This is a genomic window from Streptomyces sp. NPDC008086 (assembly GCF_042957325.1).
Lineage (GTDB): Bacteria > Actinomycetota > Actinomycetes > Streptomycetales > Streptomycetaceae > Streptomyces.
Genome location: NZ_JBIBIA010000009.1, coordinates 228846 through 454992, shown reverse-complemented (window position 1 = coordinate 454992; position 226147 = coordinate 228846). Strand labels below are relative to the sequence as shown.

Genomic DNA, 226147 nt, shown 5'->3' with positions numbered 1-226147 from the left:
GTTCCAGCGGGAGATCAGCAGGGTCCAGCCGTCGCCCTCCGCCAGCGTCGCGCTGCGGTCGTCGTCGCGGGCGGCGCGCAGCACACGGGCGCCCGGCGGCAGCAGCGTCGCACCGGACCGTACGCGGTCGATGTTCGCCGCGTGCGAGTACGGCTGCTCGCCCGTCGCGAAGCGGCCGAGGAACAGCGCGTCGACGACGTCGGACGGCGAGTCGCTGTCGTCGACGTTGAGCCGGATCGGCAGAGCGTCGTGTGGGTTCGCAGACATGCGGCCATGATCCGGCACACGGCGGCCCGGTGCACCCGGTTTCCCCGGCATGTACCGCGGGCGGTCCAGAGTGACGAAACCCGCCCGAGGGGCCGTCACCCCCGTTACCGTTGTCCTTGATGGGACGTCATGGGTGGAATTCGGGGGCACGGCGGTGGCGGCTCACCGCGCTGCTCGGTGTGGGCGTTGCCGCGCTGGCCCTGGTGGTGACCCTGCTCAACACGCTTCCCGGGAACGGCGCGAGCACCGAGGGCACCACCCGCGACGGCGACAAGGTGCACGGCAGCCCGACGGCCACGCCGGACGCCACGAACCCCGAGGTCGGCTGGGGGTTCACCCACACCCAGTACAGCGCCGACGAGGGCGCCGCCGCGGCCGTGAAGCGCGTCGAGGGACGGCTCGCGGACGCCGGAGGGCTGCCGCAGATCCAGCACATCATGGGCTGGGGCGCCGACAACCCCGAACCGGTCGAGGGGCGCTACGACTTCGAGGCGATGGACCGCCGGATCGACTTCGTCCGCGCCTCCGGCAGCACCCCGGTCGTCACCCTGTGCTGCGCCCCCGACTGGATGAAGGGCGGCGAGGCCGGCGTCGACGACACCGACTGGAGCCAGGACGCCCTGGAGACGGCACCCGAGCCCGAGCACTTCGACGACTTCGCCGCCCTCGCCGTGACCGTCGCCAAGCGCTATCCGGACGTACGCCACTTCATCGTGTGGAACGAGTTCAAGGGCTTCTGGAACGACGCCGAGGCCCGCTGGGACTTCGAGGGCTACACCCGGCTCTACAACCTGGTCTACAAGGCGCTGAAGAAGGTCAACCCCGAGATCATGGTCGGCGGGCCGTACCTCGTGATGGACAGCGTCGACCCGCGCGCGCAGGAGGCCTCGACGGAGCTGAAGGGCTCCTGGGGCGCCATGGACCAGCGCACGATCGACGCCTTCGCGTACTGGAACCGGCACCGGACCGGCGCCGACTTCGTCGTCGTGGACGGCTCCAGCTACACCCGGGACGACGAGCTGCTGCCCGACGAGTTCACGGCCACCGACAAGTTCACGGACGTCAGCCGGTGGGTGCGGAAGCAGACCGGCGATCTGCCGCTGTGGTGGGCCGAGTACTACGTGGAGCCCGCCGACGGCAACGACGACCGCAAGGGCTGGTCCGAGGCCCGCCGGGTCGCCGTCCAGGCCGCCGGAATGATCGCGTTGGCCAGGGGCGGCGCCTCCTCCGCCTTCTACTGGAACCCGGAGGAGGAGAAGGGCACCGAGTGCGCCGGCTGCCTGTGGACGCCGACCGACACCGCGAGCGGCGGCCAGAAGCTGCCGATGTACGACCTGCTCGCCCGGTTCGGCGAGGAGTTCCGGCCGGGAACGGAGCACAAGTCGGTGTCCGTCGCCGACGGCGACAAGGCCGACGTCCGCGTCCTGGCCACGGACAGGGCGATCCTGGTGGTGAACACCCTGGACCGGCAGACCAGCGCGACGATCGACGGCGACAAGGTCGAGCTCCAGGCGTACGAGGTGCGGTGGCTCAAGCGCTGAGCCACCGCACCTCTGCCGTACCGCTACTTGATCGTCAGGAACCGCTGCACCAGCGAAGCCAGCAGCACCGCCAGCAGCGGCAGCGAGAACCAGAAGCTGCTCTGCAACCAGCGCAGCTGCCGCACGCTGGGCGCCATCGCCACCCGGGCGATCTCGCGGGCCATCAGCAGCACGATCAGCGCGAGCGCCGCGAGCCCCCCGACCACCGACCACGGCGTCCAGGTCACCTGCGGCCCGATCGGCCCGGGATCGGCCTTCGCCACCTCGCCCGCCGGCTGCTCGCGCAGGGCGTACATCGTCACGTCGGCGTTGGCGAAGACCTTCCTCAGCTCCTGCCGCTCGTCCAGGTGCCGAAGCAGCCGCGACTCCCAGGTCGCCGAATAGCCCACGTCCATCCGGAGATAGGTGACCTGCCCCCGGTTGATCATCAGATACGAGTTCGGGCCCGCGTCCTTCAACGACTTGACCAGGCCCGACACCAGCACCGGGTCGGCGGGCGCCAGCGTCGGCAGGTACTCCACCTTCTCCATGTCCTTCGCGCCCCACGGCATCGACGGCGTCACCACGTTGACCGGGTCGTCGCTCAGCCACAGCAGCCGCACGGTCGGATCGTCATGGGCGTACACGAAGTCCATGGCGGCGACCTCGCCGGGCCGGATCCGCTCGAACGGCTCGTTGCCCCACCGGGCCACCAGGAAGCCGCCCATCAGCACCAGGCCCGCCATCAGCGCGGCCAGCGGGGCGAGGCTCACCCGGTCCTTGTCGCGCTCCTTCGCGGTGACGCCGGTGCGCGGGAAGAAGGCCAGACCGGTGAGCAGCGCCGCGCCGGGCAGGGCGAACATGAAGACGCGCAGCGCCATCTCACCGCCGTACGACTGCATGCCGAAGCCCAGGAACGGCACGAAGGTGAGGACGAGCAGCGAGCGCTCCCGGTAGTGGTGGAAGCGCCGGCGCCACCAGCCCCAGCAGGCGAAGGCCATCACACCGCCGGCCAGGAGCACGCGCACGTACAGCACGAGCTTGTGGGTGGAGCTGCCGCCCTCGATCCGGCCCGAGACGGACGAGGACACGTTGCTGCCGACGCCGCCGACCCCGCCGAAGAGTTCGTCGAAGTGCCCGGACCAGTACGGCTCGGCCATGAAGCCGATCCAGACGGTCACCATGACGCCGAACAGGATCGGCAGGCCGCGCAGTTCGGACTTGCCGATCAGCACGAGCCCGGTCAGCACGCCCAGCATCACGAACGGCGTGAGCTGGTGGGCCGGGACACTCGCCGCGAACAGCCCGATGACGACCGCCAGCAGCACGGCCTGCTGCGGCCGGTTCGCCGGCTCCACCTCGACCTCGCCCGGTCGCCGCTTCGCCCAGATCACGTGCGGCGCCCGGAACCAGACCAACAGGATCGCGGCGAAGACGAGGTACAGCAGGTAGGTGAAGCCCTGCGGCGAGAAGTAGTCCTGGCCCACCCAGCCGCTGAGCACGAACACCCAGATACCGGTCCACTTGGCCCGCCAGCTCGCCCGCATCGAGCGCACCAGCAGGAACATCGGCACCAGGTACAGCAGTTGCATGGCCAGCGGCCACCAGCGGATGACCTCGGTGAGATCGCCGACCCCGCACGCCTGCGCGACGAACGCGGCCACCGCGAAGAACCCCGGCCAGCTCCAGCGCGCGTCCAGGTCGGGCACGGCCGACCCGGTGCGGTCGATGTAGTCGAGGAAGCCGAGGTGCTGCCAGGCCGTGGCGAACCGCGGCTCGACCTCGATCAGCGCGGGCAGGGCGTGCAGCGACACCACCGTCGCCAGCAGGGTGACCAGCAGCAGCGCCCGGTGTTCCCGGCCCAGCCAGAGCAGCGAGGCGAACACCACCGCCAGCAGCGCCGCCCCGACCAGCGTCGGCAGCGGCAGCACGGAGATCAGCCCGAGCCCGCCCATCCCGTCCAGATCGGCCTCGCCGAGCCGCAGCGCGGGCACCCAGTACAGCAGCAGCGCGGCGATCAGCAGACAGCCGAGGACGACCCCGAGACGGGTCGGCAGCAGCCGCTCCCGCCAGGTCGGCGGCGGCGCGTCGGGCTGCCGTACGGGCTCTTCGGGCATGGGCGGCTCTTCCCGTACGGCACTCTCCTGCCGTACGACGGCCTCCTCCCGTACGACAGCCTCCTCGCGTTCCTCCGGCACGGGCGCCTCGCCGACCTTGCCCGCGTCGAAGTCCGTCTCGAACGGCGCGTCCACCTCGGCCGGCCCCATCGAGGCCTCCGAACCGGGCTCGCGCTCCTCGACCGGCAGTCCGACCTCCGGCTTGCGGGCCCAGGTCGGCCGGTGGTCCGGGCGGACCGGCGGGGTGCCCGTGGGCGGCGTGCCCGGCCCCGGGCGGACGTCGGGCCGGCGTTCGAGATGGTCGAAGTCGACGTGGATGCCGAGCGCGAGGGTGTCGGTGTCGAGCGCCCACCCGGGCCCCCGCCCGCGCGCCCCCTCGGGCACCTCGCGCGCCCCCAGGTCGGCGAGGTCACCGTCGGGCGCCGCGTCCTCGGGGACCTCGGCCGAGGACGCCCGCACGATCCGGTACAGCTTGGGAGCCGCGACGGCGACGATCACGGACAGCGAGACGATCTCGGCGACGCCGGCGCCGGTCAGGCCCATACGGGGGAGCAGCACCAGCGTCAGACCCAGCACCGACGCGCACAGCAGGCCCTGCAGCCAGGCCAGTCCGGCGGTGCGGCTCTGCGCGCGCAGCACCGCGAAGTACGTCTCCATGACGACCCGCAGCAGCGCGCCGACCGCGAACCAGCGCAGCAGCGGGGTCGCCGCGTCCGCGTAGCCCTGGCCGAAGACGCCCAGGATCCAGGGCGCCCCGAAGAACAGGACCGCGGCGACCGGCACCATGATCCGCGCCATGCGGCGCAGCGCCGCCCGGGTGTTGGCGGCCAGCCGCCTGGGGTCGTGCGAGCTCTCGACCGTGAGGGAGGCGCCCATGTTGATGGCGAGCAGATTGACCGTGCCGCCGATCGTGGCCGTGATGTAGAAATACGCGTTGTCCTCGGCGGAGACCCGCGCGGCCACGATCACCGGGATCAGATAGACCACGGCCAGGGAGAACAGCGAGCCGGTGTAGTCGCCCGCCAGGAACCGGCCGATCTCCCGCAGCGACGGTGGCCGGGCGTGCTCCTCGGTGGCCGCCACATGACGTGGCACCAGCCGCCGGAACACCAGCCAGCCCAGCGGCAGCACCGACACCGCGATGGCCGCGACCCACGACACGAAGACCCCGGCGGTGGGGATCGCCACCGCGAAGGCCACCAGCAGACCCAGCTTCACCGCCGAGAACACGGTGTTGCCGACCGGCACCCACACCGCGCTGCGCAGTCCCGTCAGCACGCCGTCCTGAAGGGTGAGCAGATTCCAGGCGATGACGGCGACGACGAAGAAGAGCCCGTTGACCGGCCCGTTCAGGAACCGGTACGACGGCCCCCACAGGTCCAGCGTCAGCAGGAAGACGCCGGCCGCCAGCGCCACCACGACGCAACTGCCCGCGTACGTCCGGAAGATCAGACGGCCGCTCCTACGGCCCGCGACCGGGATGAACCGGGCCAGCGCTCCGGTCAGCGTCACCGCCGTCAGACCCGCGAGGAACTTCATCGCGGCGATGGCGGCGGACCCCTGACCGACCGCTGACTCGGAGTAGTAGCGGGCGGCGGCCAGCCAGAAACCGAGCCCCAGCACGGCGGAGATTCCCGTGTTGATCATCAGGGCGTAGGCGTTGCGGAACAGCTGACTGCCCCCGGAGGACCCGCCCAGTCCGGGCAGGCGAAGGCGGCGCCCCGACTGCTCGGGCGCCGTGGCGTCGGTCGATGCGGGCTCGGTCGTGGTCGTCGTGTCAGACACGGGAACGAATGGCCTTCCGGCGGACCTGTCGTGCTCTGCGGACCACGGCGTACCCCTTGGTGAGGGCACGGTCCCTGGCGAAGGCGCGGGCGATGGCACGGCCCTCGACCATCCGCCCGAACTCCTCGATGCCGGTGGTGCGGCGCACGGTCAGCCGGGTGAGGGCGTACGGCCCCTGCCGGCGCCGCGCGAGGCCGTTGTTGACGGCGAGCGCCTGGGCGTACCCCGTCTCGTGCACCGCCTCGCGCACCCGGCGGCTGGAGTAGCCGTACGGGTAGGCGAACGACGCCGGGACGGTGCCGAGTTCATCGCTGATGATCTCCTTGCACAGGATCAGCTCGGAGCGCAGCCTGTCGTCCGGGAGCTGGTCGAGCTGGGGATGCGTGTGGCTGTGGCCGCCGATCTCGACGTCCGCCCCGGCGAGTTCGCGCACCTGGTCCCAGTCGAGCATGGCGTCCAGGCCGCCCCCGGTGTCGTGCGGGCCACGCAGCCAGCCCGTGGAGACGAACAGTGTCGCCGGGAAGCCGTGCTTGGCCAGCACGGGCAGGGCGTGCCGGTGCACGCCCTCGTAGCCGTCGTCGAAGGTGATCAGCACCGGCCGCTCCGGCAGCGGCTTGCCCGAGCGCCAGCGCGCCGCGAGATCGGCGGTCCTGACGGGTGTGAGGCCCAGGTCGCCGATCAGCGCCATCTGTTCCGCGAACGCCTCCGGCGCCACCGACAGCTCGCGGGTGGCGTCGTTCGGCGAGGTGGAGACGGCGTGGTACATGAGGATCGGTACGCGCCCGTCGGTCATCTGCTGCCCCCCTCGATACCGGCCTCCCCCTCGACGCCGGCTTCCCCTTCGACGCCCACCACCGAGTACGTGACCCCGCCCCGGCGCGCTCGGACACTCCCCACGACGTACCCACCGGCGGCCGTCAGCACCCCCGCGACGATCGCGCCCGCGCGCCCCGCGCCGCCCGGCCGGGCCAGCACGGCGTCCCGCAGCCCGCGCGCCACCCCGGCCGGCAGCACCCGGGTGGTGTACCGGCGCTCGGACTCAAGTCCCTTGTCCGTGCCCACACTTCGGGCCACCAGCGCCTTCGACAGACCCTCGGCGTAGGTCCGCGTGCGGAAGTACCGGAAGCGCTCGCGCGGTCCGGGCACCCGGTGGTGGATCACCGAACGGTCGTCGATCAGCAGCACGGCGTCGGGCCGGGCCCGGGTGAGCCGGATGCACAGCTCCGTCTCCTCGCCGCCCAGCGGCAGCCGGTCGCCGTCGCGCCCGATGCCGGTGGCGAAGCCGCCCGCGAAGTCGAACGCCGTACGCCGGAAGGAGGCGTTGCCGCCAAGGACGTTGCGCACCTTCACCCGGCCGCGCGGCAGGCCCCGGTAGGTGCAGCCCACCACCCAGTCGAACTCCTCCGGGAACCAGGCCGGCCGCCTCCCCGACGCCCAGACCGGCTCGGTACGCCCGCCGACGGCCATGACGTTCGGGTCGGCGTATCCGGCGGCGAAGTGCCGCAGCCAGTCCCGCTCGGCCACGGCGTCGTCGTCGAGGAAGGCGATCACCTCGCCGTAGGAGGCGGCGATACCGGTGTTGCGGCCGGCGGACAGCCCACGGGGCCCCGCGTTGGCCAGCACCCGCACCTCGCCCCCGCCGTCCCCGGACTCCTTGTACTCCTTGGTCAGCCGGTCCAGGAGCGCCTCGTTGTGGTCGACGACCAGCAGCGTCTCCAGGGCCGGATAGGCCTGCGCCCGCACCGAGGAGACCGCCGCGAGGATGTCCTCCCAGCGGTCCTCGGTGTACACGCAGATCACGACGGAGATGTCGGGACCGCTCAAGACACCTCTCCCCGCACCGAGTCGAGCATCGGGGAGTGGTGGCTCCGGCTGCGCAGGGCACGCCGGTTGGAGCGCTCCCGCAGGATCACCTTGAGCACCCGCAGCCCGTCCCGCACGGCCCGCAGATTGCTCGTGCCGTGGATGCGGAGGTACTCGTGGCTCGGGATCTCCTGCACCTTCAGCCCCGCCTTGACGACCCGGATGTTCATCAGGGTCTCCACCTCGAAGCCGGTGCAGTCGAGCTCGATCTTGTCCAGGCAGTGCCGCCAGAACGCGTTGTACCCGTAGCAGAGATCGGTGTAGCGGGCGCCGAACTTGCGGTTGACGGCCGTGCACAGCGCCCAGTTGCCGAGCTTGCGGATGAAGGTCATGTCGTCGGTGCCGCCGCCGTTGGCGAAGCGGGACCCCTTGGCGAAGTCCGCGCCCGAGACCAGGGCGGAGACGTACGAAAGGATCTCGTTGCCGTCGGCCGAGCCGTCCGCGTCGACCATCACGATGATGTCGCCGGTGGCCGCCGCGAACCCGGTGGTCAGGGCATCCCCCTTGCCCTTCCCGCGCTGTCGCACGACCTTGACGTCCGGCCACAGCTCACGGGCGACCTCGACGGTGTCGTCGGTGGAGTTGCCGTCCACCAGGACCACTTCGTGTATCCAGTCCGGAAGTGTCTTGAAGACGTACGGAAGGTTCTCCGCCTCGTTCATGGCCGGGATCACCACGCTCACCGGTGGCGCGATGGCCAGGTGCGAGGAGACGGGCCGATACTTGCCGACTGTGGACGGACCTTGGTCCGCGACCGCCGGGCGCAGCACAGAGCTCATGAGTCTGGTCCCTCTCGTCCGGTGGACCGCCCGCCCCTGGGCGGCCCGGTGTTGTGTCCGGTTCGAAAGGGGGGTTTCTCACGTACGGCACGGCCGGATGGATCTCCGTGCACGCGTGGTGAGCTGGCATGTCTGGCCGGCCACCGGTAATCGGCGGCCGGTCGCGCGGCACGACTCGGTCACAAGTGCGGACACCGTCACCGAGCACCCCCCTACCGCGCCCCGCGCCGGGCCTGTCGCGGTCTTGAGCCCTCCCCTAGAGCCGCGTTTGACAGTCCGATGCGAGTGAGATGTACGACGGTATTGATGATTGAGCCTGTATGGCAAGAGCTGGAACGAGCTCTCACGTTTTTGTTGGTTTGGCCGTAACCGGCCGTCTTGCACCGGCCGTCACCGACGTCCCGAACGGATCTTCCCCATGCTCTTGAGGAGGCGGTCCGCCGGTTCGAACAGCTCCGGCCGTGCCTGCACGGTGTTGCGCAGCGCCCGGACCGGGGCACGCCGTGCCCGGTGTCCGAACGCGACCGGGTGACGCCGGGTCACCCACCCCTCCGACACCGTCAGCTCACGTGTCTTCAGGGAGTCCTTGTACTCCTTCTGGCCCCGGCCGAGATCCAGGTAGGCGATGCCGTCGGCGGCGGCCGCCTCGGCCATCCGCAGGTGCAGCACCAGACCCGGCGAGTACTTCGAGAACGCCGGGTCGTAGGCCGGGAACCAGCAGGCCAGTACCCGCTCGCCGCGCAGCCCGAAGTGCCCGGCGACCGGTCGGTCGCCCGCGTAAAGTACCGACAGGATCCCCGCGAACGGCTCCGAGCGGGTGTGGAACAGCTGCTCCACCAGCCGCGTGATCCACTCCTGTGCGAACCGGTCGCTGCGGCCAGTCCTGCGGTACTGCGCGGACTTCCACGCCATCAGCGTGTGCAGGGCCGCCGGATCACGCTCGTCGTGCACATACCGCACGCCCTCGTGGTCCCGGCCCAGCTTGCGCTCCTTCGCCAGCGTCGTCCGCGTGAACTTCGGTGACCGCTCCCGCAGTTGGCCGAGATACGCCTCGTATCCCTGGTCGACGTCCATGACCGGGGACGCGAACCGGCCGGAGACCTCCGTCCGGAACGCCGCCTGGCCCTCGACCAGGTGGTCGAACTCCCAGACGGCGAGCCCGCACGCCTTCAGCAGCTCTCGCGCGTCCCAGGTGAACCCGGGCCGGTGCACGACGCCCTGGGCGTCCGAGACGCCGAGACCGATGGCCCGGCCGACACCGGCCGCCGTGCGCTGGAACGGGAAGAACGCGGCCGGCTCGCCGCGCTCCCGGACGACCGCGATCCGCACCCCGCGCCGGCATCGGCCGATGGCGAGCGTGAACTCGGGCGAGAGGAACGGGTTGCCCAGCTCGGGCGAACCCTGGAGATGGGCCTTGGACTGCAAAGAGGTCCAGGCCGCCCGGTCGGCGGAGCTCAGCTCGCCGGGGCGGTACACGCTGATGTCCACGTCAGTCAGTTCGCCTTCTCGACGTACGGCCGCGCAGCCGCCGCACCACAACCAGCAGGAGAATGAGGGCGCTGATCGCGGTCACGGCCGCGATCCCGCCGAGCTCCGACCACCGGTGCACGGCCAGCATGCCCTGGGCCACCAGCATGTCGACGACGACCGCGCCCGCCACGGCGGCCACGGTCCGGCCGAAGGGATCCAGCCCGCGCAGCGCGGCGGCGATCGCCCCGGCCGGCATCGCGAGCAGGAAGAACAGCGTGCACGGGCCGCGCATCGGCGAGCCCGAGTCGACCAGCGCGAGCACCGCGCCGAGTCCCCCCACAGCCGTCGCGGCGCCCGCGAGCAACGGCTTCAGGTCCCTCCCCGGACCCGGCCGCGCACGCTCGGCGTCCTCGGACGCAGCTGTCTTGTTACCTATGGTCTGCATTGGCGACTTTGCCCCCCGAAGCGCCGGATGCCGGGCTTCAATGTGGCTCAGCTCCGTGGGGGCCGTCAAGACGTCCCCCCGGAACAGGGTGTTCCCCGGAGACGGCGGGCGTCTCCGGGGAACAGTGGGGTTCACCTCGTGCGGTGCCGGACTACGGAACGAGCTTCAGGAGCCGGTTGGGCGAACCGCTGCCGGGGCTGGTGACCACGTTCGCGGTGGCGCCGCTCGTCAGGGCCGAGGCGACGGCGGCCGGGGTGGCCGAGGTGTGGCTCGCCAGGTAGACGGCGGCCGCGCCCGCGACGTGCGGGGTCGCCATCGACGTACCGGAGATGGTGTTGGTCGCGGTGTCGCTGGTGTACCAGCCCGCCGTGATCGAGGAGCCGGGGGCGAAGATGTCCAGGACCGAGCCGTAGTTGGAGTAGCTCGCCCGGGCGTCGGAGCTGGTGGTGGCGCCGACGGTGATGGCCTGGGTCACCCGGGCGGGGGAGTACGAGGAGGCGTTGGCGCTGCTGTTGCCGGCCGCGATCGCGTAGGTCACGCCGCTGGCGATGGAGTTGCGCACGGCCGTGTCGAGCGAGGTGGAGGCGCCGCCGCCGAGTGACATGTTGGCGACCGAGGGACCGGAGTGGTTCGCGGTCACCCAGTCGATGCCCGCGATCACGCCCGCCGTGGTGCCGGAGCCGGCGTTGTCGAGCACCCGGACCGCGACGATCTTCGCCTTCTTGGCCACGCCGTACGTGGTGCCGGCGATGGTGGTGGCCACGTGGGTGCCGTGGCCGTTGCCGTCGGAGGCGGTGGTGTCGCCGTCGACGGCGTCGTAGCCGTAGGAGGCACGGCCGCTGATCTGCTGGTGCGTGATGCGCACACCGGTGTCGATGACATACGCCGTCACCCCGCTGCCCGCGCTGTCCGGGTAGGTGTAGGTGCCGGAAAGCGGAAGCGCGGCCTGGTCGATGCGGTCCAGGCCCCAGGGGGCGCTGGACTGGGTGGTGTCGGCCAGGTGGACCCTCTGGTTCTGCTCGACGGACGCCACCGACGGGTCGGCGGCGAGTCTCTTGGCCTCGGTCGCCGAGAGGGTGGCGGAGTAGCCGTTCAGCGCGGCGCCGAACGTCTTGTCCACCGCCCCGCCGTACTCCTTGATCAGGCCTTTGCCCGCGCTGGAGGCGGCCTTGAGGCCCGTGGTCTTCTTGAGCGTGACGATGTAGCTGTCCTTGATCGCCGTGGGGGATCCGGCGGCCAGGACCTTGCCCTCGGCCGGGGCGGCCTGGGCGGGCAGGGACGTGAGTCCGCCGACGAGGGCGGCGGTCGCCAGGCTGGTTATCGCGGCGAACCGGAATGTGTTGCTACGCAGTTGTGCCATGACGAGGGAGTCCTCCTCCAGGCGGCGCGCAGGGGTGGTGCGCGCACATGTGGGGGTGTGTGCGTGGGGTCGCACACACGACCTGGAACGTCGCGTTCCCGTTCTCGGGCCGAGGTAAAGGATCTGTGCTCCCGGGGTGACGGACAAGGGAGTTGACGATCTGTCAACAATCCTGTCATGGACACGAAATCGAATTCATGGCGAACCCACAGGATGGGCGGCGGGATGAGGGGAAAAGTCTTGGCATGGACACTTCCCGTCAACACGCGTAGTTGGTACGACGGTTATGGCAGAGATCCTGCTATAGGGAGGTTCCATGAGACGTTCCCGACTTTCCGTATACGTCGCCTCACTCCTCCTCGCCGTCGGTACCGCCCTCACCGGGGCGGCCACCGCGCAGGCCGCCGACACCGCCGCGATCGGCGGCTATGTGGCCCTCGGCGACTCCTACTCCTCCGGCCTCGGCGCGGGCAGCTACATCAGCGCCAGTGGCGACTGCAAGCGCAGCACGAAGGCGTACCCGTACCTCTGGGCCGCCGCGAACTCACCCTCGTCCTTCGACTTCACGGCTTGCTCGGGCGCTCAAACGGGTGATGTCACCGCCAGTCAGCTCGGCCCGCTCAGCCCCGCCACCGCACTGGTGTCCCTCTCGATCGGCGGCAACGACGCGGGATTCGCCGACATCATGACGACCTGTGTGCTCCAGGGCGACAGCGCCTGCGTGGGCCGCATCAACACCGCGAAGGCGTTCGTCGACTCGACGCTCCCCGGCAGGCTCGACAGCGTCTACACGGCCATCCGCGCCAAGGCCCCGTCCGCCCATGTGGTCGTCCTCGGCTACCCCCGCTTCTACAAGCTGGGCGCGTCGGGCTGCATCGGCCTCTCCGAGACCAAGCGCAGGGCCCTCAACGATGCCGCCGACCACATCGACGCCGCGATCGAGAAGCGCGCCCTGGACCACGGCTTCACCTTCGCCGACGTACGACCCGCCTTCACCGGGCACGAACTGTGCTCCGGCAGCGCGTGGATGCACTCCGTGAACTGGCTCAACATCCCGGAGTCGTACCACCCGACGGCCGCGGGCCAGTCGGGTGGATATCTGCCGGTGCTCGACAGCGCGGCCTGAGGAACCCCGGCTCCGCTACGAACTCGGGGACCCGGTAGGCGTAGGCGAGACCCCGCCCGTCGGGGTCTCCGTCTCACAGGTCACCGAGAACGGCACCGAGTTCGACTTCGTCTCCACCGGGTCGCGGACCTCGACACTGATCTCGTTCTCGAAGGTCCCGCTGTCGTCGTACGTCGTCACGAATGCCCGGTCCTGCTTGGTCCGTCCGCCGCCTTCCGGGAACGACAGCGTCTTCCAGCCCTGGTCCATGACGTCACCGTCCGCCGACACCCAGCGATAGCTCACCCGGGCCGGCAGCCGCCCCACCGTGAACGTCGCCGTGAAGGACGGCGCCTCCCCGCTGGGCGGCGGACAGGCCCCGGAGTACGCGGTGTTCGCCCCCGCCAGCGTCACCCGCACGGACTGCGGCGGGGGAGTGGTCGTACGGCTGCTGCTCGCGCTCGGCGTCGGGTCCTGACCCCCGCCGGCCGCGTTCTCGTCCCCGGTGTCGCTCCCGGTCGGCGAGACCCCGCCGCCCGTCTGCGCGTTGGTCCCCTCGCCGCCCTCCTTGCCGCCGTCGCCGCCCCCGCGGTCGAGCAGGGCGTACGTCAGCCCTCCCACGGCCAGCGCGAGGGCGGTGACACCCGCGATCAGGACGTAGCGGGCGCGGCGGTCGCGGTCGGGACGGACGGGAGCCGTGTCCCGGCCGGGAACGGCCGCCGAGGTGGGCCTGGTCGGTCCCGGCGGCGGGACGGGAGCCGTCGCCGCCGTGTCCGGGGGCGACGAAAACGCCGCCACGGTCGGGCTGTACGGACTCGCCCCCACGGCGTCCGCGCGCGGGGTCCCTCCCGCCCCGACGATCCGCAGGTCCTGCTCGGCCCGGTCGGCCGGCAGCCGCTCGGCCGGGTCCTTGCGCAACAGCCCCTCGATCACGGGGGCCAGCGGACCGGCCCGCCGGGGCGGCGGCAGCTCCTCGTCGACGATCGCCCGCAGCGTGCTCAGCGGGGTGTTCTGGCGGAACGGCGAGTTGCCCTCCACGGCCGCGTACAGGAGCACACCCAGCGACCACAGGTCGGACTCCGGACCGGGCGTGCGCCCCAGCGCCCGCTCCGGGGCCAGGAACTCCGGGGAACCGATGACCTCGCCGGTCATCGTCAGCGCGGAGCTGCCCTCGACCATCGCGATACCGAAGTCGGTCAGCACGACCCGGCCGTCGTTCGACAGCAGCACGTTGGCCGGCTTCACGTCCCGGTGCAGCACCCCGGCCTCGTGCGCCGCCCGCAGCGCGGCCAGCACCTCGGCACCGATGTGCGCGACCCGCTGCGGACTCAGCGGGCCCTCGGCGTCCAGCTGCTCCGCCAACGAGATCCCGCGGACCAGCTCCATCACGATCCAGGGCCGGCCGTCCTGCGTGGCCACGTCGTACACCGTGACGACATTGCGGTTGGCGACCCGCGCCGCCGCCCACGCCTCGCGCTCCAGCCGGGCGTACATCCGCTCGACCTCCGCGCCCGGCAGCCCGTGCGGCGCGCGCACCTCCTTGACCGCGACCTCGCGGTGCAGCAGCTCGTCGCGGGCCCGCCACACGGTGCCCATGCCGCCCTCGCCGAGCGGGGACAGCAGGCGGTAGCGGCCGGCGATCAGACGTTCACTGCCAGATTCTTCGGACACGGGCGTCCCCCATTCGCATCCGTGCGCATTCTCCACAAAAGTAGCTCAGCCGAGTGCGGATGCCGCCCCCTGGAGAACCAATCCGGCCCCGATCAGTACGACGAGCACCGCGGATCCCAGTGGTGCGGTCCTGCGGACGAAGACCGTGAGGGGGTGGGCCATCCAGCGGGGCTGCCGGTCCAGCACCCTCGTCACTCCGCTACCCAGCCGCACGACGGCGAACCCGGCCGCGGTGAGGGTGAGCGCCAGTCCGACGCCGTACGCCACGACGAGCAGCAGTCCGAACCACGCCTTCCCGAGCGCCGCCGCGCCGACGAGCACGACGACCGCGGAGGGACTGGGCACGAGGCCACCGGCGAAGCCGAGCAGGATCGTGCCGCGGAGGGTGGGGGCGGTGGAGTGGGTGTGGGTGAAGCCGTTGTGGGTGTGGGTGAGGGGGCCGTGGGTGTGGGTGTGGGCGGGAGCGGGGGTGTGGCTGTGGTCGTGCTCGTGTGCGTGGTGGTGGGCGTGGGTCGGTGCGGAGGCGGGGGACTCCGCCGCGGAGTGGGCGTGGGCGGCGACCAGGACCGGTTGGCGCTCGTGGGTGTGTTCGGTCTCGTCGTCGTGGGGGTGGCCGTGCTCGTGCGGGTGGTCATGGCCGTGCGGGTGGTCATGCGCGTGCGGGTGCCCATGTCCGTGGCCATGTCCATGCCCGTGTCCGTGCTTCCTGGTGTGCCATGCCCGTCGCACGAGCGTCGCGCCCGCCGCGATCACCAGGGCGCCGCTCGCGACGCCCAGCCAGGTGATCACCGAGGGCGCGGCGGCCGAGCCGGCCGTCACCAGGAGGCCGAGGGCGACCACGCCCAGGGTGTGGGTGACGGTCACCGAGGCCGCCAGGGGCAGGACGTCCTTCATACGGGCCCGGCCGCCGCGGGCCGCCGCCACCGCGGCCATCAGCGTCTTGCCGTGGCCGGGGGCGAGCGCGTGCATCGCGCCGAGGAAGATCGCGAGGACCAGGGCGAGGGCGGCGAAGCCGACGGTGAGGTCCTGGCGGGACACCAGGCCGTCCAGGGCCCGTGTCCAGCGGTCGGCGCCGCGCGGCAGGACGGAGGAGGCGGGGGTCTCCTGTTCCGCCTCGGCGAGGGCGGGGCCGCCCGGGCGCACGCGCAGCGACGCGCTCTTGGTGTCGGCCGGGGAGGACAGCAACTCCTCCGGATACTCGGTCAGTTCGCGGGAGATCGACTCCTTGGGTACGTCCGAGGCGGCGAGGGTCATACGGTCCCCGCGCGCCGTGACCTCCCGCCAGCCGGGGCCGGACTCCGCGCCCGTGCCACGGAAGCCGAGGGCGATCGTGGTGTCCTCCGGGAGCGGCGCCGTCAGCCGGCACTCCACGCGGAGGGTGTCGAGCCCCGCCTGACCGGGCCGCACGCGCGCGTGGCTGCTGGTCGGCGTCAGCTCGACCGTACGGCCGTCCACGGTGACCTCGCTGCCCCGCGCGGCGTCCGCGCACCGCTGCCGGGCCCACTCCGTCATGCCCGCCTTCTCGATGGCGGGCCTGGCCTGGGTCGCCGGGATCTCGGCGAGGTCCTCCACATGGTGGACGCGTAGTTCGCCGGGGGCGGCGACGAGGCCGTCGTAGCGGTTGACGGTGAAGTTGCCGAGGGGGTGCGCGCTCGCGGAGCCGGCGGGGAACAGGGCGAGCGCGCCGGCCGCCGTGAGGACGGCCGCGGCGGAGGCGAACAGCCGACGCGGGGTCACTTGGCCGCCTCCAGGTCCTTGAGTGCCGTACGGGCTTGGCGGGCGCCCAGCGGGGAGAAGCCGGGGTTCAGCTTCAGCGCGGCCCGCAGGTGCTCGCGGGCGTCCTCGGCGTGGCCGGTGGCGCGCTCGATGATCCCGCGGTGGTAGAGGAACGCGGCGTTGCGGTAGCCGGTGGCCGTGGCCTCGCGGGCGTAGGGGAGGGCTTCCTCGTCCTTGCCGTTGACGTGCAGCGCCCAGGCGAGGGCGTCCGCGGTGTGCACGGTCCGCCGGCGGTCCCACTCGGCGCGGGCGGCGCGCAGCGCGGAGGCCTTGTCGCCGTGGTCGGCGGCCGCGAGGGCGGTGTCGAGGTCGGCGTTGACGCCGTTGGCGCGGGCGAGGGCCGTCCAGGCGTCGACCAGGGCGTACTGGTCGTCGGCCTGCGCCTTGTCGCCGGCCGCCTCGTACAGCTCGCCGAGTTCGACGAGGGGGCCGGGGAGGGGGTAGCGGGAGACGACGTCCCGCAGGCCCTGCGTCGCGGCGGCCCGGTCGCCGTTCGCCGCCTGGGCCCGGGCGCGGCCCTCCAGGGCGGGGACATAGTTCTCGTCGGCGGCCAGGGCGCGGGAGTAGTGGGTGAGGGCCGTGTCGTAGTCGCCCTGGTTCCAGGCGAGTTGGCCGAGCTGGGTGGCCACGTAGGTGATGTCGCCGGGGGTGGTGGCGGAGGAAAGGGCCTGCTTCAGTACCCGCTCGGCCGTCCGTACATCGCCGCGCAGCTCCTGTACGTACGCGTACCGGGTGAACACCGGGATGCCCGGGCGGCGGTCGTCGGCCGTCCTCGCGGCCTTCGCCGCGTCGGCGTAGCGGCCCAGTTCGACGAGGGCGTCGGTGCGGGTACACAGGGCGCGTTCGCTGTAGGGGTTCACCTTCAGGGCCTGGTCGGCGTACTCGAGGGCGTCCTCGAAGTCGTGCCGGGCGGCGGCCAGGGCGGCGCGGCCTGCGAGGGCCTGGTCGTTGGCGGGGTTCAGTGCCAGGGACCGGTCGAAGGCCCGGGCGGCCTGGGGGTAGCGGGAGGGGTCGCCCTTGGTGCGGGCCTGCTCCACGTAGGCGAGGCCGAGGGTGGCCCAGCCGGTGAAGTCCCTTGGCTGGTCGCGGAGGTGGGCCTGGAGGGAGGTGATGCCGGTTTCCAGGTCGCCGGTCGCGAGGAGGGCGGGGGAGACGGCGGCGGAGGCCGGGGCGACGCTCGCGTTGTTGTCGTCGCGTGCCGCGCCGAGGGCTATGGAGCCGGTGGTGAGGGCTACGGCGAGGAGGGTGGCGCAGCCGGTGAGGTGGAGGGCTCGGCTGCGGCGCGCTGCGGCGGCGACTCGGCGGACGGCGGCGATGCGCTGCTCGCGGCCCTTCTCGCCCCCGCCGCCCCTACCCGTCCCATCCTGAAGGGGCTGAGCCCCTTCGACCCCGCCAAGGGCCTTCGCCCCCTGCACCCCCATCGGCCCTTCGGGCCTCGTCCTCAAACGCCGGACGGGCTGGGAATTCTCCGGTTCGCTGTCGTTCGTCCGCGGGGCCATGCCCTCTCCTCGATCGGCATTCCAGCGGCGCGGCCCGCGCCGTGGGGGATGAGTACTTCGCGGGCCGCGCCAGTCTTCTCAGGGGCGCGGGGCGGTGTCGATATGCGGCTTCGCCGGGTGGGCGCGACCAGCCACGACGGTCCTGCGGACGCTCGACGGCATATCGCGCCACCCCCGCGGAGCGCCTAGTACGCCCGCTCCCGCATCCGGCGCCACCACATCAGGGCCCCGCCGATCAGCAGGATGCCGAGGGCGCCGGCGCCCGCCGAGCCGGCGATCAGGGTCGTGTCGTCCATGCCGGAGGCACTCGCGCCGGCCGGCTGAAGGGCGTCGCTGAGCTGGCTGCGGACGTCCGTCTCGCCGTCCGTGCCCTTGGCGAGCGGGCCGCGGGAGCCCTCGGTGGGCAGGGCGACGTACGGGAAGGCCTTCTCGAAGTCCTTGTCGTTCTTGTCGACGGCGTCGCCCAGGTCGTTCTTGGCGCCGAGCAGTTCGCCCTCGACGACCTGGAGGGAGGCGTCGATCACGTCGTCGGTGAGGCGGCGGCCGTTGGGGAAGCCCGCGTTGTCGCCGTCGAGGACACCGAGCCGCTTGGGTTCGGCGGTCGGCTCGATCGAGGTGTTCAGGCGCAGCATCTCCGACGGGGTCACGTGCGGCGGCTGGTTGAGGCCCTTGACGCCCTTGAGGAAGACGTCGACCAGGTCGTTGCGCGGCTCGTCGGGCGCCGGGATCTTGTAGATCGCCTCGATGAGCTTCGGCAGCTCGGGGTTGGTGACGTTCTTCAGGAACTGGGCGTCCTCCCAGGGCGCGGACGCGTTGAACTTGTCCTTGTCCTTGAGGGGGTTGACGACCTCGTTGACCAGGGGGCTGCCGAGCCGCGACACCTGCTCGAAGTGGCCCTGGGCGTTCTTGCGCTGGGTCGTCGACCAGATACCGACGACCGGCTGGTCCGCCGACTCGGTGATCATGTGCGTCGGGACCTGGAGGGCGATGGAGTTGACGTTGTAGCCCTTGAGCGTGTCGTTGCCGACCTCGGAGAGGTTCCCGCCGTAGAGGAGGTCGAAGACCCGCAGGTCCAGGAAGAACGGGTCGTCGGCCTGTCCGGCGAACGACGTCGCGTCGCCCGCGAGCTTGTGCACGGCCTGCTCGCGCAGCTTGGCGTAGTCCGGCATCGACGCCTTGCCGACGTTCGACGGGGCCACCGGCACGTCGTTGGCGACCTTCGTCTTCGACACCAGGTGCTGGTCCTTCAGCTTCAGCAGCTCGATGTCGTACGTCTGCGTGATGTTGAGGTCCTTGTCGTCGAGGCTCTCGACGGGACCGGTGTTGTACAGGAACGTCTTCTTGTTCCTGACGTGTGTGTCGAAGGTGAAGCGGTAGAGCAGCTCGCCCTGCGCGTCACCGTTGTTGTCGATGTGGATGTCGTACTGCGCGTCCTCGGCGAACGTGAAGAAGTTCGGTCCACCGGCCGGCTCCTCGAACGGGATCCAGTTGCCGATGATCGTCGTCGTGTCCGGCTTGTCCGGACTGACGAACGCGTACACGTCCGTGTTGTCGTACTGCGGCGTCCCCGAGATCAGCGGGGCCTCCCGGTGACTGGAGGCGGAGGCCGCCCCCGGTTCCAGCGCGGTCACGCCGGCGGCTGCGAGCCCCCCGGCGGCCAGCGCACCACATACGAGGGTCGCTAGGCCCCTGCGTCCCGCACCGCTCCTGGAATTAGGTGTCATGCCGTCCGTCCTCAGTCCCAACTTGCCTGACGCACCCGATTCGGAGCCGTCGCCAGGGTGGATTGGTCGAATCCCAAGCGTTCTTACGGCGGAACTGAAAAGTTGTCTCATCGAGGGGGGACCCGCGTTTTCGGCCCGCTCATCCGTAACCCCATCCGGAGGTGGGTCCGTTGCGAATGCCTCGCGGGACGAGACGGCCGCGCTGCGGTCTGGCTGGAGGGGGAGACGAGTTGGAGGCCGACGAGCTGCTGGTCCTCGTGGCGGGCGGTGATCAGAAGGCGTTCGAGGAGCTGTACGGGCTGGTGTCCGGGCCGGTGTACGGGCTCGTCCGGCGTGTGCTGCGCGACCCCGCCCAGTCCGAGGAGGTGGCCCAGGAAGTGCTGCTCGAACTGTGGCGGTCCGCGGCGAAGTTCGACCCGCGCCGGGGCAGCGCCCTGTCCTGGGTCCTCACCCTCGCCCACCGCCGCGCCGTCGACCGTGTCCGCAGCGCCCGCGCGGCCGGCGAACGCGAGCAGCGCGAGGCCCTGCGCGCGAACCACCCGGCCTTCGACCACGTCGCCGAGGAGGTCGAGGCCGGACTGGAGCGTGAGTGGGTGCGCCGTTGCCTGGACCGGCTCACCGCGCTGCAACGCCAGTCCGTGACCCTCGCCTACTACGACGGCTACACCTACCGTGAGGTCGCCGAGCGGCTCTCGCTGCCGCTGGGCACGGTCAAGACCCGGATGCGCGACGGACTCACCCAGCTGCGCAAGTGCCTGGGAGGTGTCGCATGAGTCTCGTCGGTCGCCTGCTGCGCCGCGAGGACCTGCACTCCCTCGCCGCGCCCTACGCCCTCGACGCCCTGGAGCCCGCCGAGCGGCTCCGCTTCGAGAAGCATCTGAAGTCCTGCGACAGCTGCGCCGCCGAGGTGCGGACCCTGTCCGAGGATGCCGTCCGGCTCGCCTGGTCCACGGCCGCCCGGCCGCCGGCCGCGATGCGCGACCGGGTCCTGGCCGCCGTACGCACGACTCCGCAGGAGTCCGTCGGACGCGAGCCGGCCCACGCGCGTGCCACTCAGCTGCCGCCGCACGTGTGGGGCACCCAGCCGCCGCCGCGCACCCGTGCGCCCAGGACGCGCCCCTTGCTCGTGCCGTTCGCCACGGTGACGGCCGCAGCGGCCCTCGTCGTCGCCTCCCTCTTCGCCGTCCAGGCGAACAGGACGCAGGAGCAGCTGGACGCGCAGCAGGCCCGGGCAAGTGAGATCGCTAACGTTCTGGCGGCGCCCGACGCCCGGGCCACCGCCGGCGAGGACGCGCGGGGGCGGACGATCGGAGTGGTCGCCTCCGCATCGGAGGGGCGGGCGATCGTCACTCTCAGCGGATACGGCGAGTTGCCGAGCGGCCGAGTGCACCAGCTCTGGCAGATGCGCCCCGATGTGCAACCGCGCTCCCTGGGCCTCTTCGACGGCGACACGCCCCTGATCGCATCCGGTCTCGACAAGAAAACGACGTCACTCGCTGTGACCGTCGAGCCGGACGGGGGTTCACCGCAACCCACCAGCCAGCCAGTTGTCCAACTCGCCCTGAAATCGGTTGGATTCGGAGAGTAATCAACGGCGAGTCGTCAACACCCTTATGGGGAAGGTGAATCCTGTGACCGCGATACACGCGTGCCCCACCGGGGCGATAGGGTTAACCTGCCCGGTCCGGGTGGACTCGTACGGGTGGGGAGTGACATGGATCAGATAACAGTGCGCAGCAGGGCGAGGGTCCCTGCGATCACCTGCGGGAGCAGCGCGACCAGTTCGCGTCTCGACCGCCATCTCTCGGTGCTGGCGGGCCCCGCCGTGCCGCAGGGAGAAGCGGCCGAGGCGACCTCGCTGATGCGTGAGCTGACCAGTCGTGACACCAAGCAGCGCAGCGACCAGGGCGCGCGGGTTCGCCGCGTCTCGCTCTTCGCGCCGCTGCGACGACTCCGCCGTTCGCTCTTCGGCGGCCGCTGACCCGTATCCCGGCGACCCTCGACGACCTCGAAGGCCCGCGCCCGGCAGAACACCCCGTACCGGCGCCGTACCAAGCTGTCCCCGTCCGTCATCCCCACGGCAGACAGCGGCGCCACGAAGGGCTCTCCGGGCGCGGACCCATCCCCCACCCCGCCCCCCGCTCATCGGCCCGCGTCCCTTGCGTAACAGATGTGTCACGAGATCGGTCACGCAAGGGAGTTGACGGGCCTTCGTCACGCGGTGACCGTCACTCGCCGCGCGCGTACCGTCGTACGGCGAGCGGTACGAACACCGCGAGCAGCACCGCGCACCACGCCAGCGACCCGGCGACGGGATGCGCGACCGGCCAGGCCGCGCCGTCCGGTACGGACGCGGTGCCGAAGAGGTCCCGCAGGGCCATGGTGACCGCGCTGATCGGATTCCACTCGGCGAGCGTGCGCAGCCAGCCCGGCAGACCCTCCGTCGGGATGTAGGCGTTGGACAGCAGCGGCAGGATGAACGTCGCCCCGCCCAGCTGACCGGCGACCTCCTCGTTGCGGGTCAGCAGCCCCAGGAATATCCCGGCCCACGACGTCGCGAACCGGAAAAGCAGCAACAGCCCCACCGCGCCCACGGCTTCGAGCGCCGACCCCTCCATCCGCCACCCCACCGCGAGCCCGACCAGCAGGAACGGCACGGTCCCGGCCGCAGTCACGATAAGATCCGCGGCCGCCTGCCCCAGCGGCACCGCGGCCCGGCTGACCGGCAGCGTGCGGAAGCGGTCCGTCACGCCCCGGTGGACGTCCCCGGCGGCCTGGAACATGCCGGTCATCAGCCCGTTGGCCGCGGTCGCCACCAGCAGACCGGGCACCAGGAAGGACCGGTACTCGGCGCCGGGCATCGCCAGCGCGCTGCCGAAGACGTAGCCGAAGAACAGCAGCATGGTGATCGGCATGGTCTGCGTCAGGATCAGCAGCCCCGGGTTGTTCCGGATCCGCCGCAGCTGACGGCCCAGCATCGCGCCGCCGTCGTACGCCAGGGTGCTCATGCCGCACGCTCCTCTTCCTGGGAGTCCAGGGAGCCCTGGAAGTCCTGGGTTTCCTGGGCGTCCTGCGTGAGCCGCAGGAACACGTCATCGAGAGTCGGGGGTTTGAGGCTCGCGTCGAGCAACGGCACGCCCGCCGCGTCGAGTTCGCGCACCAGACGGGGGAGCGTGAGGGTGGCGTCCCGGGTGACCGCGACGACGGCGCGCCGCTCGTGGTCGAACGAAGGCTCCGCACCGGTGAGTTGGTCCAGTACGGCCGCCGCCTTCACCATCTCGTCCGGGTCGGTCACGACGACCTCGACATGCGCGCCGATCAACGACTTGAACTGGGCGGGCGAACCCGTGTGCGCGACCCGGCCCCGGTCCATCAGGGCGATGTCGTCGGCGAGTTGGTCGGCCTCCTCCAGGTACTGCGTGGTCAGCAGCACGGTGGTGCCGTCGGCGGTGAGCTCCCGCACGGCGTCCCAGATCCGGTTGCGGCTGGCCGGGTCCAGGCCGGTCGTCGGCTCGTCCAGGAACAGCACCTCGGGGCGCCGGACGAGGCTCGCCGCGAGGTCCAGGCGGCGCCGCATCCCGCCTGAGTACGTGGACGCCGGACGGTCGGCCGCCTCGGTCAGCCCGAAGCGGTCCAGGAGCTCACCGGCCCGCTCGGCCGGCCCGCGCACCCGGTGCAGCCGGGCGAACAGCCGGAGGTTCTCGCGTCCGGTGAGGTCGCCGTCGACCGAGGCGTACTGGCCGGTGACGCCGATGCCGCGGCGCACGGCCGCCGGGTCCCGCAGCAGGTCGTGCCCGGCGACCCGGGCCGAGCCGGCGTCCGGGCGCAGCAGCGTGGTCAGCAGCCGAACGGCCGTGGTCTTGCCCGCGCCGTTCGGGCCGAGGAGGCCGCAGACGGTGCCCTGCGCGACGGCCAGATCGAGTCCGCGCAGGGCGTGGACCTCGCCGAATCGCTTCTCCAGGCCTTCACTAAGTACAGCGTACGTAGAAGTCATGGGTCGACCATAGCGCACTACGTACGGTGTACGTAACTAGGATGGTGTGCGAGGTGATGATCGATGGCTGGCAAGGCGGCCGAGCCCGGAGTGATCTGGGCGCGACCCGAGCGGACGGGGCGCGGGCCGAAACCGGCGTTCACCCGTGCCGACATCGCGGCGGCCGCGGTGCGCATCGCCGACGCCGAGGGGATCGACGCGGTGTCGATGCGACGGGTGGCCGGTGAGCTGGGCTGCGGCACGATGTCGCTGTACAACTACGTGCCCCGCAAGGAGGACCTGTACGAGCTGATGGTGGACGCCGTCAGCGGGGAGCACGAGCTGTGGGAGCCGGGCGGCGACTGGCGGGCGGAGATGCGCCGGGTCGCCCAGCAGACGCGCGAGCTGATGCACCGGCATCCGTGGATGACCCGGCTGATGTCACCCGTCTACGGCTTCAGCCCCAACGCCCTGCGGTACCTGGAGCACTGTCTGGCCTGCCTGGATTCGCTCGAGGCGCCCTACGGCATGAAGATGCAGCTGGTCGGGATGCTGAACGGCTGTGTGACCTCGTACGTCTCGACCGAACTGGCCGCCGCCGAGCGCACCCGGTCGCTGCCCTGGTCGGCGGACGAGGAGAACGCGGTACGGATCGCCTATCTCGGGAGCCGGGTGGCCACGGGGGCGTATCCGAGGATGGCGGCGGCGTTCGCGGAGGATCAGGGGCCGATCGATCTGGAGGGGGCGTTCGGGTTGATGGTGGAGCGGATGCTGGATGCCTTCTCACCGCGGGAGTGACAGCTCCATGGCGGGTGCGGGCTTCGCTGTGGCTGGTCGCACCCCGGCGGCGGAGCCGCCTAGGTCACAGCCCCGCGCCCCTGGGGTGACTAGATCAGCGCGAATTGACCCTCTGGGCCTTCCTCATGGTGGTCCAGGACCGACGCCGGTCTGCGTGTCGACTCGGGGAGCGGCAGGACGCCGGCCTCGTGGAGGTCGGTCGCAGTGACGGGGGACGTCAACTCCTCCTGGAGAGGCCGCAGTTCGGACAGCAGCGTCAGCACCGTGATCAGCTCCAGCAGTTCCGACGTCCACGCCTGCGGCCAGGTGGTCGGGCGGATCGCCGCCAGGGTGCCCGGCTCGGGCTCCGTGACACGGGCCGTGAACCACTGCTCCAGGACCTTCACCCCGGCCACCTCGTAGTCCCAGGCCTGCGGCGGGACCGGTGAGATGCGGCCCTCGTCCAGCAGCAGGGCCTCCTCGTCGCGGTCGTACTCCACCGCCAGCGGACGGGAGGGCAGCGGCGCGCGGACGTACGGGCGGCGGCCACCGGGCAGCTTCGGGCGGTCGCCGTTGCGCCGCATCAGCCACAGGGCGCGGTGACCCGACTCCACCCCGCGTGCCCACAGTTCCGGGTCGGTGGTGAGCGGGACGGTGAGGTCGGGGCGTACGGCCGCCAGCGTCCAGGCGAGCAGGTCCAGCGGCTCGACCGGTACGCCGAGCCGGTCACCGAGGTGCTCGACGAGGCCCGGCGCCAGGTTCGGTTCCGTGCCGCCCGGGCGACGGAACAGCGGGCGGACACGGCCCGGGCGCAGCAGCGGGAGCAGGGAGGTGGCGAGCAGGCCGGACTCCGGGGTCTCCAGCACGAAGACCTGGTGCTCGTCCGCCACGCGCCACAGCTCGGGGCGGGCCGCGTCGATCAGACGGTGGTCGGGGATCAGCCACTGCTCGTCGAAGGGGGCGCGCAGGACCCGTACCGGCTCCGGGCAGGGGCCGGAGGCGCGGATCAGCTTCTCCGTGCCGGCGGACCGGCCGGGCAGCCGGCCGACGGCCGAGTACAGGGTGCGGGAGCGCGTCGGCTCCAGCAGGGTCTCCCGGTCCGGGCCCTCGGCCTTCACGAAGGCGTCCCAGCGGGCTTTCAGGGATGCCGCGTCGGGGCCCGTCGGCCACCCCCGGCCGAGCCGCGGCGGTGCGACGGACCACGGCATGAGGTCCGCCAGCGGCGGAGCGTCGTCGTGCGTCACGCTGGGCATCGTACGACCTGGCCCGGGCACGCGGGTCAGTTGGCTTCCAAGGTCACCGTGAAGGAGAAGCGGTCGCCCCGGTAGTGGATGACCGCCGCGTCCAGCACGCGTCCCTCCGCGTCGTACGTCACGCCCGTGTAGTGCAGGATCGGGCTCAGCAGCGGGACTTGGAGCAGCCGCGCCGTCTCCGGGTCGGCCAGGCGCGCCTCGACCGTGTCCGTGATGCGGCTGATGTCCGCCCCGACGACGTCCCGCAGCACCTTGGTCATCGGCCAGCGGACGAGGTCCTCCAGGTCGATACGGGCGGCGAGTTCGGGGCGGACGTGGTTGCGGGCGTGGTTGGTCGGCTCGCCCGTCTTGTCGTCGCTGCGCAGCCGGTGGTACGTCGCCACCTCGTCGACGTCCGGGAAGAACTCGGCGACTTCGGCGGGCACGGGCACCGTGCCGTGCTCCAGCAGCTCCGTCACCATGCCGGACTGCTGCGCCACGATCGCGTCCACCGAGCCGAGCAGCCGCACGGGGGCGCCCCGGCGGACGTCCGGCTCGATGAACGTGCCCCGTCTGCGGTGGCGCGTGATCAGGCCCTCGTCCTCCAACTCCTTCAGCGCCTGCCGCATGGTCAGCACGCTCACGCCGTAGTGCTCCGCCAACTGTTCCTCGGTGGGCAGCCGCAGCGGGTCCTGCGGACGGCGGCCGAGTATCGAGGCGCGCAGCGACTGCGACACCTGGTACCAGAGCGGCAGCTTGCGGTTCAGGACGATCGAGTCAGGGGCGAAGGAGGTCACGGGGCCATCCGTACCGGTAGGGGATCTCTACTGCAAGGGGCGGAAGTGTCGCTCCATGCCGCGCCAGACGTCGTCGTAGCGCTGTTGCAGGTGGTCGGCGCCGGCCGCCTGCGGGGTCAGTGTCACCGGCCAGCGGGTCTCGAACATGAACGCCAGCCCGTCGTCGATCTTCTGCGGCTTCAGCTCCGCCGCGCTCGCCCTGTCGAACGTCTCCCGGTCCGGGCCGTGCGCCGACATCATGTTGTGCAGCGAGCCGCCGCCCGGCACGAAACCCTCCGCCTTCGCGTCGTAGGCGCCCTCGACGAGGCCCATGTACTCGCTCATCACGTTCCGGTGGAAGTACGGCGGCCGGAAGGTGTCCTCTCCCACCAGCCAGCGTGGCGCGAACACCACGAAGTCGACGCCGGCGAGGCCCGGGGTGTCCGAGGGGGATGTCAGCACGGTGAAGATCGACGGGTCGGGGTGGTCGTAGGAGATGGTGCCGATCACATTGAAACGGCGCAGGTCATAGACGTACGGCACATGGTTGCCGTGCCAGGCGACCACGTCGAGCGGGGTGTGGTCGTAGGTGGCCGTCCACAGGTTGCCGCAGAACTTGTTGACCACCTCCACCGGGCCTTCGACCTCCTCGTACGCGGCCACCGGCGCCATGAAGTCCCGGGCGTTGGCGAGTCCGTTGGCGCCGATCGGGCCGAGGTCGGGGAGGTGGAAGGGCGCACCATAGTTCTCGCACACATAGCCACGGGCGGTCGGGCTCTGCCCGCCGTCAGATGCGGTATCCAGCAGCTCCACACGGAAGCGCACCCCACGTGGAATCAGCGCCACATGTGCCGGTTCCACATGCAGCCGTCCGAACTCCGTGTGCAGCAGCAGCCCGCCGCGCTCCGGGACGATCAGCAGCTCGCCGTCGGCGTCGCTGAAGACACGGTCCATGGACGCGTTGGCGTGATAGAGGTGCACGGCCATGCCGGTGCGCTGGGTCGCGTCGCCGTTGCCGCCCAGGGTCCACAGGCCGGCCAGGAAGTCGGTGCCGGGCGCGGGCTCGGGCAGGGGGTTCCAGCGCAGACGGTTCGGATCCGGCACGGACTCGGTGAAGGGCGCCGTACGGATCGCGCCGTTGTCGGTGCGCGTGAAGGCCGGGTGCGCGGCCGACGGGTGGATGCGGTACAGCCAGGAACGGCGGTTGTGGGCCCTCGGCTCGGTGAACGCCGTACCGCTCAGCTGCTCCGCGTAGAGACCCAGCGGGGCGCGCTGGGGTGAGTTGCGGCCCTCCGGGAGGGCGCCGGGCACCGCCTCCGAGCTGTGCTCGTTGCCGAAACCGGAGAGGTAGGTCAGCCCTTCCGCGGTCTTCCGCGCGTCCCCGCTCATGATCGCTCCTTAGAGTCTGATTCCTATGCTTCACCGTAGGATTGCGGTTTCGCAAGCGCAAGAGATCAGCGGTACCTCCCCTTCGAGTGCGACGAGAACCGGACGCGAACCAGACCTGAGGGGGATCCGGCTGTCGGACCGGTGTTCTAATCTCCCGGGCATGTCATGGAACCGGACCCCGCTCGCCGCGCTCGCGGTCTGCGTTCTGCTGCTGACGGGGGTCATGGGCTGCGACTCGGACACCCCGGACCAGGGGCAGAACGCGGCGTCACCCTCCCCGGTGGGCAAGGTTGTCGACGCCACCGACGACGAGGGGCGGCACTACCGCGAGGTGGGCGACGGCGAGGCGCCCGAGGTCGGCATAGAGGTGTAGCCGGACGCGGACGGCGACGGGAGCTGGGACGTACGGCTGACCGTCCGCAGGTTCCGCTTCTCGCCCGCCGACGCGGGGGAGCGGGCGGTCGCCGGGCGCGGCCTCGCGTACCTCTACGTGGACGACCGTCTCGTCACCAGGCTGCGCACCCCCGAGTACCGCCTCCCCGCCGCCCTCGTCCCGCGCGGCACCCACCAGGTCACCGTGCGGCTGTACGCCGACGACGGCACGGTGTGGGCGGTGGAGGACGGCCCCGTCCAGAGCACGGCGGACATCACGGCATCGGAGTCGCAGTCGGGGTCGAAGCCGGGGTCGAAGCCGGAGTCGGCCTCGACGCCGTCGTCGGCGCCCGAGCCGACCCTGACGCCGCCCCCGTCCACCGCGGCACTGAGTGCGCCCGGTACCCGTCTTCGTACTGGGGGTCGATGTTCCCCGGACCGAGCCGGAAAGGCATGATGAAGACCGTGCCCCACCCAGAAACGCTTCGCCGGGCGCCCGTGCAGCGGCGCAGCGCCGAACGGCTCACCCGGATCCTCGACGCCTGCGCCGACCTCCTCGACGAGGTCGGCTACGACGACCTGAGCACCCGGGCCGTCGCCCAGCGTGCCGGCGTCCCCATCGGCTCCGTCTACCGGTTCTTCGGCAACAAGCGCCAGATGGCCGACGCCCTCGCCCAGCGCAACCTGGAGCGCTACACCGCCCGCGTCACCGAACGCCTGAAGGGCGCCACGGACGGCGACTGGCGGGTGGCGATGGACGCCGTGCTCGACGAGTACCTCGCCATGAAGCGCACCGCGCCCGGCTTCTCCCTCGTCGACTTCGGCAACCAGATCCCGGTCGGCACCCGCGGCGAACCCAACACCCGCGTCGCCGACCGGCTCACCGACCTGCTCTCCGGCTACCTCGGCCGCGAACCGGACGACGACCTGCGGCGCAGCTTCCTCATCGCCGTCGAGACCGCCGACACCCTGGTCCACCTCGCGTTCCGGGTGTCCCCGGGCGGCGACGACCGGATCATCGAGGAGGCGCGGGAGATGCTGCGGGCCTATCTGGCGCGGGTCCTGGACTGACGGTGCCGCGCTGACGGGGCCGGGCTGACGGTGCCGCGCCGACAGGGCGCCACTCCCGGGCTCCGGCCGACTGCTCGCGAATTTCCGACCTCACCCCCTGCCGGGGCTCCCCTCCCTGCATACCGGTCGGTATGCTCGCCCGTGAACCGTGCGCCATCGCCGCCGCCCCCCCGGGAGGACCCGTGTCCCGCACCGCACTGCGCATCTGCCCCCTGTGCGAGGCCACCTGCGGCCTGACACTCACCATCGAGGGGACCGAGGTCACCGGAGCCCGCGGAGACCGGGACGACGTGTTCAGCAAGGGGTTCATCTGCCCCAAGGGCGCCTCCTTCGGGGCCGTCGACGGCGACCCCGACCGGCTGCGCACGCCGCTCGTGCGCAAGGACGGCGAGCTGCGCGAGGCGACCTGGGCGGAGGCCTTCGACGCGGTCGCCGCCGGGATCCGCACGGCCGTCGAGCGGTACGGGCCGAACTCGGTGGGCGTCGTGCTGGGCAATCCCAACGTGCACACCATGGCCGGCGCGCTCTACCCGCCCGTGCTCCTCGCCGGCCTCGGCACCCGCAGCGTCTTCACCGCTTCCACGGTCGACCAGATGCCCAAGCACGTCTCCAGCGGACTGCTCTACGGCGACGCCCTCGCGATCCCCGTACCGGACCTGGACCACACCGACCATCTGCTGCTGATCGGGGCGAACCCCCTGGAGTCCAACGGCAGCCTGTGCACCGCCCCCGACTTCCCGGGCAAGCTCAAGGCCCTCAAGGCCCGCGGCGGCACCCTCACCGTCATCGACCCGCGCCGCACCCGTACCGCCAAGCTCGCCGACCGGCACATCGCGATCCGGCCCGGCACGGACGCCCTGCTCCTCGCGGCGATGGCGTACACCCTCTTCGAGGAGGGCTTGGTGGATCCGGGCGAGCTGACCCCGCACCTCCAGGGGCTCGACGAACTCCCCGACGCCTTGAGGGACTTCACACCCGAAGCCGCCGCCGACGCCTGCGACGTGGACGCCGGCACCATCCGCGTCCTCGCCCGCGAGCTCGCCGCCGCCCCCACCGCCGCCGTCTACGGCCGCATCGGCAGCTGCACCGTCCCGCACGGCACCCTGGCCAGCTGGCTGGTCGACGTCCTCAACGTCCTCACCGGCAACCTCGACCGCCCCGGTGGCGCGCTCTTCCCGCAGGCGGCCACCGACAAGACGCCCCGCCCCGCAGGCCCCGGCCGCGGCTTCGTGCTCGGGCGCTGGCACTCCCGGGTGAGCCGACACCCCGAGGCCAAGGGCGAGTTGCCGCTCTCCGCGCTCGCCGAGGAGATCGACACGGCCACCGAGGAGGGTGGGCCCGTCCGGGCGCTCATCTCGGTCGCCGCCAACCCCGTGCTGTCCGCCCCCGACGGCGACCGGCTCGACAAGGCCCTCGGCTCGCTCGACTTCATGGTCAGCGTCGACCCGTACCTCAACGAGACCTCGCGCCACGCCCACGTCGTGCTGCCGCCGCCCCCGCCCTCGCAGAGCCCGCACCACGACTTCGCCTTCAACACCCTGGCCGTGCGCAACCAGGTCCGCTACACCCGCGCGGCCGTCCCGCTGGAGCCCGGCCGGATGGCGGAGACGGAGATCCTGGCCCGGCTGATCCTCGCCGCGACCGGCATGCACGGCGCCGACCCGTCCGCCGTCGACGACCTGGTCATCGGCCAGACCCTCGGCAAGGCGGTCCGGGAGCCCCATTCGCCGGTCCACGGCAGCGACCCCCACGAACTCGCCGCACGGCTCACCGGGCTCACCGGCCCCGAGCGGCGGCTCGACATGATGCTGCGCCTCGGCCCCTACGGCGACGGCTTCGGCGTACGGCCGGACGGGCTGAGCCTGGAGAAGCTGCTCGCGCATCCGCACGGCATCGACCTCGGGCCCCTCACGTCCCGGCTGCCGCAGCCGCTGAAGACCGCCAGCGGCAAGGTGGAGCTGCTGCCGCGCCCCGTCGCCGACGACCTGCCCCGGCTCAGGGCGGCCCTGCGCGAGCGCGCCGACGGGCTCGTCCTGATCGGCCGCCGCCATCTGCGGTCCAACAACAGCTGGATGCACAACGTGCCCGCCCTCACCGGCGGCTCCAACCGCTGCACCCTGCACATCCACCCGGAGGACGCCGAACGGCTCGGGGTGCGGGACGGGGCGGCGGTACGCCTCAAGGGTGCCGGGGGAGAGGTGACCGCCCCCGCCGAGGTCACCGACGTCGTGCGCCCCGGCGTGGTGAGCCTGCCGCACGGCTGGGGCCACGACCGCCCCGGCACCCGCCTCAGCCACGCCGCCGCCGACCCCGGCGTCAACGTCAACCAGCTCCTCGACGGCAGCCTCCTGGACCCCCTGTCGGGCAACGCGGTGCTCAACGGGGTGCCGGTCGAAGTGGCCCCGGTGGCCGAAAAGATCACGGCTCTGACCTGAGCAAAGCTCTGACCTGGAGTTTTGCGCTTATTGCTCGCATGTCAACGTCTTGTTAACGCTGTTTGAACGGACCTAACGTCGTCCCACCGCCGGCCCTGGTGGGTCGTTCAAGGGCGAACGTTAGGTATCCACTCATGCTGACCATCCTTGGCTTCGCCATGATCGCGACCTTCCTGGTCCTGATCATGATGAAGAAGATGTCGCCGATCGCGGCGCTCGTGCTGATCCCAGCACTTTTCTGCGTCTTCGTCGGGAAGGGCGCCAAGCTCGGTGACTACGTCATCGAGGGCGTCACCAGCCTCGCCCCCACCGCGGCGATGCTGATGTTCGCGATCGTCTACTTCGGTGTGATGATCGATGTCGGCCTCTTCGACCCGATCGTCCGGGGCATCCTGAAGTTCGCCAAGGCCGACCCGATGCGGATCGTCGTCGGCACGGCGATCCTCGCCGCGATCGTCTCCCTCGACGGCGACGGCTCGACCACCTTCATGATCACCGTCTCGGCGATGTACCCGCTGTACAAGCGCCTGAAGATGAGCCTGGTCGTGATGACCGGTGTCGCCGCGATGGCCAACGGCGTGATGAACACCCTGCCGTGGGGCGGCCCGACCGCCCGCGCCGCCACCGCGCTCAAGGTGGACGCCAGTGAGATCTTCGTCCCGATGATCCCGGCCCTCGCCGTCGGCCTCCTCGCCGTCATCGTCCTCTCGTACTTCCTCGGTCTGCGCGAGCGCAAGCGGCTGGGCGTGCTCACCCTGGACCAGGTCCTGGTGGAGGAGAAGGCCGAGGAGAAGACGACCGAGACGGTCCTGGTCGGCGCCGGCGGCGGCACGGGCAAGGACGCGATCGCCACCGGTGGCTCCGGTTCCGGCACCGACGCCGAGGACGACGACGAGGACGAGAAGAAGCGCTTCCAGGTCCTCGACCCCAACCGTCCCACCCTGCGCCCCAAGCTCTACTGGTTCAACGCGCTGCTCACGGTCGCCCTGCTCACCTGCATGATCATGGAGTGGCTGCCGATCCCGGTGCTGTTCCTGCTCGGCGCCGCGCTCGCGCTCACCGTGAACTTCCCGCACATCCCGGACCAGAAGGCCCGCCTGGCCGCCCACGCCGACAACGTCCTCAACGTCTCCGGCATGGTCTTCGCCGCCGCCGTCTTCACCGGCGTCCTCCAGGGCACCGGCATGGTGGACCACATGGCCAAGTGGATGGTGGAGGTCATCCCCGAGGGCATGGGCCCGCACATGGCCCTGGTCACCGGCGTCCTGAGCCTCCCGCTCACCTACTTCATGTCGAACGACGGCTTCTACTTCGGCGTCCTGCCGGTCCTCGCCGAGGCCGGCGCCGCCCACGGCGTCACCCCGCTGGAAATGGCCCGCGCCTCCCTGGTCGGCCAGCCGCTGCACATGTCGAGCCCGCTCGTCCCGGCCGTGTACGTCCTGGTCGGGATGGCCAAGGTGGAGTTCGGCGACCACACCAAGTTCGTGGTCAAGTGGGCGGCCCTGACCTGCCTCATCATCCTCGCGGCCGGGATGCTCTTCGGCATCATCTGACCCGCACGCACCGTTCCGCGGCGTTCCGGACCCGGTCCGGACGCTCCGTGAATCCTGGGAGGACACGATCATGACGCCCGGTGGGAACCGCGGCTGGCTGCTCCGCCTCGTCATCGCCTTCAGCTTCGCGCAGGGGGCGGTGTCGATGGCCCGGCCCGCCGTCTCCTACCGGGCGCTGGCGTTGGGCGCGGACGAGCGAGCGGTCGGCGTGATCGCGGGCGTCTACGCCCTGCTCCCGCTGTTCGCCGCCGTCCCGCTGGGCCGCCGTACCGACCACGGGCGCTGTGCGCCGCTGCTGCCCGTCGGCGTCGTGCTGATATCCGGCGGCTGCGCGCTGAGCGGTCTCGCGGACTCCCTGTGGGCGATGGCGGTCTGGAGCGGCGTCATGGGCCTCGGCCACCTCTGCTTCGTCATCGGCGCCCAGTCCCTCGTCGCCCGCCAGTCCGCCCCGCACGAACAGGACCGCAACTTCAGCCACTTCACCATCGGCGCCTCGCTCGGCCAACTGGTCGGCCCGATCGCCGCGGGCGCGCTGATCGGCGGCCGGGACATGGCGGGGACCAGCGCGTTCGCGCTGTTGGTGGCGGGTGCGGGCGGCGCGGTCGCGCTGACCTCGCTGTGGCGCATAGAGCGCCGTACGCCCGCCGGGTCCCGCAAGGAGCCGGGCGAGCGCGTCCCCGTCCGGCGCATCCTGCGTGCCCGGGGCGTGCCCGGCGGCATCTTCGTCAGCCTCGCCGTGCTCTCCGCGACCGACATCCTCACCGCCTACCTCCCCGTGGTCGGCGAGCACCGCGGGATCGCCCCCTCCGTGATCGGCCTGCTGCTCAGCCTGCGCGCGGCGGCCACCATCGCCTGCCGGCTGGTGCTGACGCCCCTGCTGCGGCTGCTCGGCCGGACCCTGCTGCTGACCGTGACCTGTCTGCTGGCGGCGCTGCTCTGCGCGGGGATCGCGCTGCCGGTGCCGGTGTGGGCGCTGGCCCTGATGCTGGCGGTGCTCGGATTCTGCCTCGGCGTCGGCCAGCCGCTGTCCATGACGACGGTCGTCCAGGCGGCCCCCGACGGCGCCCGCTCCACCGCCCTCGCCCTGCGGCTGACCGGCAACCGGCTCGGGCAGGTCGCGGCCCCGGCGTCGGCGGGCCTGATCGCGGGGCTCGCGGGGGTGGCGGCGCCGTTCGTGATGCTGGGGGCGCTGTTGCTGCTGTCGGCGGGAACGGCGCTGCGGGCGCCGGCGGGTCCGGCGGGGGAGGCGGACGCCGGGAGGCGGGGCGGATCGAGAGCGATCTTGCGTCGAAAGAGTGGTATCTGATGAGCCGTTAGGCGCTGCTTCCAGGATTCGGCGGGCACATGTGAAAGAGAGTCAGACGAAGAGCGATTTGTACGAAAATCGTCTGACTCGGAGGACTCGCATGCCCACCACGCCTCTTCCACGCCGCGCCGGAGCGCGCATCGCCGCCGTCACGGTGCTGACCGCCGCGCTCACCCCGCTCTCCGGCCTGCCGACGGCGGGCGCCGCACCGATGGCCCCCGGGGACAACGGCACCCTCAAGATCCACACGGCGCCGTGGGACGGGGTCCCGCGCACGAACTACGGTGACGCGATCGACGAGCCGAGGGTCTGCCGGTTCTACCTCGACGCGGCCAACTTCGAGACCGTGGACGCCGTCAACTGGCGGATCGAGACCCAGCCGCCGGTGGCGGGTGGCGCCACGCTCCGCGGGACCCTCAACCTGCCGAACGACACCGGCATCGGGCACACCGAGGACCTGAACCTGCCCGACGGGCAGTACCGGCTGATCTGGTCGTTCACCGGCATGACCGGTGCCGAGCGGGAGAAGACGTTCACCGTCGACTGCCGGGCCTCGATGGCGACTCCCGCCCCGCAGGGCGGCCCGCCCGCCGGAGGCGGCGGCATCGCCCGCGACGAGGCCTTCACCACGGTCGCCGGCGCGGGCGCCGTGGGCCTGGCCGCGGTGGGCGGGGTGATCTGGTTCCGGCTCCGCCGTCGTACGCATGGCGCGTAGGAGGCGGCGAAGGCCCTGGTACCGCAGGCGCGGCTACCGCCTCGCGAGAACGGCCGTACTGACCGTGCTGCTGGTGGTGGTCGGCATCCGGGTGAGCGAGCGGAGGGAGCCGCCCGCCGGGACGGTCGCGTCGGCTCCCGGCTCCCCCGAGGCCTCCGATGTCCGTGCCGGCGTCACCGCATCCGACGACGCCGGCACCGACACCCGCGGGGAGGGCGCCGGCACGGACACCCGCGAGGAGAACGCCGGTCCCGCCGCCGACGCCCGCCCCGGAGCCGAGGCCCGGCCCGACCCCGTGGCGGGGCCGGGACCTGAGGCGGTCACCCCGCCCCCCTCGCCCTCCCGCCCGGCCCCCTCGGCGAAGGCCCGCAACGGCCCGGCGCCGCCCCGCACCCTGCCCCGCTCCCGCGCGACCCGCCTGGTCATCCCGTACGTGGGCATCGACGCCCCGCTCATCGACCTCCGCCTCGACAGCGAGCGGCGCCTGCCCGCGCCCCCGGAGGACGAGCCCGACGTGGCCGGCTGGTACGCGGACGGGCCGTCGCCCGGCGAGCAGGGCACCGCCATCGCCGTGGGCCACCTCGACACCAACACCGGCCCCGCCGTCTTCGGCGGCCTCGGCGAACTGAAGCGCGGCAAGCGCGTCGAGGTCCGCCGCGCCGACGGACGCGCCGCCGTCTACTCCGTCGACGCCATCAAGTCCTACGAGAAGGACAAGTTCCCCAACAGGGAGGTGTACGGCGCCCGCAAGCGCCCGGAGCTGCGGCTGATCACCTGTGGCGGCAACTACGACCGCAGGACCGGCTACTCCGGCAACGTCGTCGTCTTCGCCCATCTCGTCGCGACCCGCGAGCCGTCCAAGGCGGCCGAAAAGCGCTGAAGGTGATCGTCCGCTTTCTCACTTGCCGGACCGGCGTGCCCGATCCCGCCCTTTCCCTTCCCTCGGCCGCACACATTCCGTTAACTTCCGTGACTCACACGCCCCGTACGACCCGCGCGAGGCGTTCGACCGCGGAGCAAATGAGCCCTCGGGGGCAGCCGTCATGACACGCGCCATATCCCTGCACGACGTGAGCAAGGCCTACACGCGAGGCGTCCGCGTCGTGGACCGCTTCTCGCTGGACATCGAACCCGGTGAGTTCCTCGTCCTCCTCGGGCCCTCCGGCTGCGGCAAGTCCACCGTGCTCAGAATGATCGCCGGCCTCGAGGAAATCGACGAGGGCGAGCTGCTGCTGGACGGCGAGTACGCCAACGACCTGCTGCCCGCCGCACGGCGGATGGCGATGGTCTTCCAGAACTTCGCCCTCTACCCGAACATGACGACCCGGGACAACATCGGCTTCCCGCTGCGTATCGAGGCCCCCGGCGCGGACCCGCGCCCGCGCGTGGACACCACCGCCCGCATGCTGGGCATCGAGGACCTCCTCGACCGCTTCCCCGCCCAGCTCTCCGGCGGCGAACGCCAGCGCGTCGCCATGGGCCGGGCCATCGCCCGCCACCCCACCGCGTTCCTGATGGACGAGCCGCTGTCCAACCTCGACGCCAAGCTCCGCAACCACCTGCGCGCCGAGATCTCCGCCCTCACCCGAGAGCTGGGCGTCACCACGGTCTACGTCACCCACGACCAGGCCGAGGCGATGTCCCTCGGCGACCGGGTCGCCGTCATGCGCGGCGGCGTCCTCCAGCAGGTCGGCACCCCGCGCTCGGTGTACGCGCTGCCCCGCAACGTCTTCGCCGCCGCCTTCATCGGCACCCCGCGCATCAACCTGCTGCGCGGTATCGTACGGGCCCCGCTGGACGGCGCGATGACCATCAGCCTCGGCAAGCAGTACCTCCGGCTGCCCGAACCGCTCACCCTGGACCACCAGTTGCTCCGCGTCCAGCAGGGCCGCGAGGTCATCGTGGGCCTGCGCTCGGAGGCGGTCCGCATCGCCGAGCCCACCTCCGCCCGCGCGGGCGAGGTGCACATCACCGGCCTGGTCGAGCACGTGGAGTTCCAGGGCCACGAGGTCCTCGTCCACTTCAACACCGGCTCACGCCCCGCCGTCGTACCCGACCTGGAGGCTCCGCGCCCGGTTCCCCCGGCCCGGCGTCGCCGCCGTGACACCGGAACCGTCCTGGACCGGCTCCGCAGCCGGGCGGGCGCCCTGCGCGCCGGGCCCGTGGTGACGCTGGAGCATCCGGCCGACGCCGCCCCCGACCCCGCGCCCCCCGAGGGCCGCCTCCCCGGTGACCTGATCGTCCGCACGACCCCCGACTTCGACCTCCGGCACGGCATGCAGGTGCCGCTCCTCGTCGACATCGCCCACCTCTTCGTCTTCGACCACCACGGCGAGCGGATCTGCCCTGATCCGGCGCGGCTGCCCGATCTGGAGGAGTGAACTCCGCCCGATTCGGCCAGTCATGGGCCATGAACGTGCACTTCACCCGAACTCGGGCCGCCCTGGCCACCGTTGGCCTCCTGCTGGCCGTCGGCGCGCCGACCGCGTACGCGACCCTCGACGACGCGGACACATCGACCGCCGCCGAGCCGCGGCGCGGAGAGCCGTACGTCGAGACCCAGCTCTTCTTCGGCACCGCCCGCCCCGACGGCGGTCCGGCCGTCACCGACCGCCAGTTCATGGCCTTCGTCGACAAGGAGGTCACGCCGGACTTCCCGGACGGGCTCACGATCCAGTCCGGGCGCGGCCAGTGGCGGGGCGCGAGCGGGACGATCGAGAAGGAGCGGTCGTACGAACTGATCCTGCTCTACCCGCGGGCGGAGGCGGACAGCGGCGACCGCAGGATCGAGGAGATCCGCCGGGCCTACGAGAAAGCCTTCGGTCAGGAGGCCGTGGCGAGGGTGGACGACGAGGCGCGCGTCGACTTCTGATGTCATAGGACGTCTGGTGCATGAAAACTATCGCCGCTAGTTTATGTGCCGGACGTCAAGAGGGCCCGCCCGGGAGGAAACGCGATGAAGGCACACGACGGCATGTACATCGACGGCGCCTGGCGCCCGGCCGCGGGCCAGGACGTGATCGACGTGGTGAACCCGGCCGACGAGCAGGTCGTCGGCCGGGTCCCGGCCGGCACCGCCGCCGACGTCGACACCGCCGTACGGGCCGCCCGCGCCGCCCTCCCGGCCTGGGCCGCCACCCCGCCCGCCGAGCGCGCCGCGCGGCTCACCGCCCTGCGCGACCTCCTGGAGGCCCGCAAGGACGAGATCGCCGAGACGGTCACCACCGAGCTCGGCGCGCCGCTGAAGTTCTCCCAGGCGGTCCACGCGGCCGTGCCGGTCGCGGTGGCGGGCTCGTACGCCGAGCTGGCGGCGACGTACGCCTTCGAGGAGAAGGTCGGCAACTCGACCGTCTTCCACGAGCCCATCGGCGTGGTCGGCGCCATCACGCCCTGGAACTACCCGCTCCACCAGATCGTCGCCAAGGTCGCCCCGGCGCTCGCGGCCGGCTGCACGGTGGTGCTCAAGCCTGCCGAGGACACCCCGCTGGTCGCCCAGCTCTTCGCCGAGGCGGTGCACGAGGCGGGCGTCCCCGCCGGCGTCTTCAACCTGGTCACCGGCCGCGGCCCGGTCGCCGGTCAGGCGCTCGCCGAGCACCCCGGCGTCGACCTGGTCTCCTTCACCGGCTCCACGGCCGTCGGCCGGCAGATCGGCGCGGTGGCCGGAGCGGCGATCAAGAAGGTCGCCCTGGAGCTGGGCGGCAAGTCCGCCAACGTCATTCTGCCCAGCGCCGACCTGGCCACGGCGGTCAACGTCGGCGTCGCCAACGTCATGTCGAACTCCGGGCAGACGTGCAGCGCCTGGACGCGGATGCTGGTCCACCGCGACCAGTACGACGAGGCCGTCCGGTTGGCCACGGCCGCCGCCGCGAAGTACGGCGAGCGCATCGGCCCGGTGGTGAACGCCAAGCAGCAGGAGCGGGTGCTCGGCTACATCGAGCAGGGCGTGGCCGAGGGGGCGCGCGTGGTCGCGGGCGGCCCCGAGGCCCCGCGGGAGCTGGGGTACTACGTCAGCCCGACCGTCCTCGCCGACGTGACACCCGACATGACCGTCGCCCAGGAGGAGATCTTCGGCCCGGTCCTGTCGATCCTGCGCTACGAGGACGAGGAGGACGCCCTGCGCATCGCCAACGGCACCGTCTACGGCCTCGCGGGCGCCGTCTGGGCGGGCGAGGAGGCGGAGGCGGTGGCCTTCGCACGCCGGATGGACACCGGGCAGGTCGACATCAACGGCGGCCGCTTCAACCCGCTGGCCCCCTTCGGCGGCTACAAGCAGTCGGGCGTGGGCCGCGAACTCGGCGCACACGGCCTGGCCGAGTACCTCCAGACCAAGTCCCTCCAGTTCTGAGCCAGTCCAAGGGAGCTTCCCCCATGGCCGTCCGTGCCGCCGTCCTGCCCGCCATCGGTGCCCCGCTGGAGGTCACCGAGATCGACCTGCCCGACCCCGGACCCGGCCAGGTCCGCGTCCGCCTCGCCGCCGCCGGCGTCTGCCACTCCGACCTGTCCCTGTCCAACGGCACCATGCGCGTCCCCGTCCCCGCGGTCCTGGGCCACGAGGGCGCGGGCACCGTCGTCGCCGTCGGCGAGGGCGTCACCCACTTCGCGCCCGGCGACGGAGTCGTCCTCAACTGGGCCCCGTCCTGCGGCAGTTGCCACGCCTGCGGGCTCGGCGAGGTCTGGCTGTGCGCCAACGCGCTGAACGGCGCCGCCGACGTCCACGCCCGTACCGCCGACGGCACCGACCTCCACCCCGGCCTGAACGTCGCCGCGTTCGCCGAGGAGACGGTCGTCGCGGCCGGCTGCCTCCTGCCCCTCCCGGACGGCATCCCGCTCACCGACGCCGCCCTGCTGGGCTGCGCCGTCCTCACCGGCTACGGCGCCGTGCACCACTCGGCGCGGGTACAGCCGGGGGAGACGGTCGCGGTGTTCGGCGTCGGCGGCGTCGGCCTCGCCGCCCTCCAGTCGGCCCGGATCGCGGGTGCGGCGAAGATCGTCGCGGTGGACGTCTCTCCGGAGAAGGAGGAGCTGGCCCGCGCGGCCGGCGCCACCGACTACGTGATCGCCTCCGAGAACACGGCCCGCGAGATCCGCGGCCTCACCGGCAAGCAGGGCGTGGACGTCGCCGTCGAGTGCGTGGGCCGTGCGACCACGATCCGCACGGCCTGGGACTCCACCCGGCGCGGCGGCCGCACCACGGTCGTCGGCATCGGTGGCAAGGACCAGCAGGTCGGCTTCAACGCCCTGGAGATCTTCCACTGGGGCCGTACCCTCTCCGGCTGCGTCTACGGCAACTCCGACCCGGCCCGCGACCTGCCCGTCCTCGCCGAGCACATCCGCGCGGGACGCCTGGACCTCGGCATGCTGGTGACCGAGAGGATCGCCCTGGAGGGCATCCCGGCGGCGTTCGAGAACATGCTCGCGGGGAAGGGCGGCAGGGCCCTGGTGGTGTTCTAGCCCGGCCGCCGCGCGCCCCGGTCTCCGTGGGAGGCCGGGGCCCCAGGCGTGCCCGGACCCCGCTCTTCGTGCCATGTACAGGTAAAAAACTGCTGTTGTGCGACCCGTTGACGTCCATACCGTCCGGTCAGTACGTTCCCCGGAACCCGAGCCACCCCCCGTTCCGTCCCCCGCACCCCCGGAGTGTGCACGCATGGACACGGCACCTTCCGCTCAACCGCTCACCACCACCGCTCCCGCCGACGGCAACCGCCGCCGCGTCGCCACCGCGGCCGCTCTCGCGTCCGCCGTGGAGTGGTACGACTACTTCGTCTTCGGCATCGCCGCCGCCCTGGTGCTCGGCGACCTGTACTTCCCGGCCGGCAGCCCCACGGCCGGAGTGCTCGCCTCCTTCGCCACCTTCGCCGTCGGCTTCCTCGCCCGCCCCCTCGGCGGCATCGTCGCCGGCCACCTCGGCGACAAGCGCGGCCGCAAGCCGATGCTGGTCCTCGCGCTCACCCTGATGGGCCTCGCCACCACCGGCATCGGCCTGCTCCCGACCTACGACACGATCGGCGTCGCCGCCCCGATCCTGCTGGTCCTCTTCCGCGTGCTCCAGGGCATCGCCGTGGGCGCCCAGTGGGGCGGCGCGATGCTGATGGCCACCGAGTACGCCCCCGAGGGCAAGCGCGGCATCTACGGCAGCTTCGTCCAGCTCGGCGTCCCCATCGGCGTGGTGACCGCCAACACGGTGTTCCTGCTCGCCGGGGCGTTCACGACCGACGCGGAGTTCGCGGCCTGGGCCTGGCGCGTGCCGTTCCTCGTCGGCCTGTTCGTCCTCGCGCTCGCCTGGTACATCCACACCCGCGTCGAGGAGACCCCGGAGTTCCGGGAGGCGGAGAAGAAGCTGGCGGAGAAGGAGAAGGTCGAGCAGTCCTCACCGCTGCGCACCATCCTGCGCGGCCACCTCGGCACGGTCCTCCTCGCCGGCGGCTCCTTCGCCGTGAACACCGCGACCTTCTACATCATCATCACCGGCGTCCTCGACTACACGACCCGCGAACTCGGCATGAAGAAGAGCGCCGTCCTCACGGTCTCGCTCTGCATCAGCCTCACCCAGCTGGTGCTGATCCCGGCCGCCGCCGCGCTCTCGGACAAGATCGGCCGCATCCGCATCTACGCGATCGGCGCGGCCGGCATCGGTCTGTGGGCGGTGCCGCTGTTCCTGCTGATCGACACCGGCTCGCTGCTGTGGCTGGCCGTCGGCACGTTCGTCGCCAGCTGCTTCCTCAGCATCATGTACGGCCCCCAGGCGGCCCTGTTCGCCGAACTGTTCACCCCCGAGATGCGCTACACCGGCGCCTCCCTCGGCTACCAGATCGCGGCCGTGCTCGGCGGCGGCCTCGCGCCGTTCATGATGGTGCTGCTGCTGGAGGCCACCGGCACCTCGATGGCGGTCTCCGGCTACATCATCGGGCTCTCGGTGATCGCCCTGCTCTCCATCAAGGTCCTCGCGGACCGGGCGCGGGCCCGCTGACTCACGCCGACTCGCGGGTCTGCTCGGGTCGCGGCGCCGCCGCCACGACTCGAGCGGACCGCGTCCGGGACCGCGACACGGCGACCCCGGCCAGACACAGCGCCCCGCCCGCCAGCGTCAGCAGCCCCGGCACCTCGCCCAGCGCCAGCCAGGACATCAGCACCACCAGCGCGGGCACCGCGTACGTGGTCGCGCCCATGCTGCTGGCCGTCGTACGGGCGAGGGCGTACGCCCAGGTGGTGAAGGCCAGCGCCAGCGAGAAGACGCCCAGATAGACCAGGTTCAGGGTCGCGGACAGCGAGGCGTCGGCCGCGTCGCCGATCAGCTGCCCGGCGAACGGCAGACAGAGGACCGCCCCGACCAGACACCCGTACGTCGTCACCTGGAGCGCGCTCGCGTGACCGAGCGCCGGCTTCTGCGCCACCACGCCGCCCGCGTAGCCGACCGCGGCGAGCAGACACAGCACCACCCCGAGCACCGACGACCCGTCGCCGCCCGACATCGACAGTCCCACGGTCACCGCACCGGCGAACGACACCGCCATCCCCGCCAGCAGCCGCGGCGGCATCGGATCACCCAGCACCCGGGCGGCCAGCAGCGCGATCAGGATGGGCCCGATGTTCACGACCAGCGCCGCGGTGCCGGCGTCCACCTGCTGCTCGCCCCAGTTCAGTACGACGCTGTAGAACCCGAACCACAGCAGACCCGATATCGCGATCCCCGGCCAGGCCGCCCGGGGCGGCAGCCCCTCCCGCCGGACGAGACAGATACCGCCCAGCACCAGGGCCCCGACGAGCAGCCGCCCCAGCGCGAGGGCGCCGGGCGAGTACTCGGAGCCGGCGCTGCGGATGGAGACGAAGGCGGAGGCCCACAGGACGACGGTGACGGTGGCTGCGCCTGCTGCGAGGAGTTCGGTGCGGCGGGCAGGGGGGACGTTCATCATGCTCCAGAGGTTAGGAGGGGTGAGGGAGAGAGGGCTCGCGGATTTCCGACGGGGCGCTGCAACGTCCGCGAGGGGCGCGGGGAACTGCGCGACCAGCCCTCGACGGCCCGCACCCGGCACTCCTGCGGGAGCCCCCACCCCCTCGGCCGTCGGCTCACCGAAACGCACCCGCCTCGATACCCAAGAGCTCCTCCAGCGCCTGCTCCCCCGACGGAGTCACCTTCACGGCCCGCTCCGACCCGATCCGCACGCACCACCCCGTGTCCAGGGCATGTCGGCACAGTGCCGCGCCCGCGACACCGGCGAGATGGGGGCGCCGCTCGGTCCAGTCCAGGCAGGCACGGGCCAGTGGACGCCGACCGGTGCGGTCGAGGCGGATCCCGGCCGACTCGAACCACCCCAGCCCCGCGTCCGTCAGCGCGAACCCCGTGTCCTGCCGCAGCAGCCCGCGCAGCGTGAACGCGTCCGTGACCGCGATACCGAGCCGCCCGGCGAGATGGTCGTAGCAGGTGCGCCCGCGCGCCATGGCGGACCCGGCACTGGACTCCCGTAGGTTCCGGGGCCGTTGGTCCGCCCGCGGGGCGACCTGCGCGGCGAGGTCCTCCACCAGCTGGGCGACCCGCGCGTCGGCCAGCCGGACGTACCGGTGCCGTCCCTGCCGCTCCTCGGTGAGCAGTCCGCCCGCGACGAGCTTGCCCAGGTGCTCGCTCAGCGTGGACGCGGCGACCCCGGCGTGCCGCGCCAGCTCACCGGCGGTCCAGGCCCGCCCGTCCAGCAGCGCCAGCAGACAGGCCGCCCGGGTGTCGTCGGCGATGAGCGCGGCGAGGCGGGCGAGGTGCGGTGCCTGGGGGTCCTTGGTGGCCATGCGCTCCAGGATGCGGCACGGACACTTCGGTGCCCGCCGAAGGACGCTAGGCGGTACGCCTGACCTGCTCGTACTGTTGCGCGAGGCCGTCCAGCAGCGCTGTCAGCCCCGTCTCGAAGGCCCGCTCGTCGATCTTCTCCTGCTGCTCGGCGAGGAGGTGGGCCTGCCCGAGGTGGGGGTAGTCGGCGGGGTCGTAGGCGCTCGCGTCGTCCACGAAGCCCCCGGCGAACGAGCCCAGCGCCGAGCCCATGATGAAGTACCGCATCAGCGCGCCGATGGACGTGGCCTGCGCGGGCGGCCAGCCCGCCGCGACCATCGCGCCGTAGACGGCGTCGGCGAGCCGCAGTCCGGCCGGGCGGCGGCCGGGGCCGCGGGCCAGGACCGGGACGATGTTCGGGTGGTCGCGCAGGGCGGCCCGGTAGGAGACGGCCCAGTCGTGCAGCGCGGTCCGCCAGTCCCGGCCGTCCTCGAACATCGACAGGTCGACCTGTGCGCTGACCGAGTCGGCGACCGCCTCCAGGATCTCGTCCTTGGTGCGGAAGTGGTTGTACAGGGACGGTCCGCTCACGCCCAGTTCCGCCGCGAGCAGACGCGTGGAGAGGGCCGCGAGCCCCTCGGCGTCCACCAGCGCGCGTGCCGTGTCGACGATCCGGTCGGTGCTGAGCAAGGGCTTGCGCGGTCGGGCCATGGCGCACATAGTAGGGCTGCAACCAGAAACTAGCAGTGCTAATTTAAATGTGCAGCTTTCAAGGTCCGTTATCTGTGGGGTGACTCGGCATGAACCTGGAGCTCAGCGAGGAGCAGACCGCGGCCCGGCAGCTCGCCCGGGACTTCGTGGACCGCGAGATCGCCCCGAACGTCGTCGCCTGGGACCGCGCCGAGGACGTGGACCGCTCGATCGTCAAGAAGCTCGGCGAGGTCGGCTTCCTGGGCCTGACGATCGACGAGGAGTACGGCGGCTCCGGCGGCGACCATCTCGCGTACTGCCTGGTCACGGAGGAACTGGGGCGCGGGGACTCGTCCGTGCGCGGCATCGTGTCCGTCTCCCTCGGACTGGTCGCCAAGACCGTCGCCGCCTGGGGGAGTGAGGAGCAGAAACGGCGCTGGCTGCCCGGTCTCACCGCGGGCGAACTGGTCGGCTGCTTCGGCCTCACCGAGCCGGGCACCGGCTCCGACGCGGGCAACCTCGCCACCCGGGCCGTGCGCGACGGCGACGACTACGTCATCAACGGCACCAAGATGTTCATCACCAACGGCACCTGGGCCGATGTCGTCCTGCTCTTCGCCCGCTCCACCGACGCGCCCGGCCACAAGGGCGTGACCGCCTTCCTCGTCCCCACCGACACCCCCGGCCTGACGCGCCGCACCATCCACGGCAAGCTCGGCCTGCGCGGCCAGGCCACCGCCGAACTGGTGCTCCAGGACGTACGCGTGCCCGCCTCGGCCCTGCTGGGGGAGGAGGGCAAGGGCTTCTCGGTCGCGATGTCGGCCCTGGCCAAGGGGCGGATGTCGGTGGCCGCCGGGTGCGTCGGCATAGCGCAGGCCGCCCTGGACGCGGCCGTCCGGTACGCCGGTGAGCGCGAGCAGTTCGGCAAGCCGATCGCCCGACACCAGCTGGTCCAGGAGCTGATCAGCGACATCGCCGTCGACGTGGACGCCGCCCGGCTGCTGACCTGGCGGGTCGCCGACCTGATCGACCGAGGGCTGCCCTTCGCCGTCGAGTCCTCCAAGGCCAAGCTGTTCGCCTCGGAGGCCGCCGTCCGCGCCGCCAACAACGCCCTCCAGGTCTTCGGCGGCTACGGCTACATCGACGAGTACCCGGCGGGCAAACTGCTGCGCGACGCCCGCGTGATGACCCTCTACGAGGGCACCAGCCAGATCCAGAAACTGCTCATCGGGCGGGCGCTGACAGGGGTTTCGGCATTCTGAGCGGGGACATCTGAGTACCGGCTGAGTACTTCAGCGGATGTGTCCGGCGCCACGGCCGCCGACCCTGTTCCCCATGAGTGACACACCGGTCAAGCAGCAGAGCACGGCCGCCTTCTACGGCCAGTCCGTCGCGTCCTTCGCGGTCGCCATGGCCGCCACCGGCATCGGCATCTATCAGTTGAACGCCAACGCCTGGGTGCGCGGCTTCCTGGCCATCGCGGTCCTCTACCTGGTGACCTCGGCGTTCACGCTCGCCAAGGTCATCCGCGACCGCCAGGAGGCCGGGCAGATCGTTAGCCGGGTCGACCAGGCACGGCTGGAGAAGCTGCTGGCGGAGCACGACCCCTACGAGAAGATCTGAGCCGCGAGAGGATCTGACCCGCGAGGGTCTCGCTAAGCGCTCGCTCAGTATCGGCGGTATGGTGGGGGTTCTGTCAGCGAGAGGGGCGAGTGAGCGATGAGTACGGCGGAGGAGACGGCCGGCGGCGAGACGTCGGCCTGGGGTGAGGTCACGCCCGACGCGGCCCGGCGGCTGCTGATCGCCGCCGTGGAGGCCTTCGCCGAACGCGGCTACCACGCCACCACGACCCGTGACATCGCCGGGCGCGCGGGCATGAGCCCCGCCGCGCTCTACATCCACTACAAGACGAAGGAAGAGCTGCTCCACCGCATCAGCAGGATCGGCCACGAGAAGGCGCTCGACATCCTGCGGACCGCGGCCCGGCGCGAGGGCAGCCCCGCCGAGCGGCTCTCCGACGCCGTGAGCTCCTTCGTCCGCTGGCACGCCGGGGGCCGTACCACCGCGCGGGTCGTGCAGTACGAGCTGGACTCCCTCGGCCCCGACGCCCGCGCCGAGATCCTCGCGCTGCGCCGGCAGTGCGACGCCGAGGTGCGCGCGATCATCGAGGACGGGGTGGCGGCCGGTGACTTCGACGTCCTGGACGTGAAGGGCACGACCCTCGCCGTGCTGTCGCTGTGCATCGACGTGGCCCGCTGGTTCAACGTCGACGGCCCCTGGACCCCCGACGAGGTCGGCGCGCTGTACGCCGACCTCGTGCTGCGGATGGTGGGGGCCAAGTAGGTCCGGCCGGGGCTGCCGGGTCCGCCTACAGGTAGTACCGCGACACGGACTCCGCGACGCACACGGGCTTGTCCCCGCCCTCGCGCTCCACGGTGAACGCGACGGCGACCTGGACGCCGCCCGTCACGTCCTCGACGCCGGTGATGGTGGCGGTGGCGCGCAGGCGGGATCCGACGGGTACGGGGGCGGGGAAACGTACCTTGTTCGTCCCGTAGTTGACGCCCATCTTCACGTTCTCGACCTTGATGAGCTGAGGTCCGAAGAGCGGGAGCAGCGACAGGGTGAGGTAGCCGTGGGCGATGGTGGTCCCGAAGGGGCCCGCCGCGGCCTTCTCGGGGTCCACGTGGATCCACTGGTGGTCGCCGGTGGCCTCCGCGAACAGGTCGATCCGCTTCTGGTCGACCTCCAGCCAGTCCGTGTACCCCAGCTGCTCGCCCACCGCCGCCTTCAGGTCGTCGGCGGAGGTGAAGATCCTCGGCTCTGCCATGTCCAGGCCTCTCGCGTCGCGTGTTCCAGAATGCCATGTCTAAGCAACTGCTTAGCATGCTAGGGGGTGGGGCCCCTGTCAATGGACCGGTGGTGTGACGCGGTAGGTAGGTTTGGGGGCGTGCCCCAGATCCCCGAGAAGATCCATGAGCTCACGGTCGGCCAGCTCTCCGCGCGGAGCGGTGCCGCGGTGTCCGCCCTGCATTTCTACGAGTCCAAGGGTTTGATCAGCAGTCGGCGTACGTCCGGCAACCAGCGTCGCTACTCGCGTGACACCCTGCGCCGGGTCGCCTTCGTCCGCGCCGCGCAACGGGTCGGCATCCCCTTGGCGACGATCCGCGACGCGCTCGCGGAGCTCCCCGAGGAGCGTACGCCGACGTATGAGGACTGGGCGCGGTTGTCCGAGGCGTGGCGTTCGGAGCTGGACGAGCGCATCAAGCAACTGAACCGTCTGCGTGATCACTTGACGGACTGCATCGGCTGCGGGTGTCTGTCTCTGGACACGTGTGTCCTGTCCAACCCGGACGATGTGTTCGGCGAACGGCTGACGGGGTCGCGGTTGATGGTGGAGCAAGGGGGAGGGCGGGAGCGCGGGCGCGGGCGGGGGCGCGGGGCGGGCTGCAGTTGAGGCGCCTATGAGTTCGGGGCCTCCGGTTTGATGGCGGCTGCGGGTCGGGTGTGACTGGTCGCGCAGTTCCCCGCGCCCCTGGGTGGGCTGGGGTGCCGTCGGGGGTCCGGCTAGGCCATGTCGCCTGCAGGGACAGCCGGCCAGGGCAACCTCTGCCGCGGACCGCGGACCGCGGACCGCGGACCGCGGACGGCGGACGGCAGACCGCGGACCGCAGACCGCCCGCGGACGGCAGGCGGCAATGCGCAGTCCGCAGTCCGCAGTCCGCAGTCCGCAGGCGGCTGACGGCAGACCGCCCGCGGACGGCAGGCGGCAGTGCGCTTGGCTATGGGCGGTTGTGTCGCAGGGGGCGGTGTGGGTGGGCGCGGGTGGTGCCCGGTCGGTGCGGGGGAGCGGGCGGGCCCCCGCGCCCATGAGCGGCGCCGGGCGCTGTCACTCGTACTCGGTGCCGCCCTTGCGTGTCAGGTACGCCGGGCTGACCGCCTTGGCGATCGCGCGGCCGCCTGTTACGGGGCTGTGGCGCTCCGTGGCGGGGCGTATCACCACGCCTTCGCGGAGATGGAGTTCCCGTCCGGAGACCGTCTCGCGGCCGGTGGCGATGGCCAGGACGCGTTCGATGTCGTACAGACCCTCGAACAGCCGTGGGACCAGGGGGAGTTCGCCGTCCAGTACCTCCGCGGGGTCCAGCCAGCGCACCCGGCCGTCGATCTCCGCGGAGACGTCGAACGCGGCGTACCCAAGGGTCTCCCGTCGACCGTCGGCACCGTACGTCAGGTCCTGCACCCCCGCGCCGTAGACCTCGCCGAAGACGCCCACCCGGCGGGCACCCAGTCGTCGGGCCAGTCGGGCCGCCGCCTCGGCGACGCCGTGCCCGCGCACGGCCCGCCAGTACAGGTTCCGCGCATCCTCCCGCAGCGCCAGCGACTTCGCGCCGAAGCCCTTGGAGGAGACGTACACCCGGTCGTCGTCGGCGACATACGTCAGCAGGCATGCCGAGCCGTGCAGCTTCTCGGTCAGCACCACGGGTTCGCCCGGGGTGAAGATGTCCGGGTACCGCTGGATGTTCTCGATGTCGACCCAGGGCAGCAGATCCGGCGCCGACTCCACGTCACCGGACATCGTGGGCGGGATCGGCGGCACCCACTTGGTGACGCCGAGCAGTTCGGCGAAGTCGGCACCCTCCGCGGCGGCCCGCGCCAGGTCGACGTCGGCCAGCGCCTTCGGCCGGCACACGATGCCCTGGGACAGCTCACCGCGCAGCCGGACCGCCTTGACCCGGTCGGCATTGCCGCCCGCCAGCCGTCCGGTCAGCCCCAGCTCCTCGATCAGCTCGGCCGGCAGCACGGCCTGCTCGGGGATGTACACGGCGGCCTCACCGGTGCGGTACGCGCCCTTGGCGACGACGGCCCGGTACAGACCCACCTGGGCCAGTTCCAGCGCGTCGGCGTTGGGATGTTCGTGGACGGTCAGCACTTCTGCGGTGACGCGCAGCGTCGACATGAGGGCTCCTCGGGTGTACTTCAGGGATGTTTCATCGCCCCCCAACTGTCCGTGCGGGAAAGGGATGGAGCGACGGGATTTGTGGCTGGTATCGTCGCGATCTTCGGCCGGCGGCCCGCCGCGCACGGAGTCCTGACGGGACCGACCTTCATGTCCTCAGCCGCCCTCGACGCAGCCCTTGCCGACATCGACGCAGTCTTCAGCGGGTGCGCGAGCCCCGCCGAGACCGGCTGCGGCTACTGCCACGCACCCGAGGAGACCGCGTATCTCCGCACGCCGGACGTGCCGATACCGCTGGAGACGGTGCGGTACTACCTCTTCGAGGTGCCCAACCACTTCGACGACCACCCGGCCGTGATGCGGCGCCTGCTGCCGCAGGGGGCGCGGGCGATGGCTGACGGCACCCTGGGGGTGATCGGCTACGGAGCGCACGGGCTGACGCGGGTGGACTGGCGCTTGTGGCCGACCGAGCAGGCCGCCGCGATCGAGGCGTTCCTTCGCGCCTGGTGGCAGCACGCCCTCGCCACACCCGAGCCGCCGTACGGCATCGACGCCGTCTTCGACACCTGCGCCACGATCGCCAGGACGGTGACCCCGTTCCTGGAGGGCTGGGTGCCCGGCCGGGTCGCCGACGCGCATCTCGCCCGGTGCGCCGACGTCTGGCTCTACGACCTGCTGTCCGACGACTCCCCGTTCTCCTGGTGGTACGACGACAGCGTGGACGCCGGAGTCTCGGACCTGCGCGCCTGGCTCACCGGACCCGGCGCCGCGCGCCTGCACGCTGCGGGTGAGTACGACCTGGCGACTCGTGCCGAACTCCTCGCCCTGCCTCAGAGCGAGCGCTGGGACCGTCTGTACTGAACCAGCCCCGCCGCCACCAACTGACCGTTGGACAAAGCCCGTTCCCCGTTCGGCAGGACCAGCGTGTCCTCCAGGCCGATCCGCGTCGCCAGCCCCAGCCGTCCCGCCAGCCGCAGCACCGGCCACGCACCGCCGTCCTCCCCGTGCAGCAGCACGGGACGGCCGAACGCCGGGCCCAGGTCGGCGAGGAGAGCGTGGGCGGCGGCCTCGGCGGTCTCCGGTGACGGGTCAGTGACCTCGACCAGCACGCGCAGCACCCTCGGCCCCAGCGGCGAGGCGGCGAACCGGGCCGCGCCGTCCGTGCCGGACCAGATGCCCGCCTCGACGCCCACGCCCCGCTCGATCAGCGCCGCGGCCACGTCCTCGGCGCCCTCCTCGTGCCAGTTGACCGAGGCGTGGTCCGGCAGCGCCGTCCAGCTGCGTACGCGTGCCACCCGGGCCGCCGGATCCGGTTCCGCCCAGGCGCCCGTGGTCACCCCCACCGGCACCGACACCCGGGCCCGTATCGCCGCTAGCGTCGGCGCGAGCACGCGCGGGGACAGGCTGTCCTGTCCGCAGGGAGTCTTGGCGTGGACATGGATGTCGGTGGCTCCGGCCGCGACCGCCTCGGCCGCGGAGTCGGCCAGCGCCTCCGGCGAGAGCGGCACCACGGCACCGTCGCCGGCGCCCCGACTCCCGTTCAGACACACCTGGATCATGTCTCGATCGTGCCACCCGGCACTGACAACAGGGCCCCCGACAGAAGGGGGTGCGGCATCCCCTGCGCACCCCCGTCGTACTAGGCGGACATGAGCAGTCGCCGTTCGCGCCGGGACGCCGACAGCGCCTCGGGCGTGAGAACCGGACGCGGTACGACGATCCCGCACTCCGTGCAGACCGGGCCCGACGACGGTTCATGGGCCAGGTCGTACTTGTAGATCAGCCGGTCCCCGCCGCACACCGGGCACTCGCAGCCCGGGTCCCGCTCCAGCGCGGAGATCAGCCGGCGCAGCACCTCGGCCAGCGGTTCGTCCGGGTGGACCCGGGGGTTGTCGCACCAGGCGACCCCGAAACCGCCCCAGGTCAGCCGGTGCCAGTCGTCCACACTGCCCGGCCTGCGCAGTCCGTCGTGCTTCTCCTTCTTGCGCCGCTCGGCGAACTCGACCTCATAGGCCAGCCAGACCGAACGCGCCTCCTCCAGCTCGTCCAACGCGGCCACGAGCCGCGCAGGATCGGGGGAGCGGTCCTCGGGGCCGAACCCCGCCCGGGAGCACAAGTGGTCCCAGGTCGCCCTGTGCCCGTAAGGAGCGAACCGCTCAAGGCACTTACGCAGCGAGTAGCGCCGTAGCGCCAGATCGCACCGCGGATCTCGCACCTGTCTCGCCAGACTCCGGAAACCGGCCATCGCCCTGCACCTCCGTCACACCTGCACCTGTACTTCGGTCACTTCGGCGTCGCCGCACGGACTTCGCGCGACGTTGACGAATAGACGTATCGACATGCGATTCGGCTCCATCCGATTTCCGTTGACCTCCACAGCGAGCCCTGGCGACTCCCAAACGTGACGCATGTTCATCTTCAATCCCGGGGATACCGCCGGTAACATCCCGGCTCACCCTCGTCGGTAGGAGCGGCCATGCCACGGCGTACCCCACGCAACGCCCTCGTCGGACTGAGAACTCCCGGCAGATTCCCCGGGTTCCTGAAGACGGCATCCATATGCGTTCTGATTGCCGGTCTTTTGTCGCCGCTTTCCCCGGTGGTCGGCGCGCCCCCGGCCGCGGCGGCCGAGGCGACCGCCGTCACCGACCACTGCGGGAAACAGTGTTCCGACATCCTTCCGCCTGGTCAGAACGGCAATGCCACCCTTGCCCAGATCCTCCTCAACCAGGCCTTCGGCAGCATGCCCGAACACGCCTCGGACCAGCTCGGGCCCTACGCCAACCTGGCCAAGGGCTACTCCGGACTGACCAACGCGACGATCAACAACTTCTTCAACGACGCCTCGTTCGGCGTGCCCTCCGATCAAGTCGCCTCCACCGTCAGTCCCGCCGGGCGCGGCGACGTGACGATCGTCCGTGACAAGAAGACGGGTGTGCCGCACATCACCGGTACCACCAGATACGGCACGGAGTTCGGCGCCGGCTATGCGGCCGCCCAGGACCGGCTGTGGCTGATGGACGTCTTCCGCCACGTCGGACGCGGACAGCTCACCTCCTTCGCCGGCGGCGCGCCCTCCAACCAGGGCCTGGAGCAGCAGTTCTGGCGCCACGCGCCGTACACCGAGGCCGATCTCCAGGCCCAGATCGACAACGCCGTCGTCTCCAACGGCGAACGCGGCCAGTTGGCCCTCGCCGACGCCAAGGCCTACCTCGACGGCATCAACGCCTACATCGACGCCTCCGACAGCGGCCGCTACTTCCCCGGCGAGTACGTCCTGACCGGCCACAAGGACTCCGTCACCAACGCCGGCACCATCGAGCACTTCAAGATCACCGACCTGGTCGCGCTGGGCTCGGTGATCGGCGCCCTGTTCGGCTCCGGAGGCGGCGGCGAGGTCAACAACGCGATCTCCCTGCTGGCCGCCCAGGAGAAGTACGGCGTAGCCGAGGGCACCAAGCTGTGGGAGTCGTTCCGCGAGCGCAACGACCCCGAGGCGGTCGTCACCGTCCATGACAAGAGCTTCCCGTACGCCACCAAGCCCGACGATCCCCAGGGCGAGGCCCTGCCCGACGCCGGGTCCGTGGCCGAGGAACAGCTCGTGTACGACCGTACGGGCAGCGCGGCCGGATCGGCCGCGAGCACCGCGTCGACCACGGCCGCCAAGACGGCCATGACCTCCGCCAGGCGCGGCATGTCCAACGCCCTCGTGGTCGGCGGCGAGCACACGGCCAGCGGCCACCCCGTCGCCGTCTTCGGCCCGCAGACCGGCTACTTCGCCCCCCAGCTCCTCCTGCTCCAGGAGATCCAGGGCCCCGGCATCAGCGCCCGCGGCGCCTCCTTCGCCGGCCTGAGCATGTACGTCGAGCTCGGCCGCGGCCAGGACTACTCGTGGAGCGCCACCACGTCCGGCCAGGACATCATCGACACCTATGCCGTCGAGCTGTGCCAGGACGACCACCACTACCTGTACCGCGGCACCTGCACCGCCATGGACAAGGTCGAGCAGAAGAACGCCTGGAAGCCGACGACCGCCGACAGCACCCCCGAGGGCTCGTACACGATGCGGGTCTGGCGGACGAAGTACGGTCCCGTCACCCACCGCGCCACGGTCGGCGGCAAGAAGGTCGCCTACACCACCCTGCGCTCCTCCTACCTGCACGAGGCCGACTCGATCATCGGCTTCCAGATGCTGAACGACCCGGACTACGTCAAGGGCCCGGAGGACTTCCAGAAGGCGGTGCAGCACATCAACTACACCTTCAACTGGTTCTACGTGGACTCCGAGCACACCGCCTACTACAACAGCGGCGACAACCCGGTCCGGGCGACCGGCGTCGACGCGGAGTTCCCGGTGTGGGCCCAGCAGGCGTACGAATGGCGGGGCTGGAACCCGACGACGAACACGGCCCAGTACACCCCGCCCTCGGCCCACCCCAACTCCATCGACCAGGACTACTACATCTCCTGGAACAACAAGCAGGCCAAGGACTACACGACCGCCCCCTGGGGCGACGGCTCCGTCCACCGCGGCAACCTGCTGGAGAACCGGGTCAGGAAACTGGTCGACGCGGGCGGCGTCACCCGTGCCTCGCTGGTGAAGGCGATGGCCGACGCGGGCCTGGCCGACCTGCGGGCCGAGGACGTCCTGCCGGACCTGCTCAAGGTCGTCACCAGCTCGACTGTGACCGACTCCACCGCCGCGGCCGCCGTCAGCAAGCTCCAGGCGTGGATCTCGGCCGGCGGCAAGCGCACCGAGACCTCGGCCGGTTCGAAGACGTACGCCGACGCCGACGCGATCCGCATGCTGGACGCGTGGTGGCCGCTGCTGGTGAAGGCCGAGTTCGAACCGGGCCTCGGCAGCGAGCTGTACGGCGCGATCACCGCCAACCTGCCGATCGACGAGTCCCCGTCGGCCGCCCACGGCCCGACCGGCTCGCACGCCGGAAGCTCCTTCCAGTACGGCTGGTGGAGCTACGTCGACAAGGACATCAGGGCCGTCCTCGGCGAGTCCGTCCAGGGCCCGCTGGACCGGAAGTACTGCGGCGGCGGCAGCCTCAGCGCCTGCCGGGACCTCCTGATCAGCACCCTGAAGGAGGCGGCCGGAAAGACCGCGGCCCAGGTCTACCCGGGCGACGACCAGTGCTCGGCGGGCGACCAGTGGTGCGCCGACTCGATCGTCCAGCGCACGCTGGGCGGCATCAAGCACGGCAAGATCAGCTGGCAGAACCGGCCGACGTACCAGCAGGTCGTGGAGTTCACGTCCCACAGGTGACCGGTCGGGCGGACCAGCGGCGGCGGGTCAGTGGACACGGGTCAGTGGATACGGCCCGCCGCCAGCACCACCCGGGCCAGCTCCCGGTGCACGATGTCGCTGTGCGCCCCCGCTGGCGGCCCGCCCCGCCTGACGACCGCCGCCGCGTCGATGTTGACGCAGCCCGAGGTGGGCAGCTTCGCCGTCAGCGCGTCGGCCAGCTCGAACGACCGGGTCCCCGGCACCGCCTGCACCCCGTCGTGCCCCATCGCACCCCACTTGTCGCCCAGCATCCGGCCGACGTCCGGGGCCGCGATCCCGCGCGCGTCACCCGCCATCCGGGAGGCCAGCGGATACATGGCCGACAGGGCCGAGTCGTGCCGCGAGTAACAGCACACCAGCGGTCCGTCGACCCGGTTCTGCTGCCCCTCCAGCACCCCGCCCGCCCGCGCGTCGTGCGGCAGCCGGGACGCGAACGCGTAGTGCGAGAAGGCGCCTTGGAGCAGGGTCACGGACTTCACCGTGCGCACGCCCTTCGGCAGCCCGCGCAGTGCGAACGACACCAGCCGGGCGCCGAAACTGTGCCCGACGAGATGCACCCGCACCTCGCCCGACCGCTCGGCGAGCTGCCCGATCACCCGGCCGAGCCCACGCTCGCCGACCGTCCCCGCGCGCCGCTTCATGGCGTAGTACGTCGCCTGCCGCAGCAGTTCGTGCGCACCCTCCCAGGGGTTCGGCAACGAGAACGAGGCCGCGCCCTTTGGCGCCCCGCCCGACGGTGTCCCGTCCGGCGCCTCGAGTCGTGCCAGCGCCCGCGCGAACTCCTCGCACAGGGCGGCGGTCGAGCCGGAGAACATGTCCGGCGAGTCCTGCGGCACCCCCTCGCACAGCGTGTCCGCCGCGAACAGCGCCTGCGGCCCCGGCGGCACGACGTCCACCAGCATCCGCACCAGCCGCCCGAACTCCTCCAACTCGGCCTCCTCACGCGGCTGCTGGTCCAGCATCCGCGCGATCTGGTCGATCACGGTCGCCCGCCCGGGGAACGTCTCCAGCAGCGCGTGCCGCGTGTCCTTGTCGAGCACCGGCCGACGGGGCAGCTCGGCCGCCACGGCCCGCGGGAAGTCCGGGATGGGCTCGTCCGAGAACCGCATCGACGGCCAGACCACCCCGACGTACCCGATTTTCGCCGCCGGAGCGAGCTGCGGGATCGGCGCGAAGAAGCGGTCGTAGAGCCGCGTCGCCCCCGACCGGTCGCTGTTCCAGCCGTGCGCGAACACGATCAGATCACGGACGCGGTGCCGGGCGACCCCGGCCAGCAGCCGGTCCCGCCTCGTCGCGTCCGGATCGCCGTCCGCGTCGAATGTCAGCTCCCAGTAGGGAGTCACGCTCACCGCCGGTTCCGCCATGACAGGCCCCCTCGTCCCCCGAATCAGTGCGATACGGGCGCATCGTCCTGCTGGCGGGCGGGATTGGCCATACGTCGTCACCCATCAGAGGCACACAGCGGGGGCGCTCATTTGTACAGCAGGTACTCCTTGCGGATCCGCCGGAACGCCGCCAGCTCCCGCTGCCAGTCCGCCACCACGTCGTCGGGGCCCGCGCCCGCGTCGATCATCGTGCGCACCCGGGTGGAGCCGGTGAGCTTGTCGATCCAGTTGTCGGGCCGCCAACCGAACCCGCTCCAGACCTTCTTGGCGGTCACGAGAAGGCCGATCCCGGTGCGGACGGGGTCGTAGGCGGCACGGTCGTGCACATGGATCTGCACGCCGCCGATGGTCTTGCCCTGGAACTTCGAGAAGGTCGGCGCGAAGTACGCCTCCCTGAACCGCACGCCCGGCAGGCCGAGTTCGTTCGCCGCCGCGGCCCAGCGGCCGTCAATGCCCTCCGCGCCCAGCAGTTCGAAGGGGCGGGTGGTGCCACGGCCCTCCGAGAGGTTCGTGCCCTCGAAGAGACACGTCCCCGGGTACACGAGCGCGGTCTCCGGCGTCGGCATGTTCGGGCTCGGCGGCACCCACGGCAGGCCCGAGGCGTCGTAGAAGTGGGAGCGCCGCCAGCCCGTCATCCGTACGGTCTCCAGGGGGACCGGCGCGGTGAGGAACTCCCCGTTGAACAGCCGTGCCAGCTCCGCGACCGTCATACCGTGCGCCTGCGACACGGGCTCCCGGCCGACGAAGGTGGCGAACTCCTTGTGCAGGACCGGGCCCTGGGCCGACCGTCCGGTCACCGGGTTCGGCCGGTCCAGCACCACGAAGCGCTTGCCGGCCAGCCGGGCCGCGTCCATGCAGTCGTAGAGGGTCCAGATGTACGTGTAGAAGCGGGCGCCCACGTCCTGGATGTCGAAGACGATCGTGTCGACGCCGGACGCCGTGAAGATGTCGGCGAGGGGCTGACCGCTCTTGAGGTACGTGTCGTAGACCGGGAGGCCGGTCGCCGGGTCGTCGTAGCGGCCCTCCGAGCCGCCGGCCTGGGCGGTGCCCCGGAATCCGTGTTCCGGGCCGAAGACGGCACGTAGGTTCACTCTGTCGTCGGCGTGCATGACGTCGACGATGTGGCGGACGTCGCGGGTCACGCCGGTGGGGTTGGTGACGATGCCGACGCGGTCGCCGCTGAGCTGGGCGTAGGCGGATGCGGCGAGGTTCTCGAAGCCGGTGCGCAGGTGCCCGCGGCGCTCGGCGGGGGAGGCGGGGGGTGCTGCGGAGAGCGTGGTTGCTGCCGTTGTCGCTGCGAGGAGAGCTCGTCTGGAGAGGCGCATGAGGGGCACGGTATGCGCTCCCGCAGGTTGTGGGGAGGGGTGCGGCTGGTACGTGGCTGGACCCTTCCTTGTTACATACCGACCGGTTAGTCTGGGCCTGCCTGCAGTCGAGCCGGAGTCGAAGGAGACCGATGGTGGAAGCCGTTCAGGGTGCTGGAGTGGTCGTCACGGGGGCCGGGGGTGGCATCGGGGCGGCGCTCGCGCGTCGGTTCGCCGCCGAGGGGGCCCGGGTGGTCGTCAATGACCTGGACGGGGTGAAGGCGGCTGCCGTCGCCGACGAGATCGGTGGTGTCGCCGTGCCCGGTGACGCCTCCGCGATCGTCTCCGAGGCCCGGGACGCGCTCGGCGGTACCGTCGACGTCTACTGTGCCAACGCCGGTGTCGCCTTCCCGGGCGAGGAACCGGGGCAGGAGGTCGACGAGAAGTCCTGGTCGCTGTCCTGGGACGTCAACGTCATGGCACACGTGCGTGCCGCGAACGCGCTGCTCCCGGACTGGCTGGAGCGTGGCAGCGGGCGGTTCGTGTCCACCGTCTCGGCCGCCGGGCTGCTCACCATGATCGGCGCCGCGCCCTACGCCGTCACCAAGCACGGCGCCTACGCCTTCGCCGAGTACCTGTCGCTGACGTACCGGCACCGCGGCGTGAAGGTCCACGCCATCTGTCCCCAGGGTGTGCGCACCGACATGCTGGACGCCACCGGCAGTGCGGGGGACCTGGTGCTGAAGCCCACGGCCATCGCGCCGGAGGACGTCGCGGACGCGCTGTTCAAGGGCATGGCGGAGGACCGTTTCCTGATCCTGCCGCACCCCGAGGTCGCCGGGTACTACGAGGCGCGGGCCGCCACGCCCGACCGCTGGCTGGCCGGCATGAACCACATCCAGCAGAGGTGGGAGGAGGCCCGGTGACCGACACCTCCGCCTCCCGGTACGCGGCCAAGCCCTGGCTGGCCCTGCTCTCCGACGCCCAGCGCGCCCCCATCGACCCGGACCACACTCTCGTGCACGCCCTGCGCCGGGTGGTCGCCGAGACCCCGGACCGCGCCTTCCTCGCCTACTTCGACGGCCGCCTGACCTACCGCGAGGTCGACGAGCTCAGCGACTCCGTCGCCGGGCACCTCGCCGCCCGTGGCCTGGAGCGCGGCGACCGGGTGGCGATCCTGCTGCAGAACTCCCCGCACTTCGTGCTCGCCCTGCTGGGCGCCTGGAAGGCAGGGGCGGTCGTCGTGCCCGTCAACCCGATGTACAAGTCGGGGGAGGTCGGCCATGTCCTGCGGGACGGCGAGGTGGCCGCCCTGATCTGCTCCGACCGGGCCTGGGAGGCGTATCTGCGCGAGACGGCGGCGGACTCGCCGGTGCGGATCGCGCTCACCGGCTGCGAGCTGGATTTCCAGGGGCGCGACGACGCGCGCGTGCTGTCCTTCGAGCGGCTCCCGCAGGCCGACGACGCCGACGACCTGACGGCCGTGTCCCGCGCCGGCCACAAGGCGCCGGAGGGCCGTGACCTCGGCCCCTCCGACATCGCCCTGATCAGCTACACCTCGGGCACCAGCGGCACCCCCAAGGGCGCCACCAACACACACGGCAACATCATGTACAACGCTGAGCGGCAGCGGACCGGCCTTGAACTGCCCGAGGCGCCCGTCTACTTCGCGCTGGCGCCCCTCTTCCACATCACCGGGATGGTCTGCCAGCTCGGCGCCTGTCTGGACAGCGCGGGCACGCTGGTGCTGGCGTACCGCTTCGAGGCGGGTGTCGTGCTCGACGCCTTCGCCGAGCACGGGCCGCACTACACCGTCGGCCCGTCGACGGCCTTCATGGCGCTCGCCGCCCACCCGGCCGTCACCCGCGACCACTTCGCCTCCTTCCGGATGATCTCCTCCGGCGGCGCCCCGCTGCCGCCCGCCCTGGTGGAGAAGTTCCGGGCCGGCTTCGGCCCGTACATCCGCAACGGATACGGCCTCACGGAGTGCACCGCCCCCTGCGCCTCCGTCCCGCCCGGCCTGGAGGCCCCCGTCGACCCGGTCTCCGGCACCCTGGCCGTCGGCCTGCCCGGCCCCGAGACGGTCGTACGGATCGTCGACGACCAGGGCCAGGAGGTCCCCTTCGGCGAGCAGGGCGAGATCCTGGTTCGTGGCCCGCAGGTCGTCCCCGGCTACTGGCGGCGCCCCGACGCCACCGCCGAGACCTTCCCCGAAGGCGAACTGCGCACCGGGGACATCGGCTTCATGGACGCCGAGGGCTGGCTGTACGTCGTCGACCGCAAGAAGGACATGATCAACGCGTCCGGCTTCAAGGTCTGGCCGCGCGAGGTCGAGGACGTGCTCTACACCCACCCGGCGGTGCGCGAGGCCGCCGTCGTGGGGGTGCCCGACGGGTACCGCGGGGAGACCGTCAAGGCGTACATCAGCCTCCGTCCGGGTGCGGAAACCGACCCCGGCGCACTCGCCGCGTACTGCAGGGAGAGACTGGCCGCCTACAAATATCCGCGTCAGGTGGAGATCCTGCCCGACCTGCCGAAGACGGCAAGTGGCAAGATCCTCCGACGGGAGCTCCGTTCCCGCACGAACGACGGTTAGACAGCAGCAGACATCTCGGAAGGGCAGGTGGCGGCACAGTGGCCAGGACGACGGACGGAGACGGTACGCCCGTCCCGCAGCGGCTGCTCGCCGCCGCCACCCGGCTCTTCGCCGAGCGTGGCTACGACCGCACCTCGGTGCAGGAGATCGTGGAGGCGGCCGGCGTCACCAAGGGGGCGCTGTACCACTACTTCGGTTCCAAGGACGACCTTCTGCACGAGGTGTACGCGCGTGTGCTGCGGGTCCAGCAGGAGCGGCTGGACGCTTTCGCGGATGCCGACGAGCCGATCGAGAAGCGGCTTCGGGGGGCGGCGGCGGACGTCGTCGTCACGACGATCGAGAACCTCGACGACGCGATGATCTTCTTCCGGTCGATGCATCATCTGAGCCCGGAGAAGAACAAGCAGGTGCGGGCCGAGCGGCGGCGCTACCACGAACGCTTCCGTGCGCTGATCGAGGAGGGGCAGGAGGCCGGCGTCTTCTCCAGGGCGACCCCTGCCGACCTGGTCGTCGACTACCACTTCGGCTCCGTCCACCACCTGTCCACCTGGTACCGCCCCGATGGCCCCCTCACCCCCCAACAGGTGGCCGACCACCTGGCCGACCTCCTGCTACGCGCCCTCCGCCCGTAACCCGTTTCCTCGCCCCCGCCGCCCCTACCCGTCCCATCCCTGGGGGCTGCGCCCCGAGACCCCCCTGATCGGCCCTGCGGGCCTCGTCCTCAAACGCCGGACGGGCTGGAAGATCGGAGCGGGGTCTGGGGCGGAGCCCCAGAAGGGGCGCGGGGCCGTGTCGATATGCGGCTCCGCCGCGTGGGCGCGACCAGCCCCCACCGTCCCACACCCGAAGACCGACCCGGGGTCGAAGGGGCGGAGCCCCTGGGGATGGGACGGGTAGGGGCGGCGGGGGCGAGGCAACCCCCGTCGCCCCCGGCGTCACATGTACTTCTTCAGCTCCCGCCGAGCCAGCGACCGCTGATGCACCTCGTCCGGACCGTCCGCGATCATCAGGGTCCGCGCCCCGGCGTACAGCTCGGCCAGCGGGAAGTCCTGGCTGACACCCCCCGCACCGTGCAGCTGAATCGCCCGGTCGATGATGTCGACCACCGCCCGCGGCGTAGCGATCTTGATGGCCTGGATCTCCGTGTGCGCCCCCTTGTTGCCCACGGTGTCCATCAGCCAGGCCGTCTTCAGGACCAGCAACCGCAACTGCTCGACCGTCACCCGCGCGTCGGCGATCCAGTTGTGCACGACCCCCTGCTGGGCCAGCGCCTTCCCGAACGCCGTACGGGACACGGCCCGCCGGCACATCAGCTCGATGGCCCGCTCGGCCATGCCGATCAGCCGCATGCAGTGGTGGATACGACCGGGACCGAGCCGCGCCTGGGCGATGGCGAAGCCGCCGCCCTCCTCGCCGATGAGGTTGGCCACAGGCACGCGCGCGTGGTCGAAGATCACTTCGGCGTGACCGCCGTGGTAGTGGTCCTCGTAGCCGAACACCTGCATCGCGCGCTTCACCGTGACACCCGGGGTGTCACGGGGGACCAGGATCATCGACTGCTGCCGGCGGATGTCGTCGCCGTCCGGATCCGTCTTGCCCATCACGATGAAGATCTTGCAGTCCGGGTTCATCGCCCCGGAGATGTACCACTTGCGTCCCGTGATGACGTATTCGTCACCGTCCCGCTCGATCAGCGTGGTGATGTTGGTGGCGTCGGACGAGGCCACCTCCGGCTCGGTCATCGCGAACGCCGAGCGGATCTCACCCGCCAGAAGCGGCTCCAGCCACTGCTTCTTCTGCTGCTCGTCGGCGAACTGGTACAGCACCTCCATGTTCCCGGTGTCCGGCGCCGCGCAGTTCGTCGCGGTGGGCGCGAGCTGCGGGGAGCGGCCGGTGATCTCGGCGAGCGGCGCGTACTGGAGGTTGGTGAGACCGGCGCCGTACTCGGCGTCGGGGAGGAAGAGGTTCCACAGGCCCTGCCTGCGCGCCTCGGCCTTGAGCTCCTCGACCACGGCCGGGGTGTCCCACGGGGACGCCAGCGCGGCCCGCTGCTCCTCGGCCACCGCCTCCGCCGGATAGACGTACTCGTCCATGAAGGCGAGCAGCTTGGCGCGCAGTTCCTCGGTGCGCGCGTCGAACGCGAAGTCCATGGCGGATCAGCCTTCCTGAAGGGTGGTGAGGCCGTGCTGGATGAAGACCGGGACCAGGTCGCCGATGCGGTCGAAGCCGCGGCCGACGGTCTGGCCCAGCGTGTAGCGGTAGTGGATGCCCTCCAGGATCACGGCGAGCTTGAACCAGGCGAACGCCGTGTACCAGGAGACCGCGGAGACGTCGCGCCCCGAGCGCGCGGCGTACCGCTCGATCAGTTCGGCCGGTTCCGGGTGACCGGGGGCCTCGGCTGTCGTGGACACGGGGGAGTCGGGCATGCCCAGCGGCATGCTGTACATCACCAGCAGGCCCAGGTCGGTCAGCGGATCGCCGAGCGTGGACATTTCCCAGTCGAGGATCGCCTTGATCGTGTCGTCCGCCCCGATCAGCACGTTGTCGAGCCGGTAGTCGCCGTGCACGACGGTCGCGGTGGGGGAGGCGGGCAGCCGGCGGCCGAGCGTCGCGTGGAGCTCGTCGATGCCGGCCAGCTCACGATTGCGGGAGGCGTCCAACTGCTTGCCCCAGCGGCGCAGTTGCCGGTCCAGGAAGCCCTCGGGCCGGCCGAAGTCCGCGAGGCCCACCTCGGCGGGATCCACGGCGTGCAGCTCGACGAGCGTGTCCACCAGCGACAGCACCGCGCCCCGGGTGCGCTCGGGGCCGAGCGGGGCGAGCTGGTCGGCGGTGCGGTACGGGGTGCCCTCGACGAACTCCATGACGTAGAACGGCGCCCCGAGCACCTCCTCGTCCTCGCACAGCAGCACCGGCCGCGGCACCGGCACACTGGTCGGGTGCAGCGCGCTGATGACCCGGTGCTCGCGCTTCATGTCGTGCGCCGTGGCGAGGACATGGCCGAGCGGAGGGCGGCGTACGACCCACTTCGAGGTGCCGTCGGAGACCGCGTAGGTGAGGTTCGACCGTCCGCCCTCGATCAGCCGGCCGGTCAGCGGACCCTGCGCCAGACCGGGCCGCTCACGCTCGAGCAGGCCGCGCAGTCGGTCGAGATCGAGACCGGGCGGATGGTCGGGGCTCATACGTCTCTCCTGAAAGGCAGGTGAACGGGACCTGACTCATGATGCCGACCAGTCGGTATGTAGTCCAGTAGGGGAGCCGAACGTGATCGGGGCCACGATAGGCCGACAGCTCCCCGCGCGGAGCGTCAGGGAGCTGTCGGTGGTGTCTTCTCGGCCAGTGAGCTTCGGCGGCCGGGCGGCCGGAGCCTCTGGGTGGGCTCAGTGGTCGTCCCAGTGGCCGTCGTGGGAGGCGTGCCGGTGGCCGTCGTGGAGGTAGTCGACGTGGTCGCCGTGCAGGACGCTCTCGTGTCCGCAGTCGGCGCCGTGCTGATGGGTGTGGCCCTCGTGTGCGACGTGCCCGTCCGCCTCGCACTCGTCCCAGTGACCGCTGTGCTCGCGGTGCAGGTGACCGTCGTGCGCGTAGTCGGTGTGGTCGCCGTGCGGCACCGCGGTGTGCCCGCAGTCCGGACCGTGGGTGTGGGTGTGGGAGGGGTGTTCCGCGTGCAGCGTGGTCATGGTGCTCACCTTCGAAGGCGGGGGTCGTGACGTCGGACAGGCTGCCACGCGAACGCCGCATATCGGGTCATTCGGCTTGCGTGGCGTCCTGTCACCCCGGAGGGTCGAACCCATGAAGGGCATCAGCTACACACGCTACGGCGGGCCCGAGGTGCTCGCATACGGAGAGCTGCGCGAGCCGCGCGTCGGCCCCGACTCCGTGCTGGTCAAGGTGCGGGCGGCGGCCGTCAACCCGGTCGACTGGAAGTGCCGCGAGGGCCACATGGACCGGCTGCTGGAGCCGGCCTTCCCGGTGGTGCCCGGCTGGGACGTCTCCGGGGTCGTGGTCCAACCGGGCGTGTCGGTCACCGAGTTCGGCGTCGGCGACGAGGTCATCGGCTACGTACGCGAGGACCTGCTCTCCCACGGCACCTTCGCCGAGTACGTCGCCGCCCCCCTGCGCACCCTCGCGCGCAAGCCCCGCAACCTCACCTGGGAGGAGGCGGCCGGACTGCCCCTGGTCGGACTGACGGCCTATCAGGTGCTGATCAAGGTCCTGGAGGTGCGGCGCGGCGAGACCGTCCTCGTGCACGCGGCGGCCGGCGGGGTGGGCTCGATCGCCGTCCAGCTCGCCCGCCATCTGGGTGCCCGGGTGATCGGCACGGCGAGCCCGCACAACCACGATTTCGTGCGCGGCCTCGGCGGCGAACCCGTGGAGTACGGCGACGGCCTGACCGAACGGGTGCGCGGTCTCGCGCCCGAGGGCGTGGACGCCGCGTTCGACACGGTCGGCGGCGGCGCGCTGAAGGCCTCGGCCAACCTCCTCGCCCCCGAGGGCCGACTGGTGTCGATCGCCGACCCGGACGTCTTCGACTACGGCGGCCGCTACTACTTCGTCCGCCCCGACGCGACGGACCTGCGCCGGCTGTCCGAGCTGGCGGAGGAGGGCGTGGTGACCGTGCACGTCTCGGAGACCTTCCCGCTGGAGCGAACGGCGGACGCCCACCGGCTCAACCAGGAGGGCCGCACCCGCGGCAAGATCGTGGTCACGGTGGACTGGGAGACGGAGGAGGAGCCGGTGGCACCGGATGGGTTGTGGCAGGAGCCGGACCAGAACCCGTAGCTCATCGAAAGGCCCTGGAGAGGGATCTGGAAAGGGACCTTGGAAGGGGACCTGCGGTCGGGGCCTTCGATCGGGGTTTTCGAGAGGCCTCAGAGGACCAGTGCGGCGCCGCACACCGCCAGGGCCACCGTGAACAGGACCGTGGCCGTGGCCTGCCGGGGGGTCAGCGGCGGGGGTTCGGGCGACGCGGCGAGGGCGTGGATGCGGCGGTGGGCGAGGGCCAGGAAGGCAAGCCACAGCCCGCAGCACAGGGCGCACGCGACGATCCCGGCGACCGAGACGCTGCCGTGCAGCGCGGTCTTCACGGCGAGTACGGCGGCCACCGCGCCGGACAGTGTCGTACGGCGCCACGCGAGGCGCGTCCGCTCGGGCTGCAGTCCCGGATCGCGCACCGGCTCCGCGGCCGCCCCCGCGCTCACCCCTCCCACCCCACGAGGACGACGACGACCATCGCCACGGCGACGACCGCGACCACGAGGCTCAGCACCGCCGGGAACCGCGACACCGGCAGATCCTCGCCCCGGCGCATCGCCCGCTCGCAGCGCACCCAGTGGTTGACCGCGCGGAGCGAACACAGCACCCCCGCCGCGAGCAGCGCCAACGCGAGCCCGACCCGCCAGCCCCAGCGCAGGTCCGGCAGGAACTGGTCCACGGCGAAGCCGCCGCCGATGAGGGCGAGGGCGGTACGCAGCCAGGCCAGGAAGGTGCGCTCGTTCGCCAGCGAGAACCGGTAGTCGGGGGTGCCGCCCTCCTGCCGGACCTCCTGCGGCGCGAACCACAGCCGGACGTTTCGTACGTACTCGATCACATGCACGACCCTATCCGGGCGGCGGCCGAGGGGCGTTGTCAGTGCCGCCCGCTACGGTTCGGGGCAGGGAACTTCCCACGTCACTGGCCGGGTAAGCGATGCCGGGCACGGCATCGTCCCCGCCGAGCACCGGCTGGGGCTGCCCGGGTTCTGGCCGGCGTTCTACGTCCCGGGCCGGGACGAGTTCGCTGAGGAGCCGGAGCTCTTCGGCGCCGACTCGGCGGACGTCGACGAGGCGATGTCGGCGGTGCGCGGGGCGGATCAGCCGCCCGCCGCCCGATAGGCCCTGAGCCGCTCGTACGCCGCCAGGCCGTCCGGCACCCAGGGCCACTCCGCCAGTCGCCGCTCCACCTCGGCCTCCGGCAGGAAGTCGTGCCAGGCGACCTCCTCCGCCTGGGGGTTCACCGGCAGCTCGCAGCGCACCTCGTACACCGCCGACCACCAGCTCTGCCCGGCACCGTCGTCGTACAGGAACTTGAACAGATACGAGGGACGAGGCAGCCCGCTCACCCCGAGTTCCTCCTCGGCCTCCCGCAACGCGGCGTCCTCATACGACTCGCCCGCACCGACCACCCCACCGACGAACATGTCGTACCGCGAGGGAAACACCAGCTTGGTCGCTGTACGGCGATGCACGAAGAGGCGACCCTGCGCGTCCCTGGCCTCGATGAACACACAGCGATGCCGCAGTCCCTTCGCGTAGGCCTCGCCGCGCGGCGACTGCCCCACGACCCGGTCCTGCTCGTCCACGATGTCGAGAATCTCGTCGGCGGAACTCATGCGGCCATCCAACCAGGGTGTCTCCGCCCCTTTCTGGGGCTCCGCCCCAGACCCCGCTCCTCAAACGCCGGAGGGGCTGAGTCGTTCAGCCCGTCCGGCGTTTGAGGACGAGGCCCGAAGGGCCGATCAGGGAGGTCTGGGGGCGCAGCCCCCAGGGATGGGACGGGTAGGGACGGCGGGGGCGTCAGGTCGTCGCGACCGCCGGGGCCGTCCGCTTCGGCTGTACCGCCCCGCACGGCATCGCGGAATGCGTGCCGAGGAGGATGATGCCGACCACGATCCCGGCGAGCCCCGCGGCCTCCCAGGCCAGCGCGCCCGAGTCGGCGCGGAGGCGGTCGCCGAGGAAGCCGACGCCGCAGAGGATGCCGGCGAGGGGCTGGGCCGCGGTGAGGGCGGGGAGGGACATGCGCAGGGAGGCCGTCTCGAAGGCGCTCTGGACGAGGATCAGGCCGGTGAGGCCGAGCGCCACCACGGCGTAGGGCTGCCAGCTGGTCAGGACCTCGCCCATACCCCCCTCGGCGAAACGCTGCCCCGTCACTCGCGTCAACGCGTCCTGCACGCCGTACAGCAGACCGGCGGCGGTGGCCAGCAGTGCGGGCCCCGCGCTGAGCCGCGAACGCTTGGCGTAGGCCGTGAGCAGCAGCGCCACCCCGACCATGACGCCGATGATCAGCCACTGCCGAAAGGGACCGCTGGGCGCCGTTCCGCCGTGCGGCTGGCCGGCCACGATGAATGCCGTCACACCGCCCGCGAGCAGCGCGAGACCCGTCCAGCCCTGCCGGCCCAGTGGCTGCTTGGTCTGGCGGCGGGAGAGCCCGAGCGCGAACAGCAGGTTGGTCGCCAGCAACGGCTCGACCAGGGAGATCTCGCCCTGGCCCAGCGCCATCGCGCCCAGGGCCATGCCGACCACCATGAGTCCGATGCCGCCCAGCCAGCGGGGCACCTTCATCAGGTCCAGCAGGATCCGGGGGGAGAGGAAGTCGCTCAGTGGCGCCTTCTGCGCGGCGTTCTGCTGGAGCACGAAGCCGAAGCCGAGACAGCACGCGGCGCTGACGGCGAGTATCAGGATCTGGAGCGACACGCTGCGTACCTCGATCATCCTGCCGGGCGGACGGGGTGCGTAAGGGCCGACTGTAGCGGCCTTAGGCCCGGCGTGCGCGTCCCGCAATCCTGCGCTGCCGAGGACGCCGACGCCATGACGTACGCCACACCATACGAACAATTCCGGCATTGTGGACACCTTGTGTGCCACATCTGTCCCACCCGTAACAGGAGTTGACGCGTGTAACGCGTCGGCGGCCCTTGACGCGAACCATTGGCTGCGGATTTGCTGTGTGTGATCGGTCGATGACAGTCCACATTCTTATCCCCGACAGAACCCAAGACGGTGCCCCCACCTCCGCCACCCCTCGGCCGCGGCCGCAAGCGCGCGTCCCACGCCTTCGACGCGGCCCTCGACGACACCGAGCTCGCCGCCGCCCGTGCCGCTCTCGCCCAGGGCAGATGGCAGACGGCCCGCTCGCTGCTCGCCCGGACCGGCGACGACTGGGACCGCAGAGGGCACCGCGTCACCGTCCTCGCCCAGGAGCGCCACTGCGCCCCCTGGACTCGTGACTGGCTGCTCGCCGAACCCGACTCCGCCGACGCCGCCGTCCTGCTCGCCCTGGCCCACGTCCAGCGAGCCCTGCTCGGCAAGGAGAAACCGGTCCGCGCCCGCGAGTCCTGCCACGCCGCGGCCGCCGTCGCACCCGCCGACCCCACCCCCTGGCTCGGGCTGCTCATGCTGGAGAGCGCCCTGGGCGCCGAGGAGGCGGTGCGGCGCCACTTCGCCGAGGTCCGCGCCCGGTACGCCGATCACCACCACGCCCACCACCTGATGGTCGCCCGCCTCGCCGAGCGCCGGACCGGATCCGGCGCCGACCCGCTCCACGAGGTCTACGACTTCGCCAACCAGGCCGCCGAGCACGCCCCCGCCGACTCCCCGCTCGCCGTCCTCCCGGTCGTCGCCCACGCCGAGCGCTACCGCGTCCTCGCCGGGGCCGGCCACGAGCCCGGCGACGCGGCCACCTCCGGCCACTGGACCGGCCGCCGGGCCCGGCAGGTGATGCGGGCCGCCTTCGACTGGTGGCTGGAGTGGGAGCAGGAGGGCCACCCACGCCGGCTGATCGACCTGAACTACCTCGCCCACGCCAAGGTCTGCGAGGGCCGCGGCGCCGAGGCCGCCGCCCTCTTCCACCGCATCGGCGAGCACGCCACCCCGTCGCCGTGGTCGTACCCGGACCGCGACCCCTACTCCGCCTTCCGCGCCGCACGCGACACCGCGCTCGGCACGGCGTAACGCCCCCAACCGCAGTCGACCCAAGGACGGTCCCCGATGACCACGGGCAGTTCCAGCACGAGCAGAGCCACGACAGGCAGTGGCGGCATCAGTACGTTCAAGGGACAGGACCGCGCCCTGCGCGCCGACCGGCTGGGCACCACGGGCCTGCTGCTGTCCGTGCTCGCCGCGACCGCACCTCTCATGGTCGTCGCGGGTGTCATGCCCACGACCTTCGGGGTGATGGGCGTCCTCGGCCAGCCGCTGCTCTTCGTGATCCTCGGCCTCGTCCTCGCGCTCTTCAGCGTCGGGTACGCCGAGATGAGCCGGCACGTCCACAACGCCGGCGCCTTCTACGCGTACATCTCCCGCGGCCTCGGCGGCACCGCCGGAGCGGGCGCCGCGATGGTCGCGCTCGTCGCCTACAACGCGCTCCAGGTCGGCATCTACGGCATCTTCGGCTTCGAGGTCTCCGGGTTGTTCGCCACCTACCTCGACCTGGAACTCGCCTGGTGGATCCCGGCGCTGCTGGCCGTGCTCCTGGTCGGGGGCCTCGGCTGGCTGAAGATCGACCTCAACGCCCGCGTCCTCGGCGTACTGCTGCTCATCGAGGTCGCCCTCGTGGCCGTCTTCGACGTCGCCGCGCTCGGCGACCCCGGCAAGGAGGGCCTGTCCCTGCACGCCTTCAACCCCGACACCCTCACCGGTGCGGGCATCGGCACCGCACTGTGCTTCTGCGTCGCCGCCTTCCTCGGCTTCGAACAGGCCCCCGTCTACGCCGAGGAGACCAGCCGCCCGCACCTCCTCGTGCCCCGCGTGATGTACCTGGCCGTCGGCGGCATCGCCGTCTTCTACACGATCAGTTGCTGGGCGTACACCGTCGCCGCGGGCCCCTCGGCCATCGTCGGCACCGCACAGGAGCAGAGCGCCGGGCTGCTGTTCTTCCTCACCGAGGACCTGCTCGGCACCGGCTTCACCGACGTCCTGCACGTGCTCTTCGTGACCGGCATGTTCGCTGCCATGCTCAGCTTCCACAACGTCGTCGCCCGCTACGCCTTCGCCATGGGCCGCGAGGGCCTGCTGCCCGCCGCCTTCGGCCGCACCAGCGGCGCGAGCGGCGCCCCCGGCACGGGATCACTGCTGCAGACCGGGATCTCCCTCGTGGTCGTCGCCGCGTTCGCGGTCGCCGACGACAAGCCGACCGGCGACCCGACGGCACCGGTCCTGCACCTGTTCACCTGGATGGGCAGCCTCGGCGCGCTCGGCGTCACCGCCCTGATGGCCGCCGCGTCCGTCTCGGTGATCGTCTTCTTCCTGCGCCGGGGCGCGGCGGCCGCCCAGTTCTGGCGGCTGGCCGCCTCCGGTCTCGCCGTCCTCGCCCTGCTGTTCATCGTCGTCTGGACCGTCAAGGACTTCGACGTCCTGATCGGCGCGGGCCCCGGCTCGGTCCTCGGCTGGGCCCTGCCCGCCGTCATCGCCCTCGCCCTCGCCGCCGGCGTGGCCCAGGGTCTGCTCCTGCGCTCCCGTTCCCCCGAGACCCACGCCCGCATCGGGCTGGGCAACGAGGCGTTCCAGCTGGAGAAGGCCGCCCGCGGCGACTGACGGCGCCGGGTGAGAGGTGGTTACGGAAATCTGACGGGCACCCGCGTTCCCTGGCCCGGCGGGGGGACGCGGGTGTTCGATAAGTACGTGAACTCCGAACAACCCGAAGAGCAGCGGGGCAAGCCCATCGGCCGCCGTGTCCTCCTCGGCACCCTCGGCCTGGGCGCCCTCGGCGTGGTCACCGCGCCCACCCTCCAGCGCGGCCTGGAGTCCTTCCTGGCGGGCGCGTCCGACAAGGACCCCACCGGCCTGACCGGCCTGCTCCCCAACGGCGGCGGCTTCCGCTACTACTCGGTCACCTCGTCCGTCCCCCGCAAGAACGCCGAGACCTACCGCCTCACCGTCGACGGCCTCGTCGACCACCCCGGCAGCTACACCCTGGCCGAGCTGCGCGCCCTGCCGCAGACCCGGATGGTGCGCGACGTCCAGTGCGTCACCGGCTGGCGAGTGCCCGACACCCCCTTCGAAGGGGTCCGCCTGTCCCGGCTCCTGGACGCCGCGGGAGTGCGCGAAGGGGCCGGGGCGGTGCGCTTCACCTGCTTCGACGGCGCCTACTCCGAGAGCCTCACCCTCGACCAGGCCCGCCGCGCGGATGTCCTGGTCGCCCTGCGCATGCAGGACAAGGACCTCGGCCACGCCCACGGCGGCCCCGTCCGCCTCTATGTGGCGCCCATGTACTTCTACAAGTCCGCCAAGTGGCTCTCCGGCATCACCGTCACCAAGGACGTGCGGCCGGGCTACTGGGAGGAACGGGGCTACGACGTCGACGCCTGGGTCGGCCGCTCGAACGGACGCGACGATGAGCCTACGACTTGACGCCCCCGGCCCGGCCACCGGCGTCCGGCGCTTCGGGCACGCCTCCCGCTGGGTGCACCGCACCACGGCCGCGCTGATGGGCGTGTGCGTCGTGACCGCGGCCTGTCTGTACATCCCGCAGCTCGCCGAACTCGTCGGCCGCCGCGAGCTGGTGGTCCGCATCCACGAGTGGGCCGGCCTCGCCCTGCCCGTCCCGGTCCTCGCGGGCCTCGCCTCCCGTGCCTTCCGCGCCGACCTCGGCTTCCTCAACCGCTTCGGCCCGCACGACCGCGTCTGGCTGCGCGCCGCCCTGCGCCGCGACAAGCGCCGCGCGTCCCGTCCGGCGGGCAAGTTCAACGCCGGGCAGAAGATCTACGCCGCCTGGATCGCCGGCGCGACCCTGGTGATGCTCGGCACCGGCCTCCTCATGTGGTTCACCCACCTCACCCCCCTGGTGTGGCGCACCAGCGCGACCTTCGTCCACGACTGGCTGGCCCTCACCATCGGCATCGTCCTAGCCGGCCACATCGGCATGGCCCTGGCCGACCCGGAGGCCCGCAGAGGCATGCGCACCGGTTCCGTCAGCCGGGAGTGGGCCGAGCGGGAGCATCCCCTGTGGCGGAAGTGAGGCGCCGAGCAACTGGGGCAGGGCGCTGGGGCTCGGTTCCGGAACCACGTCCACGGCGGTGACCGTGAACGCGCCGGGCAGACGCACGTCGGTCCCGGCTTGCCGGACCACGACCTCCACGCGGCCCGGCTCCAGCGCCGGTACGACCACGGACAGCACCAACCGGCCACCCGCCACCGACGTCAGGACGGGCACCCCGGGCACCTGCCGGCCGCCGACGCTCACGACGGCGCCGGGCAGCAGCTCGGCAGGGTCGAAGTAGGCGTCCGCGAGCTCGATCCCGATCACCTCGCCGGCCTTCGCCTCGCCGTCACCGCCCGTGTCCACCCCGGAGATCCGGTAGGCGCACGCGGCGGGCGTACCGCTCGGCGCGGGTTTCAGCCGGACGGTGGCTGCGGGATGCCGCCGATGGAAGTCGAGCAGCCCGTCCAGGACGGCGTAGGCGGCACGGCCCTTGCAGGTGTCGGCCGCGTCCGCCAGCGCGGCCCGCTCCCGCAGCGCCTGCTTCCAGCTCCCGCCCTCGCCCTGGACGGCCAGACAGGCGGAGGACAGGCCGCGCAGCAGCGTCCACTCGGCGTCGGTCGTGGTCCGGGGGATCACGTTCAGGGCGGTCCGGCACTCGGCGGGGTCGCGGAGCAGGTCGTACACGCTCGCCGGATCCGCGGTGCCGTCGGTGTCCGAAGAGTCGGGGCCGGGCGGCAGCCACCCCGGGGCTTCGAGGAGCTTCGGGCTCGTGGAGGGACTGGGCGAGAGCCTCGGCGTCTCCTTCTCCACGCCGTCCCGGGAAGGGCTGCTGGGCGGCGGCTCCGTCACAGCCGGCCGGCCCACGTGGCCGTCGGGTGACTGCCGCACCGGGGGAGTGGCCCCGCCCGGCGGGCCGTTCGGCCCCTTGCGCTGACCGGCCGAGGGCCCGGCGGTGACGATCGTGCCCCCGCCACCCCGGCCGTCCGCCGTGCCACCCCCGTCACTCGTGAAGGCCACGGCAGCCACCGCCACCGCCCCCACCACGAGCAGCCCCGAGATACGCATCCCGAGGGAAACCGCCATCACGCCCCCCGAAGTCCCCGTCCCCGACGACTGCGGCAGCCACCAGGGGTCACCTCATCATCGGGCCGAAGTCGCCCCCGGGGAAGCCGCTTCAGATGATCGTCCGTGCGAGTTCAGACACCCGGCACCGCGGAGTCCGGCCCTGCGAAGTCCAGCAGCACCTTGCACGCGCCGCTCCGGTCCGCCGCCAGAGCGAACGCCGCCTCGGCCTTCCGCACCGGCACCACCGCGCTGACCAGCCCGTCGAACGACGCCTCGGCCGCGAGCAGTTCCAGCGCCGCGTCGAACTCCGTGTCGAAGCGGAACGCCCCGCGCAGCTCGATCTCCCGGCTCACCACGAGGTTCCCCGCGAACGGACTGTGCCCCGGCGGCAGCATCCCCAACTGCACCACGACGCCGCCGCGCCGCACCAGCCGCAGACAGGCGTCCAGGCCTGCGGCGACGCCCGACGCCTCGATCGCCACGTCCACCTCGGACGGCCACCCGACGTCCTGAGGATCGTCGGCGTGTACGAGGGTGTCGGCGCCGGCGATCCGCGCGTACTCCAGAGCCGTCGGCAGCAGGTCCGTCACCGTGACCCGCGCGGCGCCCGCGGCCTTCGCCGCCGCCACGACCAGACACCCGATGGGCCCGGCACCGGTCACCAGGACATGCCTCCCGGCCACCTCTCCGGCCCGCCGCACGGCGTGCAGCGCGACGGACAGCGGCTCGGCGAGCGCCGCCCGACGCAGCCCGAGACCGGTGGGCAGCGGCCTCAACTGGTCGGCGGGGACGACGACTTGGGCGGCGAATCCACCCTGCACATGCGGAAAGCGGGCCGCGCTGCCCAGGTACCGGGTGTCCCGGCAGACATTGCGCCGGCCGTCCGCGCACTCCGGGCAGACCCCGCAGGGCGTGGCCGGGTGCACCGCGACGGGCGTACCGGCGACCGGACCCGAGGCCCCGTCGCCGTACGCGACGACCGTCCCGACCACCTCGTGCCCGAGCAGCATCGGCTCCCTGAGCCGGAAGTCGCCGACCCCGCCGTGCCGCCAGTAGTGGAGATCGGAGCCGCAGACCCCGCCGTACCGCACGGCGACCAGCGCCTGTCCGGGACCCGGGACCGGCACCGGCAGTTCCTCGACCCGCAGGTCCCCCTGACCGTGGATCACACAACCGAGCATCCGCGAGGCCTCCTTCACAGCACGCTCGTCATGCCGCCGTCGACGTACAGCACCTGCCCGGAGACGAAGTCCGCGGCCGGCGAGGCGAGGAACAGCACTCCGCCCACCAGGTCCTCGGTACGCCCCCAGCGGCCGGCCGGGGTACGGCGGCGCACCCAGGCGCTGAACTCCTCGTCGGCGACGAGGGGCCGGGTCAGCTCGGTCTCGATGTACCCGGGTCCGAGGCCGTTGACCTGGACGCCGTACGGGCCCCAGTCGGCGCACATGCCCTTGGTGAGCATCTTCAGGGCGCCCTTGGTGGCGGCGTACGGCGCGATGCCGGGGCGGACCACCTCGCTCTGCAGCGAGCAGATGTTGACGATCTTCCCGTGGCCGCGTTCCGTCATCCGGCGGGCTGCCTCCCTGCCGACCAGGAAGGCACTGGTCAGGTTGGTGTCCAGGATGCGGTGCCAGTCGGAGTCGGTGAAGTCCAGGAGCGGGGCGCGCAGTTGCATCCCCGCGTTGTTGACCAGGATGTCCAGCGGGCCCACCCGCTCCTCGACATCCGCTATTCCGGCGGCCACCGAGGGTCCGTCGGTCACGTCGAACACGGCCGTGTGGACGTCGCCGGGCAGTTCGGCGGCGGCCTTGGTGAGGCGTTCTCCGTCCCGGCCGTTGAGGACCACCGTGCAGCCGGCCTCCGCCAGACCGCGGGCGAGCGCCAGGCCGATACCCCGGCTGGAGCCGGTGACCAGGGCCGTGCGGCCGCTGATGTCGAAGAGGGGGTGAGCCGTCATCGTCGTACCCCTAAATGACCAGGGAGAGCAGCAGGACCAGACCGCCGGCGACCACCGAGATGATCGTCTCCATCACCGACCAGGTCTTGATGGTCTGGCCGACGTCCAGGCCGAAGTACTCCTTGACCAGCCAGAACCCGGCGTCGTTCACATGGCTGAAGAAGAGCGAACCGGCGCCGATGGCGAGGACCAGCAGGGCCGCGTGGGCCGTCGACATCTCGGCGGCCAGCGGCGCCACGAGCCCGGCGGCCGAGACCGTCGCCACCGTCGCCGAACCCGTCGCCAGCCGGATCGCCACCGCGATCAGCCAGGCCAGCAGCAGCGCCGGGATCGACCAGTCCTTGGAGATGTCCAGGACCATCTGCCCCACACCGGTGTCGATCAGCGTCTGCTTGAAGCCGCCGCCCGCACCCACGATCAGCAGGATGCCCGCGATGGGCGCGAGGCTCTTCTCGACCAGCGGCGAGACGCGCTCCTTGCCGAACCCGGCCGGCTTGAGCAGCGTGAAGATGCCCAGGAGTACGGCGGCGAGCAGCGCGATCATCGGGGAGCCGACAACGTCGAACACACGCTGCACGCTGTTCTCGGGGTCGTCGATCACGATGTCGACCAGCGCCTTCGACAGCATCAGGACGACGGGCAGCAGGATCGTGAGCAGCGTCGGCCCGAAGGCGGGCCGCCGCTGCGGTTCCTTGGCGGCCCGCTCCTCGGGCGACTGGCCGGATTCGCCGAGCGCCTGGAGCATGCGCTCCGGCGCCGGTACGTCCACCCAGCGGGCCGCGAACCGTGAGAACACCGGACCGGCGATGATCACCGTCGGGATGGCGATGAGGACGCCGAGCGCCAGCGTGACGCCCAGGTCGGCGCCGACCGCGTCGATCGCGACCAGCGGACCGGGGTGCGGCGGTACCAGGCCGTGCATCACGGAGAGACCGGCGAGGGCCGGGATGCCGATGCGCATCAGCGAGTAGTTGCCGCGCTTGGCGACCATCAGGACGACCGGGATCAGCAGGACGACACCGACCTCGAAGAACAGCGGCAGACCGATCACCGAGGCGATCAGCACCATCGCCCACGGCATCGAACGGCCGCCCGCCTTGGCGAGGATCGTGTCCACGATCTGGTCGGCGCCGCCGGAGTCGGCGAGCATCTTGCCCAGGATCGCGCCGAGGGCGATCAGCACGCCGACGCCGGCCACCGTGGTGCCGAGTCCGGCGCTGAAGCTGGTGATGACCTTGTCGAGCGGTGCCCCGGCGATGGCGCCGAGCGCCAGCGACCCGAGGGTCAGCGACAGGAACGCGTGGAGTTTGAACTGGGTGATGAGCAGGACGATGACGGCGATGCCCGCCAGGACGGCGATGCCCAGCTGAGCGTGGCCGGCCGAGGTGATGGGCTCGACGGTGTCCGCTGCCAGCATCTCGACGCTGAGTCTGGTCACGGGGGTTCCCTTGCAGATACGGGGGTTGGGGAAAGGGGTGTGCCGTGGGGGGTGGCGGCGGTGCGGGGGTGGTGCGCGGGGTGTCGCGCTGTTACGCCGCTGAGGCCGGAAGCCCGCTCAGCGCTTTGGCGGCCCGTTCGGTGATCTCCTCCGGGCTGCCGGCGACATCCACGGCGACTCCGGCCTCGTCGGCCTGGAGCGGCTGGAGCGTGGCGAACTGCGAGTCCAGCAGCGCGGTCGGCATGAAGTGCCCCTGCCGGTGCGTCATCCGGTCCTCGATGAGCGGCCGGTCACCGGTGAGGTGCACGAACACGAGCCCGGGCGCGGCGGCCCGCAGCCGGTCACGGTACGACCGCTTCAGCGCCGAGCAGCTGACCACCCCGCCGAGCCCGGCCCGCTCGTGCGCCCAGGCGCCGATGGCGTCGAGCCACGGCCACCTGTCGTCGTCGTCGAGCGGGGTGCCGGCCGACATCTTGGCGATGTTGGCCTGCGGGTGGAAGTCGTCGCCCTCGGCGTACGGGACGCCGAGCCGGGCCGCGAGCAGGGGACCGATGGTGGTCTTGCCGGTGCCCGCGACGCCCATGACCACGACGACATGGGGGGTACTCATCGCTGCCTCACTGTCTGCTGTCTTCGTCGACACGTGATGTCGACGCCACTGAAACCCATTAGGTACGACGAATTCAAGACCCTGTGACATATAAGTCTGACTTTTTGATCGAGTGATCTGCCCCGTACGCTGAGTGCATGAGCACAACGGGCCGCGGGCTGCACGGCCAGGTACTGGAAACCCTCGGCCCCGCGATCACGGCGGGCGAGTACCCGCCGGGCAGCGTTCTGCGCACGGACGAACTGGCGCAGCGCTTCGACGTCTCCCGCTCGGTGATGCGCGAGGCGGTCCGCGTCCTGGAGTCCATGCACCTGGTGGAGTCCCGCCGCCGCGTGGGCGTGACGGTCCGCCCCAAGGCCGAGTGGAACGTCTACGATCCCCAGGTCATCCGCTGGCGCCTGGCCGGCGCCGACCGCCCCCAGCAACTGCGCTCACTCACGGTGCTGCGCTCGGCGATCGAGCCGGTGGCGGCCGGCCTGGCCGCGAAGCACGCGACGGCCGAGCAGTGCGCCGAACTCACCGAGTGCGCCCTCGGCATGGTCGCCCACTCCCGCGGCCACCAGCTGGAGGGCTACCTCATCCACGACGTCGCCTTCCACCGCGTCGTCCTCAACGCCTCCGGTAACGAGATGTTCGCCCGCCTCGGCGACGTCGTCGCCGAGGTCCTCACGGGCCGCACCCACCACGAGGTCATGTTCGAGGACCCCGACCCGGCCGCCGTCACTCTGCACGTCCAGGTAGCGGAGGCGGTCCGCGCGGGCGACGCGGTCCGCGCCGAACACCTGACCCGCGAGATCACCATGGGCGCCCTGCAGGAACTGGACATCCTGGCGCCGTGACGGCCGAAGACCGCGGCCGCGCGGACATCGACCGCATCATGGAGCCGCTGAAGGCGACCATGTTCGCGACCGTCACCGACCGCGAGGGCAACAAGTTCCCGCCCGGCCGACGGGACGTCCCCTAGTCAGGCCGGGAAGTCCCCGTCCACGTACACCCAAGCCCCGTCCACCCGCTCGAACCGGCTCCGCTCATGCAGCGACCCGCCCCGGTAGGACGCCCGGAACTCCACGGTGCCGACCGTGTGGAACGCCGTACCGTCAACGGTCGCGAGGATCTCCAGCCCGGTCCACCGCATCCCCGCGTCCAGCTCCAGCCGCGCCGGCCGGGTCCGCGGATGCCAGGTCCGCAGCAGATACGCCGTATCGCCCTTGACGAACGCGCTGTACCGGGAGCGCATGAGGGCCTCGGCGGTCGGCGCGGCGGCGGAACCGGAGTGGAAGCGGCCGCAGCACTTGTCGTAGGGCTCGGACAGGCCGCACGGGCAGGAACGCGTCGTCATGCCCGCCATTGTCCTAGGGGGTGTATCGAATGTCCCGCACAGCACCCGCGGCGCCCGGCACGCACGCTCGCCGCACCGGCCAAAGGCCCCAGTAGCTCCTCCCCGCACGCTCGAACAACCTCGCGCGGGGGACCCCCATCGAGGGCCTTCGTCCGGCGCGCCGAGGGCACGCACCGGCTGCCACACCAGCCGCTGCCGCGGCGGGCGCGGGCACCGCACGGGACTTTCGAAACACCCCTAGCCCGCCGCCCGCGTCCGCGCCCCGGGCAGCGGCGGCAGTGCCGCCCCGTACACCCACGCCTCGAACAGCTCCTCCACCGGCTCCGTCGCGAAGCGGGCCACGTGGGAGGTGAAGGCGGCCGTCGTCACCGTGCCGCCGCGGTGCAGCTGGCCCCAGGCGCGCAGCATGCGGAAGAAGGCGATGTCGCCCATCGCGCAGCGCACCGCGTGCAGGACGAGCCCGCCGCGTTCGTAGAGCCGGTCGTCGAACATCGACTTGCGGCCCGGATCCGCCAGCCGCAGGTCCTGCGGCCGCGCGGACAGCAACCGGTGTGCGACGGCGGCCAGTTGCTGGGCCGTGCGCCCGCCCGAGCGCTCCGACCACAGCCACTCGGCGTACTTCGCGAAGCCCTCGTTCAGCCAGATGTGCCGCCAGTTGGCGATGGACACGCTGTTGCCGAACCACTGGTGCGCCAGCTCGTGCGCGACCAGCCGCTCCGAACCCCGCGCCCCGTCCACGTGGTTGGCGCCGAACAGCGACAACCCCTGGGCCTCGACGGGCACATCGAGTTCCTCCTCGGTCACCACGACCGCGTACTCGTCGAACGGGTACGGCCCGAACAGCTCCTGGAAGACCTCCATCATCTGCGGCTGCCGCGCGAAGTCACGGGAGAACTCCGGCAGCAGATGCGCCGGGATGTGCCCGTGCTGCGGCACCCCGCCCAGACCCGGGTCGCCCAGCAGCACCGTCTGGTACTTGCCGATCGACAGCCCGACCAGATAGCTCGACGTCGGCGCCGACTGCTCGTACACCCAGGTCGTCGTGGACGCCTTCGTCGTCCGGGTCAGCAGCCGCCCGCCCGCCACCACCGCGTACGCCGACGGCGTGGTGATCGAGAGCTGGTACGACGCCTTGTCGGCGGGCCGGTCGTTGCACGGGTACCACGACGGTGCCCCGATCGGCTGGCTCGCCACCAGCGCCCCGTCCTCCAGCTCCTCCCAACCGAGCCCGCCGAAGGGGCTGTTCACCGGCTTGGGGTTGCCCGACCAGTGCACCTCGACCGTGAAGGCGGCCCCGGCACGGACCGGCTTGGCGGGCCGGACGCGCAGCCTCCCGCCGCGGTGCGTGTAGTGCGGCTGCCGTCCGTCGACCCGGACCCGGCCGATCCGGAAGTCGGCCAGGTTCAGCACGAACTCGGTGAGCGGCGCCCGTCCCGCGATGGCGTTGATCCGGGCCGTCCCGGAGAGCCGGTTCGGCGCTGGGCGGTAGTCCAGCGCGAGCTCGTACCGGTGCACCCGGTAGCGGGGGTCGCCGTGCTCCGGGAAGTACGGGTCCGCGCCCGCCGCCTGCTGAACTGCCACTGCTGTCTGTGCTCCCTGCGCCGTACTGCTGCCACTGAAGTGCCGGCCCACCGCCCTCCGGCCCCGAGTGGGCCGGGCTCAGGGACGCCATGCCTCGATCGGGTTGCCGAGCCAACGGGTGTCGTCGGGCACCGACTCCGCCGCCATGACGAGCGACGCGGGACCCAGCGTCGTACGGGCCCCGATCGCGCTGCCGGGCAGGACGATCCCGCCAGGACCCAGCGTCGCGCCCTCACGGAGGACCACAGTATCCGTCCGCAAGATCCGGTCGTGGAAGAGGTGTGTCTGGAGCACACAGCCCCGGTTCACGGTGGCCGCGTCCTGAAGCGTCACCAGATCCGTCTCCGGCAGCCAGTAGCTCTCCACCCACACGCCCTTGCCGATCCGCGCCCCGAGCCCGCGCAGCCAGGCCGTCATCACCGGCGTACCCGGCACGGAACCCGCCAACCAAGGCACCGCGAGCACCTCGACGAACGTGTCCGCCAGCTCGTTGCGCCACACGAAGGACGACCACAGCGGATGCTCCCCGCTGCGGTGCCGCCCCACGAGCAGCCACTTGGCCACGACGGACACCAGCCCCGCCACGGCCCCGGCGCCCAGCAGCACCAGCCCCGACAGCAGCGGCGCCCACACCCCCAGCGCACACAGCGCGGCGATCGTCAGCACCGCGAGACCCGCCGAGCAGAACACCGGCACGATCCGGCACAACTCCACCAGAGCGCGCGCCCACAGCAGCCGGGCCGGCGGGTCGTACGTCCGGCTCTGGTCACCGTCGGCCGCCGCACGCGGCAGCTTGACCGGCGGCAGCCCCAGATACGACGTGCCCTTCTTGGCCTTCTTCGGCGTCGCCGACAGCACCCCGACCAGCCCGCCGTCCGGCACGGAACGCCCCGGCGCGGTCATCCCCGAGTTCCCGAGGAAGGCCCGCCGCCCGATCTGAGCCCGCCCGATCCGCATCCAGCCGCCACCGAGCTCGTAAGGCGCGGTCAGCGTGTCGTCGGCGAGGAACGCGCCCTCGCCGACCGTGGTCAGGCTCGGCAGCGCCAGCACCGTCGACACCTCGGCGCCCCGCCCGATCCGCATCCCGAGCAGCCGCAGCCACACCGGCGTGACCAGCCCGGCGTACAGCGGGAACAGCGTCTCGCGCGAGCGGTCCATCAGCTGTGTGACCGTCCAGGCCTGCCAGCCGACCTGGCTGTGCGTCGGGTGCGTGCCCTCGCGCAGACCGAGGCTCAGCAGCCGTACGGCGACCAGGATCAGCACGGCGTACGCCAGCCCGAACGCGAGCGTCGCCGGCACGAGGGCCAGCGCGGCGCCGACGAGAGGCGCGGCGGGCGTGAAGAACACCCGGGCCACGAGGAACGCGGCCGCCCCCGCCAGCACCGGCAGCGCGGTCAGCGCGAAGCCCGTGATGCCGTACATGACACGCCAGTACGTCCCACGCCGCGGCCTCTCCTTCGGCCAGTTGCGCTTGGCCTTGCCCAGCTTGACCGCGGGCGCGCCCGCCCACCGCTGACCGGTGGGAATCTGACCCGTCACCGCCGAACCGGGCGCCACCTCGGCCCGCTTGCCCACCCGGGCCCCGGGGAAGAGCATGCTGCGCGTGCCGACGACGGCATGGGCGCCCACCTTCACGGCCCCGATCTCCAGCCGGTCCCCGTCCAGCCACCACCCGGACAGATCCACCTCGGACTCGACGGCCGCACCCCGGCCCAGCTTCAGCAGCCCGGTGACCGGCGGCAGCGAGTGCAGGTCGACGTCGGGCCCGACCTTGGCGCCCAGCGCCCGCGCGTACCGCTCCAGCCACGCCCCGGTCAGCGAGGTGGCCCCGCTGAACTCGGCCAGCCGCTCCGCGGTCCACAGCCGCAGATGCACACCGCCACCGCGCGCGTACCGGCCGGGCTTCACCCCCCTGAGCAGCAGCCGCGCACCCCCGGCGGCCAGCGCCAGCCGCCCCGGCGGACTGAACAGGACGACGACCCCGACCGCGACGAGCCACCAAGGAGCCGTCGGCAGCCATCCATAGGCGGGAAGCAGGTTCCCGAGCGCGGCCAGCGCGACCGTCCAGCGCAGGCCGAGCAGCGTGAACAGTGGAACGAGCAGCAGCAGCTGGACCACCTGCGCGCGCCTCGGCACCGGGGCGATCACCCGCTCCGCGCCGTCGTCCTGCACGGACTCCTCAAGCCGCCGGGCCAGCTTCCGCAGCACCGGCTGCTGATAGATGTCCAGGACGGCCGAGCTCGGATAGCGGGTCCGCAGCCGTGTCGTCAGCTGAGCGGCGGCCAGACTGCTGCCGCCGATCGCGAAGAAGTCGTCGGAGGCGCTGGTCACGGGGATGCCGAGCACCTCGGTCCACTGTTCGGCGAGCCAGGCCTCGGTGCCGTAGAGCTGCTCGGCCGGACCACCGCCGCTCTCCAGGCCCGCGAGCGGCCAGGGCAGCGCGCCCCGGTCCACCTTGCCCGACGTACGGGTCGGCAGATCCTCGACCGGCGCGAGCAGCGGCACGAGGGCGGCGGGCAGCTCGGCCCGCAGTTTCTCGACCGCCGCCGCCTGGTCCCAGCCGTCCTGGGTGACGACGTACCCGACCAGCAGCTGATTGCCGCTGCGAGCGGTCCGCACGGCGGCAGCCGCGCCGGCCACCCCGGGCAGCGCCTGCAGCGCGGCATCCACCTCACCGAGCTCGATCCGCCGCCCACCGAGCTTGATCTGTTCGTCGGCCCGCCCCAGGAAGACCAGCCCCTCGGGCTCCGCCTTGACGAGGTCACCACTGCGGTACGCCCGCTCCCACCCCAGGGACTGAAGCGGCGCGTACTTCTCTGCGTCCTTCTCGGCGTCGAGATACCGGGCCAGCCCGACCCCGCCGATCACCAGCTGCCCGCTGGCGCCCATCGGCACCGGCTCCCCGGCCTCGTCCACGACGGCCAGCTCCCAGCCGTCCAGCGGCAGCCCGATCCGGATCGGCTCCTCGCCGCTCATCAGCGACGCGCAGGCCACGACGGTCGCCTCGGTCGGCCCGTACGTGTTCCAGACCTCGCGCCCCTCGGTCACCAGCCGCTGCGCCAGCTCCGGCGGACAGGCCTCACCGCCGAAGATCAGCAGACGTACGTCGTTGAGGGTCTCCGGCTCCCAGAGCGCGGCCAGCGTCGGCACCGTCGACACGACCGTGATCTCCTGCTCGACCAGCCACGGCCCGAGATCGGCACCGCTCCTGACCTGCGAACGCGGCACCGGTACCAGACAGGCGCCGTACCGCCACGCCAGCCACATCTCCTCGCAGGACGCGTCGAACGCGACCGAGAGACCCGCCATCACCCGGTCCCCGGGCCCGATCGGCTCCTCGGTCAGGAACAGCGCGGCCTCCGCGTCCACGAAGGCGGCGGCGCTGCGGTGCGAGACGGCGACACCCTTCGGCTTCCCGGTGGAGCCCGACGTGAAGATGACCCACGCGTCGTGCTCGACGCCGGGACGCCCGGCGGAGGACTCGGACGTGCCGTGCACGGCGATCTCGTGCCCGGCCCCGATCACGGCCCGTACGTCCGCCTCCCCGAACACCAGCTCGGCCCGCTCGTCCGGGTCCTCGGCGTCGACGGGGACGTACGCCGCACCGACCGCCAGCACGGCGAGGATCGCGACGTAGAGGTCATTGGTCCCGGACGGCACCCGCACGCCCACCCGGTCCCCGAGCCCGACCCCGGCCGCGGCGAGCCTGCGCCGCAGCCGCTGCACCTCGACGGCCAGCGCCCGGTAGGTGAGACCGGTCGTGCCGTCGTCGAGAGCGGGCTCGTCCGGATACGACCGTACGGAGGCCTCGAAGACGTCGACGAGGGTGCGCGGAGAGGCCGCCGGGCCCCCGGAGAAACGTGCCGTGTCGCCGAACTTCTCGCGGATCTCTTCGTCGAGCAGGCCGAGAGCGCTGCCCTCGTGTATGGCTGCCATCCGGTCCTCGCGTCTCGATCCCGGATGCCTCCGGGGCGCTGGCGGGCCCGCAGGTTCGCCTGGGGTTGTCCGGCTCCAGCTCCGTAACAAGCCGGAAATTTTAGTACGACGCTAGGTTCGCGGCCGTTGGTTCACCATTCGGGAAGCCCGTCCGGGGGATCCCGAGCACGGATGGACCTGTGTTGACCTGGTGATCTTCAACGGACGAGACATGCCCCACACAGTGGGTGAGGGACCGTGAGCAAGGCGTCCGGATGGCCCAGTACGGGATGCGGTGAAGCCCCTTGTTCAGCGGCAATGGACACAGGCCGCGGGCGCTGTCGCGGCCGGTTTCCCGATGCCGGAGGACGGATGTCGAACCCACCACAGGACGGTCGCGCGGGCCGGGTGCTGCGGAGCACGGCCTCGGCCCTGCTGATCGTCCTCGCGTGCGTTCTGGTCCCCGTCACCGTGATCACGGTGTGGGTGCACGACATCGCCCTGGACACCGACCGCTACGTCACGACGATGAAGCCGCTCGCCACCGACCGCGCGATCGAGGACGCGGTGCGCCACCGGCTCGTCGACGCGGTGGACGTCCGCGTGGACGGCGAGCAGATCACCACCGACATCTCGAACTGGCTGAAGTCGCAGGGCCTGCCACCCCGCGCGGCCGACGCCGTCAAGGCACTGGCCCCCCAGGTGAACGAGGCCGTCCACGCCGCCGCCGACCGGGTAGCGAAGCGCTTCGTCGAGAGCGACCGGTTCGAGAAGCTGTGGGTCACGGCGAACCGGACCGCGCACACGGCCGTCGTGCACGCCCTCACGGGCAAGGGACGCGGGGCGATCGGCGTCGAGGAGGGCACCGTGACCCTCGACGTCGGAACCGCCGTGGAGCAGGTCAAGAAGGAACTGGTGGACGCCGGCGTGCAACCGGCCTCCCATATCCCGGCCGTCGAGAAGCAGGTGGTCCTCTTCCAGTCCGACCAGCTCGACCAGTTCCAGGACGCGGCGCACGCGCTGGACCTGGCCGGCTACTGGATGCCGGTGATCACCGTGCTGCTCGGGGCCGCGGGCATCCTGCTGGCCCACCGGCGCAGACGCGCGCTGGCGAAGGCCGCCCTGGGCGCCGCCGTGGCCTGTCTGATCGTCGCCATCGGCCTCGTCGTCGCCCGCCGCTACTACCTGGACCACCTCCCGCCGAGCGTCCTGTCCGAACCGGCGGCGGCCGCGGTCTTCGACACCCTTCTGCGCTTCCTGAAGGCCACGCTGCGCACCGTCGTCGTCATCGGTGTGATCATCGCCCTCGGCGCCTACCTCGTCGGACCCGGCCAGCTGCCGCGCGCGCTGCGCTCCGGGGCCGAACGCGGCGCCGACAACGTGGCTCGATGGGCGGAGGCGCACGGCGTCACCACGGGCCGTGCCGGGACCTGGACCGAGGACAACCGCAAGTGGCTCACGATCGGGGCCCTGCTGGTGATCACCCTGGTGTTCGTGCTCTGGAACGACCCCACGACCCTGACGGTCCTGGTCCTCGCGATCATCCTGCTGGCGACACTCGCCGTGATCGCCCTGCTGGCGGCCGACGGCCGCACCATGGCCGAAACGGCCCCGGAAAAGCAAGAAACCCCTGATTGACAGGGGTTTCGCTGGTGTCCGAGGGGGGACTTGAACCCCCACGCCCGATAAAGGGCACTAGCACCTCAAGCTAGCGCGTCTGCCATTCCGCCACCCGGACAAGGTGTCTGTCGTGCGGGGTTTCCCTCGCGGCGACAGAGAAAACACTACCAGGCTTTCGAGGGTGCCCGATCACCCCCCGTCGCCGCGTTAACGGCGTGTGACGGGACGCGGCCGGTCTTGGGCCCGGGACCGCGGAGAGGGAGGATGAGGGGGACCACCAGCAGCAACAGCGCGGGAGGAAGCAGCGTGAGCGAGACGGACACGGCCAGGGGCGTCACCGGCGAGGACGAGGTCGTGGACCTCTGCCGTGAGCTGATCCAGATCGACACCAGCAACTACGGCGACCACTCGGGACCCGGTGAGCGCAAGGCGGCCGAGTACGTCGCCGAGAAGCTCGCCGAGGTGGGCCTCGAACCGAAGATCTTCGAGTCTCACCCGGGACGCGCCTCCACGGTGGCCCGGATCGAGGGGGAGGACCCGTCCCGGCCCGCGCTGCTCATCCACGGCCACACCGACGTCGTACCGGCCAACGCCGACGACTGGACCCACCACCCCTTCTCCGGCGAGGTCACGGACGGGTGCGTGTGGGGGCGCGGGGCCGTCGACATGAAGGACATGGACGCGATGACCCTGGCGGTCGTGCGCGACCGGCTGCGCAGCGGCCGCCGGCCCCCACGCGACATCGTGCTCGCGTTCCTCGCCGACGAGGAGGCCGGCGGCAAGTTCGGCGCCCGGTTCCTCGTCGAGAAGCACCCGGACCTCTTCGAGGGCGTCACCGAGGCGATCAGCGAGGTGGGCGGGTTCTCGTTCACCGTGAGCGAGGAGCGCCGGCTCTATCTGATCCAGACGGCCGAGAAGGGCATGCACTGGATGAAGCTGACCGTGGCCGGTACGGCGGGGCACGGGTCGATGATCCACCGGGACAACGCGATCACCGAACTGTCGGAGGCCGTCGCGCGCCTCGGCCGGCACAAGTTCCCGGTGCGGGTCACCAAGACCACCCGGGCCTTCCTCGACGAACTCGGCGACGCCCTCGGCACCGAACTGGACCCGGAGGACATGGAGGGCACCCTCGCCAGGCTCGGCGGTATCGCCAAGCTCATCGGCGCGACCCTCAGCAACACCGCGAACCCCACCCAGCTCGGCGCCGGCTACAAGGTCAACGTCATCCCGGGCGAGGCCACCGCCCACGTCGACGGCCGCTTCCTGCCCGGGTTCGAGGAAGAGTTCCTCGCCGACCTCGACAAGATCCTCGGCCCGAACGTACGGCGCGAGGACGTGCACGCCGACAAGGCCGTGGAGACCGGCTTCGACGGGGCGCTCGTCGCGGCGATGCAGTCCGCGCTGGTCGCCGAGGACCCGGCGGCCAAGGCGATCCCCTACATGCTCTCCGGCGGCACCGACGCCAAGTCCTTCGACGACCTCGGCATCCGGGGCTTCGGCTTCGCCCCGCTGAAGCTGCCGCCCGAGCTGGACTTCGCGGGCATGTTCCACGGCGTCGACGAGCGGGTACCGGTGGAGGGGCTGCAATTCGGGGTCCGGGTGCTCGACCGGTTCATCGATGCGTCCTGAATTGGCCCGCTGAAAGCACACTTCGGTATTCGGCCAGACGTACTGGCCGTGACCGGCGCGAGTGAACGCGCTCATCAGGTCGTAGCCCTATTAGTTCCTCCTCGTTACAGGTGATGCGATCAGCTACTTGTGATCGCATTGCCAACAAGGAGGAATAATGATCAAGAAGGTCGTCGCTGCTGCGGCTGCCACCAGTGGGCTGGTTCTCGCGGGCGCGGGCCTGGCCGTTGCCGACTCCGGTGCCCAGGGTGCTGCGGTGCACTCCCCGGGTGTCCTGTCGGGCAACGTCGTCCAGGCGCCGATTCACGTCCCCGTGAACGTCTGCGGCAACACGGTCTCCGTGATCGGGCTGCTGAACCCCGCCTTCGGCAACACCTGCATCAACAAGTGACGTTGTGCCTCGCCCTGTGAAATGGGCTGAGCCCGTCGGCCCCGGAGCGCGTGCCATGCGCTCCGGGGCCGACCGGCCTTTGGAGGGCGTCGGGCGATTTTCCGGCGTCCTTTCTTCGGATCTTCGGAACAAGGTCGAAGGCAGGTATTCAGCAATGCGACAGGTCACCCGCAAGGGCCTGATGACCATGGCGGCCGCGACCGGCATCGTCGCGGCCGCGGGCGGCGCCGCCCACGCGACCGGCTCGGCCGCGCACGGCTCCAGCTCGAACTCGCCCGGCGTGCTGTCGGGCAACACGGTGCAGGCACCGGTGCACGTGCCGGTCAACGTCTGCGGCAACACCGTCGACGTCGTCGGGGTGCTCAACCCGGCGAGCGGCAACAGCTGCGCCAACACGGGCGGCGGCCACGGCTCCGGCTCCGGCGGAGGCTCGGCGGCCTCGGCCGACGGACACGCCACCGACTCGCCGGGCATCGCCTCCGGCAACCACGTCGAGGCGCCGGTCCATGTGCCGGTCAACGTGTGCGGCAACAGCGTCGACATCATCGGCATCGGCAACGCCACCGAGGGCAACGACTGCACCAACGACGGGGGCGGGGGCCACCAGAACCCGCCCGGGTCCCCGGAACAGCCGGGCAACCCCGGCAACCCGGGAAACCCCGGTAACCCTGGCCATCCCGGCAACCCCGAGCAGCCGGGCAACCCAGGCAACCCGGAGCACCCCGGCAACCCCGGAAGCCCGCAGAACCCCGGCGAGCCGAGCCACCCCGGTTCCCCGAGCACGCCGCCCGGCACCGGCGACGTGACGCCGGGCGGCTCCTCGCACGGCAACCAGCCGGGTGCGCACTTCGTCACCCAGCCCCAGGGTGACGCGCAGCTCGCCCGGACCGGCAGCGACCTGCCGATGGGCCTCGCCCTGCCGGTCGGCGCGGGCGCGCTCCTTGCCGGCACCGTGCTCTACCGCAAGGCCCGGCCTTCGGCGTAGCACTCCGCCGTCCGACGGGAAACGGAGCGGGCCCCGCCTCAGCGGGGCCCGCTCCGGTGTGTTTGCGTTGTTGTCTTTGTCTCGCTGTCTGTCGCCTCAGCTCACCATGTGGCCCGCACCTGGCGGATGATCCGGCGCCGCAGCCGCACCTTGCGGCTGCCGTCACGCAGCAGGCTCAGGCGGTCCAACTCCCAGTGTCCGTACTCGGCATGGTCCGTCAGCAGGCGTGTGGCGTCCTTGCGGGAGACCCCGCGCGGTACGTACACGTCGACAAATTCGTATTCCGGCATCGCATCTATTGTGCGGGCTGGGGCCCGGTACGGATAGCGTCTGCACTATGTCTGATGCTGTGCAGCCCACCGCTGCCGAGGTACGCGCCGCCGCCGAGGCGGTCAAGACCGCGCTCGACCGCCACCTGGCCGCGGTCGAACGCCGGTCGGGTGAGGACGACCCGGCCGTCTACGAGGCGTTCAACCAGCTGGCCGCGGCCGCCGAGACCTACGACGAGCTGCTCTACGACCGCTACGACGAGGTCACGCCCTTCGAGATCCCCGGTGCGGAGGACGCGCTGCCGCCGTACACGGGCCCCGAGGAACCGAACGCGCTGAGCGTGCTGATCCGCCGCGACTACGCCGTGGCGGAGCCGCAACGGCTGCTGGCGCAGGCCCAGCGGGTCGAGGCGGCGGACTACGACGAAGACGCCGACGCGGCCGCCGCCGGCACGGTGCACGGGGCGCTGGGCACTCTGTTCGGCGAGTTCGAGCCGGACGAGATCGCCTCCCGGCACAAGGAGTTCGGCCTGGAGGAGGGCGACTCCACGCTGTGGGTGATCGCCTCGGACGACCAGCCCGACCCCGGGGAATGGCTGGAGGCGCCCTTCGAAGGGGTCGATCCGCAGCGGGTGGTCTGCCGCTTCGACGTCAGCACGGTGTTCGACGACGACCTGGACGACGACGGCGACGCGGAATCCGACGACCTCGAGGACGAGCTCGACACGGATCTGGACGAGGACGACCTCGAACCGTTGGACGCGGATCGCTGACGCGCATCGCCGACGCGGATCACGGCTGTTTCGACGGCGGCGGTCACGGGTTGATTCCGTGAGCGCCGCCGTTGGCATGTGCGGGGCACGGTGGACGCGGGCGCGCCGTGGTGGCCTCGGGGGTGGGGCGAGTGGCGGCCGTGCGGGGCTGGTCGCGCGGTTCCCCACGCCCCTGGGGTCGGCCGAGCGTCAGGCGGTCGACGGCAGTAGCGGTCCGAGCAGGGCGGCGAGGCGGGTCGTGCGTGGCTTCGCCGGGATTTCGGCGACTGCCCGGGGCAGGGCCTGCTCCACGCCGTGCACCACGGACAGATGGCGGTCGGCGCGACCGAACGCCGTGTAGACCCACGGGCGGCTCAGCGACTGCGCGGCATCGCCCGGCAGCACCACGACCACCGCGGGCCACCGGGCACCCGCCGCCTGGTGCGCGGTCAGCGCCCAGCCGTGCCGTACGGACTGCTCCACCCGCTCCTTCGGGACGACGACGGCCTCGCCCGCGCAGGACAGGTGCAGTCCCTCGGCGTCGGCCTTCACCACCTGGCCCGGCACCGTACGGCCCGGCGCCGGCGAGTAGGCGACGCGGTCACCGGGGTCGAAGCCGCCGAAGCGGCCGGGGCCCGGGTTGAGGCGTTCCTTGAGCGCGGCGTTGAGGGCGCGCGTGCCGGCCGCGCCGCCGTGGCCCGGGGTGATCACCTGGGTCTCCTCGGCCGGGATGCCGATGGCCCGCGGCACCGAGTCCGCGACGAGCTGCACGGTGCGGTGCACGGCCTCGCCCGCGTCGCGCACCGGCACGATCACGACCTCCTTGCCGGGCGCCTCGACCTGGTTCAGCTCGCCGACGCCGATACCGGACACCAGCTCGCCCAGCGGGCCAGGATCCGGAAGCCGCGAGGCGATCTGCGGACAGGCCCGCGCCGCCAGCAGATCGGCGAACACCCGCCCGGGCCCAGCCGACCACAGCACCGCGGGGTCACCGGCCAGCACCAACCGGGCCCCGTCCGGCAGCGACTCGGTGAGCAGGGCCGCCGTCTCCACGTCCAGCTGCGGTGCGTCGAGCAGGACGAGCAGATCGAGGTCGAAGGCACCGTCCGTGTCCCGGCCGGGTCCTTCGGCACCGGCGAGCAGACCGGCCACGGTGGCGACGCCGGGCCCGTCCAGCAGCGTCGAGAAGCGGTCCCGGCCGACCGGGCTGTGCGTGGCCGCCCAGGCCCGCAGCCCCAGCGCGTGCGCCGCGTGCAGCAGCGCCGCCGGCTCGGTCAGGGCCGCCTGACCGCCGGTGTGCAGGACCAGCCCGTGGGAGGCGGCGGCGCGGATCAGGTCAGCCGCGGAACCGGCGGAGGTCGCCGCCCGCTCCCACTCCTCGGCCGAACCGTCCTGCTTCGGCGCCGAGTTGATCAGTCGGGCGAGTCCGTCGGCGAGGCTCTCCTCCGCGAGGGCGTACCGCTCCAGGCCGACGAGGACACGGACCGGCCGCTCCTCGTCCTCCCCCGCCTCGTCGTCCCGCCGGGGCGCCGGGGCGCCGGGCTCGTCCAGGGCGTCCTGGAAGGCCAGGGCCTCGCCCTCGGCCAGGGTGTTCTGCACGGCCGCCTCGGCGTCGGGCACCCCCCGCTGGGTCAGCGCGGCGGTGAGCGTCGGCATCTCCAGGGCCGTGTGCCCGGCCACGGCCGCCTGCTCCAGGAGCCAGACGGTGACCGCCCGGCCGCGCCGCTCGTCGTCCGGACCGCACTCGGCGCCGAGCAGCGCACGGGCGAACCCGTCGGCCTGCTCGGTGCGCACCCCGGCGACCCGCAGCAACTGCCAGGGGTCGGCGCGCAGTTGATCGGCCGCGCCGTCGCCGAGGGCCGCGGCGACCTGCGGGGCGAGCGACTCCGGGGCGCCGCCGTCGGCCAGGACGCGGCGCACGGACTCGACGGTCTCCGGCGCGGGACCCGCGGGCGCCTCGGACGCCACGGGTCGGGGCTGACGTACCGGCTCCGGGGCGGGGCGGCGCGGTGGCTCCGGCTCGCTGAACACGGCGGCGACAGGTTTGGCGCCGCTCTCCACGGCCCGGACGGCGGCGAGCAGGTCGGCGGCCTTCCCGCTGAGCTTGGTCCCGCTCTCGACGGGCCCCTGCCTCTCGGCCTTGCGCCGCTCGATCCGCTCCCGCTCGACCCGCTGAGCGGCAAGCTCGGCCTCCGCCTCGGACAACCGCGCCGCGGTGTCGCCGTCGCCGTCTGCGGCCGTGGCCTGCGCACCGGCGTCCTCGGCGACGGCGTCCTCGGCCCCGGTCTCCTCCGGCGCGGCCCCCGGTGTCCCCGGCTCGGTGTTCTCCGTGGTCTCGGGCGGCTCCGTGCTCACAGCGTGCTCCAGTCGTGATCGGGATAGCGGTGCACGGGCGCCGACACGTCGTCGAGCGCCCGGCAGATCTCGTCAGGAAGACTAAGGGCCTCCACTGACAATGCCGCCGTGAGCTGCTGCGCGTTGCGCGGGCCGATGACGGGCGCGGTCACTCCGGGCCGGTCGCGCACCCAGGCGAGGGCGACCTGGAGCGGGGTGACGGCCAGCCCGTCGGCCGCCGTCTGCACGGCGTCCACGATGCGGCTCGCCGTGTCGTCGAGGTACGGCGCGACGAACGGCGCCAGATGCTCCGAGGCGCCGCGCGAGTCCGGGGGAGTGGCATTGCGGTACTTCGCCGTCAGCACGCCCCGGCCGAGGGGCGACGACGGCAGCAGGCCGATACCCAGGTCCAGCGCCGCCGGCAGCACCTCGCGCTCCACGCCGCGCTGGAGCAAGGAGTACTCCAGCTGTGTGCTCGCCAGCCGGGTCCTGGTGCCGGGCGCCGCCAGCTGCCAGGTCGCCGCCTTCGCGAGTTGCCAGCCGCAGAAGTTGGAGACGCCGGCATAGCGGGCCCGGCCGCTGCTGACCGCCAGGTCGAGGGCCTGAAGGGTCTCCTCCATCGGGGTGGACGGGTCGTAGGCGTGGATGTGCCAGACGTCGACGTAGTCCGTGCCGAGCCGGGCCAGCGAGGCGTCCAGCGCGGAGAGCAGATGGCCGCGCGAGCCGTCGAACCTGCGGTCCGGGTCGGGCACGCTGCCCGCCTTCGTCGAGATCACCAGGTCCCGGCGCGGGACCAGGCCTTCTATGAGCCGGCCCAGCAGGTACTCGGCCTCCCCGTCGCCGTACACGTCGGCCGTGTCGACGAGGCTGCCGCCCGCCTCCCAGAACGTTTTCAACAGGTCCGCGGCATCATGCTCGTCGGTGTCCCTGCCCCAGGTGAGGGTGCCGAGCCCGATCCGGGACACGCGCAGGCCGGTACGGCCGAGATGCCTCTGCTCCATGAACGCCGAGATTACTGGCCAGAACCTGCCATGTGGGGGCCTGTGGATAACCAGTTTTCAGGACGGTCACCGGTGATCCGCACGGCCGTCGGGGCGACGCCCGCCACACCGGCCTCCCCGGGGGACGGCCCCCGCGCTATGGTCGGGCGCACAAGGGACGTTACTGATCGGTAAGGGGATCGGCCATGCAGCTCGGGATCAACCTCGGCTACTGGGGTGCCGGAATGGACGCGGACAACCTCGCCGTCGCGCGGGAGGCCGACCGGCTGGGGTACGCCGTGTGCTGGGCCGCGGAGGCGTACGGCTCGGACGCGGCCACCGTGCTGAGCTGGGTCGCCGCCCAGACCGAGCGCATCGACGTCGGCTCCGCCATCTTCCAGATCCCGGCCCGCCAGCCCGCGATGACCGCGATGACGGCCGCGACCCTGGACTCGCTCTCCGGCGGCCGCTTCCGCCTCGGCCTCGGCGTCTCCGGACCGCAGGTCTCCGAGGGCTGGTACGGCGTCAAGTTCGACAAGCCGCTGGCGCGCACGCGTGAGTACGTCGAGATCGTCCGCAAGGCCATGACCCGCGAGCGCCTGTCCTACGAGGGTCAGCACTGGACATTGCCGCTGCCCGGCGGCCCCGGCAAGCCGATCAAGCTCACCGTGCACCCGCAGCGCGAGCACATCCCGCTGTACATCGCCGCCATCGGCCCGAAGAACCTCGAGCAGACCGGTGAGATCGCCGACGGCGCCCTGCTGATCTTCCCGTCGGCCGAGCACCTCGAGGACACGACGATCAAGTACCTGCGCGCCGGGCGTGAGAAGGCGGGCCTGACCCTCGACGGGTTCGACGTCTGCCCGACCCTGCCGCTCGCCGTCGGCGACGACAAGGACGTGGCCACGCTCGCCGACACCTTCCGCCCCTACACCGCGCTGTACGTCGGCGGCATGGGCAGCCCCAAGCAGAACTTCTACAACCAGCTCGCCCAGCGCATGGGCTACGAGAAGGAAGCCGCCGAGATCCAGACCAAGTACCTCTCCGGCGACAAGCAGGGCGCCGCGGCCGCCGTACCGCAGGACCTGATCGACAAGACCGCGCTGCTGGGTTCCGTGGACCGCATCGCCGACCGGATGAAGGCCTACGCCGCGGCCGGGGTCACCACCCTGTCCCTCGCACCCGCCGGCTTCACCCTCGACGAGCGCCTCGCCTCGCTCCGCGCCGGCACCGAGGCCCTGGAGCGCGCCGGGCTCGCGTAGCACACGCCGGCCCGGGACGCCGTACAACCGGGGGAGTCTTCAGCGGCCGTGGTGGGGGCTCGGGGGTCTACCCCGCCACGGCCGTCACGGAGCACAACGCGCGCGTGCCCCAGCCGGTTACGCCCCCGTCGTGACCCCGGTGGTCATTCTTTTGGCGGAGTTGTCCGACACAGCTGTTGCAGCACCTCTCTCGGCGCATTTGACTCGTTCTTTGCGGAATCCTGCGGCGTCCTGCAGAGAGGTGCCCCACGATGCTTTCGGCCAAGAGTCTGTTCCAGGAGATCATCGACAACGACGAGTCCTTCCGCCTGTTCTGCTCCATCGCGGCCAGCGGCGAGTCCCAGGGCGGCTGGGAGAACGCGCGGATCGCCGCGCTGGTCCCGGAGAGCCAGCGCTCTCTCGCACCCAGGATCACCCGGCACGGGGCGGACGAGGACAAGCACGGGCGGATCTTCAACGCCCTGATGAAGAAGCGCGGCCTCGAGCCCGTCCCCGTGCCCCCCGAGACCGACTACACGATGCTGCTGGAGCGGCACGGCATCGGCCTCGCCCACGACAAGCTCAAGTCCGACCAGGCGCTCACCGTCCAGGACGTCGTCACCTACCTGTCGCACAGCAGGGTCACCGAGCAGCGCGCCTCCGAGCAGATGGACCTCCTGCGCAAGCACTTCGCCGACCACCCCGTCCTCGGCCGCGCGGTCAGGATGATCTCCGACGACGAGGACAACCACCTCGCCTACTGCCACGAGGAACTCCTGCGCTTCGCCGCCCAGGGGCACGGCCGGGCCATCCAGCGGACGCTGCGCGAGTGCGCGCTCGCCGAGATCCGGATCTACCGGGACGTCAGCCTCGCCGTCATGGCCCACATGGGCCGCATCCTCGGCTGGTCCCGGCCCAAGGCGGCCGTGCTCGCCGCGGGCATCCACGCCGTGTACGTCTGGGAGCGGCTCGGCGGATGGCGGCGCATGGTGTCCCTGACGATGCCCGAACGCCGTGACGCCCTCGGCGGACCGGCCACCTCCGCGCCCGAGTTCGCCTGACCTACAGCCAGCCCCGGCGTTTGAACAGCCGGTACAACAGCACCTCCAGGGCGACCATGGCCGCGATCAGCACCGGATACGAGCCCGGCCAGCGCAGCTCGGGCATGTGCTCGAAGTTCATGCCGTAGATCCCCGCGATCATCGTGGGGATCGCGGCCATGGCCGCCCACGCGGAGATCTTCCGAACGTCGTCGTTCTGCCGGACGCTCGTCTGCGCCAGATGCGCCGCGAGGATGTCCGAGACCAGCCGGTCCAGGCCCTCCACCGCCTCGTTCACGCGCGTGAGGTGGTCGCTGACGTCCCGGAAGAAGGGCTGCGCCTTGTCGTGCACGAAGGGCACGCGCGCGCCGATCATGCCGGTACCGGCGAGCCGGGACAGGGGCTGCGCGAGCGGGCCGGTGGCCCGGCGGAACTCCAGGATCTGCCGCTTGAAGGCGTAGATCCGGGACGCGGTGTGCCGTGAGCCGCCGCCGGTCGGCGAGAACACCTCCGCCTCCAGCTCCTCCAGGTCCGTGCCCAGTTCGCCCGCCACCTCGACGTAGTGGTCGACCACCGCGTCGGCGATCATGTACAGCACCGCCGTGGGACCGTGCCGGAGCATCTCCGGCTCGTGTTCGAGACGGCTGCGCACGGCACCCAGCGGCGCCTCCTCGCCGTGCCGGACGGTCACCACGAACGAGTCGCCGATGAAGACCATGACCTCGCCGGAGGAGACGATGTCGCTCTTCGCCTCGTAGCCGACCGGCTTGAGGACCATGAACAGCGAGTCGTCGTAGACCTCCAGCTTGGGCCGCTGGTGCGCGTTCAGCGCGTCCTCCACGGCCAGCGGGTGCAGCCCGAACTCGTCGGTGACCCTGTCGAACTCCCGCTCCGTGGGCTCGTACAGGCCGATCCAGACGAACGCGTCGCCCCGCAGACGGCACAGATCCAGGGCGTCGGAGAAGTCCGCGGGCCCCTCCGTCCGGCGCCCGTCCCGGTAGATGGCGCAGTCGACGATCACGGAGCGTATTCTCCCGCCATCCCCTCGCGGGCGCACCCGGTCGTATGCCTACGCTGGGCCGCATGCCGACGTTGATCCTGGTCCGCCACGGACGATCCACCGCCAACACCGAGGGGCTCCTCGCCGGGTGGACGCCCGGCGTCGCCCTCGACGAGCGCGGGGCCGCACAGGCCGCCGCACTGCCCGGACGGCTCGCCGCGCTGCCGATCTCCGAGATCGTCACCAGCCCGCTGCAGCGCTGCCAGGAGACGATCCGGCCACTGCTGGGGGCCCGGCCGGAACTCACCGCGCACACCGACGAGCGGATCGGGGAGTGCCACTACGGCGACTGGTCGGGCCGCAAGCTCGCCGAACTGGGGGACGAGCCGCTCATGGAGGTCGTCCAGGCCCACCCGTCGGCCGCCGCGTTCCCCGGCGGGGAGTCGATGCGCGCGATGCAGACCCGGGCCGCCGAGGCCGTACGGGAGTGGAACGCGCGCGTGGAGCGCGATCACGGCGCCGACGCCGTGTATCTGATGTGCTCGCACGGCGACATCATCAAGTCCCTCGTCGCGGACGCACTCGGACTTCATCTCGACCTTTTCCAGAGGATCTCCGTCGAACCGTGTTCCATCACCGCGATCCGTTACACACGCCTGAGGCCGTTCCTCGTACGCCTCGGCGACACCGGTGATTTCGCGTCCCTCGCCCCGCGCGAGGAGCCGCCGGCCGCAGACGCGACGGTCGGGGGCGGCGCGGGCGCACCGTGATCGTCCGGCGCAGTAGGGTGAAGCGGTCGAAGCAGCGCTGTACTCACGATTCCAATGGAGACAGGACGTGTCCCGTCAGGTGTTCCTCTACGACCCCCCGGACCGCTTCGTGGCCGGTACGGTCGGACTGCCCGGGCGCCGTACGTTCTTCCTCCAGGCCACCGCAGGCTCCCGGGTGACCAGCGTGGCCCTGGAGAAGACCCAGGTCGCCGCCCTCGCCGAGCGCATGGACGAACTGCTCGACGAGGTCGTACGGCGCAGCGGCGGCAGCGCCGCCGTGCCCGCCATGGCGCCGAGCGAGGTCGCCGACACCGCCCCGCTGGACTCCCCCGTGGAGGAGGAGTTCCGCGTCGGCACCATGGCGCTCGCCTGGGACGGCGAGGAGCAGCGCATGATCGTCGAGGCGCAGGCCCTCGTGGAGCTAGACGCCGACTCCGAGGAGGACCTCGCCGAGGCCGAGGAACGCCTCCTCCAGGACGAGGAGAACGGGCCCCCGATGCTGCGGGTCCGGCTCACCGGCGCGCAGGCGAGGGCCTTCGCCAAGCGCGCCCTGGACGTCGTCAACGCGGGGCGGCCGCCGTGTCCGCTGTGCAGCCTCCCGCTCGACCCGGAAGGACACGTATGTCCGCGCCAGAACGGATACCGCCGCGGAGCGTGACCTCGGTGGAGCTGCTCACCGAAGGTGAGCTGACCGTGCGCGGACGCATCCGCGAGGCGTCCAACGCGGCGCTGTTCTGCACGGTCGCGTACGAGGGGCAGGAGGCGTCCTGCGTGTACAAGCCGGTCGCCGGTGAGCGGCCGCTGTGGGACTTCCCCGACGGCACGCTCGCGCAGCGCGAGGTCGCCGCCTACGAGGTCTCCGAGGCGACCGGCTGGGGGCTCGTACCGCCCACCGTGCTGCGGGACGGGCCTTACGGCGAGGGCATGGTCCAGCTGTGGGTCGACGTGACGCCCGAGGCCGAGCTGCTCGCCCTGGTCGACGGCGAGGAGCCCGAGCCCGGCTGGAAGGCCATCGGCTTCGCCGAGGTCGGCGAGGGAAAGACCGCCCTGCTGGTGCACGCCGACGACGAGCGGCTGCGGCGCATGGCCGTCCTGGACGCCGTGATCAACAACGCCGACCGCAAGGGCGGGCACCTGCTGCCCACCGAGGGCGGCCGGCTCTACGGCATCGACCACGGCGTCACGTTCAACGTCGACAACAAGCTGCGGACCCTGCTGTGGGGCTGGGCGGGCGAGCCGCTGGCCGGGGAGGCCGTCGAGGTGCTCGGCGCCCTGCGCCAGGCCCTGAAGGAGGGCGGCGACCTGGCGGTGCGCCTGGCCGGGCTGATCACCGCGGCCGAGCTGGAGGCCACGCGCGCGCGCGTGGAGGCGCTGGTGACGTCCGGGAAGCACCCGGAGCCGAGCGGGGAGTGGCCGGCCATTCCGTGGCCGCCCGTCTAGGGGGTCCGCATGAAGTGCCGTATCGCGCAAGAAGGCCTTACCGGCCATCCAGCCTGGTCCGGTTCGTATCCGGAACATCCGTCCGGTTAGGCTCATGACATGTATGCCTGGCCCGCTTCTGAGGTCCCCGCCCTGCCCGGTCAGGGCCGCGACCTGAGGATCCACGACACCGCGACCGGCGGTCTGGTCACCCTCGACCCCGGTCCCGTCGCCCGTATCTACGTCTGCGGCATCACGCCGTACGACGCCACCCACCTGGGGCACGCGGCGACCTACAACGCGTTCGACCTCGTGCAGCGCGTGTGGCTCGACACCAAGCGGCAGGTCCACTACGTCCAGAACGTCACCGACGTCGACGATCCGCTCCTCGAGCGGGCCGAGCGGGACAACGTCGACTGGGTGGCCCTCGCCGAGAAGGAGACCGCCCTCTTCCGCGAGGACATGACCGCCCTGCGCATGCTGCCCCCGCGGAACTACATCGGCGCGGTCGAGGCGATACCCGGCATCGTGCCGCTCGTGGAGCGTCTGCGGGACGCCGGCGCCGCCTACGAACTCGACGGCGACATCTACTTCTCCGTCGAGTCCGACCCGAACTTCGGCAAGGTCTCGGGCCTCGACGCCGCCGCGATGCGGCTGCTGTCCGCCGAGCGCGGCGGCGACCCGGACCGTCCGGGCAAGAAGAACCCCCTCGACCCGATGCTGTGGATGGCCGCCCGTCCGGGCGAGCCCAGCTGGGACGGCGGTTCCCTCGGCCGCGGCCGGCCCGGCTGGCACATCGAGTGCGTCGCCATCGCCCTCGACCACCTCGGCATGGGCTTCGACGTCCAGGGCGGCGGCTCCGACCTCGCCTTCCCGCACCACGAGATGGGCGCCTCGCACGCCCAGGTGCTGACCGGCGAGTTCCCCATGGCCAAGGCCTATGTCCACGCCGGCATGGTCGCCCTGCACGGCGAGAAGATGTCCAAGTCCAAGGGCAACCTGGTCTTCGTGTCGCAGCTGCGCCGCGACGGCGTCGACCCGGCCGCCATCCGGCTCGCCCTCCTCGCCCACCACTACCGGGCCGACTGGGAGTGGACCGACCAGGTGCTCCAGGACGCCCTCGCCCGCCTCGACCGCTGGCGTGCCGCCGTGTCCCGGCCCGACGGCCCGCCCGCCGAGGCGCTCGTCGAGGAGATCCGCGAGGCCCTCGGACACGACCTGGACGCCCCGGCCGCGCTCGCCGCGGTCGACCGCTGGGCCGCCGCACAGCAGGAGAGCGGCGGTACGGACATCGGCGCCCCCGGTGTCGTGTCGCGGGCCGTGGACGCCCTGCTGGGTGTCGCCCTGTGAGGACCGGAGCATGAGAGAGGGGCGCTTCCCCACGGGGAGAAGCGCCCCTCTTGGTTCATCTGCCGGTCAGAGCTTGCGGATCTGGATGCTCCGCAGGATCTGCGGCGAGCCGCTGTCCCAGACGCCGATCACCTGGTGGCCGAACGCGAAGGCCTCCTGGACCTCGTCGTGGGTCTGCGGGTTCGGGTGGTTGAGGACCCGGAACACGTTGTTCGGGAAGCGCAGGAACAGCTGCTGCGGCTGCCCGGGCAGCGGCTGCACGATGTCGATGTAGCCGTTCGCCACACCGGCCTGGAGAGCCTGGGACTGCACCTGCTGGGTGACCTGCTGGATCGCGGCCTGGGTGACCTGCTGCACCAGCTGCATCACCTGCTGCTCGACCTGCTGTTGCTGCTGGTCGCCCTGGTGCTGGCCCAGCTGTTGCAGCAGCTGCTGGAAGGGCTGCTGCTGACCGAGCTGCTGGAGCTGCTCCAGCGAGCCGCCCATGCCGTACGGCTGCTGCTGGCCGGGGCCCTGGGGGCCGTAGCCCTGCTGCTGCCCGAACGGCTGCTGCTGGTACGGCGACGTGCCGGGGAACTGCTGGCCCTGCTGTTGTCCCATGTGACTCATCTGCGGGGTGGTGCTCATACGGGTGTCACCTTCCCTTGATGTGATGGGCTGCGTCAGCCGGTGATCACCAGGCCGACGATCTCGTCGTCCGAGAACCACACTCGGACTTCGGGCCGTCCCCCCGCGAAGGCGGTGTGGACCGCCTGGCGGATCTCCGGGGACGGGTGGTTGAGGTTGCGCCAGGCGCCGGCCACGAATAGCCGGAGCCTGGGCGGAAGTTCGCGAGGGTAGGGCAGGAGCTCGTCCCAGTAGCGCTCGGCGAGACCGGAGCCGACCGCCTGCGGCACCAGACGATTGACCGCCGCCTTGATGTCGGGCCGGTTCCCGATCCGCTGCGAGGCGGGCCGACCGGGCGCGTCCTGCTGCGGGGAACCCGTCGCCCGCAGCACCGCACGCGCTCGCTCCGGGGTCAACGGCGGCTGGCCCGCGGCCTTGAGCATGCCCTGCAGCGCGGCCAGCGCGCCGACCACGACCGGGGAGGCGGACGACGTCCCCGAGAACGTGTCGGTGTACCAGGTGATCTCCTCGGGCCCGCCCTGCAGGTCCCCGGGCCGGTCCCAGAAGCCGCCGGTCGTCGTCACCTCGTGCCCCCAGCCCTGCGCGTCCACGCGGGCGCCGTGGTTGGAGAACGCCAGCCGTGAGCGGTCCGGGCCGTGGTCGCGGCCGTGGGTGCCGGGCGGCGGGGCGCCCGCGCCGACCAGGACCGCGCCGGAGGTGGGGTTGGACGGGTTGAAGGGGTTGCGCCACGACTCGGGGAACCCGTCCGGGCGGCGCTCGTAGACCGCGTCGTCCAGCGACTCGGCGCCGTTGCCCGCGGCGGCCACCACCAGGACGCCCCTGGCGGTGGCGTAGCGGACGGCGGCGAGGTCGTCCGGCCACCATTCCAGCGCGATGTAGCCGCGCTGGTCGTCGCGCTCGGCGTACTCGAACCGGGGGCCCGGGCGGTGCAGTTCGATCAGCACGATGTCGCCGGGGCCCAGCCGCTCGGCCGCCGCGTGGATCGCGGGCGCCGTGCCGACGCCCTGGAAGGAGGCGGCGGCCGTCACCGTGTCGGGGACGATGCCGGTGATGCCGTACTCGCCCCGGTCGGCGCCGATCACCCCGATCACGGCGGTGCCGTGGTTGCGCCAGGCGAGGTCGGTCAGCGGGGTGCCGACGACGACACCGGCCAGCTTGGCGGCCAGGTCCTCGTGGCCCAGCTGCCAGGAGCCCTCCACGTCGATCACGGTGACGCCCTGACCGGTGCCGCCGGGCCGCTGCCAGGCCCAGTGCGCGTCGACGCCCTCCGGAGCGGGCCGAAGATAGCCCTGGCGCCCGCTGTAGTCGGGCGTGACCGGCGCGCCCTCCTTCAGCCGCCCGCTCTCCTCCCCGACCTGCCCGATCGAGGCCGGCACCGCGCCCGGCTTCACATACGCCGTGTCGATCCCCGGCAGCGCGGCGATACGGGCCCGCAGTTCCTCGGCCCGGCTCTCCCCGCCGCGCACCCGGTAGAACAGCGCCAGGTCCGGCACGTCCTCGGCGCCGGTCGGCGGGGCGGCGGCCTGCGACAGCCGTTCCTCGCTGCCGAACAGCGGCTCCAGCGCGAGTTGTTCGTCGCTGAGGAACATGTCGAGGGCCGACACGTCGGCGCCCGCGGCCGACCGGACACCCTCGGCCCGGGCCCGCAGCCGGGCCTCCGGGCGGGCGACGACGATCAGCTCCTGCTCGGCTCCTCGATACGTGAATCCCGCTCCGTCGGGCCCCGGCCCGGACGCTCCCGGGCCCTGCGCCGGCTCTGCCTGGTCGGTCATCGTCTGCCGCTCCCTTCGGTTCCAGCGGATACCAAGTGCGGGTGGTGCGGCGCGCCTTCGGTGGACAACCAAGCACGCACAGCCCGGTCCGTCCAGACCTATTTCGCCAACTCGGTTTGGAACAAGTTGAATTGGGCAACGTGTGCAATCCGGCGTGAAAGACATGTCATGGCTCAATCGGGCCAGATGTGTCCAGTCGCTGTCGAGAGGCTGTCTACGGCTGCGGAGGCGCCCGGCGTGTGGTGGGGTGGAGGAGTCAGTTGACCGTTGGACCAGCTGCCCGCCGGTCCTGTCCGCGGAAGGACGCACAGTGGCCCCCGAACACCGCTCCTTCGCACCTCACCCCACCCGCCGCAGACTCCTCACGGCGGGCGCCGCCACCGCCGGTGCCGTGCTCGTCGGATCCGCCGGCACTCCCGCCGCCGCGGCCGGAAAGACCCGGCCCGCCGTGATCCACCTCCCGAACGGCTTCCGCCCGGAGGGCATCGCCGTCGGCGGCGGACCGTACGCCTACCTCGGCTCGCTCGGCGACGGCTCGATCTACCGCGCCGACCTGCGCACCGGCGAGGGCGGCATCGTCTCGACCGGACCCGGCACGCCGTCGGTCGGCCTCAAACTCGATCACCGGGGACGCCTGTTCGTCGCCGGCCGCGGCCAGGGCGCCCGTGTCGTGGACACCCGCACCGGCGAGATCCTCGCCTCCTACGTCCTCACCACGGCGACCCCGACCTTCGCCAACGACGTGTTCCTGACCCCGCGCACGGCCTGGTTCACCGACTCCTACCAGCCCGCGCTGTACGCGCTGCCGCTCGGCCGGCACGGTGAACTGCCGGACCCGGACGACGTCGTGACGATCACCCTGAGCGGCGACTGGAGCCAGGTACCCGGCGAGGTAGTGAACGCCAACGGCATCACGAGCACCCCCGACGGCTCCGCCCTCCTCGTCGTGCAGTCCGGGGTCGGCGGCCTGCACCGCGTCGACCCGCGCACCGGCGTCACGAAGGTCGTCGACCTAGGCGACGCGGCCCCGCTCACCAACGGCGACGGCCTGCTGCTGACCGGACGCACGCTCTACGTCGTCCAGAACCGGCAGAACGCGATCGACGTGTTCCGGCTCGCCGCCGACGGCCGCAGCGGTGCCTTCCAGCGCCGTATCACCGACCCGCTCTTCGACGTGCCGACCACGGCGGCCGCGTACCGGGGCTGGCTCTACCTGCCCAACGCGCGCTTCACCACGACACCGACACCGGACACGACGTACGACGTGATCTCCGTGCCCGCGTGACGATCCCGCCCCGGTGACCGATCTCGCCCGGGTGACCGATCTCGCCACGGACGACGAAGGAGGGCGGTGCGCAGTCCGCGCACCGCCCTCCTTCGTCGTCATTCTCGATCGTTCAGTCGTCCGACGACTCGTCGTCGTCCGTGTTGCCCGGCTTCGGCGGCTTCGGCGGCTTGGTGCGGCCGCTCGGATTGTCCCTGAGGAACGGGCCGGGGGAGTCCCCGCCGTCCGCCGTGGCGTGCCCGCCGGGCGTCGGACCGCCGCCGTCCCGGCGTCGCAGATACCGCTCGAACTCGCGGGCGATGGCCTCACCCGACGCCTCCGGCAGCTCCGCGGTGTCCCGGGCCTCCTCCAACGACTGCACGTACTCCGCGACCTCGCTGTCCTCGGCGGCCAGCTGGTCCACGCCGACCTGCCAGGCGCGCGCGTCCTCGGGCAGCTCACCCAGCGGGATGCGTACGTCGATCAGGTCCTCGAGCCGGTTGATCAGGGCCAGCGTCGCCTTCGGGTTCGGCGGCTGCGAGACGTAGTGCGGTACGGCCGCCCACAGCGACACCGCCGGGACACCGGCGTGCGTGCACGCCTCCTGGAGGACGCCGACGATGCCCGTCGGGCCCTCGTACTTGGTCTCCTCCAGATCCATCCGGCGGGCCAGGTCCGCGTCGGACGTCGTCCCGCTGATCGGGACCGGACGCGTGTGCGGGGTGTCACCGAGCAGGGCGCCCAGGATGACCACCAGCTCCACGCCCAGCTCGTGCGCGAAGCCGAGGAGCTCGTTGCAGAACGAGCGCCAGCGCATGGACGGTTCGATACCTCGGACCAGTACGAGATCACGCGGCTTGTCGCCGCCGACTCGGACCACCGACAGCCTGGTCGTGGGCCAAGTGATCTTGCGGACGCCCGCGTCCATCCACACCGTGGGGCGGTTCACCTGGAAGTCGTAGTAGTCCTCGGCGTCCAGCGCCGCGAACACCTCGCCCTTCCACTCCCTGTCCAGATGCGCGACCGCGGTGGAGGCGGCGTCGCCGGCGTCGTTCCAGCCCTCGAACGCGGCCACCATGACCGGGTCGATCAGCTCGGGAACCCCCTCGAGCTCGATCACCCAGTGCCTCCTTCCGACGTGCCCTCGCCTGACCACACAACCTTACGGCGTGCGGCGGGGGCGCCCGCAGCCCCCTTGCACGGGGGAGTGAACGGATCACTGCCCCGTTCGCCACCGGGGAACACCCCGCAGTCATCCGAGCCCTTGTTCGCGCCCCGGCCCACCCCGGGGCCCACGCCCCGCGTCACAGCGACGACCGGAGCCACTGCTCCACGCTCGCGATGTGCACCGTCGCCCACGACCTCGCCGCCTCCGCGTCCCGGTCCCGCAGCGCCGCGAGGATCGCCCGGTGCTCGTGCAGGGTCCGGCTGACCGCGTCCTCCTGGGTCAGCCCGCGCCAGATGCGCGCCCGCGTCGTCGGCCCCGACAGGCCGTCCAGGAGCGAGCACAGCACGGAGTTCCCCGAACTCCGCACGATGCCCCGGTGGAACTCCAGGTCGCAGGCGACGAGCTCCTCCACCGACGGATCGTTGCCGAGCTTGTCCAACTGGTTCGTCAGCGCGCTCAGTTGCTGCTCGCTGATCCGGGACGCGGCCATCGCCGTGGCGGCCGGCTCCAGGATGCGGCGCACGGCGAGGAACTCCAGCACCGTGTCGTCGCGGTGGAAGTCCACGACGAAGCTCAGCGCCTCCAGCAGCAGCTGCGGATCCAGGCTCGTGACATAGGTGCCGTCGCCCTGCCGTACGTCGAGGATCCGGATCAGCGACAGGGCGCGCACGGCCTCCCGCAGCGAGTTGCGGGACAGGCCGAGGTCGGCGGCCAGCTCGCTCTCCTTGGGGAGCCGGTCGCCGGGGCGCAGCGCGCCGGAGACGATCATGCCCTTGATCTTCTCGATCGCCTCGTCGGTGACTGCCATGGCCGCCCTCCCGTCGTTCAGGATGTCGTGCGAGACATCCGACGTCTCCCGCCCACATTATGCGGCCTGATCAGAGGAGCGCCTCCAGGTCCGCGATCACCGTCTCCTCGTCCAGCGTCGTCAGCGCCCGGTCCCTCATCAGCACCCGTCCGTCGACGACCGTGTCCCGCACGTCCGCCGAGTGTGCCGCGTACGCCAGCGTGGACCAGGGATCGTGCAGCGGACGCAGATGCGGGGCGCTCAGGTCGAGCACGATCAGGTCGGCCCGCTTGCCGGTCTCCAGCGAGCCCAGCTCGTCCCCGAGCCCCAGCGCCCGCGCGCCCTCGATCGTCGCCATGCGCACGGCACGCTCGGCGCCGACGGCCGTGGGGTCGCCGCCCGCCTTGTGCACCAGCGCCGCCTGCCGCAGCGCGCCCAGCACGTCCAGGGTGTTGGAGCTGACGGCGCCGTCCGTGCCGAGCCCGACTCTCACCCCGGCGCTCAGCAGCCGGGGCACCGGCGCGATGCCGCAGCCCAGCTTCAGGTTGGACACCGGGCAGTGGGCGACGGACGTGCCGGTGCGGGCCAGTGCCGCGATCTCCGGGCCGGTCAGCTCCACGGCGTGGGCGAGCAGCAGGTCGGGGCCGAGCAGCCCCAGGGAGTCGAGCAGTTCCACGGGGCGTTTGCCGTACCGCACCTCGACGGTGGCCACCTCGGTCGCGTTCTCGGCCGCGTGGATGTGCAGCAGCGCCCCGAACTCCCGGGCCAGCGCGGCGATCTCGCTGAGCTGGTCGGGGGAGAGGGTGTAGGTGGAGTGCGCGAAGACGACGGGACGGCCGCCGCGACGCGCCGGTCCGCGCGCCTCCAGGTCCCGCCGGGCCCACGCCAGCCGTTCCTCGTAGGCGAGCTTGTCCGGCGGCTCCGGTACGTCCATGAAGGTGGGCCCGGTCAGCAGCCGCCAGCCCGCCTCCCGGGCCGCCCGCTCGGCCGCCTCGTGGAACCAGTACATGTCGAGCGCCGAGGTCACCCCGGCCCGGACGCTCTCGGCGATCGCCAGCCGCACGGCCGCCGCCACGTTCTTCGGCGCGAGCAACCGGGCCTCCGCGGGCAGCACCCGCTCCAGGAACCCCTGGAGGGTCACGTCGTCGGCGCGGCCCCGCAGCAGGGTCATCGCCAGGTGGGTGTGCGTGTTCACAAGCCCGGGCAGCACGAGACAACCACCCGCGTCAATGGACTCGTCGGCCGTGAACCGAGTACACAGCTCTTCCGTCCGACCGACGGCGACGATCTCGCCCCCGTGCACGGCGACGGCACCGCCGTGAACCACGGTTCCGGCTTCGTCGACCGTCAGGACGGTACCGTCGTGCACCAACAGGTCGACGTTCACAGCGCGCCCTCCTCCGCGAGCAGCCGCAGTGCTTCCAGCGACACGAGCGCGCCCCGCTCCACACCGGCCGCGACGACCTCCCGGTGCGGGTCGTAGACGCTGGTGCCCTCCTCGTCCACCAACTCGTCCGCGTTCGCCCCGTCGACCACCAGCACGCCGCCCGCGACGATCCCCCGCAGCGAGGCGGTGACCAGCAGCGCCGACAGCTCCATCTCGATCGCCGCGAGCCCGGCACCGTCGTACGAGAAGAGAGGAATGAGCCCGGGCTGGAAGGCCGCCCGGGTCCAGACGATGCCCCGGTGGTGCGGCGCGCCGCTCTCGCGGGCCGCACGCTGGAGCGCGAGGACCGCCTCGGGCGCCGAGACCGCCGGGTACTCGGGCGGCAGCAGCTGCTGGGTCACCCCGTCGTCGCGCACGGCCGCCTCGGCGATGACGAGATCGCCGTCGCCGATACCGGGCTTCATCGCGCCCGCCGTACCGAACCGCAGGATCGTGCGGACCCCCGCGTCCGCCAGCTCCTGGAACAGCAGGATCGCACCGGGACCGCCCACTCCGTGCGAGGCGACCGTGACCGGCACGCCCTTCCAGCTCCCGCTGAACACACGGTATTCGCGGTGGTACGACACCTCCTCGGCGCCGTCCAGCAGGGCGGCGACGGCGGCCGCACGCGCCGGGTCGCCGACGACGAGCGCGTGCGCCGGGAGGCCGGTGCGGGGTATGCGGGTGACGGGAAGGAGATCTTGAGGCTGGTCCTGGGTCATGAGGCGGCTCCGGAGGGGCGGGTACGGCGACGGCGGCGGGCCGTCGTGAGGAACAGGGCGCCGAGCGTGACGACGTACGGCGCGGCGTCGGTCGCCTGCTGCGGCAGACCGAGGCCCTGGAGGCGGAAGCCGGCCGCCTCCGCGAGGCCGAACAGCAGCGCGGCGAGCAGGACGCCGACGGGCGCGGCACGGCCCAGCATGACCGCGACGACCGCGATCCAGCCACGGCCGGCCGTCATGTTCTCGGTGAACAACGTGACGTTGCCGAGGGCGAGTTGGGCACCGGCCAGCCCGCACAGGACGCCGGAGGCCAGGATCGCCCCGTACCGGTACCTGACCGGGCTCACCCCGAGTGTCGCCGCCGCGTCCGGGGCCTCGCCGACCCCGCGCAGCCTGAGCCCCCACACATGCCGGGACAGCAGCACCGCGGCCACCGCGACCGCCGCCCAGGACAGATACGTCAGCGGCGTGAAGCCACCGATCAGCGGGAGCCCAGTGAGTGACGGGTCGTCGAAGGTGCCCTGGACACCGAAGACCGTACGCAGCAGGAAGCCGGTCAGGCCGACGGCCAGCAGGTTCATGGCCACGCCGAGCACGACCGCGTCCCCCCGCAGCGTCACCGCGCCCACGGCCAGGATCAGCGAGTACACGGCCGCCGCGAGCGCCGCCGCCAGCACGCCGAGCCAGGCGCTGCCCGTGAACCAGCTGGTGGTCACCGCCGTGAAGCAGCCCATCAGCATCATGCCTTCGAGGCCGATGTTGAAGACGCCCGCCCGCTCGCAGATCGCGCCGCCGAGCGCGGCCAGCAGGATCGGGGTGAGCGCGCGCAGCGCCGACAGCAGCAGATCGGAGTCGAAGAACATCACACCGCCTCCTTACGGCGGTCGAACCGGCGGCCGGGAAAGCGCAGCCGGGCCGCCAGGAACACGATCACGATCGCCTGGAGCACCTGCGTCAGCTCGCGCGGCACCTCGGTCGTCCGCTCCATCGCGAGCCCGCCGACCTGCAGGACCGCGAAGAAGAACGCGGAGACCACCGTGCCGACCGGGACCGCCATGGCCAGCAGCGCGGCCGTCAGACCCGTCCAGGTGTAGCCCGGCGCGGTGAGCGAGCCGTCGACGAAGCGGTACGGGAAGCTCAACACCCCGATCGCGCCCACCAGTCCGGCGAGCGCGCCCGAGACGGACATCAACTTCAGGGTCAGGCCCCGGCGTTCGACCCCGGCGTAGGCGGAGAAGCGCGCGTTCAGGCCGGTCATGCGTATCTCGTACCCGATGGCCGTGCGCCGATCCGTGAACCAGTACGCGGCCGCCGCGAGGACGACGAGCACCAGCCCGACGGTCACCGTCGAGTCGCCGAACGCGGGCAGCTCCACCCCGTCGGGCATCGTCCGGGTCTGCGGCAGGCTGGAGCCGGGCTCCTTGAGCGGGTAGCGGGCCAGATAGGAGGCCAGCGACACCGCCGGGTAGCTCAGCAGCAGGCTGCTGACCAGCAGCGGAACGCCCAGGTGGTTCTCGCACAGGGCGGCGAGGGCCGCGTAGGCGGCACCGGCCGCCATGCCGGCGAGGAGTGCCAGGACGACGGTCAGGGACGCGGGCAGCGGTGCGTACAGGCCGGTCACGGCCGCGGTGATGCCGCCGAGCACCATCTGTCCGTCGCCGCCCAGGTTGATGAGCCGGGCACGCAGCGGGATCGCCAGCGCGAGCGCCATGCCGAGCACGCTCGTCGTCGTGGTCAGGGTCGAGCCGATGCCGTCGGCGCCGAGCGCGCCGGTCAGGACCGCCTCGTAGGCCGTGACCGGGTCAGCGCCGGTGCCGACGAGGAAGAGGGCGCCGATGACGACGCCCGCGAGCACGGAGAAGGTGACGGGGGAGCGCAGGGCTCCGGATATTCGCTCGTTCATGTCAGTCGACGGTCTCCACCTGCTTGCCGGTGCCGCCCGCCATCGCGAGCCCCAGCGTCCGTTCGTCCGCCGCGTCCTTGTCGTACGTCGCAGTGATCCGGCCCTCGTACATCACCAGCACCCGGTCCGCGAGCCCCCGGATCTCGCTCAGCTCGGCCGAGACGAGCAGGACGGCGTGACCGGCGTCGCGGTAGGCGATCAACTGGTCGTGGATGTTCTGGATCGCGCCGATGTCCACACCGCGCGTCGGCTGCTCGACGAGCAGCAGCGGGGCGTCATGGGCGAGTTCACGGCCGATCAGCAGCTTCTGGAGGTTGCCGCCGGACAGGGCGGAGGCGGGCACCTCGGGGCTGGACGCCTTGATGCCGAAGCGCTCGACGAGACGCCTTGCGTGGGCGCGGACGGCCGCCGGCGGCAGCAGGCCGCGTGACGACAGGGACGTACGGTGGTGGCCCATCGCGAGGTTGTCCGCGACCGTGGCCGCCGGCGCCGTACCGACTGCGTGCCGGTCCTCGGGGACGTACGCCAGCCCCTTGAGCCGGCGTTCGGTGGCCGAGGCGTGGGTGATGTCCTCGCCGCGCAGGGTCACGTGCCCGGCCCTGACCGGCCGCAGTCCGGCCAGCGCTTCGATCAGCTCGCTCTGCCCGTTGCCCGCGACCCCCGCGATGCCGACGATCTCCCCGGCGTGGACGGCCAGGTCGGCGTCGCGCACGGTGTCGGTGGTGAGCCCGGACACCTCCAGGACCACGTCACCCGGCGTGCCCGGCGCGTGGACGCGGTCCAGCTCGACGGCGCGGCCCGTCATCGCGGCCGCGATCTCGTCGGCCGACGTCTCCGAGGTGACCAGCCGGGCCACGACGTGGCCGTCCCGCAGCACGGTCACGCGGTCGCTGCCCTCCAGCACCTCACGCAGCTTGTGCGTGACAAGGATCACCGTACGGCCCTCGGAGGCCAGCGACTTGAGCACCGCGAACAGGGCGTCCGCCTCGGCCGGGGTGAGCACGGCGGTCGGCTCGTCGAGGATGAGCGTCCGCGCACCCCGGTGCAGCAGCTTGAGGATCTCCACGCGCTGCCGCAACCCGACCGGCAGGTCCCCGACGCGGGCGTCCGGATCGACGGACAGCCCGTGCTCCTCGGCGAGTTCGCGCACCCGGCGGCGGGCGGCCGCGCGGTCCACCAGGCCGAAGCGGCGCGGCTCGGCGGCGTACACCACGTTCTCGGCGACGCTCAGCGAGTCGAACAGCTTGAAGCTCTGGTGGACCATGCCGAGTCCGGCGGCCATGGCGTCGGAGGGACTGGCGAAGTCGACCTCCCGTCCATCGACACGGATCGTCCCGGCGTCCGGGACCTCCATGCCGTACAGGACGGACATGAGCGTCGACTTGCCCGCGCCGTTCTCGCCCATGAGGGCGTGGATCTCGCCGTGGCGGACGGTCAGGTCGACGGCGTCGTTGGCGAGCGCGCCGGGGAACCGCTTGGTGATTCCCCGCAGCTCGACGGCCGGTTCAGCTCGCGGCGGGGTCATCGACCGTCAGCTTTCCGGCGACGATCTGGTCGCGCAGCGCCTCGACCCGCTTCAGGACGTCCTTGTGCTCGGCGATCACGCACTTCGACGAGTCGACGCCGTCCTCCAGACCGGTCAGGCTGATGCCGCCCTCCTTCAGACCGTACGAGACGGTCGTGCCCGTCTTTCCGGCGAGGACCGCCTCGATGCCCTTGTCCACGGCGACGTCCGTGCGCTTGATCACGTTGTCGACGACCGTGCCGGGCGCGGAGAGGCACTGGTTGACGTCGACGCCGTACGCGAACGCGCCCTTGGCCTTCGCCGCCTCGAAGACGCCGTAGTTGCCGGCCGCGGCGGCCGCCATGATCTGGTCGTAGCCCTTGGAGAGCAGGGTGTTCGCCTGCTCCTTGGCGCGGGCCGAGTCGTCGAACGGGGACTGTCCGCCGACGAAGCGCGTCGAGGTCTCCGTCTTCGCGGCGACCTTCCTGGCGCCGGCCGCGAACGGGTCGCTGTAGCGGCGGAACTGGGGCGTGTCGAGGACGTCGACCGCGCCGACCTTCCCGGACTCGCTGAGCAGACCGGCTTCGGCGCCCGCGAGGAAGACGCCCTCGTGCTCGCGGAAGACCGCGCAGCTGACGTTCTTGTAGGTCTTGGTCGTGCAGGCGTCGACGATCAGGAACTGCTGCTTCGGGTTCTTCTCGGCCTGCTGGGCGACGAGGTCGGCGAACTCGAAGCCGACCAGCATGACGACGTCCGGCTTGGCGTCCACGGCGGCCTGCACGTTCTGCTGCTGGGAGGCGGCGTCCGTGGACTCGTAGACCTTCTGCGACCCGTCGTGCCGCTTCGCCGCGTCCTCGATGCCGCTGACGGCGAGCTTCAGGAACTCGTTCTGTCCGACGGCGTCGGGGGTGACCAGGGTGAACGACTTTCCGCTGCCGCCGCCCGCGCTGTCGGAGGCGTCCTTCTTGGCGGCGGCGTTGCAGGCGGTGGCCGCGGTGACCACGAGCGCGGTGGTGGCGGCGAGTTGCAGGGAACGGCGGAGTCTGCGAGGCATGGGGACCTTCCGGGAAGCCGGCCGGGGCGACGGCAAGGCGCGCTCGGCGATGAACGCGTGCGGTGAGAGGAGGGGCTGAGGTGGGGGCGGCTCAGCAGGGACAGCCGTCGCCGGCACAGCGGCCGAAGTCGATGTGGCGGCGCTTGGTGAGCAGCACACGTCCTCCTTCGTCTCGGCCTGCGGGCTGTGCGGGTGGGTGGACTGTACACCTGGCGTTCGTACGTGCGCGCGACTGTCTCGAACTGTGGTTTCCCAAGGTCATGTACGGTGACGGACACCCACAGGAATAATAGGAGTGTCCTCTTATGTCCCAGGAAATCCGGTCCGGGTCCGAGGAATTGCGTGCCGTCCAATGGACCGGAACCGGCCTCGCGCTGATCGACCAGACCGTGCTCCCGCACCGCACCGAGACGATGGACGTCCGTGACGTGGACACCCTGGTCGACGCGATCCAGCGGCTCGTCGTGCGCGGCGCCCCCGCGATCGGCGCCGCGGGAGCCTACGGTGTCGCCCTCGCGCTGCTCCAGGGCGAGCGGGAGGGCTGGTCGGCCGACGGGATACGCGCGGCCGTGGCCCGCGTCCGCGAGGCCCGGCCCACCGCGGTCAACCTCATGGTGTGCGTCGACCGTGTCATGGCCCGCTTCGACGAGGGCCTCGACGCCGTGCTGAAGGAGGCCGCCGCCGTCCAGCGCGAGGACATCGAGGCCAACCGCGCCATGGGCGCCCACGGCGCCGACTGGCTGCTCGAACGCGTCGGCGTCGAGCGGCCGTTGCGCATCCTCACCCACTGCAACACCGGCGCGCTCGCCACGGCCGGCTGGGGCACGGCCCTCGGCGTCATCCGCGAACTGCACGCGCGCGGCCGCATCGAGGTCGTGTACGCCGATGAGACCCGCCCCCTGCTCCAGGGCTCCCGCCTGACCGCCTGGGAGCTGGCCCAGGAGGGCATCCCGCACTACGTCCAGGCCGACGGCGCCGCCGCCGGCACCATCCTGCGCGGCGAGGTCGACGCGGCGATCGTCGGCGCCGACCGCATCGCCGCCAACGGCGACACCGCGAACAAGGTCGGCACCGTGGGGGTCGCGCTGGCCTGCGCGGACGCCGGAATCCCGTTCCTGGTGGCGGCGCCCACCACGACCGTCGACCTGGCCACCGGGACCGGCGACGAGATCCACATCGAACTCCGTGGCGAGGGCGAGGTGCTGGAGTGGGCGGGCGTACGGACGGCGCCGGCCGCCTCGCGCGGCCACAACCCGGCGTTCGACGTCACCCCGGGGCGCCTGGTGACCGGCCTGGTCACCGAGCGCGGGGTGCTGGAGGTGTCGGCAGGGGAGCTGCCGGGGGAGCGGCTGCGCTGACGTACCCCGGTCGCGGGTCGCGGGTCGTCGTACGCCGGCCGTCGGGTGCGGGTCGCCGCCTACGGGCGCAGGGCCACGGGCCACCACGCCCCGCCGACCTATACTCCGAACCCATGACCGACGCTGCGACCTCGCCGGACGCGGATCTGGTCGGCGCCCTGAAGGCGCTGGCCAATCCGGTGCGCCTGCAACTGCTGGCCTGGCTGCGCGAGCCCGAGCGGCACTTCTCGCAGTACGAGGCGATCGCGGACCCGGCCGAGGTCGGGGTCTGTGTGAGCCACATCCAGGCCAAGGCCGGGCTGGCCCAGTCGACGGTCTCGGCGTACCTGGCCGAACTACAGCGGGCGGGTCTGGTGCGGGCGACGCGGGTGGGCAAGTGGACCCACTACAAGCGGGACGAGGAACGCATCGCCGAGCTGGTCGCCCGGCTCGGCCGGACTCTCTAGCCGCCTTCCCGGGAGGCTCTGAACGCGCCGCCCGGGCCCGTCTGTTGCATTTCATATCGAGAATCTGCGATATTTCGATGCATGACGAACCTGGGAACCTTGGGCACCTTCGGCATCTACACCTTCGACTTCGAACACCAGCCGGCCGCGCGGATCGGCGACACGGCGCAGGAGTTGGAACAGCTGGGCTGGCGGGCGCTGTGGTTCCCCGAGGTGGGCGGACGCGAGGCCCTCACCCAGGCCGGCTACCTGCTCTCCCGCACCGAACGGCTGCACGTCGTCAACGGCATCGCCCAGATCTGGTCCCGTACGGCGGCGGCGACGCACGCCGCGAGCACCCTGCTGGCCGACGCCCACCCGGGACGGCATGTGCTCGGCCTCGGGTTCGGCGGCGAGCGACGGCCGGGCGTGAAGCCCCTGGCGGCCATGGCCGGGTACGTCGACGAACTGGACGCCCTCGCGAAGGAGTCGTCCGTCCCCGCGCCCCGGACGCCGGTGCGCCGCGTCCTCGCCGCGTACGGACCCAAGATGCTCGCCCTGGCCCGGGACCGCTCCGCCGGCGCCCACACCTACCACGTCAACACGGCCCACACCGCCCAGGCCCGGGAGGTCCTCGGCCCCGACGCCTTCCTGGGGGTGGAGCACCCCGTGCTCCTGGAGCGGGACCCCGACACGGCCCGCGCGACGGCGCGCGAGCACCTGCGGCCCTACCTCGAAACCCCTTACAACATCGCCAAGTTCCGCCGTCCCGGCTACTCGGACGAGGAGATCGCGCACGGCGGCAGCGACCGCCTCGTCGACGACCTCGTGTTCTGGGGAGACCTGGACACCGTGGCCGACAAGCTCCACGCCCACGTCCGGGCGGGCGCCGACCATGTCGCCGTACAGGTCATCGGCACCGCACCCGGAGGCACCGCGATGCCGCACTGGCGGCGGCTCGGCGAGGCGCTGCTGCCGTAGACCAAGCTCCACCGCGACTTCGCCGCGCTCCCGGCTACCGTTGGGCGAGCTCCAACTCCAGCAGCCACTCCACCACTTCGGTGTGGTGCCGGGCCTGGCGCGGGGTGTCGCCCCAGACGTACAGGCCGTGCCCGGCCACGACGACCGCGGGCATCCGGGGGTCGCGCGCGGCCTCCAGGCGGTCGCCGAGGACCTTCATGTCCTGGCTGTTGGCGATGACCGGCAGGGTCACCTCGACGTCGTGGGCGGGCTGGCCGACGCCCTTGAGCATCTCCAGGTCCCTGAACACGATGCCGCCGGGCTCACGCCGGCCCATCGCCACGGACGCGACGGTGTGGACGTGGACCACGGCCCCCGCCCCGGTCAGCGCGGCCACGCGCGCGTGGAGCTCGGCCTCGGCGGACGGCTTGCCGCCCCGCACCGCGGCGCCCCGTCCGTCGACCAGCACCACGTCGGCGGGCGTCAGTTCGCCCTTGTCGTGACCGCTGGCCGTCACCGCCAGCCGGAGCGGCTCGCGGGACAGCACCACGGACAGGTTGCCCGAGGTGCCCCGCATCCAGCCGAAGGAGGCGAACCGGGCGGACTCGGCGGCCAGGACCGCGCCCGCCTCCTCGAGGTCGAGCTGGCTGATGTCGGCGGTCACGTGCTGCTCCCGGAAGTGATGACGGTGATCTCGTCGAACGTCCCCGCCTGCGCGTGGTCGCCGACGCCCTGCTCGAAGTACGGCTCCCCGGGCCGCCGCACACCCACCGTCCGCCAGCCCGCCGCGCGGGCCGCGTCCAGTTCGCCGGGGCGGTCGGAGAGGAAGAGGAGACGGGCCGGCTCGACGCCGGCCGCCTCGGCGATCCGGCGGTACGACTCCGGCTCCTGCTTGGGGCCCGCGTTCTCGGTGTCGTACAGACCGGATACCAGCGGCGTCAGGTCGCCGTCCGGGCTGTTGGTGAACCACGCCCGCTGGGCGGCCACCGACCCCGACGAGTAGACGTACAGCCGTACGCCCGCCGCGTGCCAGGCCCGCAGCCGCGGTACGACGTCGTCGTAGAAGTGCGACACGAGGTCACCGCGGGCGAAGCCCTCGGACCAGATGACGCCCTGGAGGGTCTTCAACGGGGTGGCCTTGCGGTCCTCGTCCAGCCAGGAGTTGAGGGCCTTCTCGATCCGTACGGCGTCGGCGTCCGGCTCGCCCGTCAGCTCCCGCACCTGCGCGACCGCCCGCGCCACCTCCGGGTCGTCGGACCGCTCGGCGAGCAGCGCGGCGAAGCGCGAACGCGAGTACGGGTACAGCACGTCCACGACGAACCCGGTCGCGCTCGTGGTGCCCTCGATGTCGAGCACCACGGCGTCGACCTCGTGGTCCAGGCTCACGCGTGGTACCCCGCCGCGATCGTGTCGTAGTCCGGGAAGCGGGAGGCGATCGTGGAGCCGGTGAAGTTGCCGATCCAGCCGTCCTCCTCGTGGAAGAAGCGGATCGCGGTGAACGACGGCTTCGTGCCCATGTCGAACCAGTGCGTCGTGCCGCGCGGCACGCCCAGCAGGTCGCCCTGCTCGCAGAAGACGGCGTGCACCTCGCCGTTCACATGCAGGTAGAAGATGCCGGAGCCGGAGACGAAGAACCGCACCTCGTCATCGTCGTCGTGGGTGTGCTCCTGGAGGAACTTCTCGCGCGCCGCCTTCGCCTTCGCCGGGAACTCCGGGTCGTCGCTGGGGTGCAGGCCCAGCACGTCGACGGTGGTGAAGCCCTCCTCGGCGTTGAGCCGGTCGATCTCCGGGCCGTACGCCGCGAACACGGTCTCGCTGTCCGCGTCGGACGGGACGTCCTCGCGGACCGGCCACTGCTCGTAGCGCACGCCCAGCGGCTTCAGGGCCTCGGCGATCTCGGCGGGGTCCGAGGTGCGGCGGACAACGCTCTCCGGTCCGGACTCGGGCCAGGTCGTCAACAGGGTCATGGGTGCAACTCCTGGAACTGGAAAGGGGGGCCGGGTACCGAGACAAGCACCCGGGAGGGGGAGTGAGGAAGGGCGCGGCGGCGGGAGAGCCGGTCGGTGCTGGTCAGCCGCGACACATCGCGCCGGGACAGCAGCGCATGCGGGGCATGCCGATCGCTGTCGCGCGGGGTGTCGTCATCAGGGGCCTCACTCTGCCGGTGGGGGCGCCGGGCTGAGCCGGTTCGGGGTGCCGGTCTCCCGTGATCGTAACTCCGCGGTGGCGCCGTCGAGGCGTCAACCGGGTGTGACGTACTCGTTGTCTCACGTGCTGAGAAACCGCTTCCACCGCTTTGACGACTGGCCGAAATCGTTCCCATGATCTCCGTATGAAGACGCTGCTGCTCGTGCGGCGGCTGTACGTGGACTTGCTCCGGTCGACCACAGCCAGCTGTCGCTGACCCCCTCCGGAGCCCGCGCGCCCGCCCTCTCGCGGTGGCGCCCCTTTCGCACACCGACGTGCCCAGCTCCGGGTCCAGCAACTCCCCACCCCCTCCCCGTGCCTGGAGCCCCGCCATGTCCCGTGCCCGCCTGCCCCTTGCCGCGCTCTCCCTCGCGTCCGTCTCCGCCCTGCTCCTCGCGGGCTGCTCGCAGTCCACGGACGCCTCCAAGACGTCCGGCGACACCGCCGCCCCGGCCGCGGCGGCCACCGGCCCGAAGCCCGCCCCGTTCAGCAAGGGCCCCGTCAAGGTGGCCCTCGTCCGCCAGAGCGGCGCCGGTGACTACTTCGAGCAGTGGGGCAACGGCGCCAAGGCGCAGGCCAAGGCCCTCGGGATCGACCTGACCGTGTACGACGCCCAGGCCGACAACGCCAAGCAGGCCACCGACCTGTCCTCGGCGATCAACTCCGGCGCGCAGGCCATCATCGTCGACCACGGCTTTCCGGCCACCATCCAACCGGAGATCGACAAGGCCGTGAAGAAGGGCGTCAAGGTCGTCGTCTATGACGTCGAGACCGCCACCAAGGGCGTCGTCAGCACCCGGCAGAACGACGCGAGCATGGCCCAGGCCGTCCTCGACGTGATGGCCAAGGAGGTCGGCGAGGGCGCCAAGGTCGGCTACGTCAACGTCGCCGGATACGCCGCCCTCGACAAGCGGAACACCGTGTGGGCGAAGGAAGTCGCCGCGCAGGGCTGGAAGCAGCAGTTCAAGGTCGGCAAGGTCACCGACTCCACGGCGACCGACAACGTGCCGCTGGTGTCCGCCGCGCTCACCCAGCACTCCGACGTCACCGGCGTCTTCGCCCCCTACGACGAGCTCGCCAAGGGCACCGTCCTCGCCGTGCAGAACAAGAAGCTCCAGGACAAGGTGAAGGTCTTCGGAGCGGATGTCTCAGGCGCCGACATCCAGAACATGACCGCCGACGGCAGCCCCTGGGTCGCCACCGCGGGCACCGACCCGTCCGCGGTCGGCGCCGCGGTCGTCCGTACGACCGCCCTGGAACTGGCCGGTCAACTGGGCAGGGCGACGGTCGAGTTCCCGGCCGTCGCCATCACCCAGGACTTCCTGCGCGAGAAGAAGATCGAGAACATGGACCAGCTGCGCGAGGCGCTGCCCGCGCTGAACCTGTCGCAGGTCTCCACCGCCGACTGGATCCCCGATGTCGCCCACTGAACGGCCTCTCGAGGACGTCGCGGCCGTCGCTCTCACCGACGTCAGCATGGCGTTCGGCGGCAGGACGGTCCTCGCCTCCGTCACCCTCGACATCGCCCCCGGCAGCGTGGTCGCACTGCTCGGCGCGAACGGCGCCGGCAAGTCCACCCTGATCAAGATCCTCTCGGGCGTCCACACCGACCACGGGGGAGAGGTACGGGTCGCCGGGGAGCCCGTGGCCCTCCACTCCCCGCTCGCCGCCCGCCGGCTCGGCATCCAGACCGTGCACCAGCGCATCGGCGAGGGCATCGTGCCCGGCCTCTCGGTCGCCGAGAACCTGGTCTTCGAGGAGCTGGCACAGGTACGCGGCAACCCGTTCCTCAACGGGCGCCGCGTCCTCGCGCGCGCCCGCGAGATCCAGGCGGGACTCGACCTCGGCTGGAGCGACGCGCTGCTGCGCCGCGACGTCACCAAACTCGGCATCTCCGACCGCCAGTTGCTCATCCTCGCCCGAGCCCTCGCCGCCCGCCCCCGCCTGCTCATCCTGGACGAGCCCACCTCGGCGCTGTCCGCCGCCGAGGCCGAACGCCTCTTCGCGCTCGTCGAGAGGATGCGCGACGACGGCATCGCGGTCCTCTACGTCTCCCACCGCCTCGGCGAGATCGACGCCCTCGCCGACCGCCTGGTCGTCCTGCGGGACGGCCGTCTCACCGAGGACCAGGCCAAGCCCTTCGACTGGGACAGCGCGCTGCGCGCGATGCTCGCCCAGGCCCAGGAGGCGACCACGGCCCGGCCCGTGCGGGAAGGCGCCGTAGGCGATGTCGTCCTGTCACTGAAGGGCGTCCGCCTCTTCGAGGGCCGGGCACCCCTCGACCTCGGCCTCCGCACGGGTGAGGTCACCGGCGTCGTCGGCCTGTTGGGCGCCGGCAAGACGGAGCTGGCCCGCGGCCTGTTCGCCGCCGAGCCCTTCACGACCGGCTCCGTCGAACTGGACGGCAGGCCGTACCGCCCGAGGCGGCCCTCCGACGCGATCCGCGCCGGCGTCCACCTGGTCCCCGAGGACCGGCACGCCGACGCGCTCGTCCCCGGCTGGTCACTGGCCCGGAACATCTCCCTGCCCTTCCTGAAGTCGCTGTCCAGGCTGGGCCTGGTGAACACGGCCAAGGAGGACGCCCTCGGCCGCGACACCATCACCGCCCTCGGCGTCGTCGCCCGTGACGAGCACAGCACCGTGGAGGAACTGTCCGGCGGCAACCAGCAGAAGGTCGTCGTCGGCCGGTGGCTCGCCGAGACACCCCGCGTCCTCATCCTGGACGAGCCGTTCCGCGGCGTGGACATCGGCGCCCGCCGGGACATCGGCCGCCGCGCCCGGTCCCTCGCCGCTGAGGGCGCCGCCGTGCTCGTCCTGTCCGCCGACGTCGACGAGGTCCTGGAGATCGCCGACCGGGTCGTCGTGCTCGCCGCCGGCGAGATCCACCTCGACGCCCGCGGCGAGGACGCGGAACGCGACCGCGTCATCCAGACCATCTCGGCGTCCGTGTGACCCCGGCCCCCTGAGGAAGTACGCCATGACCACCACCCAGAGCACGGAAGTCCCCACGAAGGCGGCGATCCCGCCCGCGACCTCCACCGCCCTACGCGTCCAGAACGCCGTCATCAAGTACGGCTTCATCTTCGTCACCGTCGCGCTGTTCCTGTACTTCGCGCTGAGCGAGGTCTCCTTCCGCGAGTCGGCCACCCTCCTCGACACCCTCCGCTACGTCTCCGTCGCCGCGATCCTCGGCCTCGGCGTCACCCTCACCATGGCCGTCGGCGGAATGGACATGTCCGTCGGAGCGGTGGCCGGCCTCGGCGTCTCCGTCGCCGCGCACACCATGGTCGTCCTCAACCAGGTCGGCACGGTCGCGATCCTCGCCGTCCTGGCGGCGGGCGCGCTGGCCGGACTGCTCAACGCCCTGCTGATCGTGGTCCTGAAGATCCCCGACATGCTGGCCACCCTCGGCACCATGTTCGTCATCCAGGGCGCCAAACTCATCCTGGTCGACGGCCAGTCCATCACCCCCGGCATGACCCTGGACGACGGCACCACGGCCCCCGGCAGGTTCACCGACGGCTTCCTGCGCATCGACCGCGGCACCGTCCTCGGCATCCCGATCTCGGTCTTCCTCTTCGGCGGCCTGACGATCGCCGCCTGGGTCTTCCTCGCCCGCACCCGCTGGGGCCGCGTCCTGTATGCCATCGGCGCCAACCCCGAGGCCTCCCGGCTGGCCGGCATCCGCGTCGGCGCGTACCGGGCCCTCGCCTACGTCCTGTCCGGCGTCCTCGCCTCGATCGGCGGCATGATCCTGGCGTCCCGCATCGGCCAGGGCGACGTGTCCGCGGGCACCTCGCAACTGCTGGAGGCGGTCGCCGTGGCCCTCGTCGGCACCTCCGTCCTGGGCCGCGGCCGCCCCAACGTCTGGGGCACGGCCCTCGGCGCCGTCCTCATCGGCATCATCACCACCGGCCTCACCATCAAGGGCCTGCCCTACTACACCCAGGACGTCGTCGAGGGCGCGGTCCTCATCCTCGCCCTGGTCTTCAGCTTCACCCTGTCCAAGCGCCGTACCGCATAGGCAAGTTCGAGGAGTTACCGCGATGGGCTACCGCATCCTGGAGACCGATGACATCCCCGGCTACCTGCGCGAGCGCGGCCACTGGGACGACGTGGGCGACATCCGTGTCCGCGAGGTGTCGGACGGCAACATGAACCGGGTGTTCCTCGCGTCGTCCGCCGACGGCACCCGCAGCCTCGCCGTCAAGCAGGCCCTGCCCTGGGTCCGCGTCGCCGGGCCGTCCTGGCCGATGAGCCCCGACCGCGCCGACGCCGAGGCCCGCGCCTACGACCAGGTGGCGAAGGTCGCGCCCGACAAGATCCCGACGGTCCACGGCTACGACCCCGAGAACCACGCCCTCGTCATGGAGGACATGTCGGACCTGGAGGTCCTGCGCACCCGCCTGAACGCCGGCGAGCCCTACGGCCCGCACACCTCGGCGCGCATCGGCGAGTTCGTCGCCCAGTTCTCCTTTGCCACCAGCGACTTCGGCATGCCGTCCGCCGAACGCAAGACCCTGATCGCCGCCTCGGTCAGCCCCGAACTCTGCAAGATCACCGAGGACGTCGTCCTGTCCGAGCCGTACATCGAGCACGAGCACAACCACTGGCACCCGCGACTGGACGACCTGGCCGCCGAGTTCCGCGCCGACACCCGGCTGCGCACCGAGGTCGCCGACCTCCGGCACACTTTCATGACCAGCGCCCAGGCCCTTCTCCACGGCGACCTGCACACCGGCAGCATCATGGTCGGCGAACGCGCGGGCACCCACGTGGTCCGGGTCTTCGACCCCGAGTTCTCCTTCGTCGGCCCCGTCGGCTACGACCTCGGCCTGTACTGGGCGAACGCGCTGGTGTCGGAGGAACGGGCGCGAGCGCTCGGCACGCTGTCCGACCACGGCGAGCAACTCCGCCTCTCCTGGGACGCCTTCGAAGCGGAGTTCCGCCGACTGTGGCCGACCCGCGTCGACACCTTCTTCGACGACGCCTACCTCGACCGCTTCCTGCGCCGCGTGTGGACCGAGTCCCTCGGCTACGCCGGCACGGAGATCGTCCGCCGAATCATCGGCTTCGCCCATCTGACCGACCTGACGACGCTGGAGGACCCGGTGCCTGCGTCCCGCAGGGCGCTGCTGATGGGCCGCGAACTGATCGTCCGCCGGGCTGAGTTGAACGACCCGAACGATGCAAGAGCGGTCGTGCGGCCCGCCTAGGAGCGCGGGGCTGTGTCCATTCGCGGCTCCGCCGCGGGGCGCGACCAGCCCCCACACCCCGCAGACGAAAGTCACACACCGGCAAACGAAAGGGGCGGCTCCGTCGGCGTGGAGCCGCCCCTTCCGGTGGTGGCCTGCCCCGGTGCGGAAGAACGCGGGGCGGGCCGCCCTCGTGCGGTCCGGCCTGGTCAGGGGAGTGGCCGGACCTGACGCCGGGGGAGGCTCATCCGGCGAAAACCTCCCTCGGCGCCGCGAGGCTCACTTCTTGTCGAGCAGGTCCTGCACCTTCGCCCGCACGTCGTCCGTGGCGAGCCCCCGGATCGTCAGCGTCGTCCGGCGGCGCAGCACGTCGTCCTGCGTCTCGGCCCACTCGTTGTCCCGGGCGTAGACCACCTGGGCCCAGATCTCCGGGGCGTCCGGGTGGACGCGCTCGCCCAGCTCCGGGTTCTCGTTGGCGATACGGGCGATGTCGAACGCCAGCGAACCGTAGTGCGTGGCCAGGTGCTTCGCGGTGTCGGCCGCCATCCGCGGGCCCGGCGCCGGGCGGTCGGTCAGCAGCCGGTGGGCGACCGCGCGCGGGTTGGCGATGCCGGGCAGCGGCAGCTTCTTCGGCAGCGAGGCGATCGGCTCGAAGTCGTCGCCCAGCGGGTGGCCCGGCAGCGCCTCCAGCTTCTGCATGATGGTGCGGCCGATGTGCCGGAAGGTCGTCCACTTGCCGCCCGCGACGGACAGCATGCCGCCCTTGCCCTCGGTCACGACCGTCTCGCGCTTGGCCTTCGCGGTGTCACCGGGACCGCCCGGCAGCACCCGCAGACCCGCGAAGGCATAGGTGATGAGATCGCGGTCCAGCTGCTGGTCCCGGATGGAGAACGCGGCCTCGTCGAGTATCTGGGCCGTGTCCTTCTCGGTGACCGCGACGTCCGCCGGGTCGCCCTCGAACTCCTCGTCCGTGGTGCCCAGCAGCAGCATGTCCTCCCAGGGCAGGGCGAACGTGATGCGGTACTTGTCGATCGGGGTCGCGAGCGCCGCCTTCCACGGCGACGTCCGCTTCAGGACCAGATGCGCGCCCTTCGACAGCCGGATCGACGGCGCGGCATTCGGGTCCTCCATCTTGCGCAGGTGGTCGACCCACGGACCGGTCGCGTTCAGCACGAGACGGGCGTTCACCCCGAACTCGTCACCGGACAGCCGGTCCCTGAGATCCGCCCCGGTCACCCGGCCCTTGGTGAAGCGCAGGCCGGTGACCTCGGCGTGGTTGAGCACGACCGCGCCCGCCTCGACGGCCCCGCGGACCGTCATCAGCGCCATCCGCGCGTCGTTCATCTGGTCGTCGCCGTACACGGCCACGGCCTTGAGGTTCTCGGTACGCAGCTCGGGCACGTCCTGCGCGGCCTTGGCCGGGCTCAGCAGGTGCCCCACTCCGTCACCGAACGCGGAGAGCGCGGAGTAGGCGAAGACGCCCGCCCCGAGCTTCGCGGCGCCGTGCGGCCCGCCCTTGTACACGGGGAGGTAGAACGTGAGCGGGTTCGCCAGGTGGGGGGCCACCTGGCGGGAGACCGCACGGCGCTCGAAGTGGTTCTCCGCCACCAGCTTCACCGCGCCGGTCTGCAGGTAGCGCAGACCGCCGTGGAGCAGCTTGGAGGAGGCGGAGGAGGTGGCGCCGGCGAAGTCACCGGCGTCGACCAGAGCCACCCTGAGGCCGGACTGCGCGGCGTGCCAGGCGGTGGAGATGCCCAGGATGCCGCCGCCGATCACGAGAAGGTCGTACGACGCCTTGGCGAGCTGCTCCCGGGTCTCGGCGCGGCTCGGGTTGGAGCCGGAGGCCGGGCGCATACCGAGGGCAGGCACGGACTGCAGGGTGGTCTGACTGGTCATTTCGGGTTCTTACTCCTCATCAGAGTTCGAGAGCTGGCGAGGGCCGTTCAGCTCTCGTCGTCCTCGATCCAGCCCATGGTCCGCTCGACGGCCTTGAGCCAGTTCTTGTACTCACGGTCGCGGGTCTCCGCGTCCATGCGGGGGGTCCACTCGGCGGCCCGGCGCCAGTTGGCACGCAGTTCGTCCGTGCTGGACCAGAAGCCGACGGCGAGACCGGCGGCGTAGGCGGCGCCGAGGCAGGTGGTCTCGGCGACCATCGGGCGCACCACGGGGGCGTCCAGGAAGTCCGAGAGGGTCTGCATCAGCAGGTTGTTGGAGGTCATGCCGCCGTCGACCTTGAGGGCCACCAGCTCGTCGCCGGAGTCCTTGACCATGGCGTCGGCGATCTCCCGGGTCTGCCAGGCGGTGGCCTCCAGGACGGCACGCGCGAGGTGCGCCTTGGTGACGTACCGGGTCAGTCCGGCGATCACACCGCGGGCGTCGGAACGCCAGTGCGGGGCGAACAGGCCGGAGAAGGCCGGCACGAAGTAGGCGCCGCCGTTGTCCTCGACCGAGAGCGCGAGCGTCTCGATCTCGGCGGCGGTGGAGATCAGGCCCATCTGGTCGCGCATCCACTGCACCAGCGAGCCGGTGACCGCGATCGAGCCCTCCAGGGCGTAGACCGTCGACTGGTCACCGATCTTGTAGCCGACGGTGGTCAGCAGGCCCGCGTACGAGTTGATGATCTTGTCACCGGTGTTCATCACCATGAAGGTGCCGGTGCCGTACGTCGACTTGACCTCGCCCTCGGAGAAACAGGTCTGGCCGAACAGGGCCGCCTGCTGGTCGCCGAGCGCGGAGGCGACCGGGATGCCGCCGAGCAGGTCGCCCAGCTTGCCGCCGGTGATCTCGCCGTAGACCTCGGCGGAGGAGCGGATCTCCGGCAGGATCTGCAGCGGCACGCCGATCGACTCGGCGATCTTGTCGTCCCACGCCATGGTGTGCAGGTTCATCAGCATGGTGCGGGAGGCGTTGGTGACGTCGGTGACGTGCTTGCCGCCGTTGACACCGCCGGTCAGGTTCCAGATGACCCACGTGTCCATGGTGCCGAAGAGGATGTCGCCGGCCTCGGCGCGCTCCTTGAGGCCTTCGACGTTGTCCAGCAGCCAGCGGGCCTTGGGACCGGCGAAGTAGGAGGCGAGCGGCAGACCGGTCTCCCGGCGGAAGCGGTCCTGTCCGACATTGCGCCCGAGCTCCTTGCAGAGCGCGTCGGTGCGGGTGTCCTGCCAGACGATGGCGTTGTGGACCGGCTCACCGGTGTTCTTGTCCCACAGCACGGTGGTCTCGCGCTGGTTGGTGATGCCGATGGCCTTGATGTCGTCGCGGGTGATGCCGGCCTTGGCGACGGCGCCGGCGACGACCTCCTGGACGTTGGTCCAGATCTCGGTCGCGTTGTGCTCGACCCAGCCCGGCTTCGGGAAGATCTGCTCGTGCTCCTTCTGGTCGACGGAGACGATGCGGCCGTCGCGGTCGAAGACGATGCAGCGGGACGAGGTGGTGCCCTGGTCGATCGCGGCGATGAAGGGGCCGGCGGTGTGGGCGTCGGTCACTGTTAGCTCCTGGAAGTTCCGTGGTTATGGGGCTTTACGTACGGCGCGCGCTGAGAGTTTCGGTACTCCTCACCCGGACGGGTGAAGCTCGCTTCTCCTAGGCGAATGCGACGTTGTAGATGCCTGCCGCGATGGCGCCGCCGATCAGCGGACCGACCACCGGGATCCAGGCGTAGCCCCAGTCGGAACCGCCCTTGTTGGGCAGCGGCAGAAGGGCGTGGACGATACGCGGACCGAGGTCACGGGCCGGGTTGATCGCGTAACCGGTCGGGCCGCCGAGCGACAGACCGATGGAGACGACCACGAGTGCGGTGATCAGGGCGCCCAGGGTGCCGAGGCCGTTGCCGGCGTCGTTCAGGCCCTGCGTGAGAACGGCGAGGACCAGCACGACGGTGCCGATGATCTCCGTGGCGAGGTTCTGCACCGCGTTCCGGATCTCGGGACCGGTGGAGAAGACGCCCAGGACCGGGCCGGCGCCCTTCTCCTGGGCCTCGACGGCCTTGGCCGCCGTGGCCTGCGCGCCCGGACCACCGACGATCTCCTTGTCGGTGAGGTGGGCGTGGAACTGGCCGTAGTAGGCGACCCAGACCAGGGTGGCACCGATCATGGCGCCGAGGAGCTGTCCGGCGAAGTACGTCGGGACGTTGCTCCAGTCGTTGTCCTTGATCGCGAGAGCGACCGTCACGGCCGGGTTCAGATGGGCGCCGGACAGCGGCGCCGAGGTGTAGACCGCCGTGAGTACTGCGAAGCCCCACCCGAAGGTGATGGCGAGCCAGCCGGCGTTGCGGGCCTTGGAGGCCTTCAGCGTGACGGCGGCGCAGACGCCCCCGCCGAGCAGGATGAGTATGGCGGTACCGATGGTCTCGCCGATGAAGATGTCGGAGCTGGACACCCGCGACTCCTTTGTCCTTCGTCCAGGGGAAGCCGAACCCCGGGTCCCTCCGGTGGTTCGCGTTGCCCTCGGGGGTGAGAGCGATGCCGGCCCTTGGCGTTGTCACACTCTAGCGCGTATTGCCGGTAGGTGTTCGACAATGCCGACCGATGGACGGGAGTCTTGTCCCGGCGTCGTGCGTGCGTCAAGAGCTCTGTCGTTGAATGCGCGATCGTTGTCGGTTGTGTTGATTTATCGACATGGGGACAGTCGGGCCGGGGCGCGGCGAAAGCCGGGGTGCCCTACGGCGTCCCGGCGGTCACTCCCGTCCCGTGACGGCCCCCTGCGAGGCCTCAGAACCGGCCGGCGCCCAGATCCCGCGACACCGCGCGGGCACAGTCCCGCACAGCCGCGATCAGCTCCGGACGCAGCTCGCCGTCCCGGCACAGCCGCTCGACGGCGCCGGTGATGCCGACGGCGCCGACGGGCATGCGACGCCGGTCGTGGATGGGGGCGGCCAGCGAGGCGACGCCCTCCCAGGTCTCCTCCACGTCCGCGGCGTACCCACGCGCGCGTGTCATGTCGAGGAGATGCTCGAAGCCGTCCAGCTCGCACACGGTCCGGTCGGTGAAGGCCTTGCGGTCGGCCTCGATCGCCTCGCTGTGCGCGACCGGGTCGTAGGCCGACAGGACCTTGCCCAGCGCCGTGGAGTGCAGCGGCTGCATGGCGCCGATCTCCAGCACCTGCCTGCTGTCGTCCGGACGGAAGACGTGGTGGACGATCAGGACGCCCTGCTGGTGCAGGACGCCCAGGTAGACGCTCTCCCCGCTGGAACGCGCCAGGTCGTCCGTCCACACCAGCGCGCGTGCCCGCAGCTCGTGCACGTCCAGATAGGTCGTGCCCAGGCGCAGCAGCTCGGCGCCCAGCTGGTAGCGCCCGGAGGCGTCGTCCTGCTCCACGAAGCCCTCCTGCTGGAGGGTGCGCAGGATCCCGTGGGCGGTGCCCTTGGCGAGGCCCAGCGAGGAGGCGATGTCCGACAGGCCGAGGCGTCGCTCGCCGCCTGCGAGGAGCCGCAGCATCGCGGCCGCCCGTTCGAGCGACTGGATGTTCCGTGCCATCGCCGTACTGCCTCCGTCCCCTTCGACCGTCGACATCGCGACGTCGCTGCCGCCGTTCGGCAATGTCGAACACTACCGGTCGATGCCGACCTCCCGCTAATGGTCCGTCGCCATCCGGCTGCTTCTCTTGCGTCACACGTATCCGGCGCGCGCCCCCGACGTCGTCCGCGTCCGCCCCGTGGACGGCCCGACCCTTCCGTCGCGGTCCCGGTTACGCTGGCGTGGTGCGCCCGCCGTGGAAAGTCACGCAAGGGTGCAAAGCCGACAGCCGTCGCATTCCAGGGAGCCTTTTCATGGCCTCGTTGCCACCGACCCCTTCCGCCGACAGCCGGACCCGTGTGTCCGAACTCCGCGAGGCGCTCGCCACCCGTGTGGTGGTAGCCGACGGAGCGATGGGCACCATGTTGCAGGCCCAGGAGCCCACCCTCGACGACTTCGAGAACCTCGAGGGCTGCAACGAGATCCTCAACCTCACCCGGCCCGACATCGTCCGCTCCGTCCACGAGGCCTACTTCGAGGCGGGCGTGGACTGCGTCGAGACCAACACCTTCGGCGCCAACCACTCGGCCATGGCCGAGTACGACATCGCCCACCGCGTCCACGAGCTGTCCGAGGCGGGCGCCCGTATCGCCCGCGAGACCGCCGACGCGTTCGCCGCCCGCGACGGCCGCCGCCGCTGGGTGCTCGGCTCCATCGGCCCCGGTACGAAACTGCCGACCCTCGGCCACATCGGCTACGGCACGCTGCGCGACGGCTTCCAGGCGAACGCCGAGGGCCTGCTCGCCGGCGGCGCGGACGCCCTGATCGTGGAGACCACCCAGGACCTCCTGCAGACGAAGTCGTCCGTCCTGGGCGCCCGGCGCGCCATGGAGGCCACCGGCACCGAGGTTCCGCTGCTGGTCTCGATGGCCTTCGAGACCACCGGCACCATGCTCCTCGGCTCCGAGATCGGCGCCGCGCTCACCGCGCTGGAACCCCTCGGCATCGACATGATCGGCCTGAACTGCTCGACCGGCCCCGCCGAGATGAGCGAGCACCTGCGCTACCTGGCCCGGCACTCCCGCACCCCCCTGCTGTGCATGCCGAACGCCGGCCTGCCGATCCTCACCAAGGACGGCGCCCATTTCCCGCTCGACCCCGAGGGCCTGGCCGACGCCCAGGAGACCTTCGTACGGGACTACGGCCTGAACCTCATCGGCGGCTGCTGCGGCACCACCCCCGAGCACCTGAGGCAGCTCGTGGAGCGCGTCCGGGAAGCCACGCCGGTCGAGCGCGACCCGCAGCCCGAGCCCGGCGCCGCCTCCCTGTACCAGACCGTCCCGTTCCGCCAGGACACCTCCTACCTCGCCATCGGTGAGCGCACCAACGCCAACGGCTCCAAGAAGTTCCGCGAGGCCATGCTGGACGGCCGCTGGGACGACTGTGTGGAGATGGCCCGCGACCAGATCCGCGAGGGCGCCCACATGCTCGACCTGTGCGTCGACTACGTCGGTCGCGACGGCGTCGCCGACATGGAGGAGCTCGCCGGCCGCTTCGCCACCGCCTCCACCCTGCCGATCGTGCTGGACTCGACCGAGGTCGACGTCATCCAGGCGGGCCTGGAGAAGCTCGGTGGACGCGCGGTCATCAACTCCGTCAACTACGAGGACGGCGACGGCCCCGAATCCCGCTTCGCGAAGGTCACCAAGCTCGCCCGCGAGCACGGCGCCGCCCTGATCGCGCTGACCATCGACGAGGAGGGCCAGGCCCGCACCCCCGAGAAGAAGGTCGAGATCGCCGAACGGCTGATCGAGGACCTGACCACCAACTGGGGCATCCTCGAGTCCGACATCCTCATCGACACCCTGACCTTCACCATCTGCACCGGCCAGGAGGAGTCCCGGAAGGACGGCATCGCCACCATCGAGGCGATCCGCGAGCTCAAGCGCCGCCACCCGGACGTCCAGACCACCCTGGGTCTGTCCAACATCTCGTTCGGCCTCAACCCGGCCGCCCGCATCCTGCTGAACTCCGTCTTCCTCGACGAGTGCGTCAAGGCGGGCCTGGACTCGGCCATCGTCCACGCCTCCAAGATCCTCCCCATCGCCCGCTTCAGCGAGGAAGAGGTCCAGACGGCCCTCGACCTGATCCACGACCGCCGTGCCGAGGGCTACGACCCCCTGCAGAAGCTGATGCAGCTCTTCGAGGGCGCCACCGCCAAGTCCCTCAAGGCCGGCAAGGCCGAGGAACTCGCCGCCCTGCCGCTGGAGGAGCGCCTCAAGCGCCGCATCATCGATGGCGAGCGCAACGGCCTGGAGACCGACCTCGACCAGGCCCTCCAGGACACGCCCGCCCTCGACATCGTCAACAACACCCTGCTGGACGGCATGAAGGTCGTCGGTGAACTGTTCGGCTCCGGCCAGATGCAGCTGCCGTTCGTCCTGCAGTCCGCCGAGGTCATGAAGGCCGCCGTCGCCTACCTCGAACCGCACATGGAGAAGTCCGACGCCGACGGCAAGGGCACCATCGTGCTGGCCACCGTCCGCGGCGACGTCCACGACATCGGCAAGAACCTCGTCGACATCATCCTGTCCAACAACGGCTACAACGTGGTCAACCTGGGCATCAAGCAGCCCGTCTCCGCGATCCTGGAGGCCGCCGAGGAGCACCGCGCCGACGTCATCGGCATGTCCGGCCTGCTGGTGAAGTCCACGGTGATCATGAAGGAGAACCTGGAGGAGCTCAACCAGCGCGGCCTCTCGGCGAACTACCCCGTCATCCTCGGCGGCGCCGCCCTCACCCGCGCCTACGTCGAGCAGGACCTGCACGAGATCTACGAGGGCGAAGTCCGCTACGCCCGGGACGCCTTCGAGGGCCTGCGCCTGATGGACGCCCTCATCGGCGTCAAGCGCGGAGTGCCCGGCGCGAAGCTGCCCGACCTCAAGCAGCGCCGGGTCAGGAGCACCACCGCCACCGCCGTACCGGACGAGCGCCCCGAGGAAGGGCATGTCCGCTCCGACGTCGCCACCGACAACCCGCTGCCCGAGCCGCCGTTCTGGGGCACCCGCGTCATCAAGGGCATCCAGCTCAAGGAGTACGCCTCCTGGCTCGACGAGGGCGCCCTCTTCAAGGGCCAGTGGGGCCTGAAGGAAGCCCGCACCGGCGACGGGCCGTCGTACCAGGAACTCGTCGAGACCGAGGGCCGCCCGCGGCTGCGCGGACTGCTCGACAGGCTCCAGACGGACAACCTCCTCGAAGCCGCCGTGGTCTACGGCTACTTCCCGTGCGTCTCCAAGGACGACGACCTGATCCTCCTCGACGAGCACGGCAACGAACGCACCCGCTTCACCTTCCCGCGCCAGCGCCGCGGCCGCCGACTGTGCCTCGCGGACTTCTTCCGCCCGCAGGAGTCCGGCGAGACCGACGTCGTGGGCCTCCAGGTCGTCACCGTGGGCTCACGGATCGGCGAGGAGACCGCGCGGATGTTCGAGGCGAACGCCTACCGCGACTACCTCGAACTGCACGGCCTGTCCGTGCAGCTGGCCGAGGCGCTCGCCGAGTACTGGCACGCGCGCGTGCGCTCCGAGCTGGGCTTCGCCGGTGAGGACCCCTCCGACATCGAGGACATGTTCGCGCTGAAGTACCGCGGCGCCCGCTTCTCCCTCGGCTACGGCGCCTGCCCCAACCTGGAGGACCGGTCCAAGATCGCCGACCTGCTCCAGCCCGAGCGCATCGGCGTCCACCTCTCCGAGGAGTTCCAGCTGCACCCCGAGCAGTCCACGGACGCCATCGTCATCCACCACCCGGAGGCGAAGTACTTCAACGCACGCTGACCCCACCCACGGCGTGTCACCCGTGTGCCCCGAGGCACACCCGTTGAACCAGGCGATTCAACGCGACCCGTCGTACACTGGACGGTCCACCGCAGGCCGGTTCCCTCCGTGGGAACCGGCCTGATCGTCCCTTCAAGGAGGTACGTGGATGACCAGCACGGTCCCCGCGCCAGTAACCCGTACGGCCGACGGCTCGGCCCTGCAGGCCGTCCTCCTCGACATGGACGGAACCCTGGTGGACACCGAGGGCTTCTGGTGGGACGTCGAGGTCGAGGTCTTCGCCGGCCTCGGCCACACCCTCGACGACACCTGGCGCCATGTCGTGGTCGGCGGCCCGATGACCCGCAGCGCCGGATTCCTCATCGAGGCCACCGGCGCCGACATCACCCTCGCCGAACTCACCGTCCTGCTCAACGAAGGCTTCGAGGACCGCATCGACCGCGCCCTGCCCCTGATGCCCGGGGCCGCCCGGCTGCTGGCCGAGCTGGCCCGGCACGAGATCCCCACCGCCCTGGTCTCCGCCTCGCACCGGCGCATCATCGACCGCGTCCTCACCTCGCTCGGTCCGCAGTACTTCGCGCTGACCGTCGCCGGCGACGAGGTGACGCGCACCAAGCCGCACCCGGACCCGTACCTGTTCGCCGCGGCCGGACTCGGAGCCGACCCCACCAGGTGCGCGGTCGTCGAGGACACCGCGACCGGCGTCGCCGCCGCCGAGGCCGCGGGCTGCCAGGTGGTGGCCGTGCCGTCCGTCGCACCCATCGCCCCGGCCGCCCGACGCACCGTGGTGACCTCCCTGGAACAGGTCGATCTGGCATTTCTGCGCGGCCTGATGGCCGCCTGAACAACGGAAATAGGACCGGCCTTCACCCAGAGTGCAACGCCGATAACCCGGGAAATTCCGCAAAGGAATTCGAATCCCGGACGATGGCCGAATTCCGGTGCCACCAAGACCGTTCAGTTTGTGAGGTTCACCACTCCCAAGAGGGTCGACAGACGCCCGACTCCGCGCTGGCGACCCTTGAGCGAAGGCTTCCGCCGCACCCTTGTGTCCCGATTGATGGAGCAGTGCACGAATCCTTCCACCATCAGGTTTCCGGTGCGTCCGCGACCGGTTCCACAGCGTGATGGGCTCTCAACTCCGGTGGCGGCGAACCGTCCTGCGGGCGCGGACTAATCTCGTCGCGAGAACATCGCCCTTACCCCCGTGATCCGCCGCGACACCCCTGCATGCCGGGTACACGGAGTCGACAGCTGGAGAAACCCGAGCATGAACCGCAAGACTTTGGTGCTGCCGGCCGTCATCGGTCTGCTCGCGCCGGTTCTCGCCGCCTGCGGCGCAACCGACAGCGGCAGCGACAGCGGCGACGCGATCGTCGTCGGCACCACGGACGCGTTCACTGCCTCGAAGGACGCTCCCGCACCCCTCGACCCGGCCTACGCCTACGACGTCGGCACCTGGAACATCCTGCGCCAGACCGTGCAGACCCTGATGGTCCAGCCGCGCGGCGACGGCAACCCGGTCCCCGAGGCCGCCCAGAGCTGCGGCTTCACCGACAGCGGCAACGAACGCTACGCCTGCAAACTGCGCCAGGGCCTCAAGTTCGCGAACGGCGACCCCGTCACCGCGGACGACGTGAAGTACTCCATCGACCGCGCCCGCTCCCTCAAGGCCGACAGCGGCGTCTTCGCCCTGCTGTCCACCATCGACACCGTCGAGACCCAGGGCGAACGCGACGTCATCTTCCACCTCAAGACCGCAGACGCCACCTTCCCGTTCAAGCTGTCCACTCCCGTCGCCGGCATCGTCGACCCGGACATCTACGCCAAGGACAAGCTGCGCGACGGCTTCGAGGTCGACGGCTCCGGCCCGTACACCCTCCAGGCCGAGGTCAAGAACGACGAACTGGTCTCCGCCGTGTTCACCAAGAACCCCGACTACAAGGGGAGCCTGACGGTGAACAACGACAAGGTCGAACTACGCAACTTCGCCGACGCCGACGCCATGGGCACCGCCCTCGACAACGGCGACATCGACCTGATGACCCGCACCATGTCGCCCGAACAGATCCAGAAGCTGTCGGCCGACTCCGACGACAGCGTCGACCTCGTCGACCTGTCCGGCCTGGAAATCCGCTACCTGGCCTTCAACACCAACGACCCGAGCGTGCGCAGCAAGGCCGTCCGCCAGGCGATGGCCCAGATCATCGACCGCGGCGAACTCGTCTCCAAGGTCTACGGCTCCCAGGCCGAACCGCTGTACTCCCTGGTCCCCGCCAGCGTCACCGGCCACTCCAACTCGTTCTTCAACAAGTACGGCGACCCGAGCGCCACCAAGGCCAAGGCCCTGCTGGAGAAGGCCGGCATCACCACCCCGGTGAAGCTGACCCTGCACTACACCACCGACCACTACGGCTCGGCCACCAAGAAGGAGTTCGAGCTGCTGCAGAAGCAGCTCAACGACAGCGGACTGTTCGACGTCGACATCGAAGGCACGCCCTGGGCGACGTTCCGCCCCGCCGAGCAGAAGGGCGAGTACGAGGTCTACGGCATGGGCTGGTTCCCCGACTTCCCCGACGCCGACAACTTCCTCGCGCCCTTCCTCGACAAGGACAACTTCCTCGGCTCGCCCTACGCCAACAGCGCGATCCGCAACAACCTCATCCCGGAGTCCCGCCGTGTCGCCGACCGGCTGTCCGCCTCCGGCAGCCTGACGGACATCCAGGACATCGTGGCCAACGACGTACCCGTGCTGCCGCTGTGGCAGGGCAAGCAGTACGTCGCGGCCGGAGACGACGTCACGGGCACCGCCTACGCGCTCAACTCCTCCTCGACCCTCCAGCTGTGGGAGCTCGGCCGCGGCGTGAGCGGCTGACGTCTCCCCGCGCCCGACGCCACGACCAAGGCGCCGGGCCGGCCCGGGATCCAGGACTTCGGCCCGGGTTCCACACAACCGACGACAAGGCACTCGTACGTGAACATGCGCAACCAGTGGCCGGTCCTGCCCGTCGTGGCAGGGCTGGCCTCCGGCCTGCTGACCGGCTGCGGAACGGAAACGGGCGATGCCGGGGGGACCAGCACCTCGGTGGTCATGGGGATGTCCGACGACGTCCTGGCCACCGACCCCGCCTCCGGCTACGACCCCGGCTCCTGGCTGCTGTTCAACAACGTCTTCCAGTCGCTGCTCAGCTTCCCCAAGGGCGCCACCGAACCCCAGCCCGAGGCCGCCGAGCAGTGCACGTTCTCCGACACGCAGACCAAGGTCTACAAGTGCACCCTCAGAGACGGCCTCAAGTTCAGCAACGGTGACGCCCTCACCTCCGAGGACGTCAAGTTCTCCTTCGACCGCATGCTGAAGATCAACGACCCCGACGGTCCCGCGGTCATGTTCCCCACGCTCGACAAGGTGGAGACCCCGGACGACAGGACGGTCGTCTTCCGGCTCAACACCCCGGACGCCACCTTCCCGAGCAAGATAGCCTCCGGCGCCGGCTCCATCGTCGACCAGCAGCAGTACGACGCGGGCGGCCTGCGCGAGGACAACGAGGCCGTCGGCTCCGGCCCGTACAAGCTGGACTCGTTCGACGACGACGAAGCCGTCTTCTCCGTCAACGAGAACTACAAGGGCACCGCCAAGGTCCAGAACTCCGGCGTCACCCTGAAGTTCTTCCACGGCGACCAGGACGCCCTGAAGAAGGCCCTGAGCGCCAACGAGGTCGACATCGCCTACCGCGGCCTCACCGCGGGCGACATCGCCGACATCGAGAAGTCCGGCGGCGACAACGGCGTCGAGGTCGTCGAGGGCAGCAGCGCCGAAATCCAGCACCTCGTCTTCAACATGGACGACCCCGTCGCCGGAAAGCTCGGCGTCCGCAAGGCCATCGCCTACCTGATCGACCGCGACGCCCTCATCAAGGACGTCTACGAGGGCACCGCCAGCCCGCTGTACTCGATCATCCCGGCCGGTATCGGCGGCCACAACACGGCCTTCTTCGACACCTACGGCGCCCGCCCCTCCAAGGCCAAGGCCGCCGCAGCCCTCCAGGACGACGGCATCACCGGCAAGGTCAAGCTGACCCTCTGGTCCACGCCGTCGCGCTACGGCCCGGCCACCGACCAGGAGTTGAAGGCCATCGCCCAGCAGCTCAACGACAGCGGCCTGTTCGACGCCGACGTGCAGTCCGTCGCCTTCGACCAGTACGAGAAGGACATCTCCGCCGGCAAGTACGGCGTGTACGTGAAGGGCTGGATCCCGGACTACCCGGACGCCGACAACTTCACCTCACCCTTCTTCGGCAAGGGCAACGTCCTGAGCAACAACTACAGCAACAACGCCATCACCGGCTCGCTCATCCCGCGCACCTCCGCCGAGAGCGACCGCTCCGCCACCGACGACGAGTTCAACCAGCTCCAGGACATCGTCGCCAGGGAACTCCCCGTCCTGCCCGTCTGGCAGGCCAAGCAGTACGCCGTCGTCCGCGACAACGTCTACGGCCTGGAGTACTGCCTCGACGCCTCCACGGTCTTCCGCTTCTGGGAGCTCAGCAAGGGCTGACGGCCGCACCCCGCCCACGCACGAAAGAGGGCGCCCCTTCTCACCAGGAGCGCCCTCCGCGTGCGTCAAGGACAGGCTCTACGTCAAGGACAGGCTCTACTGGGCGCCGGGACGCACCAGCCCGCTCTCGTACGCGTACACCGCGGCCTGCACCCGGTCCCGCAACCCCAGCTTCGTCAGCACATGCCCCACATGGGTCTTCACCGTGGTCTCGCTGACGAACAGGTCCGCGGCGATCTCCGCGTTCGACAGCCCCCGCGCCACCAGCTTCAGCACCTCCACCTCACGATCGGTGAGCGTGTGCAGCGTGTCCGGAACCGGCTCGTCACCCGACGGCAGATGCGTCGCGTACTTGTCCAGCAGCCGACGCGTGATGCTCGGCGCGAGCATCGCCTCCCCGGCCGCGACCACACGGATCGCCTGCACCAGCTCATTGGCCGGGGCGTCCTTCAGCAGAAACCCGCTGGCCCCCGCCTTCAACGCCTCCACCACGTACTCGTCGAGATCGAACGTCGTCAGCACCAGCACCTTCGCCGGGCCGTCCCGCCCGGGCCCGGTGATCTGCCGGGTCGCCTCGACCCCGTCCATCCGAGGCATACGGATGTCCATCAGAACCACGTCGGGCTGCAGAGCCCGCACCTGGTCGAGAGCCTGAAGGCCGTCGCCGGCCTCGCCCACGACCGCGATGTCCTGCTCCGCCTCCAGAATCATCCGGAAGCCGGTACGCAGCAGCGGCTGGTCGTCGACCAGTAGGACGCGGATGGCCACGTAAGTCTCCTTCGCTAGTCCGGCCCCATTCTGCCCTGCGGGCCACCCCCGGATTCGCCCGCCCTGACCGGCAACGGATAGGGCGGGGGAGTGCCGCCGAATTCCGGGCAGTGCGCCTGGTGATCGCACCAGCCGCACAGCTTCGTCGGCCGCGGCCGCCACACCCCCGTCTCCGTCGCCTCCCGGATCGCCTCCCACAGCGCCAGCAGCTTGCGCTCGACCCGCTCCAGATCGGCGAGCACGGGGTCGTACGTCAACACGTCACCACTGCCGAGATAGACGAGCTGGAGCCGGCGCGGGACCACCCGCTTCAGCCGCCACACGACGAGCGCGTAGAACTTCATCTGGAACAGCGCACCCTCGGAGTACTCGGGCCGGGGCGCCTTGCCGGTCTTGTAGTCGACGATCCGCACCTCACCCGTCGGCGCCACGTCGACCCGGTCGATGATGCCGCGCAACCGCAGCCCCGAATCCAGCTCGGCCTCGACGAACAGCTCACGCTCGGCGGGCTCCAGCCGGGTCGGATCCTCCAGCCCGAACCACCGCTCGACAAGCCGCTCCGCCTCACCCAGCCACGCCGCCAGCCGCTCGCCCTCCGGATCGTCCGCGAACAGCTCCACGACCTCCGGCCGGCTCTCCCGCAGCCGGTCCCACTGCCCCGGAATCAGCGCCTTCGCACGCGGCGCCGTCCGCTCGGCCGCCGGGGCGTCGAAGAGCCGCTCCAGCACCGCGTGCACCAACGTGCCCTTCGTCGCCGCCGCACTCGGCTTCTCCGGCAGCCGGTCGATCACCCGGAACCGGTACAGCAGCGGACACTGCATGAAGTCACTCGCACGCGAGGGAGACAACGAGGCCGGCGGTATGACACGGACGACAGCGGCCCCCTCACCCGCACCGTCCGCACCCGCCACAATCGCGCCCGCGTCCGCCACTGCCGTGTCGGCCTCCACCACTGCCGCGTCCGCACCCGCCCCGACCGCAGCCACCGCCGTACCGTCCGCCCCCGCCGGGGACACGTCCGCGACCGACCCGATCGCGGACGCGCCGTCACCGCCGCAGTCCGCCGCGGCACCCTCCGTGCTCGTCTCCATGCCCACAGACCTTACGGCCCGCCACTGACAGTGACCCAGCTGCGGCCGTTACGGCCGGGACAGCGGGGGAAACAGAGAGGGGTGCCGGGGCGGAACACGCCGCGACGGCCGCATACCATCGACCCAGACCCATCCGCCCGGCAGGCGCGGACGACGCTTCGAACGAGGGGACACCGTGGACGAGAGCGGCGGGAGCGGGCAGCCGCGGTCCGGCACCGACGAGTCGACCGAGCGCCGATCGACCGAGCGCCGAACAGACCGTACGGCCCCGGCCACCGACCCCGCACGCCCCGACCCGACCCCGACCGCCGAACCGTCCCCGGACACCCGGCCCTCGGACACCGACCGGGACGACCCCGAGCACACGTCCCCCCGGCCCTCGCCGGCGGCCGAGGCCGACCCCCAGGACGAGCCCTCACAGCCCCAGGACGGGGACACCGCGGCCCAGCCGAGCCCCGGCGACGACACCGCTCCCGGCCCCACCACACCGCCGCCGACCGAGCCCCGGCCGCAACAGCCCCCCACCACGCCCTACCCCCACCACACCCCCGACCCCGACACCCACGACCGCACCCTCGCCCACTCCGGCACCACAAAGACGCAGCCGCCCCAGCGCCCCAAGGAACCCCGAGGCGGCCTCCTCATGGGACGCCCCTTTGGCGTCCCCGTGTACGTCGCCCCCAGCTGGTTCCTCGTCGCCGCCCTCATCACCTGGGTGTTCGGCGGACAGCTCGACCGCGTCCTGCCCGAGCTCGGCGCCGCCCGCTACCTCGTCTCCCTCTTCTTCGCCGTCGCCTTCTACGCCTCCGTCCTCGTCCACGAACTGGCGCACACCGTCGCCGCACTCCGCTTCAAGCTCCCCGTGCGCCGCATCCAGCTCCAGTTCTTCGGCGGAGTCTCCGAAATCGAGAAGGAAGCCGAGACACCCGGCCGCGAATTCGTCCTCGCCTTCGTCGGACCCCTGCTCTCCCTCGTCCTCGCCGGCGTCTTCTACGCCGCCATGCAGCCCGTCGAACGCGGCACCGTCCCCGGCGTCCTCCTGGCCGGCCTGATGATCTCCAACCTCATCGTCGCCGCCTTCAACCTGCTCCCCGGGCTCCCCCTCGACGGCGGCCGCATGCTCCGCGCCGTCGTCTGGAAGATCACCGGCAAACCCATGACCGGCACCATCGCCGCCGCCTGGGTCGGCCGCGCCCTCGCCGTCTCCGTCCTCATCGGCCTGCCCTGGCTCACCCAGTCCGGCGCCCTCGGCTCCGACGCCGTCGACAACGTCGGCATGGACACGGTCATGGACGCCCTGCTCGCCGCCATCCTCGCCGCGATCATCTGGACCGGCGCCGGCAACAGCCTGCGCATGGCCCGCCTGCGCGAACACCTCCCCGAACTGCGCGCCCGCACCCTCACCCGCCGCGCCGTCCCCGTCGAAACGGACACCCCCCTCTCCGAAGCCCTGCGCCGCGCCAACACCGCCGGAGCCCGCGCCCTCGTCGTCGTCGACGCCGACGGCAACCCCCTCTCCCTCGTCCGCGAGGCCGCCATCGTCGGCGTACCCGAACACCGCCGCCCCTGGGTCCCCGTCAGCGGCCTCGCCCAGGACCTCACCGACGGCATGCGCGTCTCCGCCGAACTCGCCGGAGAAGACCTCCTGGAAGCCCTCAGAGCCGCCCCCGCCACCGAATACCTGGTCGTCGAGGAAACCGGCGAGATCTACGGCGTCCTGTCCGCCGCCGACGTCGAGCGCGCCTTCGTCAAAGCCATGGCACGGCCCGCCTGAGCCCCCCGCCCCCTCCGTGGCCAAGCCCCCCGCAGGAAACCGGTAGGCTGTTCACATGTCCGAACCGACCGGTGCCGCCCGCAGGCGCGGGCCCTTCAAGGTCGGGGACCAGGTTCAGCTGACCGACCCCAAGGGCCGCCACTACACGTTCACGCTCGAAGCCGGGAAGAACTTCCACACCCACAAGGGTTCCTTCCCGCACGACGAACTGATCGGCGCACCCGAGGGCAGCGTTGTCCGCACCACCGGTAACGTCGCCTACCTCGCGCTGCGCCCCCTGCTCCCCGACTACGTCCTGTCCATGCCCCGCGGGGCAGCAGTCGTCTACCCGAAGGACGCGGGGCAGATCCTCGCCTTCGCCGACATCTTCCCCGGCGCACGCGTCGTCGAGGCCGGCGTCGGCTCCGGCTCGCTCAGCAGCTTCCTGCTGCGCGCCATCGGCGACCAGGGCATGCTGCACTCCTACGAGCGCCGCGAGGACTTCGCCGACATCGCCAAGCAGAACGTCGAGCGCTACTTCGGCGGCCCCCACCCCGCCTGGCAGCTCACCGTCGGCGACCTCCAGGACAACCTGAGCGACACCGAGGTCGACCGCGTCATCCTCGACATGCTCGCCCCCTGGGAATGCCTGGAGGCCGTCTCCAAGGCCCTCGTCCCCGGCGGCATCCTCTGCTGCTACGTCGCCACCACCACCCAGCTCGCCCGGACCGTCGAGTCCATCCGCGAGATCGGCTCCTTCAACGAGCCGACCGCCTGGGAGTCGATGATCCGCAACTGGCACATCGAAGGCCTGGCCGTCCGCCCGGACCACCGGATGATCGGCCACACCGGCTTCCTCCTCACCGCCCGCCGCCTCGCCGACGGAGTCGAACCGCCCATGCGCCGCCGACGCCCCGCCAAGGGCGCCTACGGCGAGGACTACGAAGGCCCCAACGCCGCCGGCGGCTCCGGCCGCTGACCCAGCCCCACACCGCCGACAACGCACAAGCGCTGTGGCCGAGTTCCCCGAACACCATCCGGAACTCGACCACAGCGCCTTTCTGTTCACCTCCGACGCCGACAACCCGCAAATCAGAACGTCGCACAACACCCCGCACGCCCCCCGCGCAACCCCGACCACCGCACACCGGCACCCAAACTCCACACCCCGCCGTTCCCCCGCACTGTGACGTGTGGCACCATGCTGGCCACCCCCACCGGCACAGCCCTCACAGGAGACGCTCCTAGTGCAGCAACCCGCCGTCCCGGAACTGGCACACACCCACACCCGCCCCATCCACTGGCTCGCCACCGCCACAGCGGTCGCCGGCGTCGTGGCCCTGTCCTCGGTCCTCCAACCCAACTCGGCCACGGCCGCCCAGAGCGCCGCCGGCCCCGAGACCGGACACGCCCCCGCCGCCCTCGCACCCCCCGACCCGGCCGACGTCGACCTCCCCCTCGAATGCGGGCCCGTGAAGGCGATCGTGGTGAAGAAGGCCACCGGAGACCTCGACGGCGACGGCAACCCCGAAACCGTGGCCGTCGTGCACTGCGACGCCCCCATGGGCACCCCACCCGACGGCCTCTACGTCCTCACCCGAGCCACCGGGACGGCCACACCCCGCATCGTCGCCACCCTCGTCGACCCCAAGGACAGCACCACCGTCAGCGACATCACCGTCCGCGACGGAGCCGTCATCGCCGACCTGCTCAGCTACTCCTCCGACGACGTGCCCCGCTGCTGCCCCGACCTCAAGAACACCGCGAAATGGCAGTGGAAGAACGGCACGTTCGCCCGCTCGACACCCGCCGGAGCACACAGCGTCTGACCCACGCCACCAACACGTGTGAGAAATCAGACAGTCGTAACACCCCGTACTCGCAACGTCACTCCGCGTCCGGACCGAACACCTCGACCTTGTCCGAAACGCGACGCACATGGATGCACTCGCCCGGACACTCCTTCGCCGAATCCACCACATCCGTGAGAAGCGGCAACGGCACGGGCGTTGTCGCCCCCTCCACCTGCAACAGCTCGTCGTCGGCGCCCTTCACATACGCCAGACCATCGATGTCCAGCTCGAACACCTCAGGCGCGTACTGCGCGCAGATACCGTCACCGGTACACAGAGCCTGGTCGATCCAGACCTCCAGTGCCACGCCATCGACCCCGGCCGCCTGCTCCACGCTCATCTCTCCTGCCATCCGCTTACGTCGAGCCGAACGGGAATCCGGCCAGCTCTGACGGGTGTTGAACGCTTCGAGCCTACCCGCGGCGGCTTTCCAATCATGTTCGGTGGGTATTCCCCTGGCGTGAGGGAGAGCGCAAGGGTGAAGATCGGACACACCCCGACAGTCTTTGTGATCTAGGGGTTTCAATCGACACCCACCCAGGTAGGGTCTGGAAGCGTCCAGCTCCCCTTGGAGGAGGTGAGGACCGTGGCAGCCCACGACGACGACATGAACCGCGGCATCCGCCCGGGACGAGGGTCCGACGACCCGGCCGGGCAGATCGCCTACCTTGAGCAGGAGATCGCCGTCCTGCGACGCAAGCTCGCCGACTCTCCGCGGCACACGAGGATTCTCGAAGAGCGGATCGTCGAGCTGCAGACCAATCTGGCCGGCGTCTCCGCACAGAACGAGCGACTCGCCAACACGCTCCGTGAGGCCCGCGACCAGATCGTGGCCCTCAAGGAAGAAGTCGACCGGCTCGCACAGCCACCGGCCGGCTTCGGTGTCTTCCTGCAAGCCAACGAGGACGGCACCGCCGACATCTTCACCGGAGGACGCAAACTCCGCGTGAACGTCAGCCCGAGCGTCGAACTCGACGACCTCAGGCGCGGCCAGGAACTGATGCTCAACGAAGCACTCAACGTGGTCGAAGCCATGGAGTACGAGAGCGTCGGCGACATCGTCACCCTCAAGGAGATCCTCGAGGACGGCGAGCGGGCCTTGGTGGTGGGGCACACCGACGAGGAACGGGTGGTACGGCTCGCCGAGCCGCTGCTGGACGTCACCATCCGACCCGGCGACGCCCTCCTGCTCGAACCCCGCTCCGGCTACGTCTACGAGGTCGTCCCCAAGAGCGAGGTCGAAGAACTCGTCCTCGAAGAGGTCCCCGACATCGGCTACGAGCAGATCGGCGGACTCGGCGGCCAGATCGAAATGATCCGCGACGCCGTCGAGCTCCCCTACCTCTACCCCGACCTGTTCAAGGAGCACGAACTGCGCCCACCCAAGGGCGTCCTGCTCTACGGACCCCCCGGATGCGGCAAGACACTCATCGCCAAGGCCGTCGCCAACTCGCTGGCCAAAAAGGTCGCCGAAGTCACCGGCCAGGCCCAGGGCAAGAGCTTCTTCCTCAACATCAAGGGCCCCGAGCTCCTCAACAAATACGTCGGCGAGACCGAACGACAGATCCGCCTCGTTTTCCAGCGCGCACGGGAGAAGGCCAGCGAAGGCACCCCCGTGATCGTCTTCTTCGACGAGATGGAATCCCTCTTCCGCACCCGCGGCTCCGGCGTCAGCTCCGACGTGGAAAACACCATCGTCCCGCAGCTCCTCGCCGAGATCGACGGCGTCGAAGGCCTGCAGAACGTGGTCGTCATCGGCGCCTCCAACCGCGAGGACATGATCGACCCCGCCATCCTGCGCCCCGGCCGCCTGGACGTGAAGATCAAAATCGAACGTCCGGACGCCGAAGCCGCCAAGGACATCTTCGGCAAGTACCTCACAGAACGCCTCCCCCTGCACTCCGAAGACCTCGGAGAACACGGAGGCAGCAAGGCGACCACGGTCCAGAGCATGATCCAGACCGCCGTCGAGCAGATGTACGCCGAATCCGAGGAAAACCGCTTCCTGGAAGTCACCTACGCCAACGGCGACAAGGAAGTCCTCTACTTCAAGGACTTCAACTCCGGCGCCATGATCGAAAACATCGTCGGCCGCGCCAAGAAAATGGCGATCAAGGACTTCCTCGAACACAACCAGAAGGGCCTCCGCGTCTCCCACCTCCTCCAGGCCTGCGTGGACGAGTTCAAGGAGAACGAAGACCTCCCCAACACCACCAACCCCGACGACTGGGCCCGCATCTCCGGAAAGAAGGGCGAACGGATCGTATACATCCGCACCCTCATCACCGGAAAGCAGGGCGCGGACACCGGACGCTCCATCGACACGGTGGCAAACACCGGACAGTACCTGTAAAACACAGGGCGGCTGCGGGTGCCCCCACCGGGTACCCGCAGCCCACTGTTTTTCCGGCCAATCCGGCACCAACGCGAGCAACGCAATGACGCAAATGATCTCCCCACCAGCGCAAAGGCGTTCTAGGCTCTTCCATACCGCCGAGTCGCGCAGTGCGGGGACGGGCACCGCACACGCACCGGAGCGCCAGCGGTACTTGAGCGCCGCCCCCGACCGAGGGCGCCGCCGGGCAAGGAGGGCCGCATGACCGTACGGCGAGTAATGGGCATCGAGACGGAGTACGGGATCTCCGTCCCCGGCCACCCCAACGCCAATGCCATGCTCACCTCATCCCAGATCGTCAACGCCTACGCGGCGGCGATGCACCGGGCCCGACGAGCCCGCTGGGACTTCGAGGAGGAGAACCCGCTGCGCGACGCGCGAGGCTTCGACCTCGCCCGCGAGGCCGCCGACTCCAGCCAGCTCACCGACGAGGACATCGGCCTCGCCAACGTCATCCTCACCAACGGAGCACGCCTCTACGTCGACCACGCGCACCCCGAATACAGCGCCCCCGAGGTCACCAACCCCCGGGACGCCGTCCTCTGGGACAAGGCCGGCGAACGCATCATGGCCGAAGCCGCCGAACGCGCCGCCCAGCTCCCCGGCGCCCAGCCCATCCACCTCTACAAGAACAACACCGACAACAAGGGCGCCTCCTACGGCACGCACGAGAACTACCTGATGAAGCGGGAAACCCCCTTCTCCGACATCGTGCGCCACCTCACCCCCTTCTTCGTCTCCCGCCAGGTCGTCACCGGCGCAGGCCGCGTCGGAATCGGCCAGGACGGCCACGAACACGGCTTCCAGCTCAGCCAGCGAGCCGACTACTTCGAGGTCGAAGTAGGCCTCGAGACGACCCTCAAGCGCCCGATCATCAACACCCGCGACGAACCCCACGCCGACGCGGAGAAATACCGCCGCCTCCACGTGATCATCGGCGACGCCAACCTCTCCGAGATCTCGACCTACCTGAAACTGGGCACGACAGCCCTCGTCCTCTCCATGATCGAAGACGGCTTCATCGCCGTCGACCTCGCCGTCGACCAGCCCGTCCGCACTCTCCACCAGGTCTCCCACGACCCATCACTCCAACGGCTCATCACACTCCGCAGCGGCCGCACACTCACCGCCGTCCAGCTCCAAATGGAGTACTTCGAGCTGTCCCGCAAATACGTGGAAGAGCGCTTCGGCGCCGACGCGGACGAGCAGACCAAGGACGTCCTGTCCCGCTGGGAAGACACCTTGAACCGCCTGGAGCGGGACCCCATGAGCCTCGCCGGCGAACTCGACTGGGTCGCCAAACGCGAACTCATGGAAGGCTACCGACGCCGCGACGACCTCGACTGGGACGCCGCCAAGCTCCACCTCCTAGATCTCCAGTACGCCGACGTACGCCCCGAAAAGGGCCTCTACAACCGCCTCGCCGCCCGAGGCCGCATGAAGCGCCTCATGGCCGACGACGCCGTCGAGCGAGCCAAGACCGCACCCCCGGAGGACACCCGCGCCTACTTCCGCGGCCGCTGCCTCGAGCAGTACGCCGACGACGTGGCCGCCGCCTCCTGGGACTCGGTCATCTTCGACCTCCCCGGCCGCGACTCCCTCCAACGCGTTCCAACCCTCGAACCCCTTCGCGGAACGCGAAATCACGTCAAGGAGCTCCTGGACCGCTGTCGCACAGCGGAAGACCTGGTCAGGGTCCTGTCAGGCGGCTGAGAGGTACACGGACCACACCGACCGGACGTCGGCCGAACAGGGTGGAAAACCCGGCGTCCGGGAATCATCGAGATGGCCCCCGTACGTTGCCGAAACTGCGGGGCCGATGTCAGACCCGGCTTGTAGGGTCTGATCATCACCGATCGGCAGGAAAGCCGACCTGCCGACCATGTCGGGCGAACTGAGCGGGGTGAGGGATATGGCAACCAAGGACACCGGCGGCGGACAGCAGAAGGCCACGCGCTCTACCGAGGAGGTCGAGGAGCAGGCTGCGGAGACGCAGGCTTCTGAGGACCTCAAGGAGCGGCAGGAGAAGCTGAGCGACGACGTCGACTCGGTTCTGGACGAGATTGACGATGTCCTAGAGGAGAACGCAGAGGACTTCGTTCGAAGTTTCGTTCAGAAAGGCGGCGAGTAGCCTTCGAATCGAAGGCTGCGGGGGATTCTTCAGGTGGCAATCGAAGAGGGTGTGAAGCGCTGTTCGCGGTGCAAGGAACACAAGCCGCGAGCAGCGTTCGCCAAGAACAAGTCGATGCGTGACGGCCTGCAGGCCTACTGCCGGGAGTGCGCGGCCGCGTACCACCAACAGAGGCAGGTGGCCAAGGGACGTAACGTCCGGCCCAGGGTAGATGTGCCCGAAGGGCACAAGTACTGCCGCACCTGCGGCGAGATCAAGCCGCACAGCGAGTGGACGCGGAACCGCAGCGCCTCGGACGGCCTGGCGACCCTCTGCAAGTCATGTAAGGCGGTGAAGGGGCGCGCAGGGCATCTGAAGCGCCACTACGGCCTCACCGAGGCCGAGCGTGACGACATGGTTGCCTCCCAGATGGGGCTCTGTGTGATCTGTCTGAAGGCTCCGGCCGTCCATGTGGATCACTGCCACAAGACGGGTAGGGTCCGTGGCGTACTGTGCTTCAACTGCAATTCGGCCATCGGCAAGTTGGGAGACGATCCCGACGCCGTCCGCCGGGCCGCCGCTTACTTGGAAGGAATCGCGTGGAAGCCAACACTCGTAGCACCGGGCGTCTACCAGCTGCCTTCCTGACGCCTGGGTCGTCCTCGTTCATGGACTTTCTCTCGGAGCACCAGCCGGAGATGCTGCCCGGTAACCGTCAACTCCCGCCGACGCAGGGTGTGATCGAGGCGCCGCACGGCACGACGATCGTGGCGGTGACGTTCCCGGGTGGTGTCGTCCTCGCTGGTGACCGGCGGGCGACGATGGGGAATGTGATCGCGCAGCGGGACATCGAGAAGGTGTTCCCGGCGGACGAGTACTCGGCGGTGGGTATCGCGGGTACGGCCGGTCTGGCGGTCGAGATGGTGAAGTTGTTCCAGTTGGAGCTGGAGCACTTCGAGAAGGTCGAGGGTGCGCAGCTGTCCCTCGAGGGCAAGGCGAACCGCCTGTCGACCATGATCCGGTCGAATCTGGGGATGGCGATGCAGGGGCTGGCCGTCGTTCCGCTGTTCGCGGGGTATGACGTGGACCGGGGCAAGGGGCGGATCTTCTCCTACGACGTGACGGGTGGTCGTTCGGAGGAGCAGGGTTACGCCGCGACCGGTTCTGGTTCGATCTTCGCGCGTGGTGCGATGAAGAAGCTCTTCCGTGCCGATCTCACCGAGGCCGAGGCCACGACGCTCGTGGTGCAGGCCCTGTATGACGCGGCTGACGACGACTCGGCGACCGGTGGTCCCGATGTCGCCCGCCGGATCTATCCGATCGTCACGGTGATCACCGAGGATGGTTTCCGCCGGCTCGGCGACGAGGAGTCGTCCGAGATCGCTCGTTCCATTCTGGAGCGGCGTCTGGAGCAGCCTGACGGCCCGCGGGCCGCGCTGCTGTAGCGGCGGGGTTCGGTCTTTTCTAGGTGATCCTGTGACTTCGACAGAAAGGGACGGATAACCGGTGTCGACGCCGTTCTATGTCTCCCCCCAGCAGGCGATGGCCGACCGGGCGGAGTACGCCCGTAAGGGCATCGCGCGTGGTCGCAGCCTGGTTGTGCTGCAGTATGCCGATGGCATCGTGTTCGTCGGTGAGAACCCGTCCCGTGCGTTGCACAAGTTCAGTGAGATCTATGACCGGATCGGTTTTGCGGCCGCCGGTAAGTACAACGAGTACGAGAATCTGCGGATCGGTGGGGTGCGGTATGCCGATCTGCGTGGTTACACCTATGACCGTGATGATGTGACGGCTCGTGGTCTGGCGAATGTGTATGCGCAGACGCTGGGCACGATCTTCTCCTCGGCGGCGGAGAAGCCGTATGAGGTGGAGCTGGTTGTCGCGGAGGTGGGTGAGACGCCTGAGGGTGACCAGATCTATCGGTTGCCGCATGACGGGTCGATCGTGGATGAGCACGGTTCGGTCGCGGTCGGTGGTAATGCCGAGCTGATCAGTAATTTCCTTGATCAGCGGCATCAGGACGGTATGAGTCTGGCCGAGGCGCTGAAGCTGGCTGTGCAGGCGTTGTCGCGTGAGACGAACGGTACGCAGCGGGAGATTCCCGCGGAGCGGCTCGAGGTCGCGGTGTTGGACCGTACGCGTCCGCAGTCGCGGAAGTTCAAGCGCATCGTGGGTCGTCAGCTGGCGCGGCTGCTGGAGGCCAATGGTGCGTCCACTGAGGCCGAGAGTGCGGAGAACGGAGAGGACTCGGAGGAGTCGGACAGCTCCGAGGAGTAGTCCCCAGCCTGTTTCGTGTACGCCTGTGCCCCGGCCGGATCGCTCGGTCGGGGCACAGGCGTGCTTCTGGGCTGTCCTAGGGCGTGCTGGGCGGCGCTGTGGAGCCTCGGACGACGAGCTGGACGGGAATGTCGCCCTCTTGTGGTTGGCGGCCTTCCAGGACGGCCAGGAGGGCTTGCATGCCGCGTTCTCCGAAGAGTTCGGCGTCGAGTCGGACAGTGGTGAGTTCGGGGTCGATGGCGGTGGCGAGGGCGAGGTCGTCGAGGCCGGTGACGGAGAGGTCGTCGGGGATGCGCAGGCCGAGGCGGCGGGCGGCTTTGTAGGCGCCGGCGGCGAGTTTGTCGTCGTCGCAGATGATGGCGGTGGGGCGGGGGCCGGGGGCGGAGAGTGCGGTTTCGGCGGCGGTGCGGGCGTCGTCGATGGAAATGGGTGCGGGGGCGGTGATCAGGGAGGTGCCGGGGACTGCTGCGAGTCGTGCGGCGAGTTCGTGGGCGCGTACTTCGAAGGTCCAGGAGGCGATGTCGGCGGCTAGGTGGAGGAAGCGGCGGTGGCCGAGGTGCAGGAGGTGGTCGGTGACCTGGCGGATGCCGTCGGTGATGTCGAGGTTGACGGTGGTGGCGCCGTGGCTGCCTGTGGGGTCGCTGTCGAGCATGACGAGGGGGAGTTGGTCGCCGCGGATGGCGGTGAGGGCGTCGGCGGCCATGGAGGAGGCGATGACGCCGTCGAGGGCTGCTTGGGCGGAGGCGAAGGGGTCGCGGGCGGGGCCGATGCCTTCGGGGGAGGGGTAGAGGACGACGCCGAAGCCGTGTTGTGCGGCGATGCGGGCGGCGCCGGTGTAGACGCCGGCGAAGAATTCGGTGGTGAGGGCGGGGACGACGAGCAGGACGGTGCGTGTGTGGCCGAGGCGGAGGTTGCGGGCGGCGAGGTTGGGGCGGTAGCCGAGTTCGCGGGCGGCCTGGCGGACGCGTTCGGCGGTGGTTTCGGAGACGCGGCCGCGCCATTTGTCGCCGAGTACGAGGGATACCGCGGCCTGGGAGACGCCTGCTGCCTGGGCCACGTCTCGGCTGGTGGGGCGGGTGCTGCCGGGTGCCACCGTCCGCCTGCTCCTTCGTCTGGACTCGTGAACAGCGCACATGGTACGTATGACGGAGGACGTTATACGTAAAACTTATGCGGAGGGCGGCGCGGCTGATGACCGGCGCATACCTGGAGGTTCTCAGGGCGAGGCATGCCGCCCGGCTGCTCGTCGGCACGCTGGTGGGCAGGTTGCCGAACGCGGTGGCGGCGCTGGCGATCGTGCTGTTCGTGCGCGCGGAGGGCGGTTCGTACAGCCTGGCCGGGGGTCTGGCGGCGGTGTACGGGGTCGCCAACGCGGTGGGGCAGCCGGTGCTGGGGCGGCTGGTGGATCTGTACGGGCAGCCGCGGGTGCAGTTGCCGGCGGCGGTGGCCTCGGCGGTGGCGATGGCCGGGTTCGCGTTCGTGGGTACGGGGTCGCTGCCGCTGGCGTATGCGGCTGTGGCGGCCTCGGGGCTGTTCACGCCGCCGCTGGAGGGTGGTCTGCGGGCGTTGTGGTCGTCGGTTCTCCACAAGGAGGGCCAGGTGCACACGGCGTATGCGATGGACGCGGTGGCGCAGGAGGTCATGTTCACGATCGGCCCGTTGCTGCTGACGCTGTGTGCGTCGCTGTGGTCGGCGCAGGCGGCGCTGCTGGTGCTGAACGTGATCGGGGTTCTGGGTGCGCTGTCGGTGGTGGTGTCGCCGCCGTCGCGTGCGTGGCGCTCGGAGCCGCGTGAGGCGCACTGGCTGGGGGCGCTGCGCTCGTCGGGGCTGCTGGCGTTGCTGGCCGCGTTCCTGTTCATCGGGATGGCGCTGGGGTCGATCGCGGTGGCGGCGGTGTCGTACGCGGACGACAACGGCGGTGACGTGGTGTACGGCTGGCTGATGGCGGGCGTGGGGCTGGGTGCGCTGGTCGGTGGTGTGGTGTACGGGGCTCGGCAGTGGGCCGGTGAGCCGGCGCGGCGACTGCGGTTCCTGGTGGCGCTTCTGGCGGTGTGTTATCTGCCGTTGATGCTGATGCCGGGTGTGGTGGCGATGACGTTGCTGGCGGTGGTGGCGGGTGTGTTCCTGGCGCCGTGTATCGCTTGTGCGTTCGTGCTGGTGGACCGGCACGCGCCGCGGGGGACGGTGACGGAGGCGTTCTCGTGGCTGGTGACGACGTTCACGGTGGGCGCGTCGGTGGGAACGGGCCTGGCGGGGCCGGTCGTCGAGGCGGGCGGGGCCCTGTGGGGTTTCGCCGTACCGGGTGCGGCGGGAGCGGTGTCGTTGCTGGTCCTGCTGGCCACGGGGCGGGTCCTCGCAGCTCCCGCCAGGGGTGCGGTGGTTGCGGCTTCATCGGAAAATGATCCAAACCGTGCTGTCGAACCCCGTTTCAGCTCGGGGGATCGGGCGTAATGTTCAGTCATGGACCGCCGCATTTTCGGGCTGGAGAACGAGTACGGCGTCACGTGCACGTTCAGGGGACAGCGCCGCCTGTCGCCTGACGAGGTGGCGCGGTACCTCTTCCGCCGTGTCGTGTCATGGGGCCGTAGCAGCAATGTCTTTCTGCGGAACGGCGCCCGCCTCTATCTCGACGTGGGTTCGCATCCGGAATACGCGACACCGGAATGCGACAACGTGACCGAACTGGTCACCCACGACAAAGCGGGCGAGCGCATTCTCGAAGGACTCCTGGTGGACGCGGAACGACGCCTGCACGAGGAGGGAATCGCGGGCGACGTCTACCTCTTCAAGAACAACACCGACTCGGCGGGCAACTCGTACGGGTGCCATGAGAACTATCTGGTGGCACGCCATGGCGAGTTCTCCCGGCTCGCGGACATTCTCATTCCGTTCCTGGTCACCCGGCAGTTGCTGTGCGGCGCCGGGAAGGTGCTCCAGACGCCGCGTGGTGCGGTGTACTGCGTCAGTCAGCGGGCGGAGCACATCTGGGAGGGCGTCTCGTCGGCGACGACGCGTTCCCGGCCGATCATCAACACGCGTGACGAGCCGCACGCGGACGCCGAGCGTTACCGTCGTCTGCATGTGATCGTGGGCGACTCGAACATGTCCGAGACGACCATGCTGCTGAAGGTCGGTGCGACCGATCTGGTGCTGCGCATGATCGAGGCGGGCACGGTGATGCGGGATCTGACCCTGGAGAACCCGATCCGGGCGATCCGGGAGGTCAGTCATGACATCACCGGGCGTCGCAAGGTGCGCCTGGCCAGTGGCCGGGAGGCCTCGGCGCTGGAGGTGCAGCGCGAGTACTACGAGAAGGCCGTGGACTTCTGTGAGCGCCGCGGTATTCGTACGGGCACGGTCGAGCAGGTGCTGGAGCTGTGGGGCCGCACGCTGGACGCGATCGAGGCGGAGGACCTCGACCGGATCGGTACCGAGATCGACTGGGTCATGAAGTACAAGCTGATCGAGCGGTACCGGGCCAAGCACAACATGACCATGTCGCATCCGCGGGTCGCGCAGATAGACCTCGCGTACCACGACATCCACCGTCGTCGGGGTCTGTACTACCTGCTGGAGAAGAAGGGGCAAGCCGCCCGTATCTGCAACGACTTGAAGATCTTCGAGGGCAAGTCGGTTCCGCCGCAGACCACTCGGGCCCGGCTGCGCGGTGATTTCATCCGCAGGGCTCAGGAACAGCGTCGGGACTTCACCGTCGACTGGGTTCATCTCAAGCTCAACGACCAGGCGCAGCGCACGGTCTTGTGCAAGGACCCGTTCCGTTCTGTGGACGACCGGGTGGAGAAACTCATCGCCGGTATGTGAGCGTCGGGTTCCGGCAGGTTTTCCGGAACGCAACGCGGGCGCCGTACGTTTCCCGTACGGCGCCCTTCTCACGCCGTAGAGTTGCGCGCACGCCATCCACAAGATCGACCGATTACGAGGCTCTCACCGTGCGCCGACGCTCACTTCTCATCGCCGTACCCGCAGGAATGGTCACGCTCGCCGCATGCGGCGATGACAAGGACGACAAGGCGAGTGACAGTGCGTCGCCCTCGACTCCGGCGACGTCGGCGGTCCCGTCGCCGAAGATCGTGGACGGCCCGTTGCCGGCGATCACGGCGGGTACGAAGTTCGGGGAGAAGCCGACGGTCGCCAAGGGCAGCGGTGATCCGTCGAAGGACCTGGCGGTGAAGACGGTCATCGCGGGCAACGGCAAGACGATGGCGGAGAACGACTTCGTCGTGGCGAACTATCTCGGGCAGATCTGGTCCACCGGCAAGTCCTTCGACAACTCCTACGACAAGAAGAAGCCGCTGCTCATCCAGCTCGCCGAGGGCAGCGTCATCGCCGGATGGCGGTACGGTCTGGCGGGGCGCAAGGCGGGCAGCCGCGTTCAGATGGCGATCCCGCCGACCTGGGGTTACGGCCCGCAGGGCAACCCGGACGCGGGGATCAAGGGCACCGACACGCTGGTCTTCGTCATCGACGTCCAGGAGGCGTTCAACGCCAAGAGTTCGGCGAAGGGCGAGGCCGTCGCCCAGGACGACGTCGATCTGCCGAAGGTGGGCACGAACACCGACGGCAAGGCGCCCTCTCTGACCGTTCCCAAGACGGACGCGCCGAAGAAGCTGGTGACGGCCTATGTCCTGGAGGGCGACGGTGCCGAGGTGAAGGCGGAGCAGGCCGTCCTGTGCCAGTTCAAGGGCGTGGTCTGGGACAGCGGCAAGGAGTTCGAGTCGAGCTACCGGCAGGGACAGCTGAGCCAGTTCGCGCTGCCCCAGATGGAGCAGGTCGTGAAGGGCCTGGCGCAGGGTTTGGTCGGGAAGAAGGTGGGCAGCCGGGTGCTGGTCGTCGTACCTCCGGACCTGGCCTACGGGGACACCCCGCCGAGTGGCGGTGTCATCAAGAAGGGCTCCACGCTGGTCTTCTCGGTCGACATCCTGGCGGCGATGTAGGCGGGCCCGGATGTAAGACTGTGCTGTTGCCTTTCCACCACAAGCAGGAGCGTAAGACGTGAGCATCGACAAGCCCGAGATCGACTTCCCGGGCGGCGAGCCCCCGGCGGACCTCGAGATCAAGGACATCTGGGAGGGCGACGGCGCGGTTGCGCAGGCGGGCCAGACCGTCACCGTGCACTACGTGGGTGTCGCCTTCAGCACGGGCGAGGAGTTCGACGCCAGCTGGAACCGCGGTACGCCGTTCCGTTTCCCGCTGGGTGGCGGCCGTGTCATCAAGGGCTGGGACCAGGGCGTGCAGGGCATGAAGGTCGGTGGCCGCCGTCAGCTGACCATCCCGGCCCACCTCGCCTACGGCAACCAGAGCCCGACCCCGGCGATCAAGCCCGGTGAGACCCTGATCTTCGTGGTCGACCTGCTCGGCGTCTGATCGTCGTCCGGTCGTCGTGTCCGACGGTCGCCTCCGATCGGCGCACGGCTGATCGGCGTACGACCGGACCCGACCGCGTGGGGCCCATGCCTGTCCGGGCATGGGCCCTCGGCTTTTGCCAGGCCACCGCGGAGCGGTACGGTCATCGTCCGTAAGCACCATAGGGAAGGCGAAGGGCGTCGATGGCCATTGCCAAGGCCGAGCGGCTCATGAACCTGGCGCTGTGTCTGCTCGGGACGCGGCGGCCGCTGAGCAAGCGCGAGCTGCGTGAGTCCATCGAGGCCTACCTGGAGGCCGGCTCCGACGACTCCTTCAACCGGATGTTCGAGCGGGACAAGGACGATCTGCGCGAGCTCGGCCTGGTCATCGAGACCGTGGAGAACCTGGACGGCGAGGTCGGCTATCTGGCCCGCCGCGACAGCAACCGCCTGCCGCCGATCACGCTGGACGCCGAGGAGGCCGCCGCGCTGGGGCTGGCCGCGAAGGTGTGGCAGCAGGTCCGGCTCGCGGGCGCGGCGAGCGGCGCACTGCAGAAGCTGCGCGCCGCCGGACTGCCCGAGGACGTCGACCCGTACGAGGCGCACAGCGCGCTGGAGCCCCGGATCCCGGTGCACGAGGCCGCGTTCGAGCCGCTGATGCTGGCCTGCCGCGACCGCCGTCCCGTCCTCTTCGACTACCGCAAGGCCACCGCCGCCCGCCCCGAGCCCCGGCATGTCGAGCCGTGGGCGCTGGAGTGCTGGCGCGGCCACTGGTATCTGGCGGGCTGGGACCGGGACCGCGGTGCCGAGCGGGTGTTCCGGCTGTCCCGGATCACGGGCAAGGTGCGTTCGCGGGGCGCCCGGTTCACCGCGCCGGTCCCCGATGTCGTCACCGTGCGGGAGACCGTGGCGAGCTGGGCGGGGGAGACCGCCGACCGCTCCGCGCTGATCCGGCTGCGCACGGACGCCGGATACCCCCTTCGGGCGAGGGCGACGGCGGTGCGGGAACTCGGGGACGGCTGGGACGAGTTGGAGATTCCGTACGGCCACGGGCTGGACGCGTGGCTGGTGGAGTTCGGGCCGGATGTGGTGGTCCTGGAGCCCGCGGAGCTGCGGGCCGACGTGGTGGACCGGCTGCGTGCCGTGGCCAAGGGCTGAGGGGGAGCGGAGCGACACAGTGGCAGGCAAACCGGTTCGGACCGTCAATGCCATCGACCAGACCCGGCGGATGCTCTCCCTGGTGACGTATCTGAGGGAGCGTCCCGGTGCCCGCGTCGAGGATGTCGCGCGCGCTTTCGGTATCTCCGAGGACGAGCTGGTCTCGGACCTCGACGTGCTGCCCATGTGCGGCACCAGCTTCCGCGGCGGCGACCTCCTCGACATCGACACCGACGGCGAGCGCATCTGGTGGCACAACCCGGCCGCCCTTGCGGCGGAGGCGGCCGAGCCGCTGCGGCTCGCCGCCGACGAGGCGACCGCGCTGCTGGTGGCCGCCCGGGCCGTGGCCACGTTGCCCGGGCTGCGTGAGAGCGACCGGCAGGCGCTGTTGCGGGCGACCGCAAAGGTGGAGACGGCGGCCGGGGAGGCGGCCGGGGCCAGCTCGCGGCTGTCGGTGACGTTCGAGGCCGAGGGCGGTGTCTTCGCCGACGTCGACCGGGCGATCTCCGAGCGGCGCCGGCTGTGGATCCGCTACTACTCGCCCGCGCGTGACGAGGTCACCGAGCGGGAGATCGACCCGATCCGCCTGGTCAGCGTCGGCCACACCTACGTCGAGGCCTGGTGCCGGCGCTCCGAGGCGCGCCGCACCTTCCGGCTGGACCGGGTCGCCGAGATCAAGATCCTGGACGAGCCGTCCGCGCCGCCCGAGATCGAGCTGCGGGACCTGTCGGAAGGGCTGGTGCAGCCCGCCGCCGAGGATCCCGAGGTCGTCGTCGAGGTCGGGCCGGGCGGCCGCTGGGTCGCCGAGTACTACCCGCACGACAGTGCCGATGAGCTGGCGGACGGCGGGCTGCGTATCACTCTGCGCACGCCCGACCCCGCGTCGCTGCGTCGGCTGGCGCTCAGACTCGGACGCGACGGCCGTATCGTCTCGCCGCCCGAGCTCGCCGACAGCGCCCGGCAGGCGGCCCGCGAGGCGCTCGCGGCGTACGACGGGGTCGAGGCGCAAGGCGCTCACGGGGCGCGTTCGGTGCCGGACGGGCAGTAGCACGGGCCTGGTGGGACAGGCGGCTCGGCAGGCAGTGGGACAAGCGGTGCGACAGGCGGGAGCAGGACTTTGAGCGAGTCGGCGACGTCCGGGGTGCGGGAGATGACGGTGGCGTCCGCGTTCGCCGGGATGAGAAGTGTCTCCCCGGTGGTGTTCAAGGCGGGCTGCCCGGACTGCCGGGGCCGTTTCGAGCTCACCGCGGGCGCCCTTCGACTCGCCATCGGCGCGAGCAGCCGTACGACGTTCTACTCCTTCACCTGCCCCGAGTGCGGCGCGTCGGTCCGCAAGCCGGCGGGGGAGCGGATCGTCGAGCTGCTGACGGGCGGCGGGGTCAGCACCCTGCGGCTGCACTCCACGCTGTAGGACGGTCCAGGACCGTCTAGGCTCGGCGTCATGTTCTGGCCGATGTTCGCGGTAGCTGTGGGTTTTCTGGGTCTCGTGGTGCTCGGTGTGCTCGCCGTGCGGGTCTTCCTGGAGGCCCAGCGCCTCGGCCGACAGGTCACCGACTCCGCGCGACGTATCAGCAGGGCGGCCGAGGATCTGGAACGGGCGACCGCGAGCGCGGCCCGGGCGGTGGACTCGCTGTAGTTCGCTCAAGGATTCGGTGTGAGAGCTGGGTCGCGTGCGTTTTGGGCCACTTCGCCCTGTCAACTTGCCGCCCTCGGCAGGTACGCTGCGGATTGCGGCCCGAGAGCGAGGCGCGGGTCCGCGGACTGGGAGTATGCACAGGGATTGTCCCGCGTTCACCCCTGAGCGTTACGATCCCTGGCAGCACGGTGGTCGGATGAATGTCCGACCTGCCGGGTAATCGGACCATGTCGCCTCGGTGAAGAAGGTATACAGCTATGGGTAGGCTCGGCCCCACCGAGATCATTCTGATCCTCGTCGTCATCATCCTGCTGTTCGGCGCCAAGAAGCTCCCGGACATGGCCCGTTCCCTCGGCAAGTCGGCCCGCATCCTCAAGAGCGAGGCCAAGGCGATGAAGGACGACGACAAGTCCGCCGCCCCCGCCGACCCGCCGAACAACACCGGCGACCAGCAGCCCCCCGCCCAGCGCATCATCCAGGCCGCCCCCGGCGACGCGACGAACGCTCGCCCGGTCAACGAGCCGACGGACACCACGAAGCGCTGACGCAGGGCCGGTGACCGCCGGCCCGCCGCACGAGATGGGAACGTGGGTTGCTGAAGTCTGCCCGCAAGAAGGAGAAGGATCCCGAGGGGCGGATGCCCCTCGTGGAACACCTTCGTGAGCTCCGCAACCGGCTCACCAAGGCTGTCATCGCGATCGTCATCGTGATGATCGTGGCTGCGTTCTACAGCGAACAGCTCATGCAGTTCCTCGCCGATCCGGTGCCGAAGTGCGAGAACCTGGCGAACAGCGACGGCGGCAACTGCGCCATCGTGTCCTTCAACACGCTGACGTCGCCGTTCACCACGACGATCAAGGTGAGCCTCATGGCCGGCCTGGTCGTCTCCAGCCCCATCTGGCTCTACCAGCTGTGGGCCTTCGTCGCGCCCGGACTGCACAAGAACGAGAAGAAGTACACGTACATCTTCGTCTCGGCCGCGGTTCCGCTGTTCGCGGGCGGTGCCTACCTGGCGTACGTCATCCTCCCGGTCAGCGTGAAGGTGCTGCTCAGTCTCACGCCCGGGGGATCGGCCAACATCCTTTCCCTGGACGAGGTCCTCGACTTCACCATCCGGATGGTGCTGATCTTCGGCCTTGCCTTCGAGCTGCCCCTGTTGCTCATCATGCTGAACATGGTCGGCATCGTCTCGGGCCGCCGCATGATCGGCTGGTGGCGCGGTGTCGTCATGGGCGTGTTCATCTTCGGCGCGGTCGCCACACCTACGACCGACCCCGTCGGAATGATGGCCCTCGCAGGCCCGATCATCGTCCTGTACTTCATCGCGGTCGCCATCTCCCTGCTCAACGACCGACGGCGCCGTCGTAACAACCCCGATGCCGAACTGGACGACGACGAGGCGTCCGACCTCGATCTGACCCCCGAGAGCATCGACGAGGTCGAGACCGTCTCCGCGAGCCGGGCGCTGCCCGAGCAGGCGAGCACCGAGCGGGTCAACGGCTACGACGACGTGACCTGAGCACAGCCGTCCTGAGGCCGACGCGGCCGGGGTGCCTACGCGGCGCACCCGGCCGCTTTCGCTGTGCGGCCGTGAGCTGCGGGGATCCCGGGTTCGACGAGTGCCGATCCGGATAATGATCGTCCTGTTGTCAGTGGCGCCCGGTACGCTCGAAAGCACGATGACAGAGGACCTCTCACCGGCCGAGCGGTACGCGGCAGCACGCAGGCGCGCTGCCGAGCAGGCCACCGCGCTCGCCTCCTTCCGCGAGATGTACGACTTCGGCCTCGACCCCTTCCAGATCGAGGCCTGCCAGGCGCTCGAGGCCGGCAAGGGCGTCCTGGTGGCCGCGCCCACCGGCTCCGGCAAGACGATCGTCGGCGAGTTCGCCGTCCACCTTGCCCTGTTGCAGGGCAAGAAGTGCTTCTACACGACACCCATCAAGGCGCTGTCGAACCAGAAGTACGCCGACCTGTGCCGCCGTTACGGCGACGGCATGGTCGGTCTGCTCACCGGAGACAACAGCATCAACTCCGACGCCCCGGTGGTCGTGATGACGACCGAGGTCCTGCGGAACATGCTGTATGCCGGGTCGCAGACCCTCCTCGGCCTCGGCTATGTGGTCATGGACGAGGTGCACTACCTCTCCGACCGCTTCCGCGGCGCCGTATGGGAAGAGGTGATCATCCACCTCCCCGAGTCCGTCACCCTCGTCTCGCTGTCGGCGACCGTGTCGAACGCCGAGGAGTTCGGCGACTGGCTCGACACCGTCCGCGGCGACACCGAGGTGATCGTCTCCGAGCACCGGCCCGTACCGCTGTTCCAGCATGTGCTCGCCGGACGTCGGATGTACGACCTGTTCGAGGAGGGCGAGGGCAGCAAGAAGGCCGTCAACCCCGACCTCATGCGGCTGGCCCGGATGGAGGCCACCCGGCCGTCGTACCAGGACCGCAGACGTGGCCGTGCGATGCGGGAGGCCGACCGGGAGCGGGAGCGCAGACAGCGCTCCCGGGTGTGGACGCCTGGGCGGCCCGAGGTCATCGAACGACTCGACGCCGAGGGGCTGCTGCCCGCGATCACCTTCATCTTCAGCCGCGCCGCGTGCGAGGCCGCCGTACAGCAGTGCCTGTACGCAGGCCTCAGGCTGAACGACGACGAGGCGCGGGAGAAGGTGCGTGCCCTCGTCGAGGAGCGCACCGCCGCCATCCCCTCCGAGGACCTGCACGTCCTCGGCTACTACGAGTGGCTGGAGGGCCTGGAGCGCGGTATAGCCGCTCACCACGCCGGCATGCTGCCGACCTTCAAGGAGGTCGTCGAGGAGCTGTTCGTCCGCGGCCTGGTGAAGGCCGTGTTCGCCACCGAGACGCTGGCGCTGGGCATCAACATGCCCGCCCGATCGGTGGTGTTGGAGAAGCTCGTCAAGTGGAACGGCGAGCAGCACGCCGACATCACCCCGGGCGAGTACACCCAGCTGACCGGCCGTGCGGGCCGCCGCGGCATCGACGTCGAGGGCCACGCCGTGGTGCTGTGGCAGCGCGGCTCCAGCCCCGAGCACCTCGCCGGGCTGGCCGGCACCCGCACCTACCCGCTGAAGTCCAGCTTCAAGCCGTCGTACAACATGGCGGTCAACCTGGTCGAGCAGTTCGGCCGGCACCGTTCGCGCGAACTGCTGGAGACGTCGTTCGCGCAGTTCCAGGCCGACAAGTCGGTCGTCGGGATCTCCCGGCAGGTGCAGCGCAACGAGGAGGGGCTGGAGGGCTACAAGGAGTCCATGACCTGCCACCTCGGCGACTTCGAGGAGTACGCGCGACTGCGCCGTGAACTCAAGGACCGCGAGACCGAGTTGGCCCGTGAGGGCGCGGCACAGCGGCGCGCGGAGGCCGCGGTCGCGCTGGAGAAGCTCAAGCCGGGCGACGTCATCCATGTGCCCACAGGCAAGTACGCCGGTCTCGCGCTGGTGCTGGACCCCGGCCTGCCCGCCGGACGGTCCAACGGCCACCGCGGCTTCGAGCACCACGACGGACCGCGCCCGCTGGTCCTGACCGCCGAACGGCAGGTCAAGCGGCTGGCGTCGATGGACTTCCCGGTGCCCGTCGAGGCGTTGGAGCGGATGCGGATCCCCAAGTCCTTCAACCCGCGCTCCCCGCAGTCCCGTCGGGACCTGGCCTCCGCGCTGCGCACCAAGGCGGGGCACATCGCGCCGGACCGGCACCGCAAGCGGCGCTCCCAGGCGGCGGACGACCGGGAGATCGCCCGCCTGCGCAAGGACATCCGCGCCCACCCCTGCCATGGCTGCAACGACCGTGAGGACCACGCCCGCTGGGCCGAGCGCTACCACCGGCTGCTGCGGGACACCTCGCAGCTGGAGCGCCGTATCGAAGGCCGCACGAACACCATCGCCCGTACGTTTGACCGCATCGTGGCGCTGCTGACCGAGCTGGACTACCTGCGCGGCGACGAGGTCACCGAACACGGCAAGCGGCTCGCCCGGCTGTACGGCGAACTCGACCTGCTCGCCAGCGAGTGCCTGCGGGAGCGAGTGTGGGAAGGCCTCGGCCCGGCCGAACTGGCCGCCTGTGTCTCGGCGTTGGTGTACGAGGCGCGGGTCGGGGACGACGCGATGGCGCCGAAGCTGCCGTCGGGCAAGGCCAAGGCCGCGCTCGGTGAGATGGTGCGGATCTGGGGGCGGCTCGACGCCCTCGAGGAGGACTTCCGGATCACGCAGAGCGAGGGGGTCGGGCAGCGTGAGCCGGATCTCGGGTTCGCCTGGGCCGCGTACATGTGGGCCAACGGCTCCGGGCTCGATGAGGTGTTGCGTGAGGCGGAGATGCCGGCGGGGGACTTCGTGCGGTGGTGCAAGCAGGTGATCGATGTGCTGGGGCAGATCGCGGCGGCTTCTCCTGCAGAGGGCTCGACTGTGGCCAAGAGTGCGCGTAAGGCTGTGGACGGGCTGTTGCGGGGGGTTGTCGCCTATTCGTCGGTGGGGTGACTTGCCCGGGGACGGGTGCGGGTTCGTGGTGGCTTGTCGCGCCCACGCGGCGGAGCCGCAAGCCGATACAGCCCCGCGCCCCTGGGCAGGTGCACCCACCGCCTCTCAAGAGGTGCGGTCGCTTTCGAGGACGACCAGTTGCCGGGTCGCTCGCGTCATCGCCACATAGCGGTCCACCGCTCCCTCGATGCCCTCGCCGAAGGTCTGTGGGTCCACCAGGATCACCAGGTCGAACTCCAGGCCCTTCGACAGTTCCGGGGTCAGGGACTGGACGCGGTCCGTCGGGTGGAACCCGGGGGCGCCGATCACGCAGGCGATTCCCTCGGTGTGCTCGGCGAGCCAGGTGTGGAGGATCGCGTCGAGGTCCGTAGTGGATCCATGGACGACCGGGATGCCGGTGCTGCGGACGGACGTCGGTACGTTCGCGTCCGGGAGCGCGGTGCGGATGACCGGCTCCGCGGCCGTCATGATCTCTTCCGGGGTGCGGTAGTTGATGCTCAGGGACGCCAGGTCGACGCGGTCGAAGCCGACTCGTTCGAGGCGTTCCCGCCAGGACTCCGTGAAGCCGTGCCTGGCCTGGGCGCGGTCGCCGACGATGGTGAAGCTTCGGGACGGGCAGCGCAGCAGCAGCATCTGCCACTCCGCGTCGGTCAGCTCCTGGGCCTCGTCGACGACGATGTGCGCGAACGGGCCGGCGAGCAGGTCCGGGTCCGCGGTGGGCAGGGCCGAGTCGTCGACCAGGGAGTTCTGCATGTCCTGCCCGTGCAGCATGATCAGGACGCCTTCGCCGTCGTCGTAGGTGTGGGCTTCGAGGAGGTCGTCGACGACCCTGCCCATGCGTTCGCGTTCGACGGCGACGGTGGCCTCGTGGCGGTGTTTGCGCCGTGACGCCTCAGGGTCGCCGAGCCGCTGTCGTGCCGCGTCCAGCAGGGGCAGGTCGGACACCGTCCAGGCCTGGGCGTCCACGCGCTGAAGGCGCCGGACTTCGTCGCGGCTGAGCCACGGGGCACACATCCGCAGGTAGGCGGGTACCGACCACAGGTCTCCGACCAGGTCCGCCGCCTCGAGCAGCGGCCAGGCGCGGTTGAAGGCCGTGCGCAGCTCCCTGTTCTGCGTCAGGGACCTGCGCAGCAGGTCGGGTGAGACGTCGCCGTCCTGTGTCGAGGCGTCGCCTTCGTGCTTGTCCGCCAGGATCGTGAGCAGTTCCTCCCAGACCTGGTCGCGTGCCTCGTTGTGCGGAGTGCCGGGTTCCGCCGCTTCGAACGCCACGGCCCAGTCGTCGGCGCTCAGCCAGACATCCGACCAGTGGGTCGTGACCGTCATGCCCTTGGCGGGCGGTTCCTCGTAGAACCGGACGGCCTTGTCGATCGCCTTCACCAGTTCCGCCGACGACTTCAGACGGGCCACCTCCGGGTCGGTCTCGACGGTCGCCGTGGCGCCCTCGGCGACGAGGTCGCGCAGGATGCAGGTCTGTACGCCCTCCTCACCGAGGCTGGGCAGGACGTCCGAGACGTAGGCCAGGTACGGGCGGTGGGGACCGACGAAGAGCACGCCGCCGCGGCGGTGGCCGAGCCGGGGGTCGGAGTGGAGGAGGTAGGCGGAGCGGTGCAGGGCGACGACGGTCTTGCCGGTGCCCGGCCCGCCGTCGACGACGAGGGCGCCCCGGGATCCCGCGCGGATGATGGCGTCCTGGTCGGCCTGGATGGTGCCGAGCACGTCCCGCATCCGGGGCGACCGGTCGCTGCCCAGGCTGGCGATGAAGGCGGACTGGTCGTCGAGGGCGGCGTGATGCCCGTCCAGACCGTCCGGGGTGAACACCTCGTCCCAGTAGTCGCTGATCCGGCCGTCGGTCCAGCGATACCGGCGGCGGCCGGCCAGCCCCATCGGGTTGGCGTGGGTGGCGCCGAAGAACGGCTCGGCGGCCGGGGAGCGCCAGTCGAGCAGCAGGCGCCGTCCGGTGCTGTCCGTCAGGCCCAGGCGCCCGATGTACACGGGCTCGGCGCCGTCCGCGCCGACCATGTGCCCCAGGCACAGGTCCAGGCCGAAGCGGCGCAGGGTGCGCAGGCGCGCGGTCAGCCGGTGGATCTCGATGTCCCGGTCCATGGCCTGCTGACCTTTGCCGCCGGGAGCCCTGCGTGCGGCGTCGAGGCGGTCGGTGAGCTCGGCGATCGACTGTTCGAGGCACTCCGCGACGGCCGCGAAGTGCTGCTCGTCGCCGGCGACCAGGGTCGGGTCGGCCTTGGGGGAGAGGCGGTCGGGGAGGGCGAACACGCTGGTGGTGGTGAGGGGGTTCAAGGCATCAGCTCCGGAGGAGGGTCGGTCGACTGCGGTGTTGCGATGTCGCGGTGCCTGGTCGCTCACGCGGGTGCGGGCGCGTGCAGGCGGGTGCACGAGGGTGCAGGCGGGGTCAGAAGGCCCCGTCGAGCAGCAGCTTCGCTGCCGTGTCCGTGCCGTCGGTGCGGATCGTCGCCGCCACGGCGGTCGCTCGCGTGCGGGTCTCGGGCGTGAGCGCCGTTTCGAGCGCGGCGGACAGGGACTCCAAGGTGGGCGTCGGACCGTCGTGTGCCGTGCCGATGCCGAGGTCGGCGACCCGGCCGGCCCAGTACGGCTGGTCCGCCAGCTGGGGCACGACGACCTGGGGTGTGCCGACCCGGGCGGCCGTGGTCGTCGTCCCCGCGCCGCCGTGGTGCATGACGGCGGCCACCCTGGCGAACAGGGCCTGGTGGTTGGCCTCGCCCACGGCGAAGCAGTCGTCCTGGTCGTCGATCAGGGCGAGGTCGGCCCAGCCGCGGGAGACGAGGACGCGGTGGCCCTGGGCGCGTACGGCGTCGATGGCCACCTGGGCGGCGTCCGACGAGGCGTGCAGGGGCATGCTGCCGAAGCCGACGTACACCGGCGGGGTGCCGGCGTCCAGGTAGGTCTCCAGCTGGGCCGGCAGCGGGCGGTCGTCGGGTGCGATCCACGCGCCGGTCTGGACGGCGTCGAGGTCCGGCATCTCGTGCAGCGGATCCAGGACCGGGTCCGTCGCCACCCACGGCCGGCCGCCGATGACGTGATCGCGGACGTGCGCCACCGGCGGCAGCCCGTTCGACGCCCGGTTGGTGTTGAGCGCCTCACCGAACAGCGCGTCGATGCTTTGGGCGTCCAGCTCCCACAGCGCCCGGTTGTCGGTCACCTCCGGCGGGAACGGGCGGCCCCGGTAGGCGAGCGGCGGGCGGTGCGGTGACGGCAGCGTGAGCTGCTGGAAGGTGACGGACACGGACGGCATGCCCAGCTTCTCGGCCACCGAACGGGCCCCGGCCGCGGCCGGCATCATGCCGGTCGCCACCAGCACATCGCAGCCCGCGGCCGCCGCGGGCATCACCTCGAACTGGCCGGCGATCACCTCGGCCGCACGCCGGGGCATCGACGACGGCGGAGCCACCGCCTTCGTCAGCGCACGCGCCGACGGGCCGACCGGCACCAGCGGTACGTCGACACCGGCCAGCCGCCGCGCGAAGTCCTCGTCCGGTGGAGCGCACACCCGCACCTCGGCACCGAGCTCCCGCAACCGCACCGCGAGCCCGACCATCGGCTCGACATCCCCCCGCGACCCATAGGTCGACAACAGCACACGCACTTCGCGACTCCCCGTTTCCGCTGGTCTTCGGCCTAGGCCGGAGATTCTGCGGTACGACGGGGGCCTTGCCGCAAGCCCCCCGGTGCGCTATAAGTTGAGAGTGGCAAGGAGTCGGAGACCTCCTTGCCTTTCTTTTTTGCCGCCTCCCGGGCAGGAATCCGATCTTCACCCGTCACGGTGAGTGATCTTCGTACGCCCGTGCGCCATGACGCAGCGTGTACGAATGTAATCCGAGCGTATAAATGAGGCTGAGCGTACTACCGCCGCGCACCCCATTTCAGGTGCTTGCTGAATATGACACAGCGATGATCCGGTCGGACTAAGCTCGCCCGCAGCGCACCGAGTTGAGGTGTAATCGTGCGCTTGTTCCCCAATCATGCAGAAGATTCCGACATACCCATGACATTCCCCCCTGCAAGCTCCCCCTACACCCACCCGATTAGTTTCAGAGGGCCCACATGGTGAGCGTTCAATCCCCGCCCAGTCGCCGTGAACTCCCGTACGCGCGCGTGCTGTTGCTGCCGGCCATAGCGATGGCCGCGGCGACCGGAGCCGCCGTCGCCGTGGTGACGGAGCCGGCCCGGACGGCCGTCGGCGTGTGCGGTGCCGTGGCCATGCTGCTGGTGCTGGTGTCCGCGGCCGAAGTAGTGCGCCGCGGCCGCGCCCTGCGGGATCTGCGGGCCGAGCACGCCCGTCACACCGCGTATCTGGAAGGGCGCGTCGCCGCCCACGACGAGGCGATGAACCGCCTCGCCACGGAGATCACGCCCGCCGCGATCAACCGGCTGCAGCGCGGTGCCTCCATCTATGAGGTGATGCGCGACCTCGGCAAGATCGACCCGTCCTACGCCCATCTCTCCCGGGCGGAACTGTCGTTGGTGCAGTCGATGCTCGACATCGTCGACCACCAGGAGGCGCTCCGCGACTCCGCCCAGCGGTCGTTCGTCAACATCGCCCGCCGCGTCCAGTCGATCGTGCACCAACAGGCCGTTGAACTCCGGGAGATGGAGGAGGACCACGGGCGCAACCCCGAGGTCTTCGACGACCTGCTGCGCATCGACCACGGCACCATGCTGATCGGCCGTCTCGCCGACTCGATCTCCGTGCTCGGCGGCGGCCGACCGGGCCGCCAGTGGCCCGAACCCGTCCCGCTGTACAGCGTGCTGCGCGGCGCCATGTCCCGGATCCTGGAGTACCGGCGCATCAGCCTGGACTCCATCGCCCAGGTCAACATCGCCGGCATCTCCGTCGAGCCGATCATCCACGCCGCCGCCGAACTCCTCGACAACGCCACCCGCTACTCGCCGCCGCAGACCAAGGTGCACGTCACCGCCACCGAGGTGCAGACCGGGATCGCGATCGAGATCGAGGACTCCGGCGTCAGCCTCAGCGAGGAGGCCCGCGCCCGGGTCGAGGGCATGCTCGAGCGCGCCAAGCAGGGCACCGACCTCCAGGACATCGGTGAGTCCCCGCGTCTCGGCCTCGCCGTCGTCGGCCGTCTCTGCACGGCGTTCAACATGCAGGTCTCGCTGCGCTCCTCCGCGTACGGCGGTGTGCGCGCCATCCTCGTGGTGCCGCGCGAGATGATGACCAGCGACCCCGCGCCCGGCCTCGCCCACGGCATCGGCGCCGGCGCCGCGCCCAAGGCCGACCCCGACGCGCTCGAGGGCCCCAAGCGCGCCCCCAAGAAACGGCGCCCCACCAGCCCGAAGATCACCGCCGCCATGGCCTCCATGGAGGACGACGTCCCCGTCGTCACCGAATGGACCGCGGGCGGGCTGCCCCAGCGGCGCAGCCGGGTCAAGACCCCGCTCAGCAAGCGCATCGCCGAGCAGGCCGCCATCGAGCAGGCCGAGCGCGAGGGCAGGCCGACGATCTGGTCCACGCCCAAGCCGGACCCCGAGCCCGAGTCGGCGAAGGACGAGTCCGTCCCCGGTGCGTGGGTCGAGGCGTTCTGGAACGGACTCAAGGACAAGCCCGACCCGCTCACGCTCAAGCCGCGAACCCAATCCGCCCAACCCGCCCAACCGGCCCGCCCCGAGGCCGACGACGAGGGGGACATCAAGTGATCCAGCAGCGCGCCAACTTCGACTGGATGCTCAAGGAGCTCCACGACGGCGTACCGGGCATCGAGATGATCGTCGTGCTCTCCGCCGACGGTCTGCGCATCGCCCGCTACGGCGGTGACCCGGACACCGCCGACCGCGTCGCCGCGGCGTGCGCGGGACTGCAGAGCCTGGCGAGCGCCGTCGCCACGGAGATCCCGAACAGCGACGGCAAGATGAAGATGGTCCTCATCGAGATCAACGGCGGCTACTTCTATCTGATGGCCGCCGGCGCCAACGCCTATCTCGCCGTGCTCTCCGACACGTTCGCCGAACCCGGCCGGATGAGCAACCGCATGTCCGACCTCGTCGCCCGCATCGGTGCCCACCTCACCAGTCCGCCCAGGCGCAACGGGCAGACCGTATGACTCCTCCGCAACGCCAGCGGCGAGCCCCCAGGGAACAACCGAAACCGCCCTCGGCACCCCCCGGTGCCCGGAAGCAGAAGAACCCCGAGCGGCTCTTCGTGGTCGCCGGACCGGACGGTGGCGAGCGTGACGGCGACCTCGACCTCGTCACGTTAATCGTGGCGCGCGCCGACCCCCCGCCCTCCGCCACGCCCGAGCAGTCGGCGCTGCTCCGGCTCTGTTCCACCCCCCTGTCCGTGGCCGAGCTTTCGGCCTACCTCAACCTGCCGTTCAGCATGATGACGGTGCTGCTCACCGACATGCTGACGGCCGGACTGGTGACGGCCCGCAACCCGATCGTGCGCCAGTCCGTCGCCGACCGTTCAATCCTCGAAGCGGTGATGCATGGACTTCAAAGGCTCTGACACCGTCCCCGGCCCCCGGACCGAGGACCAGCTGCCGCACACGGCCGAGGCCGCGGTCAAGATCGTGATCGTGGGCGGCTTCGGTGTCGGCAAGACGACCATGGTCGGTTCGGTCAGCGAGATCAGGCCGCTGACCACCGAAGAGACCATGACGCAGGCGGGCATCGGCGTCGACGACAACTTCGGCTCCGACACCAAGACGGCCACCACCGTCGCCATGGACTTCGGTCGCATCAGCATCACCGAGCAGCTCGTGCTGTACCTCTTCGGCACCCCCGGCCAGGAGCGCTTCTGGTTCCTGTGGAACGGGCTGTTCGACGGTGCGCTGGGCGCGGTCGTGCTGATCGACACCCGCCGACTGGAGGTCAGCTTCGACGTCATGGGGCGGCTGGAGGAACGCGGCGTGCCCTTCGTGGTCGCCGTCAACACCTTCCCGGACGCGCCCCGTTACCCCGTCTCCGAACTCCGTACGGCACTCGACCTGCCCGAGGAGATCCCCATCGTCGAGTGCGACGTACGCCGCCGGGCCTCCAGCCGGGACGTCCTGATGACCCTGATGCGCTTCCTGCACGCGCTGGCCATGGCGAAGGCCCCCGCCTAGCGGCACATCACCCACGCCACCCCCCTCTCACCTCTGACACCGGATTCACCTCAGCTTCGGAGCGACCATCGTGACGCCTGAATCCCTCTTCCCGACCGGTACGGACGACTCCACGGCCGTCCCGCCCCCCGGCTGCCCCGCGCACGGCATCGGCCCCGGCGGGCTGCGCCGGCTGTACGGTCCCGACGCGGAGGACCTGGGAGCCGTGTACGAAAAACTCCGCGCCGAGCACGGGCCTGTGGCTCCCGCACTGCTGCACGACGACGTGCCGGTGTGGGTGGTGCTCGGGCACGCCGAGAATCTGCACATGGTGCGCACTCCTTCGCAGTACTGCCGGGACACCCGGCAGTGGAGCGCCCTGCAGGACGGCACGGTCAAACCCGACCATCCGCTGATGCCGCACTTCGCCTGGCAGCCCATCTGCAGTCACGCCGAGGGCGACGAGCATCTGCGGCTGCGGGGTGCCGTCAACGGCGCCGTGTCGACCATCGACCACCGGGGCATCCGCCGCTATATCAACCGCGCCACCCAGCATCTCGTGAACGATTTCTGTGAGGAGGGCCGGGCCGACCTGGTCAGCCAGTTCGCCGAGCACCTGCCGATGGTGGTGATGTGCGAGATCCTCGGCATGCCCGAGGAGTACAACGACCGGATCGTGCAGGCCGCTCGCGACATGCCCAAGGGCACCGAGACCGCGATCGCCAGCAACGCGTACCTCATGGACGTCCTGATGCGGCTCACCGCCCGCCGCCGGGCCGATCCCAAGGACGACTTCACCAGCCACCTGATCAACCACCCGGCGCGGCTCACCGACGACGAGGTCGGCCAGCACCTGCGGATCATCCTGGTCGCCGCGTACGAGGCCACCGCGAACCTGATCGCCAACGTGCTCCGGGTGGTCCTCACCGATCCGCGGTTCCGTGCCCAGCTCAGCGGCGGCCAGATGACGGTGCCCGAGGCGGTCGAGCAGTCCCTCTGGGACGAGCCGCCGTTCAGCTCCGTCCTTCCCTACGTCGCCAAGCAGGACACGGAGCTGGGCAACCAGCGCATTCGCAAGAGCGACGCTCTCATCCTCGGCATCGCGCCGGGCAACGTCGATCCGCGCGTCAGGCCCGACCTCAACGCCAACATGCAGGGCAACCGCTCCCACCTCGCCTTCGGCGGCGGCTCCCACGAGTGCCCGGGCCAGGACATCGGCCGTGCCATCGCCGAAGTCGGCGTCGACGCGCTGCTGACCCGCCTGCCCGACGTCCAACTCGCCTGCGAGGAGGACGAGCTGTCCTGGCGGGGCTCCATCTCGAACCGGCACCTGGTGGAACTGCCGGTGAAGTTCGCGCCCAAGCCCCAGCAGGACGTCATGGCGCGGCCCGCGCACCCGCTGGCGACGCAGCGTCCCAGTACCTGGCCGGTCAGCACGCCACCGTCGCTGTCGGTGACTCCGGAACCCACCACTCCACCCGCGGCTCCGCCGCCGGCCCCCGAACCGGCTGCCCGGCCGGGAGTGTTGCGGCGCATTCTGCGCTGGTGGCGCGGCGAGTGAGCCGACCGGGCGCCGGGGCTACCCGGCCCAGTCGTCGTACGACGACCAGGCTCGCAGCGCACGCGGGCTGACGAACCGGTGCTCGCGCCCCGTGACCGGATCGGTGAACTCCAGCACCCGCGCCAGCAGTTGCAGCGGGCGCCGGAAATCACCGGCCGGCACGGGGTCGGTCACCACCGGATAGAGCGGATCGCCGAGGATGGGCACCCCCAAGGCGCTCATGTGCACCCTTAGCTGGTGCGTCTGCCCGGTACGAGGTGTCAGGCGATACCGGGCGCGACCGTCCCGGTGTGCCAGCAACTCGACCCGGCTGACGGCGTTGGGCTCGCCCTCGACCTCGCGGGCCGCAAGGACTCCGCGCTCCTTGACGATCCGGCTGCGCACGACGCGCGGCAGGTCCAGCGCGGGGTCGTACCGGGCCACCGCCTCGTACTCCTTCGCCACCCGCCTGTCGCGGAAGAGGCTCTGGTACGCGCCCCGCTCCTGCGGTCGCACGGTGAACAGCACCAGCCCGGCCGTCAGCCGGTCCAGCCGGTGCGCCGCGCCCAGCGTCGGAACCCCCAGCTCCCGCCGCAGCCGCGCCAGGGCCGTTTCGGCGACATGGCTGCCGCGGGGCGTGGTGGCCAGGAAGTGGGGCTTGTCGGCCACCACCACGTGCTCGTCCTGGTAGACGACGTCGACCGCGAACGGTACGCGCTCCTCGTGGGGCAGCTCCCGGTGGAACCACACGTACGCGCCTGGCGTGTACGGCATGTCACTCGGCACCGGACGCCCGGCGGCGTCCACGATCCGCCCCGCGTCCAGCATCGCGTCGATCACGTCGGCTCCGGCTGCGAGCCGCGCCACGAGATGATCCCGCACGGTCGGCCACGCGTCCCCGGCCGGCAGGCGCACCCGCACCGGATCGATCCCGTCGCGCTGCGGCAGGGGGGAGGGCGGGGGTGGCGTACGGCGTCTCATCAGGACCAAGCCTACGAGGGGCCCGGAGGACGTGAGCCGAGGCAGGGGGCCTGAGCGAGCGCTGCGGCGTCCGCGGGACGGTGCTGTGCGTCCAGTCGTACGCACCGTCCCACGAAGGGAGCGTCGCTCCGGTCAGCGGTAGGCGGACGCTATGGAGACACCGGTGTGAGGTTCGCGGGGTGGAGCTGACCGGTCAGATCCGGGCTCAGGTCGTTCGCGGTGCGCGGGGAATAGCGGCCGTTGTTGCGGCTCCAGTCGTAGCTGCCGCGGATCCACGTGAACATGGCGGTCGCATAGCGCTGCACCTTCTCGGCCTCCGTGCCGGTGAGCCCGAGCCGGGAGCAGAACAGCGGGATCTGTCGTGCCCGCTCGAAGAGCTGACTGACCGCTGTCTGGACGAGGGCGACGGCCAGCTTGATGGCTTCCTCCCGGGAGCAGCGGTGTTGCCGCATGAGGCAGTGCACCAGGTTGGGGTCGCCGCGCGCGTCGTCGTTCTCCAGGGACATCACCTCGTTGATGAGCTTGACGGCGTCGACAGCCGCTCGGCGCATCGAATCCAGATGGCTGCTGTGCCAGATGATCTCCGGGATCTCGAAGTGCCCCACCCTCTCGGCCAGGTCGAGCGAGGGAATCAGCCCCAGGGTGCGGTGCCCTATGCGCATGCGGGTGGCGAAGTCCTGGGGGGCCCATGAGCGGCGGTCGATCTCCTCGGTGAGGTTCCCCGACAGGTAGTCCACCCAGTTGTGGGCGGCCCGGCGCTGCCATTCCTCGGACATGCCCCTCCTGGCGCGACGCCAGAGGTCCGCGAAGGCGCTCACCAGAGGCGCGTCGTGGTGTGCGTCCCGCGCCGACGGTCGCGTGATCAGGGCGATGAGTTGCCGGCACACGTCGACGGCCTCATCGGCCTGGCGTCCCTCGGGGACGTCGAACAGGTCGTCGAACAGGAAGAACCAGCCCATGGTGTCGAAGGCCAGGTCCAGGTCGTCGCCTGCGACGTCCGGGTAGCTGTAGGCGGCCAGGTCCGCCACCGCCGAGAACGCGTAGCGACGGGCGGCACTGTGCCCCAACACCAGTTTCTGTTGGCGCATCCATTCCAGATTGCGTTCCCTCGCGGCTGCCAGACCGAAGTTCAGCCGGGGTGGAATGGGTAAATTGATGGTGACGTTCTGGGGCATGGCTCTCTCCCAGTTTCTGCCTCAGCATGCTTATCGGCCCAGGAGGTCGGTCGTCGTCGATGCCTGGTGCCTGCGGATGTCACTGCCTCGGGATCTTCGTCCGGAGGACCGATGGAAGTGAGCGGTGACCTAGGTGACTCTCCGACCGAGGTGAGCGCGAAGCGCCGTCCCGGATGCCGGTGAGCCGGCGATGGACTCCGGCGCGGTCGGCCGACGGGCCCAGGGGACGAGAAGAGGCACGCGCACCGACCGAGGTGCGTGCCCGCCGACGGGTACCGCCCGAGGTGACCGGGCGGGAGCAGAGCCTTTCATGTTGCCCTCCGGGTGACGGAGTCGACCGAAACCATGAACTACGCGCTGTGCTCCATACGCTGCGACTGCGGCGTGGCTGACTTGCGTACCAAGCGGGCCCGCTGACTGAACCGGTCGAGCAGGGCCTCGTCAGCCGCGTTCCGGGACGTGTCGTCGGTCGTGGCGTTCGAGACGACCGCCGAACGGCGCGGAAAATCGGTGGTCACCACCGCCATGACCGCGGCGTCGGCGACGCGGTCGTGGATCTCGTCCACCTTCCAGTGCGCCTACCGGTTTAGTCAACTGTCCGAGGCTGGTTACAGCTGAACGCGAGTGACCGTTCCGGGACGGATTGGCGTCGCCGAACGATCGACTTCGGCGGGCTGCCGACCGCGTCGGCGGGCGTCCGGCGGCCGTCCCGCCGGGTCGGCGCGCGGCGCCGCTCACCCGCGGCCGTGCGTCCCGCCCCAGCTCAGCCTGCTCGGCGTGGCGATCCCGTGTCGCAGTGCCGGCCGTCGCGGCCATCGGGACACCACCCCCACGGGCCCCGGGTGCGACACCCTCATGCCGTCAACTCTCCCTGACAGCCCACCTCTTCGCACCATGCGATGGTTTCCGGCCGCCGGAAAGGGTGTACACCCCGGCGCGCGGAGCGGACTGCGGGGCCACCCGTCGCGCGGTCTCACGCCCCTGGGGTCGGTGCGCCTCTTGTACCGGCCATCTTTGTGGCGGCCGGACGAGGGTCGTTCGTCGCGCAGTCCGGGCACGCGGAAGGGGCGGCGCCTCGAACGGCGTTCAGGAAGAACGGCGTTCGAGGCGCCGCCCCTTCCGGGCGACGGCGGTGGCGGCGCAGGACTACGCGGCCGGTGCCGCGCCCTCCTGCTCCGCCTCGATCCGGGCGTTCCAGTCGCGCTTGGAGGCCTGCCAGCCGTCCTCGTCGTGGCCGAGCCGCCAGTAGCCGGAGATCGACAGGTCCTCGCGGGCCACGCCGCGCTCGACCCGCAGCAGCTGGCGCAGCTCCTTCACGAAGTGCGCCTCGCCGTGCACGAACGCGTGGATCCGGCCCTCGGGGAACTCCAGTCCCCGAACGGCCTCGACCAGCGCCTCGCCGACGGGGCGGGCGCCGCGGTGCAGCCAGACCACGTCGACATCGGAGTCGATCTTTTGCTCCTCCTCGGGGCCGGAGACCTCCACGAACGCGTACGCCGTGGCGCCGTCGGGCAGCGACTCCAGGGAGCGGGCGATGGCGGGCAGCGCGCTCTCGTCGCCGACGAGCAGATGCCAGTCGGCGTCGGGGTCGGGGGCGTAGGCGCCGCCGGGACCCATGAAGCGCACGGTCTCGCCGGGCCGGGCGCGCATCGCCCAGGGGCCGGCCAGGCCCTCGTCGCCGTGCAGGACGAAGTCCAGCGTCAGCTCGCGGTGCTCGGGGTCCCATGCCCGCACGGTGTAGGTCCGCGTCACCGGCCACTGCTCGCGCGGCAGCTCCTCGCGGATGCGCTCCAGGTCGAAGGGCTCGGGATAGCTGACGCCCTCGGGGGAGAACAGCATCTTCACGTAATGGTCCGTGCAGGTGTCCGCCGTGAAGTCGGCGAGCCCCTCGCCGCCGAGCACCACACGCTGCATGTGCGGGGTCAGCCGTTCGGTACGGATGACCTGCGCAAAGTGGGGCTTCCGCGGCTTGCGGGCAGGGCGTAGCGCCATCACTGGCCTCCCTCGTTCCAAGCTTAGGTTTACCTAAGTTAGCACCTCGTCCTGGAGAATGCCGCTATGGCTCGTTCATGAGAGGGCGCATGTCGCGCGCGCAAGGTCCGAATTCCCCGCGCCCCGATCCCCATTCACCCGCCCCGACCGCCGTTCGCGCCCGTCACGCCCTTGTGGCCCCGGCGCCCTTCACGCCCCCAGGGTCCCCAGCAGGCGCTGCAGCGACCCGCCCAGTCCCCACCGCAGCGCCAGCTCGTCCAGCCCCGCCGGATCCCGGGGCGTCCGCGGCAGCGCCGTGTCCACGTCGGGCAGCGGAACATCGCCGGCGACCCGCACCACCGTCGGTGCGACGGCGACGTACGCCCGCGACTCGTCCAGCCGCTTGCGCTGCGAGGGGGTGAGCTTCGCCTTCGGGTCGTCGACCGCGGCCATGATCCCGGCCAGGTCGCCGAACTCGGCCAGCAGCTTCGCCGCCGTCTTCTCACCGATGCCGGGCACGCCCGGGAGGCCGTCGCTCGGGTCGCCGCGCAGCAGCGCCAGGTCCGCGTACCCACGGCCGTCGACGCCGTACTTCTCGCGCAGCCACGCCTCGTCGGTGAGCTGGAGGGTGCCGACGCCCTTGAGCGGGTACAGCACTCGGACCCCGCGCGCGTCGTCGACCAGCTGGTACAGGTCGCGGTCGCCGGTGACGATGTCGACCGGGCCCTTCGCCCGTCCGGTGAAGGTGCCGATGACGTCGTCCGCCTCGTACCCCTCGACGCCCACCCGTGCGATGCCCAGGGCGTCCAGGACCGCCTCGATGACCGGCACCTGCGGGGACAGCGTGTCGGGCACCTCCTCCTCGTCCGGACCCACCTCGTGCTCCTCGGCGACCCGGTGCGCCTTGTAGGACGGGATCAGGTCGACCCGCCACTGGGGTCGCCAGTCGGCGTCCATACAGGCCACCAGCGCGTCCGGGCGGTGGTCCTTGACCAGGCGGTCGATGAAGTCGAGGAGCCCGCGCACGGCGTTCACCGGCGTGCCGTCCGGGGCCTTCACGGAGTCCGGGACGCCGAAGTAGGCGCGGAAGTAGAGCGAGGCGGTGTCGAGGAGCATCAGTCGTCCGGTCACGTCTCGCATCATGCCGTACGGCACTGACAGTGCGGTCCGCCGCACAACGCGTTGCGGTATGCGTGTGGCCTGTGCGCTGCACCACTTGTGTGTTTGTGCCCGGAGATCCAGGGCAGGCGCGCGCTCGGAGCGACGCGCCCGCGCACTCGACCGCGGTGCCCGTCGCTCCCTTCCTTTGCCGTCGAGACAAGAGGTGCCCGTGTCATCCAGGCTTGAAGCCGAACACCTGTACAAGGTGTTCGGGAGACGACCGGACGAGGCTGTCGACCGGCTCCGCCAAGGAGCCGACCGGGAGGAGTTGCGCGCCGACGGCACCACCGCCGCCGTGATCGACGCCTCCTTCACCGTGGAACCAGGCCAGATCTTCGTCGTCATGGGCCTGTCCGGATCAGGCAAGTCCACCCTGTTGCGCATGCTCAACGGGCTCCTGGAGCCGACCGCCGGTCACGTCCGCTTCGACGGCCAGGACCTGACCGCGATCGGCGACCGCGAACTGCGCGACGTCCGCGCCAACAAGATCAGCATGGTCTTCCAGCACTTCGCGCTCTTCCCGCACCGCAGCGTGCTGGAGAACGCCGCCTACGGTCTGGCCGTGCAGGGCGTGCCCCGCGCCGAGCGCGAGAAGCGCGCCGGCGAGGCGCTGGCCCTGTGCGGACTGGCCGGCTGGGAGAAGTCCTGGCCCGATGAGCTGTCCGGCGGCATGCAGCAGCGCGTGGGCCTCGCCCGCGCCCTCGCCACCGACGCCGACCTGCTCCTCATGGACGAGTCCTTCAGCGCGCTCGATCCGCTGATCCGTCGGGACATGCAGGACCAGCTGCTCCAGCTCCAGCAGACCCTGAAGAAGACGATCGTCTTCATCACCCACGACCTCAACGAGGCCATGCGCCTCGGCGACCGCATCGCGGTCATGCGGGACGGCCGTATCGTCCAGACCGGCACGGCGGAGGACATCCTCCTGCGCCCCGCCAACGACTACGTCGCCTCCTTCATCCAGGACGTCGACCGCTCCCGCGTGCTGACCGCGGCGGCCGTCATGGACGAGGACACCGCCGGCGACGAGGTCAGCTGCGGCTGCGAGACGGCGACCACGGACACCCCGTTCACCGAGCTCTGCGCGATCAGCGCCCGCCTGACGCACCCCGTGGCGGTCCTCGACGCCGCCGGGAAGCTGGTCGGACGCGTCCCCAGGCAACGCCTCGTCGGTCTCCTCGGCGACCAGCAGGGCGAGCCCGCGCCCTGCGACAACCCGCGCGGCACCCGCGACGGGAAGGTGATCGCCAATGCCTAGGCTCCACTTCGGTAACTGGATAGAAGACCTGGTGGGCTGGCTCCAGTCCCACCTGACCTGGCTTTTCGACCTCGTCAACACCGTGCTCGGCGGCATGTACGACGGTGCCAACGCCGTCCTCGGCGGCGGCGAGCCGCTGCTCATGGCCGGCGTCCTCGCGGTGATCGCGTGCTGGCTGCGCGGGCTGCTGCCCGGCGCGCTGGCCTTCGTCGGCCTCGCCCTGATCGATTCGCTCGGGCTGTGGGACGACGCGATGGACACGCTCTCGCTCGTCCTCGTCGCCTCGGTCATCACCATCGTGTTCGCGGTGCCGCTCGGTATCTGGGCCGCCCGCAGCGAGCGCGTCGGCGCCCAGCTGCGACCGGTGCTCGACGTCATGCAGACGATGCCGGCGTTCATCTACCTCATCCCCGGCGTCATGTTCTTCGGCGTCGGCACCACCCCCGGACTCCTCGCGACGATCATCTTCGCCATGCCCCCGGGCGTGCGCATGACCGAGCTGGGCATCCGTCAGGTGGACGGCGAGCTGATCGAGGCCGCCGAGGCCTTCGGCACCAGCCCGCGCAGCACCCTGGCCCGCGTCCAGCTGCCGCTCGCACTGCCGACGATCATGGCCGGGGTCAACCAGGTCATCATGCTGGCCCTGTCGATGGTGGTCATCGGCGGCATGGCCGGCGCCGGCGGCCTCGGCGAGCAGGTCTACTCCGCGATCACCCAGCTCAAGGTCGGCCTGGCCGCCGAGAGCGGCGTCGCCGTGGTCATCCTCGCGATGTACCTGGACCGGATGACCGGAGCACTGGGCCGGCGCGTGTCCCCGCTCGGCCGCCGGGCCGCCGCCAAGGCCGCCGTCGCCGCCGCGGGCCGCTTCCGGCTCGCCCACTACAAGCCGGGCGGCGCCGTGGCGGTCATCGGCGTCGTGATCCTCGCGCTCGTCGCGGGCGGCATGAACCTGGCCGGCTCCGGGAGCGGCAAGGAGGCCGCGGCCGGCACGGACGTCGGCCAGGGCAAGAAGATCAACATCGGCTACATCCCCTGGGACGAGGGCACCGCCACCACCTACCTGTGGAAGGAGCTCCTGGAGCAGCGCGGCTACGACACCGACGTCAAGCAGCTCGACCCCGGCCCGCTCTACTCGGGCGTGGCCCGCGGCGACATCGACTTCCAGACCGACGCCTGGCTGCCCACCACGCACAAGGCGTACTGGGACAAGTACAGCTCCCAGCTCGACGACATGGGCGCCTGGTACGGGCCGACGTCGCTGGAGCTGACGGTGCCGTCCTATGTGAAGGGTGTGGATTCGCTGGCCGACCTGAAGGGTCGGGGCAAGGAGTTCGGCGGGAAGATCATCGGCATCGAGGCGAGTGCCGGGATGATGGGGACGCTGAACAAGTCGGTGCTGAAGGCGTACGGCCTGGACGGCGAGTACAAGGTGGTGTCGTCGAGTACGTCGTCGATGCTGGCGGAGCTGGACCGGTCGATCAAGAAGCGTGAGCCGGTCGTGGTGACGCTGTGGTCGCCGCACTGGGCGTACGGCAAGTACGACCTGAAGAAACTCAAGGACCCCGAGGGCGCCTGGGGCGAGGGCGAGCAGATCCACACCGTCGCGCACAAGGGGTTCGCCGAGAAGGACCCGACGGTCGCGAAGTGGCTGAAGGACTTCAAGCTCACCGAGCAGCAGCTGACCGGCCTGGAGAACGACATCCGCGCCGCCGGCGAAGGCCACGAGCAGGACGGTGTCCGCGCCTGGCTGAAGAAGAACCCCGGCCTGGTGAACAAGCTCGCCCCGGTCGCCGGCGCCGCGAAGGCGCAGGGCAAGGACGCGGGCAAGACCGTCGACATGGGCTACTTCCCGTGGGACGAGGCCATTGCCGCCACCTACCTCTGGCAGAACATCCTGGAGGACCGCGGCTACAAGCCGAACGTCAAGCAGCTGGACCCCGGCCCGCTCTACACCTCGCTGGCCCAGGGCCAGATGGACGTCCAACTCGACGGCTGGCTCCCGACCACGCACAAGGAGTACGTGGACCGCTTCAAGGGCAGGCTGGAGGACCTCGGCGCCTGGTACGGGCCGACGTCGCTGGAGCTGACGGTGCCGTCCTATGTGAAGGGTGTGGATTCGCTGGCCGACCTGAAGGGTCGGGGCAAGGAGTTCGGCGGGAAGATCATCGGCATCGAGGCGAGTGCCGGGATGATGGGGACGCTGAACAAGTCGGTGCTGAAGGCGTACGGCCTGGACGGCGAGTACAAGGTGGTGTCGTCGAGTACGTCGTCGATGCTGGCGGAGCTGGACCGGTCGATCAAGAAGCGTGAGCCGGTCGTGGTGACGCTGTGGTCGCCGCACTGGGCGTACGGCAAGTACGACCTGAAGAAACTCAAGGACCCCGAGGGCGCCTGGGGCGAGGGCGAGCAGATCCACACGGTGGCCAAGAAGGGCTTCGGCCAGGAGTTCCCCGAACTCGGCGGCTGGCTCAAGGACTTCAAGCTGACCGAGGACCAACTCGCCTCACTGGAGGTGGAGATCCAGAAGGGCGGCGCCGGGAACGAGAAGGAGTCGGCGCGCCGATGGATGGACGCCCGTCCCGGCATCGAGGACGAGCTGGCGCCCGTCGCGGGATAGCGCCACGGGCGCTGCCGTGGACACAGGCGGTGACATCACACCGGGTGCGGGATTCACACGTACGTGAATCCCGCACCCGGTTTCCGTATGCGCGCCCGCGCGGACACCTGGCCACGTGCACGGGAAGGATCCGGCCAACCACAGAGCGCTACGCCACGCCCCCGGCCCGACCCGCCACTCCCTCCGGGACTCATCGCTCCACTCGCGCCCACCAGGGAACACGCGAAGCCGCCGCAGCATTGAAATGAACACGGGATACTGGTGCTGAACGGGGGTCAGCGGTGACTCGGGGGCGGCCCGCGCGTCCCGGGAGCCGATCCGGCTGGCGCGAACCCATGGGTCGTACTCCCCCTGACGTGTCGTCGATGTGACGGGCGCATGAAACGGTTTGCCGAACATGCGTAGGGTGCAGAGAACTCAACAGAAGGTGTGCGCCGGGCGACGGGCGCGAGGACAGCGGACCGACGAGCGAAGGAGGGAGCCGGAGCGATGGGCGACCACAAAGAACAGCCCCTTCGGGTGGGCGCGGCCGTGCGCCGGCGACGCCGCGGGCTGGACCTCACCCTCGCCGTCGTGTCCGAGCGCAGCGGCCTGTCCGTGCCCTTCCTGAGCCAGATCGAGAACGACCGGGCGCGCCCCAGCAGGAGCTCCCTCGAGAAGGTCGCGGACGCGTTGCGCACGACCGCCGTCGAACTCCTCGCCGCCGCGGACCCGGCGTGCAGCGTCGACGTGGTCCGGGCCGAGACCACCGAGCCGGCGCCGGAACCACGGACCCGCTCCTTGGTGCGGGGTCACCATCAGATGCACGCCTCGGAGTTCACCGGCGACCATGACGCCGGCCGTGAATTCCAGTACCGCAACGACCAGTTGATGTACGTCGCCGACGGCGCCGTGGAGATCGAGGCCGAGGGCCGCGCCTACCGACTGGGCCGGGGCGACACCCTGTACCTCACCGGCGGGGTCCGCCACCGCTGGCGGGCGACGGTGCCGGAGACGCGGGTGGTCGTCGTCGCGGTGGCCGAGCACATCGAGGCGGTCCGGGACCGGCCGGGACGCTGATGCGCGTCGTCTCGCTCGTGCCGTCCCTGACGGAGGCCGTGGCCGTGTCGGCCCCCGATGTCCTGGTCGGCGCGACGGACTGGTGCAGCCACCCCGCCGATCTCGATGTCACCCGCGTCGGCGGCACGAAGAACCCCAAGGTCGACCGGATCCTCGCCCTCGCCCCCGACCTGGTCCTCGCCAACGAGGAGGAGAACCGCGCCCCCGACCTCGCCGCCCTCCGCGCGGCCGGCGTCGAGGTCCTGGTCACCGAGGTCCGGGACGTACCGCAGGCCTTCCGGGAACTGGACCGCCTACTGGACGCCTGCGGTGCGACGCCGCGCCCGCGCTGGCTGGACGAGGCGGAGGACACCTGGTCGTCGCTGCCGGCCCCGGCCCTCCGTACGACTGCCGTGGTCCCGATCTGGCGCCGCCCCTGGATGGTGCTCGGGCGCGACACCTTCGCGGGCGACGTCCTGTCCCGCCTCGGCGTGGACCACCTGCACGCGACCCACGAGGACCGCTACCCGCGCATCCCTCTCGACGACCTCCTGGCGGCGGCCCCGGACGTCGTGGTCCTCCCCGACGAGCCGTACCGCTTCACCGCCGACGACGGCCCCGAGGCGTTCCCCGGCCTGCGCTGCGCGCTGGTCAGCGGACGGCACCTGACGTGGTACGGGCCGTCGCTGGCCGAGGCGCCGCGGGTGCTGGGCGCGGCGCTGCGAGCAGCGTGCCGTTGAGCAGACCCCGGGCGGTGCGCACCGCGGCGACGGTCCAGGCGGCGACCAGTACGCCGTACAGGCCGATGGCGAGGATCTCGTAGACGACGAGCCCGGTGTGCCGGGCCAGGGCCTCGGCGCCGGTGACGCAGGTGCCGACCGGGAAGGTGAACGCCCACCACGTCATCGCGAAGCCCATGCCGTGCCGTCGGGCCCGCAGGACGTGGGCGGTGGCGAGCCCGGACCAGAGGAGGGCGAAGCCCATGACGGGGACGCCGTAGAGGACGGCGAGGAGGCCGAAACCCTCGCTGTACGGCGGCGGGAGCACTCCCGGTGCGACGTCCGCGAAGATGCCGACGGCGGTGGTGGACTGCCCGAGCGGGCCCAGCACCAGGAACAGGGTCGGCGTGAGGGCGAGCGGGAGCGGTCCTCGGGTGATCAGACGGGCGAAGACCAGCGGCAGCATCAGCAGCGTGGCCAGCAGGCTGAGCCCGAACATCGCGAAGCACGCCAGGAGCAGCGTCTCCCGGGCCTGCCCGGGCGGCAGATGCGGCACCAGGAGCGGGCCGAGCGCCGCGGACACCATGGGCGCGACGAGAGGCAGCAGCCAGACCGGCGTGGCCTGCGACGGTTCCGCGCGATGGCGTACGGCCATGAGGTACGGGACGGCGACGGCGGCCGCCAGTCCGACGACCGTACCCACGCCGAAGAGCACGGCGTCGAGTACGACCGCCGCCGCTGTGCCGATCCAGTCCTGCCCGACGGTGATCGCGCCGCCCCCGACCGCCGTCAGGGCCATGGCCAGGCAGCCGTAGAAGGGTGCCGTGGCCGGGTCGAGGAGGTGGGCGCGGGCCTGGTCGCGGTGGTGCGTCCAGTGCAGGGCGCGGGCGGCGAGGAGGGCGAGCAGCAGGACCAGGGAGAGCGCCCAGACGGCCACGCAGGCGGTACGCAGGCCGGGGACGTGCACCGGCAGCCCGGCTCCGGCGGTGGCGACGGCGGCGGTGCCCATGACGGCGGCGTACCAGTTGGGTCCGAGATGACGGACGGCGGTGACCATGGAATCAGCGTCGTGCGGTCCGTCAGCTCCCACCAGGGAGTTTGCCTCTATGGCGACATAAACTGGGCTTATGACTCAGTCGGCGGAGGGGCAGTTTCGCGCGGGATCCCTGTCACATCGGGTCCCCGATCTCGGCGCACTGGAGCTGTTGCTGGCCGTGGCCCGGCTCGGCAGCCTCGGTGGGGCGGCCCGGGAGCTGGGGATCACCCAGCCGGCGGCGAGCAGCCGGATCCGGTCGATGGAACGCCAGTTGGGGGTGGCGTTGGTGGACCGGTCGCCGAGGGGCTCCCGGCTCACGGACGCCGGGGCGCTGGTGACGGACTGGGCGCGGCGGGTCGTGGAGGCGGCGGAGGCGTTCGACGTGGGGGCGCAGGCGTTGCGGGACCGGCGGGACTCGCGGTTGCGGGTGGCCGCGAGCATGACGATCGCGGAGTATCTGCTGCCCGGGTGGCTGCTCGCGCTGCGCGCCCAGCGGCCGGACACCGCGGTGTCGCTGCTCGCCGGGAACTCCGCGGCGGTCGCGGAGCGGTTGCTGGCGGACGAGGCGGATCTGGGGTTCGTGGAGGGCGTGAGTGTCCCGACGGGGCTGGACTCCGTGGTCATCGCTCACGACAACCTCATCGTGGTGACCGCGCCGGGACATGTCTGGGCTCGGCGGCGGCGGCCCTTGGAGGCGTCGGAGCTGGCGGTGACCCCGTTGATCCTGCGGGAGAAGGGGTCGGGTACGCGGCAGGTCCTGGACGCGGCGTTGGGTGGGTTGGCCCGGCCGTTGATCGAGCTGTCCTCGACGACCGCGGTGAAGGCGGCCGCGGTGGGTGGGGCGGGGCCGGCGGTGCTCAGTGAACTTGCTGTGGGGGAGGAACTGTCCATGCGGCGGCTGGTGAGGGTTCCGCTCTCCGACGTCTCCCTGGCCCGGGACCTGCGAGCCGTCTGGCCGACGGGCCACCGTCCGGTGGGGCCCGCCCGAGACCTACTCTCCCTGACCCGCGGCTAGTGAGGGGCTCCGCCCCAGACCCCGCTCCTCAAACGCGGAGGGGCTGGATCTTTCAGCCCCTCCGGCGTTTGAGGACGAGGCCCGGAGGGCCGATCAGGGTGGTCCGGGGGCGCAGCCCCCAGGGATGGGACGGGTAGGGGCGGCGGGGGCGGGAATCGGGCGTCAGACGGTGGCCGCGTGTACCAGGGCCCCCATCACCCGCACGTCCTTCCCCATCTCCGGATGCCACTGGACCCCCAACACCCACCCTCCGGAGTCCAGTTCCACCGCCTCCACCGTCCCGTCGTCCGCGTACGCCGAGGGCACCAGCCCCTCACCGAGCCGATCCACGGCCTGATGGTGATACGTCGGCACCAGGGTCTCCTCCGGCACCACACCGGCGTACAGACTCCCCGGCACCGGCTTGACGGCATGGGTGCCAAAGGCACCGACGACCTCGGCATGCCCGTCGATGTGCTGGACGAGCGTGCCACCGAGGGCGACGTTGAGCAGCTGCATGCCGCGGCAGATACCGAGCAGGGGCACCCCCGTGGTCAGCGCCGCGTCGATCAGGGCCAGCTCCCACGCGTCCCGCGCCCGCGCGGGCGGCCCGGTCCGCGGCTCCCGCTCCGCGCCGTAGCGGACCGGCTCCACATCGGGTCCGCCCGCGACGACCAGCCCGTCCAGCCGGGCGACCGCCGCGGCGGCATGGGCCGGGTCGTCCGGCGGAAGCATCGCGGCGAGACCGCCGGCCCGCTGCACGAGCCGCGGGTAACCGGCCGGCAGCAGCGCCGCGTCCAGCTCCCACACCCCCCACCGCACAGCGGACTCCAGATAGGTGCTGACACCGATCAACGGCCTGGCCACAGCGACTCCCTCACAGCTCGCTTCCCTCAGTCCCGTGCCAACTCTGCCTCGGCCGCCGCCAGCGCCGCGAACTCCTCCTCCGGCGCCTTCGCCACCAGACGCCTACGGCTGTACAGGCCGAAGTAGGCGAGGGCGACCACGTACACCGCCAGCGCGATCAGTGCCGCCGTGACGTCCACCAGGAACGTCGCCACCAGCGCCGCACAGGCCAGCACCAGGGCGACCGAGGAGGTCAGCACCCCGCCGGGCGTACGGTACGGCCGCGGCAGCTCCGGCTCGCGACGGCGCAGCACGATGTGGGAGAGGGACATCAGGGCGTAGGAGATCGTCGCGCCGAACACGGCGATGTTCAGCATCCGGGCGCCGTCGCCGGATGCCGCGGCGAGCAGGAAGCCGATCGTGCCGGGCACCAGCAGGCCCAGGTACGGGGCCTTGCGGCTGCTGGTGAGGGAGAGGAAGCGAGGCAGATAGCCCGCCCGGGACAGGGCGAACAGCTGTCGGGAACCCGCGTAGATCAGGGAGAAGAAGGAGGCCACGAGGCCGGCCAGGCCCGCGTAGTTCACGATCCGGCTCAGCGTGGTCGCCTCGCCGTCCGGCTGGAGCGCCTCCACCAGCGGGTTGCCCGCCTCCTGGATCGCCGCCGAGCCGCGTGCGCCGGCCGCCGCGAAGAAGGTCACCACGGCCAGCACCACCAGGATGCCCATCGACCAGCGGATCGCCTTCGGCAGCGTACGGGCCGGCTCCTTGGTCTCCTCGGCGGCCAGCGGCACGCCCTCCACGCCCAGGAAGAACCACATGCCGAACGGGAACGCCGCCCAGATGCCCAGCAGTCCGAACGGCAGCCAGGAGCTCGACCCCGCGGCGGAGGTGTCCACCGGGATGTCGTCCAGCGACGCGAAGGAGAAGTCGGGCAGTGCCGCCAGCGCGAACACGAGCAGGGCCGCCACCGCGATGCCGGTGACGACGAAGCTGAAGCGCAGCGCCTCGCCGACGCCCCAGAGGTGGATGCCGAGGAAGATGGCGAAGCAGACCAGGTACATCGGCCAGCCGGACTCCAGGCCGAACAGGCCCAGCGACTCGACGTAGTCGCCGATGAAGATGACGATGGCGGCGGGCGCGAGGACGTACTCGATGAGGATCGCCGTACCGGTGAGGAAGCCGCCCCACGGGCCCAGCGCCCGGCGGGCGAAGCCGTAGCCGCCGCCCGCCGTCGGCAGGATCGAGGACAGCTCGGCGAGCGCGAACACCATGCAGGCGTACATCGCGCCCATGAGCACCATGGCGATGGCCAGGCCCCCGAAGCCGCCTTCGGCCAGGCCGAAGTTCCAGCCCGAGTAGTCGCCGGAGACGACGTAGGCGACACCGAGACCGGTCAGCAGCACCCAGCCGGCGCTGCCGCGGCGCAGGGTCCTGCGTTCCAGATAGTCGTCCCCCTCGGGGGCGGATGTGCCGGGTGTATCGGATGTACCGGGTGTGCTCGGTGTACCGGTGGATTCCAGGGACATGGGCAGACTCCCCACGGGGCGGCGGACAGGAGCTCTTTCCGGGCACGGTGGGGTCGACCGAGCTCCGGTGCAATGGAGTGGATCCATACCTTTGCGGGGTGGGAGGTGGGAAGGCAATACCCGTGCGTTAATCGCCGGTAAATCCGTGCTCACCCCGGGCCGAGCCGAAACCGGGCTCACCCGATGGGCGAAGGGCTCAGCCCAGGAAGCCCCGCAGCAGCGCCGCCGTCCCCCCGCAGTGCTCGCGCATGATCTCCCGCGCGCACTCCGCGTTGCCCTCGATCACGGCCTCCACGAGGGCGGTGTGCTGGCGTTGCGAGTGCTCCAGGTTGCGGACGAGGAGCGGGATGCAGTCGAGGAGGTCGTTGACCGTCGCCCGTACGGCCGCGTACTGGGCCGTGAGCGTGGGGGAGCCGGACAGCTCGGCGAGGGTCAGATGCAGCAGGGTGTCCAGGCGCCGGTACTCGGCGAGCGGGGCGTCGTGCGTGCGCGCCAGGGCCTCGCGGAGCCGGTCGGCCTGCTCCTCGCCCAGCCCGTGCGCGGCGCACAGCCCGGCCGCACCCACCTCCAGCACCTCGCGGAAGCGCAGCGTGTCCTCGACGTCGACGTCCTTCAGGCGGCGGCGCAGCTCCTCCTCGCCGGGTGTCTCGGGGCGCGGCAGCACGAACGTGCCGCCGTAGCGTCCGCGCCGCGACTCGACCAGGCCCTGGTCCTGGAGGACCTTCAGCACCTCGCGCAGCGTCACCCGGCTGATCCCCAGCCGGTCGGCCAGCTCGCGCTCGGCCGGGAGCCGCTCGCCGCCCGGCACCAGGCCGAGCCGGACGACCTGGAGGATCTGCTCCAGGGCCTCCTCGAAACCGTTGCCGGCCCGCACCGGCCGCAGGACCGACGTCAGCCGGTCGTCGGCCCCGGCCGCCCCCGGCGCTCCGGATGTCCCGGCCGCCCCGTGTTCCGTGCCCGCCTGCGACATATGGCCGTACCCCCTTCCCAAGCAATGGTCATCAGTCATACCTTATGGCTCCCGGCTGACCGAAGTAGCCGAATGGAGGCTCTCCCGTGGCAGACCGCACACCCCCGCTGAGCGTCGAGGAGCTGCACGCCCTCGTCGCGAGCGGTGAGATCGACACTGTCGTCCTGGCCTTCCCCGATATGCAAGGGCGGCTCCAGGGCAAGCGGTTCGCCGCCCGCTTCTTCCTCGACGAGGTGCTCCACCACGGCACCGAGGGCTGCAACTACCTCCTCGCCGTCGACACCGAGATGAACACCGTCGACGGCTACGAGATGTCCTCCTGGGACCGCGGCTACGGCGACTTCGCCATGCACCCCGACCTGGCCACCCTCCGCCGCGTCCCCTGGAACGCCGGCACGGCCATGCTCGTCGCCGACCTGGCCTGGGAGGACGGCTCGCCCGTCGTCGCCGCGCCCCGCCAGATCCTGCGCCGCCAGCTGGAGCGCCTGGCCGAGCTCGGGTACACGGCCAAGGTCGGCACCGAGCTGGAGTTCATCGTCTTCAAGGACACCTACGAGCGGGCCTGGGACGCCAACTACCGCGGGCTGACCCCGGCCAACCAGTACAACATCGACTACTCGGTGCTGGGCACCGGACGGATCGAGCCCCTGCTGCGCCGTATCCGCAACGAGATGGCGGGCGCCGGACTCACCGTCGAGTCGGCCAAGGGCGAGTGCAACCCCGGCCAGCACGAGATCGCCTTCAAGTACGACGACGCCCTGGTCACCTGCGACCAGCACGCCATCTACAAGACCGGCACCAAGGAGATCGCCGCTCAGGAGGGCGTCTCGATCACCTTCATGGCCAAGTACAACGAGCGCGAGGGCAACTCCTGCCACATCCACCTCTCCCTCGCGAACGCCGCCGGCGACAACGTCATGGCGGGCACCTCGGAGGACCCCGGCGGCATGTCCGAGGTCATGCGGCACTTCCTCGCGGGCCAGTTGGCCGCCCTGCGGGACTTCTCCCTCCTCTACGCCCCCAACATCAACTCCTACAAGCGGTTCCAGCCGGGCTCCTTCGCCCCGACCGCCGTCGCCTGGGGCCACGACAACCGCACCTGCGCCCTCCGTGTCGTCGGCCACGGCCGCTCGATGCGCTTCGAGAACCGGCTCCCCGGCGGCGACGTCAACCCGCACCTCGCCGTCGCCGGACTGGTCGCCGCGGGCCTGTACGGCATCGAGCAGAAGCTGGAACTGCCCGACCCCTGCCCCGGCAACGCCTACGCCGCCGACTTCGAGCACGTCCCCACCACACTCCGCGAGGCCGCCGAGCTCTGGGAGAACAGCCCGATCGCCAAGGCCGCCTTCGGCGACGAGGTCGTCGCCCACTACCGCAACATGGCGCGCGTCGAACTGGACGCCTTCGACGCCGCGGTGACCGACTGGGAGCTGCGCCGCTCCTTCGAACGCATGTGAGGCCCTTCTTGTCCGACCAGCTCCAGGTACTCAATCCGGCCACCGAAGAAGTCGTCGCCACCGTCCCGGCCGCCACAGCGGCCGACGTGGACGCGGCCGTCGTACGGGCCACGAGGGCGCAGGCCGTGTGGTCCGCGCTCGCGCCCGGCGAACGCGCGCGACTGCTGCGCCGCTTCGCCGTCGCCGTCGACGAACACCTCGAAGAACTCGCCCAGTTGGAGGTCCGCGAGGCCGGGCACACCGTCGGCAACGCCCGCTGGGAAGCGGGCAACGTCCGCGACCTGCTCGACTACGCGGCCGGGGGAGTGGAACGCCTGACGGGTCAGCAGATCCCGGTCCCGGGCGGCCTGAACGTCACGATCCTCGAACCGCTCGGCGTCGTCGGCGTCATCGCCCCCTGGAACTTCCCGATGCCGATCGCCGCCTGGGGCACCGCCCCCGCGCTCGCGGCCGGCAACGCGGTCCTCCTCAAGCCCGCCGAGACGACCCCGCTGACGGCCCTGCGGCTGGCGGAACTGGCCCTGGAGGCCGGCCTTCCCGACGGCCTCTTCCAGGTCCTCCCCGGGCACGGCCCCGTCACCGGCAACGCGCTCGTCGAGCACCCCGGCGTCGCGAAGATCGTCTTCACCGGGTCGACGACCGTGGGCAAACAGGTGTTGGCGAAGGGCTCGGCGCTCCTCAAGCGCGTCACCCTCGAACTCGGCGGCAAGAGCCCCAACATCGTCTTCGCCGACGCCGACCTCGAAGCCGCCGCGGCCGCCGCCCCCATGTCCTTCCTCGACAACTCCGGCCAGGACTGCTGCGCCCGCACTCGCATCCTCGTCCAGCGCTCCGTCCACGACCGCTTCCTCGAGCTGCTCGCCCCCGCCCTCGAGGCGGTGACGGTCGGCGACCCGGCCGACGAGAACACCGACATGGGCCCGCTGATCTCCAGGTCACAGCTGGAACGGGTGCGTTCGTACGTCGACCAGGGCGCCGAGGGCATCCGCGGCAAGGCCCCCGAAGGCCCCGGCTTCTGGTTCCCGCCGACCGTCCTCACCGGCGTCGACGCACGCGCGCGCGTGGCCGTCGAGGAGGTCTTCGGCCCCGTCGCCGTGGTCCTCCCCTTCGACGACGAGGCCGACGCGATCCGGCTGGCCAACGCCACCGACTACGGCCTCTCCGGTTCCATCTGGACCCGTGACGTCGGCCGCGCGCTGCGCGTCTCGCAGGCGGTCCGGGCCGGCAACCTGTCCGTCAACTCCCACTCCAGTGTCCGCTACTGGACCCCCTTCGGCGGCTTCAAGCAGTCCGGCATCGGCCGCGAACTGGGGCCGGACGCCCTGACCGCCTTCACCGAAACCAAGAACGTCTTCATCAGCACCGAAAGCACGGAGGGCCCCGCACAGTGACCGAAGCAAATGTGTGCCGTCGCCTCGTCGGCCGTACGGCCGTCATCACCGGAGCCGGCAGCGGCATCGGCCTCGCCACCGCCCGCCGGCTCGCCTCCGAGGGCGCCCACGTCGTCTGCGGCGACGTCGACGAGGCCCGTGGCAAGGCCGCCGCCGACGAGGTCGGCGGGATCTTCGTCAAGGTCGACGTCACCGACCCCGAGCAGGTCGAGGCGCTCTTCAAGGCCGCCTTCGACACCTACGGCAGTGTCGACATCGCCTTCAACAACGCCGGCATCTCGCCGCCCGACGACGACTCCATCCTGGAGACCGGCCTGGAGGCCTGGAAGCGCGTCCAGGAGGTCAACCTCACCTCCGTCTACCTGTGCTGCAAGGCCGCCATCCCCTACATGCGGCAGCAGGGCAAGGGCTCCATCATCAACACGGCGTCGTTCGTGGCGAGGATGGGCGCGGCGACGTCCCAGATCTCGTACACCGCTTCCAAGGGCGGCGTTCTGGCCATGTCCCGTGAACTCGGTGTCCAGTTCGCCCGCGACGGCATCCGGGTCAACGCGCTGTGCCCCGGACCGGTCAACACCCCCCTCCTCCAGGAGCTGTTCGCGAAGGACCCGGAGCGGGCGGCCCGCCGACTCGTCCACATCCCGGTCGGCCGTTTCGCCGAGGCCGACGAGATCGCCGCCGCCGTCGCCTTCCTGGCCAGCGACGACTCCTCCTTCGTCAACGCCACCGACTTCCTGGTCGACGGCGGAATCTCGGGGGCATACGTCACCCCGCTGTAAGCAGCGAGTCCTCCCGCCCCCGCCGCCCCTACCCGTCCCATCCCAGGGGCTCCGCCCCTTCGACCCCGGTCGGGTGCGAGTGGGTGGGGGCTGGTCGCGCAGTTCCCCGCGCCCCTTCCGGGGCTCCGCCCCAGACCCCGCTTCAGCCCGTCCGGCGCTTGACGACGAGCCATCGCTGTCCCGACCCCCTACCCATCCGCAGGGGGCTACGGCCGACCCAGGCACCTCCAGCCCGTCCGGCGTTTGAGGACGAGGCCCGGAGGGCCGATTGCGGGGGGTCTGGGGGCGCAGCCCCCAGGGATGGGACGGGTAGGGGCGGCGGGGGCGGAGAAAACTCCCCGGCGCCACGGTCACAGGAACGTGTGGCCCTCGCCCCGATACGTAGGCACGGCCCCCGTCACAACGTCCCCCTCGACGAGCTGCAACGTGTCGAACCGCTCACACAGCTCACCGGCCTTGGCATGCCGGAACCACACCTTGTCCCCGAGCAGCAGATCGTCGGCCGGCGATCCCATCAACGGCGTCTGCACCTCACCGGGCCCCTCCTGCGGGTCGTACCGAAGCCCCTCCGGCAGATACGGCACCGGCAGCCGATCCACCCCCGCCGCCCCCGAGGCCGGATACCCACCCCCGAGAACGGTCACCACCCCCACCCCCGGCCGACGCACCACGGGCTGCGCGAACAACGCCGCCGGACGCCCGCTGAAGGACGTGTAGTTGTCGAACAGCCGCGGCACATACAACCCCGACCCGGCCCCGATCTCCGTCACACAGTCCTCGGCGGCCGTGAACTGCACACTGCCCGTCCCACCGCCGTTGACGAACTCGAGACCAGGCGCCACCGCCCGCACACACCGCACCACCGCGGCCCGCCGCTCGGCCAGCTCCCGTCGGGCGGCGGCCTGCATCAGCCGCACGGCACGCGACCGCAACGGCCGCCCCGCCACGGAGTCCCCGACCCCGGCGACATGCCCCTCGTACGCCATGATCCCGACCACCTCGAACCCCGGCCGCCGGGCGACGAACCGGGCCATGTCGGCGACCTGCGTGGGGGAGTGCAGCGGCGAACGCCGGGCCCCGACGCGCACCCGCCCGCCGAGCAGCCTCAGCGAGGTGTCCAACTCCAGGCAGACCCGCACCACTTCCCGCCCGCCGTCCCGGGCCTCGTCGATGAGCCGGAGCTGCGCCGGGTCGTCGATCATCACGGTGACGGCGGAGGCGAGCTTGGGATCACTGGTCAGCTCGGCGAACCCGGCCCTGTCGGCGGACGGATAGGCGAGCAGGACGTCGTCGAACCCGGACCGCGCCAGCCACAGGGACTCGGCGAGGGTGAAGGACATGATCCCCGCGAACCCGTCCTTCGCGAGGACCCGTTCCAGCAGGGCCCGGCAGCGTACGGACTTGCTGGCGACGCGGATCGGCTTCCCGCCGGCCCGGCGGACCAGGTCGTCGGCGTTGGCGTCGAAGGCGTCCAGGTCCACGATCGCGAGAGGGGCGTCGAGATGGGCGGTGGCCCGGTCGTAACGGGCCCGGTCGGCGGCGCGCGCAGTCATGAAGGAAGCCTGCCATGCAGGATTACCGCAGGGTAGGGGGATGTTCCGGGCAGATGTGCACGGGGTCCCGGACTGGTTCCCGTTCGCCCAGGATCAACCCGTAGAGTGACGCGCACGCATGTGGGGAACGCTCCCGGGCGCACCGTCGCCGGGATGACGCCTCTCCCTTGCGGGTATGCGTGCCTGGTCGGACGAGTCCGCGCCGGGCCGGGGCAGGGAACACGGAACGACGGCCCACGTACGGGATCGGGCCCGGGACATGAGGAAACGGGGGGTGCATGAGCACGGAAGCGCGGCGCGCCCCGATTCCCCCACGCCCGGCGACACCCCCGCCCCCTGCCACCCCGCCCCGCCCGACGACACCGCCCCGCCCCACGGCCCCGCCGTCGGCCGACGACACCGCGCAGCCGCTCCCCGACCAAAACACCCCGGCCTCGCCGGACAACACTCCCACGGCCCCGCCCCCGCCCCGCGCCTCCGCCCGCTTTCCGGACACAGCGCCCACGGCGGGGTACGCGGAAAGTGCCGGATCGTTGCACCGCGAGCCCTCACGCCCCGCCACCCCGCCCCGCCGCACGGGCGCCCCCGCCGAGACCGCCGCGGAGACCACCTTCCGCCTCCGCCCCATCCAGCCGGCCCCCTCCCGCGAACCCGGCAACCGCCCGCCTGCCACCTCAGGCCCGCCCCAGCCCTCCGCCGACCTGCCCAGGCAGTCGCCCTCCGCCGACCAGCCCCCGCAGCCGCCCACCGGCTCCCCCCAGGGCACCGTCGGCATGCCCCCCAACCCCTCCGGCACCCCGCAGCGCCCGGCGCCCGAGCCGCGCACCGGGGACGCCTCGGCGGCCCGTGGTCACGCCGGCCCGACCTCGCCCGCCCCTCCCCGCGGCGGCGCCCCCACGCATAGCCCGGCTTCCGCCCCGCTGCCCCCGCAGCGCCCGGCGCCCGAGCCGCGCACCGGGGACGCCTCGGCGGCCCGTGGTCACGCCGGCCCGATCTCGCCCGCCCCTCCCCGCGGCGGCGCCCCCACCCATCGGCCGGCTTCCGCCCCGCTGCCCCCGCAGCGCCCGACGCCCCAACCGCGCACCGGAGACGGCCCGGCGGCCCGGGGGTACGCCTCCCCCGCTGGCCCCTCCCACCGTGCCGAGCGCTCCACCGACGGCCACGGGTCCGCCGGGTTCGCCCCGGACCCGTCCTTCTCCTGGAGCGCGCCGATGGCGCCGGGCGGGGCCCCCGGGGCAGGGCGGCCCGTCGTGTCGTTCGGGCAGCCCGAGGGGTACGGCGAGCAGGCGCGCCCGCGGTCGCTGGGCGTACGGATCCACCCCCGGCTCGCCGCCGCGGCCGCCTGTGTCGTGCTCGGGGTGGGACTCATCGGCGGGGCCGTGACCGGGAGTTGGTTGATCGGCGACTCGGGCGACGGCGACGCGCAGGGCACCTTCGCCGCGGCCGGAACCCTGTGGCACAGCATCCCCGTCGACCGGCTGTTCCCGCCCACCGTGACCGGACAGGGCGCGGGCCCCGGCGGCGCCGACCGGATCTGGACGCGGATCGCCGTCGCCCCGGACACCGGCTGCGCGAACGCCTTCGACCCGCTGCTGCGCAAGGCCCTCGCCCCCGTCGGCTGCCAGCGCCTCCTGCGCGCCACCTACACCGACGCCACCAGGAGTTACGTCACCACCGTCGGCCTGCTCTTCACCACCGCCGACGCCGCCGCGATGCGCTCGTTCGACACCGCCTTCACCAAGGAGGGCCTCGACCGCCGTACGGACCTGATGCCGCGCCCCTACGCGGCGAAGGGCACCCTGGCCGCCGGATTCGGCGACGAACAGCGCGCCTCCTGGACCGTCTCCGTCCTCACCGACGCCCCCGTCGTCGTCTACGCGGTCTCCGGCTGGGCCGACGGCCGTACCGTCGACGAGCCCGAGCCCGCCGAGGAGGCCATGGAGTCCGGCGCCACCACGTCCGTCGCCCAGGCCGGCCTCGGCCACGAGGCGCAGGGCCTCGCCGACCGCGTCGAACGCGCCCTGCGCAAGAACGTCGGCCCGTCCACGGAGCAGCCCTCGTGACCAGTGCCAGTGCCAGTGCCAGTGGCAGTACCAGCGCCAGTGCTGTGAAGACCTTCATGTCCCGGCGGACCGGCCCCCTCGCCGTCCTCCTCGGGGCCTGCCTCGCCGTCCTGCCGTCCACCGCCGCGCACGCCGACTCCATACGCGCCCAGCAGTGGACCCTGGAGGCCATGCGGACCGAGGAGGCCTGGCAGACCACCAAGGGCAAGGGCATCACCGTCGCCGTCCTCGACACCGGCGTCGAGGCCGACCACCCCGACCTCGTCGGCAACGTCCTCGAAGGCAAGGACATGGTCGGCTTCGGAGCCGAGCGCGGCGACCGCGCCTGGGCCCGGCACGGCACCGCGATGGCCGGCATCATCGCCGGCCACGGACACGGCGCCGACGGCAGCGAGGGTGTCATGGGCATCGCCCCCGAAGCGAAGATCCTCCCCGTCCGCGTCATCCTCGAGGACGGCGACCGCTCCCGCGCCAGGGCCCGCAGCACCCGCGGCAACGCCCTCGCCGAAGGCATCCGCTGGGCCGCCGACCACGGCGCCGACGTCATCAACCTCTCCCTCGGCGACGACTCCAAATCCGCCCACCCCGAAGCCGGCGAGGACGAGGCCGTCCAGTACGCCCTGAAGAAGGGCGCCGTCGTCGTCGCCTCGGCCGGAAACGGCGGCGAGAAGGGCGACCACATCTCGTTCCCGGCCGCCTATCCGGGCGTCATCGCCGCGACCGCCGTCGACAAGTTCGGCACCCGCGCCTCCTTCTCCACCCGCCGCTGGTACGCCACGGTCAGCGCCCCCGGCGTCGACGTCGTCATCGCGGACCCCGACCACAAGTACTACAAGGGCTGGGGCACGAGCGCCGCGGCCGCCTTCGTCTCCGGAGCGGTGGCCCTGGTCAAGGCCGCCCACCCCGGCCTCACCCCGGCCCAGATCAAGAAGCTCCTGGAGGACACGGCGCGCAACGCCCCGGCCGACGGCCGCGACGACTCCCGCGGCTACGGCTTCATCGACCCGGCCGCCGCCATCGAGAAGGCCTCCCACATGAAACGGGAGAACCTGGAGCCCGCGGGCTACGGCGAGGAGTACTTCGGCTCCGGCCCCGACGCCGCCAAGTCCGATGACGACACGACGAGTTGGACAGCCCCACTCGCGGGCGGCGCCGGCATCCTCCTCCTGGTCTGGGCAGTCCTCCTGTGGCGCGGCCGCCGCGAACGCCACGACTTCTAGTGCCGCATCAGGCGACGTTCGCCCTGTTGACTACCTCGCGGAGGCGTTCACCGGCGGCGTGCTTGTTCCGCCAGATGATGTAGCGCCGGATCATGCTGCCCTGCTCCTTGCGGCTGGCGCGGTCGGTGCCGTCGAGTGCGAAGTAGCGCGGGACGGTTCGACGTTGTTGGCCGAAGCCCAGTCGCCGACGCGGGTGTCCTTCTTCGTGGTCAGGTGCGGGGAGTGTTGTCGAGCACGGCTCCCGGGCAGGATCCTCTGGAGGCTGTCGGCGATCGCGTAGAGGTGCTCGACGCGGGCCTTCTTGGCGGCGTACTCCGGGTCGCGGGAGGTTTTCCAGGTCTTTATGCGTTGAAACGAGTCGCCCTCCTCGCGGAGCAGAACCCGAAGGCCCTCGTGGCTGATGTCGTCGACCACCCCCTCAGCGACCAGGAAGTCGGTCGGCTTGGCCAGGCTTCAGGTCGAAAACGGCAGGCCGTGCTCGGTCGGCCGCCCTTGTACTTCGGGTAGTGCGAGTCGAACCCGTCGGTATTGAAGGTGTGGATCACGTCCCGGACCCGGTCCGCGCTGGTGAACGTCATCCCGGCGATCTTCGCCACGAGCATGCCCTGCGCGGATAACACCACCATCTGGGCCCGCCGCCAGGTAACCACTGAACCGGTGCCTCTACGGATGATCCGCAACAGGCGCTGCCCCTCGTCGCTATCGATCTCGTGAACGCGTGCCCACTCGGCCATCCGCACAGTCTCACGGGAACGGTCAGCGTCCGTTCTGAGCACGAGCTAGGGGTCTGCCAGCGGGGCGTCAGGCCAGGACCTCCCGCAGCCAAGACCGTTCCGCGCGGCTGGTGGCGCGGGCGATGGTGAGCATGCCACGGCGGTAGGGGTCGTCGGTGTCCTCGGCGCCCAGCGGGCGGTCACCGTCGTGGAAGAAGCTCGCGGGCTGTTCCAGGAATTCCAGCCGCCGACGCAGTACCGCGTGCTGGTCAGCGGTGTCGGGAAGCTGGGACAGGAAGGCCAGGACCGTGAAATACCGGGTGCTGTCGCTGATGTCCAGGCCGTCGGCATCCCGCAGCCGACGCAGCAGATCGCAGCGGCCGACCTCGGTCAAGCTCAGAGTGTGCCGCTGGGCAGCCGAGACGCCCGGTTCGGTCCGCCGCTCCAGCAGGCCGGCATTGACCAGGCGGTTGATCGCCGGATAGAGACTGCCGTCACTGATCGGCCGCGTATGGCCCGACAAGTTCGCTATCCGGTGGCGCAGTTGATAGCCGTGCAGCGGTCCCTCGGCCAGGAATCCCAGGATCGCAAGTTCGAGCATGCTGCTACTCTCTCACATCGAACCGAGGTACCTCGGATCGATGTAGGAGGCGAGGGTGACGTATACCGAGGAATGGGTGACTGCACGGGCACGGGACGCCTACGAGCACGGCAGGGCATCGTTCGATGTACGACCGGAGCGGACGGCGCTGCTGGTCATCGACATGCAGGACGAATTCGTCCGGCCCGGATGGAGTCCCTACTGGGTGCCCGCGGCGACCCGGATGGCGCCCCGGCTGCGACAGTTGGTCGAACTGTGCCGGGCCGCCTCCGTCCCGGTGATCTGGACCATTTTCGACGACACGCATCTCGGATTGGACCGGCCGCACGCCCTGCGGTTCCTCCCGCACGCCGACACCGACTGGCGCCGGCCAGGCCCCGCCGAGGTCTGGGCCCCGATGGACTACGACCCCGACGAGGTTCTGATCCGCAAGCCCTCCTACGGTGCGTTCTACGACACCCCGCTCGACACGATGCTGCGCAACCTCGGCCGCGACACGGTCATCGTCACCGGAACGCTCACCAACTACTGCTGCGGCACCACCGCCCGGCAGGCGTATGAACGCGGCTACAAGGTCGTCGTCGGATCCGACGTCACGGCCACTGACGACGAGTCCCGGCAGGAACCAGAACTCGCCGTCCTACGCAAAGGATTCGCGCTCGTGCTGACCGCCGAAGGGATCACGAACCGACTGACAGCAGTCACACGCGCGCCAGCTGATGGGGACCGGGCGAACGTTGCCTGATGTGGCACTAGCAACCGACACCGGACCACCTGCGACGCGCCCATGACAGCCACGGCCGAGGAAGCAGACACGGTCACGGCCGGCCCTACGGCCAGCGGGCGACCCCGCCATCCCGCTATGCGGACGCGTCTTCCCCGGCGAGCACCGCCACCGCCGTCACCGCCGCCGCCTCGACCAGCGTGATCCCCTGCGCCTGCGTCGCGTTGCCGTCCGACAGGACGGCGAGCAGGCAGTCCCGGCCGTCGACGGTCACCCGCCCGACGCTGTTGATGTCCCACAGCCCCGTCGCCGTACGCGGCAGCCACCCGTTCTTCAACGCCCACCCGGACCCGTCACCCGCCGCCGACACCCCCCACCGCTGACCCGCCGCGATCCGCCCCATCAGCCCGGCCAGATACGTCCGCGAGTCATCGCTCAGCTCCGAGTCCTCCCCGAACACCTGCCGCAACAGCCGGAGTTGATCGTCCGCGGTGGTCTGCGTCAGGCCCCACAGCATCCCGTCGCCGCCCTCGGTCCCCGTGAGGCCGAGGCGCGCGTTCGCGGCGTCCAGGCCCTCCGCCTGTCCGATCGCCCGCCACAGCTCCGACGCGGAGGCGTTGTCGCTGTCCTCGATCATCGCGGTCGCGTACGCCTTCTCCGTCGCCGTCAGCTCCCGCCCCGCGTCCTGCGCCTGGAGCAGCAGCGCCGCCAGGATGTCGACCTTGACGATGCTCGCCGTGTCGAAGGCGCCGTCCCCGTACGAGGCGCTCGCACCGGACGCCAGGTCCAGCACCGCCACCGACACCTCGACGCCCTCGGGGACGTCCACCGCCTTCATGGCCGTCGCCAGCAGCTCGTCGTGGTCCACCGTCGGCCGCGCCACGGACTCCACCGGAACCTCCTCGCTCGCCGACGGCGTCACCGCAGCCGACGATACGGCGCCCGTCCCGGAGTGCGCCCGCGCCTGGACGTACACGGTCCCGCCGGCCGTGGCGCCCACGACGGCGACCGTGGCGAGGGCGCCGTACACCAGCGAGCGGCTTGCGGACGGACGAGCACGGCGGGCTCTGGAGGACTCCATGCCGCGATCGTCGGGGCGGCGACTGTGCGGGCCGTTAGACGGACGTTAGATGTGCGTCAGGGAAATCTGAGATTCCGGTGAAACGGGTCACAGCCGGGTTTCCGGGCCCGCACAAGCGCAGCAGCATCCCCCCGATAGGGTCGGTGACCGTGGCGAACAAGAACATTCCCGACTCTCCCTTCTCCGACGACGACGGCTCCGCCTCTCCCCGGCTGAGCGCGGCGCTCGCCGCCTGGGCCGAGGACCGCACCGCCGAGGGCCCGGTCCTGGAGGCGCTCAAGGAAGCCCGGCTGCTCGTCCCGGTCGTGGCCGTGCTCGGCGAGGTCGAGGAGGACGAGAACGGGCTGCGCCGCGAGAAGACCAGCGACATGGCCGTACCGACCCTGAAGGCCGGCGACCGCGTCGCCCTGCCCGCCTTCACCTCCACCGAGTCGCTCGCCCGCTGGGACCCGGCGGCCCGCCCCGTCGCCGTACCACTGGCACAGGCCCTCCAGGCCGCGGCGCACGAGAAGGCGGACACGGTGGTGCTGGACCTGGCCGGACCGGTGCCGTACGAGCTGACGGGCCGCGCGCTGCTCGCGCTGGCCGAGGGCCGGACCATGACCGACCCGCTCGCCGACCCGGGGGTACGGGAGGCGGTGCGGGCTGCCGTGGTCGCGGAGCCCGCCGTGATCAGCGCCCACCTCGGGCCCGGACAGGCCGATGGCACCCTCGCCCTCGTACTCGACGACTCCACCGCACCCGCCGAGGCCGCCCGCTCGGTCGCGGAGCGCCTCGCCGCCGACGAGACACTGAGGGCCCGCCTGGTGCGTGGTCTCGACCTGGCGGTGTTGCCGGCCGAGGCGACGCCTCCGGGCGAGCCCTTGTACGTACGAGGATGAGCTAGCCGTAGACGGGACCGGTGTACTTCTCGCCCGGCCCCTGACCCGGCTCGTCCGGGACGATCGACGCCTCGCGGAAGGCCAGCTGCAGCGACTTCAGGCCGTCGCGCAGCGGCGCCGCGTGGAACGAGCTGATCTCGGTCGTGCTCGCGTCCAGCAGACCGGCGAGGGCGTGCACCAGCTTGCGGGCCTCGTCCAGGTCCTTGTGCTTGTCGCCCTCCTCGGTCAGACCGAGCTTCACGGCGGCGGCGCTCATCAGGTTGACGGCGACCGTCACGATCACCTCGACGGCGGGGACCTCGGCGATGTCGCGGGTCATCTCGTCGAAGTCGGGAGCCTCGGAAGACTCAGCAGGGGTGTCACTCATGCCCCACACGATAGGCCCCGGTGTACGCGGATTAGCACCACCCCCGGGTAGCTGCTAACCTTGTGTAACGACCGGCTGGACAGCTACTGCCCAGCCCACAAGTGGAGGCTCCGACTTCCCACCTGATCGTCCTCCGGGGCGGCGGGTCACCCGGTCAGGCGGCCACCATCGTTCCGTACGGACGATGGAGTCGCCCGAAATCGCGCCCCGCGATCATCGCGGCGGTGCTCCGGCAGTGTTTGGAGCCCCGCCTGTGATCGTCCGGGGCATTTTTTGTGCTTCGGCGCGGTTAGGTCTACGGAAAAGAGACATACGCGGCTGTCCGCCAGACCGCCGTGTGGTGCTAACCGAGGAGGATCCATCAGCGCCGAGCCCCGCATCAACGACCGGATTCGCGTTCCCGAGGTGCGACTTGTCGGTCCCAGTGGCGAGCAGGTGGGCATCGTCCCGCTGGCCAAGGCACTGGAGCTTGCGCAGGAGTACGACCTGGACCTGGTCGAGGTCGCGGCGAACGCCCGTCCGCCCGTGTGCAAGCTCATGGACTACGGGAAGTTCAAGTACGAGTCGGCCATGAAGGCCCGTGAGGCGCGCAAGAACCAGGCGCACACGGTCATCAAGGAGATGAAGCTCCGGCCGAAGATCGACCCGCACGACTATGACACCAAGAAGGGTCACGTCGTCCGGTTCCTCAAGCAGGGCGACAAGGTCAAGATCACGATCATGTTCCGTGGTCGCGAGCAGTCCCGGCCCGAGCTGGGCTACCGACTGCTGCAGCGTCTCGCGGAGGACGTCCAGGACCTCGGTTTCGTCGAGTCGAACCCGAAGCAGGACGGCCGGAACATGATCATGGTTCTCGGTCCGCACAAGAAGAAGACCGAGGCGATGGCCGAGGCCCGCCAGGCGCAGGAAGCCCGCAAGGCGGAAGCGAAGGCCAACCCCGGCAAGTCGCAGAACGCCGCGGACTCCGAGACCGCCATGGAGACCGAGGCACCTGCCGAGGCTTCCGCCGAGGCGTGATCCCGGGGGACACCAGTCCCCAGGACGTAATCGAAACAAGAGCGACGTTCCACCGTGCCCGGTTTCACGACCGGGCACCGGAACGCCACCGACGAGGAGAGAACGGCGCTATGCCGAAGAACAAGTCGCACAGCGGTGCCAGCAAGCGCTTCAAGATCACCGGCTCCGGCAAGGTGCTCCGTGAGCGCGCCGGCAAGCGCCACTACCTCGAGCACAAGCCGTCGACCCTGACGCGCCGCCTCACCGGCAACGCCGAGATGGCCCCGGGCGACGCCAAGAAGATCAAGAAGCTTCTCGGCAAGTGACGTACCCGGCGCTTGATCTTCCGATCGATCCGCGCCGTACGTCTGGACCGGGACCCAATCGTTTCCGGGCCGTGTGAGTCCAACCGCGGCCCCGCTACAAGGAGTTAAAAAGTGGCACGCGTCAAGCGGGCAGTGAACGCCCACAAGAAGCGCCGGGCGATCCTCGAGCAGGCCTCCGGCTACCGCGGTCAGCGTTCGCGCCTGTACCGCAAGGCCAAGGAGCAGGTCACCCACTCGCTGGTCTACAACTACAACGACCGCAAGAAGCGCAAGGGTGACTTCCGCCAGCTGTGGATCCAGCGCATCAACGCCGCTGCCCGCGCCAACGGCATCACGTACAACCGCTTCATCCAGGGTCTGAAGGCCGCGAACGTCGAGGTCGACCGCAAGATCCTGGCCGAGCTGGCCGTCAACGACGCGGGCGCCTTCGCGGCGCTGGTCGAGGTCGCCCAGAAGGCGCTGCCGAGCGACGTCAACGCGCCGAAGGCCGCGTGACGCTGCGCTGGCTCTGAGCCGACGTAACTGAAGGACCCGCAAGCTTACCGGCTTGCGGGTCCTGCTGTTGGGGTCCCCAGCCTTCGTCTGCGGCCGACGGTCGGTGGGGGCTGGTCGCGCAGTTCCTCGCGCCTCTTGGGAACTGCGGTGCCGTCGGCTTCGCGGCACCCGGAATCGCCGAAACCGAACTGCTGAAGGAACAGACATGCCCCCGGCCAGCCCCGAGCTGATCTCCCCCCGTTCCCCTCGAGTCTCCGCCGCCCGGCGGCTCGGCAAGCGGAACTTCCGGGGCAAGGAGCGGCTGTTCCTCGCCGAGGGACCGCAGGCCGTGCGGGAGGCGGCGGCGTACGGGTCGACGCTCGTGGAGCTCTTCACCACCGTCGACGCCGCGGAGCGGTACGCCGACATCATCGGGGAGGCCCGTGCGGCCGGTGCGCGTGTGCACCTGGCCGCGGAGCAGGTCATCGCCGACATCTCCACGACCGTCACCCCGCAGGGGCTCGTCGGCGTCTGCCGGTTCATCGACACCCCGTTCGAGGAGATCCTCGCCGCCCGGCCCAGGCTCGTCGCCGTCCTCGCGCATGTGCGGGACCCCGGGAACGCCGGGACCGTATTGCGGTGCGCCGACGCCGCCGGGGCCGAGGCCGTCGTCCTGACCGACGCCTCCGTCGATCTCTACAACCCCAAGGCCGTCCGGGCCTCCGTGGGGTCGCTGTTCCATCTGCCCGTCGCCGTCGGGGTGCCTGTCGAGCGGGCCGTGGCCGGGCTGAAGGACGCCGGGGTGCGGATTCTCGCCGCCGACGGCGCCGGGACAGACGATCTGGACGACGAGCTCGACAAGGGCACCATGGGCGGGCCGACCGCCTGGGTGTTCGGGAACGAGGCGTGGGGGCTTCCGGAGGAGACCCGTGCGCTGGCCGACGCTGTCGTACGCGTTCCGATCCACGGGAAGGCCGAGAGCCTGAACCTCGCCACCGCCGCCGCCGTATGTCTCTATGCGTCGGCCCGTGCACAGCGCGCCTCCGGAGGGTGCCGCACGGTCACCAAGGCCTAGTAGGGTGACCAGCTCGGGGGCCCCAAAGCCGTCGTGAGAGGTGGGGTACGGGGATGAGTGTCGGCACGAGCGGCGCGCCGGGGGCACGGGAGGCGCGGGGGCCGTCCGCGTCGCGGCCCGGTGATCCCGCCGAACTCGGGATCGATCCCGACGACCTGCCCGACGGCCTCGTCGTCGCCGACGAGCAGGGCCACGTCGTCTGCTTCAACGCCGCCGCCGAACGCATCACCGCCATCCGTGCCGCCGACGCCCTCGGGCAGCGGCTGGAGAAGGCGCTGCCGTTAGAGGACCTGGAGGGGCGGCGCTGGTGGCAGGTGACCGACCCGTACGGCGGGCTGGCGATCAGGCGCAGGCAGCCGGAGCGGAACCTTCTGCTCCCCGGCGGGCGTGAGGTCCTCGTCTCCGTGCGGTACGTCAGGACCGAGCCCACCGGGCCCGTCCGCCGCGTCGTCGTCTCGCTGCGCGACACCGAGGCCCGCCGCCGCACCGAGCGCAGTCACGCCGAGCTGATCGCCACCGTCGCGCACGAGCTGCGTTCCCCGCTCACCTCCGTCAAGGGCTTCACGGCCACGCTGCTGGCCAAGTGGGCACGGTTCACCGACGACCAGAAGCGGCTGATGCTGGAGACCGTCGACGCCGACGCCGACCGGGTCACCCGGCTCATCGCCGAGCTGCTCGACATCTCGCGGATCGACAGCGGGCGGCTGGAGGTCAGGCGTCAGCCCGTCGACATCGGGGCGGCCGTCGGGCGGCACATCCAGGCCTACGTGGCCGCCGGGCAGCCCGCCGACCGGTTCCTGCTGCGTCTGGAGCAGCCGCTGCCCGACCTGTGGGCCGACCCCGACAAGATCGACCAGGTGCTCAGCAACCTCATCGAAAATGCCGTGCGGCACGGCGACGGAACGGTCACCATTGACATCACGGCCACCGCGTCCCCGCGCGAAGGGGAGGACGCCGGCACGTCGGTCACGGTGAGCGACGAGGGGCCCGGCATCCCGGAGGAGTCCATGAACCGCGTCTTCACCCGCTTCTGGCGGGGCAGCAAGCGCGGCGGCACGGGCCTCGGGCTCTACATCGTCAAGGGCATCGTCGAGGCACACGGCGGCGCCGTCGAGGTCGGCCGCGCCCCCGGCGGCGGCGCACAGTTCCGATTTACGTTGCCCGTGGCGGCACCCGCGTATCTCACCTGAGATCCGGACCGAGCCCCACGGGCGCATTCGCATTCCTCAACCCCGTTAGACTCGGCCTTTGGCACCTTTGTGTCCCAAAAACCTTGGGCGTCTGTCCACGAGTCGGTACGGGGACCTTCAGCCAGCCAATCGGAAGCACGGGAAGAGATGTCGGCACCGAATAAGTCGTACGACCCTGTCGAGGTCGAGGCGTTGAAACCGGAAGAGATCGAGCGCATGCGGGACGAGGCGCTCGCCGCCTTCGCCGCCGCGGACTCCCTCGACGCGCTCCAGGAGGCCAAGGTCGCCCACACCGGCGGCACGTCCCCGCTGGCGCTCGCCAACCGGGAGATCGGCGCGCTGCCCCCGCATGCCAAGGCCGAGGCCGGCAAGCGCGTCGGCCAGGCCCGCGGCGCCGTGAACAAGGGCCTCGCCGCCCGCCAGGCCGAACTGGAGGCCGAGCGCGACCAGCGGGTGCTGGTCGAGGAGGCCGTGGACGTCACGCTGCCGTACGACCGCGTACCGGCCGGCGCCCGCCATCCGCTCACCACCCTGTCCGAGCGGATCGAGGACATCTTCGTGGCCATGGGCTACGAGGTCGCCGAGGGCCCGCAGGTCGAGGCCGAGTGGTTCAACTTCGACGCCCTGAACATCGGCCCGGACCACCCGGCCCGCGGTGAGGCCGACACGTTCTTCGTGCAGGGCCCGGACGGCGGCACCGAGTCCGGCGTCGTGCTGCGCACCCACACCTCGCCCGTGCAGATCCGCTCCCTGCTCGAGCGTGAGCTGCCGGTCTACGTGATCTGCCCCGGCCGCGTGTACCGCACCGACGAGCTGGACGCCACGCACACCCCCGTCTTCCACCAGGTCGAGCTGCTCGCCGTGGACGAGGGCCTGACCATGGCCGACCTCAAGGGCACCCTGGACCACATGGTCCAGTCCCTGTTCGGCGAGGGCATGAAGACCCGGCTGCGGCCGAACTTCTTCCCGTTCACCGAGCCGTCCGCCGAGATGGACATGGTCTGCTACGTCTGCCGCGGCGAGTCCGTCGGCAACCCCGACCGGCCCTGCCGCACCTGCTCCTCCGAAGGCTGGATCGAGCTCGGCGGCTGCGGCATGGTCAACCCGCGGGTGCTCACCGCCTGCGGCGTCGACCCGGAGAAGTACAGCGGCTTCGCCTTCGGGTTCGGCATCGAGCGGATGCTGATGTTCCGCCACAACGTCGAGGACATGCGAGACATGGTCGAGGGTGACGTCCGGTTCACCCGGCCGTTCGGGATGGAGATCTGATGCGGGTCCCGCTTTCTTGGCTGCGGGAGTACGTCGACCTGCCGGCCACCGAGACCGGCCGTGACGTCCAGGCCAAGCTCATTTCCGCCGGTCTCGAGGTCGAGACGGTCGAGCAGCTCGGCGACGGCCTCAAGGGCCCGCTCGTCGTCGGCCAGGTGCTGACCATCGAGGAGCTGACGGAGTTCAAGAAGCCGATCCGTTTCTGCACCGTCGACGTCGGCCAGGCCAACGGCACCGGCGAGCCCCAGGAGCTCATCTGCGGCGCCCGGAACTTCCAGGTCGGCGACAAGGTCGTGGTCGTACTCCCGGGTGCCGTGCTGCCCGGCGGTTTCGCGATCGCCGCCCGCAAGACCTACGGCCGCACCTCGCACGGCATGATCTGCTCCAGCAGCGAGCTGGGCATGGGCGACGACGGCACCAAGGGCATCATCGTGCTGCCCCCGGAGACCGAGGTCGGCAAGGACGCCATCGAGCTCCTCGAGTTGGTCGACGAGGTCCTGGACATCGCCGTCACCGCCAACCGCGGAGACTGCCTGTCCATCCGCGGCGTGGCCCGCGAGACCGCCATCGCCTACGGCCGTCCGCTGCGCGACCCCGCGCTGCTCGACGTGCCGGGCCCGAACGCCTTCGGCTACCCGGTGCAGGTCTCCGACCCCCTCGGCTGCGACCGCTTCACCGCCCGCACGGTGACCGGCCTCAGCCCCGAGGCCCGCTCCCCGATCTGGCTGCAGCGCCGCCTGCAGAAGGTCGGCATGCGCCCGATCTCGCTCGCCGTCGACGTCACCAACTACGTGATGATGGAGCTCGGCCAGCCGCTGCACGCCTACGACCGCAACCTGGTCCAGGGCACCATCGGGGTGCGCCGGGCCGAGGAGGGCGAGAAGCTCGTCACCCTCGACGGCGTCGAGCGCAAGCTGCACGCCGAGGACCTGGTGATCACCGACGAGCGCGGCCCGATCGGCCTCGCCGGCGTCATGGGCGGCGCCAACACCGAGATCGCCGACCACGACGATGTGGAGAACGCCTCCACCGAGGTCGTCATCGAGGCCGCCCACTTCGACCAGATCGCCATCGCGCGCACGGCCCGCCGACACAAGCTGTCCTCGGAGGCGTCCCGCCGCTTCGAGCGCGGCGTCGACCCGGCGGCCGCCGCGGCAGCCGCCCAGCGCACGGTCGACCTGCTGGTGCTGCTCGCCGGCGGCACCGCCGAGGCCGGTGTCACCGAGGTCGTCACGCCCTCCGCGCCGCACACCATCACCGTCCCGGCCGACCACCCGGACAAGGTCGCGGGCGTCGAGTACGGCCGCGAGACCGTCGTACGGCGCCTCCAGCAGATCGGCTGCGACGTGTACGGGCAGGACGAGCTGATCGTCACCGTGCCGTCCTGGCGGCCCGACCTGCTGGAGCCGAACGACCTGGCCGAAGAGGTCATCCGCCTGGAGGGCTACGAGAACCTGCCCTCCACCCTGCCCAAGCCGCCGTCCGGCCGTGGCCTCACCCACCGCCAGCGGCTGCACCGCAGGGTCGGCCGCGCGCTGGCCGGCGCGGGCTACGTCGAGGCGCCGAACTACCCGTTCGTCAGCGAACAGGTCTTCGACCAGCTCGGCCTGGCCGCCGACGACCCGGCCCGCCGCGTCGTCAAGCTGGTCAACCCGCTCAACGACGAGGAGCCCGCGCTCCGTACGTCGCTGCTGCCCGGCCTGCTCGGTGCGCTGCGCCGCAACGACGGGCGGGGTACGCACGACCTGGCGCTGTTCGAGACCGGCCTGGTCTTCCAGCCGCGCGAGGAGCAGCGCGTCGCCGGGCACCTGCCCGTCGACCGCCGCCCGACCGACGAGGAGATCGCCGCGCTGGACGCCGTGCTGCCCGAGCAGCCGCGCCACGTCGCCGTCGTGCTCGCCGGGGCGCTGGAGCAGGCCGGCTGGTGGGGCAAGGGCCGTCCGGCCGACTGGGCCGACGCGGTCGAGGCCGCGCGCGCCGTCGCGCGGGAGGCCGGGGCCGAACTCGTCGTGCGGGCCGGGCAGTACGGGCCTTGGCACCCGGGGCGGTGCGCCGAGCTGGCGATCACCGTCGACGGCGCCGAGCGGGTCATCGGCCACGCCGGTGAGCTGCACCCGCGCGTCCTGAAGGCGCTGGGCCTGCCGGGACGTACCTGTGCGATGGAGCTGGACCTGGACGCCCTGGAGCAGGTCGGGGACGGTACGCCGCAGGCGCCGAGCATCTCCACGTTCCCGGTGGCCACGCAGGATGTGGCCCTCGTCGTCGACAAGCCGGTGCCGGCCGCGGAGGTCGAGGCGGCGTTGCGGGACGGGGCGGGTGAACTTCTCGAGGGGATCCGGCTGTTCGACGTGTACGTCAACGACGAGCAGCTCGGGGACGGGAAGAAGTCGCTGGCGTACGCGTTGCGCTTCCGCGCGGCGGATCGGACGCTGACCGTCGATGAGGCTTCGGCGGCTCGGGATGCCGCGGTGGCCCTCGCGGGCGAGCGTACGGGGGCGGTTCTGAGGGGTTAGTTCGCCCAGGGGTGGGGGACTGCTGTTGGTTGCGGCTGCGGATTCGTTGTGGCTGGTCGCGCAGTTCCCCTCGCCCCTGAAGGGGCGCGCTGGAGTCACCTCACTCAATAGGGTGACTTCTCTGGGTGATCCGGTACTTCCGGGGCATCCCTCGACAGAATCGGACCGGCCTTTCGGGGTCGGTCCGTTCTGCGTTGTCAGGGCCTATTGGGGGGCCATCGGCATGTTCCGCATCAAGGGTCGGGTTCCCCGCAAGGTGCTCACGGTCGTCACCAGCGCCGTGTTCTTCGCCATCGGTACAGGCCTGATCGTGTATGTCCGGCAGGCGCTGCTGCGTGAGCTTCGGCAGGTCCGCAAGGTCGCCGGTGCCGCGCAGAGTGCGTTGCTGCGGCCGCTTCCCTCGCGCGTCGACGGGCTGAACGTCGCCGCCGCCCAGCTCTCCGCCGACCGCAACGCGTGTGTAGGGGGTGACCTGTACGAGGTCATCGCCACCGAGCACGGCGTACGGGCGGTCATGGGCGATGTCCGCGGCCATGGCATCGCCGCCGTCGGCACGGTCGCCGCGGTCCTCGGCAGCTTCCGCGAGGCCGTCCATGACGAACCCGAACTGGACGGGGTGCTGCGCAGACTGGACCGGGCCCTGGGGCGGCACCTGCGTGAGCGGTCGTGCGACGAGCCGGTCTCCGAGGAGTTCGTGACCGTCCTGCTGCTGGAGATCGGCCCCGGCGGCGAGATCGCCGCCCTCAACTGCGGTCATCCCTGGCCGTATCTGCTGAGCGGCACGACGGTCGAGCCCCTCGCCCGCGCCGACCCCCTCCCGCCCCTGGGCCCCTTCCCGCTCCCTCCCGAACTTGTTCCGCTGCCCTGCGGCTCCCTGCTCCCCGGCGACTCCCTCGTCCTGTACACGGACGGTGTCGAGGACGCGAGGGACGCGCGCGGCCGGTTCTTTTCGCTCCAGTCGGCCCTCGTCGAAGCCGTACGCCACCGCCCGATCACCCCGCAGACGATCCTGCGCACCCTCTTCACGGCCGTCCTCCATCACACGAAGGGCAGGCAGTCGGACGACATAGCGCTACTGGTCCTACGGAACGACAGAACCCAGGTCCAGTGCAGCGCCCCGTCAGGGGCGCGGGGAACTGCGCGACCAACCACGACGAACCCGCAGCCGACCAACTACCTCTAGTGCAACAGCCCTTGGTCGCCCTGCGTAGCCAGCGCGGCGTCGGGGTCGCCATCCGCCCAGCCACGGAGTGTCGGGCAGGCAGCTGGGCGGACGGCGCGGATGCGGGCCGCCGCACTGTACGAGGGGGAGCCGGCGGCCCGGCCGGCCTCTTGCGAGGCATTTCAGTCAACCGGTCGGAAACTCTCCGCGACAGCGCGCGCACGCTGCGGATTCGAGCACTCCGTTCACACCCCGTGTGAAGGGGTTCGCACTACTCTGACGGCACCGAGCCACCCGGGGGGCATACATGCAGCCCAACACTCTGCTCGACGCGATCCTGGACGAGGCGGGGATCTCGCACGCGGGGCTGGCCGCACACGTGAACCAGGCGGGGCGGGCGCGCGGCCTCGCGCTCAGATACGAACACACCGCCGTCGCACGGTGGTTGAAGGGGCAGCGGCCACGCGGCCAGGTGCCCGACCTGATCTGCGAGGTGCTCGCCGGCCGGCTGCACCGTACCGTCACGCTCGACGACATCGGTCTCGGCGTGCCCGGTGAGCAGTCCGCCGCGCACACCACCTCGCTGTCCGGCTTCGTCGAGCGGGCCACCGCGCTGTGGCGCTCCGACGAGCAGCAGCGGCCGCACATCCTGGGCGCGCCGGCGGTCACCGGCACGCCCGCCGTCATGCCCGTGTGGGAGTGGGAGAACCCGCCCGAGGACGTCGATGTGTCGCGTGGCGGCAGACACCGGGTCACCCCCGCGGACCTGGAGATGCTGCGCGCCGCCCGTACCCACTACGAGCAGATGTACCGCAAGGCGGGCGGCATAGCGACCCGCACCCGGATCGTCGGCTTCCTCAACTCCGAGGCCGCTCCGCTGCTGCGCGGCAGCTACACCGACGCCACGGGCCGGCAACTCCACCGGGCGACGGGCGGGCTGGTGGCCATCGCGGGGATCTGCGCCTACGACTCCGACGCGCATGGCCTCGCGCAACGGTACTTCCATCAGGCGCTGCGGCTCGCGAAGGCCAGCGGGGACCGTGGACTCGGCGCTTATGTGATCGCCCTGCTGGTCAACCAGGCTTTGTTCATGCGGGAGTTCCGGCAGGCCGTCGCCTTCGCCGAGGCCGCGCTGCGGGCGGCCGGCAAGCACATCACCCCGGCCCTCGCCTCGGACCTGTACGCGATGCAGGCGAAGGCGTACGCCCACCTCGGCGACGGCACGAGCGCCCTGTCCTGCATCCGTCGTGCCGAGCAGGCCGCCGAACGCATCCGGCGCGGATACGAACCGGACGAGACCGGCTATGTCCAGCCGGGGCTGGTCAACGTGCAGGTGGCGGAGGCGCTGCTCAGCCTCGGGGAGCTGGTGGCCGCGGGGGAGCACGCGACGGCCGCCGTCGACAATCCGGCGCACGACCGGGGCCGGGTGCACCGGCTGGCCATGCTCAGCACGATCGAACTCCGTCAGGGCAACGCGGACAAGGCGGTGGCCATCGCGGTGCAGATGGCCGAGCAGGCGCGGGGAATGGAGTCCCAGCGCCTGCGGGACAGACTCCGGGCGGTGCGCGAACACCTGGTGCGCAGCGGCTGCGCGGGCACGGCGGAGGCGGCCGAACTCATCGACGGCGCACTGCGCGTACCGCTGTAGGCCCACCTTCATAGTCCCTGCTGCGATATTGCCACTTACTCGACGGAAGGTGGCAGAACCGTGCAGTGGACGAAACAGAACGAGCAAACTGTGTATGAAAACCGCTGGTTCACCGTCAACCTGGCAGACGTGGAGCTGCCCGACGGCCGGCACCTGGACCACTTCCTCATACGGCTGCGGCCGGTCGCCGTGGCCACGGTGGTCAACGCGGCCAACGAAGTCCTCCTCCTGTGGCGCCACCGCTTCATCACCGACAGTTGGGGGTGGGAACTCGCGGCGGGCGTCGTCGAGGACGGCGAGGACATCGTCCGCGCGGCCGCCAGGGAGCTCGAGGAGGAGACCGGCTGGCGGCCGGGACCCCTGCACCACCTCATGAGCGTGGAGCCCTCCAACGGGCTCACCGACGCCCGGCACCACGTCTACTGGGCCGACCAGGGCGAGTACGTCGGACATCCCGTGGACGACTACGAGTCGGACCGCCGGGAATGGGTCCCGCTCAAGCTCGTGCCCGACATGGTCGCCCGTGGGGAGGTCCCGGCCGCCAACATGGCGGCCGCGTTACTGATGCTGCACCATCTCAGGCTCGGCTAGTGGCCCACGGCCTGCCAGATCGCCACGACGAGGGCACCCACGGCGGTGAGGGCGGCGACCGCGGGCAGCGGCCAGCGCGCGTGTTCCAGTGTGTTGATCCGGGTGTTCAGCTCGTCGAGTTCCTTGGCGGTCTCCTCGGTGCGGTGCGTGAGCAGAGCCAGCCCGCCCTCCACGCGGGCGTAGGCGACGTCGAGGCGACGTCGTAACTCTGCGAGTTCTCCCTGTACGACCGGATGCTCGGGATCGACGGTCACGAGTCCGCTCCTCTCCGTAGTGGTCTCACATCCCTTGCATGCGCAGGGAAAGTGAACTCGCCTGGTGGACGCGTGGGGAGAGTGTGCGACGGGCATATGCGAGCCCGGCGCGCACACGGTGTGTGAATGACACGGGCCCGGCACCTTCGCGGTGCCGGGCCCGTGCGGTTGGCCGGAATCTGACCGTCTGTAATCAGCCGTAGGTGTAGAAGCCGGAGCCCGTCTTGCGGCCCAGCCGACCGGCGTCGACCATCCGCTGCAGCAGCGGGGGAGCGGCGTACAGCGGCTCCTTGAACTCGTCGTACATGCTCTGCGCCACCGAGGCGACCGTGTCCAGGCCGATCAGGTCGGACAGCTTCAGCGGGCCCATCGGGTGGGCGCAGCCGAGCTCCATGCCGTTGTCGATGTCCTCGCGGCTGGCGATGCCCGACTCGAACATCCGGATCGCGGAGAGGAGATACGGGATCAGCAGCGCGTTTACCACGAAGCCGGACCGGTCCTGGGCGCGGATCGCGTGCTTGCCCAGCAGCTTCTCGGCGAACGTCTGGGCGCGGGCGAGCGTGCCCTCGGAGGTGGTGAGCGCGGGGATCAGCTCGACGAGCTTCTGCACCGGGGCCGGGTTGAAGAAGTGGATGCCGATGACCTGGTCGGGGCGCGAGGTGGCGACCGCCAGCCTCACCAGCGGGATCGAGGAGGTGTTGGACGCCAGGATCGCGTCCGGGCGGGTCACGACCTGGTCGAGGACCTGGAAGATCTCCGTCTTCACCTGCTCGTTCTCGACGACGGCCTCGATCACCAGATCGCGGTCGGCGAACTCGCCGAGGTCCGTGGTGAAGGACAGCCGGGCCTGCGTGGTGTCCCGCTCCTCCTCGCTGATCTTGCCGCGCTCGGCGGCCTTGGCCAGGGAGGTGAACAGCCGGGTGCGGCCGATCTCCAGGGCCTCGCCGGTGGTCTCGGCGACCTTCACGTCCAGCCCGGCGCGGGCGCACACCTCGGCGATGCCCGCTCCCATCTGGCCGCAGCCCACCACGCCGACGCGTGCAATATCTCCGGAGATGCCGGTCACATCGTCCCCTTCGCTGATCCACGACTGCGGCAGGTCCGCCGTTGTTCGGCGCCTGCTCCAAACCTGCACGTTACCTTCGGCGAAGCTTGATCGATCGTTCGGGTGCCTCATGAAAGGCTGTCGCCGGGACAGGTCCGGAACGCGCTGATCTGTCATGGGGTGGGCCCTTGACCACGGCACACGGAGGTACGAAGAAGATGCTGCACCGGAAGTCCCGGATGTCACGACGGGCGTTCACGGTGACCGCCCTGTCGGCGCTGGTGGCGTCAGGCGGCGCGATGGCCGCCGGTTCCGCCACGGCGGACGGAAAGGGCCGGAACCGGCGGCGGGCCACCCGCGAGATGCGCGGCGTGTGGATCGCGACCGTGGCGAACCGGGACTGGCCCTCCAAGCAGGGCCTGACCGCCGACGAGCAGCGCGCCGAGCTGATCGCCCACCTCGACGCGGCGGTGGAGGCCCGCCTGAACACCGTGGTCTTCCAGGTACGGCCCACGGCCGACGCCCTGTGGCCCTCGCCGTACGAGCCGTGGTCGCAGGTCCTCACCGGCACCCAGGGCGAGGACCCCGGCTGGGACCCGCTCGGCACGGCCGTCGAGGAGGCCCACGCCCGCGATCTGCAGCTGCACGCCTGGTTCAACCCGTACCGCGTCGCCAACCACACCGACCTCGCCAAGCTGGCCGCCTCCCACCCCGCCCGGGAGCACGAGGACTGGGTGGTGACGTACGGCGGCAAGCTCTACTACAACCCGGGGCTGCCCGAGGTCCGCGCGTTCGTGCAGAAGGCGATGCTCGACGCGGTGGAGAAGTACGAGATCGACGCGGTCCACTTCGACGACTACTTCTACCCGTATCCGGTGGCCGGCCAGACCTTCGACGACGACGAGGCCTACGACCGCTACGGCGACGGCTTCTCGGTGCGGGCCGACTGGCGGCGTGACAACATCGACAAGCTCGTCACGGAGATGGCGGCAGGCATCCGGAGGATCCGGCCCGGCACGGAGTTCGGCATCAGCCCGTTCGGCGTGTGGCGCAACGCCGGCACCGACCCGCTCGGCTCCGACACCCGCGGCGGGGTGCAGACGTACGACGACCTGTACGCGGACACCCGCACATGGGTCCGCGAGGGCTGGATCGACTACATCTGCCCGCAGCTGTACTGGAACATCGGCTTCGCCGCCGCCGACTACGCCAAGCTCGTGCCCTGGTGGTCGGAGGTCGCACGGGGCAGCAGGACCAAGCTGTACGTCGGTGAGGCGCTGTACAAGGCCGGGGACCCGGCGCAGCCCGCCGCCTGGCAGGAACCGGCCGAGCTGTCCCGGCACCTCACGCTGAGCAAGGAGCACGCGGAGGTCTGCGGGCACGTCTACTTCGCCGCGAAGGACGTCGCGACCGACCGGATCGGGGCCATGGCACGGGTCGTCGCCGACCACTACGCGCAGCCGGCGATTCCCCCGCGCTGAACTGCGCGCGGCGCTACTTGATCGTGTCCCTGTGACGGATCTCGGTGTCGGGGCCGGGGGAGCACAGGCCCTCGTGCCCGTCCTCGAAGCGGACGCGGTACGGAGGATTGCCCTCCTGGCCCAGGACTTCGACGATCTCGCCGACCTTGTCGTGTTGCCCGACCACCCTGCCATGCTGGACAAGCTGGTCGCCCACGGTTGCACGCATCTGTCGGTCCTCCTCCACCAGGTGCGGGAGCAGCGGTCCGTGGCCTTGAGTCTACGGCGTGGAGCGGTGGTAGGAAGTGGGTCGTCAGGGGCCCGCTCAGCCACGCGCCCGCTGGGTCACGGCGATGCACACCAGCACCGCCGCGGCCGTCAGCGGGGCGGCCACTGTCAGGTGCTCGCCCAGCAGCAGCACCGACCACACCAGTGTGAGCAGGGGCTGGGCCAACTGCAACTGGCTGGCCTTCGGGATGCCGATCGCCGCCATGCCCCGGTACCAGACGACCAGACCGAGGAACTGCGAGCCCGCCGCGACCCACAGCAGTCCGGTGACGCCGTGCCAGGTCAGCTGGACCGGCTCGTACGACAGCGCCAGTACGGCGGCCGGCACGCTCAGCGGCAGGCAGAGCACCAGCGCCCAGCCGACCACCTGCCAGCCCGGCATGACCCGGGCCAGCCGGCCGCCCTCGGTGTAGCCGGCCGCGCAGATCAGCAGCGCCCCGAAGAGATACAGGTCGGCGGTGGTCAGGGTGCCGCCGCTCTGCTGCACGGTGAAGGCGACGACCGCGGCGGCGCCGACGAGGGCCGCGATCCAGAAGGTGCGCGAGGGGCGGGCGCCTACGCGCAGGGCCGAGAACAGCGCGGTGGTGAGGGGGAGCAGCCCGACGACGACCGCCGCGTGGGCGGTGGTGGACGTCTGCAGGGCGAGCGTCGTGAGGAGCGGGAAGCCGAAGACCACACCGGCGACGACCACGGCGAGACCCGTCCAGTGCCGGCGGGCGGGAAGCGGCACGCGCAGCGCCAGCAGACAGCCGCCCGCGATCAGCGCGGCCAGCACGCTGCGCACCGCGACGAGGGACCAGGGGCCGAAGCCCTCCAGGCCCCAGGCGGTCGCGGGGAAGGTCAGGGAGAAGGCCGCGACGCCGAGGGCGGCCTGGAGGGTGCCGACCGAGGTGCCGGGCCGATCGCTGACCGCTATCCGAGTCGGGGCGATAGCGCTACTCTGTGTTCTCATGCAAGAGCGTAGCAGCGTGGCTGAACTGGCGGAACAGCTGCGAAGGGAACTCGACCGCTACTCTCCTGGTGGAAAGCTCCCGTCGAGCCGGTCGCTCGTCGAGCGGTTCCGGGTGAGCCCGGTGACCGTCTCGCGCGCCCTCGCGCAGCTCACCGCCGAGGGTCTGGTGGTGACCCGGCCCGGCGCCGGCGCCTTCCGTGCCCGGCCGCGCGTCCCGCTCGCGGCGGCGGGCGACACCTCCTGGCAGGAGGTCGCCCTCAGCGCCGACGGCGCCGCCGACGTCGTACCGCGCACCGTGGACGCCTCCGGCGTCACCGTCTGTCTCGCCACGCCGCCGCCCGGAGTGATCGAGTTCAGCGGCGGCTACCCCCACCCCTCCCTCCAGCCCGAGAAGGCCATGGCCGCGGCGCTGTCCCGGGCCGGCCGCCGACCCGGCGCCTGGGGCCGGCCGCCGCTGGACGGACTGCCCGAGCTGCGCGAGTGGTTCGCCCGCGAGATCGGCGGCACCGTCACCGCCGCCGAGGTGCTGATCGCGGCGGGCGGCCAGTCCGCGCTCACCACCGCGCTGCGCGCGCTCGCCCCGCCCGGTGCGCCGGTCCTGGTCGAGTCGCCCACCTACCCCGGCATGCTCGCCATCGCCCGCGCGGCCGGACTGCGCCCGGTGCCCGTGCCGGTGGACGCGGACGGGGTGAAACCGGCCCTGCTCGCCGACGCGTTCCGCGCCACCGGCGCCCGGGTCCTCGTCTGCCAGCCGCTCTTCCAGAACCCGACCGGCGCGGTCCTCGCCCCCGAGCGCCGCCCGGAGGTGCTGAGGATCGCCCGCGAGGCCGGTGCCTTCGTCGTGGAGGACGACTTCGTACGGCGTCTGGTGCACGAGGACGCGGGTCCGCTGCCGCGTCCGCTCGCCGCCGACGACCCCGACGGCGTCGTCGTCCATGTCTGCTCGCTCACCAAGGCGACCTCGCCCAGCTTCCGGGTCGGCGCCCTCACCGCGCGCGGACCGGTGCTGGAACGGCTGCGCGCCATCCAGGTCGTCGATACCTTCTTCGTGTCCCGCCCGCTTCAGGAGGCGGCCCTGGAACTCGTCGGCTCGCCCGCCTGGCCCCGCCATCTGCGGACCCTGTCCGCCGAACTCCGGGCCCGCCGCGACGTCATGACCGCGGGCCTGCGGCTGCACCTGCCCGAACTCTCCCTCCCGCACATCCCCTCCGGCGGCTACCACCTCTGGCTCCGCCTCCCCGACGGCACCGACGAACCCGCCCTGACCGCCGCCGCCCTGCGCACCGGCGTCGCGATCACCCCCGGCCGCCCGTACTTCAGCGCCGAGCCCCCGGCGGGGCACCTGCGGTTGAGCTTCGCGGCGGTGGCCGGGGTCGGGGAGATCGTGGAGGGGGTGCGGCGACTGCGAGGGGCGTGGGACGAGGTGCTCTAGCCGAGGGGCGGGACGGTAGCGGGGGCAGTGCCGCGGGGGAACCCGGCCGACGTCCGCGGCCGCCGTCGTCCCGGCCGTGCGTGAAAACCGCTCGACGCCCGGCACACGGTCCTGCGAATCTCGCCGCATGACCGACGCCACGCCCTTGCCCCTCGCCGACGGCTACGAGATCTCGACCGACGTCCGGCACATCGACGCCGAGCGGGTGCATCGGTGGCTGTCCACCGACGCGTACTGGGCGACGGGGCGGGCGCGGGAGAAGCAGGACCGGGCGATCGAGGGGTCGCTGAACTTCGGGGTGTACGAGGCGGTTTCGGGGGAGCAGGTGGCGTATGCCCGGGTCATCACGGACCGGGCGACCTTCGCGTGGCTGTGCGACGTGTACGTCGACCCGGCGGTGCGCGGCAAGGGCATCGGGACGTCGCTCGTCGGGGCGGTGCGCGAGCACCTGCGGCCGTACGGGCTGCGGCGGATGCTGCTCGCGACGCACGACGCGCACGGGGTCTACGAGAAGCTCGGGTTCGCGAGGCTGGAGAACCCGGACCAATGGATGGCCCTCTACTTCCAGTGAAGCTCCGTCCACCCTCGGTCACGCCTGTACAACGCCTCTTGACCTGCGCACCTTCGCGACACACCATCGCCGCATGTCGCTTCGGGTCACGTTCGTCGCCGCCGCGCGCAGCTCCCCGCTGCTCGCCGAACGCTTCGAGGACGACCGGCCGCTGGACCAGGCCGGCTGGGACGAGGTGCAGGGCGTCGCGCGCGACCTGCTGCCGCTGGCGGCGGCCGAGCTGCGCTACTGCTCGCCGACCCCGCGCAGCCGCGCCACCGGCGACGCCCTCGGCTACGCGCCGCTGGTCCAACTCGCCCTGCGCGACTGTGACATGGGCCGCTGGCGCGGGCTCACGCTGGGCGAGGCCATGGCCCGGGAGCCGGACGCGGTGGACGCCTGGCTCGCCGACCCGCGCGGCACGCCGCACGGCGGGGAGTCCCTGCTCGCGTTCATCGGCCGGGTCGGCGGCTGGCTCGACACCCGCCCCGTGGGGGACGGCGGCCGGATCGTCGCCGTGGCCGAACCGTCCGTGATCCGGGCGGCCCTGGTCTACGCCCTGAAGGCGCCCCCCGCCACCTACTGGAACATCGACGTACGCCCCCTGTCGACCACCACCGTGACCGGCCACGCCGGTCGCTGGAACCTCCGCTTCGACGGGGCGCGGACTCAGCCCTCGCGGGCGTAGTTGGTGGTGAGGACGAGGTCCTTCGCCGGACCCCGTACCCGCCACACCGTCCGCCAGTGGTTCTCGTCCCGGACGGTGAACTCGCCGCGGTAGAGGTCGGCCGAGCACGGATGGTCGGTGACGTGGGAGCCGGTCGTCAGGTTCAGGTCGTGGAAGAAGCGGCCGTCGGCGAAGTGGACGTCCGCGGTTCCCGGTGAACCGCCCGGGAGGAAGCGCAGGGTGCGCTCGGCGGGGCGCGGGACCCCACGCCAGCGGAAAGTGCCGGACTCGTGGTGCAGGAGCCCGGAGTCGTCGAGTCGGCCGAAAACCGTAGCGCCGGAGAACTCCCCCTCCTCCCCGCTCGCCAGATCCCGCACCGACCGCTCGACCCGCCAGCGCCCGGCCAGATAGGTCAGCGCATCCGGTACTGGCCAGAACTCGTCCATCCCGTCCTCGCTTCCGACACTTTCGGTACCGCGCGACCCGTTGACGCCCAGAATCCCCCTCCCTATCTTGCCGTTCGAAGTGCTGATCAGCGTTTGATATTTCGAACATCGAGCCGCGGAGTATCCATGCCACGCAATCCCAGCCGCTGGAGATTCGGCCTTGCGGCCACCGCCTTCCTGGTGGCAGCCGGTCTCATCCCGTCGCCCGCCCACGCCGAGGACGTCACCGACTACGCGATCACCGTCGACCCGACCGCCAAGGGCGCGGCGATCGACGACACGATGTACGGCGTCTTCTTCGAGGACATCAACCGGGCCGCGGACGGCGGACTGTACGCCGAGCTCGTGCAGAACCGGTCCTTCGAGTACTCCACCGCCGACAACGGCTCCTACACGCCCCTGACCTCCTGGACGGTCGGCGGCACGGCCCGGGTCGTGAACGACGCCGGCCGGCTCAACGAGCGCAACCGCAACTACCTGTCCCTGGACGCCGGTTCGGCCGTCACCAACGCCGGTTACAACACCGGCATCCGGGTCGAGCAGGGCAAGAGGTACGACTTCTCCGTCTGGGCCCGCGCCGACAGCGGCAGCACGCTCACCGTCTCGCTCAAGGACGCCGCCGGCCCGCTCGCCACCGCCCGCCAGGTCGCCGTGAAGGGCGGCTGGGCCAAGTACAAGGCCACCTTCACCGCGACCCGCACCAGCAACCGCGGCCGCCTCGCCGTGGCCTCGACCGCCGCGGCCGCGCTCGACGAGGTGTCGCTGTTCCCGCGCGACACCTACAAGAACCAGCCGAACGGCCTGCGCAAGGACCTCGCCGAGAAGATCGCCGCGCTGAAGCCGGGCTTCGTGCGCTTCCCCGGTGGCTGCCTGGTCAACACCGGCTCGATGGAGGACTACAGCGAGGCCTCGAACTGGCAGCGCAAGCGCAGCTACCAGTGGAAGGACACCATCGGCCCGGTCGAGCAGCGCGCCACCAACGCCAACTTCTGGGGCTACAACCAGAGTTACGGCCTCGGCTACTACGAGTACTTCCGCTTCTCCGAGGACATCGGCGCCATGCCGCTGCCCGTCGTCCCCGCGCTGGTGACCGGCTGCGGCCAGAACAAGGCCACCGACGACGAGGCGCTGCTCAAGCGGCACATCCAGGACACCCTCGACCTCATCGAGTTCGCCAACGGCCCGGCGACCTCCAAGTGGGGCAAGGTGCGCGCCCAGATGGGCCACCCCAAGCCGTTCCACCTCACGCACATCGCGGTCGGCAACGAGGAGAACCTGCCGAACGAGTTCTTCGCGCGGTTCCAGCAGTTCCGCGCCGCCATCAAGGCCGCGTACCCGGACGTCACCGTCATCTCCAACTCCGGCCCGGACGACGCCGGCACGACCTTCGACACCGCCTGGAAGCTGAACCGCGAGGCGAACGTCGACATGGTCGACGAGCACTACTACAACAGCCCGAACTGGTTCCTGCAGAACAACGACCGCTACGACTCCTACGACCGCAGCGGCCCGAAGGTCTTCCTCGGCGAGTACGCCTCCCAGGGCAACGCCTGGAAGAACGGCCTCTCCGAAGCCGCCTTCATGACCGGCCTGGAGCGCAACGCGGACGTCGTCAAGCTCGCCTCGTACGCCCCGCTGCTCGCCAACGAGGACTACGTCCAGTGGCGGCCGGACATGATCTGGTTCAACAACCGGGCCTCCTGGAACTCGGCCAACTACGAGGTCCAGAAGCTGTTCATGACCAACGTCGGCGACCGCGTGGTCCCCTCGAAGGCCACCACCACCCCGAACGTCAGCGGCCCCATCGCCGGCGCCGTCGGCCTGTCCACCTGGGCGACCAGCGCCGCGTACGACGACGTCAAGGTCACCTCGGCGGACGGCTCGACGCTGCTCAGCGACGACTTCTCCAGTGACGCCTCGAAGTGGACGCACAGCGGCGCGGGCAGCTGGAGCATCCAGGACGGCCAGTACGTCCAGACCGACGCCACCGCCGAGAACACCCTGGTCACGGCGGGCGACCCGGCCTGGAAGGACTACGACCTGCATGTGAAGGCCACCAAGAAGTCCGGCAAGGAGGGCTTCCTCGTCGCCTTCGGCGTCAAGGACACCGGCAACTACTACTGGTGGAACCTGGGCGGCTGGAACAACACCCAGTCCGCGATCGAGCAGGCCGTCGACGGCGGCAAGGGCACCCTGCTGACCAAGCCCGGCTCGATCGAGACGGGCCGCGCCTACGACATCGACATCAAGGTGCGCGGCCGCCAGGTCACCCTGCTCCTGGACGGCAAGGAGTGGGGCACGTTCACCGACGACAAGCCGGCCGAGCCGTTCCGCCAGGTCGTCACCAAGGACGCGAAGACCGGTGACCTGATCGTCAAGGTCGTCAACGCCCAGTCCACCGAGGCCCGCACAGCCGTCGACCTCGGTGGCGCCAAGGTCGCCTCCACCGCCCGCGTGACCACGCTGGCCGCCGACCAGGACGCGGTGAACACCGAGACGGACACACCGGTGACCCCGGTGACGTCCACCTTCCGGGGGGTGGCCGCGAAGTTCACGTACACCTTCCCCGCGAACTCGGTCACCTTCCTGCGGATCGAGCAGAGGTAGGGGCGGACACGCTCAGCTGCCGGCGGCCCAGCCCGGGACCGTCGGCAGCACCTTTTCCGCCACCCGGAGCAGGACGGCGTCGTCCGGCACCATGCCGTCCTCGCGCCACAGGGTCACGTCGTAGGAACCACCGCTGTCCTTGGTGTCCTGGGCGACCATGACGGAGCGCAGTGGGACGCCGGTGCCGGTCTCGGCGTCGCCACCGTCGAGGCGGAAGTTGATCCGCATGGTGCGGTTCGAGTACAGAACCGCCGGACGGCCCAGCACGGTGCGCTCCGACTCGTCCCATCCCAGCACGTCGTAGGACGCGGTCACGGGAAGGTCGTCGTAGGTCGCCGAGACCGTCACCGTGTACGTGTCGAACTCGACCTCGGCGGACGGCATCGGGATGTCCTTGCCGCCGGAGAGTCCCACGGACCCGTCGCTGCCGCTGGCGGTCTTCGCCTTCTCCGCCGGCGTGCCGAGCAGCTCCGCGAGGTCGGGCCGCAGCAGCGCCTCGCACAGTTGCGCACCGGTCACCCGCCCACTCGCCTTCCCCGGCTTCTCGTCGGCCTTGTCGTCGGAGCAGCTGGCGGCCGACGGGCTGCCGCCGCCGGTCCCGGACGCCATCTCGGACGCCCAGAAAGCACCCCCGAGCGCCGCGAACAACGCCACGGCCGCGACGGCCTGCCCCCAAGCGTTGTGGCCCTTCTCGGGCGAGCCGATCTTTTCGGCCATGTCCCCCACCTGCCGTGATCCCCTGATACGTGCCCGGGGACACTAGCCCATGGACATGACACGAACAAAGCCGGTTTTCCATGCCCGTTCCACCGGGTGGGCGGCGAGTTCCAGCCAAGATTGCATAAACCTGCGGCGAAACGTATAGTCATGCCATCTAGGAGGAGGATTCCATGGCGGTACGTGCGGCAGTGGCCGGAGCGAGCGGATACGCGGGCGGGGAACTGCTGCGTCTGCTCCTGGCGCACCCCGAGGTCGAGATCGGGGCCCTGACCGGCCACTCGAACGCGGGCCAGCGGCTCGGTGCGCTCCAGCCGCACCTGCTGCCCCTCGCCGACCGCATACTGCAGGAGACGACCCCCGAGGTCCTCGCCGGACACGACGTCGTCTTCCTCGCCCTGCCCCACGGGCAGTCCGCCGCCGTCGCCGAGCGGCTCGGCCCGGACGTGCTCGTCGTCGACATGGGGGCCGACTTCCGGCTGAAGGACACGGCCGACTGGGAGACGTTCTACGGCTCCCCGCACGCCGGCACCTGGCCGTACGGCCTCCCCGAACTGCCGGGTGGCCGCGCCGCGCTGGAGGGGTCCAAGCGCATCGCGGTACCCGGGTGCTATCCGACCGCCGTCACACTCGCCCTCTTCCCGGCCTACGCCGCCGGACTCGCCGAGCTCGACGCCGTGATCGTCGCCGCCTCCGGCACCTCCGGCGCGGGCAAGGCGCTCAAGCCCCATCTCCTGGGCAGCGAGGTCATGGGCTCCATGTCGCCGTACGGCGTCGGCGGCGGCCACCGGCACACGCCCGAGATGATCCAGAACCTCAGCGGCGCGGCGGGCGAGCGGGTGTCCGTCTCCTTCACACCCACCCTCGCCCCGATGCCCCGCGGCATCCTCGCCACGTGCAGCGCGAACGCCCGCCCCGGCGTCACCGCGGACTCCGTGCGCGCCGCCTACGAGAAGGCCTTCGCCGACGAGCCCTTCGTCCACCTCCTCCCGGAGGGGCAGTGGCCCGCCACGGCGTCCGTCTACGGTTCGAACGCCGTTCAGGTGCAGGTCGCGTACGACGCCGCCGCGAACCGCATCATCGCGATCAGCGCCATCGACAACCTGACCAAGGGCACCGCCGGCGGTGCCGTCCAGAGCATGAACCTCGCCCTGGGTCTCGCCGAGACCACCGGACTGACGACGATCGGAGTTGCGCCGTGAGCGTGACGGCAGCAAAGGGATTCACGGCGGCGGGCATCGCCGCCGGGATCAAGGAGAACGGCAACCCGGACCTGGCCCTCGTGGTCAACACCGGGCCCCGCCGCGCCGCCGCCGGTGTCTTCACGTCCAACCGAGTGAAGGCCGCGCCCGTACTGTGGTCCGAGCAGGTCCTGAAGAGCGGGCAGGTCTCCGCGGTCGTCCTCAACTCCGGTGGTGCCAACGCCTGCACCGGGCCCAAGGGCTTCCAGGACACCCACGCGACCGCCGAGAAGGTCGCCGAGGTCCTCGGCCGCGGCGCCATCGAGGTCGCCGTCTGCTCCACCGGCCTCATCGGCGTCCTCCTCCCCATGGACAAGCTCCTCCCCGGCGTCGAGACCGCCGCGGCGCAGCTGTCCGAGCACGGCGGCGAGAAGGCCGCCATCGCCATCAAGACCACCGACACCGTCCACAAGACGTCCGTCGTCTCCAAGGACGGCTGGACCGTCGGCGGCATGGCCAAGGGCGCGGGCATGCTCGCCCCCGGCCTCGCCACCATGCTCGTCGTCCTCACCACCGACGCCGCCCTCGACAACGACGCCCTGGACAAGGCCCTGCGCGCCGCCACTAAGGTCACCTTCGACCGCGTCGACTCCGACGGCTGCATGTCCACCAACGACACCGTGCTCCTGTTCGCCTCCGGCGCCGCCGAAGTCACCCCGGGGTACGAGGAGTTCGCCGAAGCCGTACGGCAGGTCTGCGACGACCTCGGTCAGCAGCTGATCCGGGACGCCGAGGGCGCCAGCAAGGACATCAAGGTCGAGGTGATCAACGCCGCGACCGAGGACGACGCCGTCGAGGTGGGCCGCTCCATCGCCCGCAACAACCTGCTCAAGTGCGCCATCCACGGCGAGGACCCCAACTGGGGCCGCGTCCTCTCGGCGATCGGCACGACGTCCGCCGCCTTCGAGCCCGACCAGCTCAACGTCGCCATCAACGGCGTCTGGGTCTGCAAGAACGGCGGCGTCGGCGAGGACCGCGAGAAGGTCGACATGCGCTACCGCGAGGTCCACATCGTCGCCGACCTCGCGGCCGGTGCCGAGACCGCCACCATCTGGACCAACGACCTCACCGCCGACTACGTCCACGAGAACAGCGCCTACTCCTCATGAGCAACTCACCCGCGCGGAAGCACACCGCGCTCCCCAAGGCCCAGATCCTCATCGAGGCGCTGCCCTGGCTGGTCCGGCACAACGGCAAGACGGTCGTCATCAAGTTCGGCGGCAACGCCATGATCGACGAGGAGCTGAAGGCCGCCTTCGCCCAGGACGTCGTCTTCCTGCACCACGCCGGCCTCAAGCCCGTCGTCGTGCACGGCGGCGGCCCGCAGATCAGCGCCGCCCTCGACAAGCACGGCATCGTCAGCGAGTTCAAGGCCGGCCTCCGGGTCACCACCGAGGACGCCATGGACGTCGTCCGGATGGTGCTGGCCGGGCAGGTGCAGCGCGAGCTGGTCAACCTGCTCAACCAGCACGGCCCGCTCGCCGTCGGCCTGACCGGCGAGGACGCGCACACCATCTCCGCCACCAAGCACCAGCCCGAGATCGACGGCGAGCTGGTCGACATCGGGCGGGTCGGCGAGATCACCGACATCGACACGGGCGCGATCGAGGCGCTGCTGGCCGACGGCCGGATCCCGGTCGTCTCGTCGATCGCCCGTTCCGAGGACGACGGACATGTCTACAACGTCAATGCTGATACGGCGGCTGCGGCACTCGCTGCTGCTCTGGGCGCCGAAACCCTCATGGTCCTCACGGACGTCGAGGGCCTCTACGAGGACTGGCCCAACTCCGACGAGGTGATCAGCCGCCTCACCGCTTCCCAACTGGAGAAACTGCTGCCGGAGCTGAGCTCCGGCATGGTGCCGAAGATGGAGGGCTGTCTGCACGCCGTGCGCGGCGGCGTCACCACCGCCCGCGTCATCGACGGCCGGGTCCAGCACTCGATCCTGCTGGAGATCTTCACGGATGAGGGCATCGGCACGATGGTCGTGCCGGACGTAGCTGAGGGGGATGCGGAATGACCGGGAACCAGGAGTACGCCCAGCGGTGGCAGGGCTCGCTCATGAACAACTACGGCACCCCGCGGCTCCCCCTCGTGCGCGGCGAGGGCCTCAAGGCCTGGGACGCCGACGGCAAGCAGTACCTCGACTTCGTCGGCGGCATCGCGACCAACGCGCTCGGCCACGCCCACCCGGCCATCGTCGAGGCCGTGAGCAAGCAGATCGCGTCCCTCGGTCACATCTCCAACTTCTTCATGGCCGAGCCGACCGTCGCCCTCGCCGAGCGGCTCCTGCAGCTCTTCGGCAGGGACGGCAGGGTCTTCTTCTGCAACTCCGGCGCCGAGGCCAACGAGGCCGCCTTCAAGATCGGGCGGCTGACCGGGCGCACCCACGTCGTCGCCACCGAGGGCGGCTTCCACGGCCGCACCATGGGCGCCCTCGCGATGACCGGGCAGCCCGGCAAGCGGGAGCCGTTCCTGCCGCTGCCCGGTGACGTCACGCATGTGCCGTTCGGTGACGCGCAGGCGCTGGCCGCGGCCGTCACCGAGGAGACGGCCCTCGTGATCATCGAGCCGATCCAGGGCGAGCTCGGGGTCGTCGTGCCGCCGGCCGGCTATCTGAAGGCCGCGCGGGCGATCACCGCCGCCAGCGGGGCGCTGCTCGTCCTCGACGAGGTGCAGACCGGCGTCGGCCGGACCGGGCACTGGTTCGAGTACCAGGCCCACGAGGGCGTCCTGCCGGACGTCGTCACCCTCGCCAAGCAGCTCGGCGGCGGGCTGCCGCTGGGCGCCACGGTCGCCTTCGGACGGGCCGCGGAGCTGCTGCAGCCCGGGCACCACGGGACGACCTTCGGTGGTAACCCGGTCGCCTGCGCCGCCGGGCTGGCGGTTCTGGACACCATCGCGAACGACGGGTTGCTGGAGAACGTCAAGCGGCAGAGCGAGAAGTTGCGCGACGGGATCGAGGCGCTGGGCCACCCGCTGATCGACCATGTCAGGGGCGCGGGACTGCTCCTGGGTATCGTGCTCACCGAGCCGCACGCCGCCAAGGTGCAGCAGGTGGCTCAGGACGCCGGATTCCTGGTGAACGCGCCCGCCCCCGATGTCGTACGGCTCATGCCTCCGCTGAACCTCGGCGACGACGAAGTGGAAGCGCTTCTTCAGGCCCTTCCCGGCATCCTGGACGTGGCCGACGGGGACGGATGATCCGGGGAATGAGACGACGATGAGTCAGGCGCAGGACCACGAGCACAACGGGGCCGCCGGGCCTGCCGTGCCGCAGACCCGTACCGCACGCCACCGCCGGATCGTGGACATCCTCAACCGGCAGCCCGTGCGGTCGCAGAGCCAGCTGGCGAAGCTGCTGTCGGACGACGGGCTGAGTGTCACACAGGCGACGCTCTCCCGGGATCTGGACGAGCTGAACGCGGTGAAGATCCGTAACAACGACGGTGACCTGATCTACGCGGTGCCGAGCGAGGGCGGGTTCCGTACGCCTCGGGCGCCGCTGGGGGAGTCGGCGAAGGAGGAGCGGATGCGGCGGCTGTCGCAGGAGCTGCTCATCTCCGCGGAGGCTTCCGCGAATCTCGTGGTCCTGCGGACCCCTCCGGGGGCGGCGCAGTTCTTGGCCTCGGCCATCGACCAGGCCGAGTTGCAGGACATCCTGGGGACGATCGCCGGTGACGATACGTTGCTGCTGATCAGCCGGAACCCCACGGGGGGTCAGGCTCTCGCCGATCACTTGCTGCGGTTGGCTCAGAACGGGCACTAGTCGCCGCAGGGGGCCTGTGATTGGTTGGCCGCGGGTTGTTCGTGGCTGGTCGCGCAGTTCCCCGCGCCCCTGGGTGGGTGGGGTCGCGTTGGCTGTGAGGTCGCCCCGCCTCGCGGCCCTTTCAGCCCAGCCGCGCCGCCAACCCCCCGGTGCAGCGAACCTCATCGCCCGCCGTGATCAGAAGTGCCTCCACGTCCGGCAACGACTCCAGCCAGCGCGAACCCTGGCGTGAACCCATGGCGAAAGCGGCCGTCGCCCAACAGTCCGCCCAGGTCAGGCTGGGGGCCACCACCGTCACCGCCACCAGGTCCGTCACGGCGGAACGGCCCGTGCGGGGGTCGACGATGTGGGCGCCGCGCTCTGCCGTGCCGGAGGTGGCCACCGCCAGTTCGGACAGGCCGGCGGCGGAGATGACGGCCGCGAGGCCGCCCGGGCGCAGGGGGTCGGAGACGCCGACCCGCCAGGGGCGCTGGGGGCCCGGAACGCCCAGCAACTGGACGTCGCCGCCGCCGTTGACGCTGACGCCGCTCACCCCGGGGACCTCCGCCAGGCGACGGGCCGCGCGCTCGACGGACCAGCCCTTGACGATGCCGGTCGGGTCGAGGCGACCCTCGTACGACGTGCTGAACCAGCCCTCGCTGGTCCGCTCGGCCTCGGCGCCGAGTTCCAGCACCTCGGCGACCTCCGGATCGCACGCGTCGACGGTCAGCTCACCGCGTACCACCCGGGAGATCTGACTGTCGTCGCGGTAGGTGCTGAACACCTCGTCGACCCGGTGCAGTGCGGCGACCGCCTCTTGCAGCGCCGACTGCACGGCACCGGGGTCCCCGCCGCGGACGTCGAAGGAGAAGACCGTCCCCATGACCTCCTCCGCGTGACGCACCGCGGCGGGAGCTTCTGTCGGTTCCACCACCGTGTCAGCCACCGGCCTGGTCCAGTGCCGACTGGAGGGATTCCTTGTAGCCGGCGCTGGTGTAGGTGGCCCCGGACACCGCGTCGATGTCGGCACTTCCGGCCGCCACCGCTGCCTGGTTGAGTTTGGGTACGGCGTTGGCGGTGACCTGGTCGCTCTGGCCGCCCTTGGGGGCCTGGACCGCCTCGGCCTTGGTGATCTTCCCACCGGCGACCGTGACGCGGACCTGGACCGGGCCGTACTGCGTCTGGGACACCTTGCCGGTGACGGCACGCGCCTGCGCGGCGCCCGAACCACCCTGCGACGCTCCGGCGCTCGCCTGCGCCTTGTCCAGGGCGGACTGCAGGGACTCCTTGTAGCCGGCGCTGGTGTAGGTCGCTCCGGACACGGCGTCGATGTCGGCGGTGCCCGCTGCGACGGCG

The 226147-nt window shown here is 71.0% G+C and carries 201 protein-coding genes, 1 tRNA gene and 3 pseudogenes (1 of these 205 running past the window's edge); 114 read left to right on the top strand and 91 right to left on the bottom strand.

Translation table 11 applies throughout. The features are described from left to right. Window positions 1-267, bottom strand: the beginning of a protein-coding gene (locus tag ACFZBP_RS32045; RefSeq protein WP_391418102.1) for a DUF5925 domain-containing protein. The gene continues 828 nt to the left of window position 1, outside the view; the window shows 267 of its 1095 coding nt (coding positions 1-267); it begins with the start codon at window positions 265-267; its stop codon lies off the left edge, out of view. 119 nt (window positions 268-386) lie between these two features. Here ACFZBP_RS32045 and ACFZBP_RS32040 point away from each other — a divergent pair, with 119 nt between their 5' ends. Then, window positions 387-1808 carry a xylan 1,4-beta-xylosidase gene (locus ACFZBP_RS32040; protein WP_383449935.1) on the top strand — a complete coding sequence of 474 codons (1422 nt, stop codon included), beginning with the start codon at window positions 387-389 and terminating at the stop codon, window positions 1806-1808. Between the two features lie 23 nt (window positions 1809-1831). Here the strand turns inward: ACFZBP_RS32040 and ACFZBP_RS32035 are convergent, their stop codons facing one another. The 7 genes from ACFZBP_RS32035 to ACFZBP_RS32005 form a co-directional block, all read right to left on the bottom strand. Beyond that, the gene (locus tag ACFZBP_RS32035; RefSeq protein WP_391418099.1) at window positions 1832-5689 is read right to left on the bottom strand and encodes a lipopolysaccharide biosynthesis protein; all 3858 of its coding nucleotides are present in this window, start codon (window positions 5687-5689) and stop codon (window positions 1832-1834) included. Next, a complete protein-coding gene (locus ACFZBP_RS32030; RefSeq protein ID WP_391418097.1) occupies window positions 5682-6482 on the bottom strand; it encodes a polysaccharide deacetylase family protein in 801 nt (266 codons plus the stop codon). The genes ACFZBP_RS32035 and ACFZBP_RS32030 overlap by 8 nt, the downstream gene beginning before the upstream one ends. Beyond that, a complete protein-coding gene (locus tag ACFZBP_RS32025; RefSeq protein WP_391418095.1) occupies window positions 6479-7513 on the bottom strand; it encodes a glycosyltransferase in 1035 nt (344 codons plus the stop codon). The genes ACFZBP_RS32030 and ACFZBP_RS32025 overlap by 4 nt, the downstream gene beginning before the upstream one ends. Continuing rightward, window positions 7510-8331 (bottom strand): glycosyltransferase family 2 protein, encoded by an 822-nt coding sequence (locus ACFZBP_RS32020; RefSeq protein ID WP_383449939.1) that lies wholly within the window; start codon window positions 8329-8331, stop codon window positions 7510-7512. Before ACFZBP_RS32020 ends, ACFZBP_RS32025 begins: the two co-directional genes overlap by 4 nt. 390 nt (window positions 8332-8721) lie before the next feature. Continuing rightward, the gene (locus ACFZBP_RS32015) at window positions 8722-9819 is read right to left on the bottom strand and encodes a GNAT family N-acetyltransferase (RefSeq protein ID WP_383449940.1); all 1098 of its coding nucleotides are present in this window, start codon (window positions 9817-9819) and stop codon (window positions 8722-8724) included. A gap of 1 nt (window position 9820) precedes the next feature. Next, window positions 9821-10246: a hypothetical protein gene (locus ACFZBP_RS32010; RefSeq protein WP_391418092.1), complete on the bottom strand. Its 426-nt coding sequence runs from the start codon at window positions 10244-10246 to the stop codon at window positions 9821-9823. A 151-nt stretch (window positions 10247-10397) separates the two neighbouring features. After that, complete coding sequence (locus ACFZBP_RS32005) at window positions 10398-11606, bottom strand: S8 family peptidase (RefSeq protein WP_383449942.1); 1209 nt, start codon at window positions 11604-11606, stop codon at window positions 10398-10400. A 316-nt stretch (window positions 11607-11922) separates the two neighbouring features. On the opposite strand from ACFZBP_RS32005, the gene ACFZBP_RS32000 reads away from it, so the two are divergent. Next, window positions 11923-12732 carry an SGNH/GDSL hydrolase family protein gene (locus tag ACFZBP_RS32000; RefSeq protein WP_383449943.1) on the top strand — a complete coding sequence of 270 codons (810 nt, stop codon included), beginning with the start codon at window positions 11923-11925 and terminating at the stop codon, window positions 12730-12732. A gap of 15 nt (window positions 12733-12747) precedes the next feature. Here ACFZBP_RS32000 and ACFZBP_RS31995 read toward each other — a convergent pair whose 3' ends face one another. The 4 genes from ACFZBP_RS31995 to ACFZBP_RS31980 form a co-directional block, all read right to left on the bottom strand. Then, window positions 12748-14382, bottom strand: coding sequence for a protein kinase (locus tag ACFZBP_RS31995; RefSeq protein ID WP_391418089.1), 1635 nt, complete (start codon window positions 14380-14382; stop codon window positions 12748-12750). Between the two features lie 45 nt (window positions 14383-14427). Continuing rightward, window positions 14428-16119 (bottom strand): nickel transporter, encoded by a 1692-nt coding sequence (locus tag ACFZBP_RS31990; protein WP_391418087.1) that lies wholly within the window; start codon window positions 16117-16119, stop codon window positions 14428-14430. Beyond that, a complete protein-coding gene (locus tag ACFZBP_RS31985) occupies window positions 16116-17657 on the bottom strand; it encodes a tetratricopeptide repeat protein (RefSeq protein WP_391418085.1) in 1542 nt (513 codons plus the stop codon). The genes ACFZBP_RS31990 and ACFZBP_RS31985 overlap by 4 nt, the downstream gene beginning before the upstream one ends. Before the next feature lie 185 nt (window positions 17658-17842). Then, window positions 17843-19381: a DUF4331 family protein gene (locus tag ACFZBP_RS31980; RefSeq protein WP_391418083.1), complete on the bottom strand. Its 1539-nt coding sequence runs from the start codon at window positions 19379-19381 to the stop codon at window positions 17843-17845. A 230-nt stretch (window positions 19382-19611) separates the two neighbouring features. Here ACFZBP_RS31980 and ACFZBP_RS31975 point away from each other — a divergent pair, with 230 nt between their 5' ends. From ACFZBP_RS31975 to ACFZBP_RS31965, 3 genes are all read left to right on the top strand, one after another. Continuing rightward, entirely contained in the window at window positions 19612-20154 is a 543-nt protein-coding gene (locus ACFZBP_RS31975) for a sigma-70 family RNA polymerase sigma factor (RefSeq protein WP_030054282.1), read from the top strand. Beyond that, window positions 20151-20969, top strand: coding sequence for an anti-sigma factor domain-containing protein (locus ACFZBP_RS31970; protein WP_391418081.1), 819 nt, complete (start codon window positions 20151-20153; stop codon window positions 20967-20969). The genes ACFZBP_RS31975 and ACFZBP_RS31970 overlap by 4 nt, the downstream gene beginning before the upstream one ends. Before the next feature lie 126 nt (window positions 20970-21095). Further along, window positions 21096-21362 carry a hypothetical protein gene (locus ACFZBP_RS31965; protein WP_383449949.1) on the top strand — a complete coding sequence of 89 codons (267 nt, stop codon included), beginning with the start codon at window positions 21096-21098 and terminating at the stop codon, window positions 21360-21362. A 247-nt stretch (window positions 21363-21609) separates the two neighbouring features. Here ACFZBP_RS31965 and ACFZBP_RS31960 read toward each other — a convergent pair whose 3' ends face one another. Both ACFZBP_RS31960 and ACFZBP_RS31955 read right to left on the bottom strand, forming a co-directional pair. Beyond that, entirely contained in the window at window positions 21610-22389 is a 780-nt protein-coding gene (locus tag ACFZBP_RS31960) for an ABC transporter permease (RefSeq protein WP_391418078.1), read from the bottom strand. Next, on the bottom strand, window positions 22386-23375 hold the full coding sequence (locus ACFZBP_RS31955; RefSeq protein ID WP_391418076.1) for an ATP-binding cassette domain-containing protein: 990 nt from the start codon (window positions 23373-23375) through the stop codon (window positions 22386-22388). The genes ACFZBP_RS31960 and ACFZBP_RS31955 overlap by 4 nt, the downstream gene beginning before the upstream one ends. A gap of 63 nt (window positions 23376-23438) precedes the next feature. Between ACFZBP_RS31955 and ACFZBP_RS31950 the strand changes: the two genes are divergently transcribed. Next, entirely contained in the window at window positions 23439-24152 is a 714-nt protein-coding gene (locus ACFZBP_RS31950; RefSeq protein WP_383449952.1) for a TetR/AcrR family transcriptional regulator, read from the top strand. 89 nt (window positions 24153-24241) lie between these two features. Here the strand turns inward: ACFZBP_RS31950 and ACFZBP_RS31945 are convergent, their stop codons facing one another. Genes ACFZBP_RS31945 through hmgA form a run of 3 tightly spaced genes read right to left on the bottom strand, consistent with a single transcriptional unit; the run spans window position 24242 to window position 27528 of the window. Then, window positions 24242-25384, bottom strand: coding sequence for a type ISP restriction/modification enzyme (locus tag ACFZBP_RS31945; protein WP_391418074.1), 1143 nt, complete (start codon window positions 25382-25384; stop codon window positions 24242-24244). Window positions 25385-25410: 26 nt separating this feature from the next. Further along, window positions 25411-26160, bottom strand: a complete 750-nt coding sequence (locus ACFZBP_RS31940) for a GntR family transcriptional regulator (protein ID WP_383449954.1) — start codon at window positions 26158-26160, stop codon at window positions 25411-25413. A gap of 27 nt (window positions 26161-26187) precedes the next feature. Beyond that, window positions 26188-27528 carry a homogentisate 1,2-dioxygenase gene (gene hmgA, locus ACFZBP_RS31935; protein ID WP_383449955.1) on the bottom strand — a complete coding sequence of 447 codons (1341 nt, stop codon included), beginning with the start codon at window positions 27526-27528 and terminating at the stop codon, window positions 26188-26190. 160 nt (window positions 27529-27688) lie between these two features. On the opposite strand from hmgA, the pseudogene ACFZBP_RS31930 reads away from it, so the two are divergent. From ACFZBP_RS31930 to ACFZBP_RS31875, 12 genes and pseudogenes are all read left to right on the top strand, one after another. Continuing rightward, window positions 27689-28357: pseudogene (locus ACFZBP_RS31930) on the top strand (hypothetical protein). Beyond that, window positions 28357-28971, top strand: a complete 615-nt coding sequence (locus ACFZBP_RS31925; RefSeq protein ID WP_383450170.1) for a TetR family transcriptional regulator — start codon at window positions 28357-28359, stop codon at window positions 28969-28971. The pseudogene ACFZBP_RS31930 and the gene ACFZBP_RS31925 overlap by 1 nt, the downstream one beginning before the upstream one ends. A 182-nt stretch (window positions 28972-29153) precedes the next feature. Beyond that, window positions 29154-31406 carry a molybdopterin-dependent oxidoreductase gene (locus ACFZBP_RS31920; RefSeq protein ID WP_391418071.1) on the top strand — a complete coding sequence of 751 codons (2253 nt, stop codon included), beginning with the start codon at window positions 29154-29156 and terminating at the stop codon, window positions 31404-31406. Between the two features lie 134 nt (window positions 31407-31540). Further along, entirely contained in the window at window positions 31541-32959 is a 1419-nt protein-coding gene (locus ACFZBP_RS31915) for a citrate:proton symporter (protein WP_391418069.1), read from the top strand. 70 nt (window positions 32960-33029) lie between these two features. Then, window positions 33030-34265 (top strand): MFS transporter, encoded by a 1236-nt coding sequence (locus tag ACFZBP_RS31910; RefSeq protein ID WP_391418067.1) that lies wholly within the window; start codon window positions 33030-33032, stop codon window positions 34263-34265. A gap of 100 nt (window positions 34266-34365) precedes the next feature. Beyond that, entirely contained in the window at window positions 34366-34980 is a 615-nt protein-coding gene (locus tag ACFZBP_RS31905; protein ID WP_383449960.1) for a hypothetical protein, read from the top strand. Further along, window positions 34970-35860, top strand: a complete 891-nt coding sequence (locus ACFZBP_RS31900) for a class F sortase (protein ID WP_391418065.1) — start codon at window positions 34970-34972, stop codon at window positions 35858-35860. Before ACFZBP_RS31905 ends, ACFZBP_RS31900 begins: the two co-directional genes overlap by 11 nt. Window positions 35861-36023: 163 nt before the next feature. Continuing rightward, window positions 36024-37361: an ATP-binding cassette domain-containing protein gene (locus ACFZBP_RS31895; RefSeq protein ID WP_391418063.1), complete on the top strand. Its 1338-nt coding sequence runs from the start codon at window positions 36024-36026 to the stop codon at window positions 37359-37361. Between the two features lie 29 nt (window positions 37362-37390). Continuing rightward, a complete protein-coding gene (locus ACFZBP_RS31890) occupies window positions 37391-37852 on the top strand; it encodes a DUF3574 domain-containing protein (RefSeq protein WP_391418061.1) in 462 nt (153 codons plus the stop codon). 84 nt (window positions 37853-37936) lie between these two features. Continuing rightward, on the top strand, window positions 37937-39325 hold the full coding sequence (locus tag ACFZBP_RS31885; protein WP_391418059.1) for an aldehyde dehydrogenase family protein: 1389 nt from the start codon (window positions 37937-37939) through the stop codon (window positions 39323-39325). A 23-nt stretch (window positions 39326-39348) separates the two neighbouring features. Beyond that, window positions 39349-40431 carry a Zn-dependent alcohol dehydrogenase gene (locus tag ACFZBP_RS31880; protein WP_383449965.1) on the top strand — a complete coding sequence of 361 codons (1083 nt, stop codon included), beginning with the start codon at window positions 39349-39351 and terminating at the stop codon, window positions 40429-40431. A 193-nt stretch (window positions 40432-40624) separates the two neighbouring features. Next, window positions 40625-41947, top strand: a complete 1323-nt coding sequence (locus ACFZBP_RS31875; RefSeq protein ID WP_391418057.1) for an MFS transporter — start codon at window positions 40625-40627, stop codon at window positions 41945-41947. Window position 41948: 1 nt separating this feature from the next. On the opposite strand, the gene ACFZBP_RS31870 is transcribed toward ACFZBP_RS31875, so the two are convergent. The 3 genes from ACFZBP_RS31870 to ACFZBP_RS31860 all read right to left on the bottom strand — a co-directional run bounded on the left by ACFZBP_RS31870 (window position 41949) and on the right by ACFZBP_RS31860 (window position 44443). Beyond that, entirely contained in the window at window positions 41949-42890 is a 942-nt protein-coding gene (locus ACFZBP_RS31870; RefSeq protein WP_383449967.1) for a DMT family transporter, read from the bottom strand. Between the two features lie 154 nt (window positions 42891-43044). Then, window positions 43045-43755 carry a metalloregulator ArsR/SmtB family transcription factor gene (locus tag ACFZBP_RS31865; RefSeq protein WP_391418054.1) on the bottom strand — a complete coding sequence of 237 codons (711 nt, stop codon included), beginning with the start codon at window positions 43753-43755 and terminating at the stop codon, window positions 43045-43047. A 46-nt stretch (window positions 43756-43801) separates the two neighbouring features. Beyond that, window positions 43802-44443, bottom strand: a complete 642-nt coding sequence (locus tag ACFZBP_RS31860; protein ID WP_062724355.1) for a TetR/AcrR family transcriptional regulator — start codon at window positions 44441-44443, stop codon at window positions 43802-43804. 89 nt (window positions 44444-44532) lie between these two features. Here ACFZBP_RS31860 and ACFZBP_RS31855 point away from each other — a divergent pair, with 89 nt between their 5' ends. The 3 genes from ACFZBP_RS31855 to ACFZBP_RS31845 all read left to right on the top strand — a co-directional run bounded on the left by ACFZBP_RS31855 (window position 44533) and on the right by ACFZBP_RS31845 (window position 46765). Beyond that, window positions 44533-45684: an acyl-CoA dehydrogenase family protein gene (locus ACFZBP_RS31855; protein WP_383449969.1), complete on the top strand. Its 1152-nt coding sequence runs from the start codon at window positions 44533-44535 to the stop codon at window positions 45682-45684. A 73-nt stretch (window positions 45685-45757) separates the two neighbouring features. Beyond that, a complete protein-coding gene (locus ACFZBP_RS31850; protein ID WP_030054237.1) occupies window positions 45758-46045 on the top strand; it encodes a YiaA/YiaB family inner membrane protein in 288 nt (95 codons plus the stop codon). Window positions 46046-46141: 96 nt separating this feature from the next. Further along, a complete protein-coding gene (locus ACFZBP_RS31845; protein ID WP_383449970.1) occupies window positions 46142-46765 on the top strand; it encodes a TetR/AcrR family transcriptional regulator in 624 nt (207 codons plus the stop codon). Window positions 46766-46790: 25 nt separating this feature from the next. Here ACFZBP_RS31845 and ACFZBP_RS31840 read toward each other — a convergent pair whose 3' ends face one another. Continuing rightward, the gene (locus ACFZBP_RS31840; protein WP_048586061.1) at window positions 46791-47252 is read right to left on the bottom strand and encodes a MaoC family dehydratase; all 462 of its coding nucleotides are present in this window, start codon (window positions 47250-47252) and stop codon (window positions 46791-46793) included. 120 nt (window positions 47253-47372) lie between these two features. Between ACFZBP_RS31840 and soxR the strand changes: the two genes are divergently transcribed. After that, window positions 47373-47879: a redox-sensitive transcriptional activator SoxR gene (gene soxR / locus ACFZBP_RS31835; protein WP_391418049.1), complete on the top strand. Its 507-nt coding sequence runs from the start codon at window positions 47373-47375 to the stop codon at window positions 47877-47879. Window positions 47880-48311: 432 nt separating this feature from the next. Here soxR and ACFZBP_RS31830 read toward each other — a convergent pair whose 3' ends face one another. Then, window positions 48312-49379, bottom strand: a complete 1068-nt coding sequence (locus tag ACFZBP_RS31830; RefSeq protein WP_391418047.1) for an RNA ligase (ATP) — start codon at window positions 49377-49379, stop codon at window positions 48312-48314. A gap of 81 nt (window positions 49380-49460) precedes the next feature. On the opposite strand from ACFZBP_RS31830, the gene ACFZBP_RS31825 reads away from it, so the two are divergent. Further along, a complete protein-coding gene (locus tag ACFZBP_RS31825; RefSeq protein ID WP_391418045.1) occupies window positions 49461-50240 on the top strand; it encodes a hypothetical protein in 780 nt (259 codons plus the stop codon). On the opposite strand, the gene ACFZBP_RS31820 is transcribed toward ACFZBP_RS31825, so the two are convergent. Then, on the bottom strand, window positions 50210-50938 hold the full coding sequence (locus ACFZBP_RS31820; RefSeq protein ID WP_391418043.1) for a 3-keto-5-aminohexanoate cleavage protein: 729 nt from the start codon (window positions 50936-50938) through the stop codon (window positions 50210-50212). The two genes, ACFZBP_RS31825 and ACFZBP_RS31820, sit on opposite strands and share 31 nt — an antisense overlap. An 80-nt stretch (window positions 50939-51018) precedes the next feature. After that, the gene (locus ACFZBP_RS31815; RefSeq protein WP_383449975.1) at window positions 51019-51624 is read right to left on the bottom strand and encodes a hypothetical protein; all 606 of its coding nucleotides are present in this window, start codon (window positions 51622-51624) and stop codon (window positions 51019-51021) included. A 231-nt stretch (window positions 51625-51855) separates the two neighbouring features. On the opposite strand from ACFZBP_RS31815, the gene ACFZBP_RS31810 reads away from it, so the two are divergent. Continuing rightward, window positions 51856-54654 carry a penicillin acylase family protein gene (locus ACFZBP_RS31810; protein ID WP_391418040.1) on the top strand — a complete coding sequence of 933 codons (2799 nt, stop codon included), beginning with the start codon at window positions 51856-51858 and terminating at the stop codon, window positions 54652-54654. Window positions 54655-54695: 41 nt separating this feature from the next. Here the strand turns inward: ACFZBP_RS31810 and ACFZBP_RS31805 are convergent, their stop codons facing one another. Together ACFZBP_RS31805 and ACFZBP_RS31800 are read right to left on the bottom strand one after the other, a co-directional pair. Next, on the bottom strand, window positions 54696-56039 hold the full coding sequence (locus ACFZBP_RS31805) for a serine-threonine protein kinase (RefSeq protein ID WP_391418038.1): 1344 nt from the start codon (window positions 56037-56039) through the stop codon (window positions 54696-54698). A gap of 107 nt (window positions 56040-56146) precedes the next feature. Continuing rightward, window positions 56147-57385, bottom strand: a complete 1239-nt coding sequence (locus ACFZBP_RS31800; protein ID WP_391418036.1) for an exo-beta-N-acetylmuramidase NamZ domain-containing protein — start codon at window positions 57383-57385, stop codon at window positions 56147-56149. A gap of 131 nt (window positions 57386-57516) precedes the next feature. On the opposite strand from ACFZBP_RS31800, the gene ACFZBP_RS31795 reads away from it, so the two are divergent. From ACFZBP_RS31795 to ACFZBP_RS31785, 3 genes are read left to right on the top strand one after another with little or no spacing between them, the layout of a single operon-like run. Beyond that, window positions 57517-58290 (top strand): SDR family NAD(P)-dependent oxidoreductase, encoded by a 774-nt coding sequence (locus ACFZBP_RS31795; protein ID WP_391418034.1) that lies wholly within the window; start codon window positions 57517-57519, stop codon window positions 58288-58290. After that, a complete protein-coding gene (locus ACFZBP_RS31790) occupies window positions 58287-59960 on the top strand; it encodes an AMP-binding protein (RefSeq protein ID WP_391418032.1) in 1674 nt (557 codons plus the stop codon). Before ACFZBP_RS31795 ends, ACFZBP_RS31790 begins: the two co-directional genes overlap by 4 nt. A gap of 38 nt (window positions 59961-59998) precedes the next feature. Next, a complete protein-coding gene (locus tag ACFZBP_RS31785) occupies window positions 59999-60592 on the top strand; it encodes a TetR/AcrR family transcriptional regulator (RefSeq protein WP_383449981.1) in 594 nt (197 codons plus the stop codon). Between the two features lie 303 nt (window positions 60593-60895). On the opposite strand, the gene ACFZBP_RS31780 is transcribed toward ACFZBP_RS31785, so the two are convergent. The 3 genes from ACFZBP_RS31780 to ACFZBP_RS31770 form a co-directional block, all read right to left on the bottom strand. Further along, a complete protein-coding gene (locus ACFZBP_RS31780) occupies window positions 60896-62110 on the bottom strand; it encodes an acyl-CoA dehydrogenase (RefSeq protein WP_234768498.1) in 1215 nt (404 codons plus the stop codon). 6 nt (window positions 62111-62116) lie between these two features. After that, the gene (locus tag ACFZBP_RS31775) at window positions 62117-63139 is read right to left on the bottom strand and encodes a phosphotransferase family protein (RefSeq protein ID WP_062724340.1); all 1023 of its coding nucleotides are present in this window, start codon (window positions 63137-63139) and stop codon (window positions 62117-62119) included. A 198-nt stretch (window positions 63140-63337) separates the two neighbouring features. Continuing rightward, on the bottom strand, window positions 63338-63634 hold the full coding sequence (locus tag ACFZBP_RS31770) for a hypothetical protein (protein WP_383449982.1): 297 nt from the start codon (window positions 63632-63634) through the stop codon (window positions 63338-63340). Between the two features lie 112 nt (window positions 63635-63746). Between ACFZBP_RS31770 and ACFZBP_RS31765 the strand changes: the two genes are divergently transcribed. After that, window positions 63747-64736 carry a zinc-binding dehydrogenase gene (locus tag ACFZBP_RS31765; RefSeq protein WP_391418028.1) on the top strand — a complete coding sequence of 330 codons (990 nt, stop codon included), beginning with the start codon at window positions 63747-63749 and terminating at the stop codon, window positions 64734-64736. 89 nt (window positions 64737-64825) lie between these two features. On the opposite strand, the gene ACFZBP_RS31760 is transcribed toward ACFZBP_RS31765, so the two are convergent. The 4 genes from ACFZBP_RS31760 to ACFZBP_RS31745 form a co-directional block, all read right to left on the bottom strand. Then, window positions 64826-65155, bottom strand: a complete 330-nt coding sequence (locus ACFZBP_RS31760; RefSeq protein WP_391418026.1) for a DUF202 domain-containing protein — start codon at window positions 65153-65155, stop codon at window positions 64826-64828. Beyond that, on the bottom strand, window positions 65152-65544 hold the full coding sequence (locus ACFZBP_RS31755; protein WP_062724336.1) for a YidH family protein: 393 nt from the start codon (window positions 65542-65544) through the stop codon (window positions 65152-65154). The genes ACFZBP_RS31760 and ACFZBP_RS31755 overlap by 4 nt, the downstream gene beginning before the upstream one ends. A 261-nt stretch (window positions 65545-65805) precedes the next feature. Further along, entirely contained in the window at window positions 65806-66324 is a 519-nt protein-coding gene (locus tag ACFZBP_RS31750) for an NUDIX hydrolase (protein WP_383449985.1), read from the bottom strand. Between the two features lie 184 nt (window positions 66325-66508). Next, window positions 66509-67405 (bottom strand): DMT family transporter, encoded by an 897-nt coding sequence (locus ACFZBP_RS31745; RefSeq protein WP_383449986.1) that lies wholly within the window; start codon window positions 67403-67405, stop codon window positions 66509-66511. Window positions 67406-67711: 306 nt separating this feature from the next. Here ACFZBP_RS31745 and ACFZBP_RS31740 point away from each other — a divergent pair, with 306 nt between their 5' ends. The 4 genes from ACFZBP_RS31740 (at window position 67712) to ACFZBP_RS31725 (ending at window position 71666) form a co-directional block, all read left to right on the top strand. Beyond that, the gene (locus tag ACFZBP_RS31740) at window positions 67712-68662 is read left to right on the top strand and encodes a hypothetical protein (RefSeq protein WP_383449987.1); all 951 of its coding nucleotides are present in this window, start codon (window positions 67712-67714) and stop codon (window positions 68660-68662) included. A 36-nt stretch (window positions 68663-68698) separates the two neighbouring features. Continuing rightward, window positions 68699-70243 (top strand): APC family permease, encoded by a 1545-nt coding sequence (locus tag ACFZBP_RS31735; RefSeq protein ID WP_383449988.1) that lies wholly within the window; start codon window positions 68699-68701, stop codon window positions 70241-70243. Window positions 70244-70330: 87 nt separating this feature from the next. Continuing rightward, window positions 70331-71059, top strand: coding sequence for a molybdopterin-dependent oxidoreductase (locus ACFZBP_RS31730; RefSeq protein ID WP_391418022.1), 729 nt, complete (start codon window positions 70331-70333; stop codon window positions 71057-71059). Then, on the top strand, window positions 71043-71666 hold the full coding sequence (locus ACFZBP_RS31725; RefSeq protein WP_383449990.1) for a cytochrome b/b6 domain-containing protein: 624 nt from the start codon (window positions 71043-71045) through the stop codon (window positions 71664-71666). The genes ACFZBP_RS31730 and ACFZBP_RS31725 overlap by 17 nt, the downstream gene beginning before the upstream one ends. Here ACFZBP_RS31725 and ACFZBP_RS31720 read toward each other — a convergent pair. From ACFZBP_RS31720 to ACFZBP_RS31700, 5 genes are all read right to left on the bottom strand, one after another. Continuing rightward, on the bottom strand, window positions 71553-72713 hold the full coding sequence (locus ACFZBP_RS31720; protein WP_391418020.1) for a hypothetical protein: 1161 nt from the start codon (window positions 72711-72713) through the stop codon (window positions 71553-71555). The two genes, ACFZBP_RS31725 and ACFZBP_RS31720, sit on opposite strands and share 114 nt — an antisense overlap. A 113-nt stretch (window positions 72714-72826) precedes the next feature. After that, a complete protein-coding gene (locus ACFZBP_RS31715; protein WP_391418018.1) occupies window positions 72827-73876 on the bottom strand; it encodes an alcohol dehydrogenase catalytic domain-containing protein in 1050 nt (349 codons plus the stop codon). A gap of 14 nt (window positions 73877-73890) precedes the next feature. Next, window positions 73891-74652, bottom strand: a complete 762-nt coding sequence (locus ACFZBP_RS31710; RefSeq protein ID WP_391418016.1) for an SDR family oxidoreductase — start codon at window positions 74650-74652, stop codon at window positions 73891-73893. 10 nt (window positions 74653-74662) lie between these two features. Further along, window positions 74663-76090 carry a gluconate:H+ symporter gene (locus ACFZBP_RS31705; protein WP_391418014.1) on the bottom strand — a complete coding sequence of 476 codons (1428 nt, stop codon included), beginning with the start codon at window positions 76088-76090 and terminating at the stop codon, window positions 74663-74665. Between the two features lie 91 nt (window positions 76091-76181). Further along, window positions 76182-76700, bottom strand: coding sequence for a gluconokinase, GntK/IdnK-type (locus ACFZBP_RS31700; RefSeq protein ID WP_391418012.1), 519 nt, complete (start codon window positions 76698-76700; stop codon window positions 76182-76184). A 137-nt stretch (window positions 76701-76837) separates the two neighbouring features. Between ACFZBP_RS31700 and ACFZBP_RS31695 the strand changes: the two genes are divergently transcribed. Both ACFZBP_RS31695 and ACFZBP_RS31690 read left to right on the top strand, forming a co-directional pair. Next, window positions 76838-77539, top strand: coding sequence for a FadR/GntR family transcriptional regulator (locus ACFZBP_RS31695; RefSeq protein WP_383449996.1), 702 nt, complete (start codon window positions 76838-76840; stop codon window positions 77537-77539). Further along, the gene (locus ACFZBP_RS31690; RefSeq protein WP_391418010.1) at window positions 77536-77664 is read left to right on the top strand and encodes a hypothetical protein; all 129 of its coding nucleotides are present in this window, start codon (window positions 77536-77538) and stop codon (window positions 77662-77664) included. The genes ACFZBP_RS31695 and ACFZBP_RS31690 overlap by 4 nt, the downstream gene beginning before the upstream one ends. On the opposite strand, the gene ACFZBP_RS31685 is transcribed toward ACFZBP_RS31690, so the two are convergent. From ACFZBP_RS31685 to ACFZBP_RS31675, 3 genes are all read right to left on the bottom strand, one after another. Next, window positions 77665-78039, bottom strand: coding sequence for a YchJ family protein (locus ACFZBP_RS31685; RefSeq protein WP_383449998.1), 375 nt, complete (start codon window positions 78037-78039; stop codon window positions 77665-77667). A gap of 237 nt (window positions 78040-78276) precedes the next feature. After that, window positions 78277-79620 carry a M1 family metallopeptidase gene (locus ACFZBP_RS31680; protein WP_383449999.1) on the bottom strand — a complete coding sequence of 448 codons (1344 nt, stop codon included), beginning with the start codon at window positions 79618-79620 and terminating at the stop codon, window positions 78277-78279. A 78-nt stretch (window positions 79621-79698) separates the two neighbouring features. Beyond that, window positions 79699-83556, bottom strand: a complete 3858-nt coding sequence (locus ACFZBP_RS31675; protein ID WP_391418007.1) for a Pls/PosA family non-ribosomal peptide synthetase — start codon at window positions 83554-83556, stop codon at window positions 79699-79701. A 351-nt stretch (window positions 83557-83907) separates the two neighbouring features. Between ACFZBP_RS31675 and ACFZBP_RS31670 the strand changes: the two genes are divergently transcribed. Next, a complete protein-coding gene (locus ACFZBP_RS31670) occupies window positions 83908-85173 on the top strand; it encodes a hypothetical protein (protein WP_391418005.1) in 1266 nt (421 codons plus the stop codon). A 12-nt stretch (window positions 85174-85185) separates the two neighbouring features. Here the strand turns inward: ACFZBP_RS31670 and ACFZBP_RS31665 are convergent. Beyond that, window positions 85186-85273: transfer RNA gene (locus ACFZBP_RS31665), tRNA-Leu, on the bottom strand. A 188-nt stretch (window positions 85274-85461) separates the two neighbouring features. Between ACFZBP_RS31665 and ACFZBP_RS31660 the strand changes: the two genes are divergently transcribed. The 3 genes from ACFZBP_RS31660 to ACFZBP_RS31650 all read left to right on the top strand — a co-directional run bounded on the left by ACFZBP_RS31660 (window position 85462) and on the right by ACFZBP_RS31650 (window position 88163). Continuing rightward, the gene (locus ACFZBP_RS31660; RefSeq protein ID WP_391418003.1) at window positions 85462-86787 is read left to right on the top strand and encodes a M20/M25/M40 family metallo-hydrolase; all 1326 of its coding nucleotides are present in this window, start codon (window positions 85462-85464) and stop codon (window positions 86785-86787) included. A gap of 157 nt (window positions 86788-86944) precedes the next feature. Next, the gene (gene chpH / locus ACFZBP_RS31655; protein ID WP_234763821.1) at window positions 86945-87178 is read left to right on the top strand and encodes a chaplin ChpH; all 234 of its coding nucleotides are present in this window, start codon (window positions 86945-86947) and stop codon (window positions 87176-87178) included. 154 nt (window positions 87179-87332) lie between these two features. Continuing rightward, window positions 87333-88163, top strand: a complete 831-nt coding sequence (locus tag ACFZBP_RS31650; RefSeq protein ID WP_383450003.1) for a chaplin family protein — start codon at window positions 87333-87335, stop codon at window positions 88161-88163. A gap of 101 nt (window positions 88164-88264) precedes the next feature. Here ACFZBP_RS31650 and ACFZBP_RS31645 read toward each other — a convergent pair whose 3' ends face one another. Continuing rightward, window positions 88265-88453 (bottom strand): DUF5703 family protein, encoded by a 189-nt coding sequence (locus tag ACFZBP_RS31645; RefSeq protein ID WP_030053310.1) that lies wholly within the window; start codon window positions 88451-88453, stop codon window positions 88265-88267. A gap of 47 nt (window positions 88454-88500) precedes the next feature. On the opposite strand from ACFZBP_RS31645, the gene ACFZBP_RS31640 reads away from it, so the two are divergent. Beyond that, a complete protein-coding gene (locus ACFZBP_RS31640; RefSeq protein WP_383450004.1) occupies window positions 88501-89205 on the top strand; it encodes a hypothetical protein in 705 nt (234 codons plus the stop codon). Window positions 89206-89394: 189 nt separating this feature from the next. Here ACFZBP_RS31640 and ACFZBP_RS31635 read toward each other — a convergent pair whose 3' ends face one another. Both ACFZBP_RS31635 and ACFZBP_RS31630 read right to left on the bottom strand, forming a co-directional pair. Then, window positions 89395-91539, bottom strand: a complete 2145-nt coding sequence (locus ACFZBP_RS31635) for a helix-hairpin-helix domain-containing protein (RefSeq protein WP_391418000.1) — start codon at window positions 91537-91539, stop codon at window positions 89395-89397. After that, the gene (locus ACFZBP_RS31630; RefSeq protein WP_383450006.1) at window positions 91536-92519 is read right to left on the bottom strand and encodes an aldo/keto reductase; all 984 of its coding nucleotides are present in this window, start codon (window positions 92517-92519) and stop codon (window positions 91536-91538) included. The genes ACFZBP_RS31635 and ACFZBP_RS31630 overlap by 4 nt, the downstream gene beginning before the upstream one ends. 185 nt (window positions 92520-92704) lie before the next feature. Between ACFZBP_RS31630 and ACFZBP_RS31625 the strand changes: the two genes are divergently transcribed. Both ACFZBP_RS31625 and ACFZBP_RS31620 read left to right on the top strand, forming a co-directional pair. Continuing rightward, on the top strand, window positions 92705-93760 hold the full coding sequence (locus tag ACFZBP_RS31625; RefSeq protein WP_383450007.1) for an LLM class F420-dependent oxidoreductase: 1056 nt from the start codon (window positions 92705-92707) through the stop codon (window positions 93758-93760). A gap of 251 nt (window positions 93761-94011) precedes the next feature. Further along, entirely contained in the window at window positions 94012-94800 is a 789-nt protein-coding gene (locus ACFZBP_RS31620) for a ferritin-like domain-containing protein (RefSeq protein WP_391417997.1), read from the top strand. A gap of 1 nt (window position 94801) precedes the next feature. Here ACFZBP_RS31620 and ACFZBP_RS31615 read toward each other — a convergent pair whose 3' ends face one another. Then, window positions 94802-95800 (bottom strand): CorA family divalent cation transporter, encoded by a 999-nt coding sequence (locus tag ACFZBP_RS31615; protein ID WP_391417995.1) that lies wholly within the window; start codon window positions 95798-95800, stop codon window positions 94802-94804. A gap of 62 nt (window positions 95801-95862) precedes the next feature. Here ACFZBP_RS31615 and ACFZBP_RS31610 point away from each other — a divergent pair, with 62 nt between their 5' ends. The 4 genes from ACFZBP_RS31610 to mshC all read left to right on the top strand — a co-directional run bounded on the left by ACFZBP_RS31610 (window position 95863) and on the right by mshC (window position 99318). Beyond that, the gene (locus ACFZBP_RS31610) at window positions 95863-96549 is read left to right on the top strand and encodes an MSMEG_4193 family putative phosphomutase (RefSeq protein WP_391417993.1); all 687 of its coding nucleotides are present in this window, start codon (window positions 95863-95865) and stop codon (window positions 96547-96549) included. Window positions 96550-96616: 67 nt separating this feature from the next. Further along, a complete protein-coding gene (locus ACFZBP_RS31605) occupies window positions 96617-97207 on the top strand; it encodes a DUF3090 domain-containing protein (RefSeq protein WP_217214396.1) in 591 nt (196 codons plus the stop codon). Continuing rightward, window positions 97171-97989, top strand: a complete 819-nt coding sequence (locus tag ACFZBP_RS31600) for an SCO1664 family protein (RefSeq protein ID WP_391417991.1) — start codon at window positions 97171-97173, stop codon at window positions 97987-97989. The genes ACFZBP_RS31605 and ACFZBP_RS31600 overlap by 37 nt, the downstream gene beginning before the upstream one ends. A gap of 99 nt (window positions 97990-98088) precedes the next feature. Continuing rightward, window positions 98089-99318 (top strand): cysteine--1-D-myo-inosityl 2-amino-2-deoxy-alpha-D-glucopyranoside ligase, encoded by a 1230-nt coding sequence (mshC, locus tag ACFZBP_RS31595; RefSeq protein WP_383450012.1) that lies wholly within the window; start codon window positions 98089-98091, stop codon window positions 99316-99318. 66 nt (window positions 99319-99384) lie between these two features. Here mshC and ACFZBP_RS31590 read toward each other — a convergent pair whose 3' ends face one another. Together ACFZBP_RS31590 and ACFZBP_RS31585 are read right to left on the bottom strand one after the other, a co-directional pair. Then, window positions 99385-99945: a hypothetical protein gene (locus ACFZBP_RS31590; RefSeq protein ID WP_383450013.1), complete on the bottom strand. Its 561-nt coding sequence runs from the start codon at window positions 99943-99945 to the stop codon at window positions 99385-99387. A gap of 35 nt (window positions 99946-99980) precedes the next feature. Then, window positions 99981-101717: a S8 family serine peptidase gene (locus tag ACFZBP_RS31585; RefSeq protein ID WP_391417988.1), complete on the bottom strand. Its 1737-nt coding sequence runs from the start codon at window positions 101715-101717 to the stop codon at window positions 99981-99983. 310 nt (window positions 101718-102027) lie between these two features. On the opposite strand from ACFZBP_RS31585, the gene ACFZBP_RS31580 reads away from it, so the two are divergent. Continuing rightward, window positions 102028-103002 (top strand): SMP-30/gluconolactonase/LRE family protein, encoded by a 975-nt coding sequence (locus ACFZBP_RS31580; RefSeq protein WP_391417986.1) that lies wholly within the window; start codon window positions 102028-102030, stop codon window positions 103000-103002. Window positions 103003-103114: 112 nt separating this feature from the next. Here the strand turns inward: ACFZBP_RS31580 and ACFZBP_RS31575 are convergent, their stop codons facing one another. The 8 genes from ACFZBP_RS31575 to ACFZBP_RS31540 form a co-directional block, all read right to left on the bottom strand. Then, window positions 103115-104101 carry a PAC2 family protein gene (locus ACFZBP_RS31575; protein WP_383450016.1) on the bottom strand — a complete coding sequence of 329 codons (987 nt, stop codon included), beginning with the start codon at window positions 104099-104101 and terminating at the stop codon, window positions 103115-103117. Window positions 104102-104285: 184 nt separating this feature from the next. Beyond that, window positions 104286-104957 carry a FadR/GntR family transcriptional regulator gene (locus ACFZBP_RS31570; RefSeq protein WP_383450017.1) on the bottom strand — a complete coding sequence of 224 codons (672 nt, stop codon included), beginning with the start codon at window positions 104955-104957 and terminating at the stop codon, window positions 104286-104288. Between the two features lie 70 nt (window positions 104958-105027). Beyond that, complete coding sequence (locus ACFZBP_RS31565) at window positions 105028-106323, bottom strand: amidohydrolase family protein (protein ID WP_391417983.1); 1296 nt, start codon at window positions 106321-106323, stop codon at window positions 105028-105030. Further along, window positions 106320-107084 carry a nucleoside phosphorylase gene (locus ACFZBP_RS31560; protein WP_391417981.1) on the bottom strand — a complete coding sequence of 255 codons (765 nt, stop codon included), beginning with the start codon at window positions 107082-107084 and terminating at the stop codon, window positions 106320-106322. The genes ACFZBP_RS31565 and ACFZBP_RS31560 overlap by 4 nt, the downstream gene beginning before the upstream one ends. Beyond that, window positions 107081-107947 (bottom strand): ABC transporter permease, encoded by an 867-nt coding sequence (locus tag ACFZBP_RS31555; protein WP_391417979.1) that lies wholly within the window; start codon window positions 107945-107947, stop codon window positions 107081-107083. The genes ACFZBP_RS31560 and ACFZBP_RS31555 overlap by 4 nt, the downstream gene beginning before the upstream one ends. After that, window positions 107947-108987 carry an ABC transporter permease gene (locus ACFZBP_RS31550; RefSeq protein ID WP_391417977.1) on the bottom strand — a complete coding sequence of 347 codons (1041 nt, stop codon included), beginning with the start codon at window positions 108985-108987 and terminating at the stop codon, window positions 107947-107949. Before ACFZBP_RS31550 ends, ACFZBP_RS31555 begins: the two co-directional genes overlap by 1 nt. 1 nt (window position 108988) lies before the next feature. Beyond that, entirely contained in the window at window positions 108989-110512 is a 1524-nt protein-coding gene (locus tag ACFZBP_RS31545; RefSeq protein ID WP_391417975.1) for an ATP-binding cassette domain-containing protein, read from the bottom strand. Further along, window positions 110493-111545 carry a BMP family ABC transporter substrate-binding protein gene (locus ACFZBP_RS31540; RefSeq protein WP_391417973.1) on the bottom strand — a complete coding sequence of 351 codons (1053 nt, stop codon included), beginning with the start codon at window positions 111543-111545 and terminating at the stop codon, window positions 110493-110495. The genes ACFZBP_RS31545 and ACFZBP_RS31540 overlap by 20 nt, the downstream gene beginning before the upstream one ends. Window positions 111546-111850: 305 nt before the next feature. Here ACFZBP_RS31540 and mtnA point away from each other — a divergent pair, with 305 nt between their 5' ends. The 3 genes from mtnA to ACFZBP_RS31525 all read left to right on the top strand — a co-directional run bounded on the left by mtnA (window position 111851) and on the right by ACFZBP_RS31525 (window position 114309). After that, the gene (gene mtnA / locus ACFZBP_RS31535; protein WP_391417971.1) at window positions 111851-112903 is read left to right on the top strand and encodes an S-methyl-5-thioribose-1-phosphate isomerase; all 1053 of its coding nucleotides are present in this window, start codon (window positions 111851-111853) and stop codon (window positions 112901-112903) included. Between the two features lie 113 nt (window positions 112904-113016). Continuing rightward, window positions 113017-113349 (top strand): helix-turn-helix transcriptional regulator, encoded by a 333-nt coding sequence (locus tag ACFZBP_RS31530; RefSeq protein ID WP_062722735.1) that lies wholly within the window; start codon window positions 113017-113019, stop codon window positions 113347-113349. Window positions 113350-113430: 81 nt separating this feature from the next. After that, window positions 113431-114309 (top strand): TIGR03620 family F420-dependent LLM class oxidoreductase, encoded by an 879-nt coding sequence (locus ACFZBP_RS31525; protein WP_391417968.1) that lies wholly within the window; start codon window positions 113431-113433, stop codon window positions 114307-114309. A gap of 34 nt (window positions 114310-114343) precedes the next feature. On the opposite strand, the gene mtnB is transcribed toward ACFZBP_RS31525, so the two are convergent. Genes mtnB through ACFZBP_RS31510 form a run of 3 tightly spaced genes read right to left on the bottom strand, consistent with a single transcriptional unit; the run spans window position 114344 to window position 116255 of the window. Next, a complete protein-coding gene (gene mtnB, locus ACFZBP_RS31520) occupies window positions 114344-114952 on the bottom strand; it encodes a methylthioribulose 1-phosphate dehydratase (RefSeq protein WP_383450026.1) in 609 nt (202 codons plus the stop codon). Beyond that, window positions 114949-115674 carry an acireductone synthase gene (mtnC, locus tag ACFZBP_RS31515; protein ID WP_391417965.1) on the bottom strand — a complete coding sequence of 242 codons (726 nt, stop codon included), beginning with the start codon at window positions 115672-115674 and terminating at the stop codon, window positions 114949-114951. The genes mtnB and mtnC overlap by 4 nt, the downstream gene beginning before the upstream one ends. Continuing rightward, window positions 115671-116255, bottom strand: coding sequence for an acireductone dioxygenase (locus tag ACFZBP_RS31510; protein WP_383450028.1), 585 nt, complete (start codon window positions 116253-116255; stop codon window positions 115671-115673). The genes mtnC and ACFZBP_RS31510 overlap by 4 nt, the downstream gene beginning before the upstream one ends. A 552-nt stretch (window positions 116256-116807) precedes the next feature. Between ACFZBP_RS31510 and ACFZBP_RS31505 the strand changes: the two genes are divergently transcribed. From ACFZBP_RS31505 to mtnK, 4 genes are read left to right on the top strand one after another with little or no spacing between them, the layout of a single operon-like run. Beyond that, complete coding sequence (locus tag ACFZBP_RS31505; RefSeq protein ID WP_391417963.1) at window positions 116808-117905, top strand: substrate-binding domain-containing protein; 1098 nt, start codon at window positions 116808-116810, stop codon at window positions 117903-117905. Then, window positions 117892-119427, top strand: a complete 1536-nt coding sequence (locus tag ACFZBP_RS31500; RefSeq protein WP_391417961.1) for an ATP-binding cassette domain-containing protein — start codon at window positions 117892-117894, stop codon at window positions 119425-119427. The genes ACFZBP_RS31505 and ACFZBP_RS31500 overlap by 14 nt, the downstream gene beginning before the upstream one ends. A 25-nt stretch (window positions 119428-119452) precedes the next feature. Further along, entirely contained in the window at window positions 119453-120499 is a 1047-nt protein-coding gene (locus tag ACFZBP_RS31495) for an ABC transporter permease (RefSeq protein WP_391417958.1), read from the top strand. A 22-nt stretch (window positions 120500-120521) separates the two neighbouring features. Next, a complete protein-coding gene (gene mtnK / locus ACFZBP_RS31490) occupies window positions 120522-121691 on the top strand; it encodes an S-methyl-5-thioribose kinase (RefSeq protein ID WP_391417956.1) in 1170 nt (389 codons plus the stop codon). Between the two features lie 258 nt (window positions 121692-121949). Here mtnK and ACFZBP_RS31485 read toward each other — a convergent pair whose 3' ends face one another. From ACFZBP_RS31485 to ACFZBP_RS31470, 4 genes are all read right to left on the bottom strand, one after another. Continuing rightward, window positions 121950-123566 carry an FAD-dependent oxidoreductase gene (locus ACFZBP_RS31485; protein ID WP_383450033.1) on the bottom strand — a complete coding sequence of 539 codons (1617 nt, stop codon included), beginning with the start codon at window positions 123564-123566 and terminating at the stop codon, window positions 121950-121952. A gap of 47 nt (window positions 123567-123613) precedes the next feature. Further along, a complete protein-coding gene (gene glpK / locus ACFZBP_RS31480) occupies window positions 123614-125155 on the bottom strand; it encodes a glycerol kinase GlpK (RefSeq protein ID WP_383450034.1) in 1542 nt (513 codons plus the stop codon). Window positions 125156-125252: 97 nt separating this feature from the next. Beyond that, window positions 125253-126047 carry an MIP/aquaporin family protein gene (locus tag ACFZBP_RS31475; RefSeq protein ID WP_383450035.1) on the bottom strand — a complete coding sequence of 265 codons (795 nt, stop codon included), beginning with the start codon at window positions 126045-126047 and terminating at the stop codon, window positions 125253-125255. A 332-nt stretch (window positions 126048-126379) separates the two neighbouring features. Then, complete coding sequence (locus ACFZBP_RS31470; protein WP_062722797.1) at window positions 126380-127144, bottom strand: IclR family transcriptional regulator; 765 nt, start codon at window positions 127142-127144, stop codon at window positions 126380-126382. A 293-nt stretch (window positions 127145-127437) separates the two neighbouring features. Here ACFZBP_RS31470 and metH point away from each other — a divergent pair, with 293 nt between their 5' ends. The 4 genes from metH to ACFZBP_RS31450 all read left to right on the top strand — a co-directional run bounded on the left by metH (window position 127438) and on the right by ACFZBP_RS31450 (window position 135511). After that, a complete protein-coding gene (gene metH / locus ACFZBP_RS31465; protein WP_391417952.1) occupies window positions 127438-130956 on the top strand; it encodes a methionine synthase in 3519 nt (1172 codons plus the stop codon). 148 nt (window positions 130957-131104) lie between these two features. Next, the gene (locus ACFZBP_RS31460) at window positions 131105-131800 is read left to right on the top strand and encodes an HAD family hydrolase (protein WP_383450037.1); all 696 of its coding nucleotides are present in this window, start codon (window positions 131105-131107) and stop codon (window positions 131798-131800) included. A gap of 426 nt (window positions 131801-132226) precedes the next feature. Beyond that, a complete protein-coding gene (locus ACFZBP_RS31455; protein WP_391417950.1) occupies window positions 132227-133831 on the top strand; it encodes an ABC transporter substrate-binding protein in 1605 nt (534 codons plus the stop codon). 99 nt (window positions 133832-133930) lie between these two features. Next, a complete protein-coding gene (locus ACFZBP_RS31450; protein WP_383450039.1) occupies window positions 133931-135511 on the top strand; it encodes an ABC transporter substrate-binding protein in 1581 nt (526 codons plus the stop codon). A 96-nt stretch (window positions 135512-135607) separates the two neighbouring features. Here ACFZBP_RS31450 and ACFZBP_RS31445 read toward each other — a convergent pair whose 3' ends face one another. Beyond that, window positions 135608-136279, bottom strand: a complete 672-nt coding sequence (locus ACFZBP_RS31445; protein WP_062722719.1) for a response regulator transcription factor — start codon at window positions 136277-136279, stop codon at window positions 135608-135610. A gap of 14 nt (window positions 136280-136293) precedes the next feature. Continuing rightward, entirely contained in the window at window positions 136294-137370 is a 1077-nt protein-coding gene (locus ACFZBP_RS31440) for a PD-(D/E)XK nuclease family protein (RefSeq protein ID WP_391417947.1), read from the bottom strand. 175 nt (window positions 137371-137545) lie between these two features. Between ACFZBP_RS31440 and ACFZBP_RS31435 the strand changes: the two genes are divergently transcribed. The 3 genes from ACFZBP_RS31435 (at window position 137546) to ACFZBP_RS31425 (ending at window position 140952) form a co-directional block, all read left to right on the top strand. After that, on the top strand, window positions 137546-139144 hold the full coding sequence (locus ACFZBP_RS31435; RefSeq protein WP_391417945.1) for a site-2 protease family protein: 1599 nt from the start codon (window positions 137546-137548) through the stop codon (window positions 139142-139144). 55 nt (window positions 139145-139199) lie between these two features. Beyond that, window positions 139200-140102: a tRNA (adenine-N1)-methyltransferase gene (locus tag ACFZBP_RS31430; RefSeq protein WP_383450042.1), complete on the top strand. Its 903-nt coding sequence runs from the start codon at window positions 139200-139202 to the stop codon at window positions 140100-140102. A gap of 268 nt (window positions 140103-140370) precedes the next feature. Further along, complete coding sequence (locus ACFZBP_RS31425; RefSeq protein ID WP_391417943.1) at window positions 140371-140952, top strand: hypothetical protein; 582 nt, start codon at window positions 140371-140373, stop codon at window positions 140950-140952. A 58-nt stretch (window positions 140953-141010) separates the two neighbouring features. Here ACFZBP_RS31425 and ACFZBP_RS31420 read toward each other — a convergent pair whose 3' ends face one another. Beyond that, a complete protein-coding gene (locus tag ACFZBP_RS31420; protein ID WP_383450044.1) occupies window positions 141011-141316 on the bottom strand; it encodes a ferredoxin in 306 nt (101 codons plus the stop codon). Between the two features lie 246 nt (window positions 141317-141562). On the opposite strand from ACFZBP_RS31420, the gene arc reads away from it, so the two are divergent. The 6 genes from arc (at window position 141563) to prcA (ending at window position 147758) form a co-directional block, all read left to right on the top strand. Then, window positions 141563-143329 (top strand): proteasome ATPase, encoded by a 1767-nt coding sequence (gene arc, locus ACFZBP_RS31415; protein ID WP_383450045.1) that lies wholly within the window; start codon window positions 141563-141565, stop codon window positions 143327-143329. 243 nt (window positions 143330-143572) lie between these two features. Next, window positions 143573-145084, top strand: coding sequence for a depupylase/deamidase Dop (gene dop, locus ACFZBP_RS31410; protein WP_383450046.1), 1512 nt, complete (start codon window positions 143573-143575; stop codon window positions 145082-145084). Between the two features lie 199 nt (window positions 145085-145283). Continuing rightward, the gene (locus tag ACFZBP_RS31405; RefSeq protein WP_030955201.1) at window positions 145284-145502 is read left to right on the top strand and encodes a ubiquitin-like protein Pup; all 219 of its coding nucleotides are present in this window, start codon (window positions 145284-145286) and stop codon (window positions 145500-145502) included. Between the two features lie 33 nt (window positions 145503-145535). Next, window positions 145536-146129 carry an endonuclease VII domain-containing protein gene (locus ACFZBP_RS31400; RefSeq protein ID WP_383450047.1) on the top strand — a complete coding sequence of 198 codons (594 nt, stop codon included), beginning with the start codon at window positions 145536-145538 and terminating at the stop codon, window positions 146127-146129. Beyond that, a complete protein-coding gene (gene prcB / locus ACFZBP_RS31395) occupies window positions 146081-146926 on the top strand; it encodes a proteasome subunit beta (RefSeq protein WP_383450048.1) in 846 nt (281 codons plus the stop codon). Before ACFZBP_RS31400 ends, prcB begins: the two co-directional genes overlap by 49 nt. A gap of 61 nt (window positions 146927-146987) precedes the next feature. Next, window positions 146988-147758, top strand: coding sequence for a proteasome subunit alpha (prcA, locus tag ACFZBP_RS31390; protein ID WP_391417938.1), 771 nt, complete (start codon window positions 146988-146990; stop codon window positions 147756-147758). A 76-nt stretch (window positions 147759-147834) separates the two neighbouring features. Here prcA and ACFZBP_RS31385 read toward each other — a convergent pair whose 3' ends face one another. Next, window positions 147835-148851: a LacI family DNA-binding transcriptional regulator gene (locus ACFZBP_RS31385; protein WP_383450050.1), complete on the bottom strand. Its 1017-nt coding sequence runs from the start codon at window positions 148849-148851 to the stop codon at window positions 147835-147837. 98 nt (window positions 148852-148949) lie between these two features. Between ACFZBP_RS31385 and ACFZBP_RS31380 the strand changes: the two genes are divergently transcribed. The 11 genes from ACFZBP_RS31380 to ACFZBP_RS31330 all read left to right on the top strand — a co-directional run bounded on the left by ACFZBP_RS31380 (window position 148950) and on the right by ACFZBP_RS31330 (window position 160402). Further along, a complete protein-coding gene (locus tag ACFZBP_RS31380; RefSeq protein ID WP_391417936.1) occupies window positions 148950-150209 on the top strand; it encodes an MFS transporter in 1260 nt (419 codons plus the stop codon). A gap of 9 nt (window positions 150210-150218) precedes the next feature. Beyond that, the gene (pafA, locus tag ACFZBP_RS31375; RefSeq protein ID WP_028801611.1) at window positions 150219-151580 is read left to right on the top strand and encodes a Pup--protein ligase; all 1362 of its coding nucleotides are present in this window, start codon (window positions 150219-150221) and stop codon (window positions 151578-151580) included. Window positions 151581-151708: 128 nt separating this feature from the next. Next, a complete protein-coding gene (locus ACFZBP_RS31370) occupies window positions 151709-152713 on the top strand; it encodes an FKBP-type peptidyl-prolyl cis-trans isomerase (RefSeq protein WP_383450052.1) in 1005 nt (334 codons plus the stop codon). Between the two features lie 58 nt (window positions 152714-152771). Further along, window positions 152772-153143, top strand: coding sequence for an FKBP-type peptidyl-prolyl cis-trans isomerase (locus ACFZBP_RS31365; RefSeq protein WP_030053355.1), 372 nt, complete (start codon window positions 152772-152774; stop codon window positions 153141-153143). A 182-nt stretch (window positions 153144-153325) separates the two neighbouring features. Beyond that, window positions 153326-154279: a helix-turn-helix transcriptional regulator gene (locus ACFZBP_RS31360; protein ID WP_383450054.1), complete on the top strand. Its 954-nt coding sequence runs from the start codon at window positions 153326-153328 to the stop codon at window positions 154277-154279. 19 nt (window positions 154280-154298) lie between these two features. Next, window positions 154299-155327: a helix-turn-helix transcriptional regulator gene (locus tag ACFZBP_RS31355; protein ID WP_383450055.1), complete on the top strand. Its 1029-nt coding sequence runs from the start codon at window positions 154299-154301 to the stop codon at window positions 155325-155327. Window positions 155328-155396: 69 nt separating this feature from the next. Next, complete coding sequence (locus ACFZBP_RS31350; protein ID WP_383450056.1) at window positions 155397-155690, top strand: hypothetical protein; 294 nt, start codon at window positions 155397-155399, stop codon at window positions 155688-155690. Window positions 155691-155720: 30 nt separating this feature from the next. Then, window positions 155721-155915: a hypothetical protein gene (locus ACFZBP_RS31345; protein WP_030053360.1), complete on the top strand. Its 195-nt coding sequence runs from the start codon at window positions 155721-155723 to the stop codon at window positions 155913-155915. A 257-nt stretch (window positions 155916-156172) separates the two neighbouring features. Next, window positions 156173-156460, top strand: a complete 288-nt coding sequence (gene tatA / locus ACFZBP_RS31340) for a Sec-independent protein translocase subunit TatA (protein WP_062722703.1) — start codon at window positions 156173-156175, stop codon at window positions 156458-156460. A gap of 92 nt (window positions 156461-156552) precedes the next feature. Next, a complete protein-coding gene (gene tatC, locus ACFZBP_RS31335; protein ID WP_383450173.1) occupies window positions 156553-157434 on the top strand; it encodes a twin-arginine translocase subunit TatC in 882 nt (293 codons plus the stop codon). A gap of 115 nt (window positions 157435-157549) precedes the next feature. Continuing rightward, entirely contained in the window at window positions 157550-160402 is a 2853-nt protein-coding gene (locus ACFZBP_RS31330; RefSeq protein WP_391418288.1) for a DEAD/DEAH box helicase, read from the top strand. Window positions 160403-160507: 105 nt separating this feature from the next. Here the strand turns inward: ACFZBP_RS31330 and helR are convergent, their stop codons facing one another. Both helR and ACFZBP_RS31320 read right to left on the bottom strand, forming a co-directional pair. Beyond that, the gene (gene helR, locus ACFZBP_RS31325) at window positions 160508-162697 is read right to left on the bottom strand and encodes an RNA polymerase recycling motor ATPase HelR (RefSeq protein WP_391417931.1); all 2190 of its coding nucleotides are present in this window, start codon (window positions 162695-162697) and stop codon (window positions 160508-160510) included. A 112-nt stretch (window positions 162698-162809) separates the two neighbouring features. After that, window positions 162810-164021 carry a nucleotide disphospho-sugar-binding domain-containing protein gene (locus ACFZBP_RS31320; RefSeq protein WP_391417929.1) on the bottom strand — a complete coding sequence of 404 codons (1212 nt, stop codon included), beginning with the start codon at window positions 164019-164021 and terminating at the stop codon, window positions 162810-162812. A gap of 458 nt (window positions 164022-164479) precedes the next feature. On the opposite strand from ACFZBP_RS31320, the gene ACFZBP_RS31315 reads away from it, so the two are divergent. The 5 genes from ACFZBP_RS31315 (at window position 164480) to ACFZBP_RS31295 (ending at window position 169039) form a co-directional block, all read left to right on the top strand. After that, on the top strand, window positions 164480-166090 hold the full coding sequence (locus ACFZBP_RS31315) for an ATP-binding protein (protein WP_391417927.1): 1611 nt from the start codon (window positions 164480-164482) through the stop codon (window positions 166088-166090). Next, the gene (locus ACFZBP_RS31310) at window positions 166087-166494 is read left to right on the top strand and encodes a roadblock/LC7 domain-containing protein (RefSeq protein WP_062722698.1); all 408 of its coding nucleotides are present in this window, start codon (window positions 166087-166089) and stop codon (window positions 166492-166494) included. Before ACFZBP_RS31315 ends, ACFZBP_RS31310 begins: the two co-directional genes overlap by 4 nt. Then, complete coding sequence (locus tag ACFZBP_RS31305) at window positions 166491-166898, top strand: DUF742 domain-containing protein (RefSeq protein WP_391417924.1); 408 nt, start codon at window positions 166491-166493, stop codon at window positions 166896-166898. Before ACFZBP_RS31310 ends, ACFZBP_RS31305 begins: the two co-directional genes overlap by 4 nt. Then, window positions 166879-167499, top strand: a complete 621-nt coding sequence (locus ACFZBP_RS31300; protein WP_383450062.1) for an ATP/GTP-binding protein — start codon at window positions 166879-166881, stop codon at window positions 167497-167499. The genes ACFZBP_RS31305 and ACFZBP_RS31300 overlap by 20 nt, the downstream gene beginning before the upstream one ends. 70 nt (window positions 167500-167569) lie before the next feature. Then, a complete protein-coding gene (locus ACFZBP_RS31295; RefSeq protein ID WP_391417922.1) occupies window positions 167570-169039 on the top strand; it encodes a cytochrome P450 in 1470 nt (489 codons plus the stop codon). Window positions 169040-169057: 18 nt separating this feature from the next. On the opposite strand, the gene ACFZBP_RS31290 is transcribed toward ACFZBP_RS31295, so the two are convergent. The 5 genes from ACFZBP_RS31290 to ACFZBP_RS31270 all read right to left on the bottom strand — a co-directional run bounded on the left by ACFZBP_RS31290 (window position 169058) and on the right by ACFZBP_RS31270 (window position 174285). Continuing rightward, window positions 169058-169999: a pseudouridine synthase gene (locus ACFZBP_RS31290; RefSeq protein ID WP_391417920.1), complete on the bottom strand. Its 942-nt coding sequence runs from the start codon at window positions 169997-169999 to the stop codon at window positions 169058-169060. Between the two features lie 149 nt (window positions 170000-170148). Continuing rightward, the gene (locus ACFZBP_RS31285) at window positions 170149-171174 is read right to left on the bottom strand and encodes a pentalenene synthase (RefSeq protein ID WP_383450065.1); all 1026 of its coding nucleotides are present in this window, start codon (window positions 171172-171174) and stop codon (window positions 170149-170151) included. Between the two features lie 350 nt (window positions 171175-171524). Then, complete coding sequence (locus ACFZBP_RS31280) at window positions 171525-171740, bottom strand: DUF6192 family protein (RefSeq protein WP_391417918.1); 216 nt, start codon at window positions 171738-171740, stop codon at window positions 171525-171527. Window positions 171741-172320: 580 nt separating this feature from the next. After that, window positions 172321-173166 (bottom strand): siderophore-interacting protein, encoded by an 846-nt coding sequence (locus ACFZBP_RS31275; protein ID WP_383450067.1) that lies wholly within the window; start codon window positions 173164-173166, stop codon window positions 172321-172323. Between the two features lie 189 nt (window positions 173167-173355). Beyond that, entirely contained in the window at window positions 173356-174285 is a 930-nt protein-coding gene (locus ACFZBP_RS31270; RefSeq protein WP_383450177.1) for a 5'-3' exonuclease H3TH domain-containing protein, read from the bottom strand. Window positions 174286-174475: 190 nt separating this feature from the next. Between ACFZBP_RS31270 and ACFZBP_RS31265 the strand changes: the two genes are divergently transcribed. The 4 genes from ACFZBP_RS31265 (at window position 174476) to ACFZBP_RS31250 (ending at window position 179959) form a co-directional block, all read left to right on the top strand. Continuing rightward, window positions 174476-175564 (top strand): glycine betaine/L-proline ABC transporter ATP-binding protein, encoded by a 1089-nt coding sequence (locus ACFZBP_RS31265; protein WP_383450068.1) that lies wholly within the window; start codon window positions 174476-174478, stop codon window positions 175562-175564. Continuing rightward, window positions 175557-178181 carry a glycine betaine ABC transporter substrate-binding protein gene (locus ACFZBP_RS31260; protein WP_391417915.1) on the top strand — a complete coding sequence of 875 codons (2625 nt, stop codon included), beginning with the start codon at window positions 175557-175559 and terminating at the stop codon, window positions 178179-178181. Before ACFZBP_RS31265 ends, ACFZBP_RS31260 begins: the two co-directional genes overlap by 8 nt. Before the next feature lie 489 nt (window positions 178182-178670). Further along, a complete protein-coding gene (locus ACFZBP_RS31255; RefSeq protein ID WP_383450070.1) occupies window positions 178671-179240 on the top strand; it encodes a helix-turn-helix domain-containing protein in 570 nt (189 codons plus the stop codon). Further along, entirely contained in the window at window positions 179240-179959 is a 720-nt protein-coding gene (locus ACFZBP_RS31250) for a helical backbone metal receptor (RefSeq protein ID WP_391417912.1), read from the top strand. Before ACFZBP_RS31255 ends, ACFZBP_RS31250 begins: the two co-directional genes overlap by 1 nt. Here the strand turns inward: ACFZBP_RS31250 and ACFZBP_RS31245 are convergent. Next, on the bottom strand, window positions 179871-180995 hold the full coding sequence (locus ACFZBP_RS31245) for a TDT family transporter (RefSeq protein ID WP_391417910.1): 1125 nt from the start codon (window positions 180993-180995) through the stop codon (window positions 179871-179873). The two genes, ACFZBP_RS31250 and ACFZBP_RS31245, sit on opposite strands and share 89 nt — an antisense overlap. A gap of 70 nt (window positions 180996-181065) precedes the next feature. Here ACFZBP_RS31245 and ACFZBP_RS31240 point away from each other — a divergent pair, with 70 nt between their 5' ends. Continuing rightward, complete coding sequence (locus ACFZBP_RS31240) at window positions 181066-181989, top strand: LysR family transcriptional regulator (RefSeq protein WP_383450073.1); 924 nt, start codon at window positions 181066-181068, stop codon at window positions 181987-181989. 162 nt (window positions 181990-182151) lie between these two features. Here ACFZBP_RS31240 and ACFZBP_RS31235 read toward each other — a convergent pair whose 3' ends face one another. The 3 genes from ACFZBP_RS31235 to ACFZBP_RS31225 form a co-directional block, all read right to left on the bottom strand. Continuing rightward, window positions 182152-182835 (bottom strand): gamma-glutamyl-gamma-aminobutyrate hydrolase family protein, encoded by a 684-nt coding sequence (locus ACFZBP_RS31235; RefSeq protein ID WP_391417907.1) that lies wholly within the window; start codon window positions 182833-182835, stop codon window positions 182152-182154. 26 nt (window positions 182836-182861) lie between these two features. Next, window positions 182862-184340 (bottom strand): ethanolamine permease, encoded by a 1479-nt coding sequence (gene eat, locus ACFZBP_RS31230; RefSeq protein WP_383450075.1) that lies wholly within the window; start codon window positions 184338-184340, stop codon window positions 182862-182864. A 196-nt stretch (window positions 184341-184536) separates the two neighbouring features. After that, a complete protein-coding gene (locus ACFZBP_RS31225) occupies window positions 184537-185310 on the bottom strand; it encodes an FCD domain-containing protein (RefSeq protein ID WP_391417905.1) in 774 nt (257 codons plus the stop codon). Window positions 185311-185396: 86 nt separating this feature from the next. On the opposite strand from ACFZBP_RS31225, the gene ACFZBP_RS31220 reads away from it, so the two are divergent. The 3 genes from ACFZBP_RS31220 to ACFZBP_RS31210 are packed head-to-tail and all read left to right on the top strand — an operon-like array spanning window position 185397 to window position 188937. Further along, window positions 185397-186767 carry a glutamine synthetase family protein gene (locus ACFZBP_RS31220; RefSeq protein WP_391417903.1) on the top strand — a complete coding sequence of 457 codons (1371 nt, stop codon included), beginning with the start codon at window positions 185397-185399 and terminating at the stop codon, window positions 186765-186767. 8 nt (window positions 186768-186775) lie between these two features. After that, the gene (locus tag ACFZBP_RS31215; protein ID WP_391417901.1) at window positions 186776-188158 is read left to right on the top strand and encodes an aldehyde dehydrogenase family protein; all 1383 of its coding nucleotides are present in this window, start codon (window positions 186776-186778) and stop codon (window positions 188156-188158) included. Beyond that, the gene (locus ACFZBP_RS31210) at window positions 188155-188937 is read left to right on the top strand and encodes a 3-oxoacyl-ACP reductase (protein ID WP_391417899.1); all 783 of its coding nucleotides are present in this window, start codon (window positions 188155-188157) and stop codon (window positions 188935-188937) included. The genes ACFZBP_RS31215 and ACFZBP_RS31210 overlap by 4 nt, the downstream gene beginning before the upstream one ends. 350 nt (window positions 188938-189287) lie before the next feature. Here the strand turns inward: ACFZBP_RS31210 and ACFZBP_RS31205 are convergent, their stop codons facing one another. After that, entirely contained in the window at window positions 189288-190490 is a 1203-nt protein-coding gene (locus tag ACFZBP_RS31205; RefSeq protein ID WP_391417897.1) for an alanine racemase, read from the bottom strand. Between the two features lie 278 nt (window positions 190491-190768). Between ACFZBP_RS31205 and ACFZBP_RS31200 the strand changes: the two genes are divergently transcribed. Next, window positions 190769-192553, top strand: coding sequence for a hypothetical protein (locus tag ACFZBP_RS31200; protein WP_391417895.1), 1785 nt, complete (start codon window positions 190769-190771; stop codon window positions 192551-192553). Window positions 192554-192609: 56 nt separating this feature from the next. Next, on the top strand, window positions 192610-193773 hold the full coding sequence (mycP, locus tag ACFZBP_RS31195; protein WP_383450178.1) for a type VII secretion-associated serine protease mycosin: 1164 nt from the start codon (window positions 192610-192612) through the stop codon (window positions 193771-193773). Window positions 193774-193780: 7 nt separating this feature from the next. Here mycP and ACFZBP_RS31190 read toward each other — a convergent pair. Then, window positions 193781-194507, bottom strand: a pseudogene (locus ACFZBP_RS31190) (helix-turn-helix domain-containing protein). A 67-nt stretch (window positions 194508-194574) separates the two neighbouring features. After that, window positions 194575-195087, bottom strand: a complete 513-nt coding sequence (locus ACFZBP_RS31185; protein ID WP_383450081.1) for a PadR family transcriptional regulator — start codon at window positions 195085-195087, stop codon at window positions 194575-194577. A 55-nt stretch (window positions 195088-195142) separates the two neighbouring features. On the opposite strand from ACFZBP_RS31185, the gene ACFZBP_RS31180 reads away from it, so the two are divergent. Continuing rightward, a complete protein-coding gene (locus ACFZBP_RS31180; RefSeq protein ID WP_391417893.1) occupies window positions 195143-195832 on the top strand; it encodes an isochorismatase family protein in 690 nt (229 codons plus the stop codon). 115 nt (window positions 195833-195947) lie between these two features. On the opposite strand, the gene ACFZBP_RS31175 is transcribed toward ACFZBP_RS31180, so the two are convergent. Continuing rightward, the gene (locus ACFZBP_RS31175) at window positions 195948-196892 is read right to left on the bottom strand and encodes a serine hydrolase (protein ID WP_391417892.1); all 945 of its coding nucleotides are present in this window, start codon (window positions 196890-196892) and stop codon (window positions 195948-195950) included. A 149-nt stretch (window positions 196893-197041) separates the two neighbouring features. On the opposite strand from ACFZBP_RS31175, the gene ACFZBP_RS31170 reads away from it, so the two are divergent. Continuing rightward, window positions 197042-197773, top strand: coding sequence for an SseB family protein (locus ACFZBP_RS31170; RefSeq protein WP_391417891.1), 732 nt, complete (start codon window positions 197042-197044; stop codon window positions 197771-197773). A gap of 1 nt (window position 197774) precedes the next feature. On the opposite strand, the gene ACFZBP_RS31165 is transcribed toward ACFZBP_RS31170, so the two are convergent. Further along, window positions 197775-198140 carry a DUF1844 domain-containing protein gene (locus ACFZBP_RS31165; protein ID WP_383450085.1) on the bottom strand — a complete coding sequence of 122 codons (366 nt, stop codon included), beginning with the start codon at window positions 198138-198140 and terminating at the stop codon, window positions 197775-197777. Between the two features lie 335 nt (window positions 198141-198475). Between ACFZBP_RS31165 and infC the strand changes: the two are divergent. The 10 genes and pseudogenes from infC to ACFZBP_RS31115 all read left to right on the top strand — a co-directional run bounded on the left by infC (window position 198476) and on the right by ACFZBP_RS31115 (window position 209384). Then, window positions 198476-199157, top strand: a pseudogene (gene infC / locus ACFZBP_RS31160) (translation initiation factor IF-3). Window positions 199158-199267: 110 nt separating this feature from the next. Then, window positions 199268-199462 carry a 50S ribosomal protein L35 gene (gene rpmI / locus ACFZBP_RS31155; RefSeq protein ID WP_234762671.1) on the top strand — a complete coding sequence of 65 codons (195 nt, stop codon included), beginning with the start codon at window positions 199268-199270 and terminating at the stop codon, window positions 199460-199462. Between the two features lie 111 nt (window positions 199463-199573). Then, on the top strand, window positions 199574-199957 hold the full coding sequence (gene rplT / locus ACFZBP_RS31150) for a 50S ribosomal protein L20 (RefSeq protein WP_004002577.1): 384 nt from the start codon (window positions 199574-199576) through the stop codon (window positions 199955-199957). A gap of 205 nt (window positions 199958-200162) precedes the next feature. Then, window positions 200163-201011, top strand: a complete 849-nt coding sequence (locus tag ACFZBP_RS31145; protein ID WP_391417888.1) for a TrmH family RNA methyltransferase — start codon at window positions 200163-200165, stop codon at window positions 201009-201011. A gap of 53 nt (window positions 201012-201064) precedes the next feature. Continuing rightward, on the top strand, window positions 201065-202201 hold the full coding sequence (locus tag ACFZBP_RS31140; protein ID WP_383450087.1) for an ATP-binding protein: 1137 nt from the start codon (window positions 201065-201067) through the stop codon (window positions 202199-202201). 147 nt (window positions 202202-202348) lie between these two features. Then, the gene (gene pheS, locus ACFZBP_RS31135; RefSeq protein ID WP_391417886.1) at window positions 202349-203470 is read left to right on the top strand and encodes a phenylalanine--tRNA ligase subunit alpha; all 1122 of its coding nucleotides are present in this window, start codon (window positions 202349-202351) and stop codon (window positions 203468-203470) included. Continuing rightward, window positions 203470-205983 (top strand): phenylalanine--tRNA ligase subunit beta, encoded by a 2514-nt coding sequence (gene pheT, locus ACFZBP_RS31130; protein WP_391417884.1) that lies wholly within the window; start codon window positions 203470-203472, stop codon window positions 205981-205983. Before pheS ends, pheT begins: the two co-directional genes overlap by 1 nt. 223 nt (window positions 205984-206206) lie before the next feature. Next, window positions 206207-207166 carry a SpoIIE family protein phosphatase gene (locus ACFZBP_RS31125; RefSeq protein ID WP_391417882.1) on the top strand — a complete coding sequence of 320 codons (960 nt, stop codon included), beginning with the start codon at window positions 206207-206209 and terminating at the stop codon, window positions 207164-207166. Between the two features lie 286 nt (window positions 207167-207452). Next, complete coding sequence (locus tag ACFZBP_RS31120) at window positions 207453-208793, top strand: transcriptional regulator (RefSeq protein WP_383450090.1); 1341 nt, start codon at window positions 207453-207455, stop codon at window positions 208791-208793. 60 nt (window positions 208794-208853) lie between these two features. Next, window positions 208854-209384, top strand: coding sequence for an NUDIX hydrolase (locus ACFZBP_RS31115; RefSeq protein ID WP_383450091.1), 531 nt, complete (start codon window positions 208854-208856; stop codon window positions 209382-209384). Here the strand turns inward: ACFZBP_RS31115 and ACFZBP_RS31110 are convergent. Together ACFZBP_RS31110 and ACFZBP_RS31105 are read right to left on the bottom strand one after the other, a co-directional pair. Next, a complete protein-coding gene (locus ACFZBP_RS31110; protein WP_383450092.1) occupies window positions 209381-209638 on the bottom strand; it encodes a hypothetical protein in 258 nt (85 codons plus the stop codon). The genes ACFZBP_RS31115 and ACFZBP_RS31110 overlap by 4 nt on opposite strands. Before the next feature lie 193 nt (window positions 209639-209831). After that, window positions 209832-210704 carry a 3-hydroxybutyryl-CoA dehydrogenase gene (locus tag ACFZBP_RS31105; RefSeq protein WP_391417879.1) on the bottom strand — a complete coding sequence of 291 codons (873 nt, stop codon included), beginning with the start codon at window positions 210702-210704 and terminating at the stop codon, window positions 209832-209834. A gap of 218 nt (window positions 210705-210922) precedes the next feature. On the opposite strand from ACFZBP_RS31105, the gene ACFZBP_RS31100 reads away from it, so the two are divergent. Then, entirely contained in the window at window positions 210923-212164 is a 1242-nt protein-coding gene (locus tag ACFZBP_RS31100) for a family 10 glycosylhydrolase (protein WP_391418282.1), read from the top strand. 13 nt (window positions 212165-212177) lie between these two features. Here ACFZBP_RS31100 and ACFZBP_RS31095 read toward each other — a convergent pair whose 3' ends face one another. Further along, window positions 212178-212372: a DUF1918 domain-containing protein gene (locus ACFZBP_RS31095; protein ID WP_234762681.1), complete on the bottom strand. Its 195-nt coding sequence runs from the start codon at window positions 212370-212372 to the stop codon at window positions 212178-212180. Between the two features lie 96 nt (window positions 212373-212468). Beyond that, window positions 212469-213383, bottom strand: coding sequence for an EamA family transporter (locus ACFZBP_RS31090; RefSeq protein WP_391417876.1), 915 nt, complete (start codon window positions 213381-213383; stop codon window positions 212469-212471). On the opposite strand from ACFZBP_RS31090, the gene ACFZBP_RS31085 reads away from it, so the two are divergent. From ACFZBP_RS31085 to ACFZBP_RS31075, 3 genes are all read left to right on the top strand, one after another. After that, on the top strand, window positions 213382-214815 hold the full coding sequence (locus ACFZBP_RS31085) for an aminotransferase class I/II-fold pyridoxal phosphate-dependent enzyme (protein WP_391417874.1): 1434 nt from the start codon (window positions 213382-213384) through the stop codon (window positions 214813-214815). The two genes, ACFZBP_RS31090 and ACFZBP_RS31085, sit on opposite strands and share 2 nt — an antisense overlap. A 127-nt stretch (window positions 214816-214942) precedes the next feature. Next, entirely contained in the window at window positions 214943-215386 is a 444-nt protein-coding gene (locus ACFZBP_RS31080) for a GNAT family N-acetyltransferase (protein ID WP_391417872.1), read from the top strand. A gap of 73 nt (window positions 215387-215459) precedes the next feature. After that, complete coding sequence (locus ACFZBP_RS31075) at window positions 215460-216053, top strand: histidine phosphatase family protein (RefSeq protein WP_391417870.1); 594 nt, start codon at window positions 215460-215462, stop codon at window positions 216051-216053. On the opposite strand, the gene ACFZBP_RS31070 is transcribed toward ACFZBP_RS31075, so the two are convergent. Then, window positions 216035-216478 (bottom strand): DUF6314 family protein, encoded by a 444-nt coding sequence (locus ACFZBP_RS31070; RefSeq protein WP_391417868.1) that lies wholly within the window; start codon window positions 216476-216478, stop codon window positions 216035-216037. The two genes, ACFZBP_RS31075 and ACFZBP_RS31070, sit on opposite strands and share 19 nt — an antisense overlap. 126 nt (window positions 216479-216604) lie before the next feature. Between ACFZBP_RS31070 and ACFZBP_RS31065 the strand changes: the two genes are divergently transcribed. Further along, window positions 216605-219085 carry an alpha-L-arabinofuranosidase C-terminal domain-containing protein gene (locus ACFZBP_RS31065; protein WP_391417866.1) on the top strand — a complete coding sequence of 827 codons (2481 nt, stop codon included), beginning with the start codon at window positions 216605-216607 and terminating at the stop codon, window positions 219083-219085. A 12-nt stretch (window positions 219086-219097) separates the two neighbouring features. On the opposite strand, the gene ACFZBP_RS31060 is transcribed toward ACFZBP_RS31065, so the two are convergent. Next, entirely contained in the window at window positions 219098-219802 is a 705-nt protein-coding gene (locus ACFZBP_RS31060; RefSeq protein WP_383450100.1) for a DUF6215 domain-containing protein, read from the bottom strand. Window positions 219803-219975: 173 nt separating this feature from the next. On the opposite strand from ACFZBP_RS31060, the gene argC reads away from it, so the two are divergent. Genes argC through ACFZBP_RS31035 form a run of 5 tightly spaced genes read left to right on the top strand, consistent with a single transcriptional unit; the run spans window position 219976 to window position 224812 of the window. Then, window positions 219976-221004: an N-acetyl-gamma-glutamyl-phosphate reductase gene (argC, locus tag ACFZBP_RS31055; protein ID WP_391417863.1), complete on the top strand. Its 1029-nt coding sequence runs from the start codon at window positions 219976-219978 to the stop codon at window positions 221002-221004. Continuing rightward, window positions 221001-222152, top strand: a complete 1152-nt coding sequence (gene argJ / locus ACFZBP_RS31050) for a bifunctional glutamate N-acetyltransferase/amino-acid acetyltransferase ArgJ (RefSeq protein WP_391417861.1) — start codon at window positions 221001-221003, stop codon at window positions 222150-222152. Before argC ends, argJ begins: the two co-directional genes overlap by 4 nt. Next, window positions 222149-223063, top strand: a complete 915-nt coding sequence (gene argB / locus ACFZBP_RS31045; RefSeq protein WP_062722654.1) for an acetylglutamate kinase — start codon at window positions 222149-222151, stop codon at window positions 223061-223063. Before argJ ends, argB begins: the two co-directional genes overlap by 4 nt. Next, window positions 223060-224247 (top strand): acetylornithine transaminase, encoded by a 1188-nt coding sequence (locus ACFZBP_RS31040; RefSeq protein WP_383459247.1) that lies wholly within the window; start codon window positions 223060-223062, stop codon window positions 224245-224247. The genes argB and ACFZBP_RS31040 overlap by 4 nt, the downstream gene beginning before the upstream one ends. Window positions 224248-224266: 19 nt before the next feature. Further along, a complete protein-coding gene (locus ACFZBP_RS31035; protein WP_048581150.1) occupies window positions 224267-224812 on the top strand; it encodes an arginine repressor in 546 nt (181 codons plus the stop codon). 121 nt (window positions 224813-224933) lie between these two features. Here the strand turns inward: ACFZBP_RS31035 and ACFZBP_RS31030 are convergent, their stop codons facing one another. Both ACFZBP_RS31030 and ACFZBP_RS31025 read right to left on the bottom strand, forming a co-directional pair. Beyond that, window positions 224934-225674: an FAD:protein FMN transferase gene (locus ACFZBP_RS31030; protein WP_383459288.1), complete on the bottom strand. Its 741-nt coding sequence runs from the start codon at window positions 225672-225674 to the stop codon at window positions 224934-224936. Between the two features lie 55 nt (window positions 225675-225729). Further along, the coding region (locus ACFZBP_RS31025) for an FMN-binding protein (protein WP_391417858.1) at window positions 225730-226147 on the bottom strand (418 nt) is incomplete at its 5' end.

What these genes read in the sequence shown, in the direction of transcription:
- ACFZBP_RS32040 (WP_383449935.1), top strand. Translation starts at nt 387, where the DNA reads ATGGGACGTCATGGGTGGAATTCGGGGGCACGGCGGTGGCGGCTCACC.
- ACFZBP_RS32030 (WP_391418097.1), bottom strand. Translation starts at nt 6,482, where the DNA reads ATGACCGACGGGCGCGTACCGATCCTCATGTACCACGCCGTCTCCACC.
- ACFZBP_RS32020 (WP_383449939.1), bottom strand. Translation starts at nt 8,331, where the DNA reads ATGAGCTCTGTGCTGCGCCCGGCGGTCGCGGACCAAGGTCCGTCCACA.
- ACFZBP_RS32010 (WP_391418092.1), bottom strand. Translation starts at nt 10,246, where the DNA reads ATGCAGACCATAGGTAACAAGACAGCTGCGTCCGAGGACGCCGAGCGT.
- ACFZBP_RS32005 (WP_383449942.1), bottom strand. Translation starts at nt 11,606, where the DNA reads ATGGCACAACTGCGTAGCAACACATTCCGGTTCGCCGCGATAACCAGC.
- ACFZBP_RS32000 (WP_383449943.1), top strand. Translation starts at nt 11,923, where the DNA reads ATGAGACGTTCCCGACTTTCCGTATACGTCGCCTCACTCCTCCTCGCC.
- ACFZBP_RS31985 (WP_391418085.1), bottom strand. Translation starts at nt 17,657, where the DNA reads ATGGCCCCGCGGACGAACGACAGCGAACCGGAGAATTCCCAGCCCGTC.
- ACFZBP_RS31980 (WP_391418083.1), bottom strand. Translation starts at nt 19,381, where the DNA reads ATGACACCTAATTCCAGGAGCGGTGCGGGACGCAGGGGCCTAGCGACC.
- ACFZBP_RS31970 (WP_391418081.1), top strand. Translation starts at nt 20,151, where the DNA reads ATGAGTCTCGTCGGTCGCCTGCTGCGCCGCGAGGACCTGCACTCCCTC.
- ACFZBP_RS31965 (WP_383449949.1), top strand. Translation starts at nt 21,096, where the DNA reads ATGGATCAGATAACAGTGCGCAGCAGGGCGAGGGTCCCTGCGATCACC.
- ACFZBP_RS31960 (WP_391418078.1), bottom strand. Translation starts at nt 22,389, where the DNA reads ATGAGCACCCTGGCGTACGACGGCGGCGCGATGCTGGGCCGTCAGCTG.
- ACFZBP_RS31955 (WP_391418076.1), bottom strand. Translation starts at nt 23,375, where the DNA reads ATGACTTCTACGTACGCTGTACTTAGTGAAGGCCTGGAGAAGCGATTC.
- ACFZBP_RS31950 (WP_383449952.1), top strand. Translation starts at nt 23,439, where the DNA reads ATGGCTGGCAAGGCGGCCGAGCCCGGAGTGATCTGGGCGCGACCCGAG.
- ACFZBP_RS31945 (WP_391418074.1), bottom strand. Translation starts at nt 25,384, where the DNA reads ATGCCCAGCGTGACGCACGACGACGCTCCGCCGCTGGCGGACCTCATG.
- hmgA (WP_383449955.1), bottom strand. Translation starts at nt 27,528, where the DNA reads ATGAGCGGGGACGCGCGGAAGACCGCGGAAGGGCTGACCTACCTCTCC.
- ACFZBP_RS31925 (WP_383450170.1), top strand. Translation starts at nt 28,357, where the DNA reads ATGAAGACCGTGCCCCACCCAGAAACGCTTCGCCGGGCGCCCGTGCAG.
- ACFZBP_RS31915 (WP_391418069.1), top strand. Translation starts at nt 31,541, where the DNA reads ATGCTGACCATCCTTGGCTTCGCCATGATCGCGACCTTCCTGGTCCTG.
- ACFZBP_RS31910 (WP_391418067.1), top strand. Translation starts at nt 33,030, where the DNA reads ATGACGCCCGGTGGGAACCGCGGCTGGCTGCTCCGCCTCGTCATCGCC.
- ACFZBP_RS31905 (WP_383449960.1), top strand. Translation starts at nt 34,366, where the DNA reads ATGCCCACCACGCCTCTTCCACGCCGCGCCGGAGCGCGCATCGCCGCC.
- ACFZBP_RS31900 (WP_391418065.1), top strand. Translation starts at nt 34,970, where the DNA reads ATGGCGCGTAGGAGGCGGCGAAGGCCCTGGTACCGCAGGCGCGGCTAC.
- ACFZBP_RS31895 (WP_391418063.1), top strand. Translation starts at nt 36,024, where the DNA reads ATGACACGCGCCATATCCCTGCACGACGTGAGCAAGGCCTACACGCGA.
- ACFZBP_RS31890 (WP_391418061.1), top strand. Translation starts at nt 37,391, where the DNA reads ATGAACGTGCACTTCACCCGAACTCGGGCCGCCCTGGCCACCGTTGGC.
- ACFZBP_RS31885 (WP_391418059.1), top strand. Translation starts at nt 37,937, where the DNA reads ATGAAGGCACACGACGGCATGTACATCGACGGCGCCTGGCGCCCGGCC.
- ACFZBP_RS31880 (WP_383449965.1), top strand. Translation starts at nt 39,349, where the DNA reads ATGGCCGTCCGTGCCGCCGTCCTGCCCGCCATCGGTGCCCCGCTGGAG.
- ACFZBP_RS31875 (WP_391418057.1), top strand. Translation starts at nt 40,625, where the DNA reads ATGGACACGGCACCTTCCGCTCAACCGCTCACCACCACCGCTCCCGCC.
- ACFZBP_RS31870 (WP_383449967.1), bottom strand. Translation starts at nt 42,890, where the DNA reads ATGATGAACGTCCCCCCTGCCCGCCGCACCGAACTCCTCGCAGCAGGC.
- ACFZBP_RS31865 (WP_391418054.1), bottom strand. Translation starts at nt 43,755, where the DNA reads ATGGCCACCAAGGACCCCCAGGCACCGCACCTCGCCCGCCTCGCCGCG.
- ACFZBP_RS31860 (WP_062724355.1), bottom strand. Translation starts at nt 44,443, where the DNA reads ATGGCCCGACCGCGCAAGCCCTTGCTCAGCACCGACCGGATCGTCGAC.
- ACFZBP_RS31855 (WP_383449969.1), top strand. Translation starts at nt 44,533, where the DNA reads ATGAACCTGGAGCTCAGCGAGGAGCAGACCGCGGCCCGGCAGCTCGCC.
- ACFZBP_RS31850 (WP_030054237.1), top strand. Translation starts at nt 45,758, where the DNA reads ATGAGTGACACACCGGTCAAGCAGCAGAGCACGGCCGCCTTCTACGGC.
- ACFZBP_RS31845 (WP_383449970.1), top strand. Translation starts at nt 46,142, where the DNA reads ATGAGTACGGCGGAGGAGACGGCCGGCGGCGAGACGTCGGCCTGGGGT.
- ACFZBP_RS31840 (WP_048586061.1), bottom strand. Translation starts at nt 47,252, where the DNA reads ATGGCAGAGCCGAGGATCTTCACCTCCGCCGACGACCTGAAGGCGGCG.
- ACFZBP_RS31830 (WP_391418047.1), bottom strand. Translation starts at nt 49,379, where the DNA reads ATGTCGACGCTGCGCGTCACCGCAGAAGTGCTGACCGTCCACGAACAT.
- ACFZBP_RS31820 (WP_391418043.1), bottom strand. Translation starts at nt 50,938, where the DNA reads ATGATCCAGGTGTGTCTGAACGGGAGTCGGGGCGCCGGCGACGGTGCC.
- ACFZBP_RS31815 (WP_383449975.1), bottom strand. Translation starts at nt 51,624, where the DNA reads ATGGCCGGTTTCCGGAGTCTGGCGAGACAGGTGCGAGATCCGCGGTGC.
- ACFZBP_RS31810 (WP_391418040.1), top strand. Translation starts at nt 51,856, where the DNA reads ATGCCACGGCGTACCCCACGCAACGCCCTCGTCGGACTGAGAACTCCC.
- ACFZBP_RS31805 (WP_391418038.1), bottom strand. Translation starts at nt 56,039, where the DNA reads ATGGCGGAACCGGCGGTGAGCGTGACTCCCTACTGGGAGCTGACATTC.
- ACFZBP_RS31800 (WP_391418036.1), bottom strand. Translation starts at nt 57,385, where the DNA reads ATGCGCCTCTCCAGACGAGCTCTCCTCGCAGCGACAACGGCAGCAACC.
- ACFZBP_RS31795 (WP_391418034.1), top strand. Translation starts at nt 57,517, where the DNA reads ATGGTGGAAGCCGTTCAGGGTGCTGGAGTGGTCGTCACGGGGGCCGGG.
- ACFZBP_RS31780 (WP_234768498.1), bottom strand. Translation starts at nt 62,110, where the DNA reads ATGGACTTCGCGTTCGACGCGCGCACCGAGGAACTGCGCGCCAAGCTG.
- ACFZBP_RS31775 (WP_062724340.1), bottom strand. Translation starts at nt 63,139, where the DNA reads ATGAGCCCCGACCATCCGCCCGGTCTCGATCTCGACCGACTGCGCGGC.
- ACFZBP_RS31770 (WP_383449982.1), bottom strand. Translation starts at nt 63,634, where the DNA reads ATGACCACGCTGCACGCGGAACACCCCTCCCACACCCACACCCACGGT.
- ACFZBP_RS31765 (WP_391418028.1), top strand. Translation starts at nt 63,747, where the DNA reads ATGAAGGGCATCAGCTACACACGCTACGGCGGGCCCGAGGTGCTCGCA.
- ACFZBP_RS31750 (WP_383449985.1), bottom strand. Translation starts at nt 66,324, where the DNA reads ATGAGTTCCGCCGACGAGATTCTCGACATCGTGGACGAGCAGGACCGG.
- ACFZBP_RS31735 (WP_383449988.1), top strand. Translation starts at nt 68,699, where the DNA reads ATGACCACGGGCAGTTCCAGCACGAGCAGAGCCACGACAGGCAGTGGC.
- ACFZBP_RS31725 (WP_383449990.1), top strand. Translation starts at nt 71,043, where the DNA reads ATGAGCCTACGACTTGACGCCCCCGGCCCGGCCACCGGCGTCCGGCGC.
- ACFZBP_RS31720 (WP_391418020.1), bottom strand. Translation starts at nt 72,713, where the DNA reads ATGGCGGTTTCCCTCGGGATGCGTATCTCGGGGCTGCTCGTGGTGGGG.
- ACFZBP_RS31715 (WP_391418018.1), bottom strand. Translation starts at nt 73,876, where the DNA reads ATGCTCGGTTGTGTGATCCACGGTCAGGGGGACCTGCGGGTCGAGGAA.
- ACFZBP_RS31710 (WP_391418016.1), bottom strand. Translation starts at nt 74,652, where the DNA reads ATGACGGCTCACCCCCTCTTCGACATCAGCGGCCGCACGGCCCTGGTC.
- ACFZBP_RS31700 (WP_391418012.1), bottom strand. Translation starts at nt 76,700, where the DNA reads ATGAGTACCCCCCATGTCGTCGTGGTCATGGGCGTCGCGGGCACCGGC.
- ACFZBP_RS31695 (WP_383449996.1), top strand. Translation starts at nt 76,838, where the DNA reads ATGAGCACAACGGGCCGCGGGCTGCACGGCCAGGTACTGGAAACCCTC.
- ACFZBP_RS31685 (WP_383449998.1), bottom strand. Translation starts at nt 78,039, where the DNA reads ATGACGACGCGTTCCTGCCCGTGCGGCCTGTCCGAGCCCTACGACAAG.
- ACFZBP_RS31675 (WP_391418007.1), bottom strand. Translation starts at nt 83,556, where the DNA reads ATGGCAGCCATACACGAGGGCAGCGCTCTCGGCCTGCTCGACGAAGAG.
- ACFZBP_RS31670 (WP_391418005.1), top strand. Translation starts at nt 83,908, where the DNA reads ATGTCGAACCCACCACAGGACGGTCGCGCGGGCCGGGTGCTGCGGAGC.
- chpH (WP_234763821.1), top strand. Translation starts at nt 86,945, where the DNA reads ATGATCAAGAAGGTCGTCGCTGCTGCGGCTGCCACCAGTGGGCTGGTT.
- ACFZBP_RS31650 (WP_383450003.1), top strand. Translation starts at nt 87,333, where the DNA reads ATGCGACAGGTCACCCGCAAGGGCCTGATGACCATGGCGGCCGCGACC.
- ACFZBP_RS31645 (WP_030053310.1), bottom strand. Translation starts at nt 88,453, where the DNA reads ATGCCGGAATACGAATTTGTCGACGTGTACGTACCGCGCGGGGTCTCC.
- ACFZBP_RS31640 (WP_383450004.1), top strand. Translation starts at nt 88,501, where the DNA reads ATGTCTGATGCTGTGCAGCCCACCGCTGCCGAGGTACGCGCCGCCGCC.
- ACFZBP_RS31630 (WP_383450006.1), bottom strand. Translation starts at nt 92,519, where the DNA reads ATGGAGCAGAGGCATCTCGGCCGTACCGGCCTGCGCGTGTCCCGGATC.
- ACFZBP_RS31625 (WP_383450007.1), top strand. Translation starts at nt 92,705, where the DNA reads ATGCAGCTCGGGATCAACCTCGGCTACTGGGGTGCCGGAATGGACGCG.
- ACFZBP_RS31620 (WP_391417997.1), top strand. Translation starts at nt 94,012, where the DNA reads ATGCTTTCGGCCAAGAGTCTGTTCCAGGAGATCATCGACAACGACGAG.
- ACFZBP_RS31610 (WP_391417993.1), top strand. Translation starts at nt 95,863, where the DNA reads ATGCCGACGTTGATCCTGGTCCGCCACGGACGATCCACCGCCAACACC.
- ACFZBP_RS31600 (WP_391417991.1), top strand. Translation starts at nt 97,171, where the DNA reads ATGTCCGCGCCAGAACGGATACCGCCGCGGAGCGTGACCTCGGTGGAG.
- mshC (WP_383450012.1), top strand. Translation starts at nt 98,089, where the DNA reads ATGTATGCCTGGCCCGCTTCTGAGGTCCCCGCCCTGCCCGGTCAGGGC.
- ACFZBP_RS31590 (WP_383450013.1), bottom strand. Translation starts at nt 99,945, where the DNA reads ATGAGCACCACCCCGCAGATGAGTCACATGGGACAACAGCAGGGCCAG.
- ACFZBP_RS31585 (WP_391417988.1), bottom strand. Translation starts at nt 101,717, where the DNA reads ATGACCGACCAGGCAGAGCCGGCGCAGGGCCCGGGAGCGTCCGGGCCG.
- ACFZBP_RS31570 (WP_383450017.1), bottom strand. Translation starts at nt 104,957, where the DNA reads ATGGCAGTCACCGACGAGGCGATCGAGAAGATCAAGGGCATGATCGTC.
- ACFZBP_RS31560 (WP_391417981.1), bottom strand. Translation starts at nt 107,084, where the DNA reads ATGACCCAGGACCAGCCTCAAGATCTCCTTCCCGTCACCCGCATACCC.
- ACFZBP_RS31555 (WP_391417979.1), bottom strand. Translation starts at nt 107,947, where the DNA reads ATGTTCTTCGACTCCGATCTGCTGCTGTCGGCGCTGCGCGCGCTCACC.
- ACFZBP_RS31550 (WP_391417977.1), bottom strand. Translation starts at nt 108,987, where the DNA reads ATGAACGAGCGAATATCCGGAGCCCTGCGCTCCCCCGTCACCTTCTCC.
- ACFZBP_RS31545 (WP_391417975.1), bottom strand. Translation starts at nt 110,512, where the DNA reads ATGACCCCGCCGCGAGCTGAACCGGCCGTCGAGCTGCGGGGAATCACC.
- ACFZBP_RS31540 (WP_391417973.1), bottom strand. Translation starts at nt 111,545, where the DNA reads ATGCCTCGCAGACTCCGCCGTTCCCTGCAACTCGCCGCCACCACCGCG.
- mtnA (WP_391417971.1), top strand. Translation starts at nt 111,851, where the DNA reads ATGTCCCAGGAAATCCGGTCCGGGTCCGAGGAATTGCGTGCCGTCCAA.
- ACFZBP_RS31530 (WP_062722735.1), top strand. Translation starts at nt 113,017, where the DNA reads ATGACCGACGCTGCGACCTCGCCGGACGCGGATCTGGTCGGCGCCCTG.
- ACFZBP_RS31525 (WP_391417968.1), top strand. Translation starts at nt 113,431, where the DNA reads ATGACGAACCTGGGAACCTTGGGCACCTTCGGCATCTACACCTTCGAC.
- ACFZBP_RS31510 (WP_383450028.1), bottom strand. Translation starts at nt 116,255, where the DNA reads ATGACCCTGTTGACGACCTGGCCCGAGTCCGGACCGGAGAGCGTTGTC.
- ACFZBP_RS31505 (WP_391417963.1), top strand. Translation starts at nt 116,808, where the DNA reads ATGTCCCGTGCCCGCCTGCCCCTTGCCGCGCTCTCCCTCGCGTCCGTC.
- ACFZBP_RS31500 (WP_391417961.1), top strand. Translation starts at nt 117,892, where the DNA reads ATGTCGCCCACTGAACGGCCTCTCGAGGACGTCGCGGCCGTCGCTCTC.
- ACFZBP_RS31495 (WP_391417958.1), top strand. Translation starts at nt 119,453, where the DNA reads ATGACCACCACCCAGAGCACGGAAGTCCCCACGAAGGCGGCGATCCCG.
- mtnK (WP_391417956.1), top strand. Translation starts at nt 120,522, where the DNA reads ATGGGCTACCGCATCCTGGAGACCGATGACATCCCCGGCTACCTGCGC.
- ACFZBP_RS31485 (WP_383450033.1), bottom strand. Translation starts at nt 123,566, where the DNA reads ATGACCAGTCAGACCACCCTGCAGTCCGTGCCTGCCCTCGGTATGCGC.
- ACFZBP_RS31470 (WP_062722797.1), bottom strand. Translation starts at nt 127,144, where the DNA reads ATGGCACGGAACATCCAGTCGCTCGAACGGGCGGCCGCGATGCTGCGG.
- metH (WP_391417952.1), top strand. Translation starts at nt 127,438, where the DNA reads ATGGCCTCGTTGCCACCGACCCCTTCCGCCGACAGCCGGACCCGTGTG.
- ACFZBP_RS31460 (WP_383450037.1), top strand. Translation starts at nt 131,105, where the DNA reads ATGACCAGCACGGTCCCCGCGCCAGTAACCCGTACGGCCGACGGCTCG.
- ACFZBP_RS31455 (WP_391417950.1), top strand. Translation starts at nt 132,227, where the DNA reads ATGAACCGCAAGACTTTGGTGCTGCCGGCCGTCATCGGTCTGCTCGCG.
- ACFZBP_RS31440 (WP_391417947.1), bottom strand. Translation starts at nt 137,370, where the DNA reads ATGGAGACGAGCACGGAGGGTGCCGCGGCGGACTGCGGCGGTGACGGC.
- ACFZBP_RS31430 (WP_383450042.1), top strand. Translation starts at nt 139,200, where the DNA reads ATGTCCGAACCGACCGGTGCCGCCCGCAGGCGCGGGCCCTTCAAGGTC.
- ACFZBP_RS31420 (WP_383450044.1), bottom strand. Translation starts at nt 141,316, where the DNA reads ATGAGCGTGGAGCAGGCGGCCGGGGTCGATGGCGTGGCACTGGAGGTC.
- dop (WP_383450046.1), top strand. Translation starts at nt 143,573, where the DNA reads ATGACCGTACGGCGAGTAATGGGCATCGAGACGGAGTACGGGATCTCC.
- ACFZBP_RS31405 (WP_030955201.1), top strand. Translation starts at nt 145,284, where the DNA reads ATGGCAACCAAGGACACCGGCGGCGGACAGCAGAAGGCCACGCGCTCT.
- ACFZBP_RS31380 (WP_391417936.1), top strand. Translation starts at nt 148,950, where the DNA reads ATGACCGGCGCATACCTGGAGGTTCTCAGGGCGAGGCATGCCGCCCGG.
- pafA (WP_028801611.1), top strand. Translation starts at nt 150,219, where the DNA reads ATGGACCGCCGCATTTTCGGGCTGGAGAACGAGTACGGCGTCACGTGC.
- ACFZBP_RS31360 (WP_383450054.1), top strand. Translation starts at nt 153,326, where the DNA reads ATGGCCATTGCCAAGGCCGAGCGGCTCATGAACCTGGCGCTGTGTCTG.
- ACFZBP_RS31345 (WP_030053360.1), top strand. Translation starts at nt 155,721, where the DNA reads ATGTTCTGGCCGATGTTCGCGGTAGCTGTGGGTTTTCTGGGTCTCGTG.
- tatA (WP_062722703.1), top strand. Translation starts at nt 156,173, where the DNA reads ATGGGTAGGCTCGGCCCCACCGAGATCATTCTGATCCTCGTCGTCATC.
- tatC (WP_383450173.1), top strand. Translation starts at nt 156,553, where the DNA reads ATGCCCCTCGTGGAACACCTTCGTGAGCTCCGCAACCGGCTCACCAAG.
- ACFZBP_RS31330 (WP_391418288.1), top strand. Translation starts at nt 157,550, where the DNA reads ATGATCGTCCTGTTGTCAGTGGCGCCCGGTACGCTCGAAAGCACGATG.
- ACFZBP_RS31315 (WP_391417927.1), top strand. Translation starts at nt 164,480, where the DNA reads ATGGTGAGCGTTCAATCCCCGCCCAGTCGCCGTGAACTCCCGTACGCG.
- ACFZBP_RS31305 (WP_391417924.1), top strand. Translation starts at nt 166,491, where the DNA reads ATGACTCCTCCGCAACGCCAGCGGCGAGCCCCCAGGGAACAACCGAAA.
- ACFZBP_RS31300 (WP_383450062.1), top strand. Translation starts at nt 166,879, where the DNA reads ATGGACTTCAAAGGCTCTGACACCGTCCCCGGCCCCCGGACCGAGGAC.
- ACFZBP_RS31290 (WP_391417920.1), bottom strand. Translation starts at nt 169,999, where the DNA reads ATGAGACGCCGTACGCCACCCCCGCCCTCCCCCCTGCCGCAGCGCGAC.
- ACFZBP_RS31285 (WP_383450065.1), bottom strand. Translation starts at nt 171,174, where the DNA reads ATGCCCCAGAACGTCACCATCAATTTACCCATTCCACCCCGGCTGAAC.
- ACFZBP_RS31275 (WP_383450067.1), bottom strand. Translation starts at nt 173,166, where the DNA reads ATGGCGCTACGCCCTGCCCGCAAGCCGCGGAAGCCCCACTTTGCGCAG.
- ACFZBP_RS31270 (WP_383450177.1), bottom strand. Translation starts at nt 174,285, where the DNA reads ATGCGAGACGTGACCGGACGACTGATGCTCCTCGACACCGCCTCGCTC.
- ACFZBP_RS31260 (WP_391417915.1), top strand. Translation starts at nt 175,557, where the DNA reads ATGCCTAGGCTCCACTTCGGTAACTGGATAGAAGACCTGGTGGGCTGG.
- ACFZBP_RS31255 (WP_383450070.1), top strand. Translation starts at nt 178,671, where the DNA reads ATGGGCGACCACAAAGAACAGCCCCTTCGGGTGGGCGCGGCCGTGCGC.
- ACFZBP_RS31250 (WP_391417912.1), top strand. Translation starts at nt 179,240, where the DNA reads ATGCGCGTCGTCTCGCTCGTGCCGTCCCTGACGGAGGCCGTGGCCGTG.
- ACFZBP_RS31245 (WP_391417910.1), bottom strand. Translation starts at nt 180,995, where the DNA reads ATGGTCACCGCCGTCCGTCATCTCGGACCCAACTGGTACGCCGCCGTC.
- ACFZBP_RS31240 (WP_383450073.1), top strand. Translation starts at nt 181,066, where the DNA reads ATGACTCAGTCGGCGGAGGGGCAGTTTCGCGCGGGATCCCTGTCACAT.
- eat (WP_383450075.1), bottom strand. Translation starts at nt 184,340, where the DNA reads ATGTCCCTGGAATCCACCGGTACACCGAGCACACCCGGTACATCCGAT.
- ACFZBP_RS31225 (WP_391417905.1), bottom strand. Translation starts at nt 185,310, where the DNA reads ATGTCGCAGGCGGGCACGGAACACGGGGCGGCCGGGACATCCGGAGCG.
- ACFZBP_RS31205 (WP_391417897.1), bottom strand. Translation starts at nt 190,490, where the DNA reads ATGACTGCGCGCGCCGCCGACCGGGCCCGTTACGACCGGGCCACCGCC.
- ACFZBP_RS31200 (WP_391417895.1), top strand. Translation starts at nt 190,769, where the DNA reads ATGAGCACGGAAGCGCGGCGCGCCCCGATTCCCCCACGCCCGGCGACA.
- mycP (WP_383450178.1), top strand. Translation starts at nt 192,610, where the DNA reads ATGTCCCGGCGGACCGGCCCCCTCGCCGTCCTCCTCGGGGCCTGCCTC.
- ACFZBP_RS31185 (WP_383450081.1), bottom strand. Translation starts at nt 195,087, where the DNA reads ATGCTCGAACTTGCGATCCTGGGATTCCTGGCCGAGGGACCGCTGCAC.
- ACFZBP_RS31175 (WP_391417892.1), bottom strand. Translation starts at nt 196,892, where the DNA reads ATGGAGTCCTCCAGAGCCCGCCGTGCTCGTCCGTCCGCAAGCCGCTCG.
- ACFZBP_RS31165 (WP_383450085.1), bottom strand. Translation starts at nt 198,140, where the DNA reads ATGAGTGACACCCCTGCTGAGTCTTCCGAGGCTCCCGACTTCGACGAG.
- rpmI (WP_234762671.1), top strand. Translation starts at nt 199,268, where the DNA reads ATGCCGAAGAACAAGTCGCACAGCGGTGCCAGCAAGCGCTTCAAGATC.
- ACFZBP_RS31145 (WP_391417888.1), top strand. Translation starts at nt 200,163, where the DNA reads ATGCCCCCGGCCAGCCCCGAGCTGATCTCCCCCCGTTCCCCTCGAGTC.
- ACFZBP_RS31140 (WP_383450087.1), top strand. Translation starts at nt 201,065, where the DNA reads ATGAGTGTCGGCACGAGCGGCGCGCCGGGGGCACGGGAGGCGCGGGGG.
- pheS (WP_391417886.1), top strand. Translation starts at nt 202,349, where the DNA reads ATGTCGGCACCGAATAAGTCGTACGACCCTGTCGAGGTCGAGGCGTTG.
- pheT (WP_391417884.1), top strand. Translation starts at nt 203,470, where the DNA reads ATGCGGGTCCCGCTTTCTTGGCTGCGGGAGTACGTCGACCTGCCGGCC.
- ACFZBP_RS31125 (WP_391417882.1), top strand. Translation starts at nt 206,207, where the DNA reads ATGTTCCGCATCAAGGGTCGGGTTCCCCGCAAGGTGCTCACGGTCGTC.
- ACFZBP_RS31120 (WP_383450090.1), top strand. Translation starts at nt 207,453, where the DNA reads ATGCAGCCCAACACTCTGCTCGACGCGATCCTGGACGAGGCGGGGATC.
- ACFZBP_RS31100 (WP_391418282.1), top strand. Translation starts at nt 210,923, where the DNA reads ATGTCACGACGGGCGTTCACGGTGACCGCCCTGTCGGCGCTGGTGGCG.
- ACFZBP_RS31095 (WP_234762681.1), bottom strand. Translation starts at nt 212,372, where the DNA reads ATGCGTGCAACCGTGGGCGACCAGCTTGTCCAGCATGGCAGGGTGGTC.
- ACFZBP_RS31085 (WP_391417874.1), top strand. Translation starts at nt 213,382, where the DNA reads ATGCAAGAGCGTAGCAGCGTGGCTGAACTGGCGGAACAGCTGCGAAGG.
- ACFZBP_RS31090 (WP_391417876.1), bottom strand. Translation starts at nt 213,383, where the DNA reads ATGAGAACACAGAGTAGCGCTATCGCCCCGACTCGGATAGCGGTCAGC.
- ACFZBP_RS31080 (WP_391417872.1), top strand. Translation starts at nt 214,943, where the DNA reads ATGACCGACGCCACGCCCTTGCCCCTCGCCGACGGCTACGAGATCTCG.
- ACFZBP_RS31075 (WP_391417870.1), top strand. Translation starts at nt 215,460, where the DNA reads ATGTCGCTTCGGGTCACGTTCGTCGCCGCCGCGCGCAGCTCCCCGCTG.
- ACFZBP_RS31070 (WP_391417868.1), bottom strand. Translation starts at nt 216,478, where the DNA reads ATGGACGAGTTCTGGCCAGTACCGGATGCGCTGACCTATCTGGCCGGG.
- ACFZBP_RS31065 (WP_391417866.1), top strand. Translation starts at nt 216,605, where the DNA reads ATGCCACGCAATCCCAGCCGCTGGAGATTCGGCCTTGCGGCCACCGCC.
- ACFZBP_RS31060 (WP_383450100.1), bottom strand. Translation starts at nt 219,802, where the DNA reads ATGGCCGAAAAGATCGGCTCGCCCGAGAAGGGCCACAACGCTTGGGGG.
- argC (WP_391417863.1), top strand. Translation starts at nt 219,976, where the DNA reads ATGGCGGTACGTGCGGCAGTGGCCGGAGCGAGCGGATACGCGGGCGGG.
- argB (WP_062722654.1), top strand. Translation starts at nt 222,149, where the DNA reads ATGAGCAACTCACCCGCGCGGAAGCACACCGCGCTCCCCAAGGCCCAG.
- ACFZBP_RS31040 (WP_383459247.1), top strand. Translation starts at nt 223,060, where the DNA reads ATGACCGGGAACCAGGAGTACGCCCAGCGGTGGCAGGGCTCGCTCATG.
- ACFZBP_RS31035 (WP_048581150.1), top strand. Translation starts at nt 224,267, where the DNA reads ATGAGTCAGGCGCAGGACCACGAGCACAACGGGGCCGCCGGGCCTGCC.
- ACFZBP_RS31030 (WP_383459288.1), bottom strand. Translation starts at nt 225,674, where the DNA reads ATGGGGACGGTCTTCTCCTTCGACGTCCGCGGCGGGGACCCCGGTGCC.